Genomic DNA, 230,686 nt, shown 5'->3' with positions numbered 1-230,686 from the left:
TAAGATTGTTGATAAAGTAAAATCAACCGATAATAGTAATGCTGAAATTGTAGAGTTAAGTAAAAAAAGAGGAGCAAATGAGCGTAAAAAAGTAGTTTTATTGCTGCCATTCAATATGTCTAAAATTCAAAGTGATACCACTGGAACAGGCAACAGAATAAAAAATGACAAGTTCTTAAACATGACTTTAGATTTTTATGCTGGTGCCATGATGGCAATCGATTCTGCTAAAACATTAAAATTGCCAATTGATGTTGCAATTTATGATTCTCAAGAAACTAAAACGACCTCTAATGTATCTGGTTTGATTTCTAAACTTCAGGATGCAGATGCTATAGTTGGACCATTCTATCAAAATAATGCTGAAGCAACTGCCAACACGCTAAGAATGTATAATGTTCCTGTTATCTCGCCTTTATCCAAAGATATTGCCAATCCGATAGAGAATTTATATCAATCAATACCGGCAAATGATGTAATCAGAAATACAATGTTTGACTATATGCGTTCTAAAAACGGAAATATTGTTGCCGTTGTAGATAAGAAAAAAGAATCGGTTATCAACTATATTAAACAAAATCAGAGAGGGGTAACATTTGCTTCTTTAACAGAAACAGGTGGTTTGGATGTGGCTAATTTAAAAAGCTTACTGATACCAAATCGCATGAATTATGTGGTCATGGAAACTGGAAACACAGCCATGATTAAAGCGACGATAAAAGCAATGATAGATTCTCAAAAAACGTGTCAAGTGCAGTTGGTGATTTTAGAACCAAACAGCACATTAGATACAGACGAAATTAGTTTTGATAATTTGGTAAAATTGAAATTGATGTATCCTTCTGTAACACGTGAAAGCGACGAACAATCGGTTTTAATTTTTGAAAAACAATACCGTTTGAAAAACAAAGCAAATCCGACAACGTACGCAACGAGAGGATTTGACGTAACGTTTGATACCATGATGCGTTTGGTGCAAGGGAAAACGTTTCAAGAAACGGCAGACATGATGACCACACAGCAAGTAGATAACAAATTTCAATATTATAGAAAAGAAGATGGCGGACACGCTAATAAAGGTGTTTACATCTTGTATTACGATAGTGACTTAACTTTAAAAGTAGCAAATTAATGACATCAAAAGTAACCTATTTAGGCGATTTAAGAACAAAATCAATTCATGTGCAATCAGGAAGCGAAATCATTTCTGATGCACCATTAGATAATAACGGAAAAGGCGAGGCTTTTTCTCCAACAGATACAGTAGCAAATGCTTTGGCAAGCTGTATGATGACTATTATGGGAATCAAAGCCCGCGATTTAGAAGTAGATTTCGTTGGCTCTACCGCAGCAGTGACAAAAATCATGAATGCAGAACCAAGAAGAATTGGCGCAATCGAAATTATATTTGAAATGCAAGGCGTAGCTGATGAAAAAAGCAGAACTATTCTAGAACGTGCTGCAATGACTTGTCCAGTATTTTTGAGTTTAAGTAGTGAAATTGAAAAGAAAATTACATTCAATTGGAATTAATTTTTTATTTTAATAATTAAAAAAGGAGCTGTCTCAAAAAGACAGCTCTTTTTGTAAGCTCCGGAGGAGCAAAATATTTATAGAATTTAAACAAGACAAATGAGAAAAAGCTCCAGCGGAGCGACATAAATTTTAGATTAAAAATATGTCGCTCCGCTGGAGCTTTAAATTGTATGCATCTATTCTTTACTATAAATATTTTGCTCCTCCGGAGCTTTGTAAAAAAACATATTTTCAAAGAATATGCCTTTTATGCTTGTCTTTTGATTTTACAAATAGTTTAAAAACAGACAAGAGAGCAATTTTTAACGTCGCCCTCTTGTCTTCTTTAACTAACCAATATTTATTCTGAAAACTCTAATTTTTTCAATTTATTCCATCCGCCTCGAGTGAAATCTGGTATTTCAACAGGAGCAGAATTGTTGTCTAATGAAATTTCAGTTAACGGACCAAGGCAAGACCATTCTGCCAAATCATAGACATCCATATCTAAAGGAAGTCCTTTTTGAAGGCAGTAGATTAATCGGTAATCCATAATAAAATCCATACCACCGTGACCTCCGACTTTTTTAGCTTGCTCTTCAATGCCTTTTGCAATTGGATGTTTGTATTTTTCCATCAACGCTTTTTTAACATCTGCAGGAACAAAAGAGTGTGCGCTTAATTTTTCGTGATTTGGTTTTACATCATCGCTTAACTCTTTCCCGTCTAAAGCATAACCTTCTAATGGATATTTGTTAGCAAAACCTTTTGTACCGCTCAATTGGTACATTCTGCTATATGGACGAGGAGAAGTTACGTCATGCTGAATTTGGATTGTTTTTCCATTTTCGGTACGAATCATGGTCATTGTATGATCTCCGTTTCTAAAATCCTTTATTTCTTTTCCAGATTTTTCTTTGATGTAAGCGGGATTTCCAACCGCTTTTGTATCCATAGAAACCAAGAAATTCATTTTGTCTCCACGGTGAATGTTTAAAGCCTGACAAGCTGGTCCCATTCCGTGAGTGGCATAAACATCTCCACGGTGTTTGATGTTGTAATCCATTCTCCAGTTGTTCCAGTATTCTCCCCAAAAAGGCTGTAAACCGTGAATGTAAGAACCTTCAGCGTGAAGAATTTCTCCAAAAACGCCTTGTTGTGCCATGTTTAAAGTAGTTAATTCGAAGAAATCGTAAACGCAGTTTTCTAATTGCATGCAATGTTTACGAGTTTTTTCAGAAGTATCGATAAGTTCCCAGATTTCTTTCATAGTCAAAGCACCTGGAACTTCAATAGCAACGTGTTTTCCGTCCTTCATAGCCTGAACACCAATTGAAGCATGATGAAGCCAGTCTGTTGCCACGTAAACCAAATCTACGTTTGGTAAAGCGGTTACTTTTCTCCAAGCATTTTCGTCTCCGTAAAATTCCTGTGCTTTTGGAAATCCAGCTTTAGTTAAAATTTCATTTGACTTTGAAGTATTTTCTTGTGTCATGTCGCATAATGCAACAATTTCAACACCTGGAATATGTGTCATACGTTCTACAGCTCCTGGACCGCGCATACCTAGTCCGATAAAAGCAACACGAACAGTTGGAATCGCTGGTGCAGCTAATCTTAAAACATCGGTTTGACCTTTAGCGCGTGCTGGAGTTTTTGTTTTTATCATTTGAGCCGATGCAAATGTTCCCCACAACATAATGCATGCGGCCAAAATGAATTTTAAATTACTGGTTTTCATAGTTAATTTGTTTTAAATGTTTTGATAGCTTTTATACTATCGGAAATACTGAAATTTTTATTTTTTGAGTCTTTCTACCATTAAGAAATTAAGTTCATAAAGCTTGGCTTAAATTACTTAATTACTTAATGGTGAAAAGAAAATTAAGCTTAATCTTAAAATGTATTACGGTAAATTATTAAAATTTATTTCGGGCTTTTTATTGGCCATCGGTCTTGTAAAGTTAGTTTTTGGTGTTGTATAATTATTAAAAAAACCTCCATTTTTTAAATAGAAAGAGCCCTCTTCAGCTCCACCAGCAAAATCCATACGATATTCTTTAGCTCCTGTATTGTCATTGGTAAATCGTGCAGTATTAATTTCTGTCCAGTTCCCTTTTTCATCGCAGATCCATTGATTGTTGAATGAAACTTTACGAGATAAATCGCCTTGTTCTGGAATAAAATTTTCTAAGAACGAGTGAAATCTTTTTAAATAAGTATTCGTTTCTGGGCGTTTAAAACTGGCAATCAGCATCCATTTATTTAATTCTGGAGCGAAAAAATAAGCGGTATAGGTTGTTGTATTATCTCCGTTTGGTGATCCTTTAAGCAGGAATTTATAGGTCGTGCCAGATTTCCAATTGTACTTTAAGTAGCTTTGTCCGCCAGAGCCCTCATTTCCAAATTCTCCGGTATGAACATTTTCACCCTTTTTAAGCATTTTTATTTTGTGTGATTCAGGAATACTGTTTGGATCATCGGTATTAAACGGACTCCAAACAGAAAATAAAACTCTTCTTTCGGTTGCAGAATTTACTTGAATTCCGAAATAACCTTCTCCAAAACCATTTGCCATAAAATAAGAACCAATTTTATCTTCATTTTCAGGAACAGTAATCTCGTTGTAAAACCATTCTGCATTTATGTTTTCTGGAACTGGATAGTTTAAGTGAACAGATGGACCGCGACGCCCCCAATGATAAAAATTACCTTCGTTATTTGGAACGTAAGAGATTTTTCCGTCGTAATCAGCGCTGGAAATTTTTAATCTATTGATGGATGGAAAACGATCACCATTTTTACTAATTCCTTTTATTTTCAGTGCAACATAACCTTCCTGGTTGATTTTCCAATTTCCAATTACAACTGCTTTCTTTGAAGTATTGAAAGTTACTTTTTTAGCTTCATTATTAATCGAAAATTCAAGCTCTGATTTTCCGTAAACTTCAACAGATTCTTCAACAGAAATCTGAAAAGTTCCCGGTTTGAAAATTCTGAAATAAACGGTAAAGGTTTCGTCAGTATTTTTCCAATTCTCAATGCCGTTGTCTGTAATCGTATTATTGTCTTCTAGATGTTTAGAACTGTATGCATTTCCTGCCAATGGTAAAGAAATGGATGTTTTAGGATTTTCTATTTCGTTATTTTCTAAACCACTTTCGCTGTGGTCGGTACAAGAGAATGATACAAGTGAAAAAGCTAAAATTAGATAAAGTAAATTTTTCATTAGTAAGTATTGAGTGATTAACTTTTTTTTTAAACCTCTCTAATTTTTTACAACTAGAGAGGCTGTTAAAAACAATAAACAAATCTAAAACGATTATGGGTTTTGGGTCAAAGTACCCGGATAAGCATTAATTTCTGATTGCGGAATGTATTGTACCACTCGTAAACTTGTTGCAGGAACATCGTTCATTGGCAAATGCGGACCTGGATAACGACGTGTCATAGTTTGTCCGTTTCTGTAAACATCATAACCACGATGTGCTTCAAACGCAAGTTCCAATTGACGTTCTTCATCAATTCTTTGTACAGCATTTGTACTGTTTAAAGAAGTGTAACCTCCGCCAACAATAGCTCTTTCGCGAACCTTATTCAAATTGGTTAAGGCATTGCTATAATCTCCTTTTTTAGCGTAAGCTTCAGCAAGATTCAAGTACATTTCTGCCAATCTTGAAATGATAGGAGAGTGTAAGTGCGAGTCATTATCCTGAAGAGAACATTTTGTAATGTAGTACATTGGATATACACGATTTAAAAGCATCATATAATCTTTTTCGCCAGTGTAAGTTTTACCTTCATATACAATTGAATACTGATTTTCGGTAGCATTTACAGTTGTCAAATTGTAATTAGTAGTTCCGATCGTTATGAAAAATGAACCATCAGGATTACGTTTTAAAGGTTGCTGCATGTAGTTGTATCCCGTTTGAGTTCCTCCTGCGTTAAAGACATCATAGATAAAACGGAAAGCCTCTGTTTTATTTCCTGCTGCATCTGTTGCATATTGCGGATCAATAAAAGCCCAGCGTGCATCATTTTTTCCTCCAGCTTTTCTAAGCAAATCTAAATACTCAGCACTCGCATACATTTCTCCCCAACCTTGACCTTGAATGTTGGCATACATACCGCCAATTCCGTAATAGTGATCGAAGCCAGAGAATTCAGAAGCAACTTGCTTTACTGCAAAAATGGTTTCTGTTTGTTCTGGAGCGTCAGGAGCGTAAGTATTATATTTCATAAAGCTTGCACGGCTTAATAAACTGTAACGACCACTTGCAATTACTTTATTTGAATATTCGATAGACTGCGTTGCATATTCTTGATTTGGCGTTTGATACGTACCGCTCATATATAAATAAATTCTAGAAAGCATTGCTTGAGCTGCTTCTTTCGTTGCATAAGCGGCAGTTTTATCCGCATTCATTAAAGTTTCTGCTTTTTTCAAATCATTGATTGCTTGTGCGTATGTATCTTTTACAGTTGAGCGATCTGGTAAAGTCAGATTGTTTAAATCTGCAGGCAGACCATTTACAATCGGAACACCCAAATTGGTTTCAGGAGATTGTGCGTAAGGTCTTCCGTATGTTTTTCCTAAATAAAAGTAAATCATACCTCTCAAATAATACGCTTCACCTAATTGCTGGTCTACAGCGTCGCTTTCTCCTTCTTTGATAATTTTAATTAAATCACTTGATTGCGAGATTATTTTATAACTGTTATTCCAAAAAACAGACAGACGACCATTATTAGTAACATGCTGGTACGAAATAAACGAATAAAAAGCATCAGTAGAAGTTCCTCTAATCATAATGTTGTCCCCAGGATATTCGCCAACTCTGTGCATAACGTCAGACCAGCCTTTAAGCTGTGCATAACATCCGTTTAGTAAAACTTCAATAGAAGCTTCTTTATCTTCCTGAATTTTGTCTTGTGTATAAGAATCAAATGGTTCTCTGTCTAACTCACATGAAGACAGGAAACTAATTGCTGTAAATAATAGAAATATCTTTTTCATGATTTTGTTTTTAAAGAGTTAAGTTAAGTCCTAATACCACTTTTCTTGTTGAAGGATAAACCTGTGTAGCAACACCAGAAATAGCACCGTTAATTGGCGGGATCTCAGGATCAACTCCAGAATAATGTGTAATCGTAAATAAATTTTCTCCAGCAATGTAGAGTCTTAAATTTGAAATATTAAGACTTTCAATCGGCATATTGTAACCAAGAGTTATACTTCTCATTTTAAGATAAGTTCCTGTTTCTAAGAAACGAGAAGAAGCTTTGTTGGAGTTACTTGGATTGTTGTAAATCGCTTGCGGATGCGTAGCAATATCTCCAGGTTTTTCCCAACGGCTCCAGCCGCTATGTAAATTCATTTGATTGCGGTCTGTGTAAGCTCCATCCGAATCAAATTCTGCTCGAGCATAGTTGTAAATTTCTCCGCCTACAGAATAACTGAAAATAGCTGCAAAATCGAAATTCTTATAATTTAAATTGGTAGAAAAACCTCCAAAAAAGTCAGGTGTATAAGCTCCTATAACTTTTTGGTTTTTAGAAGCTGCTGCATAGTCGTAGGTTTTAACACGAGCTCCGTTTGCATCTGTTGTAAACCATTGCGGTTTTCCATTTTCTGGATCTACACCCGCCCATTCTGTTAAATACCAGCTGTCAACATCCATTCCTGGAGTAAGCAGTTTTGATGCAGAACCTGCGATACCGCTTCCGTCTCCAACAATAATCTGAGTTTTACCGCCGTAAAGACTCGTTACTTTATTTTTGTTGGTACCGATGTTCGCATCAACAGACCATTTTAAATTATCATTTTTAATGATGTCTACATTTATCGATGCTTCAAAACCTCTGTTGTTTACTGCTCCAACGTTTCTCCAAATACTCGTTACACCAATTACACCCGGAAGAGGCACTCTGTATAAAAGATCAGAAGTATTTTTATTGTAATAATCTAAAGTAATATTTACGCGATTAAATAATCCGATATCCAAACCAATATCGCCTGTATATGTTTTTTCCCAGCTTAAATCTGGATTTGCTAATTGTGAAATTAAAGCTCCAGGATTTTCATTATAACTTTGTGAAAAAGAATATAATGGAAGGTGAGGGTATAAGCTGTTTGGTCTATTTCCGACCGAACCATAACTTGCTTTCAATTTCAGATTATTAATGAAATCGGCATGGAAAAAGCTTTCTTTATGAATATTCCAACCACCACTTACAGAAAAGAAATTTCCATATTGTGCATTCTTTCCAAAGTTTGATGCTCCGTCACGACGGAAAGAAACTTGTGCTAAGTAACGATCGTCATAAGAATAATTGATATTTGATAATAGTGATTGAACTGCCCATTGCGATCTTCCTCCTGCCACTTTTTCTGGAACTGCCGCAGCATCTGCAACAACGATTCCTGGCGGAATTCCAGTTGCAACTCCGTTGCTATATTTAGAATTGTATTCATTCCATTCATAACCTGCAACAGCATTGATGCTGTGTTTGTCTAAAGTAGTATTGAATCTTAAAAGCTGGTTACTGTATACTCTGTTGTAAGTGCTGAAATAATCCTCAATTCTTCCTTTAACTGCTTCACCAGATGAAGATCTAGGGTCTGAATAGTAAGTTGAATTGTAGTTTCCGAAAATGTAATTGTTTACAGAAGCATAAGTCAGCCAATTTGTAAATTTGATATCAAAATCCATGTTGGCACGAACCGTATAACTTTCAGATTCACCGTAATTCCACTGCAAATCATACAAATAATTAGATCCTGTTGTATTTACCCAAGTCGGATTTGGTGCATTTCCAACCAAAGTTCCATCCTCTAAATAAGGACTGTCCCAAGGCATGTTTCCGTACAAAGCGCCTACAGAATGCTGTTGGTCAAATGTCGTTTCTTTAGTTAAGTTTATTTGAGGACGTAACGTAAACCAAGTATTTGGTTTGTACTCAAACTTCATTAAACCATTGTATTTTTTATATTCGTAACCTTTTATAGCACCAGTTTCATCGTAATATCCAAGAGAAACATAGCTTTTAAAGTTGTCACCACCTCCGCTAATCGATAAATTGTAGTCGTTTGCAATTCCAGTTTTACTTCCGTTGTCCCACCAATCGTAATTTTTGTTTCTCAATTCTGGAGTCCACCACCAAACATTTTCGAAATCTTCTTTATTAGCAAAAGAATCATACAAGTCATATAACTCTGCACCATTCATAATATCAAAATTTCCGTTGTTGATTGTTGTCATTGCCGTTCTTGCAGAAAAACTAATAGTTGGTTTTCCTTTCTTACCGCTTTTAGTAGTTACAACGATAACTCCGTTTGCACCTTGGGAACCGTAAACAGCTGTAGAAGCGGCATCTTTAAGAACAGTAAGTGTTTCAATATCTGCTGGATTCATATTTCCAGAGCTATTTCCAACAATAACACCATCAATAACCCATAAAGGATCTGTGCTTCCGTTTACAGTTGTTCTACCGCGAATAATAATTTTTCCGACAGAACCAGGCTGTCCGCCGCCTGTGTTTACAAAAACACCTGTAGCTTTTCCTGCCAGCATGTTTTCTACAGCAGGAGTAGTAATATCTACAATTTTTTTGTTGTCTAAAGTTTGAAGTGATCCTGTTAAACTTTCCTTTTTAACTTTGCTGTATCCAACAACGACTACTTCGTCCATCTGTTGTCCAGCTTCTTTCATTGTAACTTTTAAAGAAGAATTTCCTGCTGCAACTTCCTGTTCCTGCATTCCTAGAAATGAAAACACTAAAATTGTTGAGGCGTTTGGAACTTCGATAGTAAAACTACCATCCATATCAGTTTGAACGCCAGTCTTGCTTCCTTTAATAACAACATTAACTCCAGGGATCGGAGTTCCTTTTTCGTCTACAACTTTCCCTTTTACAATTTTTTGAAATGCCAATAAACTGGTTTTGTTTGAATCGATTTCACTAATTGGTGCTGCAGTCGCTGCTTGAATACTTAAAGACAACAATGAAAATAATGCCGTTTTTAAGCTTTTTTCAAGTACTGAATGCATTCTAAAAGTACTAGACTTTTTAGCGAATACTTTTTTCATACTCTGGTTAGGTTTTGGTTAATAATTGAGTTTTTTGTTTAGTCGATTTTTCTTTTCTACAGATTAAAATTTTGGTTTTGTTGATGTTTATGCACTCTTTTTTTTAGCTAAAAATGATCGAAAATGAATGCAGATTTTGTTGTCAAAATTTTAATTGTTCGACGAAACTATAGATTAAAAAATTATAAAACAAGAAAAAACACAAAAAATGTGCTCGAACACACAGAATTTATGTTCTCGAGCACATAAAATTGTGTTAGTGATTTTTTTTCATGCAAAAAGTTGATGATATTCTAAAATAAAATGTAAAAAGGACAGTTGTCAGATTTAATCGGATTCTTAGCGGGTAGTTTTATTTTTTAAAGAATATAAAGCGCATTAGTTTTTTACTAAGAATTTCGCAATTGTTGATTTATAATGCTAAGAATTAATTAAGTATTTTTAAAATTAAAATCTGTAAGTTTTTTCTTTCTCTATATTTTTTGCTATTGAAGTAAAAAAAGATGAGATCAAGTTTTTACAAAAAGTTTGTTTTATATTAGCATTTTTAAAAGAGTAAGAAAGTGTGTTTTTTTGAAAGTTTAAAAACACGAGTTTTAAAACATGATTTTTGATTTTGAAAAATTAAAGTAAAACAAAAAATGAGTTCAGATTTAAAAGCCTACAAAGTCAATTTCGTTAAACAAAATGAAGAAGTACAAATTGAAAAATTAGACCCTCTTTTTTGGGAGAAAGCAAATTGCCTAAAAGATTTTATTTCGCCTTGGAAAACAGAATCATTTTCAAAAATTGAATTTAGAGCAAGATGGAATTTGGATTATTTGTATTTTAATTTTCAGGTTTTTGATTCGGAAATTTACATAGACCGCAAAGACAATTCTACAGACAGCATTTGTAATTCGGATCGTGTAGAGCTTTTTTTTAGAAAAGACGAAAAACTAAGTCCGTATTATTGTCTGGAAATGGACGTCGACGCACGTATTTTAGATTTTGAAGCTTATCCTAATTGGAATTTTGATTACGATTGGAAATGGCCAAAAGGACATTTAGAAATTTATTCTTTTAAAAATCCCAATTCATTTACCGTTCAAGGAAAAATCAGTTTGGTTTCGTTAAGAGAACTAGGTTTAATTCAAGATAATGTTATACAAGCTGGAGTATATCGAGCTAAATTTTCAGAGAATGAAAATCTAGAATACGAACCAACATGGATTTCATGGGTTAATCCTAAAACAGAAGAACCTAATTTTCATATCGCATCTTCTTTTGGAAAATTTATTCTTGAAGATTAAATGATAAAGAAGAAAATTTAGTAGATATAGAAATCTGCATTTTCAACATTAATAATATCAATTGGCAGTAAAATGGTTTCAGGAATTTCTTTGCTGTACAGGAAATGTTCTGCTAATGTGCTTACGCCTAAATAAGCCTGTCTTTTTTGGTTTTGATGAATTAAAAAATGCAGTAATCCTTCGTTTAAGTAATTGACATTTTTTTCGATTAAATCGTAACCAATCAAAGCTATCTTTTTGTCTTTTAAACCTGAAAGTGTTGTTGCAATTTGATAAGCTTTTGAAGTTGTAATGAAAATACCTTTTAAATCTGGATTTTCTTCTAAGAAATTTAAAAACTTGCTTTCAACATTCGGATGCTTCAGTTTTAATGTGGTAAGCAAAAAAGAGTTGAGTTTTTTTTCTTCAAAATAACTTCTAAAACCTTTTTCTTTTTCCTGCATATGAACCGCATTCTTCAAACTTTCGTCTATATGAACAATAGCAATTTGACCTTCAGATAAAATTAAGTTCATTAAACTTGCTGCAACTCGGCCACTTTTGTAAAGATCCTGGCCGACAAAACATTTTACAGCATTTGATTCGATTTGATTATTGAAAGTATTGACAATAACATTTGACTCCTCATAAACTTTAACTGCTTCGATGGTTTCTTTATGAAATACTGGCGCAATTAATACTGCATCTGGTTCAAGATTTAAAACAGCGTTGTTTGCACTTACAAATGATTTTTTACTCTCTGGATTAAAATATTGAATCGTGATATTGACACTGTAAGGTTTAAATTCTTTTACAGCATCTTGTATACCATTAACACAAGGAAGCCAATAAGAATCTATTTCTGGATCTGGCAGTAGAACACAGATTTTATAGATTTTAGTATTTTTTAAATTTCTAGCAATTAAATTCGGTTCATAATCTATAACATTTAAGACCTCATTAATTTTTTCCAGCGCAGCAGGAGAAACTTTTCCTCTATTATGCAAAACCCTGTCGACAGTTCCTTTAGAAACTCCGGCCATTTGCGCAATGTCTTTAATAGTATATTTTTTATCCATATAAGCAAATATATAAATTACATTTAATTTTTCGGAATATACTTTGGAGGAATTTTAAAAATGTGCTCGAGAACATTTTTAAGTGTGTTCGAGCACATTTTTTATTGTTTTATTTGTTTTATCAAAATATAATCTATAGTTTCGTACAATCAAAACCCAAAATCAAAGTAAATTTACTAATCAAAATATACTTTAAAACATTGTTTTTCAGTATTATAATATCTTGTTTTTAAATGAGGAAAATTACAGCTTCAGCGCCAGGGAGAACCTGTCTTTTTGGAGATCATCAAGATTACTTAGGACTTCCTGTTATAGCTTGCGCCATAGATCGAAATATTAAATTAATAGCAAAAGAAAATCTGTCCGAAACATTTGTTTTGAATATGATTGATATTGATGAAATTAGGATTATAGATATTCATGCCACATTCGATAAATTAGAAGCACGAGATTATTTCGCTTCGGCATTACGTGTTTTACGTCGCTATGGATGTAAACCAAATACTGGCTATACGATAACAATTACTGGAGATATCCCAATAAATTCTGGAACATCAAGTTCTTCGGCTTTATTAATGGCTTGGATTCGTTTTTTGATAGAAGCCTTTGGAATTGATCATGAAGTGACACCAGATTTTCTTTCTAAACTAGGATACGAATCGGAAGTTTTGGAACATGGAGAACCAGGCGGAATGATGGACCATTTTAGCATTGGTGTTGGAAATATTGTTCATATTAATACCAAAAAGCCTTTTTCTTTTGATGTAATTGGAACGGAACTAAAAGGCTTGATAACAGGAGTTTCCGGAGTTCCTAAAGAAACTATAGGATTAATAGGCGAATTAAAAGGTAATGCATTATTGGCTATTGATATTGTAAAACAAAACTATCCAGATTTTGATTTAAATGCTTCAAAAATTGAAGATTTAGATCGTTACCGAAATTGTCTTCCGGATCGTCTGATTGCCTACTTTGAGGCAGCAATAAAAAACTACCATTATACTAAAGAAGCATTAAAAGAATTTGAAAAGCCAGTTTTAGACCTTCAGAAAATTGGCGCTTTGATGAATAGTCATCATGAAGTTTTGCGTGATCTTCTTAAAATAACAGTTCCAAGAATTGACCAAATGATTAATGCTGCTTTAAAAGCAGGGGCATATGGGGCAAAAATTGTGGGCTCTGGCGGAGGAGGAAGTATTGTCGTTATTGCTGATCCTCAAAAAGAAGATGCTGTTATAAAAGCCATTTTAAATGCAGGGGCAGAAGAAGCTTATGTGGTAAATGTAGATCCAGGAGTACGAATTATTGATAATATTGAAATTTAAATAAAATGCACGAAAATTTAGTAATTCTAGCCGGCGGAGCTTCTTCTCGTATGAAAAAAGAAGCGGTTTTAGATAATTTATCTCCAGAAGAAATTGCGCAGGCTAATGAAAGAAGTAAAGGTTTAATTGGTGTAGGCGCAAGCGGAAGGCCTCTTTTGGATTATCTTTTGTGGAATGCCAAAAAAGCAGGATATAAAAACATCTATATTATTATAGGAGAACAAGGTGATTTGTTTAAGGAGTTTTACGGAAATGAAATGAAAAACAACAACTTTCATGGATTGAATATTTCATTTGCGGTACAATATATTCCAGAGGGAAGAATAAAGCCTTTTGGAACAGCCGATGCCTTATTTCAGGCGGTAGAACAATATCCAGAATTGAATTCGCAGTTTTACTCGGTTTGTAATAGTGATAATTTGTATTCAGCAGAAGCTTTGCTTGCCTTGAGAGAAACTGAAAGTCCGAACGCTTTTATTAGTTATGATCGGGATGCAATGGATTTTCCGCTGGAGCGTATTTCTCGTTTTGCAATTGCAAAATTAGATGAGAACAATCAGCTTTTGGATATTTTAGAAAAACCTTCAGAAGAGGTTTTAGACCAATATAAAGACACGGAAGGAAAAATAAGAGTAAGTATGAATGCTTTTAAGTTTAATGGAAAGACTTTATATAAACATCTTGAAAATTGTCCAGTTCATCCGGAGCGTGATGAAAAGGAATTGCCTACGGTACTTTTAAACTCTGTTAAAGAAAATCCGCAAACTACTGTCGGAATTCCGTTTTCTGAGCATGTTCCAGACTTAACTGCTAAAGAAGATATTGCTGATGTAAAAACATATTTGGCAAAATATTACCCTGATTTAAACTGGAATAGCAAAAATTAACAAAACTTTCATATCTAAATTAGAAATTAAGGAAATTTAATGTAGTACTTTTGTTTTGCAAAAAAAATGCAGATATTTGCATAAATTACGCAATCAATAATGTGAGAGTTGATTCTAATTTAGATTTTGAATTAAATAAATCTATAACCAATCAACCAAAAATTATGACAAACATTCAAAGTACATTACAGGTAGAAAAAAAGAGTGCCATTGTTCCGATGGTCATTTTAACATTATTGTTTTTTATTCTGGGATTTGTAACCTGGCTTAACGGGCCACTAATTCCGTTTTTCGAATTAGCTTGCGAACTTACATCTTCTCAAGCGTATTTTGTAACTTTTGCATTTTACATTGCTTATTTCGTAATGGCAATTCCTTCTTCTTATATTATTGAAAAAGTGGGATATAAAAACGGAATTTCACTTGGGTTATTAATTATCGCTGCAGGTGCTTTTATGTTTTATCCGGCTGCCTCTAGTCGAACTTTTTTACTGTTTTTAATCGCTTTATTTATAATGGGAACTGGTTTAGCTGTTTTGCAGACTGCTTCCAATCCATATGTTGTAGTAATTGGTCCAAGAGAAAGTGCGGCAGCAAGAATCAGTGTTTTAGGAATCGCAAATAAACTAGCTGGATTTGTAGCACCGATTGTATTGACTGTATTGGTTTTGTCTAATATGCAAGACTTTACGGCAGAAAAGATTGCCTTGATGGATGCGGCTGCAAAAAATGCGGCGTTAAATTCTCTTGCTTTGCAATTGCAAACACCGTATCTTTATATGGGGTTGATTATTACTGTTTTAGCTTTAATGGTTAAATTTTCTCCTTTGCCAGAAATTGATTTGGATGAAGAAGGAAATGTATCTAATTTAAGTGTTTTTAAGCAGATTAAAAATGCTTTTAGATACCCTCAATTAGTTTTGGGAGTAATTACTTTAATGCTGTATTTATCTGCTGAAGTTTTAGCAGGAGATTCGATTGGTGCTTTCGGAAAACAGTTAGGTGTTTATGGTGAAGATGGAAATTTTTATCTAAAACTAACTTCGTTTACAATGTCGGCAATGGTAATTGGATATGTTCTTGGAATCGTTTTAATACCTAAATATGTTTCTCAGGTTAAGGCTTTAAAAGTTTCTGGAGTATTAGGAATAATTTTAGTTCTGGCAATTGTTTTGATTTCTCCAAAAATTATGATCGCAGTTCCTGGAACTCCAGATATTCCTTTGGTAATATTTTTGGTAGCGCTTTTAGGATTGGCAAATGCATTATGCTGGCCGGCGATCTGGCCAATGGCGTTACAGGATTTAGGTGGCTATACAAAGATTGGAAGTGCTATTTTGATTATGGGAATTATAGGTGGTGCTGTTTTTCCATTGTTTTATGGAATGCTTACGGAAAGTATAAATGCAGATATCGTTGCAAAAAATATGCAAAATGTATCTAAAAGTGGTAATCAAATCGCGTATTTAATGTTATTGCCTTCTTATATAATGATTCTTTTTTATGCTATAAAGGGACATAAATACAGAAAATGGTAATCTAAAAAGAGAAAAAAATAAAAAATTAATATATCATGTTAAAAAGTAAAATCGACAAAGCAACAGGTTTCGAAAAACGATTCGAAAACATCAACACAGTTGTTTTTGAAAACTCAACGGATGCTTCTAAAGAAGTTGCCCAGGAAATTGCGACTCTTATAAAAGAAAAGCAAAAAGAAGGAAAACCATGTATTTTAGGTTTAGCGACCGGTTCTTCTCCAAAAGGATTATATGCTGAATTAGTGCGTCTTCATAAAGAAGAAGGTTTGAGTTTTAAAAATGTAATTAGTTTTAATTTGGATGAATATTATCCAATGGAACCAAATTCAATCAACAGTTATGTTCGTTTCATGAAAGAACTTTTGTTTGATCATGTCGATATTTTACCTGAAAACGCTCATGTTCCGGACGGACTTTTAACAAAAGAACAAATTGCAGATTATTGCCATGAATATGAAGCTAAAATTGAAGCTTTAGGCGGAATCGATTTACAGGTTCTTGGAATTGGTGGTAATGGACATATTGGTTTTAACGAATCTGGTTCGCTTCAAAACTCTAAAACTCGTTTAGTAGCGTTAGATCATATTACAAGAGTTGCGGCAAGTAAAGATTTCTATGGTTTAAATAATACGCCAAGAACTGCTATTACGCTTGGAGTTAAGAAAATTATGGAAGCTAAAAGAGTAATCTTATTGGCGTGGGGTGAAGGAAAAGCGAATATTGTGAAAAAATCTGTTGAAGATGAAGTTACAAATCGTGTTCCTGCTTCTTTCTTGCAAGAACATAATAATGCTGTTTTTATCTTAGATAAAGAGGCTTCTTCAAAATTAACTAGAATCAACAAGCCTTGGTTGGTTGAAAAAATTGTTTGGACAGACAAATTAACTCGTAAAGCGGTTTTAGGATTGGCATTAGATCTTAAAAAACCAATTTTAATGCTTACCGATGCAGATTATATCGAAAACGGTATGAGTGATTTGTTAGCAGATTCAGGTCCAGCTTACGATACCAATATTAAGATTTTCAATAAATTACAAAATACAATTACAGGTTGGCCAGGTGGAAAACCAAATGCAGATGATTCAAATCGCCCTGAAAGAGCAGAACCAGCTAAAAAACGTGTATTGATCTTCAGTCCGCATCCTGATGACGATATTATTAGTATGGGAGGAACTTTCATGCGTTTGCAAGAGCAAGGTCATGAAGTACACGTTGCATACCAAACATCTGGGAATATTGCAGTTGCTGATGATGAAGCACTTCGTTTTGCAAGATTCGTAATTGATTACAACGAAAAATTCGGAATCAAAAGCGAGCAAGCAGATGATATTTACAAAAAGGCGGAAGCATTCTTGCAAAACAAAAAGAACAGCGAAATTGATATCCCAGAAGTTCGTTATATTAAAGGTTTAATTAGAAAAGGAGAGGCGAGAGCTACAAGTCATTTTGTTGGTCTTCCAGATTCTCAGATTCACTTTATGGAATTACCATTCTACGAAACTGGAACAATTGAGAAAAAGCCAATTGGAGCAGAAGATGTTCAGTTGACAGTTGATTTAATTGAAAAAATTAAACCACACCAAATTTATGCCGCTGGAGATTTAGCAGATCCGCACGGAACTCACAAAGTTTGTTTGGATGCAATTTTTGAAGCTGTTAAGGTTTTAAAACCAAAAGAATTTATGAACGACTGCTGGTTATGGTTATACCGTGGAGCTTGGCAAGAATGGGGAATTGACGAAGTTGAAATGGCTGTTCCAATGAGTCCAGATCAAGTTTTAGCAAAACGTCACGGAATCTTCAAACACCAGTCTCAAAAAGACGGAGTTGTTTTTCAAGGAACAGACGCAAGAGAGTTCTGGCAGAGAGCAGAAGACAGAAATCGTGAAACAGCAGCTTTATATCACCAATTAGGTTTAGCAACTTATGCAGCGATGGAAGCTTTTGTGAGATGGCACTACTAAGATGCTAAGGTTCTGAGATGCTAAGTTTTCTTAGTGTTTTTAGAAATTAGTAATAAGTCTTAAATGATATTTTTGAAGCAGGAAGAGGGAACGAAAATAAGTTCTTTTTTCTTGCTTCTTTTTTTAAAGATGCTATCCCGAGACTTCGGGACTAAGATTCTGAGGTTCTAAGTTTTCTAATCTTTGTTTTAATAATCTGTGAGAATCCTTTTAATCTGTGGCAAATAAATAATAAGCTTGCTAAGTTTTAGTTTTATGTTCGATTTTGTTTTAACTGTAAACTGCGACTGCGACTGAAAACTATTTTTTAATCTATGGCAAAAGAAAAAATAAATAGTAGTTTTGCGTGAAATGAAATAAGCAGAAAATCTACGAAGTCTTTCATCTTGCTTCTTTCTTCTGCAAGAAAACTATGGATCAAGACAAAAAACAGCTCATCAAATTAGCGCACACCAAAATGCCTTTCGGGAAATACGAAGGAAAATATTTAATTGATTTACCTGAATATTATGTGGTCTGGTATCATAATAAAGGATTTCCAAAAGGTGAATTAGGGCAACAATTACAGCTTATTTATGAATTGAAATTAAATGGTTTGGAAGAATTGATTCGAAATATTAAGAAGCAATATCCGAAGCCTTAAATATGTTAAGATAGTAAACCTTATTTTGTTATTCTTTTGTCTTATTGTGGTTTTTTGCTAAACAATATATTTTTAGTATTGCGATATATAATTGGCAGAAGGATGAGAATAATTCAAAGCGCGTGGACATGTAATAAGCCAAGTTTGTTGACTACAAGTCTAGGCTGGCTCTCTCCTGAATATAACTTAATGGCTTGGACATTGAGCTGTTTGCAATTAAAAAAATATTATCCAGAATTAATCCTTTATTGTGATAGTGTTTCTGCTAAAATGCTAGTTGATACTTTAAAACTGCCTTATAGCGAAGTAATATGCAATCTGGACTCCTTAAATATTTATCATCCACAACTTTGGGCATTACCTAAGATATTATCATATTCACAACAAGAAGAGCCATTTTTACATGTTGATGGAGATGTTTTTATTTGGAAAGAATTTGAAGATTCTCTATTGCAGGGCGGTTTGATAGCTCAAAATATGGAAGCAGCAACGGATTATTATGAAAATATAATGATTTCGTTGGAATCTTCATTAAACTATTTTCCAGATGAAATTCTTAATGAAAGAAAAACTAAAAAGCCAATTTTAGCTTATAATGCTGGAATATTTGGAGGGAATGATATTTCTTTTTTTAAGGAATATACAGAAAAGGCATTTGATTTTGTTGCTAAAAATATATTGCATCTTTCCAGAATAAATGTTTCGAACTTCAATATATTTTTTGAGCAATACCTTTTTTATTGTCTAGCAAAAAAACATAATAAAAAAGTTAAGGTCTTATTGCCAGATACAATTGGAGATAATCAATATAGAGGTTTTGGAGATTTTGGAAAAGTTCCATACGAAAAGGACTATTTACATTTATTAGGAAGCTATAAGCGTAATGATTTTGTTTGTAAACAAATGGCTGACAGGCTTCGGCAGGATTATCCACAATACTATTATCGGATAATAGATTTATTTAAAACAAATAAATTACCTCTTTACAAAGACTGTTATAAAATAGAAAATACTACTGAAAATTATCTGTTGCAGAGATATAAAAAACTAATAAATAGTGATTTGAAAAATAAAAAAGAATCATCTGCTAAGTTGTTGAATTTTGATTTTAAAAGAAATCTCAAAAAAGAATTAGGAGATTTTAAGTTAAATAAAAATCAGTTTATAGATTTTGAAATATTTAATTCAAAAATTAATAGCATAGTAAAAAAAGATTTTGTGCTTTTTTCTAAAGATTATTTGTACGCGAGAGATTGTAAGGGGAATTCTTATTTTCAAAGTTTGTTCGAAAACAGTGAAGAGGTTTATTCTAAAGTATTAGTAAGTGATGAAGATTACCGTATAATTGAAAGCAGATACAATTGGAGTTCTTTTATCGAAAAGCAAAAAGTCAAAGATGAGGGCGAAATTGTTGTTTTAGAAGAGTCTGAAACAAATTTTTCTACTCTTATAATCCCAGAATGTGATCAAAATAGATTTTCATTAGTATATGTTGATTCACTTGATTTACTTATTCTAGGCATTTTAAAAAGGAGGAAAACAGTTGGGGAACTAATAGAAGAGCTTAAAAATTATTTCGACACAAAAGAATTAAAAAATAATTTTAAAGAATTTGAAGAACTAATTTTTGGAAGAATAAGATTAGGTCTTTACGCTAAATCCATAAAATATAAACAATTATAATCAATTTTAAAATTTAACACATTAAATAGGGTTAATTAAATATTTATTTAATGTTTTTACTTACTAATAAAACCTTTTATCATGAAAACAATTAAGAAAATTAAATTTAGCGACATTAAAGGAATGTTGAAGAGAGATGGAATGAGAGAAATTATTGGTGGCTCTGGCGGAGGAGGTACTATTGGCTCTGGAGGTCAAGGAAACTATGGTTTTGGTGGCTGAGGAGGAGGTACGGCTCTTAATAGTAATCCATTTGATTCGAGTTTTTCAGGAAGTAATTACGGTGGATTTGGTGGAAGTAATGTTTCTGGTGGAGGTGTTTCTGGTTCAACTGGTACGAATAATTTAAACTCATCAACACTAAATGCAAGTTATGTAGGTGGATGGAATGCTATATCTAATAATGTAAAAATTACAAGTGATCCATTAGCTATTTATCGTTTCTTTGAATTTGTAGATGCAAACAAAGGAATTGTAAGTAATAATCAGGTTAATACTTTTGTAAATAATGAATTAACGGCTGCTGGTCAGCAACAAAATACTCTTCAATATAACCTTCAATATAATTTCCAATTACCGGGGACAATATTGGATAATGTAACAGTGCCAAATAATTATAAAGGTCCAAGTAAAATACCACAAGGAGTTGTGATAGATAATATGACCTTATATATTGATAATTCAAGTAATAATACAGTTAGTACTGGAACCAACTCTTCTGATAGTCTATCTTGGTATGCAATGCCTTTACACGGAAGTGCTACAAAGCCTACAATATTAGAAGCGGCTTTAATGTCAAAATCAGTTTATGGAGGCAAAGATCTTCTTAATTCGAATGATCTTATGGGGTGGAAAGTATCGCAACCTGTAGAAGGAGTCATTTATGATGATCCTGTTACTGGATTTAAATCAGTGTTGTATGAAAGAATGATAACAGGGACAGGTGAAAAACAATATTGTTATGTAACAGCAGGAACAGAACCTGGCGATTATGGTGATTATGCAGCGGATGTTTTACAGACTATTGGGGTTTCTAAACAATATTATCAATCTACAGAGAATGCTAAAATTTTGAAAGCAATATATGGTGATCAATTATCATTTGCTGGACATTCTTTAGGAGGGGGTATGGCTGAAGCAAACGCTCGTATGACGGGAGAAAGTGCTACCACTTTTAATGCCGCGGGATTAAGTTATGCGACAGTTTTATTTTTAGGTACAGGTTTAGTTTCAGACACACATTCTTATATTATGCATGATGATCCTTTGAATTTAGCTCAAACATCAATTAGCGGATTAACAACAGCAGGGGGACAAAAACATTTTGTAAGTGCTAATGGAAGTGAGGGAGGTTATAGTATTGATGCTATGATTAGCTCACTAAAAGTTTCTCAGAATATTAAGTAATATGAATAAAAAGGTATTTATAATAATTGGAATTATTTTTTTTCTGCATTCATGTACATGCAAGTGTGTTAAAACACATCTCACTAAAGAAGAGAAGCAATGGTTTTCAGTTTATCAAAAACAACAAGAAATCATTTTTGAAAGTAATTTAGGAAATCTTGATACTTTAGTTGTGGTTGATAAATATGAAATTTATGGAAACAAGGATTGCAATTGTCGGGAAATAGGAACTATACAAAACAATATGATGAACATTGATTTGAAGTCTAAGATTTGCCATAATGATTCATATTGTGTTAGTAGTGTGTCAATAAGTAAAGATGAAGTAAGTCAAAAATCTTTCCCTAGCTTTAATCTTTTTGGTCTATTTTATTCAGGTTCACACATAAAATCACTTCCCCAAAAAACTTGGGTTATGTTAAAAACAACTAAAAAAAAATACACAAATGTATATATTTTTGAAGATGGTATAAATGCAAAAAATTTTGGGAGAGGATATTTGAAATCTTTTTACTGGGATAAAAAAGAAGGTTTACTTAGATATGATACAAGTGAAGGGGAGATTTTTGAGTTGCTAAAAAAATAGAGATATAATATGTTCAAATTTCCTCATGAATATCAGCTTGATGCCAAAGATTGTGGTCCGGCTTGTATTAAAATAATTGCTAAATATTACGGCAGGTTTTACAGCCTGCCTTTTTTACGTGATTTATGTGGTATTACAAGAGAGGGAGTAAGTTTTTTAGACATTAGCGATTCCTGCGAAAAAATAAGTTTGCGTACTAAAAGTGTTAAAATAGATTTTGATACATTTAAAACTATTCCATTGCCATGCATTGTACATTGGCAGGATAATCATTTTATAGTAGTTTATAAAATAAATAATAAACACGTATTTGTTTCAGATCCTGCCAAAGGCTTATTAAAATACTATCATGAAAATTTTAAAAACAGTTGGCTAAAAGAATCTAAAACAGGAGCAGTTTTAGCCATTGAACCAATGGCAGATTTTAAACAGCGCTCTATAAATGATAAAATAGAAAGACGCAAAACGTTTGAAAATTTCTTAGGTTATTTTACACCCTATAAAAAGAGTTTTGTAAACTTGTTTGTGGTCATGCTAATAGTAACAGTTTTGCAGGCATTTTTGCCTTTTATTTCAAAAGCTGTTATTGATGTTGGAATCCAAACAAATGATTTAGATTTTATTGATCTGGTTTTAATTGCCAATATAACCATTATAGTCAGCATTTTATTGAGTAATATGGTTCGGGATTGGATTCTGCTTCATCTAACATCTAGAATTAATATCTCATTAATTTCAGATTATCTGATCAAATTAATGAAACTGCCCATTACTTTTTTCGAAAATAAATTAATTGGAGACATTTTACAGCGAGCACAGGATCATGAACGTATTCGGGATTTTGTAATGAATAATTCTCTGAATTTTATTTTTTCGATTTTAACATTTTTCATTTTTGGAATAATTTTGATGATATACAGCCCTGTTTTATATTTGATTTATGTTATAGGGAGCATATTATTCATTGGTTGGGTTTTATTTTTTCTTCAGTTTCGAAAGAAACTAGATTGGGAGTATTTTGACATACATACTAAAAACCAAAGTTATTGGGTAGAAACCATTGGAAGCATTCAAGATATCAAAATCAATAATTATGAGAAGCACAAAAGATGGAAATGGGAAACTTTACAGGTTCAGTTGTTTAAGATTGATCAAAAAATACTAAGAATCAATAATGCTTTAAATCTAGGGGCACAGTTTATTAATCAGTTAACTAATTTAATTATTACTTTTTATTGTGCGAAGTCAGTAATAAAAGGTGATATTACTTTTGGGGTAATGATTTCTACTCAATTTATAATAGGAATGTTAAATGGTCCCATCATACAGTTTATATCTTTTATTCAATCAGGGCAATATGCTAAAATTAGTTTTTTAAGATTGAATGAAATACATGAGTTGGAAAATGAGGAAGAAAATGATATTACCAATAATATAAAGCTTCCAGAAGACAAAAGTTTGTTTTTAAGAAATGTAAGTTTTCAGTATAGCCGTAATGGTGATTATATTTTGAGCAACATCTCTCTGGTAATTCCTGAAGGTAAAGTTACAGCAATTGTTGGTGATAGCGGAAGCGGAAAAACTACTTTGCTGAAATTAATACTGAGATTGTATAAGCCTACTCATGGCGAATTGTCAATGGGAAATTTGAATATTCAGAATATTAATTTAAAACAATGGCGAGAAAGCTGTGGTGCAGTCATGCAGGATGGTAAAATATTTAGTGATACTATTCAAAACAATATTGTTTTAGACGATGAGAATATTGATTATGAAAGATTGAAAAAAGCAGTAACTGCTGCAAACATAGCTTCTGAAATTGAAGCAATGCCAAAGGGATACCAAACGATGATGGGGGAAAATGGAAGAGGTTTAAGCGGAGGACAAAAACAGCGTGTTCTTATTGCAAGAGCTTTATATAAAGATCCTGATTATCTGTTTTTTGATGAAGCGACAAATTCATTAGATGTAATAAATGAACAGAAAATTGTAGTGGCATTAGAAGAAATATTTAAGAATAAGACTGTAATTGTTGTAGCGCATAGATTAAGTACAATTCGTAAAGCAGATCAGATTATAGTGTTGAAAAACGGTTATATTACCGAAATAGGAAATCATGATATGCTGATGGCTCGCGAAAATGGACATTACTATCAATTAGTTAAAACACAAATAGGAGATACGGTAAATGGCTAGCAAAGGATTTCATAAAACATTGAATGAAAACAGAACAGAAGAAGTTGCATCGATAATTGAAAGAATGCCAACTAAATTCGGTGCAACAATTAGCGGAGTTGTTGTTGGATTAGTTTTGCTTTTGCTATTATTTGGCTGGTTAATTAAATATCCATCAATTTTGTCTGGACAGATTGTTGTTAATACAATGCAAGCTCCAGTTAAACTTGTAGCTTCAACATCGGGTAATATTATTTTATTAAAAAATAGGTCAGGTATAAAAGTTAATACAGGAACATATTTAGCTTATATAAAGAATGAAGCAAACTTAAAAGATGTTCAATTGTTGGATGATTTGCTTTCTAAAACTAATGTTCATGAGGTTACTTACAATAAGCATCGTCATTTGTTTCCTGAAAATTTATCTTTGGGTGAAATAAATAATAAATATTTTAATTTTTTAAATTCATTGTATCAATATTTAGATTACTCAGTTCAACAGCCATATGAATTTCAAAAACAGATAAATCAAAAGTTGTTAGAACTGCAGCAAAGCAAATTCTCCCAGTTAAAAAACGATTTTAAAAATCAGGAAATTAAATACAAAATATCACAGAGCCTTTTTAAAAAAGATTCTATTTTGTTTGAAAAAGAAGTAACTTCTAAAGCAGATATAGAGAAGTCAATTATTGCAAAAGCAAATAGCATTCTCGATTATAATACAATTGATAAAGAAATAAATAATACAAATTATCAAATAAAGGAAACTCAAAATAAAGCGCAAGTTATAGCTATTGAAAAAGCTGTAAAAGAAAGAGAGCTTGTTGTTAATTTATTCAACAGCTATTATGATTTGATAGATTCAATAAAAAAATGGGAACGCACCTATGTTTTTGTTTCACCAATTAATGGCAAAGTTGATTTCTTAAACTTTATTAGAACAAATGATTATATACAGTCTGGGCAAGAATTATTTAAAATAATGCCTGATAATAATCAATTGATTGGTCAGGTCAATCTGCCAGAAAATGGTGCAGGTAAAGTTAAAATAGGGCAAAGTGTTATTATTAAACTTAATAATTACCCTTATAATGAATATGGTTCAATAAAAGGTAAAGTAAAAAGAATTTCGTTAGTTACAAATCAACAAACTCTGTCAGATAATCAAAATAAAATTAATTCTTATTTAGTTGACGTTAAATTGCCATTTGGATTAAAAACTAATTATGGTGTAGAACTTAATTTTCACGCGGAATCAAAAGGAACTGCTGAAATCATTACTGAAGACAGAAGGTTAATTGAGCGTTTCTTTGATAATTTAAGATACAAACTGAAATAAAATCTATTATTTCTTTCATTATTCTAAACCGATAAATAGATTTTCGATTTAGTAAGGTTCTCTATAATTAGTTGCGAATTTTTAGCTAAAATCCTAAAAAGCTTTCATTTTATAAAGTCAGAACTTCAAACGGCTATTTAAATTGAAAGAAGTCTAAAAATTTAAAAATTATCTCATTCTGGAATTGATAAATTGTCTAATTAAATTTGTACTTTTGCCAAGTTTTTTACACAACTACTTACAAACGAACAACAGAATGAATCAAACAAAATATATTTTTGTTACAGGAGGTGTGACCTCTTCATTAGGAAAAGGGATTATCGCGGCATCTTTGGCAAAATTGTTACAAGGAAGAGGATACCGTACAACTATTCAGAAATTTGATCCATACATTAACGTTGATCCAGGAACTTTGAATCCTTATGAGCACGGAGAATGTTATGTGACAGATGATGGAGCTGAAACAGACTTAGACTTAGGACACTACGAGCGTTTCTTGAACGTTCCTACTTCTCAGGCTAATAACGTTACTACAGGAAGAGTCTATCTTTCGGTTATTGAAAAAGAAAGAAGAGGAGAATTTTTAGGAAAAACTGTTCAAGTTGTTCCTCATATCACAAACGAAATCAAAGACAGAATGCAATTGCTAGGTAAATCTGGCGATTATGATATTGTAATTACTGAAATTGGTGGAACGGTTGGTGATATCGAATCTCTACCTTATATTGAATCTGTTCGTCAGTTGGTTTGGGAGTTAGGTGAAAATAATGGAATCGTAATTCATTTAACTTTAGTTCCTTACTTGGCTGCAGCGGGTGAGTTAAAAACAAAACCTACACAGCACTCTGTTAAGACTTTAATGGAAAGCGGTATAAAAGCAGATATCTTGGTTTGTAGAACAGAGCACGAATTGTCTCAGGAATTACGCCAGAAATTAGCTTTATTCTGTAATGTGAAGAAAGAAGCGGTTATTCAGTCAATTGATGCTTCTACTATATATGAAGTTCCAAATTTAATGCTTGAAGAAGGATTAGACGTTGTAGCTCTTAAGAAATTAGATTTACCTAAAAAAGCATCTCCAGATCTTAAAAACTGGAATACTTTCTTGAAAAGATTAAAAAGTCCAAAACAAACTGTAAATATTGGTTTAGTTGGAAAATATGTAGAGATGCAGGATTGTTACAAATCTATTTTAGAGGCGTTTATTCATGCAGGTGCTGCAAATGAAACTAAAGTAAATGTAATTTCAATTCACTCAGAGCATATTAATGGGGATAACGTAGAAGAGAAATTAGGAACTCTTGATGGAGTTTTGGTTGCTCCAGGTTTTGGTGAAAGAGGTATTGAAGGAAAAATCGAAGCAGTTCGTTATGTGCGTGAAAATAATATTCCATTTTTCGGAATTTGTTTAGGAATGCAAATGTCTGTTATCGAATATTCTAGAAATATTTTAGGTTACGCTGAAGCGAATTCTACAGAGATGAACGATAAAACGCCTCATCCAGTTGTGAATTTAATGGAAGAACAGAAAAATGTAACCGATAAAGGAGGAACAATGCGTTTAGGTGCTTGGAAATGTGATATTAAACCAAACACTTTGGCACACAGAATTTACGGAGAAAAAACTATTTCGGAGCGTCACCGTCACCGTTATGAGTACAATAATAAATACGCTGATGAATTGCAAAAGGCAGGTTTAAAAGCTTCTGGAGTTAATCCTGATACAGGATTAGTGGAGATTGTTGAGCTTGAAAATCACCCTTTCTTTATTGGTGTACAATACCACCCAGAATACAAAAGTACAGTTGCAAATCCGCACCCGATTTTTGTAAACTTTGTGGCTGCTGCAGTAAATGCACATAAAAAACAGTAATTAATATTTTGAGAAACTTGTAACTTTTGAGATCAACTCATTACTAATAGCTTCAAAGAATAACTTTTTTAAATAATAATGGAAGAAAAAAAATTTGATCTAAATTCGATCATTGGTTTTGTATTGATATTTGGAATTTTGATTTGGATTATGTACCAAAATCAGCCTTCTGAAAAAGAAATCGCTGCTGAAAAAGCCAAGAAAGAATTAGTTGCTAAACAAGAAGCACAAGCAAAAGCAGATAAAGCTAAAACGGCATCATTACCAGCTGCGGCTGTAACTCCTGGTGACACACTGCAATTGGCAAAATTGCAAAAAACTTTAGGAGGATTTGCTTATTCTGCAACACTTCCTTCTGCAAAAGAAGCTTTTACTACAATCGAAAACGAGAAGATTAAACTTAAAATCGCTAATAAAGGTGGTTATATTGTTGAAGCTACTTTAAAAGAATTTGAAAGATTTAAAAAAGGTTCAGGTCAATTAGTAGAATTGATTAAAAACAATAACTCAAACTTAAATCTGCAGCTTCTTACAACAGATAATAGAACATTAAATTCTAAAGATCTGTACTTCGAGCCAACATTAGAAAAAATTGGTGCAGACCAAGTTTTATCTATGCGTTTGAAAGCTGGAGCAAACGAATTTTTAGAGTATAAATATATTTTAAAACCAAATGATTATTTAGTTGGTTTTGATATTCGTACTCAAGGATTAAACAGAGTTTTAAATTCTGCTAAACCAATTGACTTGCAATGGGATTTAAAAACATACAGAAACGAAAAAAGTGTTTCTTATGAAAATCGTTTTGCTCAGATTGATTATAAATATGAGGAATCAAAATACAATAATGTAAGTCAACATGGACAAGGTAAAGAAGAAACTCCTGAGAAAGTAAGTTTTGTTGCTTTTAAACAACATTTCTTTGCTACTATTTTGTCTACAGAAAAACCTTTTGAAACTTCAAAATTGCAATCTGATGATTTAGTGAAGGATGAAAAAATTGACACTGTTTTTACAAAACAGTTTAAAGCTAATTTGCCTTTGGCGTTTACAAACGGAGAGATCGATTACAAAATGAATTTGTATATGGGGCCGGCTGATTATAAAACATTAAAGGCTTACAACAAAAATTTTGATAAAATCATTCCATTAGGATGGGGAATTTTCGGATGGATTAACAAATTTATCTTTGTTCCATTATTTGGATTCTTGAGCTCTACCATTGGATTGTCTTTAGGAATTGCAATTATCATTTTTACCATTATTATCAAATTGGCAATGTCGCCAATTACCTATAAGTCATTCTTGTCTCAGGCAAAAATGAAAGTTTTAAGACCAGATATTGCTGAGTTGGGAGAAAAATTCAAAAAAGACCCAATGAAGAAACAACAGGAAACAATGAAGTTGTATAACAAAGCGGGCGTAAACCCAATGGCAGGTTGTATCCCAGCGTTGATTCAGTTGCCGTTTATGTATGCTTCGTTTCAGTTTTTCCCTGCGGCTTTTGAATTAAGACAGAAAGGTTTCCTTTGGGCTGATGATTTATCATCTTTTGACTCAATTGCAAAATTGCCATTTAGCATTCCATTGTATGGAGATCACATTTCTTTGTTCCCGATTTTGGCAGCAATTGCAATTTTCTTTTACATGAAAATGACTTCTGGAGATCAGCAAATGGCAGCTCCTCAGCAGGAAGGTATGCCGGATATGGCTAAAATGATGAAAATCATGATTTATGTTTCGCCATTAATGATGTTGATTTTCTTCAATAGTTACGGTGCTGGTTTGAGTTTGTATAACTTTATTTCAAATTTAATTACAATTGGAATTATGTTTGTAATTAAAAACTACATTGTTGATAGCGATAAGATTCACGCTCAGATTCAAGAAAATAAACAAAGAGAGCCTAAAAAGCCAAGTAAGTTTCAGCAACGTCTTCAAGAAGTGATGGAACAGCAAGAAGCTGCAAAAGCTCAGAATAAAAAGAAATAATATATATTGATAAAAAAAAACGTCTCGTTTTAACGAGACGTTTTTTTTATGGTTAAAATTTTGGCAGCAGTACTTTATCAATTGCATGGATTATACCGTTTGAACATTGTACATCTGTTACGATAATATTGCTTATTCTATTACTTGCATCAGTAATTTTGGCTCCTCCTGTAAGGCTAATTGTGAAATTTTGATTTGCAAAAGTATTAACTACCTGTCCGTTTGTCAAAGCAGTAGATTGTACGTTAGCTCCCGCAACGACATGATATTTCAAAGTAGTTGCCAATACGTTAGCAGGGATTGCTGGCAGACCAGAAAATCCAGCTTCGGTTAAGAAACTTGTAAAAGCTGCGTTTGTAGGTGCAAAAACCGTAAATGGTGAACTTGCAGTTCCAGATAATATTCCCGCAAAACCAGATGATGGATTGTAGGTCAAAGCTGCAACAAGAGTCGAGAAATTTTTATTTGCTACTGCATGATTTACGATAGTTGGAAGTCCGATGACACCATCAACCAAATGAATAACACCATTTGAAGCTTCAATATCTGCAGTTGTTACTGTTGCACCGCCGTTGGCTTTTCCTCCATTAATATCAACTGCTGTGTTTTTTTCGAGATACATGCTTATAGTGTTTGAAGCTGAAGCATTTCCTTTTGCTAAAGTTTTTACATATCCTGTTGTAATATCGCTTGATTTTACTTTTGTACTTAAAACATGGTTAAGTAATATTTCTTTTAAGGCAGCAACAGGAACTGCATTTAAATCAGCATAACCGTTTGCAGAAAGGAAAGCGCTAAAGGCTTTATTGTTAGGAGCAAAGACAGTATAAGAGCCAGAGGCGTTCAATGTAGCAGCTAGATCTGCTTTTTCTAAAGCAGCAACTAAACTGCTAAGATCAGGATTTGCTTTCGCGATAGATACAATCGTTTGTGAATTCTGTTGCGAGTCATTGTCATCATTATTACATGAAATGCTGACTAAGCCAATTAATGCTAGAAAAGCAATTAATTTAATTTTGAATGTTTTCATAATATAGTTTTTTTTATTTGTTAATCTAAATTATGAGATTTTGTTTAACTTTTATTACATAATATTAAACAAAAGTTATGTTTATTACATGTCTTTTTTAGTTATTTACTGTTTTTATGGTATTGATTATTAGTTATTTATGTTGTTTTAAACTATTTGTAGCTCTAAATCTCATTTAACAAAATTTTAAATAGTATTTAAGAGCTAAAAAATCAGTGAAAAAGCAAAATTGGTTATACTTTTGCAATACTAAAACACGCTTTTTAATGTTATAAAGAAAAACAGTTTATGAAAAAAATTTGGATTTTGTTTCTAATTAGTGCAGCCGCTTTTTCTCAAGAAGCCAATAGAGTTGATGGCAGCGGTAAAAAAGATGGCCTTTGGAAAGGTGTTTATACAGAATCTAAAAGACCTCGTTACGAAGGGACTTTTGACCACGGAAAAGAAACAGGTGTCTTTAAATTCTTTGATGATACTAAAAAAGGAGATGTAATTGCAACTAGAGATTTTAGTGCAAATGATGGAAGTTCATATACCATTTTCTACGATCAGAATAAAAATAAGGTAAGTGAAGGAAAAGAAGTTGGAAAGTCTCGTGAAGGAGAATGGAAATACTATCATAAAGCCTCTAAAGTTTTAATGACAGTGGAAAATTATAAAAATGGAAAATTAGAGGGTGTAAGAACTATTTATTATCCAAATGCTCAAATTGCAGAAGAGATGATATATAAAAATGGTTTAAAAGAAGGAGCTTATAAAAAAATAGGTCAGGATGGAACGCTTTTAGAAGAATCAAACTTTAAAAATAACGAATACAATGGAGATGCAGTCTTCTATGATTCAGATAAATCTGTTGCTTCTAAAGGCAAATTTGTAAATGGTAAAAAAGCTGGAATCTGGCAGTTTTATCAGAAAGGAAAATTGACAAAAGAAGTAAATATGAGCGATCCTAAAAATACAAATAAAGCTGCTGAAAAAGGTTCTGCTCCAAAAAAATAATCCCATAAAAGCTTCTTCTTTACTTTATTAAAAATAAAATAAGAAAAGAATAATTTGTTTACATTTGAGTAACCAATTATTCTGACCAATGGATTTGAGCGAACTTTTAGGAAGATTTCTGCTATTGTTTTTTTCAATTTTGGCTTTGTATTTTTTCTCCAATAGAAAAGATAATGCAACCATAAATCCACTGATGGTTATTGTGGGGCTTTGTACTTTTTCGCTCTGCTATCTTTTTACAAAAATAGAAATCGGTATTGGAATTGGTTTTGGTTTATTTGCGATTTTTTCGATACTTCGATTTAGAACACAATCTTTTACTGTAAATGCAATCATCTTTCTTTTTGCAACGATTACGTTGTCTATTTTAGACATTATGTATCCGTTTGAAAAGATAGAGCTATTGTTGTTTTTTCAAATCACAATTATCGGATCTTATATAGCGGCTTCGGTTATTGTCAATAAAAAAGCTTCAAAATACCTCAATGCCGTTGATCTAAAAATTCCGCTTGACGATAATTTTTCTTTGAATTCAGAAGTAATTAGGAAATCAATTCAAGACAAAATCAAGATTGAAGAATTTGATTTTAGAATTACTTTAATCAATGCTGCGACAAATGAAATTGATGTATTGGTGTTCTATTAATCATTAAAAGGACGTGCTTGTTTGATATATAAATCTCTCTTTTCGCCTACAATTTTAAATTCAATATCCACAGGATGGAATTGGTTTTTACGCCAATATCTGTACATTTTGGTTTCGATTTTTTTACTGACATTGAAAATGTTACTCATTTCTTTTCGGCTTAGTAAAGGTTCGTTATTATTTAAATTAGAGTTTGAGGTATAATCAATGTCAAAGTCGGTATCATCTTTTCCATCGTTGAAGTGGTATGCTACAAATTGTTCGCAGATTTCTCCTTTTTCGGGTTTTACAACAGAGTTTTCTCCTTTTTGAATGTTGACTGTAACGCCTGGAAAGTTTTCTCTAAAAATGTTTTTTGTAATGATTACACCATTAGCCAATTCGTCAGGAAACGAACGATGTACTAAAACACCCATGACAATATTTTGTTGGTCGATTCCAAAAAGTTCTCTTTCGTTGTATGAAGCTTCATTCCAAACGCTTGCCCAAACTTGTTTGATTGCTTTTTCGAAAGTTTTGATAGAATCACCTAAAATTCCTGTTTTAGAATCATACAATCCCGCGCCATTAAAATCGTCTAAATCTTCTGCATTAGTAGAAGAACGAAATCTGAAGTTTTTAAATTTAGCATTTTTAAAAGCAACATTTAATTTTGAAATCAATTCAGAATCAATTGGCTCTTTTTTAATAGCATCTCTGACTTTTTTCAATTGCTTATTAATCCAGACAGTTGAATCTTTATGCGGATAAGCCAGAAGTTCTGATATTAAGGGAGAAATGTTAGGGTTCTTAATATGTTTGATGTAAAAATAAAAAGGAATGGCATGTGCATTTTCTGGGACTTTAAATGGAATTTCTTTTGAAATGGCAATTAAGTACGCCATATTCTGCGCTTTTGAACCGATATAATCAACTCCTTTTTTCGGAATTACAGATAAATCAACTAATTCCGTTACAGTATTATCAATCGTTAGTTTTTTCTTTTTACCTAATGTTTTTGGATTGATTTTTTTTGTCGTTTCTTTAATAAAAAACGTATCAACTTCGATTTTTAACTCTACTTTTTTGGAAAGCAGTTTTTTGATATTGTTATCCTTGTCAATATTTGTGTACGCCATAATTGGGATTTTTCGATTCTTTCCTAAAAGCACCAAATGACTTAAAGGCGTTTGAAGTTCGTTTACAATTATGCCTCTCACATTGGGCAGAATATCAGGAGTTCCATCCAAAATAATAATTTCATCAGCATTAGGTTTTATGGTTTCTAAATCTTTGATTTTATATTGTTTAAGAATCCCAATGTTAGTTCCGCGAACCACTTCTTGATATTTAATTTCGCCAAAAATATAATCTGATTTCACACACGGAATTTTGAATTTATTTTGCTGAAACCATTCCATCGTTTCTGGATTATTCAAGTAAAATTTTAATTTTTCGCCAATAAACGTGGAAGTTCTGACTAAATTGAAAAAACGCTCAATTAAAGAGATAGGCATGTGGTCAGAAGCTGCCAGTTCGAAAATCCATTTGTCTGTGCCTTTAATATGGTTTAAATTTCCAAGCAGAAAATCTCTATTTTTATCTGTGTTACTGTAATTTTCGTTATTGAAAACGTCTAGATCTTTACTGTAGCCTAAATAATTGGTAACAAAATCAAAATGCAGTAAAATAACACTACTGTTGAAATAATACATTTTTTGTTTTCGCAGATCATAAACTACTTTTACGGATTCTATATTGGAAAATTTATCAGATAGAGGCTTTCCTTTAAAAGCTCTATATGCCTCGTAATTTGGCAGAGTTGCCATATAGCGCTGCGCACTTAAATTCATAAGTACAAACAGAAAAATCAAACTGTAGAGATACTTTTTCATATTTTTTAAGGAATGAATAAATGTACTTAAAAAAGCAATAAGTTTTGTCTACTGTAGGATTACTTAAAGTAATGAAAACCTTTGTGAGATTTTCTATTATTTGGCGTACCTTTGCAACCTTAAAAAATTAAACATTTCAAAATGAAACGAGTAGTTGTTGGACTTTCAGGTGGAGTAGATTCTAGTGTTGCCGCTTATTTATTGCAGCAGCAGGGATACGAAGTAATCGGTCTTTTTATGAAGAATTGGCACGATGATTCGGTTACTATTTCTAACGAATGCCCATGGCTAGAGGACAGTAATGATGCTTTGCTCGTTGCTGAAAAACTAGGGATTCCGTTTCAAACTGTTGATTTAAGCGAAGAATACAAAGAAAAAATCGTAGACTATATGTTTAACGAATATGAGAAAGGAAGAACTCCAAATCCTGACGTACTTTGTAATCGCGAAATCAAATTTGATGTGTTTATGAAAATCGCTTTAAGTCTTGGTGCAGATTATGTGGCAACGGGACATTATTGTCAAAAAAGCGAAATTGAAGTGGACGGAAAAACGGTTTATCAATTGATTGCTGGAAATGATGTTAACAAAGATCAATCTTATTTCCTTTGCCAATTGTCGCAAGAACAATTGTCAAAAGCATTATTTCCTATTGGAGCCTTGACAAAACCTGAAGTACGAGAAATCGCTGCTAAAATGGAATTGGTTACAGCTGAAAAGAAAGATTCTCAAGGTTTGTGTTTTATTGGAAAAGTTCGTCTTCCTGAATTTTTACAGCAAAAATTGCAACCAAAAGAAGGGAAAATTGTTCAGGTAGATAAAAATGATCCAATTTATACTATCGAAAAAACAGCAGAACTTTCTTTAGAAGAAGAATTAAAACTAGAATCTCAAAAACTAGATTACCTTCCTACAATGGGGAAAGTAGTTGGGAAACATCTAGGAGCACATTATTTCACAGTCGGACAAAGAAAAGGTTTGAATGTAGGAGGAACGACAGATCCTTTATTTGTGATTGCTACAGATGTTGAAACCAATACAATTTATACCGGTTTGTCAAGTTCGCATCCTGGGTTATTCAAAAAAGCTCTTTTTGTTGGAGAATCTGAAGTACACTGGATTAGAGAAGACTTAAAATTGAAAGCAGGTGAAAAAATGGAGGTAATGGCAAGAATTCGTTACCGTCAGCCTTTGCAAAAAGCAGTTTTACACCAATTTGAAAATGGAATGTATGTGGAGTTTGAAGAACCACAGTCTGCTATTACAGAAGGACAATTTGTAGCTTGGTATTTAGAAAATGAATTAGTTGGTTCGGGAGTAATTTCTTAGCTTTATACTTTATTTGGAATTTGAAATAAATTCCACAAAAGTATAATATGAGATACAATTTTACTTTTCTTTTAATACTTCTTTCATTCACCGTATTTGGACAAGAAGAGGCATGGGTTTATTTTAATGGAAAACCTAATGCTCAGACTTTTTTTGCTAATCCGTTAACAGAACTTTCTCAGAAAGCTTTAGATCGAAGAACGAATCAAAATATTGCGTTGGATATTACCGATGCGCCTTTGGAAACTTCATACGTAGACCAAATCAAGTCTAGCGCAGGAATCACGATTATGGCTCAATCTAAATGGCTAAATGCACTTCATATTCGTGGTTCGCAGGCAAATGTAAATGCTTTAAAAATATTAGGATTTGTTCAGAAAGTTGAATTTGCAGATAAAACTCTAAACACTACAGGGAAAAAAGTTTCTCAAACTGAGACCAATAAAACGAAAAACAAATTAGAAACGGCTATTGATTATGCTTACGGTAACTCTGCTAATCAAATTCAGATGTTAAACGGACAAGTTTTACATCAGCAGAATTATACTGGAGAAGGAAAAATTATAGCTGTTTTGGATTCAGGCTTTCCAGGTGTAAACACAGCGCAGTCGTTCGAAAATCTTCGAAACAACAATAAAATTTTGGGTGGTTATGATTATACCGAAAGAAATGCTAATTTTTATGCAGGTGGTAGTCACGGAACAATGGTGCTTTCTACAATGGGCGGCTACAAAGAAAATGCTTTAATAGGAACTGCTCCAAATGCTTCATATTATCTTTTTATTACAGAAATAGAAAAAGATAATATAGAGAATCCATTGGAAGAATCACTTTGGGTTGAAGCAGCTGAGAAGGCAGATGCTTTGGGAGTTGATATTATTACAAGTTCATTAGGTTATTTTGGAGGTCGTAATGAATCGAGATACAATCATACCTACAGCGACATGAACGGAATTACCAATTTCGTTTCTCGTGGCGCTGAAAAGGCTTTTAGCAAAGGAATTTTAGTTTTAGCTTCAGCAGGAAATGAAGGAACTCAAGTAGAAAAACATATCGGTTCGCCAGCCGATGCAGTATCTGTTTTGGCAATTGGATCAGTTATATCTACCAAAGTACGATCTAGTTTCAGTTCAATCGGACCAAGTTACGATGGAAGAATTAAACCAGATATCATGGCGCAGGGAACAACCGCTGTAGTTTCTGATGTGAATGGAAATATTGGTTCAGCAAGTGGAACTTCTTTTTCATGTCCGATTATGGCAGGAATGTGTGCTTCTTTGTGGCAGGCTTTTCCAACGAAAACCAATAAAGAAATTAGACAGATGATTTTAGCTTCTTCTGATCGATTTACAACACCAGATAATAATTACGGTTACGGAATTCCGAATTTTGGATCAACGTTAAGTGTATATAATTTTATTGCAGAAATGGCTTTTTCGGTTTATCCGAATCCAGTAAAAAATACGGTTACATTTTCTTTTTTAAATGAAAACAATACAGCTTCAGTAACGATTTATTCTGTTTTAGGGCAAAAAATATTAGAAGAAAAAATTAATAATTCGAATCCTGTTCTCTCGCTTCAATCTTTACAAAGCGGACTCTATTTTTATAGTTTTGACAGCGAAAATCTGCATAAGACGGGAAAAATCATCAAGCAATAATTTTTTTTAATGAATAAAATTACGCAACTCTTTAATATAAAATATCCAATTATTCAAGGCGGAATGATTTGGAATAGCGGCTATAAATTGGCTTCAGCTGTAAGTAATGCAGGAGCATTGGGACTTATTGGTGCAGGTTCAATGTATCCGGAAGTTTTAAGAGAACATATTCAAAAATGCAAAAAAGCTACAGATAAGCCATTTGGAGTTAACATTCCGATGTTGTATCCAAATATTGAAGAAATTATGAATATTGTAGTAGAAGAAGGCGTGAAAATCGTTTTTACTTCTGCTGGAAATCCTAAAACTTGGACTTCATTTTTAAAAGAAAAAGATATTACAGTAGTGCATGTTGTTAGTAGCAGTGTTTTTGCTTTAAAAGCACAAGATGCAGGAGTAGATGCTGTTGTTGCTGAAGGCTTTGAGGCAGGCGGACATAATGGCCGTGAAGAAACCACTACACTGACTTTGATTCCGATGGTAAAAGAAAAAATTCGGATTCCATTAATTGCTGCGGGAGGAATTGCAACAGGAAGAGGTATGCTTGCCGCAATGATTCTAGGAGCTGATGCAGTTCAGGTTGGAAGTCGTTTTGCGGCCTCTGTAGAATCTTCATCGCACAATAATTTTAAAGAAACAATAGTTAATACCAAAGAAGGAGGTACGCAATTGACTCTTAAGGAATTAGCCCCAGTTCGATTAATAAAAAATAAATTTTATCAGGACGTTCAGGATTTATATCAAAAATGTCCTTCTAAAGAAGAATTAGTTCAGCTTTTAGGACGTGCAAGAGCTAAAAAAGGAATGTTTGAAGGTGATTTGGATGAAGGAGAATTAGAAATCGGACAAGTGGCAGGTTTAATTCATGAGATTTTGCCCGTAGAGCAAATTATTCAACAAATGATTACCGAATTTGAACTTGCATCCAAAGAAAAGACTACATTTGAGTTTTAATTATCTGCAAGAAATATTTTATGAATTCTATACGCACTTACATATTATTGCTTTTTTTAGCGCTAGGTCTGCAAAAGGTTCAAAGTCAATCTTATCATTTTAAGACTTCGGGTTTTAGCGTTCTAGAAAAAAATGAAAGAGGAAAATGGGGCGAATGGTCCAATTTGAATTTAGTAAACCTTTCTGTAGTTTTAGATACCAATAAACATAGGGTTGTAGTGTATTCTCAAGAAATTCAGCTTTTTAGTATTTTAGACTACATAGAAAGAGAGGAAAACGATACCGATATTACATATTCTTTTGTTTGTAAAGATAATGACGGACGAGAATGTAAATTATCTATTATAACACGTAAAAAACAAGATTATAGAAAACAATTATATATTAATTACGACGATCATATTATTGTGTATAACATTTTTACGGTGTAGGTAATAAAATATTTAGTTAATTAGTGGGGCAATTAGCTATGAGAATAAAAAAAAAGATTTCGATTTTATTATTTTTTGCTGTATTATCTGTATCATCTCAAGAATGGAAACAAAACTTTAAGATTGTTGAGCCAGTTCGTGATATAGAGAATGCTTTTGGCTGTGCCGTAGCAACTTTTAAAGGTTATTCAGCATATGGTGCAAATTTAGTTAATGTCGACGGTGTTCAAAATGCCGGAAAAGTATATATAGCAAAACAAGATTGCGATGGTTGGAATATATACCAAGAACTTTCGCTTCCAGATGCAAGAAATTATTGCAGTTTTGGATACAGGCTATTTATGACCGATAAAATTCTTGCAGTCGCAGGTTGTGATCCAGATTTTTCTAATGGAAATGCGATATACTTATACGAAAGGAACAGTTCTGATCAATATGTATTTACTCAAAAAATCGCAAGAATTGAAAATTCTCTTGATGACAATTATGGGGCTGATATTTCGATTTCGGGCAACATTATGGTCATCGGCTCTTCTTACAACAGCACTGACGCTAATTTAGATAATTATTTAGAAAACGCTGGAGCCGCATATGTCTTTTTTAAAGATAATGATGATGTTTGGAAATTTATGCAAAAAATTGTGGCAAGCGACAGACAAAGACGAGATACATTTGGTAACTCCGTGGCTGTTTTTGAAAATACAATTGTTATTGGAGCAGTCGAAGAAGGTGATAATTGGGAAGGAGCTGCGTATGTATTTGAAAAAAGTCTACTCTCTAATAAATGGTTAGAAACTAAAAAGTTAACAGCTTACGATTTTAGAGGATTACAAGATAGATTTGGTGAGGTGGTAAGAATCAATGAAAATGGAATCATGATTGCTGCTCAAAGCGAAGATGATTATGATTCTTATTTGAGTGGTGATGGAGGAGGTGAATTAACCATGTTAGGTTCTGTTTATATTTTTAAGAAAAGTACAAACGGAAATTGGATTGGACATCAGAAATTAAGAGCTTCTGATGGTTCTGCACAGATTTTCAATTTTGGAAACAAAATGGAAATATATAATGATCAAATAGCTGTTAGGGCTAGTGAATATGAATATGATGCTAGCGGAAATTTATCAAAAGTTTTTGGACGTGTATACATGTTTAAAAAAGGAACTGATGGCAAGTGGAATGAGTATCAAACGGTACAATCTAATATAAAGCGAAATAGCGATTGGTTTGCGGGCTCAATGTCTTTGTTTAAAGATGATTTGGTTATAGGGGCGTTTTGGGATGCGTTAGATGCAAATGGTAACAATTACATGCGTTATGCAGGAACGGTTTATATTTTTAATACTTATGATTATATAGATACCAAAAAGCCTATAGTTAACACAATTCCAACTCTTACCGCGTGTGCAGACTTAAGAAATGGGTTTTCTTCTAAATTTAATCTCTCCACTATTGAAAAAGATCTAATTGCAAATTCTGAAGATTTCATTTTTAGATACACAGATAAAAATGGTAATAATTTACCATCGCCTTTGCCTTCCAATTATTCAAATGTTGAGCCTTTTTTTGACAAAATTAATGTCAGCATTTCAAATAAAAATAATCCACGTTGTTATGAAAATATTGAAATTGAGTTAAAAACAATTTCCGATTGTCAACAAAACGAAGAAGCAAATTATAATATACCTAAGTTTTTTACTCCAAATGGAGATGGATTTAACGATAGTTGGGAGATAACAGGAGTTACTGATAATTATGCTGTTTTCATCTACGATCGATTTGGGATGCTATTAAAAGAATTGCGTCCTAATTTGGGTTGGGATGGTAATTTTAATGGAAGTCCAATGCCTTCAACAGATTATTGGTTTAAAATGATATTTGATAATGGTAAAACTGCATCAGGACATTTTTCGCTTAAGCGATAAGATAAAAAGTATTTATTCAACATCCTTAATAAACTCATCATATTCTAAATAGAACATTTCGAGAGCATGCATGTTTTCGTTGAAAAAGTCAAAAATGGTATCCCAAGTGTTTTTATTGCTGAAACCAACGCCAAGTTTTTCAACCCAAATTCGGCTGATAGTTTTGCCACTTTCTAAAGTAAAGTTTTTCTCAAAGACAAGGTTTTTAATAAATTCTTCTTCCAAAATATTTTTCAAAGCTTCCAGTTTTTCAAAATAAGCAATGCGTTTTTCATCGCTTCTTTGTTCAATATCAATTAAAACCTGTGCTTTTTTATTGTCCACAAAAAACTTAAAAGAGAAGTCTTTAATTTTGGTATCATAAAGTACCCATTTACGCGGATATTTTTCGGCAAAAGCTACCCAAAATTCTCTTTTTATTCGTTGTGATTCTTCTCTGCTGTACATTTTTTAGGCTTTAATTTTAGAAAACTTGCGGTACTGCGTTTTCTGAAGTATATTTATGTTTTATTTAAAAGTACAAAAATAAGCTTTGATTATGAATTTTCAAGACTTTTTGAAATATGTTCCCAATATAATTCCGATTGAATTGCCAGCAGTAGCTTCACACTTAAAAATGGCTCCAAAAGAGCGAATTGAGGGATTAAAAAATATTGATATCGAAGCTTTAAACGCGAGAATGGCAGGAGTGATGATGTTGTTTTACCCTAAAGAGGGAAAAACACATCTGGTTTTGATTGTCAGAAATACTTATGATGGAGTTCATTCTGCTCAAATTGCATTTCCAGGCGGAAAATTCGAAAAAGAAGATTTGAATTTTGAAACAACAGCATTAAGAGAAACGCATGAGGAGGTAGGAATAACGAGAGATAAAATTGAAATTATTAAACATTTTTCTCCCATGTACATTCCGCCGAGTAATTTTTTGGTGCATCCTTTTTTAGGAATTGCAACTGAAGAACTGGCTTTTTATCCAGATATTAGAGAAGTTGCCGGAATTATAGAATTGCCTTTGTCGGTTTTTTTAAATGATGAAATAATAATTGAAGCTAGATTGTCAACTTCTTATGGTGCTAATATTTTAGTTCCTGCATTTAATATTCAAAATCATGTAGTATGGGGAGCAACGGCAATGATTTTAAGCGAATTGAGAGATGTATTGAAAATAACTTTTGACAATCAGAACAACTGATGTTTATTTAACAATTTGATATTCATTTGGATAACTATTAGTAGTAGAAAGTGTTATTGAGTGTTGCTGAAAGAATAATTTTTGTATGTTTGCGACTTAACATAAAAATAAGATAAATTAGTTATGGGATTGTTTAAAAGAAATCCTTTTGGGCATATATTATTCATCAAGAAATGGTTGATCCGTATTTTGGGGGCCATGACGCATAGGAGATATAGAGGTTTTAACGAATTACAGATTGAAGGGTCTGAAATTATTAAAACGCTTCCAGATTCTAATGTTTTATTTATTTCAAATCACCAAACTTATTTTGCAGACGTTGTAGCGATGTTTCATGTGTTTAATGCAAGTTTATCAGGGCGTGAGGATAATATTAAGAATATTGGTTATTTGTGGCAACCTAAGATGAATATTTATTATGTTGCGGCAAAAGAAACAATGCAGGCTGGTTTATTGCCAAGAATCTTGGCTTATGTTGGAGCAATTACGGTGGAAAGAACTTGGCGTGCAAAAGGCGTAGATGTTACAGAAAAACGTGAAATAAATCCGAACGATACCGAAAACATCAAAATTGCTCTTGCAGATGGTTGGGTAATTACTTTTCCACAAGGAACTACAAAATCTTTCAAACCTGTCCGCAAAGGAACCGCACACATCATTAAACAACACAAACCAATCGTAATTCCTATTGTTATTGACGGTTTCCGCCGTTCATTTGACAAGAAAGGATTGCGCATGAAGAAAAAAGGAATTCTCCAATCTTTCATTATCAAAGAACCTTTAGATATTGATTATGAAAATGATACAATCGACGAAATTGTAGAAAAAGTAGAATACGCAATCGAACAACATCCATCTTTTCTAAAAGTTATTCCTGCCGAAGAAATTAAAGCACAAGAAGAACTTAACAGATTAAGACAGTGGGAGTATTAATTTTTTTTGTTTCAAGTTTCAAGTTTCAAGTTTCAAGTTTCAAGTTTCAAGTTTCAAGTTTCAAGTTTCAAGTTTCAAGTTTTCAAAACTTAGAATCTTAGAATCTCAGAACCTTAGCAACTTAAATTATAAATCTATCTTCTTCAACTCTTTATAATTAGCATATAATCGACGTAAAAGTGTTCCGTAAATAACTCTGTAGAAACACCAGAACAATCCGAAGAAACCTAATATTACCAGAATTAATATACCTACAGTAACAAACATTGCTCTTCCATTTAAGGCTAATTTTTCTCTAAGAAATGCCATGTCCGGATTGTAGACAAATGCAATAAAGAAGCTTAAGATTGATGTTATTACAATCATTCCTAAATTATACCAAACGTAATACTGAACGGTTTTGCGAGTTTTTAAAATAGAACTCATCAACGATTTTGTCGAGATTGTAGTTGAAATTGTTCTGTAATTTTTGTAGAATATGTACACGAAAATTAAAACTACGACATAATTGAAATAGGTTAAAATCTCTAAGGCTGTAACAATTTCAGGATGATTCATTTTTCGAAGCACATCATCTGTATTGATAAATAAGTTCGAAAAAGTCCAAAAAGAAATTTCCAAAATACTGATAATCAAAATCCATTTTACAATTGAAGATGATTTTTTATGAATCATCTTGTAGATTTCGGTCTCAGAAATTTGTTGAAAAGAAGCAGTGTTCTTTTGCCAGTCTTTTTTTAGTAAATCCAGTTCTTTCATAATAATTTTTAAGGATTTAGTATTTTTTTAAGTTTCCCCTTAATTCTGTTCATTTTCACGCGCGCATTCACTTCGCTGATCCCTAATGTTTCAGCTATTTCTTGATAATCTTTGTCTTCTAAATACATAAAAACTAATGCTTTTTCGATGTCATTTAATTGATAAACTGCTTTGTACATCAGTTTAATTTGTTCTTCTTCTTCATAATTGTAATCAACATCTTTTACAAAATGCTGATGGTTTTCATAATCTACGGTAGAAATAGTTCTTTTGGTTTTTCGGTATAGAGTGATTGCGGTATTTAGCGCAACACGGTAAGTCCATGTTGAAAATTTACTATCGCCTCTAAATTTTGGATAAGCCTTCCAAAGCTGGATGGTGATTTCTTGAAACAAATCTTTATGTGCATCTTCGCCGGCAGTATACAATCTACAAATTTTGTGGATTATATTCTGATTTGCCTGCAGTTGCGCAACAAATGACTGTTCTAGATTTTCGCTCATAAAATGATTAGTAGTTATGAAATCATTTTTGTTACAGTTAATATCTTATTTTTTTCTGCCACAGATTAATTCAATCTAAAAAATCATTTTAATTCGTGTAATCTGTGGAAAAAAAACTATAATTCTCTTGTTTTATAATAATTGATCATCAAATCTATAAATTTACTGTAACTGTCCATTCCATCTTTTTGGTTATTCGATTTCAAGAAATTATCCCATAGAAAATGAAAACCTTCATCGATAAAAGTGTCATATTTTTTCCAGAAATCTTGGCTTTCCTGATAATTTTTTAAAACTCCAATGTTAACTTTTTTCTTTAATTGATTAAAAACGTTCTCGTTTTTATATTGCCAAATTCCTAAACAGTAACGAAGCGCAAAACTATATCCTGAATATTGATAATACAAATTGTCATTTTTAACAGAAGCCAAAACGCCAATAAAATTACATTCACTTTCGCTGGCAAATCCAATTTGATGTGCCATTTCATGGGATGTTGTTAACGGAAAATTATACATGGGCAATAGATCATTAACTTGTGCTTCGTTTGTAAAAGGATTTAAATAACCACCAAATCCCATATAAGTTAATGGAACGCTAAACAGTGAATTTTTTACACTTAGTGTTTTGTATTTAAAAAAAGGATGTTCTTTTGCTAAATTGTCATAACCATTTAAAATCATATGAAAAGATTCTTTTTGCGAATAAGGAAAGACAACCTTCGAATTTTTATTTTTAGTAATTTGATACTGAATTTCATTCGTTTTGCTAATTAACTTTTGAGTAAAATCTAAAAGATCGGCATCAGTATATTCTCTTTTAATTTCCATTTTTTCAAATAGAGGCTCACGATAATAATTAAAAGCCCAAAGCAAATGAAAGAAAAAATAAAAAACAGAAATTTTACTTAATATGGTCAAAATATGGTCTTTCCAATCTGTTTGCCAAGTTTTTCGGATTTTCCAAAACCATCCAATTATTGCTAAAATAAGAAAGGCGTAAATGCAGTCTCCAAGTGAAAAAGGAATTTTGCCAAGACCAATTCTTAAAAAATGAGAAATTCTAAGGAATATATTATTGCTGTAAAAGCCTTCGACATAATCAGGAAAATATCTTAGAATCCTTAAAAAGATAATCTGAACTAAAAGAAATATAGGAAGAATATATTTTGATTTCACAGTTTTGGTTTTTTATAAAAATAATAATTAAAAAGAAGTTCAGTTCGTTTTTTTAGAAAATTTATTTATATGTTCCTAGAGGAACATTTCGTTGGTAGAAAAAACAATTCAATTGAATTCAAGCGTTACGAAAGGGATGCCTGATTGACGCTTGCTGTTTTTATTATTACCAACCAAATGTCACTGTGTGACAATAACAATCAAATTTTTTTTTATTTTTAGCCATTATAATTTGTGCTAATTGATGAAATTCGTGGCTAAAAAAGCAATTAAACTTTGTAACTTTGAAGCTCTTAAATGTTAAACTTCAAACAAAATATAATGAGTCAGGAAATAAGAAATCTGGAGCCAAAAGAACTTTGGAATAAATTTGCAGATTTAAATGCTGTTCCCCGTCCGTCTAAAAAAGAGGAACGTGTAATTGAGTTTATGAAAAACTTTGGAAACAGCTTAGGTTTAGAAACTTTTGAAGATGAAATTCGAAATGTAATCATTAGAAAACCAGCGACTCCAGGAATGGAAAACCGTAAAGCGATTGTAATGCAGGGGCATTTGGATATGGTGCACCAAAAAAATGCAGATACTGTTTTTGATTTTGATACACAAGGAATTGATATGTATGTTGATGGTGACTGGGTTCGTGCGCGTGGTACAACATTGGGAGCTGATAACGGATTAGGAGTAGCAACAATTATGGCTATTTTAGAAAGTACAACTATTCCGCATCCAGCAATCGAAGCATTGTTTACGATTGATGAAGAAACAGGAATGACTGGTGCGCTAAATCTAAAAGGAGGAATTCTTCAAGGTCAGATTTTATTGAACTTAGATACTGAAGAAGATGATGAAATTGATATCGGATGTGCAGGAGGAATTGATGTAACGGCTACAAGAACTTATCATGAAGAAGAAGTTCCAGAAGGTTCTGTTGGTTATACTATTACAGTAAAAGGCTTGAACGGAGGACATTCAGGAATGGATATTCATAAAGGTTTAGGAAATGCGAATAAAATCATGAATCGTTTGTTATTTGACGCATTTGAAAACTTTGGTTTGCAAATCGTTGAAGTTAATGGTGGAAGTTTAAGAAATGCAATTCCAAGAGAAAGTGTTGCCAAAGTAGTCATTTCTCAAATGTTCGATGAAGCGTATGTGTACGATATGCAGGAAATTATTTCTGATATCAAAGCAGAATATAAAACTACAGAGCCTAACTTGTCTATTGAAATCGTAAAAGGAGATTTGCCTGAAAAAGTGATGGATTTAGGAGTTCAAGAAGGAGTTATTAGAGCGATTTATGCTGCTCATAACGGAGTTTATAAAATGAGCGCTGATATGGCTGATTTGGTAGAAACTTCGAATAATATTGCTCGTGTTATTATTAAAGATGGTGAAATCTCAGTAGGTTGTTTAACTCGTTCTTCAGTTGAATCTTCAAAATTTGATCTGGCAAATTCATTACGTTCAGCTTTTGAATTGGTTGGATGTGAAGTAGAACTTTCAGGATCTTATCCAGGATGGACTCCAAACGTAAATTCTGAAATCTTAGAAGTTTTAAAAGATATTTACGAAAAGCAAAATGGTGAACAGCCTAAAGTTGTAGCTTGTCACGCAGGTCTTGAATGCGGAATTCTAGGAACAAATTATCCAGAAATGGATATGATTTCTTTTGGTCCAACAATTCATGGAGCACATTCTCCAGAAGAAAGAGCTAGTATTTCATCTGCACAAAAATATTGGAAATTTGTATTGGAAATTCTTTCGAATATTCCAGTTAAATAAAGTTCTCAGTTTTCGGTCACAGTTTTCAGTTTCCTTAGAGACTGAAAACTGCGACTGCGACTGAAAACTAATTAATCTCTTTTAGGAGAATTTTTCTTTTCTCTTTTTTCTTCTTTTTTTTCTTTAGCCGTTTTTAATGGTTCTTTTTTTGCGCTTTTTTTAGCATCTTGACCTTTTGCCATAATTTTTAATTTTTGATTGTTTTATTGTCTTTGTAAGTAAATATAGCGAAATTAATATCCGGAGTAGTAAAAAAAATCCCCAATTTAAAAATTGAGGATTTAGATTTTTGTTATAATAGAGATTCTTAATTACGTTTCAGTACTTTATACTGTTCATAACATGCGCTGATCGCATCCATAATCTGAAGGTCGTTTGCAGTTTGAATGAAAGAATCAGAATAATTACAGCGATGCATAATTTCAGGGATTTCATCTTTGCTGATACCTAGCAAGACGGCAACCGTTTCACGGTCATATTTCGATTCTAAAAGATTTCTAACAGTATCATCTTTCTTCATTTCTTTCAGTTTCTTGAGTTCTTTTCCGTTTTTACCAAAGAAATTATAAAGCATATCAGCAGGATTAAAAATAGAACCGAGGACTTTACCAAATGCATTTGGTGCATATTCTCCTGCTTCATAACCTTGTGTAAGACCAGAAATGCTATAACGATAATTTTCTTTAGTAGGAATTAATTTAGAATCGATTTCAAGATATCCAGTTAAAGTAAAAGGAGCAATAATAACTTCTTCTAATGCAATTGCTTTTTCAGTAAGCTGAATTCGGGTTACTTTATTTTTTACCCAGTCATTTGTAACTCTAATTCTAAGAGATTGAAATCCTAAAATAGAGAAATGTAGCGTATCGTTAACCTGAACATCAATTTCAAAATATCCTTTCTCATCAGATTTTGCACCTCGTACTTTGTTGGTGTTAATGACGTTTACACCACCAAGTGGCTGTTTGCTGTTGTCATTAATAATATAACCTGAAACTCTTTGTGGAACTGTTGGCTGCGTATCTTGCGCAAAACCAAAGTTGGCTAGTAGTGTAAAAAAGAAAACTGCGAAATATTTCATATCCTGATTTAAAGCACTAAAAGTAGTAAATCGGGATTAAATATTTCGTAGTCTTGGAATTTAATTATAAGAAAATTAACAAAGCAAAAAAAGTATTGCTTTTAGTATTTAACTAAAAAGTGGCAAGGAGAAAGATTTTGGGTAAAAAAAATCCCAAATTCCTATTATGCTTGGAATTTGGGATTTATATTTTAAGAGATTAAGTTATTAATCTCTTCTAGTTCTTCTTGGTCTTGAGCTGTCGCCGAAGTTGTCAGAACGTCTTGGAGCTCTGTCTGAGCTACCATTTTCACTTCTTGGAGCAGAACTTCTGAAACCACCTTCTCTTCTTGGAGCTGAATTTCTATCGCTTCTGAAACCACCTTCACGTGATCCACCTTCGCGTGATCCACCATCTCTTGAAGAATTTCTGTCTCCTCTAAATCCGCCTTCACGTCTTGGAGCAAAGTTTCCTTCTCTTCTTGGTCCACCAGAATTACGTCCGCCACCACGGTTGTTATGGTCACGTCTTCCGCCTCCGTCATTTTTAGAAATCTCAACATTAATACGACGACCTTCTAATTGAACGTTATTTAAAACATCCATTACTTTATCAGTAAATTGAGGATCAGTATTAAAGAATGAGAATCCTTCTTTTACGTCAACTTTAAAGATATCATCACGACCTAAATCTAATGTTTCTTTCAAGTAATCTTTTAATGACATCCAGTCAAAATTGTCTCTTGAACCGATATTTACGAAATAACGAACTGCTCCGTTATTATTGAATTCTCTTGGTTCAGAATCACCTCTTTCACGTCTGTCTGAAGACTGAGTAGAAATATCTCTGTTCTTTTTGTAATAAGCAATGAAACGGTTAAATTCTACTGAAACCATTTTCTTAATCAATTCTTCTTTAGATAAATCTTCAAGAACATTGTTGATTGCTGGTAAATAGTTATCAATTTCGTGATCAACTTCAGTATCTTTAATTTTGTTTGCTAAGTGTAACAACTGAATTTCGCAGATTTCAATTCCAGATGGAATAGTTTTTTCTTCGAATTTCTGTTTGATGATTCTCTCGATAGAAGAAATTTTACGTAATTCACTTTTTGTAACAATTACAATAGAAGTACCTAATTTTCCAGCTCTACCAGTACGGCCAGAACGGTGGTTGTACGTTTCAATTTCATCAGGTAATTGGTAGTTTACAACGTGAGTTACGTTATCAACATCAATTCCACGTGCAGCAACGTCAGTAGCAACAAGCATCTGAATTTGTCTTCCACGGAAAGATTTCATTACACCATCACGTTGCGCTTGAGATAAATCTCCGTGTAACGCAGCGGCGCTATATCCATCTTCAATTAATTTTTCTGCTACAGCCTGTGTATCTCTTTTTGTACGACAGAAAACTACAGAGAAAATGTCTGGATTAGCATCAGCTAAACGTTTTAGAGCTTCGTAACGATCACGAGCATTTACTAAGTAAAATTCGTGAGAAACTGTTGCAGAACCTGAGTTTTTAGCTCCAACAGTAATTTCAACAGGTTCGCTCATGAATTGTTTTGCAATTCTAGCAACCTCTTGTGGCATAGTTGCAGAGAACAACCATGTGTTTTTTTGATCTGGAGTATCTGATAAGATAGATACGATGTCTTCATAGAATCCCATGTTTAACATCTCATCAGCCTCATCAAGAATACAGTAATCTATATTTTTAATGTTAACTAAACCTCTGTTAATCATGTCTTGCATTCTTCCTGGAGTAGCCACAATAATTTGTGCTCCTCTCTTAATTTCTCTGGCTTGCTCTGTAATACTAGCCCCGCCGTAAACTGCTACCACATTAATACCTTTTTCGTATTTTGAGTAGTTTTTAAGTTCGTTGGTAATCTGTAAACAAAGTTCTCGTGTTGGCGATAAAACTAATGCTTGTGTGTTTCTATTGTCAGCATCAATTTTTTGAATTAGCGGAAAACCGAAAGCTGCCGTTTTCCCTGTCCCTGTCTGAGCCAACGCAACCATATCTGTGTCTTTTTCCAATAATAGGGGAATCGCCTTTTCCTGTACCTCTGACGGATTTTCAAATCCTAGATCTAAAATCGCCTTCAGTAACGATTCATTCAATCCTAATTGTTCAAATTTATTCATATATGTATTTAAAATAGGGTGCAAAATTACAGCTAATTATTCAGATAAACTAATGCAATTTCAAGAATTATACATTTGTTATGATTTGATTATCAAAAAGTTACGATTTTTGTAAAATGATTTTTTGAAAGAAATCAGGAATTTGTTAAAAAAACACGTCTTAAAATGTAAAATTTGAAGCTTAAAATGTTGTATTTGAAACAATTATTTTGTGGCGTTCAGGAAATCAATTAGTTGGTGGACTGCTTTTCCGCGATGGCCTATTTTATTTTTTACTTCCAAAGGCAGTTCTGCAAAGGTTTTGTCAAAATTTTCAGGTTTAAAAATGGGATCATAACCGAAACCATTTGTACCTGTTTTAGTTATTGTAATTTCTCCTTTTGCAATTCCAGTAAATAAATATTGTTTTCCTTTTAGGTTTAAAGTGATAACTGTTTTAAATTGAGCGTTTCGATTTTCGTTATTTTCTAACGCTTTCAAAAGTTTATTCATATTGTCATCGGCATTTTTCTGTTCACCTGCATATCGCGCAGAATAAACTCCTGGTTCGCCGTTTAGTGCGTTTACTTCCAGACCTGTGTCGTCTGCAAAACAGTCGTAACCATATTTCTCTGTTACGTAATTTGCTTTCAAAATAGCATTTCCTTCAATGGTATCAGCTGTTTCCGGAATATCTTCTAAACAATTAATATCTTCTAAACTTAATATTTTAATGCTTTCTGGGAGCATACTTTGTATTTCTGCTATTTTGTTTTTGTTGTTTGAAGCGAAAACGAGTTTCATATAATATGTGTTTAAATGATTTCCAACACAAATTTAGAATTCTTATATTTGATATGAAGCCTAAAAATAAAATAAATGCAATTATCTGTACTGTATAAAAAAATCCTGCCCTTTGTAAAGCCGTACAGAAAGATGGTAATTGCAACTTTACTGCTTACATTTTTAGGATCTTTTGCGGCGCAGGTAAACGCTATTATTTTAAAATATACTGTTGATACCATAAATAATTTAATGGTTGCGCATGAACCTTTATCCAAAGGATTTCATTTATTAGGAATTATTAGTATCGTATTGCTTACAAAGGAATTGGTTAACTCAATTGTGCAGTTCGGACAAAAATTCTATGGAGAAAAACTCCGTATTTTTATCACAAGAGATATTTCTCAAACCATAGTTGAAAAAATTCTGAGTTACAGAATGGAGTTTTACACTTCTGACGAAAATGAAAGCGGAAAATTGCAGACCAGAATTGATGCCGGAATTAGCAGTTTAACACGATTGGTGCAAAATTTCTTTATTGACATTCTTCCTTTATTTGCAAATGCCTTTGTGGCCTTGGTAATTATGTTTTATGCTAATGTTTATGTTGGATTGGTGAGCTTGTTTATTATTCCTATTTATTTTTATATCAGTCAATTACAAGCTACAAAACTTAGCGGTTTTCGACGAAGAATGCGTAATTATAGAGAAACTAAGAATAACGGAATCATTAGTTTAATTGAATCGATAACAGTAATTAAATCTTTTGTACGTGAATCGACAGAAGCCGATCGACATGAAAAGATTCAATACGAAATGACAGAAAATCAGCTGGCAACAAGAAAAACCAGTTTTATTTTTGAAAGCATTAAAAGTTTTGTCGAGCAGATAGGAGTCGTAATTATAATTATTCTGACTGCTTATTTTGTTTTGAATAATCAAATGACAATTGGAGCTATCATGTTTCATATTATGTTATTTAATAATGTTTCATCTCCAATTAGACAATTACACCGAATTTATGATGAAGTAAATGATGCTTTAATTTATTCTGAAGGATTCTTTGATATTTTAGAAGCAGAGCAGGAGACAGAAACTAGCGGTAATTATATCCCAGAAAAAATTATTGGATTAATAGAAGTGAAAAATGTAGATTTTGTATATCCAAATGGAACACAAGCGCTTTATGATATTAATTTTACCGTAAAGCCCAATGAGACCTCTGCTTTGGTTGGATTGAGTGGTGCAGGAAAAAGCACGATAATTAATTTATTGGATAAGTTTTATCTGCCATCATCTGGCCATATTTTTTTAGATGGAGTTGATTTGATAGATTACGATACTGATTTTCTTCGAAAAAATATTGGTTTGGTACTTCAGAAAAATCATATTTTTAAAGGAACAATTGCCGAAAATATTTTATACGGAAAACCTGAAGCTTCGAAGGAAGAAGTTATTGAAGCAGCAAAACAGGCTTATATTCACGAGCAGGTGATACATTTGCCAAAAGGTTACGATTCTGATGCGCATTTGCTTTCTGGAGGTCAACAGCAGCGAATTGCCATTGCGAGATTGTTTCTAAAAAATCCGCCAATTATTTTTCTTGACGAACCAACCGCGAGTCTAGATGCGATTGCAACAGAGCAAATTAAAAAATCTCTAGATGCGATCAAAAAGGATCGAACCGTTATAATAATTTCTCACAGTATTTCTCAGATTATAGATGCATCGAACATCATCGTTTTAGAAAAAGGACGTTGTGTAGAAAAAGGAACCCATGATCAATTGTATGATAATAAAGGAACGTATTATCAAATATTTATGGCAATGGCGAACAGTTTAAATATTGATAAAATCACGCAGACTTTTGATTGAGATACTTCAAAGTGATTTTTTCAATCATAAAAACAAATAAGATTCCAAAAGTGTAAGCCAAAATATCCGACCATAAAAAACCTTGTCCTAAAACATATCTTCCAAAAATTGTTTTTCTGAGTTCAATAATCCATTCTGCTTGATACAATTGTAAAAACTCAATTCCATAACAAATCAATAAAGAAAGAAATGCAATAACTAAAGCATCTTTAAATGGAAGAAATATTCGAACCAAAGAATAAATCATTACGGCATAGAGAAAATCGCCAATCCATAAGGGGATAAAAGAGATTTTTCTAAAAAGGGTTCCAAGGAAAATAATGCTTAGAAAAATGAAGAAATAGTTGATTCTGGTTTTGTTCAAGTTTTTTTTGCTTTGTGAAACAAATTTATATTAAATTTTGAAAGAAATAAAGATTTGTTTGTTATTCCGAGGGACGAGGAATCACACGCGTATATCGACAAAGATTAGCGACTCACTTTGTGGAATTTCTAATGTGATTCCTCGTTCCTCGGAATGACAAGATTTTCTAGAAAAAAGTATAACAATCATCCATTTTTAGGTAACAAAAAATTCAAACCCCAATTAGATTCACTTTATTTCATAAATTTATCGATTAAACAAACTATCAACCACATGAATGCAAAATTTTTTACCCTAATTGCTGCTTTGTTTCTTTTAGGAAATCAAGGTTATTCTCAAAAAGACAATTCGTTTAACACTAAAAAGCAATTGGATTACTGCGCACAACAAGCTTCAAAAACTTTAAAGGTAATTCCAAATGACGGAACTTCTCCGCGAACTGTTCCAAATGGAAGTAACGAATGGAAATTTGTTGGTTACAAAGACTGGACAAGCGGATTCTGGCCAGGTGAATTATGGTTTTTGTATGAAGCTACAAAAGATAAAAAATGGGAAAAAGAAGCCGATAAATTTAGTCGTTTTTTAACGCCTCTATCTGTCAGTAAAGCAGGAGATCACGATTTAGGTTTTCAGGTTTTTAATAGTTTTGGAAATGGATATAGATTAACAAAAAATCCAGAATACAAACAGATTATCCTAAAAACTGCCGATACATTAGCAACACTTTTTAATCCGAAAGTGGGAACAATTCAGTCTTGGCCTCATAATAAAATGGGCGGTCACAATACGATTATTGACAATATGATGAATTTGGAACTGCTTTTTTGGGCTTCAAAAAATGGAAGAAATAAAAAATTATATGATATTGCTGTCAAGCATGCTGAAACCACAATGGCAAATCATTTTAGACCAGATAATACGTCTTATCATGTGATTATTTATGATTTTGAAACGGGTAAAAAAATAAAAGGAAGAACCGCTCAAGGTTACAGCGACGATAGTATGTGGGCGCGCGGACAAGCTTGGGCGATTTACGGTTTTACAATGACGTACAGAGAAACCAAAGACATCAAGTTTTTAGATTTTGCACATAAATTGGCGAGAGTTTATCTGGATAAATTGACAACAGAAGACTTAATTCCGTATTGGGATTTTAATGCGCCAAATATCCCTAACGAACTGAGAGATGCTTCGGCAGCAGCAATTGTTTCTTCGGCACTTTTAGAATTAAGTTCTTATACAAAAGACAAAAAATTGAAAGCTGAATATTTGGAGAAAGCAAAAAAAATGATTGTTTCGCTTTCAAATAATTATCAGAGTCATGATGTGAATTCTGCATTTTTATTGCATTCGACAGGACATAAACCTGCAGGAAGTGAAATAGATTGTTCTATAAATTACGCAGATTATTATTATCTTGAAGCCTTATTAAGACTTCAAAAATTAAAATAAAAAATTATGATTAAGAAAATATCTCAAATTGCTATTGCATTTGCACTTGTACTTTTGCTTGTAAGCTGTAAAAATACCAAACAAAAGCTTCAGGAATATGTAGTTACTTATAATAAAACAATCGCGCCAAGTTTTAAAGCTGAAAATGTAACGCTTACTACGGCAAGAGGTTATATTAATGACAATAAAATAGAATTGCGTTTTGAAACTAATTTAAAACAAAACGATGGTAATAAAGCGACTACTTCAGTAGCATTTGCAAGAATGAGACAATCAATGATTAAAAAAGGTCAGATTCCAACAGAATTAATAGAAGAAGGAATAGTATTTCACCTTTATTATTTAGCTGATGATAATACTGTTTTAAATAGAGAAGAGCTTACAAAGGAATCGCTTCAGTATTTAAAATAATCAATTAAATTTTTATAAATATTATACGATTAAATTCTTACATATTGAAAGTCTCTTTAAAATTTGTTTAAAGAGACTTTTTTGTGATTATAGATTAAACTAGGTCGAAGAATAACTTTTTTATTCTTACAAAATTGTCTGCTTTTTTGTATAATCAATTTGTATTCAAAGAATTATAAAGTAGTTTTTTGTGATTTAATGTTGTTTTTATGTTATAAATTATTTATGTTTGAGTTAAAAAATAACTATAAAACCAATAATTTATGAAAAAAATTACCCAAATCGCATTTGCTTTCGCGTTTGCACTTTTTCTAATCAGCTGTAAAAATACTAAGCAGAAAATTCAGGAACATGTAAGTAATTACAATAATTCTTCTTCCATAAAAGGAAATGCAATTACCAGTACAACTGCAAAAGCTTTTCTAAATGACAATAAAATTGAGATTAGAATTGAAACAAATTTAGAAGAAAATGACGCAAACAAATTAGCCTACAAAGAGTCATTTCCAGATTTATTAAAAGAAATGATTAAAAACGATCAAATTTCTACTTCATTAATTTCTGAAGGAGTAAAGTTTGATGTTTATTTCCTAGCTTACAACAATGCTATTTTAGCGCAGCAATTGGTTGATCAGCAAGAATTAGCAGTTTTGGAAGGAGGAGCTGCAGAACAAAATAAAGAAACAGCAAAATTGTAATTAGAATATAGATTTAAAAGAAAAAGCCTCTTTATAAAGAGGCTTTTTTGTTTATGAGAATTGTGTAACGTTTTTAAGATTGTCTGGAAAATACTGTTCAGATAGATCTGAAAATTCATCACCACGCATGAAAATATTAATATCAACATCTGCAAAACTGCTTTTTCCAGCTGCCGCCAAAAGTTCATTTGCTGAGTGGAGTGTATTTTTATGAAAATGGTATACACGATCTGATTTGTCTGTTACAACCAAACCTTTCATCAGCATTTTGTTTTGAGTAGCCACTCCTGTTGGACATTCGTTATTATGGCAACGTAATGCTTGGATACAGCCCAAAGAAAACATGAATCCTCGCGCGCTATTACACATATCAGCACCCAATGCAATTGCATGCAAAATAGAATAGCCAGAAATGATTTTTCCGCTTCCTATAATGCGCATTTTATCACGTATGCCTAAACGAACCAAAGTTTTATTGACGAAAATTAATGCAGGTTCAAATGGCATTCCGACACCATCAGCAAATTCTAGTGGTGCAGCTCCAGTTCCTCCTTCAGCACCGTCAATGGTAATGAAATCTGGATAGATATCTTCAGTAATCATTTCTTGGCAGATGGCTTCAAATTCGGCAGTGTTTCCAATGCATAATTTAAAACCAATTGGTTTTCCGTTAGATAGGTCACGCAATTGTTTTATGAAATGAATTAAACCTTTGGAATCAGAAAAAGCATGATGTCCTGGAGGAGAAAGTATCATAGTGTGTGGCTGAACGCCTCTAATTTTAGCAATTTGTTCTGTGTTTTTTGCCGCTGGCAGCACACCTCCGTGACCTGGTTTTGCACCTTGTGAAAGCTTAATTTCAATCATTTTTACATTCGGAAGATTGGCTTTTTCAGCAAAATTTTCAGGACTAAAATTTCCCTCTGCGTCACGGCATCCAAAATATCCTGTTCCAATCTGCCAAGTGATGTCGCCGCCACCAGCCAAATGAAATTCAGTCAGACCACCTTCACCTGTATTTTGGTAGAAATTCCCTTTTTTCGCACCAATATTTATGGCACGAACTGCGTGTTCGCTCAACGAACCAAAACTCATTGCAGAAACATTAAAAAGTGAAGCAGAATAAGGTTGTTTGCAATCTTTTCCGCCAACTAAAACGCGAGGTAATTCTTCATTTACTTTTGCTGGAAAAATAGAATGCTTTATTCCTTCATAGTTTTCGGTATTTAAGTTTAATTGAGTTCCAAAAGGCGTACTAGAATCAATGTTCTTAGCTCTTTGATATACCAATGAACGTTGGTTTCTAGAAAAAGGTTTTCCATCTGTAGATCTTTCTATAAAATATTGCTGGATTTCAGGTGCAATCATTTCAAACAAATATCTGAAATAACCCAAGACAGGAAAGTTTCGTAAAATAGCATGTTTCTTTTGCGAAGCATTATAAGCTCCAACAATCAATAAAATTGGGATAGCAAAAACGAGTAGATAAGCTCGTCCAGTGTAATAATAAATTGCAAGAACAATTAGAAACAATAAGAATCCGTAAATAAAGAATTTCTTTCTCATGTTTTTAAAAAATTAAAATAGGTAATAAATGCGATAATTAGTTGAATCTTAGACGTACATAAACGTGCTTGATTCCTTTTTTGTCCGATTCTCTTTCATCAATCTCCAAAATATCAGTCAAAGATTTCAGCATTGGAGTAAGTTTAGAATACCCATAATTTCGAGGATCAAATTCAGGTTTTTTCTTTACAATCAAATTGCCGACATCTCCAAGAAATGCCCAACCGTCATCATCTTCGATGTCTTCAATTGTAGCTTCAATCAATTCAATAGTTTGTTTGTCAACTTTATGAAGTGCTTTTTCAGCAGGTTTTTCAATCGGTTTTTTGGTATCGGCTGCGGCAACTGTTTTTGGTTTTTTCTTTTGAGTTGCTCCATCCAAAACTTCAATATAAATAAATCGGTCGCAGGCAACAATAAACGAATTTGGGGTTTTCTTTTCTCCAATTCCAATTACTTTCATTCCAGATTCACGAAGTCTTATGGCAAGACGTGTAAAATCGCTGTCGCTGGAAACAATACAGAATCCGTCCAATTTTCCAGAATACAATAAATCCATTGCATCGATAATCAGAGCAGAATCCGAGGAGTTTTTTCCAACGGTATAACTATATTGTTGAATAGGAGTGATAGCATGTTCTAATAAAACGCCTTTCCAGCCATTTGCATTTGGTTTTGTCCAGTCGGCATAAATCCTTTTCGTAGTCGGCGTTCCAAATTTTGCAATTTCTTCCATCATACCTTTTACATTGCTGTAGGGCACATTGTCTGCATCAATAAGAACTGCGAGTTTTAAATCTTTTGAATTGCTTAAAGGCATTATTTCAATATTAAAAATTAAATAGTCTCAAAGTTAAAATTAAAATTGGTTTTTATAAGAATTGAATGATGAATAAGTGATTAAATGAGCATTAATTATTTTGATTATAAATAACTAATTTCTTTTTGAAAATTAATTAAAGATAAATTTGTCTTTTATTTTCAATCTCTATATCTTTGTAAAGAATTAATAAAGCAATATATGTTTTCAAAAGCGTGTGAATACGGAATAAGGGCTTCGATATTTATTGCAACCAAATCTTCTAAAGGAATTAGAGTTGGAATAAAAGATGTTGCAAAAGAGATAGATTCTCCAGAGCCTTTTACAGCCAAGATTATGCAGATTTTGACTAAAAATGGAATCATTCATTCTGCAAAAGGTGTTGGCGGAGGTTTTGAGGTTTCTAATGAAGCTGTAAAATCTATAAAACTAATCCAGATTGTAGATGCTATAGATGGAAATAAAATTTACAGCGGCTGCGGAATAGGTTTGAAAGAATGCTCTGAACAGCACCCTTGTCCTGTACATCATGAATTTAAAAAAATAAGGGGATTGCTTTTGGAAATGCTTACTAAAACTACTTTAGAACAATTGGCTTCAGATGTAAAATCAGGCGATTTCTTCTTAAAAACATTAAATATAAACGATTAACATTTAATAAATTATTTTAAAAATGAATACAAAAAACAAAATTTCAGTACTAATCCTGATGGGATTTTTAGCAGTTACTTCTTGTGGTAAAAAAGAAACAGCTCCTGCAGATCAAACAGAAACTACTGAAACTTCTATAGAAGGAGAAGCAGCGCCAGTAACATCAACTGAAGAAAATGTATTAGTTATTGAAGGAAACGACCAAATGCAGTTCAATACAAGTGAATTAAGAGCTGTTGCCGGAAAACCAATCAAATTGACTTTGAAACACGTTGGTAAAATTCCAAAAGAAGCAATGGGACATAATTTAGTGATTTTGCAAGAAGGAACAGACCAAGCAGATTTCGCATTAAAAGCAAATGATGCTAAAGCTACCGATTATATTCCAGCATCTGAAAAAGCTGCAGTTATCGCTCACACTAAATTATTAGGAGGTGGAGAAGAAGATACAATCGAATTTACAATTGATAAAAAAGGATCTTATCCGTTTATTTGTTCTTTCCCTGGTCACGTGGCTATGATGAAAGGTACTTTAATTGTTGAGTAATTAACAAAGACTCCAAATCCTAAAAGCTTTGGAGTTTTTTTAAAAACTAATAAAAGATAAATTTGTCTTTTATTGATAAATTTTCCCCCAAGAAAAATGAAAAGAGAAAAAAAATTATGGATAGTATTTGCATTGGTAATGAGTATTTCATTTGCCGTGCTTGGTTATTATGGTTATGAAATCTATCAGCAGGCACCGCCAGTTCCAAAAGAAATTGTAACCGATTCTGGAAAGGTTGTTTTCAGCGAAAGCGAAATTAAAGACGGACAAAATATCTGGCAGAGTATAGGAGGCCAGGAAGTGGGATCTATCTGGGGACACGGCGCCTACGTGGCCCCAGACTGGACCGCAGATTGGCTGCATAGAGAGGCTATTTTTATATTGAATATTTATGCTCAAAGAGATTTTAATAAAAAGTATGACGAATTAGATGCTGAAAAACAATCGGCTTTGAAAATTCGATTGCAGAAAGATTTGAGAACCAATCGTTATAATTCAGAAACAAGAATCCTTACCATTTCTGAAAACCGTTTGGCGGCGATTGAAAATTTAAGTGAATATTATAAAGGTCTTTTTACGAATGATCCTAAGCTCGATAAATTGAGAGAAGAATACGCGATCCCGAAAAACTCAATTAAAGATATTGACAAGATGCATAAAATGAATGCGTTTTTCTTCTGGGCAACTTGGGCAACGGTTACAAATCGTCCAGATAATACTATTTCTTATACACACAACTGGCCATCAGATGAATTGGTTGGAAACACTGCAACTACAGAACTTTTAGCTTGGTCTGGAGTCAGTATTATTTTATTGATTTTAAGCGTTGGAATTTTGGTTTTCTATCATGCAAAATCGGGTAAAGAAGAAGAATTTCCACTGCCAAAAGAAGATCCAATTATCAAGCAGGGAAAAACAAAATCAATGGGTTTAGTTGTTAAATACTTTTGGATTGTCAGTTTATTGATGGTTTTGCAAATGGTTTTCGGAATCATAACGGCTCATTACGGTGTTGAAGGAAACGGTTTGTATGGAATTCCGATTGATCGGATTCTTCCTTATGCTGTAACTCGTACATGGCACACGCAATTGGCTATTTTTTGGATTGCGACGGCTTGGCTGGCAACAGGATTATACATTGCACCAGCGGTTTCGGGCAAAGATCCTAAATTTCAATGTTTTGGAATTAACTTCTTGTTTGTTGCTTTATTGATTATTGTATTAGGTTCTATGGCAGGACAATGGTTTGGAGTAATGCAAAAATTAAATTTAGTGCAAAACTTTTGGTTTGGTCATCAAGGTTATGAATACGTTGATTTAGGTCGTTTCTGGCAGATTTTCCTTTTAGTTGGACTTTTCTTATGGCTAGCTTTGATGATTCGTCCGTTACTTCCCGTTTTAAAGAAAAAAACAGAAGAGAAAAACCTAATCATTTTGTTCTTAGTTTCTTGTACAGCAATTGCAATGTTTTACGGCGCAGGATTAATGTGGGGAAGACAAACCAATCTTGCAATTGCAGAATATTGGAGATGGTGGGTAGTTCACCTTTGGGTTGAAGGATTTTTTGAAGTATTTGCAACCGTTGTAATTGCATTTTTATTTGTTCGTTTGGGATTATTAAAAACAAAAACCGCAACGCTAAATGTTCTTTTTGCGACAATTATTTTCATGTCGGGAGGAATTTTAGGAACATTTCATCACTTATATTTCTCAGGAACGCCAACGGCTATTATGGCTTTAGGAGCAACATTCAGTGCCTTAGAAGTTGTGCCTTTAACTTTAATCGGGTTTGAAGCATATCAAAACTATAAAATCTCAAAATCAACACAATGGATTGCCGATTACAAATGGCCAATTTACTTCATGATTTCTGTAGCGTTTTGGAATTTCCTTGGAGCAGGAATCTTCGGATTTATCATCAATCCTCCGATTGCTCTTTATTATGTTCAGGGATTAAATACGACACCTTTACACGGACACACTGCATTGTTTGGCGTGTATGGAATGTTAGGAATTGGTTTGGTATTATTTGTATTGAGAAGTTTATATAGAAATGTAAGTTGGAATAACAAACTGCTTAAAATTACTTTTTGGTCATTAAACATAGGTTTATTTCTGATGGCAATTCTGAGTTTACTTCCAATAGGAGTTTGGCAGGCAATTGAAAGCATCAATCACGGAATGTGGTATGCTCGTTCATCAGAATTAATGCAGCAGCCAGAAATGATTACGCTAAAATGGCTTCGTGCGATTGGAGATTCAATCTTCGGAATCGGATTTATTACAATGGCTTGGTTTGTATTTGAACTGACATTAAAAAACAAAAAATAAAACATATTTAAAATTGATTATCATGGAAAATTTAAAAAACAAAACAATAGGATCTTTCGTAGCTGAGGATTTTAGAACAGCTGCAGTTTTTTCAAAATATAGAATAGATTTTTGCTGTAAAGGAAACCGAACGGTAAATGAAGTTTGTGAAAAGCAAAACATTGATGCCGATGCTTTATTAGAAAATGTACTGCAAGTGGCACAATCAGAAAAAAATGGAAGTATCGATTTCAATTCTTGGCCATTGGATTTATTGGCAGATTATATTGAGAAAACCCACCACCGTTATGTGGAAGAAAAAACAAGCGTTTTGCTTCCGTTTTTAGATAAATTGTGCAAAGTGCATGGAGCTAATCATCCTGAATTATTCAAAATTAATGAATTGTTTATTGGATGCGCTGGTGAGTTATCGCAACATATGAAAAAGGAAGAATTGATTTTGTTTCCATTTGTAAAAAGAATGGTGAAAACAAAAGAATCTGACGGGATTTTGCATCAGCCTTCTTTCGGAACTGTTTCCAATCCGATTGCAATGATGATGCACGAACACGATAACGAAGGTGAGCGTTTTAGAGCAATTGCCGAATTGACTAATAATTACACTCCGCCAGCAGACGCTTGTACGACTTACAGAGTAACTTTTGCTATGCTGAGAGAATTTGAAGAAGATTTACACAAACACATTCATTTGGAAAACAATATCTTATTTCCAAAAGCAGTTGTTTTAGAAAAAGACTTTGTTGAAGTAGAATAAAGGTTAATTTTAATAGTTCGAAAAGCACCGATAAAATCTCTAAACATGATAATTATCGGTGTTTTATTTTTAAGAAATGTTTTAAACCATATAAGTGATATAAGTTCATTTTAGCCAAGCTTATAATTTCTTATATTACTTACATGGTTTAATAATTTTTATAAGTTTAAAAAATATTTCTAAAATGAATTCTCAAAAAACTTGGATACTTTGCTGTTTTTTTAATTTTCTGATTGCCTGTGTTTTTGGATTGTTAATGCGTTTTATGTATCTCTTTCCAATCGATTTTTTAAATTACAGCTTTCTACTTCATGCACATTCGCACGTTGCCATGTTGGGCTGGGTTTATATGATTGTTATTGTTTTGATTGTTCATTTTTTTATTCCGAAAGAGAAAAGTCAGAAACCAATTTATAACCGTTTATTTTGGCTGACTGAATTTTCAGTTGTCGGAATGATGGTTGCTTTTCCTATTCAAGGTTATGCTTTGTTTTCGATTATTTTTTCGACTCTGCATATTGTATTGAGTTATTTTTTTTGCCGTTTGGTTTGGAAAGATTGTTCTAAAGATAAATCACTTTCACAAAGACTTTTATTGGTTTCGATTTTGTTTATGATTTTATCGACTTTCGGCGTTTGGTGTTTAGGGCCAGCCGTAAGTACGTTAGGTAAGCAAAGTGCATTTTATCAAATTGCCATTCAATTTTTTCTTCACTTTCAATTTAATGGCTGGTTTATTTTGGCAGTTTTAGCATTGTTTTTAAAACAATTTCAAGATAAAATGGATGAAATAAAATTTAAGAAGTTTTACTTTCTAATGGTTGTTTCTAATTTACTGACGGTTTGTTTTCCAGTTCGCTGGTTCATCGAAAATGATATTCTGAGTTATATCAATGGTTTGGGCGTTTTAATGCAATTAGGAGCTTTTATTTATTTCTATAAAATGCTAAAATCTCAAATTGTTGATTTCAAAAAAACATTAAATGAAACTACTAAAATAGTTTACGGTTTGGCATTATCTTCTTTGTTTTTGAAAGTTGGAATTCAATTATTGACTATTTTTCCAAATTTAGCAGTTGTTTCCCATCAAATTCGAAATTTTGTAATTGGATTTATTCATTTAACGACTTTGGGAATTATAACTGGATTTTTGTTTGGAATTATGCTTCAGAATAAAATGCTTTCTGCGAATTCTAAAACATTAAAAATAGGATTGAAGTGTTTTATTTTAGGATATATTTTGACGGAACTTTTGTTGTTTCTTCAAGGCTGGTTCTTCTTTTTTGGAGAAGGAAGTATTCCAGGATATTTTCAAAGTATTTTGATGTTTAGTTTGTTTTTAGTTTTGGGATTGGTTTTAGTATTTAGTTCAATTATAAAACATCGTTCAGAATAAGAAGTTTCAGAGTGAACGACATGTTTATAGAAAAATTGGATAGTAGAGAAAAGAAGCTCCGGAGGAGCGAAATATTTTCTAATAGTTTTTTTTCTAACCTGATAAAGATTTCGCTCCGCTGGAGCTTTTTATAAACTTGCTACATTTTTTCTATAAATATTTCGCTTCTCCGAAGCTTTGCAACATGTTTTTTTTAAACTTATTGTAAATAAAAAACAAGAGCCGATTTCTACCTAAAATCTTACTCTTGTTTCTTACTAATCAACCTATTTAAATATCTATATTTTTGCTGCTTCCTGATTTATGGTTTCTATAGTTTTTTCATTATTCACGCCCAAACCTTCCTGCTGAAAAACCAATTCTCCTTCTGGATTAAAAACACTAATGATGTTAGAATGCGAAAAATCTATCGGAGAAATTTGTTTATAATTCACTGCCAAAACTGCTGCAAATTCTCTTGTGTTTTCTTCAGTTGAACGAAGGAATATCCAAGGATCTTGATTCATTTTATTTTCAATGGCGAATGATTTTAATCTTTGTGGGGTATCTATTTTCGGATCTATGCTGACCAAAATCAATTTTACATGCTGTTTTGTTTTTTTCTCTAGTTTGGATTCAATGTCGCGCATATCAGCAACTAATCTCGGGCATGCTGCCTTACAACTCGTATAGATCATTACCATAACCAAGACATTTCCTCTTAAGGATTTTAATTCAATGTCTTTACCATTTTGCGTTGTCCATTTTGAAGGCAGATTATAAATTGATAATTCACTGATTTCCTTTTTTGTTTGTGCTTTAACTTCTTTTTTATCAGCTTCTTTACATCCAAAAAATGAAAATAAAAGAAGAAAAGCAAATGCTATTTTTTTCATTGTAAAGTAATTTAAATTTAAATTTTAGGTTTTGTTGTGCTGGCGCATCTAAAACCAAGATTTCTTGTAGAATATTGCGCTTTCAAACTTCCTCTAAAAGCGTAACGCATAAAAGCGGCATAATCCATTAAATCGGATGCATTGACTGACGCACTTCCGCAGAAGAGATTTTTGTCTGTGCTTTTATCTTTTCTAGATTCACCCGATAAAAAAATGCTGTTAAAATCAGAAGTCCATTCCCAAACTAAACCATGCATATCATAAACGCCCCAATAATTTTTGAATGTTTTTCCAATTTGATTTTCATACGTTCTTGATTTTTCATACCAAGACAAAATATATTCGTTAAATTCTTTTTTGGTTCTAGCATCGATTTTTTTGGTGTCTGCCATTGCTACATATTCCCATTCATCCATTGTGGCTAATCGTTTTCCTTCGCATTCGCAGTATTTTTTAGCGGCAAACCAAGAAACACCAGTAACAGGCGATTTCGGATTTGCATTTCCAAAATCTAAATCATTTATCCAGTATGAGAGATAACTTTTGTCAGCAAAAATCCCTTTAATTTTTGATTTGCGATAGGAAGAATTCTTTTTTAAAAAATCTAAAAACTGACTATTTGTAACCGGATAAATGTCCATGTAAAATGATTTGACAAGAACGGGATTTTTAGAAACAGCTCCATAAAGAGGGATATAAGATCCCTCGTTAATGAAAGCCATTTCTTTTTCCTGTGCTTTCATGACACTAAAGACAAGGAAAAAGATAGTTAGAATGAAAATGTATTTTTTCATGCTGTTTGTTTGCTGTTATCTTAATGCTTTGACCATTTCTGGCGTAACTTCGGTTTTGTTATTTCCCCAGCTGCTATAAATATAAGTTAGTACGTTTGCGATCTCATCATCAGATAAATTTTGAGCAGGCATTACGTTATTGTATTTTTTACCGTTAACGCTGATTTCGCCAGTTAAACCATGCAGAATTGTTTTAATCGCACGTTTAGAGTCTGCATTCAAGTAGTCTGATTTTGCTAAAGGAGGGAAAGTATTCGGAATTCCTTGTCCTTCAGATTGATGGCAGGCGAAGCAAGTGGTTCCGAATATTTCTTTACCTATTTTTGCTTTTTCGGCAACAGTTCGTTTAGGGATTTCAGTTTTAACTGCACTACTTCCTGGCATTTTCTGAATCGTTCCACCTTCAGGCAAATAAATTCCTTCCTGAATTGTTCCAGAATAAATGTTTTTGTTTTCTTTTCCTTCTACTTTCAACATTCCCAATGCGCCTTTGTTAAAAGCTCTAAAAATAGAGTGGTCCACCAGAATAAAAGTCCCTGGAGTTTCCACTTTAAAATCAACAATTGCAGCTCCACCGGCAGGAATCAAAGTAGTCTGAACGTTTTTATTGATTACAGTTCCGCCTTCAACATGAACATTGTCAAATATTTCTCCAATAACATGAAAAGAAGAAACTAAATTAGGTCCACCGTTTCCAACAAATAAACGAACGGTTTCGCCCACTTTTGCAGTCAATTCATTTCCATTTGTTAGAGATCCCACTTTTCCATTAAAGACAACATAATCAGGAGTTTCTTTAACTGCTTTGTTCATATCGAACGGTTGAAGACCCTTTGCTCCATATTCACCTTGAGTGTAAAAATCTCCTTGCATCACGTAGTATTCTTTGTCAACAGGAGGAAGTCCGCCTTCTGGTTCCACCAAAATCAATCCGTACATACCATTTGCAATGTGCATTCCGACTGGGGCTGTGGCACAGTGATATACATACAATCCAGGATTGATCACTTTAAAACTAAATACTTTTTCGTGCCCAGGCGCCACAAGAGAAGATGTTGCTCCTCCGCCTGGTCCAGTAACGGCATGTAAATCGATGTTGTGAGGCAGTTTGTTGTCAGGATGATTTTTTAGATGAAATTCAACTTCGTCACCAACCCTTGTTCTAATAAAACTTCCTGGAACCGAGCCTCCAAATGTCCAATAGGTATATTTTACGCCATCTGTCATTGTACCTTCTTGTTCTTTAATTTCCATGTTTAATTTTAATTTCATGGCTGTTCTGTTTCCAACTGGTTTTGGAACATGAGGAGGCGAGGTAAGTTCAGCATTCATCTCTCCTTCGGTCATAATATCTGCATAATTATGCGATTCCTCTTTCTTGCAACTTCCTAATAAAAGAAGCATGAAAAACGAACAAAATAAGATGTTCATTTTAATCCAAATTTTGTAATTCCTTTCCATAATACTTTAGTTTTGTTTTCGTTTTTAAACCTAAATCAAAAATAAAGGACTGTTTTGTCTTTTATTATGATAAAAATCATGTTTGCAGATAATTTATATACTTTTTTATGAAAATATTTACGAGTTAAATCTTACTAAAAAATACTTGTCGATATTTTTTAAATAAAAATAAATGACACTCTGAATTTTAGAAGAATAATGATTATTTTTGCTCGCTGATTACGTAAAAAAAATTACTACATAATATTATGGTAAAAGATTTATTCGAAAGAATTCAGGACAATAAAGGACCTTTAGGAAAATGGGCTTCTCAGGCAGAAGGTTATTATGTTTTCCCGAAGTTAGAAGGAGAGTTGGGTCCTAGAATGACTTTTCACGGAAAAAATATTTTAAACTGGAGTTTAAATGATTATTTAGGTTTAGCAAATCATCCAGAAGTTCGTCAGGCAGATACAGATGCAGCAATTCAATTTGGTGCAGCTTATCCTATGGGAGCTCGTATGATGTCTGGACACACTACGTACCACGAACAATTAGAAAATGAATTGGCAGAATTCGTAATGAAAGAATCTGCTTATTTATTGAATTTTGGTTACCAAGGAATGGTGTCTATTATTGACGCTTTGGTTACTAAAAATGATATTATTGTTTACGATGTAGATTCACATGCTTGTATCATTGATGGTGTTCGTTTGCACATGGGTAAACGTTTCACATACAAACACAATGATTTGGAAAGTATGGAGAAAAACTTGCAACGTGCTACTAAAATGGCTGAAGAAACTGGCGGTGGTATTTTATTTATTACTGAAGGTGTTTTCGGAATGCGTGGTCAGCAAGGAAAATTAAAAGAAATTGTTGCATTTAAAGAAAAATACAACTTCCGTTTATTAGTTGATGATGCGCACGGTTTTGGTACATTGGGTAAAACTGGTGCCGGAGCAGGTGAGGAGCAAGGAGTTCAAGATCAAATTGATGTGTACTTCTCTACTTTTGCAAAATCTATGGCTAATATTGGTGCTTTCGTAGCAGCAGATAAAACGGTTATCGATTATTTAAAATATAATTTACGTTCTCAAATGTTTGCAAAAGCATTACCAATGATTCAAACAATTGGTTCTTTGAAGCGTTTAGAATTATTGCGTAAATCTTCTGAAATTAAAGATAAACTTTGGGAAAATGTAAATGCATTGCAAAGTGGTCTTAAAGAAAAAGGATTTAATATTGGAGATACAAATACTTGTATTACACCAGTTTACTTAGAAGGAAGTATTCCTGAAGCAATGGTAATGGTAAACGATTTAAGAGAAAATTACGGTATTTTCCTTTCTATCGTTGTGTATCCAGTTATTCCAAAAGGAATTATCTTGTTAAGAATGATTCCTACGGCTTCTCATACATTAGCTGATATCGATGAAACGTTAACCGCTTTTGAAGCAATTCGTGAGAAATTAGTTAACGGAACTTATAAAGAAATTGCAGAACGTACAACTGTTGACGTGTCGTAATTAGCCTTTAAAATAAATTCTCTTGTGGGAATTATGTAAAAAAATCCATTCGTTATGCGAATGGATTTTTTTTATTTAGGGTAACTTTATATCATAAATCACAAAATAAAAATAAAGAATTATGAAAAAAGTACTAACACTAACAGCTGTACTTGCGTTGTCTATTTTTGCTTCCTGCAAAAAAGAAACCACAACAACAGAGCCAGTACAAATTACGCCAAGTCCACCAAAAGAAGCTGAAATTGTAGAACCAGCGGGAGATCAATGTTATGCTTGGCGATTAAATGGAAGCGTTATTGAAATGAGTTTTAATGTAAACTCACATCAAGAAGTAAACGGAAAACTGAGTTATAATTTAGTAGGAAAAGATAAAAACGAAGGAACTTTGATTGGAAATATGAAAGGTGATACTTTGGTTGCTGATTATACTTTCTCTTCAGAAGGAGTTTCATCTGTTAGAGAAGTTGCTTTTCTACAAAAAGACGGAACTTTCATTGAAGGATATGGAGATATTGTAGAAGCAAATAATAAAGTGTCTTTTAAAGACAAAAAGAAGTTGAAATTTGATGCAAAAAATACATTAACAAAAGTAGATTGTAAAGTAGAGTAATATGTGTTTATAAAGTGAAAAATCCATTCGTTTGGGGACGAATGGATTTTTTTTTATTTAGTTAAACTAATCACTTTTTACTGTTCACTAATCACTAGAAATTAAAGATTCTTCAAATACGTTTTTCTCTGGCAATGAATTTTTGGATCAAAATTTTTCCAAAGTAAATGAATTGCAGTATTTTCTAATAATTCTGGAGTTCTAATGCAATTCTGAATTCCTTTTTCTGAAAAAGTTTTGTAATATTCATCAAAAATGATAGCCGTTACTCCTTTGTTTTGATAGTCTGGATGAACTCCGATAAGGTAAAAAACAACATCTTTACTATGTTTTCTAGCTTTCAATAATTGTAAAAAACCAAACGGAAACAATTTACCTCTTATTTTTTGCAAAGCTTCTGTAAAACTCGGCATTACAATACTAAATGCTACTAGATTATCGTCTTTATCAACAACAAATTTTATATATTCTGGATTGATAAAACTGATGTACTTTTTTTTAAAATACTCTTTTTGAACATCAGAAATAGCTACAAACGAAGCCAGTTTTTCATAAGATTCATTAAACAAATCAAACATTTTGTCTACGTGAGGCATAATGTCTTTTGTTTTCGTAAAAGTAAGTGATCTAAGCTCGTAACGTTTTTTGATTAAAGCCTGCGCTTTCAAAAAGAATTCCGGTTTTACATTAGAAAAAGGAAATATACTTTCGATATATTGTTTTTCAACCTGAAATCCTAATTGCTCTAAATGTGTTACATAATACGGATAATTGTACCATGTAATCATTGTTCCAACTTGATCGTATCCTTCGGTTAAAACGCCAACTTTATCTAGATTAGAGAATCCCATTGGACCTTCTGCATGCTCTAAATTATGTTTTCTTCCTAATTCGAATACTTTTTCAAGAAGTGCTTTGGTAACTTCAACATCATCAATAACATCAAACCATCCGAAACGAACTTTTCGCTTATGCTGATTATTTACTTCAGCCCAATTGATAATAGCAGTGATACGTCCAACAATCTGATTGTCTCTGTAAGCCAGATAAAAATAAGCTTCAGCATTATCAAAAGCAGGATTTTTCGTTTTATCAAAAGATTCTAATTCATCTGCAATAATTGGTGGTACCCAATACGGGCTGTCTTTGTATAATGAAAAAGGAAATTTGATGTATTCGGTTAATTCTTTTTTGCTTTTGGCTTCTTTAATTGTGATCATTAAGCTGGTATTGAGATTCTCTTTTTAGAGCGTTTGGTTATTTAATTTTATTCGTATTTCGCTTTTCGTCTTCTTTCTTTTTCTTGATAATCAATGCTTTTTTCGTTGTCGGTATTCTTTTTGGCTTTTTCATCTGCCTTATTTGCGGCTTGCTTATTTTTGTACCAGCCGTCGTAACGCCATGAAACACCAACTCCTCCATATAATACAGATGGTGTGTTTTTGAAGTTTGTGCTTACAGAAGCATCAACTTGCAAATTTGGAGAAAGAAGGTAAGCGGCACCTCCACGAACGATTGCATCGCTGTAAAAATCGCTTTTATAACCTTGATTTTCAACAAAACCAGACCATCTTTCGTTAAATCCGTGTGTCAAAGTTAAGATATATCCATAACTTGGATAATCTGTTCCGATATAATCGGCAATAATATTGGTTACAAAAACCCATTTTCCTCCTCCAAATAAATTCTGAGTAATTAAGGAAATTTTAGGTGAAACAGCACCGTCAGGAGAAAAATAATAAGGATTGTCTGCACCAACAAAATTAGCTCCAGCAAATACAGAAACTGCAGGAATTAATTCACGCCAATTAAAGCTGTGATTGGCTTTATAGCTGTAGATGTTTGCTTCTCTTTTATTTTTGTAAGGATCGTAAATCAAGTATTTTGCACCAAGAACTGTCTGTCTAAAATTGTTTTTCTTGTAGCTTGTATAAGGCGTGTCAAAATTTGCCATTTGATATTGCACATCCAGTATAAATTCTAGTTTTTCTAGAAAAGCACCGTATCTAAGAGAGAAATCGGTACCAAAACCGCTGGCATCATAATTTAGTAAATCGTGTTTTTCTTTAATACCGTAAACACCGAGTTCGGCTTGAATTACGGATTTTCCAACACCGTAAGCTGACATGGTTTCGCCAGGGCGATTGGAATTAATGACGTCAGTATATTGCGCAAAAAACAGTTGTGGAATAAAAAAAAGTACTGGGGCAAGTAAGTTTTTAATTTTGAACATAATTTTCTTTATAGGTTTAGAAAGTGATAACGCATTTCAAATGTACATATTTTATTATTTATTTAAGATTCATATTTTATTTTTAAGCAACGGATTTATTAATTTTGGAAAAAAATATATAGTTATGCAAGAAGCATCATTTTCAGGTTTGTTAAAAACCATCATGTGGGTTATAGCTTTTTATTACATTTTTAAATTTTTAGCTAGAATCTTTTTGCCAATATTGGTTAAAAAAGCGGTAGAAAATGCTAGTGAAAATTTTCAAAGACAACAGCAGTATAATCAAGGTAACACTTATCAAAATAGTAGCAATAACAATACTAATGACGAAATAATCATTAATACTGCTAATGCTAAAAACCCGCGCGCGACCAAAAAAGTGGGAGAGTATGTTGATTACGAAGAAATAGATTAGTTTTGTGTCCTGAAAAATTAGGATTCATTTTAACCCAAACCAGCCAAAATTGAAAATAGTAAATAAGTTCTACGTGCATGCCCTTGTTATTCTGGGCTTTATTCTTGTTTCATTAATTTATTTTTATCCAGTTCTACAAGGAAAACAAATTTTCCAGTCAGATATTGCTCAATATACCGGAATGGCAAAAGAGCAAAATGACTTTAGAGCGATAGAAAATGCCGAACCTTATTGGACGAATTCAGCTTTTGGCGGTATGCCTACTTATCAGCTTGGAGCAAATTATCCAAATGATTTTGTGGGTAAAATAGATGATTTGCTGCGTTTTCTTCCAAGACCTGCAGATTACTTATTTTTATATTTCCTTGGTTTTTATGGCTTGTTATTGGTTTTGAAAACCGATCCTCTAAAAGCTTTCATTGGTGCCATTGCTTTTGGTTTTTCAACTTATTTAATTATTATTTTAGGAGTCGGCCATAATGCTAAAGCACACGCTATTGCTTATATGCCTTTAGTTATAGCAGGATTTATACTTGTCTTTCAGAAAAAATATATTTGGGGAGGTTTACTTACTATGTTTGCCGTGGCATTAGAAATTAGTGCCAATCACTTCCAAATGACTTATTATTTATTGATTTTCTTATTGATACTTTCGGGTTATTTTGCGTTCAATTTTATTAAAGAAAAAGATTATAAAGGACTTTTAATTTCAAGCGGAACTTTAATTTTAGCGGGAATTTTTGCTATAGGTGCAAATGCTGGAAATTTATTAGCAACAAGTGAATATGCTAAATTTAGTACACGAAGCAATAGCGAATTAACATTCAATCCTGACGGAACTAAAAAAACAAATGAAAATGCTTTAAGTCGCGAATATATTACGGAATATAGCTACGGGATTGCAGAAAGTTTTAATCTTATTGCGCCAAGACTTTTTGGTGGATCAAATCACGAAAATTTAGGTGCAGATAGTAGAATGTATTCTTTCTTTATAGAGAAAGGAGCTTCTCCTTCTCAAGCGCAAGAATATGCTTCAGGTATGCCAACATATTGGGGAGATCAGCCTATTGTTGCCGCTCCGGCATACATTGGTGCTGTTGTATTCTTTTTGGCTGTTTTAGCACTATTTATAGATGACAGAAAAGTTAAATATGTATTTCTAGGAGGAGCACTATTTTCATTAGTACTTTCTTGGGGTAAAAATTTTCCGCTGCTGACAGACTTTTTTATAGACTACGTGCCAATGTACGATAAGTTTAGAGCAGTATCTTCTATTCAGGTAATTTTAGAATTGTGTTTTCCTGTTTTAGCTGTCATGGGAATCCAATCATTTTTTAAGGCAAAAGATGAACCTAAGCAACAGCAAAAAGCATTAGTGCAAACAGGAGTTTTTGGAATTGGAGTGATATTGATTCTAGCAATAGCAAAAGGCTTTTTCCATTTTTCTGGAGCAAGCGATCAATACTTCTTGGAAACTTATGGGCAAGATTTCGTTGATGCACTTAAAGAAGATAGAATGACCATGTATTATGCAGATTTATTGCGTACAGGTTTTCTAATTGCAATCACTTTTGGAATCTTGTGGTTGTTCCTTAAAAATAAATTTTCTCAGACGACAACCTTGATTATTGTTGGACTTATCATGATTTTTGATTTGTTCTTTGTAGATAAAAAATATGTTTCTGCTAAAGATTTTGTAAGCCCTGTTCAGATTGCAGCTCCTTTTCAAGAAACAGCAGCTGATGCAGAGATTTTGAAAGACACAACACATTACAGGGTTTTTGAAGTAAATGGTAATATGTCAAGTGCAAGAGCTTCTTATTTTCATAGTTCTATTGGCGGTTATCACGCAGCAAAACCTCGTAGAATGCAGCAGCTTTTTGATTATCAGATTGCGAAAAATAATCTTGAAATACTTAATATGTTAAATGTTAAGTATGTTATTCAAACCGATAAAGAAGGAAAAGAAATACCGACAATTAATCCAGATGCTAATGGAAATGCTTGGTTTGTAAGTTCTGTAAAATTGGTAAATAAGCCAGATGATGTAATGAAAGCATTAAATACAATTGATACTAAGAATGTAGCGGTTTTTAATGTTCATGAGCATGAAAGCAAGTTCCAAAATGCAAGGCTTAAGAAAGCTTTTGATACAACTGGAACGATAAAAGTGGTGACTTACAAGCCGAATTATATTAAATACAAATCTGAAAATGAGAAAGATGGTTTGGCTGTTTTCTCAGAGATATATTATAAAAATGGTTGGAATGCCTATGTTGATGGTAAATTAACAGATCATTTCCCAGTTGATTATGTTTTAAGAGCAATGGAGGTTCCTGCTGGAAAACATACAATTGAATTTAAATTTGAACCACAGGTTATTAAAACTGGTGGAACAATTACGCTAATGAGTTCAATTGGAATGTTATTGCTTTTAGTTGGCGGAATTTATTTTGAGAAATTTTTTCGCAAAAATTCACAAAGTAATCACGGAGATACTCAAAAATAATTAAAAATCTTTGTGACACTTAGCGAAAACTTTGTGGATCTCTGTGAAACTGAATAATGCCTAAATGGAACAAAAAAAGCTCTTAATAATTACCTATTATTTTCCGCCTGCGGGTGGACCTGGTGTACAGCGTTGGTTAAAATTTGTGAAATATTTACCAGAGTTTGATGTACAGCCAATTGTTTATGTTCCGGAAAATCCAACTTATCCGATTGTTGATGAAGGTTTGGTGAGTGAAATATCAGATAAGGTAATTGTTTTAAAGAATAAAATTTGGGAACCATACCAATTGGCTTCTATTTTTTCAAAAAATAAAACAAAAAAAATCAGTTCTGGAATTTTTCCTCAAAAGAAAAAACAGACGTTTTTAGACAAAACTTTTCTTTGGGTTCGTGGCAATCTTTTTATTCCAGATGCCCGTGTATTTTGGGTTGAACCTTCGGTTTCTTATCTTGAAAAATATATTAAGGAAAATAATATTGATACAATTGTAACCTCTGGACCGCCGCATAGTCTGCATTTAATTGGTTTAGAATTACAAAAGAAATTAAATATAAAATGGTTTGCCGATTTCCGCGATCCGTGGACAACGATTGGCTATCATAAAGCACTCCGCTTATCTTCTTACGCAGAAAAAAAACATAAAAAATTAGAGTATACAGTACTTAATTCTGCTGATGAAATCATCGTAACAAGTAAAACTACAAAAACAGAATTTGAAGCTATTACGGATAAGCCAATTACAGTAATTACAAATGGTTATGATGTTGAAACGGTTGAACAACAGACTTTAGACAATAAATTTACCTTAGCGCACATTGGATCATTTTTATCTGATCGAAATCCGCCATTTTTATGGGAAGTTTTGGTTGAGTTGTTGAAGGAAATTCCAGCGTTTAAAACTCATTTAGAAATAAAACTGATTGGCGCTGTAAGCCAAGAAGTTTTAGATGCCATAGAAGAACATAAACTAAATGAATATTTAAATTTAGTTGGCTACGTTTCTCATAAAGAAGCGGTTGCACATCAAAGAAAATCTCAGGTTTTACTCTTAATTGAGATTAATTCTGAAGATACCAAAAGTATTATTCCAGGTAAATTGTTTGAATATATGGTTTCAAATCGTCCGATAATTGCAATTGGACCGCAAGGTTCTGATTTCGCAGATATTGTAACGCAGACGAATACTGGAGTATTTTTTGATTATTCTGAAAAAGAGAAACTAAAAAGCGTAATTTTGGACTTTTTTAATCAGTTTTTAGAAGGGAAATTGCAATCACATGGAATTGGTTTACAGCAGTATTCTCGAAAAAACCTAACAAAACAATTAGCACAGCTTATTAGTAAATAATAGATTGTAAAAAATCTAAAATCTAAATTCAGAAATCCAAACATGGGTGTTGTCTTAAATCAGTCTTTTAAAAATACAATTATTACCTACATTGGCTTTGGTATTGGGGCCATTAATACACTTTATTTGTATCCAATTTTTCTTGGGTCAACTTTTTATGGATTGACAAACTACATCACCTCAAGTGCAAATGTTATTATGCCTTTGTTTGCTATTGGAATGCAAAATACATTAGTGAAGTTTTATTCTCAATATAAAACCGATGAAGAAAAATCTCAATTTTTGTCTTTTACGGTTTTGTTTCCTATTCTTTTAATAATTCCATTGTTATTAATTGGACTTTGTTTCTACGATGAAATTTTGTTCTTTTTGTCAAAAAAGAATGCAATTGTCAAAAGTTATGTGTGGCTTATCCCATTTATAGGTTTGACTATGGCTTATTTCGAAATTTTTTATGCTTGGGCTCGTGTTCACATGCATTCTGTTTTTGGAAATTTTGTTAAAGAAATCGGTTTAAGATTGTTTTCTTTATTTTTACTGATAGCGGTTTATTACAACGTGCTTAGTGTTGAAGGATTTGTATATGCAACAGCAGGATTATATTTTTTAGCCTTTTTGGTTACCATGTTTTATGCATTTAGTGTCCAAAAGCCTCATTTTCAAATTTCTAAACCAAAAAATACAAAAGATATATTAGTTTATACATTTTATATTATTTTATCAGGAAGTGTTGCCAATTTATTGCTTGATGGAGATAAAATGATTTTGAATCAATATATGATCATTGATAATATTGCCTTTTATTCGGTTGCAACATATATCGCTTTAGTTATTTCGGTTCCAAGTCGTGCCATGCATCAAATTGTTTATCCAATTACAGCAAAATTAATGCATGAAAACAAACACGATGAATTAAATGTGCTTTATAAAAAAACCTCTATTAACCTTCAAATGGTGGGCGGTTTTGTAATGCTCGGTATTTTTGTAAATATTAATCAATTGTATGAATTGGTTCCTAAAGAATACAGTGGCGGAATTTCGGTAGTATTTATGATTGGTCTTTCTAAATATTTTGATTTGATCTTAGGAAATAATAATGCGATTATTTTTAATACCAAATATTACAGAATGGTGTTGTATCTAGGATTAATGTTGGTTGTATTGACGATCGTGCTGAATATGATTTTTATTCCAATTTTCGGAATTTTTGGTTCTGCTTTCGCAACACTTTTATCTATTACTTTATATAGTTTAGCCAAACTGCTTTTTGTAGTTAAGAAGCTTCATTTATATCCATTTACCAAACAGACTATCCATTCGATACTATTAACTTTCGTTTTATTTTTAGTGTTTTACTTTTGGGAATTTCCATTTTTTCAATTAATTAGTATTGCTTTAAAGTCGATTTTGGTTACTATTGTGTATGTTTATTTAAATTACAAATTCAAGATTTCACCTGAAATTAATGATGTAATTGATTCAATTTTTAAAAAGATAGGAATTAAGATATAATCAGGTTTTAACGAAAACTGAAAGTAATTTTAAATTGTAGCTTTTTTGTTTTTATATTTGTTAGAAAGGATAACTAATTTATTTCTAATATAATATGAGAATAAAAGTACTTAGTTTATTAGCATTCTTTCTGATTTTGTTTTCTTCGTTATTATTTGCCCAAACAAATAATAAACAGTCTTTTGAAAAATCGGATTTACCAACAAAGCTAAAAGGTTATCCTGTAAGTCCTTTTAAAGACACACTTTTTTTAGTTTATAATAATGTAGGATCTTTTTCTGCCAAGGAACGAGCAAATTATATCTCCAATAAAATAAAGAGACTTTATGAAGAGTCTTTTTTTGAAAAAGATTCTATCAATATTATTCCTTCAGACGTTTCATTGGATATTGTCTATAAAAATGATTTGGTCATAATGTCTGTTTTAGAGGGTGACGCTAAGGCAGAAAACACAACAATTTCTTTTGTTGCTAAACGTAATTTGACATTAATCAAAAATGCTATAGTTTATCAAAATGAAAATTATTCACAATTGCCCAAACGAATTGGATATACGGCATTGTTGGTTCTTATAATTAGTTTGGTTCTCTTTTTGGCAGCAAAGCTTTTTAATTTGCTCAAAAACTATATCATTAAAAATAAAGGAAGATACTTTAGAGGTGTCAGTTACAATGCCATAAAGATATTATCTCCACAAAAACAGCAGTTTATATTTCTTCGTCTTTTTGGTTTTATAAAAACGGTAACTCTAATTTTTATTGTTTATTTATCTCTTCCAGTTTTATTTAGCATTTTTCCAGCGACCAAAGAATATACTACAACATTGCTTCAGTGGATTTTGACACCAGCGAAATCAGTTGTAATGGGACTCATTGATTTCTTACCGAGGTTGATAACTATCATTGTAATTATTGTCATTTTTAAATATGCACTAAAACTGATAAAATTTTTCTTTTATGAAATTAAATCAGAAAACATTAAAATTGACGGATTTTACAGTGATTGGGCTTTGCCTACATTTAACATCATAAGGTTGTTAATGTATGCTTTTATGCTGGTAATTATATTTCCTTACTTGCCAGGTTCTGATTCATCAATATTTAAAGGAGTATCTGTGTTTGTTGGTATTCTGTTTTCTCTTGGTTCTTCAAATGCAATTGCCAATATGGTTGCAGGTTTAGTTATTACTTATATGCGTCCGTTTAAAATAGGCGATTATATAAAAATTGGTGATGTGAGCGGAGAGGTAATCGAAAAAACGGCTTTAGTGACTAGAATTAGAACTCCCAAGTTTGAAGATATTACAATTCCAAATGCCACAGTACTCTCTAGTACATCAACCAACTATTCAGCAAATACAAAGCAATCTACCAACGGATTACTGATTCATACTACAGTATCAATTGGTTATGATGTTCCGTGGAAAGCTATTCATGAAGCTTTAATAACTGCAGCTTTAAAAACAGAAATGATTGAAAAGGAGCCTAAACCATTTGTGCTTCAAACGAGCTTAGACGATTTTTATGTTTCGTATCAAATTAATGTTTATACAAAAGAGCCAACTAAGCAACCAAGAATCTATTCGTCGCTTCATCAAAACATTCAAGACTCATTTAACGCCGCCGGAATCGAAATTATGTCTCCACATTATAGTGCGTTAAGAGATGGAAATGCTTCTACAATACAATCTGAAAAGAAGTAACGCTAAGTTTTTTATTCTATAATTTGAACTGTCTAAAGTTAATTAATTGAAAACAAGAAATTAAATTTCAAATTTTAACACGTGAATATTTTGTAATTAATCGAATTAAAATTAACTTTAACATGAAAATTTATCAGTAGTTTGTTGTAATAGCCTTTTTTTTTCTAACAAAATCATTAAATGTAGGTATTTTTTTATTTTTTAGAAAGTGGTATTTTTGCAGGAAATTACTAATGAAAGTGTAATTTAGAATTAATTGTAGAGTAAATAACTATGAAGGACAATCATCTTAGCCATGAACAAAGCATGCAGGTATTTTCCAATATGATCTCAAACAAAGTTCATAAGGGTTTTACGCTGGAAGAAAGAAATGATAAGTTGCTTTTTGCAGTTTTATCCAAAGGAGGAAAAGTGGTTAACCACAGTTTAAATTTTATGATTTTTTGTTTAACTCTAGGTTTGTGGTCATTTGCATGGCTGTATCTTACTTTTGAGGCTTCAAAACAGAAAAAGATCTTAGTAGCTATAGATGAAGATGGTTTTCCTTTTGAGGAACGATGTCTAGTAGCTTAAATATTTAAGACAGAAAATTAAAAGCCATAAATACAAACTAATCAATTGTATTTATGGCTTAATTATTTTAAGTAAAAGAGACTTTTACAATTTATCTTTCAAATAAACACCTGTTACAGACTCTTTAACTTTGACGATATCTTCCGGAGTTCCAGATGCCAATAAATGTCCTCCATTTTCACCACCTTCTGGGCCAAGATCAAGAATCCAGTCGGCACATTTTATTAAATCAAGATTATGCTCAATAACAATAATAGAATGTCCTTTTTCAATTAGAGCATCAAAAGAAGCTAAAAGTTTTTTAATATCATGGAAGTGTAGCCCTGTTGTCGGTTCGTCAAATACGAATAAAGCTTTTTCCTTAGTTGCGCCTTTGACTAGAAAAGAAGCCAATTTGATACGCTGAGCTTCACCACCTGAAAGAGTAGAAGAGGATTGTCCTAATTGTACATAACCCAAACCAACGTCTTGCAGAGGCTGTAATTTTTGCGTAATTTTTGATTGTTTATTTTTTTCGAAAAAAGCAATCGAATCATCAATAGTCATGGTTAAAATGTCATTGATGTTTTTATTGTCAAAAGTGATTTCTAAAATTTCTTTTTTAAATCGTTTTCCTCCACAAGTTTCGCATGGTAATGAAACATCTGCCATGAAGACCATTTCGACATTAATAGAGCCTTCTCCTTTACAAGTTTCGCATCGGCCACCGTCAACATTAAAAGAGAAATGTTTGGCTTGATAACCTCTTATTTTCGATAATTTTTCTTTAGCATACAAATCACGAATATCATCATATGCCTTAATGTATGTTACAGGATTTGATCGCGAACTTCTTCCAATCGGATTCTGATCGACATATTCGATATACTTAATCTGAGAAAAAGAACCTTTTAATTCTGTAAATTGCCCTGCTTTTTCAGATGCGCTTTCCAGCTTTTTTTGCATTGCAGGAAATAAAATTTTCTTAATCAGCGTACTTTTTCCACTTCCTGAAACACCTGTAACAACGGTTAAGACGTCTAAAGGAAAAGTGACATTTATATTTTTTAAATTGTTTTCACGAGCGCCAACAATATCAATATGGTTTTTAAATTTTCTTCTTTTCTTAGGAACAGAAATTTCCAAATCACCATTTAAATATTTAGCTGTTAATGAATCTGATTTTAGAATTTCATCATAAGTGCCCTGTGCAACTAGTTTTCCTCCAAAAGTTCCAGCTTCAGGACCAATGTCAATAATCATATCAGCGGCTTTCATAATATCTTCATCGTGTTCAACCACGATAACGGTATTGCCTAAATCACGAAGAGAAAGCAGTACTTTGATTAGTCTTTCGGAATCTTTTGGGTGCAAACCAATACTAGGTTCGTCTAGAATGTACATGGAGCCAACTAAACTGCTTCCTAAAGAAGTTGCAAGATTGATACGTTGCGATTCTCCTCCAGAAAGTGTAGCAGAATTTCTATTTAAAGTAAGATAATCCAGACCAACTTCAGTTAGAAAAGACAAACGATTATTAATTTCAACCATCAAACGTTTTGCAATTTGCTGTTCGTAAACGTTTAATTCAATATTTTTAAAGAATGTAACCAAATGTTTAATTGGTAAATCGACTAAATCGGAAACTGTTTTGCCATTGATTTTTACATAAGAAGCTTCTTCTCTTAAACGCTTTCCTTTGCAGACATGACATTTCGTTTTTCCGCGATAGCGCGATAACATGACACGATTCTGAATCTTATAATTTTTTTCTTCTAATTCTCTAAAGAAATCATTTAAACCTTGAAAATATTGATTTCCAGTCCAAATTAAATCTTTTTGCTCATCGCTTAACTGAAAATAAGGTTTGTGAATTGGAAAATCAAACTTATAGGAATGCTTGATAAATTCATCTTTATACCAGCTCATGCTTTCGCCTCGCCAAGGATAAATAGCACTTTCGAAAACCGATAAGGAAGTATTAGGAACCACAAGATCGGCGTCAATTCCGATTATATTTCCATAACCTTCACAAACAGGGCAGGCTCCATATGGATTATTGAAACTGAATAAATGAACATTGGGCTCTAAAAATGTAATTCCGTCCAATTCAAATTTATTGGAATATGAGAATCTTTTATTTGAGTTTAATTCTTGCAAATAACAAATTCCATTTCCTTCAAAAAAAGCAGTTTGAACAGCATCAGCAAGACGATTGTAAAATTCTTCTTCCTCTTTTACAACAATACGGTCAATAATCAGTAAAATATCTTTATTGTCAAATTGATGTAAATCTGAAGCATTAAATTCGTCTAAACGAACCATTTCGTTATCAACCAAAATACGAGCAAATCCTTGTTGTAAAAGAACTTTAAGTTTGTCTTCAAGCTGTCTTCCTTCTTCTAAATGAATAGGAGCAAGCAACAACCATTTACTATCAATTTCTAGGTTTTTTACTTCTGAAATAACGTCGGTTACCGTGTTTTTTTTAACTTCTTGCCCAGAAATCGGAGAGTAAGTACGCCCAATTCTAGCAAATAAAAGCTTAATGTAATCGTAAATTTCGGTAGAAGTTCCGACAGTCGAACGAGCGTTAGTTGTATTAACTTTTTGCTCAATTGCAATTGCTGGAGCGATTCCTTTTATATATTCTACTTTCGGCTTGTCTAAACGGCCTAAAAACTGACGAGCATACGAAGATAAACTTTCTACATAACGGCGTTGTCCCTCGGCATATAAGGTATCAAAAGCTAAACTCGATTTTCCTGATCCTGAAAGTCCTGTTATAACAACAAGTTTGTTTCTAGGAATAACCACATCTACATTTTTTAGATTATGTACTTGTGCACCTTTTATTATAATATTTGATTTTGGGTCTATTTTAGAAAGATCAATTTGCATAAAAAAGTCAATTTTTACAAAAGTAATCAATTTTCAATTGGATTTTGTTATGGAATTAGTTCCAAATAATAACTATTTCAATCTCTTGGAAGGTTTTGTAAAATGATTTAAAAGCAGAAATTAAAGACAGAATAAGACTAAAAAATCAACTTTTTAATGATTTAATTTTATTAGAATAAATGGAATAACCAGGTCAATTTTAAGAATTTTATGAATGTTTTTGGGGCTTTTCTATGTAAATTTTAAGTTTATTCTAGATTATTAAATGTTTTTTCGATAATTATTACTGAATTTATTTGGTTTTTAAAATAAATAATTGTTAAATTTGGCCAGAACATTATTATAACTCATAAAAAAGAAAAGCCTATTTAAGAAAACTACTTTTTAGAAAATTTACTCCAAATTTTTAAACACAAACTAAAAAAAGTAGTTATTATGGCTGATCTGCATACTCCAGACGCTCTATTGGTAAAAAATTATGTTGAAGGCAATGAGGCTGCACTTGCAACATTAATAAAAAGGCATGAATCTAAGATATATGGTTTTATATACTCAAAGATTGCTGATAGAGATATTTCAAATGATATTTTTCAAGATACTTTTATTAAAGTAATCAAAACTTTAAAAGGTAATTCTTATAACGAAGAAGGTAAATTTTTACCTTGGGTTATGCGTATTTCTCATAACTTAATCGTAGATCATTTTAGAAAAACGAAAAAAATGCCAATGTACAGAGAAACAGAAGAATTTTCTATTTTCTCTATCATGTCGGACGATTCATTAACAATTGAAGGCAAAATGATTGTAGATCAAGTAGAACTTGATTTAAAAAAATTAGTAGAAGAACTTCCAGACGATCAAAAAGAGGTCTTAGTAATGCGTATGTATCAGGATATGAGTTTTAAAGAAATCTCAGAGATAACAGGCGTAAGTATCAATACTGCACTAGGAAGAATGCGTTACGCGCTAATGAATTTGAGAAAAATAATTGACAAACATCAAATTATTTTAACCAACTAATACTATTTTGATAATTAGCTCGTTATACTAATATAAATCATTTTGAAAGTATGGCGAAAATTTACTCAAAAAAAGCATTAGCTTCTAAAGATCTTAAACCAAAAAAAGAAGTCGTTTCTTTTATTTTAAACTATTCACAAGCCTTAACAGTAGTTAAGAGTGAAGAAAAAAGTTTTGAGATTATAGCTAATTAAACCGCTAACTGTATTTGTTGGGGTTTATTAAAATATAGCCAAATGGTCGTTTTGGCTGACAGACTCACTATTTGTATGTTGCATACTAATAGTGAGTTTTTTTTTATTTTTTCTGCTCTTATAATTAGAAAGACATTTTTCTCAATAATTTTTTTATAAGTTTTTTATTCTATTTTTTATAAGTTTTGTTAAAATTTAATATTTAGATTCGATTTTATATGTTTATTTAGTTTTTAATTTTATTTTAGTTAAAAACTAATTTTTTATTCATTAAAAAAGCTGTTAAAGAGATTTTTCTTTAATTGTGTGTTTTAGGGAATAACGATTTTAAAAACCAATGAATTAATTATTAAAAACTTAACCAAAACCAGATTATTTATGAAGAAAAACTACCCTTGTCTGTTAAGTTGATGTTTATTTGATTTTACGCAGAAAATATTTGGACCAGAAAATATTAATGCTTCTGTTAATTTCAATTTATTTACTTGGAATTAATGCCTCAAAAAACACCAAAAGAATCATTTAATCAACCAAAACTTAACCGCAAAATGAAAGAGAACATTAGAATGCTATCATGCTTGTTTATGATTAGTATGGGTGCTTTTGCCCAAAAAGAACAAATTAAGGAAGCACAATCTTTGTATGATAAAGGAAAAAGCCAGGAATCTTTGGCGATTTTAAAAAAAGCAGAATATTTAATCCTTAATGCTTCCGATGAAGACAAATCAGATTATTACTTTTTAAAAGGAAATGTGTACAAAGATCTTGCTACAAAAGATATAGATGCCGTTAATAATTTTACATTGGCTTCTCAGGCTTATCAAGATGTTTTTTTATATGAAAATGAGTCTGGAAAATACAAATCTACTGTTAAGGCTAATATGGCTTTAAAAGATATGAAAGGTAGTCTCGTAAATGGTGCAATAGCCGATTTTAAAGCGGGCAGATTTAAAGAAAGTGCAGAAAAAAGCTATAAAGTATATTTGTTTGACAAAAAAGATACGCTGAATTTATACAATGCCGCTTCTTCTTCTATTAATGCGAAAGATTATAATGCCGCAGTGACTTACTATGAAATTTTGAAAAAGATAAATTTCTCAGGAAAAGGAGTTTTATATTACGCAACAAACAAGAAAACAAAAGAAGAAGATAATTTTATTTCTCCAAAAGCCAGAGAATCTGCAATTCAGCAAGGTTTGTACGAAAAGCCAAGAACAGAAACCGTTCCTTCAAAAAAGATTGAAGTTATTAATAATTTGGCCTATGCATACATGGAGAGAAAAGATTATCCTAAAGCAGAGTCAACTTATAATGCTGTTTTAGAATTAAATCCTAATTATGTAGATGCTTATATCAATCTTGCTTATTTGAAATTGCAAATTAAGAAAGATTTGGCTGATGAAATATCAACATTAGGAACCAGTCCGTCAGAAATGAAGAAATACGATAAATTGAATGCTCAAAAAGATGACGTTGCAAGAAGTGCAATTCCATATCTTAAAAAAGTCTTGACTCTTGAACCGAAAAATGAAGATGCGACCAAAACATTATTGGGTGTTTACAGATCACTCGATATGATGAATGAATATAATGCTTTAAAAGCATCACGATAATTTTTTAAATAGACCAAAAATGCTAAGGCACAAAGATTTTTATTTTTGTGCCTTACTTTTTTTAACTACTGGAGGTTTTTCCATTTCTTCTATAATAGATTTTTTTCCGACGGTTTTGGTAATAATATCTTTTTCTAGACTCCAGCCGCGCGCAGGCGAATATTCTCTTCCGTACCAAATGATTTGCAGGTGTAAGTCATTCCATAATTCTCTAGGAAATAATCTTTTAGCATCTTTTTCAGTTTGAGCAACATTTTTGCCATTCGACAAGTTCCATCTGTACATTAATCTGTGAATATGAGTGTCAACAGGAAAAGCAGGAACACCAAAAGCCTGAGACATTACCACACTTGCCGTTTTATGTCCAACTGCTGGCAAGGCTTCAAGGGCTTCAAAACTTTGAGGAACTTCACCATTGTATTTTTCAATCAAAATTTCTGATAACCCATAAATTCCTTTTGATTTCATTGGCGACAAACCACACGGACGAATGATTTCTTTAATTTCTTCTACAGACATTTTTACCATGTCATACGGATTATCGGCTTTTGCAAACAACAATGGAGTAATTTGATTCACACGTACATCGGTACATTGAGCTGATAACAAAACCGCAATTAAAAGTGTATAAGGGTCTTTATGATCAAGAGGAACAGGTATAGTAGGGTAAAGTTCTTTTAAAGTATCAATAACAAATTGTACACGAGCTTCTTTATTCATTTTTGTTTTTTTAGTCCCGTAAAAATAGTATAATTTTGATGATGTGCCTAATCCAGCTTTCCGTTTCAACTCCTCATTATGCTAGTAACATTTTTAAGTATTTAAAAGAGCTTCCGTTGGTCGCTTTTTAAATACAAAAAATGTAAACTATCATAATTCCGGGGTTTTCACTGCAATCTGGGGCAGGAAAAAGTTATGAGTTCTGAGTTATCTTTGTTAAATCTAAAATAAAAAAATATGACAACATTAAAAGCAGGGGATAAAGCGCCAAATTTTTCAGGAACAGATCAAGACGGAAAAACGCATAAACTAGCAGATTATGCTGGAAAAAAACTAGTAGTTTTCTTTTATCCAAAAGCAAGTACGCCAGGATGTACCGCAGAGGCTTGTGATCTAAGAGATAATTTTCATCGTTTTCAAGCTAATAATTACGAACTTTTAGGAGTAAGTGCTGACAGTGCAAAAGCGCAAGTTAAATTTAAAGAAAAATATGAATTACCTTTTCCGTTAATTGCAGACGAAGACAAATCGGTTATTAATGCATTTGGAGTTTGGGGACCAAAGAAATTCATGGGAAAAGAGTATGATGGAATTCACAGAACAACTTTTGTAATCGATGAAAAAGGAATTATCGAAGAGGTAATCGAAAAAGTAAAAACAAAAGAGCACGCTTCGCAGATTTTGAAATAGTGTTCAGTCGCAGGTTTCAGTTGTCACCCTGAGCGATCCAGAGGCTTCGGGAGAAGGGCGCTCCAATTGGAACGAGTGCTTCTCCCGAAGCCTCGGGATCGCGTAGCCTGACATAAGATGATTCAATTCAAAAATAGAAAGTTCGTACAGCTTATACATACAGCTTTGCGAACTTTGCATTTTCATAAAACCTCGTACATCAAAAAAAACTTAGCGAACTTTGCGTTAAAAAAAAACACTCAGTTCAAAACCTGAAACAAAAAAAGTCCCAATCTAGGGACTTTTTTTATTATGTATTTTGTTCTAATTCTTTCTGCGGATGATATCCAAAAAGATGATGTTCTTTTATAATTTCTGGAATTCCAGGTGGCAGCATTGGTTCCCAGCCTGTTTTTCCTTGATTGATCATTTTTAAAACTTCTCTAGAAAAAACTTCCAGAATATTCGGATCATAATCTTCGATATCGACCACTTTTCCATTAAATTTAAAGAATTTGTACAATTCTTTCATTCTTGGGTGAACCTTCAAATTGTTCGAATCCATTAACGTTCCGTCGTCGTCCAGCATTGGATATAAGAAAACTTTCATATCGCGGTAGAATAATTTTCCAAATGCTTCCAGAATTCCTCCACTTAAATGGCGGTAATACTTCTCATCAAAAATATCTACAAGATTGTTTACTCCCATTGCTAATCCCATTCGGGCTTTAGTATAATTAGCGAAATATTCAACAACTTTATAATATTCTTGGAAATTAGAAATCATAACAGTTTGACCAAGAGAACAAAGTAATTCGGCTCTGTCCATAAAATCGCGTTCATCGATTTCTCCATCCGAGCGTAAATTAGAAAGTGTGATTTCGAAAATAACTAATGTGTTACTTTTTTCAACCTTATTTTCATTGAGAAACATTTTTAATGATTTCTCATACATATCCATATTAACTTTGGTAACAGGGCGGAAACTTCCTCTTAAAGCTAAAAGATTCTTTTTGTATAAAATCGCCGCTGGTAAAATATTTTTTCCTTCAGGATTAAACATTACGGCATCTGTCATTCCGTTTTTAACCAATTGTAAACTCATCAAACGATTGTCTACATCGGCAAAACGTGGTCCAGAAAAGTTAATAGTGTCAATTTCTAACTGATCCTTGTCTAAGTGATCATATAAATAGCGAAGTAATCGTTTAGGGTCGTTGTATTTGTAAAAAGCACCGTAAATTAAGTTAACACCTAAAATTCCTAGTGTTTCTTGTTGTAGTCTAGCGTCGGTTTCTTTGAAACGAATGTGTAAAATAATTTCGTTGTAAGCTTCATCTGGTTCAATTTGGTATCGAATTCCAACCCAACCGTGACCTTTAAATTGTTTTGCAAAATCTATTGTAGCAACGGTATTGGCGTAACTGAAGAAAAGTTTTGTAGGGTGTTTTTCACGGCTTAAACGCTCTTCGATAATTTGCCCTTCATGGGTAAGCATTTTCTTTAGTCGCTCTTCGGTAACATATCTTCCGTCATTTTCAGCTCCGTAAACGGCATCACTAAAATCTTTATCGTAGGCAGACATTGCTTTAGCAATTGTTCCCGATGAACCTCCGGATCTGAAAAAGTGTCTAACAGTCTCTTGTCCAGCACCAATTTCAGCAAATGTTCCGTAAATATTTTCGTTTAAATTAATGCGTAACGCTTTGTCTTTTATAGAAGGAATCTGTTCGATGACCTTGTCACCCTTGAGTTTTATTTCTGTACCCATTTTGTTTTAAATAGATTTGATACAAAGTTAGTAAATTAGCAGTCTAATGAAAGAGAAATAATCTATTTTTGTAAAAAAATTAAGTTCAATTGAAGGTTTATTTTTTAGGTACAGGTACTTCTCAAGGCATTCCGATTATCGGAATCGATCATCCAGTTTGTAAAAGCACTGACGCTAAGGACAAAAGGCTTCGTGTATCGATCTGGATTACATGGGATGATCATTCGTTCGTAATCGATTGCGGTCCTGATTTCAGGCAGCAAATGCTTTCGTGCGGATGCAGAAAACTAGATGCAATTTTGTTTACACACGAACATGCAGATCATACTGCAGGTTTAGATGATATTCGCCCTTTTAATTTTAGACAAGGTGAGATTCCGATTTACGGTCATCAGCGTGTTTTAGATAATCTAAGACGCCGTTTTGATTATGTTTTTGAAACCGTAAATAAATATCCAGGTGCCCCAAGCGTCAAAACAATACAAGTCCAGAATAATAAGCCTTTTAATGTTGGAGATAAAATTGCAATTCCAATAAATGCTATGCACGGTGATTTGCAGGTGTTTGGATACCGCATTGATGATTTTGCTTATTTGACAGATGTCAAAACGATTCAGCAGGCAGAAATAGATAAACTGAAAGGTTTAAAAGTTTTGGTTGTAAATGCTTTGCGCGTAGAACCTCATGATACGCATTTTAACTTACAAGAAGCACTAGATTTTATAAATCTTGTTAAACCCGAAAAAGCTTATTTGACGCATATTAGCCATGTTTTAGGCTTTCATGAAGAAGTACAAAAAAAACTTCCAGAAAATGTTTTTCTGGCTTACGATAATTTAGAAATTACCATTTAATTACATTACACAATGAAAAAATCCTTAATGCTTTATCTTTTTATTCTGGCTGTTTTAATGAATGTGTTTACATATGCATTTTATAGTGGAGAAGTAAAATTTGCTCAGAATAGATATGATAAGACAACTAAGAAACTAAGAGACAGTATCAATTTAGTAAAAACAAAATTAGCTGAAGCTGATTATTTTTCTTTAGAACATAACGAAAATGCACAAAATTACTTCGATAATACTGCTTCTGGAGGGAAAGTTATTTTATACGAAAAACTGATTCCAGTTGTAACAGAAAAATTGTTAGATTTTAATTCAGATCCAAAAGGAAATCCTTATACAGGCCAAGATCAAATTGGGCCAACAAAATTTGTTATAAATAAAGTGAAAATTTTAAACCATAGATGGATCATTGCAGATTACAGTAATGGAGAATTATGGGGAGAAGTCTTGTTAAAATACTTTGTTGATAACGATGATAATATTACCTTTGAAGTAAATCAAACTTGGTTATATCAAAAATAGGATTTTAAAATCCTATTTTTTTTGACCTTTAAATTAATAGGATTATGAAAAAGATGTTTTTGTTTTTGATTATTGCAAGTGCGTTTTCTTGTGCTAAAAAAGTTTCTCAAGAAAATGTAAGTAAAACTCCTGAAGAACCCAAAAAAGAAGTTGTGGTGGGTGGAGATGCTGATTCTCATGGTTGTAAAGCTTCGGCTGGATACACTTGGTCAACGCTGAAAAAAGAATGTATTCGAATTTTTGAAGGAACTAAGCTGTCGCATTCTGATGATGGCAAAACGTATACAACTGCATCTTACGTAATTTTTGAGGGAAATAAAGCAGAACTTTTCTTAGATACTCAAAAAGAGTCTATTATTTTAGAAAGAAAATCGGAAGGCGACTCTTGGGTTAATGGCGATTGGCAGTTAATTCCTTGGAAAGGATATGTTTTGAAAAAAGGGGAGAAGATTCTTTATGTAGGGCAATAAAGTTTAGATTATTCAGTCGCAGTCTCAGTTTTCAAATTCACACAAACTGAAAACTGAGACTGCGACTGAAAACTTACAAAGCCAGCCAATTCTTAAAATCAAAGAAATTCTGCGGAGCAACGCCGTGACCAACAGGATATTCTTTGTAAGTAACAGGAATATTTAGTTTTTCTAAAATTGCTGGAGTTTTTCTGGCCCACTCAATCGGAATAACTTGATCTACAGTTCCGTGCGATGCAAATATTTTTAGGTTTTTAAAGTCGTTGTTTTCAAAACCATCTTTGATAATTTCTTCATTAAAATAACCACTCATTGCTACAACTCTTTGAATTTTTTCTGGATAAGAAAGTGCTGTTGCATAACTTAAAATAGAACCTTGACTAAATCCGATTAAAGTTACGTTTTTAGCATCAATTGGATAATTAGCAACCAATTCATCAATAAAAGAAGCAATTATATCACGTGAAGATTTTGCTTGTTCGTTATCTGAAAACTTATTCTGATCGGCATCAAAATTAATCGCATACCAAGCATAACTTCCATATTGTAAATCATATGGCGCTCTAGCAGAAATGATATAATAATTGTCTGGAAGTTCAGAGGCAAATGAGAATAAATCAGCTTCGTTACTTCCGTATCCGTGCAGTAAAAGTAATAATGGATTTTTATCTAAAATTACTTTAGGTTCTTGTATTTTATATTCTAAAGATAGATTCATTTTTTTAATTGTAAATTTTTAGTTGTGAATTGTGAATTTCAAACTTTGAAATTTGAATTTGGAATTTGGGATTTTTTAAATTGGAATTTTAAAATTTATCCAATTTTACGAAACCATTTCTGAAACAATTCTCCAACTAAAGGAATTGGTTTCATTTGACCTTGAATAGCATTAAAAATACCGAAAGTCCAAAGAATTGAAATACAGATCCACATCGGGAAAGTGATAAAAAAACTGTCAAAATTGCTGATAATAGCTCCGAAAGAAATAAAAGTCAGAGATAATCCTAAAGCTTGACGAATATGAAAAGAGGCAAAACTATTTTTGTTTTCAGAATTCATAGACATTGCAATCAAAACACCAATAATTAAAATGTAACTGGTAATTGCGATCGATTTTCCTTCTTCAATTGTATTCTTCATTGTATTATTTTGTAACAAGTTGATTTTGATTAAAAATTCCGTAAACAGAACCTTTTATTTCAGTTCCTAAGAAAGCAGAATTTTTAGATTTGGAAAGAATGTTTTCTTTCGTAAAAGTTGATTTGTGCTCTGGATTAAAAAGTGTAAAGTTGGCTTTTGCACCTTCTTCTATTGTGCTGCCTTCAAGACCGAAAACAACTCTCGCAGCAGTTAATTTTGCTACAATAGTTTCTACAGGTAAAACGGTCATTAACGCTCCAAATGCACTTTCTAAACCAATAGTTCCGTTTTTTGCTGTATCAAATTCCATTTTTTTAAATTCGATATCAATAGGATTATGGTCAGAAGTAATCATATCGATTGTTCCGTCAGCAACTCCATTTAATAGAGCCTGTCTGTCGACTTCTGTACGCAATGGTGGAGTTACTTTAAATCTGGTATCAAAACCATCTAATTTTTCATCCGTTAAAACTAAGTGATGCACAGTTGCGCTACAAGTTACGTGTAAACCTTTAGCTTTAGCTTCTCTAATTAATTCAACTGATTTTGCTGTAGAAATAGTTGGAATATGAAGTTTTCCTCCGGTATACTCTAACAAAAATAAGTTTCTTGAAATTTGCAGTTCTTCAGCTAAATTCGGAATTCCTTTCAAACCTAATCTTGTCGAAACAATTCCTTCGTTTGCAACTCCATTTCCTTTAATATTTGGATCTTGCGAGTATGCAATTACCAGACCATCAAAATCCTGTACATATTGTAAAGCAATTTTTAGGATATTAGCATTGTCGATACTTTTGTTGTAATCTCCAAAAGCGACGGCGCCAGAATTTTTCATATCAAAAAGTTCAGCCATATCTTTTCCTTCGCTGGCTTTTGTTAAAGCACCAATTGGGAAAATTTCTGTTGCAGAACCATTTGCTTTGTTTTTTACAAAATTAACCTGAGACTGATTGTCAATGATTGGCAAAGAATTGGGCTGTAAAGCAATTGCTGTAAAACCGCTTTTTGCTGCAACATTCAATCCGTTTGCAATGGTTTCTCTGTCCTCATAACCCGGTTCTCCAAGTGAAACACTGCTGTCAAACCAGCCTTGAGAAACGTGCAGATCATCAAATCGTATAACTTCTGCATTATCGTTTGGAAGAGAAACGCCTATTTTTTCTATTAAACCATCTGCAATTAAAAGATCAACGGTCTGATTGTGAAACGGACTTTTGGAGTCGATAATTTTGGCGCTTTTGATGATTATTTTCATATGTAGATATATTTATTTTAATTGAAAGTTTTATTTTTTAAACACATAGAAACATAGATTTTTTATTTTTTGTCTGAGGTAAAATAAATGACACATCATTTACACATAGCTATGTGAATTTTAATTAGTGAAACGCCTTTTTAAGTTTTAAAAACTATGTTTCTATGTGTTTATTTTTACTTCACAAATTTTATAATTGCCATTTCTAATGCTAAAAATAACAGTGCAAAGATAACAAACCATTTCCAAATTTGGCTGTCTGTTCGCTCTGTTTGTAAGGTATTAAAAATGGTAGAAATCGTATCGGCAGTTTTAAAATCTGAAACCACATTTGTGTTTACCTGACTTAAATCGCTTTCTGTTCTTTTGTAATTAAAACTGATATTTTCAATCCATTCTTTTTTATCAAAAACGCTATAATTTCCAGCAGTTTCCGGAAAATCATTAAAAGTTAATTTGACTTTATTATTTAATATCTGCTGAATTGGAATAAAAGAATCATCGTTTCCTTTTACTTCTAAAATGGCATCTTTAGTCAGTAAAACATCCACAAAATAGGGCTGATTATTTCCAATTGTCAATGCATTTACTCCAGTTTTTTGATTGAATTGCCCAATTTTATAAAATAAAGGAACAATTAAAGGCGATTGCTGAAAATTAGAATTTGTGCTATTTATCGGAGCCGTAAAAACCGTTATTCCAGAAACCTGATTTTGAACAGCAGTTACAAAAGCTGTTTGATCTTCAAACGAAAGCACAGCTGGATATGAACTCGAAACTGAAAATGAACTGTTTACTTTTGGATATTGAAAATTCGTTATTTTATTCTCAAAAACTCCTGAAAACAAAGGATGATCGAAATTAATTTTAGTAATTAGTTTGCTGTTGGATTCTAGATTTCCAAACTGAATTTTTCCAAAACCACTTAAAAAAGCGTTTAAATTAGAAACGGATGTTTTCTCCGATGGAATTACAACTAGATTTCCGCCTTTTGAAACAAAAGCTTTCAAGGTGGTTTGCAAAGCCTGTGGAATTTCAGCTAGCTCGTTTAAGATAATAGTATTTTGTTTTTCTAAACTATTATAATCTAAAGAACTGATGGAATAATTATGATAATTAAATTCGCCAGAAGTATATATTCTCGATAGAAAATTGCTTTTTTCGGGTTCGCCAATGCTAATTATATTTGTTTTTTTGTTTTTAGAAATACTAAAAAACAGCTTATTATCATACGCTAAACCATTATCTTCAATAGAAACATATCCATGAAAAGCTTCTTTTGGAATCGTAAAATTGATTTTCTTTTTCTTGGTGTCAAAATTGACAATCGTCTTGGCAATCAGTTTGTTTTGATTGTATAAAGCAGTCGAAACAGGTTTGAAATCTTCGCCATAGGCAGAAAGATTTATGCCAATTTCGTAGAAGTTTTCTAAAGTCTGATTGATGTATACGCTGTCGATCGAAACGTTGTTTTTCTGCTCTGCTGCTGGTATTATAAAGTATGGTTTTTCTTCGAAATCTACATTTGCAATAGCTGCCTCTTTTAAACCAACTGCATCGGTAATAATCACAATGTCTTTTTTATGAGCCGATTTGTGTGCTTTAATTTTAGCTGTTATAGCAGAAAGATCAAAAGAAGTTGCGCTGTACTTTAAATTTTGTAAAGCACTTTTTGATGATTTAATGTCGGTATTCCAGAAATTGTCTGTGTTTGTTAAAAGCGAAAATTGGGTGTTTTCGGGAGTGTTTTCTAGTAATTCCTGAACGGCTCTTTTTAATAATTCACCTTTTTTTCCTTTTGCCTGCATACTAAAGGAATTATCCAAAACAATATACATTTCATTTGATGCATTTTTGCTGTCTGCTGCTTCAAAAAATGGCTGAGCAAAAGCTAAAATGGTAAAAGTGAGCAATAATAAACGAGTAGCTAATAAAAGTCTTTTTTTGATTTTTGAACTTTTACGGGTTTGAATGGAAAGTTCTTTTAAAAATCGGACATTGGTAAAATAGGAAGTTTTAAAACGTCTTAATTGAAATAAGTGAACCAAAATTGGAACGATCAATAAAAACAGAAAGTATAGAATTTCGGGATGTTTAAAATGCATTCTGGCTTCGATTTACTTCACTACGTTTTGTTTTTCGCGAAGATGCTCGTCAAAAATACGAATTAAAAATTATTTCAAACCATATAAGTTCATGTAAGAGATTTTAAATATTATGCTGATTAATGCAAAAGGGAAGTAATACGTTCTGATAAGGATTATAAGTTAAATTCTAATTGCTAAAATGAACTCATATGACTTATGTAGTTAAAAAAAATGCAAATTATGTAATTTCTTTTGTAACATAGAAACTGTTTCAAAACGATATTATTGCTTATTTTAGCTGATTCAAAAAAACAAACTATGAAAAAAATATATCTAGTATTATTTTCAGCTTTATCATTAACCGCGGTAAAAGCTCAAAATAAATTCAATTTATTAGTTGGAACTTACACAAATACTTGTCAAAGCAACGGAATTTATGTTTATGAATTTGATGCATCTTCTGGCGATTTTAAATTGAAAAATTCTTCAGAAAATGTAATTAGTCCAAGTTATTTATCGGTTTCTGCAGACAATAAATTTGTATATGCAGTAAATGAAAACGGCAGTCAAAGTGCTGTTAGTTCTTTTGGGTACGATTCGGCTTCAGGAAAATTAAAGTTTTTGAATAGCAATGATGCATTGGGTGCAGATCCTTGTCATTTGATTAACGATGATAAAAATGTAATAGTTGCTAATTATTCAGGTGGGAATATCGTTGTTTTTAAGAAAAAAGCAGACGGAAGCATTACAGAAGTGCAACAATTAATTCAGCACGAAGGAAAAGGTCCCAACGCGGCTCGTCAGGAAAAAGCACACGTACATATGGTTGTTTTTTCGCCAGATAAAAAATTCGTGCTATCAAATGATTTAGGTTTGGATAAAGTTTTTATTTATAAATACAATCCAGATTCTAAAAATGAAATGTTAACATTAAAAGGAACTGTTGATGTAAAACCAGCAAGCGGACCGAGACATTTAACTTTTAGTAAAGATGGTAAATTTGTTTATTTAGTTCAGGAATTGGATGGAACTTTGACCACTTTTAGCTACGATAAAACAGGAAATTTAAAAGTAATTGCAGAAACGAGTATTTTACCGAAAGGTTTTAAAGGCGGAACCGGCGCTGCAGCAATCAAAATTTCGCCAGATGGGAAATTTTTGTACGTTTCGGATCGTGTAGATGCAAATGCAATTTCAGTTTATAAAATCTTAAAAGATGGAAAAATCGAATTGGTAGAACAGCAGAGTACTTTGGGTAAAGGACCAAGAGATTTCGCCATCGATCCAACTGGAAATTACCTTTTAGTGGGGCATCAATATACGAATGACATAGTAATTTTTAAAAGAAATATCGCAACGGGCAAAATCGAAGATACTGGAAAAAGAATCGAATTATGTTCGCCAGTTGGATTGGTTTTTACGAAAATTTAAAGAGAGGTTCTAAGTTGCTAAGGTTCTAAGATACTAAGATACTAAGAAATTGAGTTCAAAACTTATAAAATAAAAAGGGTAAAGATTCAAAATGAATCTTTACCCTTTTTATTTGCGGTAAAAAAAACTTAGAACCTTAGCCCCTTAGAATCTTAGCATCTCAAAAAAAAGACCTACTTATTCCCGTCTTTTCTTTTTTTATCTCTAGTCTTCAACATATTTCGGTTGACAGAACCATGTGTTTTCTTTTTGGTTTTTGAAGGTCCGCCTAAATTGACTTTTTGGTTCTTTTTAGACTTTTCATGAAAAGCGCCATCACCATCAAGTTTCACTTTTTTCATTAAAAACTTTCTTGGTAATTTGTCTTTCTCAGGTTCGATTAATTTTTCTGAAATTTCAACTTCTTCAGGGAAATCAGCGATTTTTAGTTCCTGATTCATTAAAACTTCAGTTTCGATTTTGAATTCTTCTTCTCGAGGCGTTACAAAGCTAATTGCTGTTCCAGTTGCATCTGCACGACCTGTACGACCAATTCTGTGCATATAAAGCTCAGGCATTTCTGGAAGTTCGAAGTTGATAACGTGAGAAATATTGGAAATGTCCAAACCTCTCGCCATTACGTCTGTTGTAATTAAACCGCGAAGATTTCCTTCCTGAAATTCTGCCATTGTACTCAAACGGTAATTTTGAGATTTATTGGAGTGAATAACCCCAAATTGACCTTCAAATAATTCTTCAATACGAGTATGAAGCATATCTGAGATCTTTTTATTATTCACAAAAATCAGAACGCGTTCGATGCTTTCGTCTGTTTCTAATAAATGTTTTAATAGATTTACTTTAGTATTAAAGTTAGGAACATTATACGTAATCTGAGTAATTTTTTCTAACGGAGTTCCTGAGGCGGCCAAAGTAACTTCTTCAGGAAAATCAAAATAATCATTTAAAATTGTATCTACTTCGTCGGTCATGGTTGCCGAAAATAAGATATTTTGACGTTTCGGTTTCATCATCGCCAAAAGTGCTGTCAATTGCGGACGGAAACCTAAATTCAGCATTTCGTCAAATTCATCAATAACCAATTTTTGAGTTTCGTCAAAACGGACTACGGCATCTAAAGCTAAGTCCATCGTTCTTCCTGGAGTTCCTACCAAAATATCAACTCCTTCGTAAACTGCTTTTTTTTGTGTATTAATGTTTACACCACCATAAATTCCTAAAGTTTTAACAGACATGTATTTAGTCAGTTTTTCAACTTCGTCCACAACCTGAACGACTAATTCGCGAGTTGGAACTAGGATTACAATTTTTGGTGTATTGGTATTGGTGAATTTATATAATTTAAGAAGCGGTAATAAATAAGCAAAAGTTTTACCTGTTCCGGTTTGAGCAATTCCCATCATATCGCGTCCAGAAGTAATCACAGAAAATGATTTTTCCTGAATAGAAGTTGGTGTAGTAAATCCTAAATCATCTATTGCTTTTTGTACAGATTTTGGAAGATTAAATTTTTCGAAAGTGCTCATTTGCTTTAAATTTTGTGCAAATGTACGTTAAAATGATGATTTTTTGTTGAATTTATAATTTTAGATGCCCATTTGTCTCTTTGAACGATCCCGAAACTTCGGGAGAAGAGTACTTGCCACTTGAAGCGAGGACTTCTCCCGAAGTTTCGGGATCGCTCAGCCTGACAGCATACAATGCAAATAAAGTCTGTAATTTAAAAATTTAAAACCCTTCAAAAACACCTAAGCCAAAAAGTGCAAAATCGTATTTTACAGGATCTTGTGCATCCATTTCTCTTAATTTGGCGTCTAATTCTAATAGCGCTTTTGCATCATTCTGCTTTCTTGAAAGGATTTCAAGTTTACGGGCAACATTTCCAGAATGAACGTCAAGCGGACAAGAAAGAGCAGAAGGTGAAATACTTTTCCAAATTCCTAAATCGACTCCTTTTACGTCTTGGCGAACCATCCAACGCAGGTACATGTTAATTCTTTTTGCAGCAGAATTGTTTAAAGGATCTGAAATGTGTTTTTGAGTTCGAGGCAGATGATCGGTTTCGAAAAATATTTTTTTGAATTCGCTAATACTTTTCTGCAAACTGTCTTTTTCTTGATTTTTTGCAAAAACGGCCTCTAGTCCGTTGTGGTTTTTATAAATGTGTTGCAAACCCTTTATAAAACCGGCAAAATCATGTCCGTTAAAAGTGCGATGTACAAAAGTTTCTAGTCTGGCTAAATCTTCTTCAGAATGTGACATTACGAAATCGTAAGGAGTATTGCCCATCAATTCCATCATTTTATGCGAGTTCTTAATGATCATTTTACGGTTTCCCCAAGCAATCGATGCACTCAAAAATCCAGCAATTTCAATGTCTTCTTTTTGAGTAAAAAGATGCGGAATCTGAACGGGATCACTTTCTATAAAATCCTGATTATTATATTGAATGACTTTCTCATCAAGAAAATCTTTAAGTTCTGATTTGTTCATATTACAATGAAATGTTCTTGTTTATTCAACTCTCCTAGGCCTGGTGGGAGCGGCATCTCGCGATTTAGAAAAACAAGACTTTTTAGCCGTAGTTTTTGTTCATCGGGAATATAGCGGACAGCAGGAATAGCTCCTGATTATCCTAATTGCTAATTTGGCCGTCAACCATTATTAATTTTCTATCTGCCATATTTGCCAATTCTTCGTTATGTGTTACAATTACGAAAGTTTGTCCAAATTCGTCTCGAAGCTGAAAAAACAATTGGTGAAGGTTTTCTGCAGAATGAGTATCCAAATTTCCAGAAGGTTCGTCTGCAAAAATAACATCTGGTTTGTTGATTAGAGCTCTTGCGACCGCAACACGCTGCTGTTCTCCTCCGGAAAGTTCACTAGGTTTATGATTAATTCTGTGCGAAAGTCCGAGATAAGTAAGTAGTCTTACTGCTTCTTTTTCTGTTTCAGATGGTTTTTTGCCAGCAATATGAGCAGGAATGCAAACATTTTCTAATGCTGTAAATTCAGGTAAGAGCTGATGAAATTGAAAAATAAAGCCAAGATTTAAGTTTCTAAAATCAGATAACACTTTGTCTTGTTTGCTTTTCTTTTTAAAATAGCTGTTGTAATAAAAAACCATTGAAAGTATTGGTAAAAAAATAGCTGTACTGATCACTAATCTAAGGGTGTCATCAAAGATTTTTGTTCTGAAAAATAATAAGTAAGCAACCAGAAATAGGATATAAAGAGAACCTGTCCAAGTAATGATTTTAAAAGTTCTTTCTTTTTTTGAACTTTTATTTTGAATGTTCTGTAATTCAAGAATGTTTCTTCCATTAATGGTTAAAGAAGAATCTGGATTATGATCGGGTTTGTCTAAAGTACCTAAAATCTGTAATAAAGTTGTTTTTCCGGCACCCGAAGCACCAACTATAGAAACAATTTCGCCCTTTTTAATATGTAAATCAACTCCTTTTAAAATTTCAAGTTTATCGTAGAATTTATGTATGTTTTTTGCGTGTATCATGTAGTGAAACTGTTTTTACAAAGAAACGAAGTTTATAGTCAATATCAAATTACAAAATTTAAATTCCAAATTGTGGAAAGTCAAAAGTCAAAAGTCAAAAGTCTGGAGCCTAAAATCTGAAATCTAAAATCTAAAATCTAAAATTACTAATCGGCATATTTATTGGTATGGGAATTTAGAAATTAAATTGAAAAAAGAAATAATGCAATTTGAAAGATTATTTTTAATTTAGATGAACTAAAAACAAATGTAAGATGCAGGATTTGAATGTTGTAGAAGATGATAAGATATCAAAACTACTGATAGGATTAGTTTTGGATGGAATTGGAATGATTTCTTTTTCCATTCCGCTTCTTGGTGAATTTTCAGATGTAATCTGGGCGCCAATTGCAGCTTTTTTAATGACTAGAATGTACAAGGGAAGAGTAGGGAAGGTTGCTAGTGTTTTGACTTTTGTTGAAGAAATATTGCCCTTTACAGATATAATTCCATCATTTACTTTGACTTGGATTTATACTTATTTCTTTCAGAAAAAATAAAAAAGGACGGTCTTAAACCGTCCTTTTTGTTTGTTTTTTATTGTACAATTATCTTTTTAGTGTACTGTGTTTTTTTAGTCTGCGGATCGATTACTTTAATTAGAAAAACTCCTTTAGAATGCAACTGAATTGTTTCTGCCGTATTTCCTCTGATTTTTTGCATTAATAATTCTTTTCCAGAAATATCATATATTTTAAGATCTGAAACTTCTGATTCTTCATTATCAATAAATACAGAGAAAGCTCCATTGCTTGGAACTGGCCAAACATTAAATGAGTTGTTTTTAATCTCTTTGCTAATTTCTGCTGTTGCTAGATTGATGCTTTGTCCGCTAATTATGTTTACTTTTCTTTTCATTGTACCGCCTTCAGAATCTGTTACTGTAAATTCAAAAGAACATAGTCCGTTTGATGCAGGAGTAAAGGCTACAATATTTGAGTTTAATACAGCGCCGCCATTTACAATATTTGAAACGGAATAGGAAACTCCGCTAGTAAATCCTTGCGATAATTTCTGAATATTAATATCTATTTTTTTTCCATCAGCCGATTCGTAATGCGGAAGCGACATCCATTGTAGATATTTGTCTAAATTTGTATAACCGTCTAAGTCAGTATCGGCATTTGCATCTGAAAAATCGCCAATGGCAGAGTTTAAGTTTGTGCCAATTAGAGTTTCCCACCAATTTGGAAGTCCATCTAAATCACTATCCCAGTTTGCAGCTCTGTTCACTATTGGATACACTTCAAAACCACCAACATCAGATTCTTTGTCCGGAAACCCAGGTTTACCTGTTACGCTTCCAACAGCAGAATAAGTCCCGTTTAAGGTTTCATTAATAATTCTTTGATCATGATCATCAAATACTGGCTGCGTACATCCAACATCTGAAAGGACAATTTTGTAGGCATTTTTGGCAGATTGTGTCGTTACATAAGAAGGAAAAAAGGGTGTGCTTACAAAATTTTCAAATGTTATGGCTACTCCAGAAGCTTTTCTTCCAGCAGTTTGATTGCTTTCGTCAAAATATCCTGGCATTACATTTCCGCTAAAATAACATTGCTGTGTTCCTGTTCCTGCTCCTTCATTTTGTTGGTTAAACGCAGTAAAAATTTTAGAGCCAGCGCCTGGTTTGTAGTAATTATTGACAAAATTTACTTCTTTAGTACCGCCATCAGTTGTTCGGCCTCCCCAGTTGTAAACTACATTATTGGTGATGTCCATTTTTCCGGCATAGGCACCGCTTCCGTCTAAACCACCACCAAGACTCCAATTACGCCCATAACAGTGTGCGAGTAAATTATGGTGAAAACTTCCGATATCGCCTCCGATTGTTGCTGCATAACCGTGTTCTGTTCCAGCAGGATAATTTTGGTGATTTGCAGCATTTAATGCTTCAGAAATAAGTGTTTTTTGTAAGGTGATGTTTTTTCCAGATCTAGAGCTAAAAGACTCGTCAATTGTCCAGCTGATAGAACAATGATCAATAATACTATTGTCAGCACCCGTTAATCCCATTCCGTCGAAAGTAGGTCCAGCGCCAATTCTAACTCTAAGGTTTTGAACAACAGCATCATTTCCAGTAACGCCAAAAGGGGCAGAACGGATACAGATTCCTTTTCCAGGAGCAGTTTGACCCGCAATAGTAACGTATGGCTGACTTAGAACCAAACGAGATTGCAATTGGATAATTCCAGAAGTATTGAAAACAATTGTTCTTGGTCCGATATCGTTGGTAACGGCTTCGCGGAAACTTCCTGGCCCGCTATCGTCCAAATTGGTCACAACGACTACTTTTCCTCCGCGTCCTCCTCTGGCAAAACGACCGTAACCCTCAGCGTCTGGAAATGCAAGTTGTGCAGGACGAAAACGCCATACGTTTCCTTTTTCAACTCCATTTGCTAAAACTTCATCGATGCGCCAAAAGTAAGTTGCTCCGGTGTATAATCCGTTTAATTGATAAGAATTATTGGCTAGGGCTTGGTTGCCTTTAAATTCGGGAGAAGAAGTTGTCGCTGCGTTTACTGCTGCTTGATCTGTTCCAAAATAAACATTATGCGAAACAGCATTAGCAGCGGCTGTCCATTGTAATAATTTACCTCCAGAGACTAATTCAACATGTTCATCATTTTGTTTTGGATTTGGATTTGTCGCTTGATAGAAAATGTTTGGCGTGTTCAATTCAAAACCATTAAACATGATATTTTTAATGTTTTCTGTTCCTGAAGTTTCTGCTGCCATTAATATTACAACATCGGTTCCTGTAGTGGCTTGAAATTTTAGATAAACAGATTTTGCATCGGCGGTTTTAAGCGCTCTAACAGTTGGAATCAAATTATCTACAACCAAATTTCCATTTATTGAAATATCAATCGGACTAAAATTATTTCCCGATGGACTGTCAACTGCATTGAAGAAAGCCAAGAAAGTATGTTCTCCTGTGGTTAAACCGCTTATTTTGAGTTCGATTTGGGCACCTAAATTAGCTGTTGTTCCTTTTACAGTAAGTCCATCGCTCACCAATCTTGCATAATAAGGAGCTTGAATACCAGCTTTGTACCAATTAGTTCCTAAGGCGTCTCCATTACTTCCTACACGCGTAACGGTAAAGGTTACTCCATTTTCGTTATAAGTGCTTGTATTTCCAGAAGCTACAACCCAAGTGCTATAATCAGGATCGTTAACTTCTGCTTTAGGTCTTCCTGACTGGTCAAAGTCAATTTTTACAATCGGATTTTGGGCAAAAATCTTTGTTTTCGGCGTAATGAGACAAATCATAGTCGCCATTACGGAGAGTTTTAAGTAGTTTTTCAGCATTTCAAATTGTGGTTTGGTTAGTAAGAGATTTAGTTAGAGAAATAAAAACTCTCAAAGGTTTGATTTTCAAGAGTTAATTTGTCTTTAACTATTGTAAAGTTTGTTATTACTTAAAATAAAACTATCCTGCACCATCCTGTTCTGGTTGCTGTTTTGTTATAATTTTTAGATTAAAAAAATGTAATATTTATTTTTAATCTAAAATATTTACGATGTTTATATTTGATGAATAAAGGAAATTATTCTGATCACAAAATGTAACAAAAGTTTTGAAAGTGGAAATTTTTAAATTTTAATAGAATAAAATAAACGAAAAATCATGATTAAGTAATAATCTTAACCAGAACGGATCCTATAATTTAAAAAAGAGTGAAATTGAAGAAATTAGTCTTTAAATAGGAAGCCAAGTCCCATTCTTTTTAGCATTTTCTTTTCGAAATTCCAGAAGAAACGAAATTGTCCAAAAAGAGTTCCAATGGCAACTAATAAAACCTGATAAACAGGAAGAATAATCAACAAACGGATTAGGGTAAACCAAACAACGCCTAAATCTTCTTTGTGAATTCCAACCCAGTCACAAAAAGGTCTAGAAATCCATGCAGATGCCGATCCGGTGATGGCAAAAACAATTAGTATGATTATGGCTTGTAGGTTGGAAGTGATTCCCCAACGTTTTTTTAGTTTGTCCATTATTTATTTATAACCATTACAAATATACTAACATTATCGTAATGGCACATAGCCTGCGAGCTTTTGTTTGTAAGTATTTTGAAAATAAATCATGTAGTTGTAAATTAAGTAATTTACCTCGTAACCGTAATGAATTTGCGGCTGATAATCAATCCTCATTTCGTATAAATTTGGACTATATCGATTTGGCTGTAAAACTCGATTATTCCATTCTGTAACGTATTGATAGTTTTTGTTTTCGAGGAAAGACAAGGTGTGATAATTTCGCGGTAGAGCCATTGAACTTAACCAATAGTTAAATCCGTTGTCAATAATAATAACTTCGTATTCCAATGAATCGTTTGCAATTCTAATCGTATCGCCTTGCTTTGTTTTGGAAACATTGTCATTACTCGCAATATTTTGCGAAGTCGTTGAGCAGGCAATTATTGTTCCTAAAACAATTAATATGGAAATGCATTTTTTCATGATTTAAATTTACGAAATTTTTTTTAAAAGGTACTAAGGTTCTAAGACACTAAGGTTCTGAGTTTTTTTATATAAAAAAGCTGTTTATGTAAATAAACAGCTTTTACTATTTTGCTTAAGATCTTAGTGTCTTAGAATCTCAGAATCTTAGTATCTCAGAACCTCAGAACCTCAGAACCTTTATTTACTTCCAAACAATTTCCCGATAAATCCAGCTATGCCGCCTTTAGTTTTAGTTACTACTAAAACATCAGCAACATCAACTTTTCCGTCGTTGTTCTGGTCTAATCCGAATTGCATTCCGTATTTCGAAATGGTATCCATTATTCCAGAAGCTTGCCCGCTATTTCCTGAGATCGAATTGATAATATCTGAGATTTGAAAACTACCGTCATTAGGATCTTTTGCTTTGTTGACCAAAGAACCTAAAATTTGCGGAATCAAACTGGATGCAACACCGTTTGAATCTGCACTGCTTAAACCGAATTTTTGACCAAGATTACCGCTTAATTGCTTTTGAATTTGCTGTACAACAGGGTTTGAGCTGTCGATAGGTGAGTTTCCGTTAAATAATCCAGCAATTTGATCTGTTCCGCCTTCAGAAACGATTTTTTTTAATCCTTCAAAAATAGAATTGCTGGTTTCGCCAATTACGGCTTCATTGTGTTCGTTTGGAACAGCAGAATTGTTTACTACTGCATCGCCTCCATATTGTTGTACTAATTGGGTTAATTGTTCAAACATGATTTTTAGGATTTAGATTAGAACTCAAATTTAAACAAAAAAAGAAAGGGATTTATTAAACTGTGTTAATAAATCCCTTCTAAGTATTTTAATTATAGTTAATTAGCTCAATAAAGTAATGATTTGTGATGCTAATTCAGTTCCAATTCTGTCTTGTGCTTCTCCAGTTGCAGCTCCGATGTGTGGAGTCAATGAAATTTTAGAATGCATTAAAATTGCCATTTCTGGTTTTGGCTCGCTTTCGAAAACGTCTAAACCTGCAAAAGCCACTTTTCCTGAATCTAAAGCTTTTACTAAAGCTACTTCATCAATAACTCCTCCACGTGCACAGTTTACGATTCCAACGCCATCTTTTAAGATTTCGAATTCTTTTTCTCCGATGATGTAACCGTTTTGAGCAGGAACGTGTAAGGTGATAAAATCAGCTTCTTTGAATAAAGACTCTAAAGATTGAGAAACAATTTTAGTTGTAATAGATTGTCCGTCAAAAAACTCAACTTTTACATCTACTTCTGGAATAAAACTGTCAGCAGCGATAACTTTCATTCCTAAACCAAGAGCCATTTTTGCAGTTGCTTGCCCGATACGTCCAATACCAACAATACCAAGAGTTTTACCTCTTAATTCAGTTCCGTTAGCGTACGCTTTTTTCAAACCGTCAAAGTTTGAATCTCCTTCAAGAGGCATGTTTCTGTTAGAATCATGTAAAAAACGAACACCAGAAAATAAGTGTCCAAATACCAATTCAGCAACAGATTCTGAAGATGAAGCAGGAGTATTGATTACATGAATTCCTTTGCTTTTAGCATAATCAACATCGATATTATCCATACCAACACCACCACGACCGATGATTTTGATGCCAGGACAAGCGTCGATAATATCTTTACGAACTTTAGTAGCACTACGAACTAAAATTACGTCAACATTATTTTCATTAATAAAGTTAGCTACTTGTTCTTGAGCTACTTTTGTAGTTATAACTTCAAATCCACCTTTTTCTAAGGCTAGAATTCCACTTTTAGAAATTCCATCATTTGCTAATACTTTCATTGTATTTATTGTTTATTTGGTCAATCGTTTAAATGTTTAATCGATAAACCAGCTATTTGATTTTTCTTTTTTGATATTTTTAAAGGAAGTATTTTTTGACGATTAAACAGTTAAGCAAATTAACGATTAACCGAAAAAAAACTAAACTTTACTTTCCAATGCTTTCATTACATCAACTAATACCTGAACACTTTCAATTGGCATAGCGTTGTAGATAGAAGCTCTGTAACCACCAACAGAACGGTGTCCTGGTAATCCAGAAATGTTTGCTGCTTTCCATAAAGCATCAAAAGTTTCTGTATGATCTGGGTTGTTTAGTAAGAAAGTTACATTCATGTTAGAACGATCTTCTACTGCAGCAGCTCCTTTGAATAATGGGTTTCTGTCGATTTCAGCATAAAGTAATTCTGCTTTAGCGTTGTTTAATTTTTCAACAGCAGCGATTCCACCTTTTTCTTTAATCCATTGTAAAGTTAAAAGAGAAACGTAAACAGAGAAAACAGGCGGAGTATTGTACATACTTTCTGCTTTAATATGTTTAGCGTAATCTAACATACTTGGAATTGTTCTTCCGTTTTTGCCTAAGATTTCTTCTTTAACTACAACAAGAGTAGTTCCAGCAGGTCCCATATTTTTTTGAGCTCCAGCATAGATTAAATCAAATTTAGAGAAATCTAATTCACGAGAAAAAATATCTGAACTCATATCGCATACAACGGGAATATTAGTTGCTGGGAAATCTTTTAATTGAGTTCCAAAGATTGTATTGTTACTTGTACAGTGAAAATAATCAGCATCTGCTGGTATTTCGTAACCTTTTGGAATATGTGAATAATTGTCTTCTTTTGAAGAAGCTACAACAACAGTTTCTCCAAAAAGTTTAGCTTCTTTGATTGCTGCAGTTGCCCACGTACCTGAATCTAAATAAGCTGCTTTTCCGTTTTCTTTTAATAAATTATAAGGTGCCATTAAGAATGCTGTACTTGCACCGCCTTGTAAAAATAAAGCCTGATAACCTTTTCCTTGAAGTCCTAATAATTCTAAAGCAAGGGAACGAGCTTCCTCCATAACTGCAACGAAATCTTTGCTTCGGTGCGAGATTTCAAGAATAGATAATCCTGAATCATTAAAATTTAAAATTGCTTTTGATGCCTTCTCAAAAACTTCCTGAGGTAAAATACTTGGTCCTGCGCTGTAGTTGTGTTTTTTCATGGTTGTTGTTAATAGTCGAAAATTTTAAAGACGCAAATTTCGGCAATAAGAGCCGAAAAAGCGTTAAAATATTCGAAATAATTAAACAATTTATTACTTTGTTGTTAACAAAAACGTTATAGTATCGACATTATCTGCGTAATCCCACAATTGCGGTTTTTGTGTTTCTCCGAATGTAATGCTGTCTTGGATTAAATTATGGCTAACAATGCATTGAATTTGATCAGAATCTGCCTGTAGGCGTTTTTCTAATTCTTCAAGGCTTTCGTAGTATTCGTAAAAAACGCTTGAGATAGGCGAGGCGTAGCTTGCGTCTTCTTTTAAAGTAAGAAATCCGTTGTCTAATAACTTAAAATTACTCATCAAAAATACAGCTTTATTATAGTCATAATTGTTAGCGTATTTCTCATAATGAATGACATCCTGATATTTGAAAATTGCCTGAAAAAAAGTGTCAAAAGAATAGCCTTTAGGAACAAAAAGTTTAGAAACATTTCGGCATCCTAAACCAAAATATCTAAATATATCTTCACCAAGATTTTCCAATTCTTCATTGGTTTCTTTCCCAGTTAAAATCGCAGCCGAATTTCTGTTTTTTCGAATAATAGAAGGTTTGTCTTTAAAATAATATTCAAAATAACGAGCTGTATTATTACTTCCGGTGGCGATTACAGCGTCAAAATTTTCTAATTTTCCTTCAACGAAAGTGATTTTATCTTTAAAAGTTTCATCAACAGCAATTAGGTATTTAGCTAAAAACGGCAGTAAGTGCTGATCGTTTGATGAAGTTTTGATTAAAGCTTTGTTGCCTGTTATTAAAACGGATAAAAAATCATGGAAGCCAACTAAAGGAATATTTCCCGCTAAAATTAAGGCAACCGTTTTAGAATTATCGTTGTTTTCATCAATTTTATAAGTCGAAAGCCATTTATCAATATTTTCTTTTGTTAAGGCTTCTGCCCAAGATTGTATCGAAAAATACACTTGTTCAGGAGTATACCAGCCATTATGTGATTGTGATAAATGTATCAGATTTTCGAAATCATCAAAAAAGATATCATTATATAAGACGTCAGATTTTCTGGCAGAAGCTCCTTCAGAAAATTGACTTAAAAATTTTCCTAATTCAACAAAAACACTTTTTTTTGTTTCTAATGTCATAATGTTTGTTTATGAATTGTTTTGATTGTAATTTTGCACAAAAATAAGCATAATTAAGTCGAAAGACAAAAGTCCAAAGTTGAAAGTCCAAAGTCGAAAAGACTTTAAATACTTTTGCTTTCAAACTTTATGACTTTAGATTTTATGACTTTGTAAACTTTAAGACTAAAAAACGATGGCAATTATTATAACCGACGAATGCATCAACTGTGGGGCTTGCGAACCAGAGTGCCCAAATACAGCAATATATGAAGGAGCTGATGACTGGAGATATAAAGACGGTACAAGTCTTTCTGGAAAAATAGTTTTACCTGACGGAACTGAAGTTGATGCAGATGATGCGCAAACTCCAATTTCTGATGAAATCTATTATATTGTACCAGGAAAATGTACAGAATGTAAAGGTTTTCATGACGAACCTCAATGTGCTGCCGTTTGTCCGGTTGACTGTTGTGTTCCAGACGATGAGCATGTAGAAGATGAAGAAACTTTATTAGAAAGACAATCTTTCCTACACGGAGAGTAAGTATTTCTGGTATTTTAAATATAATCCTGAGTGTGAGCTCAGGATTTTTTTTTGCATTAAATAAAAAAATAATCAAAGTTAGTTTGTTGATATATAATGAATTATTAATTTAGTGTTAGTTTATTGATAAAAAAGTAATACTTTAGTTAAAAAATTGACAACGCCTATGAGGAAATTGCTACTTTTATTTGTCGTATTATCTACTATGAACGTTTTTTCTCAAGAAACGGAGTATTCTATCTTGGTAAAAGACATCGAAACCTTACAGCCAATAGAAAATGCAACAGTAGTTGTTTTAAAAACCAAACAAGTTTTATTGGCGAATGAAGATGGTAAAGTCACTTTTGTTTTAAGCGGAGGGTCGAATGTGCAAGTTTCAGAAATGAATTATGAAGAAGTAACACTTCGATGGGCAGTTTTAAAAGAAAACGAATTTGTAGTTTACATTAAAAACAAAAAAGAAAATCTTGACGAAGTTGTTGTATCACAACAGAATCCTCAAAAAATACTTCAAAAAATAGTTTCGAATTCTAAGCAGAAATTAAATTTTCCGTATCGGTTAAAAGTTTACGTTCGTGAATTCTTTATGCTCGATAATCAATATTCTTATTATAATGACGGATTGGTTAATTTTCAATTCAATAAAAACAATACGACTACTTTATTAGTAGAACAAAATCGTTCTTACGGATTGCTGGAAACTGATATTAGTGCTGATTTAAAGGGATATAATTTGAATAATATAATGGAAAATTATTCGAATTTTAAATACTTTGAACCTTTATTAGATACCAAGGCAAAGAAGCAATATGATTTTACAACCAAAGGGCATCCAACTAATAAGGGAATTTATATAATGTCTGTAAGTCCGCTGGATAAAGCGAAAGAAGCTATAGATAATTTTGAAATTATTTATGATCCTGAAAAGAAGCTAATTTTGGAGTTTACTGTTTCTGTAACGCCTGCTAATCTTGATAAAATGGAAGATCAGACTAAAATTGGTTCTCGAAACATTACAAAGTCTTTTGTTAAAGTAAATTACAGATGGGATGGAAAAGAGTATTATGTGCTGAGTTCTAATGAAGAAATTGGATATGATATTATTCTCAAAGATAAAACCAAAAACATTCAGGTAAGAAATAGTTTTGTGACTACCGGCTTTAATAGACAGAATTTTACCTATAAGGAAAGTGATGTTTTTAAAGAAAAATCACTTTTTAATAAAAAGAATAAAATCCTTACCAATTATTGGGACACTTCAGGTTTTACGGCTACAGATGAAGAAAAAGCGATTATTGCTTCTTTAGAATATAAATTGTAATTAAATATAAATAGAAAAAAAAATCCTGAACTTAATTGTTCAGGATTTTTTGTTTTTAGTTCTATTAAGTTAAAAGGAGTCTACTTATAGATTGGAGATTCTCGTTATGGAGCTTCTTGCGTGTCCTTTGACTTTGCTCAGGAAGACATAAATCAGTTGATACTACTAATATTTATGTTTATCAGGCTGAGCGAAGTCGTAGCCCTTTTTTATACTTAAAAATTAAATCCAAGTCTTGCATAATAGTAAGCGCCGTTGAATCCCATTTGTACAGCATCCCAATAACCACCTGCTTCAACCCAGTCGTCTTGCTGGTCAGGATATATGTTTAGCAAGTTATTTGCCCCAACGGTTATTTTAGTTGATTTAGAAAGTTTAAACCCTAAAGTTAAATCTGTTACAATTTTAGCACCGTAAGTGTCTGTAGCAGCCTGTTTCTGAATTGCGTATAATTCTCCTTCTGTTTGTGTTGGTGAAGTTCTAAAATCTTCAGGAGTTAAATCACTCATTTGATAATCTAGTAGTTTTACTTCGCTGAATCTAGTAAATGATAATCCGGCATCAAACCATTTTCTAGCATAATTTAGGTTTAAACCGAATTTGTTTGGTGGAGCTGAAGCTAATAAGAAAGCTCTGTCTCGTTCTCCAAAGAAAGTTTTTTCGTCTAGATCACCATTTTTGATTTTGTCAATTTTCATGTCGTTGATGTTACCAACAAGAGTTGCTTCAACTCTGTTGCTACCAAAAGTTTTTTTCCAAGCTAAAACGATATCCAGTCCGGTTGTTTTAGTATCTACACCATTTACGAAAAACTGTGCTTTGTCGACATTCATTCCTAAAGCTGTTGCATCGAAATAACCGGTTAATACAATTCTGTCTTTTACATTAATCAAATAACCGTCAACAGTTGCTGTAAAATCGCCAAGAGATGCCGTAAATCCTAGAGAAGCATTTACTGCTTTTTCTTCGTTTAACTTATTGATTCCAAATGCTCTAGTAACTGGACTATCATTCGAAGCAAGCAAAACTTCTGTTGCGCCGCCTGAACTAAAGTTTGTAAAACGTAAATTATAGTAAATCTGTGCTAAAGAAGGCGCACGAAAACCTGTACTTACAGAACCTCTTAAATTAATTTTGTCTGTTAATTTAAGCCTCGAAGCAAATTTACCATTTACAGTACTTCCAAAATCATTGTAGTTTTCATAACGAACAGCAGCACTTACCATCCATGATTCCGTAACATCTAATTCTGCATCTGTATATAAAGAGAAGTTGGTACGGCTTTTATTTACTTCGTTTGCAGGGCTGTATCCAGGAAAACCTTGAGATCCGCCTGGTCTTGGTTCTCCAGAAATTGGGTCAATTGGAGCGCTTTGTGTTGTCGGATCTGTAATTGGAACTCCATTAGTATCGTAAGTTGCATAAGAACCCACTTCGCCAGCAAAAATTTCAAATTGTTCTACTCTGAATTCAGTTCCAAATGCAATATTTAGTCCGCCAAGAATATCTCCATAATTTTTAGAAACATCCAGATTGGTTGTGTTCTGAAGCAAACTGTGACCGCCAGCATCAAATTCTGTTGGAGAATTTTCTTCTAGAGAAGCGTTAAGCGTTCCTTTTATATTATAATGAAATTTATTTTTACCTAAGGTATTACTAAAATCCCATTTCCAGCCTCCAGAAGTTTCTGTTCTAATTCCGGCAGCAATCGAGTTATCATTAATTTTTGAAGTGATTCTAGGAGTAAATCCACCTGGATAGATGGCTTCTACAACTCTTTCTCCATCATTTCTGGTAAAGGCATAAGCGTCAGTATCTCTAAAATTACTTCCTCCAAAAGCATAAAATTGTGTTTTTTCTGAAATAGGAATAGCAAGATTTACAAACAAATTAATTCCTTGAATTTCTGCTTCCCCAAATCCTTTTCTAAAATCAAAACCAGGTCTTAGAGTTTTGTTTTTATTTAAGAATTCTCCCGTAACATTTACATATCCACCATTATTCCCGATTTTAGTTCCGTAATTGGCTGCAACTTTTACAGAACCGCCATCAAAATCCTGATTTTTTCCAAACGAGTTTCCAAAACCTTTTTGATCTAGTCTATACCCTTTTGTGTTAGCCGTTCCTTCAGGAAAATCTCCTTTGGCATCAGTATTAAATGCTCCATAAGTTATAGATCCCGTAAATTCATCTACACTATCATTTGTTACGATATTGATAACTCCAGCAATAGCGTCAGAACCGTATTGAGCTGCGGCGCCATCGCGCAAAATTTCAATTCTTTTAATAGATGCTGCAGGAATGGCATTTAAGTCGGTTCCTGTATTTCCGCGTCCGCGTGTTCCGAATAAATTGATTAGTGAGGATTGATGTCTTCTTTTTCCGTTAATTAAAACCAAAGTTTGGTCTGGTCCCATACCTCTTAGAGAAGCTGGATCAACGTGATCGGCACCATCAGAACCCGATTGTTTGTTTGCATTAAATGAAGGCGCTACATATTGTAACAATTGATTGATCTCAATTTTTCCACTTTGAGTTGTAACATCTTTTACGTTGATCACATCGATCGGAACGGCTGAATTGACAACGGTTCGCTTTGCGTTTCTAGAACCAACGACAACAACATCGTTTAAAACCTGACCATCACCATCGGCTAAAGTAACGTCTATCTTATCTCCAGAAACTACTTTTTTAATTGTCGAAAACCCAACATAGCTAAAAATTAATGTTGCACCATCTTTTACTTTTATTCTAAAACTTCCTTCAAAATCAGTAGAAACTCCGTTGTTGGTTCCTTTTTCTAAAACATTAACTCCTGGAAGCGGTGCGCCGGTTTTGTCTTTTACAAAACCCGAAACATCTTTCTGTGCAAAAATAAATGCTGAATGCAACAGAAATAATAATAATGCAATCTTTTTCATGGTAATTGGTTTTTTGGTTTGTTTTTTGTTGATTAGTTTTATAAAAGTAATGTTTTTTAACAAAAATTTAATAAAATCTTTAAAAATTTTCAAGAATATCTTTAAAATTATATTATTGAACATTTTTGCTTCGTGCAAGAGCTATTAAATCTTATATTTGCAAAATTTTAAAGCCAAAAAATAGGATTTTGGCAGAAAGAAGAAAAACGCGTAAAATCATAATGCATTAAATTACAACGTTTAGTGTTTTAGGTCTGAAAATAAAAAGACCAAATAAAATAAATAGAAACAAACAGATGAAAGCAGGAATTGTAGGATTACCAAATGTTGGAAAATCAACATTATTTAATTGTTTATCTAATGCAAAAGCGCAAAGTGCAAACTTTCCTTTTTGTACAATCGAACCGAATATTGGTGTTGTAAACGTTCCAGATCCAAGAATCAATAAATTGGAAGAATTGGTAAAACCAGAGCGCGTTCAAATGGCTACTGTAGATATCGTAGATATTGCAGGTTTGGTAAAAGGAGCAAGTAAAGGTGAAGGTCTAGGAAACCAGTTTTTAGGTAATATTAGAGAGTGTAATGCTATTATTCATGTTTTACGCTGTTTTGATAATGATAATATTGTTCACGTAGACGGAAATGTAAACCCGATTCGTGATAAAGAAACAATTGATATCGAATTGCAGTTAAAAGATTTAGAAACAATCGAAAAACGTTTAGAAAAAGTAAAACGTGCTGCAAAAACTGGAAATAAAGAAGCTCAAACTGAAGAAGCTTTATTAAACAGAATTAGAGAAGCTTTATTACAAGCAAAATCTGCAAGAACTATTGTTCCTCAAAGCAATGACGAAGAAGTTTTGATGGAAGGTTTCCAATTAATTACTGCAAAACCAGTTTTATACGTTTGTAATGTTGACGAAAGTTCTGCTGTAAACGGAAACAAATATGTTGATCAAGTTCGTGAATTAGTAAAAGACGAAGATGCTGAAGTTATCATTCTTTCAGTAGGAGCAGAGGCTGATATTACAGAATTAGAAAGCTACGAAGAGCGTCAGGTTTTCCTTGAAGATATGGGATTAACTGAACCAGGAGCTTCTGTTTTAATTCGTGCGGCTTACAAATTATTAAAACAACAAACTTACTTTACAGCTGGTGTAAAAGAAGTTCGTGCTTGGACAATCAATATTGGGGCAACGGCACCGCAAGCTGCTGGAGTTATCCACACTGATTTCGAAAAAGGATTTATCCGTGCAGAGGTTATTTCATACGAAGATTACGTTCAATACGGTTCTGAAGCAAAAGCAAAAGAAGCTGGAAAATTCAAAGTAGAAGGAAAAGAATATGTGGTAAAAGATGGTGATGTGATGCATTTCCGTTTCAACGTTTAATTTTTTTTAGAGATAGTAGAAGAAAGAGTAAAGAATAAAGACTAAAACTGCTGGAGAGATTCAGCAGTTTTTTTTATGCTTAAAAGTAGAGTTCTGTTTTGTCAGGCTGAGCGAAGTCGAAGCCCATGCAAAGATTGGAGATTTAGATTGTAGAGCTACTTGCGTGTCCTTCGACTTCGCTAGGATGACACAAAAATGAGAATAAATCTGATTGATCTGTAAAATCTGCGAGAGAAAAATTTTAGCATCAAAATTTTTGGCTCAAAAATTGGTTACAGAAAAATAACCAATTACTAATCTAAAATCAACCAATCAAAATGCTAAAAAAATCATTCAAATTTCTCGGCTGGACGCTTTTCGGAATCTTCAGTTTTATTGCTTTGTACATTTCATCCGTTTTAATTATTTCTAAAATCACAGTCAATTCAGATGTTGCAAAAGTCGAAGAACGAAATGCGATTCCAATTTACATTCTTTCAAACGGTGTTCATACTGATATTGTTGTTCCTGTAAAAAATGAAATCAAAGACTGGAGAAACCAGATTCAGTTTAATCAAACACAATCGAAAGATTCTTTAATGAATTATATAGGTTTTGGCTGGGGCGATAAAGGATTTTATTTAGATACGCCAGAATGGTCAGATTTGAAAGCAAGTACAGCTTTAAAAGCCGTTTTTGGTGTAAGTTCGTCGGCAATGCATACTACATTTTTCAAACAATTGACAGAAGGAGAAGATTGCAAACGCATTTTGGTTTCAAAAGACAACTATCAAAAATTAGTCAATTATATTTCAAATAGTTTCAGCGATCCAGTTCGCCCAGAATGGATTGAAGGTCACAGTTACGGAAAGAAAGATGCTTTTTATGAAGCAAAAGGAAGTTATAGTCTTTTTTATACTTGTAATACCTGGGCAAACAATGCTTTAAAAGCGGCAAACCAAAAAGCAAGTTTGTGGACTGTTTATGATAAAGGGATTTTTTGTCATTATAAATAAAACTGGATATGAAAAAGCTAATTTTAATATTCGCTTTAATAACTGTTTTAAGTTCTTGTAAAAAAGCAGATGCGGAAGCAGTAGAAGTTTGTGATGGTTGTTTGACTTTTTACTTTGAAAATCCGCAACCTATTAATGATTCTGAATTAAGAGGATTTCCATCTAAATTTAAAGGATTATATATGAATAGCGATTCTACTTACATTAGAATTGAAGAAGACAGGATTTTAAGGGAGTATTTTTATAAATATAGATTTCATAAATACTTTTTAGACTCTTTAAAACAGAAGTATGAGGTTGTCAATGATCAATTGATAGATAAAGAAACAAAGGAAAAATTTGATTTTTATTTTAAAGGAGATTCCATAGAAATGGTAGAAAAAAGTATTGATACCATTTTTAGGTTTTCGCTTAATCAAAAAGCAAAACGTATTGATGGCCAATTAGTTTTAAGTACAAGAGATTCGATATTTTGGGATATAAAAACTATAGCTTTAGAAAAAAATATACTTAAAATTAAGCATATTTATTTACGTGAAGATTTATCTAAGCTTGATTCAGTTACTTTAATTAAAGGCAAAATGTTAGATTCAACTTCATATTTGATAAAACCAACACGACGTGAATTTAAAAATATTCTGAAAATAAAAAAATTAGGAACTGATCAGGAGTATGATAAGATTATGGATAATTAACATGGAAAAAATATAAAATCTGGTTAAAAATCAAGAATTCAAAATTTTCATTATTGCGTAAATTTGAGAGAATATCAAATAGTCAGCACATGAAAATCAAAAATATATTCTCCAAAACTTGGTTTCTCTTAAAGAATACCTTTTTAGAATTTAACGATGATAACGCAATTAAGTTAAGCGCAGCATTGGCGTACTATACCATTTTTGCGTTACCGCCTCTATTGATTATTATTATCACAATTTGCGGTTTCTTTTTTGGAGAAGAAGCGGTGACCGGAGAATTATACGGACAAATTAATGGTTTGGTAGGTAATGGCGCTGCAACTCAAATTCAGGAAGCTATTAAAAATGTACAATTGTCTGGCGATAATGTTTTTGCAACCGTATTTGGAATCGTTATGCTATTAATTGGAGCCTCGGGAGTTTTTGCCGAAATACAAAGTTCAATTAATTTTATTTGGGGACTTCGTGCAAAACCAGATAAAGGAATTAAGAAGTTTATTCAAAATCGCTTAATGTCATTCTCGATGATTGCTTCGGTTGGTTTTTTGATGCTGGTCAGTCTTTTTATAAGTACCACTTTAGATTTACTTAGTGCACGTCTAAAAGTATATTTTCCAGAAAGTACGGTTTATCTATTTTATATTGTGAACGTGGTCATTGTTTTAGCCAGTATAACACTTCTTTTTGCTATAATTTTTAGAACATTACCAGATGGAAAAATAAAATGGAAAGATGCTTTTATAGGATCAGGTGTTACAGCAATACTTTTTATGATTGGTAAATTTGCCATTGGATTTTATTTAGGCAGTTCGACAGTAGCTTCTGTATATGGTGCAGCGGGTTCTGTGATTATTATTTTGGTTTGGGTTTATTATTCGGCAATAATTCTGTATTTTGGAGCAGAATTTACTAAGGTCTATGCAAAATCTTACGGAGGAAAAATCTATCCTAACGAATATTCTGTAGAAATTGCAAAAGAGATTTACGAAATCGACGGACCAAAAAAAGAACTAATTGAAGAAAAATTACTAAACGAGAAACCATGAAAATTATAGCCTTTGGAGGAAGTAATAGCACACAGTCAATAAATAAACATTTAGCAACTTATGCATCGAGTTTATTTGAGAATGCTGAAGTTGAAGTTTTAGATCTTAACGATTTTGCAATGCCAGTTTTTAGTGTTGATCTTGAAAAAGAAATAGGCCAGCATGAAGTGGCAAAAGCTTTTCTTAGTAAACTCAAAGAAGCTGATATTCTTGTTGTTTCGATGGCAGAAAACAATGGAAATTATTCTGTAGCCTTCAAAAATGTTTTCGATTGGAGTTCACGTATCGAAAAAGATGTTTTTCAGCATAAGCCAATGTTGTTGTTAGCGACTTCTCCAGGAGGAAGAGGAGGTTCATCTGTTTTAGGAATTGCACAAAATCTTTTCCCTCGTTATGGTGCAGAAATTAAAGGAAGTTTCTCATTACCTACATTTGGCGCGAATTTTGATTTGAATGAAAATAAAATTTCTAATCCTGAATTAGATCAAGAACTGAAAGATATTATCAAATCAAATTTTTAAATGCCACAAAAAAAGATTTCATTTTTATTCCTTTTACTAAACATTATTTCTGTCCATTTTGCTTTCTCTCAAAAGATTAGCGATGTAGATAAAATTGTTGCAAAATATCCTAAAAGCTTCAATTCAACCGAAAAACTGGCAGAAAAAATCGAGAAAGATTTTGATTCGGATTCTGAGCGCGCGCGCGCGATCTACAGTTGGATTGCTTTCAATATAAAGTATGATTATAATGCTTATTTAAATCCACAACGCTCGCAAGGTTTTAGTTATTCTTCTGAAGCTGAAAAACAAAGAAAACTAAAACAGATTAATGATAATCTGATTCAAAAAACTTTTAATTCAAAAAAAGCTGTCTGTGAAGGTTTTACAGCATTGTATCAAGATTTAGCGCAACAAGTCGGATTGAAATGCGAAATTGTTCGAGGAGATTCTAAAGTTTCTGTAAGAGATATTGGTAGAAAAACCACTTCGTCTAATCACGCTTGGAACATAGTTTTGATTGACAAGAAATGGCGTTTGATTGATGTAACTTGGGGACAAGGTTATTATGATAGCAGTAAAGGACGAATGGTAAATGATTTTAATCCGGTTTATTTTGATACAGATCCTGATTATTTCTTTGCCAAACATTTTCCAGATTCTGGAACTTTTTCAGGTAATAGATTAAGTAAAAGCGATTTTCTAAATGGTCCTTTAATCTACAATACCACAATCGAAAAAGACTATAAAATTAAATCGCCTGATTCTGGAATAATCGAAGCCAGAAATGGAGATAGGATTACTGTTGAAATCAAAAATGTCTCAAAATCAAATCAGGTTTTTTATTTAAATAAAAGAAATCAACCTGTTAAAGTTCAAAATCCAAAAGAAAAACGAGGAGGTTTAGAATTTCAAATTCTTATAGACAATAATATAGGTGATTATGTCACTATATTTATTGATACAAATAGTATCGTTTCTTTTAAAATTGTTTCAAAATAAGATTCTTTTCAGTCTAAATTTATGATAATTAGGAAAATTGCTATTGTATTTGTTTTTTTTAACTTCATGACTATTACTTATTCCCAAAAGTATAATGCAATTGATAGTATTGTATTGAAATACCCAAATTTTGGAAATACAGAAAAATTGGCAGAACGAATCCAAAAAGATTTTACTACAGAATATGATAAAGCAAGAGCAATCTACAGTTGGGTTGCGCTTAACATTAATTATGATGTGAAAAAGTTTCGTAATCCTTCAAATCCAAAAACTTTTAATTCTAAAGATAAATCTGAAGTCGATAGACAGATGAAAAACTATCGAGATAATGAGATCAAAAAAGCGTTTAGAAATAAAAAAGGAGTCTGTGAGGATTTTTCTCTTTTGTATGAGCAAATAGGTACATTATCAGGATTAAAAGTAAAGGTAGTTATTGGAGATGCTAAAGTTGATTTAACTGATATTGGAAGAAAAAGATTGTATAGCAATCACGCTTGGAATACGGTAGAAATTGATGGAAAATCGATTTTGATTGATGCTACATGGGGCGGCGGTTATTTAGATTACAAAACAGAAACTGCGGTTAAAAAGTTTACGCCAATTTATTTTGATGTGGAACCAAAATATTTTTACGCAAAACATTTTCCTGAATCTGAATTTAAAAATCCTAAAATGGATAAAGAAGCTTATTTGAATGGGCCATTAATTTACGATGCAATGATAGAAAAGGATTGTGAAGTTTTCTTGCCGAAATCAGGTATTGTTAAAGTAAATGAGGGAGATAAAATATTGTTTAAAATTAAAAATCTTTCAGAATTTAATGAATTATCTTGTTTTGATAATGATGATGAAAAACTTGAAATGTTTATTCTAAAAGAAGAAAACAATGTGCTGGAATTTGAAATTTTATGCAAAAAGAAAATGACGCAATTTATTACGTTTTATAGAAATCAAAAAGCTTTAGCTTCTTTCAAAATAATAACAAAATAGAGAAAATTAAGCAGATTCTTTATATCATTTTCTTCTTCTGTCAATTTGCCGTATCTTAGCAGTAAATGATCCGAATTTGAACACTATGGAAACGACTTTTCTAAAATCGATACTAGATAATGATTTCTATAAATTTACGATGCAGCATGCTGTAATCAAGCTTTTTCCTAAAGCAAAAGTTCGTTACGGATTTATAAATCGTGGTAAGCATATTTTTCCAGCTGGTTTTGCAGATTTACTTCGAAATTCTGTAAATGCATTGGCTGATCTTCGTTTAACAAAAGAAGAGAAAAATTATCTAGCTCATTATTGTCCTTATTTAGATCCAACATATCTAGATTTTCTGCAAGGATATAGTTTTGATCCGTCTGAGGTTCAGATTAGTCAAGAAGGTTCAGAAATTAAAGTAACGGTTGAAGGGTTCTGGTACAGAACTATTTTGTGGGAAGTTCCTTTAATGGCTCTAATTTCGGAGCTTTTTTATAAATCTAATCATTTAATCCGCTTAAATGATGAAGCCATAAAAGAACTGACAAAAGAAAAAATCGATAAGTATAATAAATTAGGAGTTTCGATTTTAGAATTTGGAACCAGAAGACGCCATTCTTACGAAGTTCATGATTTAATAAATGAAACTTTAAGAACCTATGGCGGACACAGTTTTATCGGAACCAGCAATGTACATTTTGCAATGGTTAACAATAGAAGACCTTTAGGAACGCACGCCCACGAATGGTTTATGTTTCATGCCGCTCAATATGGTTTTCAGGTGGCAAATTTTATAAGTCTCGAAAACTGGACAAAAGTTTATGGAGGAGATCTCGGAATTGCACTAACGGATACTTATACTACAGAAATATTCTTTAATCAATTTGATAAAAAATATTCCAAACTTTTTGATGGTGTGAGACACGACAGCGGCGATCCGATTGAGTTTGCCCAAAAAGTAATTGCTCATTATAATAAAATGGGAATTGATCCAAAATCCAAAGCGATTGTTTTTTCAGATTCTCTAAATTATGATAAAGTAAAAAAGATTGCAGATTTTTGTCAAGACAAAATAAAAATGTCATTTGGAATCGGAACCAATTTTACCAACGATGTAGGTCTTCCTGCTATGAATATGGTAATTAAATTAACCGATACAAAGCCCGATAATATACATTGGCAAGGCGTTGTAAAACTTTCTGACGAAAAAAACAAAAATACGGGAACTCCCGAAATGATTGCTTTGGCAAAACAAGTGCTCGGAATCAAATAGTATTTTTTTTGTTTCATCGCTGCTTTTTTATATTTTTAAGGGCGTATTATTTTAAAATTAATTTAAATAGCTTAAAAAGCTGTTATTATTCGTAACAAAAAGAAAAATACGCTTTCATTTTTTGTCGATAAATGGTACATTAGCCAAAAATCCAATTCACCTTATGCTAGAGCAAAATCAATATACCGAAGATAATATTCGATCACTCGACTGGAAAGAACATATCCGTATGCGTCCGGGAATGTATATCGGAAAATTAGGAGACGGTTCTTCTCCAGATGATGGTATTTATATTCTTTTAAAAGAGGTTTTAGATAACTGTATTGACGAGTTCGTAATGGGCTCTGGAAAAACTATTGAAGTCACTATCAAAGATAAAACGGTTTCGGTTCGTGATTATGGGCGTGGAATTCCGTTAGGGAAAGTAGTTGACGTAGTTTCGAAAATGAATACAGGTGGAAAGTACGATTCAAAAGCTTTCCAGAAATCAGTTGGTTTGAACGGAGTCGGAACGAAAGCGGTAAATGCGCTTTCGAATTATTTCCGAGTAGAATCTGTTCGTGATGATAAACAAAAAGCAGCAGAGTTTTCTGCGGGAAATTTAGTTTTAGAAGAAGATGTAATTGATACTACAAAACGTAAAGGAACTAAAGTAACTTTTACGCCAGACGAAACGATTTTCAAAAACTATAAATTCCGTTTAGAATACGTGATCAAAATGGTCAAAAACTATTGTTACTTGAACAATGGTTTGACAATTATTTTCAACGGAGAAAAATATTATTCAGAGAACGGACTTCGTGATTTATTAGAAGAAACGATCAATGAAGACGATTTAGAATATCCAATTATCCATTTAAAAGAGCATGATATCGAGGTTGCGCTTACACACAGTAAAACGCAATACAGCGAAGAATATCACTCTTTTGTAAACGGTCAGAATACAACACAAGGAGGAACACACTTAGCGGCTTACCGTGAAGCGGTTGTAAAAACGATTCGTGAGTTTTATAACAAGAATTTCGAAGCATCAGATGTTCGTAAATCTATTGTAAGTGCGATTAGTATTAAAGTGATGGAACCTGTTTTTGAGTCTCAGACCAAAACAAAATTAGGTTCTACAGATATGGGTTCTGACGACGGAACACCAGCGGTTTCTGTTCGTACTTTCGTAAACGATTTTATCAAAACGAAACTGGATAATTATCTGCATAAAAATCCAACAACTGCAGATGCTTTGTTACGCAAAATTCTTCAGGCAGAACGTGAGCGTAAAGAATTATCAGGAATTAGAAAACTGGCTACAGATCGCGCTAAAAAAGCCAATCTTCACAATAAAAAATTAAGAGATTGCCGCGCCCACCTTCCAGATACCAAAAACCCAAGAAACCTAGAAAGTACGCTTTTTATTACCGAGGGAGATTCGGCTTCTGGGTCAATTACAAAGTCACGTGACGTAAATACACAAGCGGTTTTCAGTTTACGTGGTAAGCCTTTGAATTCATACGGAATGACGAAAAAGATTGTGTATGAAAACGAAGAATTCAATTTACTGCAAGCAGCATTAGATATTGAGGACGGATTAGAAAAATTACGTTACAACAACATCGTAATCGCAACCGATGCCGATGTGGACGGAATGCACATTCGTTTGCTTTTGATTACGTTCTTTTTACAATTTTTTCCAGAGTTAATCAAAGAAGGGCATTTGTATATTTTGCAAACACCGCTTTTTAGGGTTCGTAATAAAAAAGAAACGATTTATTGTTACTCTGAAGAAGAAAGAAAAGATGCTATTGAGAAACTCAAACCAAAACCAGAAATCACCCGATTTAAAGGTTTGGGGGAGATTTCGCCAGATGAGTTCAAAAACTTCATTGGAGACACGATCCGCCTTGATCCGGTTATGATGGATAAACATACTTCAATCGAGCAGTTGTTGTCTTTCTACATGGGTAAAAACACGCCGGATAGACAAGAGTTTATTATCAAGAACTTGAAGGTTGAGATTGATGAGTTGGAGGAGGTTTAAGAATTTTTAGAATAACAAATAGTGTCAGACGGTCTTCAAAATAAAGTTATTTTCCAGCAAGTTGCCGAGCTATTGCAAAATGCCCGACAACAGGTTTTGCGTACCGTAAATTCTACAATGACAATTACTTATTTTGAAATTGGAAGAATTATTGTTGAAGAAGAGCAAAATGGAAAAGATAGGGCTGAATATGGAAAACAGCTTCTAAAAGGTTTATCCCAACAGCTAACAAAAGAGTTTGGTAAAGGCTTTTCTGTTAGGAATTTAGAGCAAATTAGACAATTCTATATTATTTTTTCAAAATCCGAGTCACTGAATAGGATTTTACAAATTCAAAAAGCGCAGACAGTGTCTGCGGAATTCAAATCTCAAAAAACGCAGTCAGTGACTGCGGAATTTAATAAACCAGATTATCAAACTTTGTCTTCTTTTTTTAAATTGACTTTCAGTCATTATATTTTTTTAATGCGAATTGAAGATGAAAAAGAAAGACGGTTTTACAAAATTGAATCTGAAAAAAATAATTGGAGCGTTCGAGAATTAAAGTGCCAATACGATACGGCACTTTATACACGATTAGCTTTAAGTAGAGATAAAGATGGAATATTAAAGCTTTCAGAACATGGTCAGATTATCGAAAAGCCAAAAGATATTATCAAAGATCCTTATATACTAGAATTTTTAGGATTACCGGAATTACATCAATATTCAGAATCTCAATTAGAAGAAAAAATCATTAATAAACTGGAACAGTTTTTATTAGAATTAGGTCATGGTTTTACTTTTGTGGGAAGACAAGAAAGAATTAGTTTTGATGATAAACATTTTAGGATTGATTTAGTCTTTTACAATAGAATTTTAAGATGTTTTGTTCTGATTGATTTGAAAATTGGAGAGTTAAAACATCAGGATTTAGGACAGATGCAAATGTATGTTAACTATTATGACAGAGAAATGCGTTTGGAAGATGAAAATAAAACAATCGGAATTGTGCTTTGTCAAAATAAAAGTGAATCTGTAGTCAAATATACATTGCCAGAAAATAATGAGCAGATTTTTGCGAGTAAATATAAGACCGTTTTACCAAGCGTTGAAGTTTTAAAAGAACTTCTTGAAAACAAATAAAATTATAATTAGATATAATTAAATGAAAGACGAAGAAGACGATAACATAATTCCAAACGACGACGAGAATAATCAGGATGAAAACCAAATTGATGACAATCAAAATGGAGATGACGATGAGATTATCGACGTAGATGCTAAACATTTCGAAGGACAGCATTTTTACGAAAATCACGAAGAAGAAGGCGAGGACGTTATTACCAAAGTAACCGGAATGTACAAAGACTGGTTTTTGGATTATGCTTCATACGTAATTCTGGAACGTGCAGTTCCTGCTATCGAGGACGGATTTAAACCGGTTCAGCGTCGTATTATGCACTCTTTGAAAGAGTTGGACGATGGTCGTTATAATAAAGTTGCCAATGTTGTTGGTCACACCATGCAGTATCACCCACACGGAGATGCGAGTATTGGAGATGCAATGGTACAAATTGGTCAAAAAGACTTATTGATTGATTGCCAAGGAAACTGGGGAAATATTTTGACAGGTGACGGAGCAGCAGCTTCGCGTTATATTGAGGCACGTCTATCTAAATTTGCTTTAGAGGTTTTATATTCTCCTAAAATTACAGATTGGGGAGTTTCGTATGACGGTCGTCGTGCAGAACCAAACAATCTTCCAGTAAAATTCCCATTGCTTTTAGCGCAGGGAGCAGAAGGTATTGCGGTTGGACTTTCGACTAAGGTTTTACCTCATAACTTCAATGAGTTAATCGACGCTTCGATCAAGATTTTAAAAGGAAAACCATTTACGCTTTATCCTGATTTTATGACGCAGGGTATTGCAGACGTTTCCAATTATCATGATGGTATGCGTGGCGGTCGTGTGCGTGTGCGTGCTAAAATTTCACAATTAGACAAAAATACATTGGTGATTACACAAATTCCGTTTTCTACCAATACATCGAGTTTAATTGATAGTATTTTGAAAGCCAATGAAAAAGGTAAAATAAAAATTAAGAAAATTGAAGACAATACCGCTGCGGATGTTGAGATTTTAATTCATCTTTTCCCAGGCGTTTCTCCAGATAAAACAATTGATGCTTTGTTTGCTTTTACAGCTTGTGAAACTTCTGTAGCACCTTTAGGATGTGTTATTGAAGACAATAAACCTTTGTTTATTGGAGTTTCTGAAATGTTGAAAATTTCAACGCACAGAACCGTCGATTTACTTCGTCAGGAATTAGAAATTCAGCTTGAAGAATTAAAAAATAAGTGGCATTTTTCTACTTTAGAAAAAATCTTCATTCGTGAAGAAATGTATATCGATTTCAAATTGTACGGAGACAGAGAATCACTTTATAAATATTTATACGATCGTTTTGAGCCTTTCAAAAAATCATTCGTCAGAGAAATCAACGACGAAGATTTACAGCGTTTGACTCAAATTCCAATGATTCGTATTACTCGTTTTGACTCTGATAAAGCAGATGATTTAATTGCTAAGTTAGAAGATGAGATGAAGGAAGTAGAGCATAATCTAGAACATTTAACCGATTTTGCAATTGCTTATTTTACCAAATTAAAAGAGAAATACGGAAAAGGGCGAGAACGCCAGACAGAACTTCGTGTTTTTGATAACGTTGAAGCTACAAAAGTAGTTTTACGTAACACGAAACTTTATGTGAATCGCGAAGAAGGATTCGTAGGAACAAGTTTAAAGAAAGATGAATATGTAGGCGATTGTTCCGATATTGATGATGTTATCGTGTTTCTTAGAGATGGAACATTGATGATTACAAAAGTCGATGCCAAAACTTTTATTGGAAAAGATATCATACACGCTGCAGTCTTTGATAAAAACGATAAACGAACCATTTATAACATGATGTATCGTGATGGAAAATCAGGACCATCATACATAAAACGTTTCAATGTTACTGGAGTAACACGCGATAAAGCTTACGATTTAACAAATGGTACAAATGGATCTCAAGTGGTTTATTTTTCACACAATCCAAACGGTGAAGCAGAGGTTGTGACTATTTTGTTGCGTCAAGTTGGAACAATCAAGAAACTGAAATTCGATATTGATTTTGCTAAACTCGCAATTAAAGGTCGTGGATCAAAAGGAAATTTGGTTACAAAATATCCAATCAAAAAAATTGAATTAAAAGAGAAGGGAATTTCGACTTTACTGCCAAGAAAAGTTTGGTTTGATGATACTGTTAAACGTTTAAATGTTGATGCAAGAGGGGAATTATTGGGCGAATTTAAACCAAGTGATAAAATTTTAGTAATTAGCCAGACAGGTAAATTAAAAGTAATTATTCCTGAATTATCAACTCATTTTGAAGAAGATATGATTGTTCTGGAGAAATGGAAACCTAAAAAGCCAATTTCTGCAATTTATTATGATGGTGAAAAAGAACGTTATTTCTTAAAACGTTTCCTTGTAGAAAATGAAGGTAAAGAGGAAAGCTTTATTACAGATCATCCAAATTCGCAATTAGAGATTGTTTCAACAGATTATCGACCTGTTGCGCAATTAGTTTTTGCGAAAGTAAAAGGAGTTCAAAAAGAAGATTTACATATTGATGTTGAGGACTTTATAGCGGTAAAAGGTTTTAAAGCTTTAGGAAATCAATTAACTACGGATAAACTAAAACAGGTTAATTTATTAGACCCGCTTCCTTATGAAGAACCGGTCGAAGAAGTTCCGGAAAAGCCAGAAATATCAGAAGATGATCCTGTTGAAACAGAATTAGATGATGATGGGCAAATTGGTTTGGTTTTAGAATAAAAAATAAAAAACGCTAGGATTAATTTCTTAGCGTTTTTTTTGATTTAAAGATTAATTTCATTGAGTGAAACTATTTCTCTTTTAGTCCATTTTACTTCATTATTTTCAATGCTAACAAAAATAGTATCACCATCTTTTGCTTCGCCAGAAATTATTTTCTTTGCCAAAGGTCTTCTTAAATGCGTTCTGATAATACTTTTAATTGGTCTTGCTCCATATTTAGTATTGTAACCATTTTCGGCAAGGTAAAGTTTCACATCCATAGGAATTTCAACTTTAATATTTATGTTTTTCAATAAATCTGTAAACTCTTTTTTGAGGTGAATTTCGAAAATTTTCAATGCATTTTCTTTACTGATAGGCGCAAAAGGTACTATTTCGGTTAAACGTCCTAAAAATTCGGGTCTGAAATAATTTGCCATAATTTCCAGTAAGGAAGTTGATGTTGGGATTTCTCCATTATTGAAGGTACTCACAATGGGAATTACTGCAAAACCTTCTAGATTTATTAAAAGATGAAAGTTCCTCTTTTGCAGGTTTAGGAAAAGATTTCATGAATAGCTCTTTGCTTCAAATTAACCAGTTATTTGCTTCCGTAGAACAGCAAGCCAAAGAGAGCAATTTTTCTAAAAATAACGATCCTTATTTAATGATTAAACCCAAAGCAGACGAATCTGTAGGTAAATCATTTAAGATCAGTTATTGGTCGACATGTGCCGAAGAAGGAAATGATATCAAAGCAGGAACGGTTTTGGAGTGCAAAGATGATTTGTTTTTTGTAAGCCAGACAACGACACTTTTGACAAATACTGTTGGTGGATTAAACAAACAAAATAATAAAGATCGAATTTTAGCTTATAGAAATGCTTTATTGACTAGAGGAAGAATTGTAACTTTTGCAGATATTAAAGCTTTTGGTTTTAACCATTTTAGAAGTTCGATTTCAGATATTAAAATCGAAAAAGGAACAAGAAAAGAAATTTCTGTAAAAGCTGGTTTTAGCAGAACTGTCGATATATTCATTAAAACAAATCCTGATGAGAAGCAGCATTTGTCAGATTCGGAGTGGAAATATCTTTGTGATAGCTTCATGAGAAATCTAAAAAATAGATCATCAAATGTATTTCCGTATAGAATGTTTGTTGATTAAATTACATAACGCCGAAAAGTAAATTTTCGGCGTTATGTTCAATTGGAATTTTATTTTGGTTTTACTGGTATTTCTTATCCGTAAGTGTTTTCATAAAAGCAACAAGCGCTTTTTCTTCTTTCACTGTTAAATTCAGTTTGTCAAATGGTAAAGTTTGATTTTCTACTTCATAACCTAAACCAACTCCACCGCCTTTATTGTAAAAAGAAACTACTTCTTCGAGAGTCTTAAAAACTCCGTTATGCATGTATGGAGCTGTAATTGCTGCATTTCGAACTGTCGGAGTTTTAAAAGCACCTATTAATTGAGGCATTTTATTATATAAATAACGTCCTTTATCTGGGCTTAAAGATTTTCCAGAAGCTTCATTTGGAGTTCCGATAACTTCGTGTTCGGTTTTAGAATAACTTGGAGGAACTGTTCCGTTAAATATAGGCGTAAAATGACAAGTAGCGCATTTTGCTTTTCCCATAAAAAGGTTCATTCCTTCAATTTCCTCATTGTTAAGAGCATTTTTATTTCCTCTCATATAATCATCAAATCTCGAATCAAAAGCATTTAAAGATCTTACATAACTCGCAATAGCATTTTGAATCTGCCAAGCTTCTGGTTTTGAAGTTTTAGGATAACCTTTCAAGAAGAGTTTTACATATTCTTTATCTACTTGAATTTTAGCATTAATGTTTTCAATAGAACCATGCATTTCATCTTTATTCTGAATAACATCAACACTTTGTTTTTCTAAATCTAATTGACGCATATCCCAAAATTGAGCATTTTGTAATGAGGCATAGGTCAGAGTAGGAGTGTTTCGTGGTAAATTCATTCCGGTTAAAGAAACATTAGTTTTTAATCCATCTGTAAAAGCTTTTTCCGGATTATGGCAAGTCGCACAATTTCGGTCGTTATTTTTTGAAAGACTTTTGTCGTAAAACAATTTTTCGCCTAAAACTGCTTTTTCTTTAGTAAAATCATATTCTTTAGAAAGTACAAAGCCGTTGACATCAAAAGCGTCTTTATCAAATAAAGTTCCAATAGTTGACTTTAAAGGACTATTTTTCTTTACATTTTGAATATTTTCCTGTTTCTGAAAATCTTTCAATTTTTTAGATATTGGATTGAGATATTCTGTTATAAAAATGGCTCGATTAAAAGCATTGAAATTATTGTTTTCTGTACAGTACTGCTGTGCTTTTTTAGTCAATTCTCTTAATTCAGATAGTGATTTATTATCAGTATTGATTTTTTCGAGAGTTTTTGGAATTGAGATTAGACTTTGGCCAGTCTCTAGAATTGAAGATTGTAAAATAGGACTGTCAAAACCTGTTATTCCTAAAGTGACAACTCTAAAAACATTCTGTTGAATAGCATCCAATACATAATCATCGCTTACTGTTATAACTTCAAAAGTACTTTCAAGCTGCTTTATATTCGATTGAAATATATTTAATTCTCTAGTTAAATCTTCTTTACTTTCAGGATTATATTCAGGATAAATTATTTCTTCCATAACTTGAAAACCGTGAGGCTCAAAAGATCTGTTTTCTTCCAGTTCCATTTCGTCCAATGCTGGACCATTCATAAATCTGGCGGTTTCAGGAATAAAATACTCAATTGCCCATTCGACTTTTTTATAAGCCAGACGTGACTTTTTAAATTGTTCTATAATTTCTTTCTGTGGCGAATTGTTTTTTACAAGCTTTTGAAAATGAACAATTTCATTATTCAGTTTACTTAAATCAATAAGTAATTCTTGTTTGACTGTAGGTTTTGAAGTTTCATTTTGTTTACATGAAAAGAAAAAACAAAGCAGTATGAATAGAAAAGAAAAGTGTTTTAATTTCATAATAGGACTGTAATAGCAATAACCCTTATTGTGTAATAAGGGTTGTCAAATAGATTTTGGCTGTGATTATCTTTGTACGTTTCTAATAATTACAGTTTGCCCGCCTTCTTTATTAGTTTGCGTTCCTGAACCGTCAGCATTTTTAAATGCATCACTTTGCCAAGTGTGTGGGTGAATGTTTACTGTGAAAGTATCTGGAACACCAATGATATCTGAAATATCTTCCATAGCACCAAATTCCCAGCTTCCAAATCTCATTTCGCCACTTTGGTTGTAAAGTGTATTCCAAGCCACATCTGTTCTTTTGTGGTTCATGTTTAACCAAGCTTTGTTTTGTTTTGTACCAATGTTGTACTGCCAGATGTATGAATCGTGTTTAGCATCTGCATAATAACTGTCACCATCTTCTTGGATGTAAACATAGTTTTCAGTTACACATAAGTTATCAGGATTGATGATTCCAGTTCCAGGAGTACTGTCACCTTCAACAGCCAATTCTAACGTTCCTTTTAATGGATTTGAAGCGTCTAATTTTAGTTTATAAACTCTTCCCCACATGGTATATCCTTCAACTGGAGCATTATTAGTTGCTTGACCTGTTGCAGTAAAGTAGATTTCTCTATTATTGTTTGCGCTTCCTTTTCTGTAATCTACATCTTCAACTCTAGAAAAACGAATTGCTTTTAAATCGTTTACCGTTGTATTGATCACAGCGCCGGTTAAGTTTTTAGCATTTGGAATTTCAACAAATTCTACAGGATATGAACCAGTTAATGTCATAGTCATTTCAACCTGATTTCCGTCTGTTCTTTTTAAAGCATATAATTTTCCGTTAGACAAATCTCCAACTGTACTTACATACATAATTAATTGTCCAGCACTTACGTGTGAAGTTGCATAGGATTGATCTTCTCCAATAAGAATAACTGTTTTTCCGGGATAAGCTTCTTTTGGAAGCGGAACAGCATTTTCCATACTTGCTTTTCCTAAAGCTGGTAAAACTCTATCTTTTCTAGCTTTATCAGAAGATAATCCTAGCGGGTTAATTCCGTGAACCATACTTTCCTGACCGCTTTCTCCAGCAGTTAAAAAGATTGGACCAAAACCATGAATTTCTGGAGTTGCCAAAGTTGCAGAACATAAACGTGTTAAACCTCCAACACCATCAACTAAGTAATCTCCTTTTACAGGTTTGAATGTTTTATCTAAATATACTCTTGAAACCGATTGTAGGATTTCGTGGTTTGTAATCATAATGTATCCATCGCCATTTGGATCTTTCATTAATCCTGCTCCATCAGGCTGAGCACCATAAACAAAAGAAGGTGAGTCTGGAAGAACATCAGAACTTGCAATTAAAGTGCTGATTTTTAGGTTTTCGAATCCAGTCATTGGATAAACAAAAGCAGGTACTTTTGAATGTGACGTAAAATCGATACTTGCATTTACTTCATTTGAAGATTTTTTGTCATCATCTTGGCAGCTAATTGCAGATAAACCTACAATTCCAAGGACGGTAATTGACTTTAATAAGTTAGCTTTCATAATTGTTTTGTGTTTTTTTTGATAGAACAAATCTATCTCTCTAAAACAAAATACACGTTATGTTAATTTTTTCTTAATGCTAATAATTGTAAGTCTGATATTATCAAATGGTAAATTAGAAGTTTAGAATGTAAATTTAAGAATCATAAAATCTTAAAGTGGTTTAAACAGCTGATTTAAATTAACTGCTTTTTTCTCTTTTAATTTTTTTACAATTTTAAGAAAAGCAATAGCAGTAATATATGCATCACCTAATGCGGTATGGCGGTCTTTTTTGGAAATATCAAATTTATCAGCCAGATCATCAAGCGTATAATGATCTTTTCGCTCAAACAGATGAGATTGAATTAATGTCTTTTTATACAAATATGCAGTATCGAGAGTCTTGTTTGTTAATTGTGGAAGTCCGTTTCTTTCTAAAGCTTTATTAATCATCGTAACATCAAAAATAGTATGATGCGCAATAATTATGGAATCGCCAAGAAAATCTAAAAACTGCTGTAAAGCCTCTAATTCAGTTGGACGTTTGACAAGTAAATCTTTTAGAATTCCGTGAATTTGTGCCGTAGATTTATCATAATGATCTTGTTTAAGATAAACCTCAAAACTTTGCTGAACATTGATTATTCCGTTTTGAAGAGTCAATGCGCCAATACAAAGCATACGGTCATTCTCATAATCAAACCCAGTTGTTTCAGTATCTAAAACGACAAAACGAGTTTCTTCAATCGTAACATTTTCGTCAAACAGATTGATTTCCTCTTTTTTCCAAAAATTGAATAAACTCATTATTATACCAGATTTGAGATGTTAAAACGAACAGAAATTAATTCCTGCAGTTCTTTAATGGTCTTAAAAGTACGTTTCAGCTTAATTTTTTCCATTTTGGTTAAAGATTCCAATTCGATAAACTGCCCCGAATCATGGTGCAGAAGACCTTGTTTGGTTCTAAATTTTAGTAAAGCTTTAAAGGAGTAAGAACACGATAAATACAACTCTCTATTATTAGGTTCTAATTCTGCCAATTTTTCAAATCGTTCTGCCGTATTGCTGATTCCTTTAATAGAATGAGATAAAATTAAAACGCGCGCAGCATCAGTCAAAGGCATTAAAGCTCTTCGTTTAATATCAAAATTGTCTTTATTAGCGCCATCTTGTTCAACCAAAAATTGTCTAAAGAAACCTGTAGGAGACGGACTTTGCAGAGCACCGCTCACTAAATGCATATAGAAAATCGGATTTGCTTTTATGGTTTCAAAAATATAATCTGAAAGCTGGCTTACAATTTCTGTATCACCGTAAGTAGAGCTATAATCAAAGAAAATAAAAGATAATAAAACCTCATTTTTTCCGGGATTTGTAATCCAATGACGTACTTGATTTTTCCAATCATCTAAACTCATACACCATTTTGGATTGGATGCCATCATTTCGGCTGGGCAGTAATCATATCCAATTTCAAAAAGACCTTTATTGACAAGTCCAGCAAACTTTTGAAAATAAATTCTGGTTTCATCTTTAAAAACTTCATTTACATTTTCATAAACAATAGCATTATCTTGATCAGTATGCAGCATTTGTTCACCTCTTCCTTGACTTCCCATTGCCAGCCAGGCAAATTTTACTGGTGGAGGACTACTCATTTTATCGATACAAATTTCGATTACACGAGTAGTGCAAGCTTCATTTAGTTCTGTAATAATTTTGGTAATTAAGGTCATCGGAATATTTTGATCCAAATAACCTTGCAACAATTGCATAATTTGGTTTCGAATCGGTTTTATCTCCTTGATCTTTTTGGTACGTTTCAAAGCTTTTATTAATACAGCCGGATTGTTTCCAAGCGCAACCATAACATCATGTTTAGATAAAATACCAACTGCTTTTGTATTTACAGTTCCATCTTTTGTTAAACATAAATGACTTATATTGCTTTTCATCATCGCCATTTGTGCTTCTGTAACGGTCATTTTTTTAGAATACGTAATAACGGGTTTTGTCATTATCGTTTCTGCTGTGGTAGTAATAGGAAAATCTCCAGTTACGATTTTGTTACGTAAGTCTTTGTCGGTCAAAATACCAATCGGGAGCATTTCATCTACAATTAAAATTGCTCCGACTTTCTTTTTACTCATAATTATTGCAATATCTCGAACGGTTGTAGATGGACTGCAAGTGACTATTTTTTTTGAATATTTAATTGGGGCTAAATCAAAAGAATGATTGCTAGAATGAAGATCATCATCTAATAAATCATCGCCATATAATTTATCTTTATGAATATCAGAGTACGGATTTCTTGTATTTGAAGCGTAACTTTCGATCAGGAAATTTCCAACATTTCTGTTTTCAAGTGCATAAGGTTTAAAAACTGCAATTGGAATAGCGTATAAAATACTTTCTTCATGTGCTACGGCTTCCATAATGTAGTTTTCTTGTGCCAATAGCGGGCGAAGTCCAAAGATATCGCCTTCATCGCACATGTCTAAAACGGTGTTTTTGGTGCTTCTTTTTAAAGCGACAGCGCCCTTATGAACCACATAAAAAGAATCGTGAGTTTTGTCGTTTTCGGCAAATATTACAGCATCTTTTTCTTTATAAATTATAGAAATCTGTTCAGATAGTTTTTCTAAATCTTTCTGATGCAAAAAATTAAATGGCGGATAACTCTTTAAAAAATCGGCAACTCTTTGCGAAATGGTATTTTTCATGTGGCTAGATTAAAGTTCTAAAGTACTATTTTAAATAGAAATGTAAAAGAAACACATTTATTTTTTAAGTGACAAAGGGACAGAGGTGCAAAGAGGCAAAGGTTTTTTCCACAGTTTTTGTCATACCGAGGAACGAGGGATCTGCGTAAGTAACTCCACAAAGTGTTTCAATCATTAAAATAAAAAAAAAGCTCCCTAAAATGGAGCTTAAATTTTTATAAAATCAAGAATTATTCAACTTTATGAACTGTACCGCGCTGTTTTTCTTCAGAACCGACCATTCCAAATTCAAAAGTATAAGAATCTTTAGAAGTCGTTAGAATTTTCATACTTATTGCTTTTTCTTCAGCCATATTTTTTGGATGTTTCTTTTGTAGAATATATTCGCAGTCACTTACCCAGCGAATGGTTGCAGTATCTGTTTTTCCTTCAAAAGTTTCAATTTCAATATCTTCTTTGCGTTCAAAAAAAGTGGTGTTTTTTTCACCATTTACTTCGTATTCAAATTTAAATTTCCCAGTTTTAAAATCTTTACAATTATGCTCGGCATTATAGCAGGAAACTAATGCCAAAAAGGGAAATAATAATATAATTTTTTTCATTTTTTTTATGCTTTAAGCTTTAGGCAATAGGCTTTAAGCTTAATAATAAGCGGTTTTGCTTATTGCATATTGCTTAAAGCTTATAGCTTTTATCATTTCAATCTTTTTAATTCATCGTCAGTAAAGTTCTTAATTTCTTTTTCTTTAGCAAACTTTTCAGCGTTGTAATTTCCTGATTTATTTTTTGGAATTGATAAACTATTCCATTCGCTGTTTTTCAATTGTTTGGCATAAAAAACAATCTGCCCGATATGATAAGGATAATGTGCTAATTGACGATTTATCGCTTCTATAACGGTATGACCTTCGTTTCTAATATAAATGATGTCTGAAAGCTGTGCAGGAGTTAAATTTTCTAAGGCTTTTTCAAGACAATTCCAGCCTTTGTTCCAAAGTTCTAACACTTCTTCTTTGGATTTTAAATCATTTTCGAATTCGGCATCGCGGTTTCGCCATTCTTTTTCTCCGTCGGTATTTAAAAAATCCGTCCAGCGCGAAAGCATGTTTCCTGAAATATGTTTGATAATGGTGGCAATGCTGTTTGTATCTTCATTAAAAGCAATAAAAAGCTGTTCTGGCTCAAGCTGATTGATTGCTTTTTCGCCTAGCATTTTATAATATAAAAACTGCTTTTTGGTACTTTCTAAATAAGAATTATCGGCGCTCATACTTAAACAATTTTAATGTCATATTTATCTAAAAGTCCAACAATTCCATCATTAGAAAATTGTGCTTTTTTCATCGGATTAAATTCTGGATCAATTTTGTAATTATAAGCCGTTTTAAAGTTGACTCCCGCCAATTGCGTTTCGTTAAAAATTGCGCCATCTAGATTGCAATTGTCAAAAACAGAATTGGTTAAATTCGTTCCGATAAAAGTTACTTCGCGGACCGAAGAATTGATGAATTTAGTTTTAGGCATTTTTTTGTTTGAAAACAAAGCGTAATCTAAAACACATTCTTCAAACTGAACTTGAAACAGGAAATCGTCACATTCGTTAAAAGCGATTCCGAGAAGTTTACAGTTTCTAAAAGTGACATTTTTTAAACTTGTTCCCGCTAGACTTGTCATAGATAAATTGCAGTCAATAAATTCGCAATCTAAAAAAGAATTTGAACCAAAATTACTGCTAGAAAAATCACAGTTTTTAAAAACACAATCTTCAAACTCTCGATTATTTATTTTTTTGTTGATGTAAACAACTTTTTCAAATGTTTTCTGAATGTGAATTATATCTTCCATAGCGTTGTAGAATTAAAATGGATTTTAATCATTAAATATACCTTTCATGATGATTTTCAATCCTAAAAAGATTAAAAACATAGCAGACAAACAAGCTACAATTCCTATTCCTAAAACAAGATAATGCCAATTTGTATGCTGATTCATAAAAGCATTATAAATCATTGATGGCCCAAGAAACATCAGTGGCAGAGCGCCGGTTAGATATTTAACTCCTTTTGTTAGTAATTCTTTATTTGTTGCCATGTTTCTTTGTTTCAAGTTACTTGATTTGTATTTAAACGCAAAGTACGCAAAGTTTTTTTACATTAGAAACTTTAAATAAAGCGAAAAGTTCGCAAAGCTTTAAGAAAAAACCTTGCGAACCTTGAGTAAACCTTTGCGAGCTTAGCGGTTAAAATACCACAAAGAACCCTTTACTTATTATAATTGTCAACAGCATTTCTAACGCTGCCATATTTTTTCAATAATTCTGAAGCCACTTCATAGGAAACAGGAATTTCTCCCATAATCATTTTCACGCCACGATCTACTAGTTTGATGTTGCTCAATTGCATGTCGACCATTTTGTTTCCTCTAACTTTTCCAAGCTGAATCATTGCGGCAGTCGAAATCATATTTAAAACCAATTTCTGCGCTGTTCCGGCTTTCATTCTCGAACTTCCTGTAATGAATTCTGGTCCTACCACAACTTCAATTGGAAATTGCGCTGTCAGTGCCAACGGACTTCCCGCATTACAAGTAATACAGCCCGTAATAATATTGTTCTTATTACAGGTTTCTAAACCACCAATCACATAAGGAGTAGTACCAGAAGCAGCAATTCCGATTACAACATCATTCGAAGAAATATTAAAATTCTGAAGATCAATCCAGGCTTGTGTTGGATTATCTTCTGCATTTTCTACTGCGCGTCTTATAGCGGTGTCTCCGCCTGCAATAATACCATTTACTAAATCGAAAGGAACACCAAAGGTTGGCGGACATTCCGAAGCATCAACAACACCAAGACGTCCAGAAGTTCCAGCGCCAATATAAAACAATCTGCCTCCTAATTTTAGTTTTTCGACTATCTGCGGAATTAAAGCTTCTATTTGTGGTAAAGCTTTTTCTACCGCATAGGGAACGGTTTTGTCTTCTTGATTTATATTGGATAACAATTCATGAACAGACATTTTTTCTAAATGTTCATATTTTGATGTTTGTTCAGTAGTTTTCGTAAATGTCATTTTATCGTTATTTAGACTGGTCAAAATTAACATTTTTTATTTCAACTTCGAAATTTAGTATACAAAGTCACAAAGATTTAAAGTTTTGTTTGTCCTGTTGCGAATCCTTTCTTACATCTTTATTAAAAGAAGTAAAGTATTATATTTGTTAAAATTTTAAAAGATAGATGGATAAATTAGATTTATTGCAGGGAATTGGTCGAATTTCAGTTTTTGTTTCGTTATTACTTGCATTTTTTTTATTGACGGTAAAAACCGAAAATAAACTGGCTAACCGATTATTTGCGTGGTTTTTTATTTTTTCGGCTATTGATTTGAGCGGTTTTTTTATTGATGCAACCAATAGAGTAGAGCTTAATTTAGAGATTTTTAGATCTACAGCCTGTTTATTAGGCATGCCTTTATTTTATCTTTTTGTTTTGGCTGTCTGTTATTCTGATTTTAAATTGAAATGGAAACATCTGGTACATTTAATTCCTTTTATAGTAGTTAATTTGGTTTTCATTCCTAGAATTTATCTGAGTTTTGACTTGAGTTTAGAAGAATTTTTAAAGACATTAAATCTAAAGCCTGAGATTTATTTTATCCAGATTATGATTGAATTTCAATATGCTTTCTATATTATAAGTGTCTTTTTAATTTTACGAAAGTACAGAGAAATTTATCTGGAAAATTATGCTGACCCGAGTACTTCGACTTATAAATGGCTTTTTCAAATAACTTGTGTTTTCCTTATTGCGCATTCTGTTGTTGTCTTAAAAAATATATTGCGCTATAGTGGCTTTAGAGAGATATTTCTTTGGGCAAATGTACTTGTCGGAAGTATCGCTTTGTTTATAACGTGTTGGTTTATAATGAAGGCACTTAATCATCCGGAACTTTTTAGAGGAGTAAATTCTAAATTAAAATTAACGAAGGAGATTCTTCCTGAGGTTGAAGAAAAATCAGAGTCTGTAGATGAACAGAATGATTTGATCAAGATTCAAATTTTGAATTTGAAGCAGTACATGATCGAAAAAGAACCTTTTCTGGATCCCTCTTTAACAATTCAGGAACTTAGCAATCAGATTAATATTCCGGTTCGAGAATTATCCATTTTGATTAATCATCATATGAATCAGCATTTTTTTGATTTTGTGAATGAATACCGCATTCAAAAAGCCATGAATCTCTTAAAAGATGAATCGAAAAAACAATTAACCGTTCTAGAAATATTGTACGAAGTAGGTTTTAATTCAAAATCATCCTTTAATACTTCTTTCAAAAAACATACAAATTTAACGCCGACAGCTTATAGAAATAGTTGAAAATAAACGGTTTGTAAAAAGTCGTACTTCGTATCAAAAAAAGTCGAACCAATTTCATTAGTAGAAAATGGTTCGACTTTTTTTTGTCGGTCGAATCTGGAAAATTTCTAAGGCAACTTTGCTTCAAATAATCGAAACAAGTTTAAAATTAGAAATCATGAAAAAAGCAAACCTCCTTATCTTTTTATTATTGCCTTTATTTTGTTTAGCACAATCCTTTCAATTAAAAGGGAAAATAACAAATGAAAAATCGCCATTGCAATGGGCAGATGTTTCAATCTTAAATTTGGAAGGAAAAATTATGGATGGAATAACTTCTAAACAAGACGGTACTTTTGAAATTAATCTTAAAAAGGGAACTTATAAAATAGAAATCGGTCTTTTAGGATTTACAGATTATGAAAAAGAATTTACAATAGAAAAAGATACTGATTTAGGAATTATCATTTTAAAAGAAAGCGCAACCAATTTAGGCGAAGTGGTTGTTCAATCTAAAAAGAAAACAATAGAACAGAAAACGGATCGTCTTATTTATAATCTCGAAAACAATGTTACAACTACTGGAAGCGATGCTTTAAGCGCCATAAATACGGCGCCAGGAGTTGTTGTAAAAAATGATGCAATTACGATTTTAGGAAAAGGAACTTCTCGAGTTATGATTGACGGAAGAATGATTGAATTGGCTGGCGAGGAATTGAATAACTTTTTGAAATCTATTTCGGCTGCAGATATTAAAAATATTGAAATTATTAGTAATCCGCCAGCAAAATATGAAGCTGATGGTTTTGGCGGATTAATCAATATTATCATGAAAAAAGGAGTTCGTGATTCTTGGAAAAATTCGACAACATTTTCATATGAACAGAATAAATTTGGAATTTCGACTTTGAGAAACAATTTTTTTTACAACAAAAACAAGTTTAGATTTTCTGCAAGTGTTAATGGAAAAACAGGTTACAAAAATGCCGATGAAGTTTTGGAAATGTATTTTCCAGACGGACTTTCTAAAATGAGCAGTTCAACAAAAGTAAAAAATGAAAATCTTTCAGGAAAATTGGCTTTGGATTATGATCTTTCTGAACGAACAACCATTGGTTTTCAGTATTTAAACGACAGAAATAATCCTGATTTTAAATCGGATATTAGAATCGATAATTATAATACTCAAAATCAATTGGAGAATGTAACGCTAAATAATAGTTTTACAGACAAAGGTTCACGTAATCAAACATATAATGCGCATTTGATTACCAAATTAGATTCTTTAAAAAGAAAATTATCTTTTGATGTGGATTATTTTAATTACAGTTCAAAATTCGATCGAAGTTTTGTTGCCAATAACTACACGCCAGACATGAATTTTATTGATGTAAATCAGTCGGGGAGAAATGTATCGAATCAGGATATTGATAATTCGAGTTTTAAGGCAGATATGGAACATCCGCTTCAAGCATTAAACTTATCTTATGGTGCAAAAATAAGTTTTACTAACAGTATTAGCGATGTTTTGTATTACAACACAATTTCGGGAAATCCAGAATTAGATCCAAATCAATCAAACCGATTTAAATACACCGAAAATAATCAGGCCATTTATATAAATGCGGATAAAAAATGGAATGAAAAATGGAACTTTCAAATGGGTTTAAGGTTAGAAAATACACAAACAAACGGTTTTTCTGAGACTTTAAATCAGGAAACGGTAAATGATTATCTAAAATTATTTCCAACATTTTATGCTTCTTACAAGAAAAACGAAAACAATAGTTTTAGTTTAAATTATGGAAAAAGAATCAACAGGCCTCGTTTTGATTTATTGAATCCGTTTAGAATTTACATCAATAGCAATAGTTATTCAGAAGGAAATCCGTTTTTAATACCTTCATTTAGTGATAATTTTGAGTTTGCACATTCGTATAAAGAAATCCTGAGAACGAGCGTTTTTGTGAATGTTGTTACAAATGGTTATGGCGTTTTGTTTACATCAAACCCTGAAACGAATACACAGATTGTAACGCGCGAAAATTATTTTAAAAATTTAAATTATGGTATTGGAGAAAGTTATTCAGCAAGTTTTGCAGAATGGTGGTCAAGTGAAAATTCATTATACATTTTGGGAGCAAAAACAGAATTTATTAAAAATATCAATGCAACGCCATCAAATAGTTTACAAGTAGATTTTTCGACAAATAATACATTTATATTAGGCAAAACAACTAAACTGCAAATTGATTTTAGTTACAGCTCGCCTTTTAAAAGTGGTTTGTATGAAATAGGTTATGCATCAAGTTTTGATATTGGTTTTAAACAGGATTTGTTTAATAAAACGATGCAGATTGCTTTTTTGGCGAATGATATTTTTAATACTTCTTATTTAAAAGATTTTACTTCTGTTGTAAATGGTGTCAAACAAGTTTACAGTCAGAATGAAAGCAATAGATTTGTTAGATTGTCTGTGGTTTATAATTTTGGAAACAAAAAGATTAATGTGAAGGAACGCGATTTTGGAAATCAGGACGAGAAGAAGAGAACAGGGAATTAAATTAGATAATTAGAAAATGTGTCAATCAGAAAATTATCTGATTATCTAATTGACACATTTTCTAATTAATTTATTACAAAATGAAAGCCAATAAAATTCCGAGAACAATCATAGAAACTTTGGCGATGTTGAATTTGTGTCCTTCGCTGCTTTCAAAAATTATGGTTGATGAAATGTGGAATAAAATACCAATTACAATTGCTGTTATTTCGGTGTAATAATCGTTTAAAATCGGCAAAAATTCTGAAGCTACAGTTCCTAAAGGCGTCATGATGGCAAAGGTCAGCATGAAGGCAAAAATGGCTTTTTTATTTAAATCGGCATTGATGAAAAATGTCGTTAAGATTACGGCAATCGGCAAATGATGAATGGCAATTCCGATAGCAAGACCTTGATGATGACTTACTGGAAATCCTTCTAAAAAAGCATGAATGCATAAACTAATAAATAATAGCCACGGAATCTGAGACATTTTAGCATGACCGTGAACGTGTCCGTGTTCTGCTCCTTTTGAGAAAAACTCCAACACGATTTGGAATAAAATTCCGATCATAATAAAAATGCCAATATTTTGATTGTGAGATTCATAAACTTCAGGAAGAAGATGCATTACGGTTAAAGACAATAGAAAAGAACCGCTGAATGCCAGCAGTAATTTTAAATTGGTTTTGTTTTTTGGTTTAATAAACAAAGCCACGCCATATCCTAAAAGTACAGAAAATAAGGGTAGTAGATAATTCATTTAATTTAGTTGAATCGTTTAATTGTTTAATCGAATAACCGCTGATTTGTTTATTCGATTAAACGGTTAAACAAATTAACGATTACACATACCAATCTATTTAAAAATCATGATTAATCTTTCGCTTTCGGTTTTGTGGAATTTTTTAAGCTTGTAATCTCCGAAAATATCCAGTAGAAAAATTCCAGCTTCATCCATCATATCCTGAAAGTCATTCAAAGTTAATGCTTTTACTTTTTCTGTAAAATGATATTTTCTGCCTTGGTCTTCAAAATCAATTTCTTTAAAAATATGTCCGTCTTCCACATATCTTTTGATGTGAAAATCAATATTTTCAACAGTTTTTACTTCTTCAGGAACAAGGTTTTCAATTACGTTTCCAACGTTCATGAAATCAATTACGGCGAATCCGTATTCTGAAAGACTTTCTTTGATTGCTTTTAACGTTGTGAGGTTATCATCATCATTTTCGAAATAACCAAAACTGGTAAAAAGATTAAAAATAGCATCGAATTTTTCTTCAAAAGGTTCGCGCATATCGTGCACTTTGAAATGAAGTGTCTCGTTACCGTTTTTGCTGGCTTCGAGAATACTGTTTTCAGATAAATCTGCACCTAATACATTGTATCCTAATTGATTTAGATAGATAGAATGACGCCCTTTTCCGCATGCTAAATCCAATACTTTTGCTTTTTCAGGCAAATTAAGATAATGCGTTAAATTGTCCATGAAAATTTGGGCTTCACGATAATTTCGATCCTTATAAAGAATGTGATAATACGGAGTATCGAACCACGAAGAATACCAATTTTGATCGTCGCCTTCCTGATTTTGGTTTGATGCGTTATGCTTTTCAGACATTTATTCTATTTCAATTAATTCAAAGTCCGGCAAATTTAGTGTATTTTTGCCGAAAAATAACTATTTCGCTGTTATAGGTAATAGCGATTGGCTTTTTTTAATTGAAAAGAAATGGAAGAAAATTTTAAAATGATTGCCAAATGTTTTTTTGGCTTTGAAGAAATATTAGAAAAAGAGTTGCGTGCACTTGGAGCTCAAGATGTTGAAAGAGGTGTAAGAATGGTAAGCTTTAAAGGAGACAAAGGTTTTATGTATAAAGCCAATTTGTCTTTGCGTACAGCACTTAAAGTCTTAAAGCCTATTTACTCTTTTAGAGCAAATAATGAACAGGCGCTTTATAAAGGAATTTCGGGTGTGAATTGGTCTAAATTTTTAAATGCAAATCAGACTTTTGTGATCGATTCGACTGTTCATTCTAGTTTTTTTAACCATTCTGAATTTGTTTCTCAAAAATGTAAAGATGCAATTGTAGATCAGTTTAGAGAAAGAACTGGCCAGCGCCCTAGTATTGATAAACAATATCCTGATTTACGTATTAATATTCATATTGATAAAGACCAGGTTTCTGTTGCTTTGGATACTTCTGGAGCTTCTCTTCATCAACGTGGTTATAGAACAGCGACAAATATTGCTCCTATTAATGAGGTTTTAGCAGCGGGAATTCTTTTGCTTTCTGGTTGGGATGGACAAAGTCATTTTCTAGATCCAATGTGCGGTTCTGGAACTTTCTTGGCAGAAGCAGCTATGATTGCCTGCAATATTCCAGCAAATATCAACAGAAAAGAATTTGCTTTTGAAAAATGGAAAGATTGGGATAATGACTTATTTGATACTATTATTGAAAGTTTAATGAAAAAAACAAGAGAGTTTCATTATTCTATTAAAGGGTTTGATAAGGCACCAAGTGCTGTAAGCAAAGCAAAAGACAATATAAGAAATGCCAATTTAGAAGATTATATCTCTATTAGCGAGGATAATTTCTTTGATACTGAAAAAGGAGTGGAAGGAAAGCTTCATATCGTTTTTAATCCGCCTTATGATGAACGTTTAGATATTCAGATGGAAAGATTTTACGCTAATATTGGAGATACTTTAAAGAAAAGTTATCCAGGAACTAACGCGTGGTTTATTACAGCAAATTTAGAAGCTCTAAAATTCGTTGGATTAAAACCTTCGAGAAAAATTAAACTTTTTAACGGAAGTTTAGAAGCTCGTTTGGTAAAATACGAAATGTACGAAGGAAGCAAGAGAACGAAATTTCAGGTTTCAGAATAGGTACAAAAGGGACTAAGATTCTAAGGTTCTAAGATTCTAAGATACCAAGGGTTTTAGCTCGCTGAAAAATAAATAAAACACAAGTTAAATAATTAATTTTCTGTTGTTTAAGTTTTAAGGTAAAACTTAGAATCTTAGCACCTCAGAACCTTAGCACCTCAAAAAAAACATGTCAAAACTACAGCTACGAGCTTTTTTATATCAATTAGCAGCTTTTGGAATTCTTTTTATTGCATTCCGATATTTAATTGACGCTTATACTGGATTAACAGGATTCTGGATTCCGATGACCGCTTTTATTGTGGGAACGATTGTTGGTCCTAAATTTCAAGCCGTTCGAACTAAAGACGGTGAAAAGCTTTTTATGAAATGGCTTTTCATTAAAGGAATCAAAGAAATTGGATAAGATTAGATTATGAAGAAAATTGGACTTATCGGAGGGATCAGCTGGGTTTCTACATCCGATTATTATACTTTGATTAATAAGGGAGTTAATGAAAAACGAGGAGGTTTAAATTTCTCAGAATGCCTGATTTATTCTTTTAATTATGCCGATATAAAAAGGAACAACGATAATAACGATTGGGATACTACTTTTGAGATGCTTTTAAAAGCTGCAGAAGTTTTGAAATCGGGTGGAGCAGAAGCGATTGTCTTATGTGCCAACACGATGCATTTAATAGCAGATAAACTCCAAAGTGCTATTGGATTGCCTCTAATACATATCGCAGAAGAAACAGCTGCCGAAATTCAGAAAAAGCAAATTAAAAAAGTAGGTTTGCTGGGAACAAAATTCACAATGGAATTGGATTTCTTTAAAGATAAGCTAACTGAAAAAGGAATTGAAACTGTAATTCCAAATAATGAAGCTGACAAAGATTTTATTCATTATACCATTTTTGAAGAGCTAGGACGTGGTCTTGCAACTGATGAAACAAAAAAACGTTACATAGAAATTGCAAAAGAATTAATTAAAGACGGTGCAGAAGGAATCATTTTAGGATGTACCGAAATTCCGTTGGTTATAAAAGAAGGAGATTTAAATGTTCCTATTTTTGATACCACTTTGATTCATACAACAGCAGCAGTTAATTTTCAATTATCATAAAAAAAGGCAAATTCAAAATATGAATCTGCCTTTTTTTAAACCTTAGTATCTTAGAATCTTAGAACCTCAAATTTCTATGGTTTTTTCTTCTTAGGTACTTCTTTTACCACTTCAGAAGCCATTGTTTTCTTTTTGTAGATAGGGATAAAATAAGAAACAGTATAATTGAATCCTACTCCAAAACTTCCATCATACGTTCTGTTGAAGCCTGGAATGTATAGGTTTTCAAAATTACCAGGCTCTTTATTCATTACGAGAAGTTTAAGCTGTACTCCAAAACCAACAAATACGTTTTGTACAACTTGCGCCTTCAACCCTAAACCCACTTCTATCCAGCCAGCAGTCAGACCGCTGAATTTTTGATCTGTAGCGATTGCAGGAAGTTCTCCCCAATACGGATTCGGATTGTAGATTTTATAACTATGCAATTCCTGATTGAAAGTACTAAAACCACCACGCATTCCAATCGTGATTAGATTTTCCATGTCCAGCCAGTTTTGATAGAAATTATAATCAAATCCACCTTTAATATAAGTTCCAGAAGCAGAAGAGTTTAATCTGTCGTCATCTGTTGTTTTATCTTCATAACCTAACTCAGCTGCTAAATAGTATTTTTTTGTTAATCTCCAGTCTCCAACAAATTCGATTCCTTTATAATCTTTATCATAAAGTCCGCGAGTCAGTTTGTATAAATCGACACCTACACGAAGTCCATAGCGATCTGTTTTTACAACGCTGTCTTTTTTTACATCCTGAATTTCTGTTTTTACAGCTTCAGTTTGCGGTTTTTTCGTTTTTATTTCTTTATCTTTTGAAATCTCTGGTACGTCCTGAGCATGCCCTAAAAATACCGAAAACAATAAACAAATACTAGAAATAAACTTCAACGTGTGTTTCATTTTCAGAGTCAATGTTAGGGTTAATTAATTGTACTTTAGACATCCAAACGGTGTCTCCGTCTGGATCTGTACGAGTGATTGAACTTACAGTAAAGATAGTTTTAAAACCACAGGCTCTTGATACATATACATTTTGAGTAGTATAATTAATAGTCAAAACATCTGTATTTCTATCAGCAGGAATGGTACTGGCAGCGTTATAAATTAATTTATAAGTTGTGATTGTATCATTAACTTTTAATGGTAATTCTATTTTGCTCACAGCAGAAAAGGTAAGACCAGTTTCTGCGTCTTTACCTTCACCAATAGCAGTCAAATTACTTATTTTTCTCAATACAGTAGGATCGGCATTATCATAAAATGTGATAACCAGTCTTGGTGTAGTTGGTGTGTTGGAATCACAGATATCATCTTTCTCGCAGCTTGATAAGCCAAAAGTAAAAAGCAATAAAAGAGAGACTAGTTTTTTCATCTATATTTTTCTATCGAAGTTCTAAAAGTACAACATTTTCAACATGATGTGTCTGCGGAAACATATCTACAGGTCTAACACGTGTTACTTTGTATTTCTCATCCATTAAAGCCAAATCACGTGCCTGAGTTGCAGAGTTACAACTTACATAAACTACTTTTTTTGGAGCAATTTTCAAAATTTGTTCCACAACATCTTTATGCATTCCATCGCGTGGAGGATCAGTTATAATAACATCAGGTTTTCCGTGCTGAGCAATAAAAGCTTCATTAAATACTACTTTCATATCTCCAACAAAAAACTCACAATTAGTAATATTATTGCGTTCTGCGTTTGCTTTGGCATCAATAATTGCCTCAGGAACACTTTCTACTCCGATTACTTTTTTTGCTTTTTTTGAAACGAACTGAGCAATTGTACCTGTTCCAGTATACAAATCATAAACCGTTTCATTTCCAGTCAGACCAGCAAATTCTCTTGTGATTTTATACAATTCGTAAGCTTGATCAGAATTGGTTTGGTAGAAAGATTTAGCATTGATACTAAATTTTAAACCTTCCATTTCTTCTAAGATGTAATTTCTTCCTTTATAAAGAATAACGTCTTGATCGTAAATTGTATCGTTTGGTTTTCCGTTTACCACATATTGCAATGAAGTAATTTGAGGGAATTTCTCGTATAAATGATTTAAAATTAATTCTCTATTTGCTTTGTCTTCTTCGAAAAACTGAATTAAGACCATAATTTCGCCAGTTGAAACTGTACGGATCATTACGGTTCTCAATAAGCCAGAATGCTCTCTTGGATTGAAAAAAGCTAGATTATGTTCATTTGCAAATGCTCTAATTTCGTTACGAATTGCATTTGAAGGATCTTCTTGTAAATGACATTTGTTAATATCAAGAATTTTATCCCACATTTTCGGAATATGAAAACCTAATGCATTTCTGTTTCCTAAATCTTCAGTGCTTCCAATTTCTTTTTCGGTAAGCCAACGGCTGTTTGAAAAAGAAAATTCCATTTTATTTCTATAAAAAAACTGTTTCTCAGAACCTAAAATATCTTCAAATTCCGGAAGTTCAATTTTTCCTATTCTTTGTAAATGATTTTTAACTTCATTTTGTTTAAAAGCAAGCTGTTGGCCATACTTCATATTTTGCCACTTACAGCCTCCGCAAACGCCAAAATGTTCACAGATTGGTTCTACTCTGTAGTCAGATAATTCATGAAATTTTACGGCCTTACCTTCGTAGTAAGCCTTTCTTTTTTTAAATGTCTGTACGTCCACAACATCTCCAGGTACCACATTCGGAATAAAGATTACTTTTCCGTCAGGCGCTTTGGCTACTGAAACTCCTTTTGCACCAGCGTCAAGAACTTGAATTTGATGAAAGACAATTTTGTCTGTATTTTTTCTTCCCATAGCGCAAAAATAAGCCTTTGAAAACTTTTACAAATTTTATTTATAAAATTTTTTAGAAATTCTTTAAAAAATTAGTTTAGTTCAGTTTAAAAGTTAATTTTGTTTGTGTAATAAACCCAAAGAATTACAGTTTTAACCTACTATTATTGTTGCTTTATGAAGTTGTATCATACACTCTCTCAAATAAGCTTTCTTAAAAGAAGCTATGCTTTTAAATTTCTATTTGTTGCATTTATTGGTATTCATATTCCCTTAATCGGAATTTTGTTTTTTGTACTTTATTTCCAGCATAATATCTCACCAACTTCTATTCTTATATTTTCTTTGATAATGACGTTGATTGCAACGGCATTAACTCTTTTGGTATTAAAACGATTGATAAAACCAATTGCAACGGCTTCAAAAGCTTTAGACGATTATAGAAATTCAAGAAAATTAGCGGTGTTGCCGACAGAATATACAGACGAAGCTGGGTTATTAATGTGTAATATTCAAGAATCTATTTATGAGGCGGAAGGTTTTATTAATGAAAAGCAGGATTTAATTTATATGCTTTCGCATGATTTGAAGAACTTTGCTGGAAATCCTCAAGGATTGGCGAAATTAATCATAAGCGAAGAACCAACACAATCTATTAAAAATCTGGCAGAGTTAATCTGCGAATCGACCAATCTTCAGTTTAGATACATTGAAAATTTCATTAAACTTTTAAAAGAACAAGATGAAATCGTGAAGATAAATCCAGAAACTAAAACTATTTTATTTCCTAATATTCTACCTTTTATTAATGAACAAGTAGAACAGCGTTTATTCGATAAAAAAATAAAACTGAATTTAGTTTTAGAATGTGTTGAAGCTAAACTTAAAATAGACGAAGGGCTTTTGATTCAGGTTTTAGTAAATTTAATTAGCAATGCTGTTAAGTTTTCTTATTTTGATAGTGAAATTAAAGTCCGAATTTATGCAGAAGATTCAAAGCTGATTTTGACTGTAAAAGACAGCGGAATTGGATTTGATAAACATCAAATAGAGGAATTATTTAAGAAATTTACCAAAATGAGCCGTCTCGGAACTGCAAATGAAGGTTCTGCAGGAATTGGATTATATCTATGTAAAAAGATAATCGAGAGAAATAAAGGCCGATTGACAGCATCGAGCGATGGTAAAAACCGAGGTGCCGAATTTAGAATCGAGTTTGATATCTAATTTTCTCTGTTTTTAGTACAATGCTGAGCTGTAACTTAATTTAGGTTTTCCATCAACACATTCTACACCGGTTGGAGGTATTACAATATCACAGGTTGACATTATTTTCCATTTTATGTCATAAGCAGTTTGTGCTTCGGTATAAGCTTTTACTTTTGCAAGAAACTCTTCTTTGTTTATTTTTTTTGAGTATGGAATGTAAAGTGCCACACCTCCACAGGCTTTAGTGCCAAGCGGCGTAAAATCCCAATCTTTCGAATCGGTACAGGATTGTGTGGTAGCTAATGAAAGCGCAATAATCTCCTGATGCATTTTTTCTAATTTTGCAGCATCCTGCTCTTGCGCAGTAGATTCATCATTTGTACAAGCAGCAAAAAATAACGTTGCTAGTAAAATAAAACTTAGTTTTTTCATGGTTAGTGATTTTAAAGTTAGTTTTATTATTAGATGCGTTGATTGACAAATGGTTGCGTGAACTTTTAAAAAAACTGAGATACTGGAGCTAAAAAACTTAGCATTACAATATCTCAGAATTTTATTCTTTTTAAGAAATTACCAAAGCTGATGAACAGCAGGTTTTATAAGATCGTTATAAATCTTATTCATCTCAGAGATTTTTTCAGTGGTTAATTTCGGACTATCGTAAACAGATAAATTCGATAAAACATGATTTACTTTTGATGCGCCTGGAATAATACAGCTGATTTCATTAAAACTCAAAATCCACTGTAATGCAATCGGTGCAAGGTTTTGTGATTCTGGAAATACTGTTTTTAAAGCTTCAACGGCTTTTAATCCTAAATCATAATCAATTCCAGAGAAAGTTTCGCCTTTATCAAACGCTTCTCCGTTACGATTAAAATTACGGTGATCTTGAGGTTCAAAAGTTGTATTCTTGTTAAAAGTCCCCGTTAGAAGTCCACTTGCTAGAGGAACTCTTGCAATAATTCCGATATCTTTTTTTCTAGCTTGTTCAAAAAATAATTCTGAAGGACGTTGACGAAACAAGTTGAAAATAATCTGAACCGTAGTTACATTATCATATTCAATTGCTTTTAAAGCCTCTTCGACTTTTTCGACGCTTACGCCAAGATTAAGTATTTTTCCTTGCTCTTTTAGTCGGTCAAACATTTCAAATATCTCAGGACGATAATATACTTCAGTAGGCGGACAATGTAATTGAATCAAATCTAAAGTTTCTAAACCAGTTCTTTTTAAGCTGTCTTCAACAAATTTTTGAAGCACTTTTGGAGAATATCCTTCATTTACATGCGGATTAATTTGACGTCCGCACTTTGTAGCGACAAAAATTCGTTCAGAACGAGAGCGAACGACTCTTCCAACGGCAGTTTCACTTAATCCATTTTCATAAACATCGGCAGTATCAATAAAATTAACGCCATTGTCAATAGCAGTATTCAAAAGTTCGTCAGCAGTTTTATCATCAAAACCCGAACCCCATTTTCCTCCAACTTGCCATGTGCCAAGCGAGATTTCAGATATATTAAAGTTTGTTTTTCCTAGTTTTCTGTAGTTCATTTTTTTAAGGTTCTAAGGTTCTGAGATGCTAAGGTCCTAAGTTTTTTTTCTTTCTTTTCTAAAGTTGCTAAGATTCTGAGATACAAAGTTTTTAGTTATCCAAATCTTAGCATCTTAGAACCTTAGCAACTTAGTCTCTTCTTAATCAAATAAATCCGAAGACAAATAGCGATCGCCTCTATCGCAGATAACGGCAACTATAACTCCAGATTCTAATTTTTCGGCAATTTTTAGGGCTACTGCAACAGAACCTCCGCTACTCATTCCTGCAAAAACGCCTTCTTCAAGTGCTAATCTTTTTGTCATTTCTCGAGCTTCTTCTTCGCTAACATCAACAACAGTATCTACTTTAGAAGCATCGAAGATTTTAGGAAGATATTCCTCTGGCCATTTACGAATTCCAGGAATCTGAGATCCATCGCTAGGCTGTGCGCCAACAATTTGAATGTTTGGGTTTTTCTCTTTTAAGTAGGTAGAAGTCCCAATAATAGTTCCCGTTGTTCCCATTGCAGAAACAAAATGTGTCACAGTTCCATCAGTATCATTCCAAATTTCTGGACCTGTTGTTTTATAATGTGCTTTCCAGTTATCATCGTTTGCAAATTGATTCAGCATCAAATAACCGCCTTTAGCTACTTTTTTATCTGCATAATCTCTAGAACCAATAATCCCTTCGCTTGCAGGAGTTAAAATAACGGTTGCACCATAAGCACGCATGGTTTGTGTTCTTTCTTTTGTTGAATCTTCCGGCAGAACCAATTCGATTTCTATACCAAATAATTGAGCAATCATAGCTAAAGCAATTCCAGTATTTCCGCTGGTTGCTTCAATTAATTTATCACCTTTTTTAATTTCGCCTCTTTCCAAAGCGGCAGCAATCATATTATATGCAGCTCGATCTTTTACACTTCCTCCAGGATTATTTCCTTCCAGTTTAAGCAAAAGTTTTACATTTTTATTTTGAACCAAATTGACCGTTTCCATCAACGGAGTATTACCAATCAGGTTTAGTAATTTATGTGAATTCATTTTATTTTTTTTCTTTGATTTTAACTTCAGTAGTCGTGGTGTTCAAAACAATAGAGTCTGCTGGAACAGATTTGGTAATCCAAGCATTTCCTCCAACAACACTATTTTTTCCTATAGTCGTTTTTCCTCCCAAAATAGTTGCGTTGGCATAAATACAGACATTATCTTCAACTGTAGGGTGTCTTTTGGCATTTTTCATTTCTTTACTTACGCTCAAAGCACCAAGCGTAACACCTTGATAGATTTTTACATGCTTTTTAATAACAGTGGTTTCGCCGATTACAATTCCGGTAGCGTGATCAATAAAAAATGGAGATTCGATGTCTGCACCAGCATGAATATCAGTTCCCGTGATTCTGTGCGCATATTCACTCATTAAACGAGAAAATAGCAACAAATCTAACTTGTATAGTTCGTGGCTTAATCTATAAATTGCAATGGCGTAAAATCCGGGATAACCTAGATAAACTTCATCAATACTGTTGGAAGCAGGATCATTTTCTAAAATATATTCGGCATCCTTATTTAATTTTTCTAAAACGCCTGGAAGTTTCTCAAGAAATCTATCCCAAATTGATTCGCATAAATTTTGCGGTTTTTTACATGCTAAAACAGCGATTTCTTTAAAACGGATTTCCAATTCGCTAATGCTTTCGTCTAAAGCTGCATTCGAATCAAAAAGGGTGTAAAAAAGCTTTTCTGTAAAGTCTTCTGTTTTTGTTTTAATACCGTAATTTATGTGCGAATGGCTCTTTAACGCCTTTATATTTTGTATGATATTGTCTTTTGTCACAATGGTAAGAATGAATGAATAATTTTGGAACGTTAAAAGTAAGGTGTTTTTTGGAAATAAAGTCACGATTTAACTAAAGAAATTTTCTGTAGAAAGCCATATTTGTGATAAAAAAGGAATTGTAAACGAGGCTGTTTTATATTCTCGGTAAGAAGTTATTTGCGTAAATTAGCCTTTAAAATTTTAAAAAAAAATGAAAAACAATCCAACATTTAAAAGTGCTATTTCGGGGCTTCCTTTCTCGGAGAGTGAGAAAATCTACGGAAAATCTATTCACGATCCAATTTTGGGGCTAATCAAAAAAGAGTTTCCTGATTTTAATGATAACGATTGTATTGCAGTAAATGAGCTGAATGTGTATCGGCAAAAGTACATTTCGAATTATCTTTCAACAGAAATTGGAGCACTTTCGGCTATGGAAAAAAGTGTTATTTCGTCCTTAAAAGATGATAGATCGATTGTAAGTACTGTAGAAGATGAAGAAGAAAGCCGAAATTTTGGACAAAGAGTGGCCGATAAAGTGGCAGACTTTGGAGGAAGCTGGACTTTTATTATCTCTTTTGTTGTTTTTATCACTATTTGGATCAGTTCAAATGTGCTCATTTTTTTAAATAAAGGTTTTGATCCGTATCCGTTTATTCTTCTTAATTTAATTCTGTCTTGTGTTGCAGCTTTGCAAGCTCCGGTCATTATGATGAGTCAAAATCGCCAGGAAGAAAAAGATAGAAATCGAGCTAAAAAAGATTATATGATCAATCTAAAATCGGAACTAGAAATCAGAATGATTCACGATAAAATTGACCATTTGATTATGCATCAGCAACAAGAATTAATCGAAATTCAGAAAGTTCAGATGGAGATGATGAATGATATTTTAGATCAAATTAAGAAATAAAATGGATCTAAAATTCCAATTTTTTTATCCCGAAGCCTCGGGACCAAATTCCAAAAGGAGCAAAGCGACTTTTAAAAATCTAAAATCTAAAATCTAAAATCTAAAATCTAAAATCTAAAATCTAAAATCTAAAATCTAAAATCTAAAATCTAAAATCTAAAATCTAAAATCTAAAATCTAAAATCTAAAATCTAAAAATAAAAGTGCTTTAAGTAATAACCTCCAAGTATAAAAAAGAGGTTTAAAATTGTCATTTTCCAAATTAGATTTTTGTAATTTTTAGATTTGTCTAAAAAATGAAGCGCTGTAAAAACGAACAAAATAAGGCAGGTAAATATGGCTGGATACATTTTGAAAGCTGCTAAAAACTCTCCTTGAAAAAGTAAGAATAAAGAACGCTGAAAACCACAGCCCAAACAGTCAAAACCAAAGAGGGTTTTGAAGAGACATGGAATCATATATTTCTCTAAATTCATTGAAGTTCTTTTTACAATTTTACTAAAAAAATATGACAAACGTTTCGAGTAGAATGAAAGTGCTACTTGAAAGTTTTATACTTTTGGAATCTTAAACTTTGAATGAATGAAAGCTTTTAAAATTATAATAATGATTCTTGCGATTTCAGTTGCGCTGTACGAACAAGTTTCAGAAGAAAAAAACATTTATATCATGATTGTAGCAATCGTGGTTTTTATGTTTGGAATGATGCAATTGAGCGCTAAAACACCAAGTAAAAATAACGATAAAGAAGAGTAGGATGCTGGTAAAAGGAGATAAGGTTTCAGTACTCGATGAAGCCATTAACGGAACAGTAGTTTCGGTCAAGAACAAAGAAGTTTTAATAGAAACTACGGATGGATTTATGATGACATTTTTTGTCAATGAATTGCTTAAGATCCAAGATTCCAGTAATTTAATGAATTCTATTAAAAGAATTGATTTAGATGAAGTTTCGAAAGAGAAAACAGAGCCAAAACCAAGAAGTTTTGTTAAAGAAAAGAAAGATAAACGTGATGTTGGAGTTCCAGAATTTGATCTTCATATAGAAAAATTGGTTCCCAATAAACGCGGAATGTCGAATTATGATATTTTGACTTTGCAGACTGAAACTGCAAAAAGACATATCGAATTTGCAATCAGAAATCGCATTCCGAAAATCGTTTTTATTCATGGTGTTGGCGAAGGAATTTTAAAAGCCGAATTAGATTTTTTATTAGGACGTTATGATGGAATTGATTTTCAAGATGCCAATTATCAAAAATATGGTTTAGGAGCAACGGAAGTTTATTTTAGGCAAAACAATAAATAAAATAAATTTATAGCGTTTTAAAAGGTTCTTTTTTGAGCATAAAAAAACGTCTGTTTTTTGATCTGATTTCGTTTAAAATCAGCTTCAGAAAACAGACGTTTTTTGTAAGAATATTTTTTTTTGATTTCTTTTAGAAATCGATTCGTTTTATTCGGTTACCGTTTTGGTAATTGTTCCAAGAACGAAACTGTTTCCTAATTCAAAACCAGTTTTGCCTTTAACTAATCTCACTTTTCTTAGTGTTATAGTGTGGGTGAAAGTTTTTTCACCTACTACTGTGGTTGTAACTTCTATGATACCACTCTCATTTTCTTTTCCTAATTGCCCTTCCCATGTTTGATCAACAGTTGGAGTTTCTGGCTTTTTTTCTACGCAGATTGTTCCTTCTGTAAAAATACCTGTACCAGATTTTACTGTTCGGTAATATACATTGTTTTGCCCTGGTTTAATTGTACTTCTTCGAGGAGTATTAGTTGGAGTAACCTCATTTTTAATTAAATCAGGATCGATGTTTTCAATCGATAAATAAAACGAGGTATTGTAATTAAATATCCCTTTCATATAAGAGCATTCTACGACTTGCTGATCGGCTACAAATGTTAAATTTGCTGGATTTACTTTGGTTACATAATTTCCAAAAACAAATTCTTCGTTAGTTTGAATTCCAGATGGTTTTGCAAATGTGATATTTCTAAAAATAACACTGTGTGTATATCCAGTTATTCTTGAGCTACCATCAGTTGTATTTGGAATTTCATTTGCATTACTCTCAATTTCGATTACACCATCTGTTCCAAGCCATTCTTCTGTTATTCTTGGAGTACTTGGTGGTATTGTACCGCAGATATTAGTTGTTGCTACAGTTCCATCGTATGCTCTGTATAAAACGCGATAAGAACCATTGCCTTTTGAGTCTATGGTGTAGTTGTAAAGAGAATCATTTTCGTTTCTAAATGATCCTGCTGGCATTTGAAGCAAGAGAGCTTCCTGAGTTTTTAATTTATATACTAAAGCACTAGTCGTTGCGTCGCAGGTTTGAGCTTCTGTAATATCTTCAAAATCTATAGTATCTACAGTTAAATCTCCATCATCGCATCCATTTAAAAAAAGAGCAAATAGTAGGAGGGCAGCATATTTTTTCATTGTAAAATTTATTTTGGTCAAAAATAGTGAAAAAATTGCCAAATGATATTTAAGATTTGACAATTGATATTTCTTAACTTTGCAGCAATGAAAAAAGTATATCTAGATAACGCCTCAACAACTGCAATGCGTCCCGAAGTCGTTCAGGAAATGACCAAGGTAATGATGGAGGATTACGGAAATCCATCTTCTACACATAGTTTCGGGCGAAACGGAAAAACAATACTAGAACTTTCTAGAAAAAGTATTGCGAAGCATTTAAATTGCACAGCACAGGAAATTATTTTTACTTCTGGCGGAACCGAAGCTGATAATTGGATTCTCCGTTCGGCTGTTGAAGATTTGAAAATCGAAAGAATCATTACGTCAAAAGTAGAGCATCATGCTGTTTTGCATACCGTTTGGGTGCTTAAAGAAGAATATAATGTTCAGGTTGATTATGTAAATGTAAATTCTGACGGAAGTTTAGACTTAACGCATTTATCCAATTTATTGTCTGATGAAAAGAAAACATTGGTCAGTTTAATGCATGTTAACAATGAAACAGGAGTTATTTTAGATTTAGATCGCGTTGGACTGATTTGTAAGCAGTATAATGCCTTGTTTCATTCGGATACAGTTCAATCTATCGGAAAAACTGAAATTGACTTGCAAAAGACCCCAGTGGACTTTATTTTGGCTAGTGCGCATAAATTTCATGGCCCAAAAGGAGTTGGATTTGCTTTTGTTCGAAAAAATTCTGGTTTGCAGCCTTTGCTTTTTGGTGGAGAACAGGAAAAAGGACTCCGTGCTGGAACAGAAGCGGTACATCAAATTGCTGGAATGGCAAAAGCTTTATCTATTTCTTATGAAAAATTAGATGAAGAAAGAACTTATATAAAAGGATTGAAAAACTACTTGATTAATCAATTAAAAATTCATTTTCCTGATTTTAGGATTAATGGAAAAAAAGATGATTTTTATAATATCATCAATATTATTCTGCCATTTTCTTCAGACAAAACTTCAATGCTGCTTTTTAGTTTAGATATGAAAGGAATTGCAGTTTCTAGAGGAAGCGCCTGTCAGTCTGGAAGTATAAAACCATCTCACGTTTTAAACGAAATGCTTTCTGACGAAGATTTAAAACTGCCAAATCTCCGAATTTCGTTTAGTCATTACAATACCAAAGAGGATATTGATTGGCTTATTGAGAGTTTGAAAACTATTTAAGCTACTAAGGTTCTAAGATGCTGAGAAGCTAAGTTTTTATTCGACTTCGCTCAGAATGCTTTGTCAGGCTGAGCGAAGTCGAAGCCATTTATTTACGAATAACTTTAACCTGCGAATCGTTTGTTAATTTGATAATAGTAGAAGATTTTCCGTTGATTTTATCCTGATTTAATTTTACAACATAATCGACACCATTTATAATTTCTGGACTAATGTCTTTGAAAGCAATTGGTGTTGGCTGACCTGAAATATTGGCCGATGTTGAAACCAAAGGTTTTTTCATTCGTTCCATCAATTTGTAGCAGAAGGGTTCTTTTACCAATCGAACACCTAATGATTTGTCGGCTGCAATTATATTTGGAGCAACATTTCTTGCGTCATCAAGAATTAAAGTGGTTGGTTTGTCTGATAAATCCCAAATCTGCCAAGCAACTTCGGGAATGTTTTTAAAGACATTGTACATCATTTTTTCGCCGTTCATCAAAACAATCATACTCTGTGTTTCTGCACGTTGTTTTAATTTGTAGATTTTAGCAACAGCATCGGCGTTGGTAGCATCGCAGCCAATTCCCCAAACGGTATCAGTTGGATAAAGAATGATACCTCCTTCTTTAATCACTTCGTATGCTTTAATTATTTCTTCGTTCATTGTAAAGAGCAATATAGAATTCAACTGCAAAAATAACCTTTCTAGTTGGTAAAAAGTTTAAATTTAATTGACAATAATTAAGTTTTTGTGATTTATAAGATTATTTTTGTTGCTGAAGATGTAAGGTCAGGAAAAACAGACAATAGTGTAAACTAATTTTTGTTTTTACTTTTTACTTCTCAAGTGTTGAATAATCTTAAAATACCATAATGGATAAAAAAACAGCAAAAATTGTTATTCCTGTATACAAGGAATATTTTGGAGAACTTGAAGAAAAATCGTTTTTACAATGCTGTAAAGTTTTAAAAGATTATGAAATTGTAATCGTGCATCCAGAAGGTTTAAATTGTACTTATCTGACGGAAAAGTATAATAATTTAAGCTTTAAAAGTTTTTCCAAACATTATTTTGCAGCTATTGATGGTTATAATGAATTGTTGCTGTCTTCTATATTTTATGAAAGTTTTTTAGATTCAGACTACATTTTAATCTATCAGTTAGATGCTTTTGTTTTTAGAGATGATCTGATGAAATGGTGTCAAAAAGATTATGATTACATTGGAGCACCTTGGATTGCGACTTCTACAGATTCTTTCGGAATGAATATTTTTAATAAAGTAGCGCGGTTGTTTAGGTCTAAAAAGAAAAATGCACGTGAGCAGACTTTCTTTAAAGTCGGTAACGGAGGTTTTTCTTTACGCAAAGTAGCTTCACATTATGAGATTACTAAAAATCAGCAAGAGTTTATAACAAAAGTGCTGAATGAAAATGAAAAGAAAATCTACGCTATAGAAGATGTTTTTTGGTCTTTGAAAGCAATAGAGTTTGATCCTAATTTTAAAATTCCAGATTATAAAGAAGCAGTTTATTTTGCCATGGATCGTAAACCAAATTTGGCGATGAAATTGACGAACAATGAACTTCCATTTGGCTGCCATGCCATAAATAAGCCAAAAGTAATTGACTTTTGGAAACCTATAATAAACCAATATTAAATTACTTGATTGGATATGATTACAAAATTTAAAAGCGCTGCCCAAACAAACAATCAGAAAGATATTCTTGGTTTTATACAAAATTTTAAATCTTCTGGCGAACTTTTTGGCAACGGTGATCGTAATAAAATTAAATTGTTCAAATTGGACGGAAAAACGATTAATATTAAATCGTTTAAGGTTCCGAATCTAATTAACAAAATTGCCTACAAATATTTTAGAAAATCAAAAGCCAGACGTTCTTTCGAATATGCGACAATTCTACTAGAAAAAGGAATTGGAACACCTGCGCCTCTAGCATTTCTTGAAAATTTTAATTTTTTAGGTCTAAAAGACAGTTATTACGTAAGCGAACATTTGGTTACAGAATTAACGTATAGAGAACTTGTTGAAATTCCTGATTTTGTAGAACATGACCGAATCTTGAGACAATTTACTAAGTTTTGTTTCGATCTTCACGAAAAAGGAGTAGAGTTTTTAGATCATTCTCCAGGTAATACTTTGATAAAGAAAATCGACGAAAATAATTATGCATTCTTTCTGGTCGATTTAAACCGAATGAATTTTCATAATCAGATGAGTTTTGAACAACGCATGAATAATTTTCGACGCTTAACTCCTAAAAAAGAAATGATTGCGGTAATGAGTAACGAATATTCTAAATTCTACACCGAAAAAAATGAAACTGAAATCTTCGAAAAAATGTGGCAGGCTACAGTCGATTTTCAAGAAAGTTTCGCAAAAAAGAAAAGATTAAAAAAGAAACTTAAATTTTAGAAGTCATAATTTACTATTGTTTTTTGAGTTTTTTCTTGTAAATTTTTTTTTTGATTTATTGATGAAATAATGTCGTACCTATCTTCGTTTTTATATATTTACAAAAATTAACAAATGAACTACGACAATAAACCAGATTCTTATTACAGTAAGATGCGTTTCGAGATGTTAAAATATCTTCCGAAGGATTCGCTTAAAATATTAGAAATCGGCTGTGGAAATGGCTGCTTTGGAGAATTTCTTAAAAAAGAAAATAATAGAGAAGTTTGGGGAATTGAGTTAATGCCAGAAGAAGGCAAAGAGGCAGAAAAAGTTTTAGATCGCGTTTTTATCGGAAAGTGCGAAGACTTTATCAATGACTTACCAGATAATTATTTTGATGCTATTTATTGCAATGATGTTTTAGAACATTTATTTGATCCTTATTCTTTATTAAAAGATTTGAAGTCAAAATTATCTAATAAAGGTGTTGTAATTAGTTCTATTCCAAATATTAGATACCACAATCAATTTAAGATGTTTTTGTTTAGTAAAGACTGGAAATACCAAGATCATGGTATTATGGATTTTACGCACATGAGATTCTTTACAGGAAAAAGTATTAGAAGAATGTACGAAGAAGCGGGATATTTGGTAAAAACTCATGAAGGAATCAATAAAACAAAATCATTAAAACCTTATTTTTTTAATATTCTGTTTTTGTGTACGCAATTGGATATTTTCTATCTCCAATACGCTACAGTTGCTTCGAAATCCTGATTTTTTTAAGTTCTTGAAAGCGGCTTGAAACACTGAGAGCATTTAAATAGCAAATTGTAAAACCCTTTCTGCCATCCAAAAATCCTAAGCGAATCAGAAATTGATGAAGAAACTGATAAGTAGGACGAATGTAAAAATGAAAGAAATTCGGTTTGGTGTTTTTAGCTAGTTCCTCTTGGGCTTTAAGTTTTCCGTAAAAAATCATTTTTTGTTTATAATCATCAAAGGTGGAGTAAGAAAAATGAATTAATTTATTTTTTAATTTTCCTGCCTCACCATTTATAATCAATTTTTCGTGAACGATTTTTTCGTGATTATAAAAAGCGTTTTCTTTCTTAAATAATCGAATAATTTTATCGGTTTGCCAGCCGCTGAATCGTAATCTTTCTTTTTTAAACATAAAAGTTCGATACATAAAATAGGCTGCTATTTGGTTTTCTTCATTAATTGCTAGCTCAATTTCTTTTTTAAGATCTGGAGTTACTCTTTCATCGGCATCAATAAAAAGAATCCATGAATTTGTGGCTAAACTTATGGCATAATTCCGCTGAGAAGCAAAATTTTCAAAAGTATGCTGTATTGCTTTTACATTTTTAAAAGAAGAGGCAATCTCAAATGTCTGGTCCGAACTAAAAGAATCTACCACAATAATTTCGTCGGCAAATGAAAGATTTTCCAAAACAGATTGAATGTTTCGTTCTTCATTATGCGTTATGACTAATGCTGATAATAATTGTTTTTCTGAAGAAATCATTGCTATTAATTAAAGCCGTTTTGTTTTAGAAACAATTTAACTCTGTCTTCAAAAAAATCAGGTAAAAACTTTTCATATAAATCTAAAGATTCTTTTTTGAGCATTTTCTCTGTTTTGTTTTCGAACAACGCCGGGCGATAATCTTTTAAGTGAACGGAAAGATGATGAATTCCGTCTTCAAAAGTAGCCCAGATTTTCTTTTCAATCCAAGGAGAGAAAATAATAAAAGAAGGTTTGTCTAAAGCTTTTGCCATATTGATGGCACCACCATCATTTCCCATAATAGCATCGCATTGATTGACCAAACCGATAAAAGATCTTAAATCTCCTCCCAATAAATCAAAATAAATTTTGCTTTGTGTAGAAGGTTTGCATGCATTGAAAACTGTTTTTGCTTCTTCTAATTGTTTAGGGAAATAGTTAAAAAGAATATTCACATCTGCATTATCAGCAACATAATCTACCACTTTAGACATGAACTCTAATGGATATGTTTTTAATTTTTCGCTTCCTAAAAGACTGATCATGATGGTTTTTCTATCTTTTTTAACCTCGTATTTTTCAAAAAGCGCAATTGCATTTTGATTTTCTTCTTCAGAAACAAACAATTTCGGAATTGGATTAATTTCTGTTTTAAGATCAAGAGGCTCCAATAATGAAAGTCTCCTTTCTATAGCAAGACCTAAATTTGTTTTTGGAAACGGCTCAAATGGGACATTATCCGTGTACAAGAATGTTCTTCCAGGTTTTTGATATGAAATTTTTCTTTTGGCACCACTTAGAAAAACTAAAATCCAGCTTTCTAATTTTGAATAGGCATCAATTAATAAATCGTAGTTTTCATTTCTAATTTTTAGGCCTAATTTTAAAAGCTCCTTTTTGCTTTTTCGATGTTTTTCTTCAAATAAAATTACATTGTCAATGCTTGAATTTCCTTCTAGAACTGGAGTTGTAGAGGCATAAACCAAATAATCAATCTGAGCTTCCGGATAAGCGGCTCTTAGATTATTACAAATAATGCTGCTGACTAAAACGTCTCCAATCATTTTTTGCTGAATGACAAGTATCTTCATGAAAATGGTGTTGTATTAATGGACTACAAATTGAAGCAAAAAAAATCCAAATTCCAATCATTTTAATGAAAGGAATTCGGATTTTTAAAAATTGAAAAATTATATACTATCAAGTATTAAACCGCAACATCGTATTCACGAAGCGCATTGTTTAAAGAAGTTTTTAAATCTGTAGAAGGTTTACGAGTACCGATAATTAAGGCACAAGGAACTTGAAATTCACCTGCAGCGAATTTTTTAGTATAACTTCCAGGAATAACCACCGAACGAGCAGGAACAAAACCTTTCATTTCAACTGGCTCATCACCTGTAACATCTATAATTTTAGTAGAAGCTGTTAAACATACGTTTGCACCAAGAACTGCTTCTTTACCAACATGAACACCTTCAACAACGATACAACGAGATCCGATAAAAGCACCGTCTTCGATAATAACTGGAGCGGCTTGTAATGGCTCAAGAACACCACCAATACCAACACCACCGCTTAAGTGTACGTTTTTACCAATTTGAGCACAGCTACCAACAGTTGCCCAAGTGTCAACCATTGTTCCTTCGTCAACATAAGCACCAATATTTACATAACTTGGCATCAAGATAACACCGCTAGAAATGTAAGCACCATAACGCGCAACAGCATTAGGTACTACGCGAATTCCTTTTTCTGCATAATTTCTTTTTAATAACATTTTATCGTGATATTCGAAAATACCAGATTCCCATGTTTCCATTTTTTGAATTGGGAAATACATTACAACCGCTTTCTTAACCCATTCGTTTACTTGCCATTTGTCACCAACTGGTTCAGCAACACGTAATTTTCCTGCGTCTACCAATTCGATAACTTCTCTAATGGCATCAGTTGTTGTAGTTTCTTGCAATAAAGCTCTGTTTTCCCAGGCTTGTTCAATTATAGTCTGTAAAGAATTCATACGTTTAAATTTTTGGCAAAGATAGCGTATTTGTAGAAATCCAAAAAGGCAAAAGAGCCTGAAAATGTTACAGATTTAACTTTTTGTTTCTTATTTGTAAGGTCTTTTGGAGTTTTGAATTTATTTTTTTTGAAATTTCTACTAAATACCTCTAAAAGTTTTTTTTATGTCAAAATATGACAAAAGTCAGATTTTATGCTTTTTGTTCTGTCTAATTTCGTCCTGTTGAAAAACATTCCATTCAAACAAAATAATCATATAAGCAGTAAGTATGAATCAAGAAAATCAGTTTCAAAACAAAGTCATTATTGACAAAGAAGTAGCTTGGGATAAGAGCCGGGTTATTATGAGTAAAACAAATGCTTTTGGTATAATTGAATATGCCAATGAAGTTTTTGTAGATGTTTGCGGTTACGAAGATTACGAATTAATGGGGCAACCGCACAATATTATTCGCCATCCCGATATGCCAAAAGTTATTTTTAAGGTGCTTTGGGAGAATCTTAAAAACGGAAAAAACTTTCATGCCATTGTAAAAAACCTTGCAAAATCGGGAAGATATTATTGGGTCATTACAGATTTTGACATTGCTCGCGACGAAAATGACGTGATTGTAAATTATTTCGCCAGAAGACAAGCTGTGCCACAAGAAGTAATTGCAGTTCATATTGAGCCTTTATACAAAAAGCTTTTGCAGATCGAAGCTGCTAGTGGAGTTGAATTTAGCGAGAAATACTTAATTGGTTTTCTAGAAGAAAAAAAGAGAACTTATGTAGAATATATTAAGGAGTTGATTTTTGAACATGAAAAATCGCAAGCTAAATTTTCTAACTATGCAGAAGATGAAGGTGAAGAAGAAGAGGAACACAGAGGTTTTTTCAGTCGATTGTTCGGAAGATAAATTGAGTTATTTTTTAGGTTTTGAATATTTGGATAGAAAGTCCGTCTTGAATCGTTCAAGGCGGATTTTTGTTTTTAAGTTTAATTTAAAAAACATGAATTTAAAAAGGTTTATATTTGTATTGTAAAATGAAAGTATTATGGAAGCAATCAGATTAGAATTTCAGCCAGAAATTAGAGAGAAAGTACTTAAATTATTAAGTGAGTTTTCTCCTAGTGAATTGACAATCATTGAAGAAGATTCTGATTTTGAAAATGATAAAAGAAAAGTGCATGCAGCTTATGCTAAATTAAAAAGTGGCAATGAAAAGTTGTATTCAATAGATGAAATAGATTCAATTTTAGACAATACATTTTCGGAATATGACAATTAAAATTTCGAATGAATTTTTAAAATTATTAAAAGAACAAGTTCATTATATTTATAAAGATAAACCTAAAGCAGCGCTAAAGTTTAGGAAAGATTTGCTTAGAAATATTAAAAAAGATTTAAAACATCCTTTTCTCTTTAAAAAATCAAGATATTTTGATGATGAAAATATAAGAGATTACGTTTTTAAAGGATACGTTTCTGTTTATGAGGTTGATACCGAGAAAAATATTGTTTTCATTTTTGGTTTTATAAAATATAAAGAGGCCCTTTAAATATTATTATTTTACTTTCTAATCTTTTATAAAAATTTTAAAAATGCCAAGAATCATCTCCATAGATTACGGACAAAAACGCACAGGAATTGCAGTTACAGACGAAATGCAAATTATTGCGTCGGGTTTAACTACAATTCCAACTCATACTTTAACTGATTTTCTAAAAGACTATTTTTCAAAAGAAAAAGTCGAAGCGGTTTTAATCGGAGAGCCAAAACAAATGAATGGACTTCCTTCAGAAAGTGCTTCTGTGATCAATGGTTTTGCAAAACATTTTGCTAATATCTTTCCAGATATAAAAATAATCAGAGTAGACGAGCGATTTACTTCAAAAATGGCATTCCAAACTATGATTGACAGTGGCTTAAGTAAAAAGCAACGTCAGAACAAAGGATTAATAGACGAAATTTCTGCTACAATTTTGCTTCAAGATTATCTTTCTTCAAAAAAATAACGCTGTACGACGTATTTTTTGTTTATAATTTAAAGGTTTTTAGAAATTCCTAACTTTTATCATGTAAAAATTAGTTTTTTTTTGCAATTAAAAAAGTACCTTTGCACTTTAAATAAAAATACTGTTATGCCTGACGAAACCATACGTTCAAATAGTGATGTAGTACTCATTGGCGCTGGAATAATGAGTGCCACTCTCGGAGTAATTTTGAAAGAATTACAACCAGATATAAAAATTGAAATTTACGAAAGATTAGATGTTGCTGCAGCAGAAAGCTCTGATGCTTGGAATAATGCAGGAACTGGACATTCTGCTTTTTGTGAATTAAATTATACTCCAGAAAAGGCAGATGGAAGCATAGATCCTAAAAAAGCAATAAGTATTGCAGAATCATTTGAGATTTCTCGACAGTTTTGGTCTTACTTAGTGCAGGAAAATAAGGTTCCTTCTCCAGATAATTTTATTAAAAGCGTTCCTCATATGAGTTTTGTTTGGGGAGATAAAAACGTTGATTATTTAAAAAAGAGATTCGACGCACTTCAAAGCAATCCGATTTTTGCTGAAATGACTTATAGTACCGATTTTGAACAGCTTCAAAAATGGATGCCATTGGTTATGGAAGGACGTAATGCTGATGAAAAATTGGCAGCAACACATATGGAAATTGGTACTGATGTAAATTTTGGTGCTTTAACAAGAAGTATGTTTAATTATTTAGAGAAATTAGATGGCGTTTCTTTATTTTTTAATCATGAAGTTAAAAAACTTAGACAACGCGAAGATAAATCGTGGAGAATAAAAATCACAGATTTGTCGACTGGAAAAAAACGTAAAGCATATACTAAATTTGTATTTATTGGTGCTGGTGGAGGTTCTTTACCTTTGTTAGAAAAAGCTAATGTTCCAGAAGGTAATGGTTACGGTGGTTTTCCAGTAAGCGGACAATGGTTGAAATGTACAAACCCTGAAGTAATTGCAAAACACGCAGCAAAAGTTTACGGAAAAGCAAGCGTTGGAGCTCCTCCAATGTCTGTTCCACATATTGATACTCGTGTAATTGATGGTGAAAAAGCACTTCTTTTTGGACCATTTGCAGGATTTTCAACTCGTTTTCTTAAAAACGGATCTTATTTAGACTTGCCTTTGTCAATTAAAGCAAATAACTTAATTCCGATGTTGGCGGCTGGATACCATAATATTCCACTAACAAAATATTTAATAGAACAGGTTCGTCAGTCTCCGAAGGACAGAATGAAAGCTTTACGCGAATATCTTCCAACAGCTCGTTCTAAAGATTGGAAATTAGAAAAAGCAGGACAACGTGTTCAGGTGATCAAAAAAGATGAGAAAGAAGGTGGTGTTTTAGAGTTTGGTACAGAAGTTATCAATACGCATGACGGAACTCTAGCTGTTTTATTGGGTGCTTCTCCGGGAGCTTCTACGGCAGTTGGTATTATGGTTGATTTGGTTGGCAGATGTTTTGGAAATCAAATTAAAACTCCAGAATGGGAAGCGAAATTAAAAACAATGATTCCTTCTTACGGTCAAAAGTTAAATGAAAACCCAGAGCTTTTAGCAGAACTTAGAAAACATACAGCAGAAGTTTTAAAAATAAAATAAGCTTCTACTTTATTAGAATAAAAAACAAATCCAGATGAATTAATCTGGATTTGTTGCTTTTAAATCGGTTGTGTTTTTTAGAATTTTTTCTGCAAGATTACTCATCCAGATTAATTGTTCTATCACCATTGAAGCTTCCTGCATTTTGGCTTGGCGGGTTTCTTTATCCAAGTCATCATCTTCGGCAAGACGTGTGAAATTTTTTCTCTTTAATTCTTCAAATTGCAAGGTGACATCTTCTTTTTCAAAAAACGTGTCTTTTAGAATAACTTCATTTCTTAAAACAGCAATAGCATGATCGAGATTCGCTAAAATTGTTTTTATAATATAATTGAACGATTCTGAAGCAGAAGTAGTTTGGTGCGACTGAATGTAGGTAGAAAGTGAAGCTAAAGCAGACAATAAAGAGTGATTTAAAACCACTAATTTATTAACTAAAGGCATAGTTTTTTGTTTCGATTTCGGTTCCTGCATCATCCGCTGAAAAGAGGTCATTAAATTTCCAATTTCAACAAAAGCATTTTTTCTCGCTAAACGATAAGAGGTAGGAACTTCTCCTTTTTTATTATAAAAATCAGCAATTTCTTTTAAATAAGTTCTGTTGGCGCGAATTGAATTTTCAATATGAATAGGCGTATTGATAAATTCCCAAGCAGGCCATAAAAAGTGATTGGCAATAAAAGCCAAAATAGCTCCTGCAAGAGAATCTAATATTCTATATTGAATTACTTCGTTAATATCTGGAGTTAAAATTCCGTAAATAAAAACAACATACATGGTAACAAATGTGGCGCTGATTTTATAATTGATTTGTGTAAACGAAATTCCCAAAAGCATACATATAATAGAGAAAATACTCAAAGCAACATGATTTTGAATAACAGAAACAATTCCAAATGCGATAAGACCACCTAAAATGGTCCCGAAAATTCTATTGTAAGATCGTTCTTTTGTTAATCCGTAACCAGGTCGCATAATTACGACTATGGTTAATAAAATCCAATAGACATTTTGAAAAGGCAGTATTTGTCCGAGAAAAAATCCAATCAAAATAGTAATCGTCAGTCTAATCGAATGTCTGAAAATCGAAGAAGAATAACTCAAATTTTCAATTAAAGTTCGTAACGGATAATATTGCGGAGTAAGGAATTTTTCAAGTTCCTTATCTTTATCTTTTAGTTTGTAAGACTGCATTGCCAAAGAAAATGCTCGCTGAATAATTTTGATTTTTCCAACCTGATTTTTGGCATATTTCAGCATATTTGTCAGCATCAATACACCTTCTGCGGCTTCTTCTTTTCCTAGCGTTTTTTCGTAATCAAAAATCGCAAATTCAAGAGCGTCCAATTCATTTTTCAAATCATGTTTGTCAACATAGACACTAATATGGCGAACATTTTTAGAAAGCTTTTTTAAAGTCGAAGCTAGTTTATAGGCAACATTTTGATAGGTTCTCAAAACATCTGGATGTTTAGCAAATTTCTCATGAAGTTTACTGTGATCAAAAGATGTATAAAGAGCCAATTCTTGAATTTCAACCAAAGTAATAAAGACCAAAAGCATCTTTCTGTTCTGACTCGTAATCCCAGAAGTATTTTGGTTTCCAATTAGTGATTTTCTTAAATCCTCATGAATAAGATTTAACTCTACTTGTACAGCCAGTTGTTTTTCTATAATTGCTCTTCTGTTTGCTTCAGGACTCCATAAATCACCTCTTAATTTTAAATATTTTGCCGTCAGCTTTATTCCTTCGGCAATTTGCAATTCTACATATTTATAAGGTTGTACAAAATGAAAAACAAGCGAGACAATTAAATAGAGGATTCCTCCAATAAAAATAAAACCAGAATATTCAAACGCAGCCCAGCCTTCATGTAAATGACCAAATGAAAGTGAAATTGATAATAATGCAGAGAAAGAAATTAAAGTTGCCCGTTGCCCGTATACCGAGATCATGGAGCAGAGAAATAATAAACATCCTAAAAAGATATAAAACAGAAACGGATACGGATAAACTAGATTGACCAATAAGTTTACTCCCGAAACAATAAAAGAGGCCGCAATTAATCCTTTAATTTTGTGGCTAAGAGAACTCGGAATATCACTAGGATAGGTATAAAAAGCCCCAAGTGCAATGGTAAAACCAATTTCGAAATGACCCAAAAAATTTAAAACCAAAACAGGAACAACAGAAGCGATAGTTACTTTGGAGGCGTTGAAAAATGAAGTGCTGTTTGTAAATTTTGAAATTTTATCAATCATATAGAGCCGTTTACTAGCAAAGGTAAGAATTGTACGAGTGATTTTGGCATAATTATAGCTGAGATTTATAACGTCAAGGAAAAAATATGATATAAAATAGTATAAGAATTATTCATTGACTATTTTTTACTATTTTTGCCAGCTGAATTATCAGAACTTTAATTCTGTTTTTTTAGAGCTTAAAAATATAAACAAAAACAAATGATTTTACCAATTGTAGGATACGGTGATCCTGTTTTAAGAAAAGTAGGGCAGGACATTACGCCAGAACATCCAAACCTAAAAGAAACAATCGCAAATATGTACGAGACTATGTATAATGCGTACGGAGTTGGACTTGCTGCACCGCAGGTTGGACTGCCGATTCGTTTGTTTGTTATTGATACAACTCCTTTTAGCGATGATGAAGATCTTCCTTCGGATGAGCAAAAAGATTTGAAGGGTTTTAAAAAGACTTTTATCAATGCTAAAATCGTAAAAGAAGAAGGTGAGGAATGGGGTTTTAATGAAGGCTGTTTGAGTATTCCAGATGTACGTGAAGATGTTTACAGAAAACCAACCGTTACAATCGAGTATTGTGAAGAGGATTTTGTAATGAAAACGGAAGTATTTGATGGTTTAATTGCAAGAGTTATTCAGCACGAATACGATCATATAGAAGGAATTTTATTTACAGATAAAATTTCATCTCTTAAAAAACGTCTGATTCAAAAGAAACTAAAAAATATTACTGAAGGAAAAACGTTTCAGGAATATAGAATGAAGTTTTTTGCAGCAAAAAAGGGAAGATAAGTTTTCTAAGTATTTAGAAACAAAAAATAAATCAAATTCTTAATAATAATTTTAATAAAAATGAATTTAACGAAAATTTTAGCCATTTCAGGAAAACCAGGTCTTTACGAATTAAAAGTTCAAACTCGTACAGGTTTTGTGGCAGAATCATTAATTGATGGGAAGAAGATTACTGTAAATCTAAAGAGCAATGTAAGTTTATTGTCTGAAATTTCGATTTATACTTATGAAGGTGAAAAACCGTTAACTGAAGTAATGCAGCAAATTGCCGTTAAAGAAAACAAAGGTCAAGCTATTTCTCATAAAGAAGACAATGCTACTTTAGCTGCATATTTTAAACAAATTCTTCCAGATTACGATGAAGAAAGAGTTTATCCATCAGATATTAAAAAAGTATTAAACTGGTATAATACGCTTCAAGCTAAAGGATTAGTTACAGATTTAGCTCCTGCTGTTGAAGAAGCTAAGGAAGAAACTCCAGTTGCTGCAGAAAAACCTAAAAAAGCTCCAGCTGCTAAAAAAGCAAAAGCTAAAAAAGAAGAAGAATAAAAACGCTTCTTTTTGAATATATAATATCCTGTTAAGATGTTTTCTTAACAGGATTTTTTAATTTTACACTATCGAGTTTTAAATTCTAAAGAACTTCAAAATGAATAGGGAAAACCAGTTGAAAGCGTTTGAGAGATTATTAAATATAATGGATGAACTTCGGGAACAATGTCCGTGGGATAAAAAACAAACTCTACAGACGTTGAGGCATTTAACAATTGAAGAAACCTACGAATTGGGAGATGCTATTTTGGATAATGATTTGAATGAAGTTAAAAAAGAACTCGGAGATCTATTACTTCACATTGTTTTTTACGCTAAAATAGGAAGTGAAACCAATGATTTTGATATTGCTGATGTCTGCAATGAAATTTGTGAAAAACTAATTCATCGTCATCCTCATATTTATGGAGATGTGAAGGTTGAAAATGAAGAAGAAGTCAAACAAAACTGGGAAAAACTAAAACTTAAAGAAGGTAAAAAATCTGTTTTAGAAGGCGTTCCTAGAAGTCTTCCGGCATTGGTAAAAGCGAGCAGAATTCAGGATAAAGTCAAAGGAGTAGGTTTTGACTGGGAAGAACCGCATCAAGTTTGGGACAAAGTTCAAGAAGAACTTCAAGAATTGCAACACGAAGTAGTAACAGGCAATAAAGACAAAATCGAAGACGAGTTTGGCGACGTTTTATTTTCGATGATTAATTATGCTCGTTTTTTAAATGTAAATCCAGAAGATGCTTTAGAAAGAACCAATAAAAAATTTATTAAGCGTTTTCAGTATCTCGAAAGTAAAGCAGACGAATTAGGAAAACCGTTAATGGATATGACACTTGCAGAAATGGATGTTTTCTGGAATGAAGCAAAAAAACTTTAATTATCTGCTAACTTTTTTAAAGATCGAACGTCTTTAAGCATGATTTTTTTACCAACCAACTCAATTAAACCTAATTTATTAAAGTCAGATAATAAACGAATACAGCTTTCAGTAGCTGTACCAATAATTCCTGCCAATTCTTCTCTTGTCAATTGTACTTTTAAAGTTTTGTCTGCGTCTTCGCCAAATTCACTATGTAAATGAAGTAAGGTCTCGGCAAGTCTTTGTTTAACTGTTTTTTGAACTAGAGCAATTTTTTCATTTTCAGATTCTTTTAAATCTTCGCAGACAGACTGCATCATATTTAAAGAAAACTGATTGTTGCTATTAAAGAAATTGATGATTTCTGTTTTCGGAATAAAACAAACTTCCATGTCTGCAATCGCTTTTGCTGTTAAGTTTGCAGGCTCATTACTAATCATCGAACGCTGTCCAAGAAGTTCGCCTGATTTTACCAGCTTTACAATCTGATCTTTGCCATTTGCACTCAGTTTAGAAAGTTTTCCCACACCATCCTTAACACAGAAAACACCGTTGGTTACTTCGCCCTCTTCAAAAAGCGCTTCCCCCTTTTTAACTTTATAAGTGGTTTTACTGTTCGCTAATTTTATAATCTCCTCTTTGTTAAGTGCTTTTAAAGAGCTCAACTGGCGTACAATGCATTGATCACATTTATTCATGACAATAGTTGTTTGGTGCAAAATTAAGCATATTTAAGACTTTTTGGCATTATTTGATGGTAAAATTATTATAAATAAGAATTTGAGATTATTTTGGACTGTTTCATTGAATTAAATTTTCAATTTAATTCAATGAAACATGACAATTATCATCTTAATAATTGTGCTTTAATTGGAAATTTGCGACAATAAAAACAAGTTTATGAGGGAGCAAAGTTGTTTTCATTGTGGTTTATCTATTGAACAAAATGAAGAAATTGAGTTTGATGATAAGAAGTTTTGTTGTACAGGCTGTAAAACGGTTTATGAAATTTTCAGTATCAACGATCTAACCTCTTATTATGATTTTGAAAAATCGCCTGGTGCCACACCGCTAGACATCAAAGGCAAATATGATTTTTTAGAGAATGAAGCCATACTTTCTAAAATTTTAGAATTTCAAGAAGGCAATACGGCAATTGTCTCTTTAAGCATTCCGCATATTCACTGCAGTTCTTGTATATGGATTTTAGAGAATCTAAATCGTCTTCAATCAGGAATTAGTACTTCACAGGTTAATTTTCACGAAAAGAAAGTTCGAATTACCTTTAATTCAGATACCGTTTCTTTAAAAGAAATCGTTTATCTCTTAAGCTCTATTGGTTATGAACCCTATATTAGTTTAGAAAATTACGGATCTGCAAAAGCAAAAATAGACAGAAGTTTGACCTATAAATTAGGTGTTGCTTTTTTTTGTTTTGGGAATATTATGCTGCTTTCGTTTCCAGAATATTTCGAAATGAAGGAATTCTGGCTAGATAGTTACAAACCTTTTTTTAGACTGCTCATTTTCCTTTTAGCATTACCGAGTTTCTTCTATTCTGCAAGTGGTTATTATGTTTCTGCATACCATAGTATAAGAACCCGAATGTTGAATATTGATATTCCAATTGCTTTAGGAATTATTGTCATGTTCATTCGAAGCACTTATGATATGCTAATGGATCATGGACCTGGTTTTTTTGACAGTTTAGCAAGTTTAGTGTTTTTTATGCTTCTTGGTAAAATGTTTCAAACTAAAACGTACAGTTTTTTAAGTTTCGAAAGAGATTTTAAATCTTATTTTCCAATTGCTGTTACCAAAATAAATAAAGATGCGACAGAAGATAATGTCGCAATTTATGATGTTTTAAAAGGAGATAGACTGCTGATTAGAAATCAAGAACTAATTCCGGTTGATGGAATTTTAATTAGCGAAAATGCTGAAATAGACTATAGTTTTGTAACAGGAGAAGCTGTTCCAATTACTAAAAAATCTGGAGACAAAGTATTTGCAGGAGGAAAGCAAATAGGTAAGGTGATTGAGATGGAAGTATTACATTCTGTTTCTCAAAGTTACCTGACGCAGTTATGGAGTAACGAAATTTTTCAGAAAAAGGTAGATCAAAAACACAAAACCATAACAGATGCGATAAGCCGTTATTTTACCCCTATCTTAATGCTCATTGCATTTGCTGGTTTTGGTTATTGGGTTTCAATCGATGCTAATATTGCTTTTAATGTCTTTACAGCAGTGTTAATTGTGGCTTGTCCTTGCGCATTGGCATTGACCGCACCGTTTACTTTTGGTAACATTTTAAGAATTTTAGGCAAAAAGAAATTTTACTTAAAAAATGCCATTGTAATTGAACAGCTTGCCAAAGTGGATACCATTGTTTTTGATAAAACGGGGACAATAACAACCAATAAAAAGTCAAATATACACTATGAAGGAAAAGCCATTACTGATTCAGATTCGGTATTAATTAAGAATATTTTGCGAGGATCAAATCATCCTTTAAGCCGCATGTTATATGATTTTCTGCAAGAAACAAAACGTATTACTGTCGAGAGTTTTCAGGAAATTACAGGAAAAGGAATTTTGGCGGTTATTGAAGGTAAAGAAATTAAAATTGGTTCAGGCGAATTTGTAGATAATATAGTTGCAGATGGTTCGGAAATCGAAAAGACTTCTTTACATATTAAAATTGATAATTTTTATTTTGGAAAATTTACTTTCCAAAACCAATATCGAGAAGGTCTGGAAAAACTCTTTTCTACCTTGAGTAGAGAATATGAAATCAAAGTGCTTTCAGGAGATAATGATGGAGAAAGAGCAAATTTGGAAGCGATTCTTCCTAAGGATACTGAGTTGATATTCAATCAGAAACCGGAACAAAAACTCGAATATATTAAAAAGCTTCAAGAAAAAGGGCAAAATGTAATGATGGTTGGTGATGGTTTGAATGACGCTGGAGCATTGGCACAAAGCAATGTTGGAATTTCTATTTCAGAGAATGTAAATGTCTTTTCACCTGCTTGTGATGCCATTTTGGATGCGTCTGAATTTTCACGTTTAAATTACTTTTTAAAGCTATCTCATAAAGCAATTTTTATAATTAAAATGAGCTTTACTTTGTCATTGCTTTACAACGTCGTGGGATTGGCGTTTGCAGTAACAGGAAACCTTCTTCCTTTGGTTGCAGCGATCATTATGCCCTTGAGTACAATTACGATTGTCAGCTTTGTTACTTTTATGTCTAACTATTTCAGTAATAGAAATTTGTAAAGGTTTTTGATAATTGAAAAGATATTTTATTATTCTTTCTGACTATGATAATTATCATGTTTTAAACGCCAATCACCTAGTAATTTTGTTAACATAAATTTACGGTATGAGTGTTATTTATCTTTTAATTTCAGTAAGTATTTTCGTAGCAATTTGTTTCTTTATTGCTTTCATTATTGCTGTCAAATCTGGCCAGTACGACGACGATTATACACCTTCAGTCAGAATTCTTTTTGACGATGAGACCAAAATTATTTCTCAAAATAATAATTCACCAATCGAAGAAAAAAAACAAGTATAATTATGGAAATGGAACAGTTTTATTACGACAACAAAATTGTAAAAAAATTCATTTACGCCACAATACTCTTTGGAGTTGTGGGTATGTTAGTGGGGCTTACCTTAGCGGTAATGTACCTTTTTCCCAACATGACAGATGGGATTTCATGGCTTAGTTACGGCAGATTGAGACCGTTACATACCAATGCAGTAATTTTTGCCTTTGTAGGTAATGCCTTTTTTGCAGGTATGTATTATTCGCTGCAAAGATTGCTAAAAGCCAGAATGTTTAGTGATTTTTTAAGTAATGTTCATTTTTGGGGATGGCAGTTAATTATTGTCGCTGCCGCAATTACACTTCCTTTAGGTTATACTTCTTCTAAAGAATATGCAGAATTAGAGTGGCCAATTGATATTGCAATTGCTTTAATTTGGGTCGTAATGGGAATCAATATGATTGGTACGATGCTGAGAAGAAGAGAGCGTCACTTGTATGTAGCAATCTGGTTTTATCTAGCAACCTTTGTAACAGTTGCTGTACTACATATTTTTAATAATATAGAAATTCCGGTTTCAGCTTTAAAAAGTTATTCAGTTTATGCAGGAGTTCAAGATGCATTAGTACAATGGTGGTACGGACACAACGCGGTAGCATTCTTTTTGACAACTCCTTTTTTAGGATTAATGTATTATTTTGTTCCTAAAATAGCAAACAGACCAGTTTACTCTTATAGATTGTCAATTATCCACTTTTGGTCTTTAATCTTTATATATATCTGGGCTGGACCTCATCATTTATTATATTCAGCTTTGCCAAACTGGGCACAGAATTTAGGAGTTGCATTCTCAGTAATGTTAATTGCTCCATCTTGGGGAGGTATGATTAATGGACTTTTAACGCTTAGAGGAGCTTGGGATAAAGTTCGTGAAGAACCAGTTTTAAAATTCTTTGTAGTAGCAATTACAGGTTATGGAATGGCAACGTTTGAAGGGCCAATGCTTTCTCTTAAAAATGTAAATGCTATTGCGCACTATACGGACTGGATCGTAGCTCACGTACACGTTGGAGCTTTAGCTTGGAATGGTTTTATGTCGTTTGCTATTATCTATTGGTTGATTCCAAGAATGACAAAAACGGACTTGTTCTCTAAGAAATTGGCAAACTTCCATTTCTGGATAGGGACTCTAGGTATTATCGTTTATACAATTCCATTATATGTAGCAGGTTTTCAACAAGCTTCTATGTGGAAACAATTTAATCCAGACGGAACTTTAACTTACGGAAACTTCCTTGAAACAGTCACAGCAATTATGCCAATGTATTGGATGAGAGCTATCGGTGGTAGTTTATACTTAATTGGTATGCTGACATTGGTTTACAACATTATAATGACAGTAAGACAAGGTTCACCAGTTGAGGACGAATTAGCTCAAGCTCCAGCGTTGCAAAGAATTAGCAGCGGAAGAGTAAGAGGGGAGAAATTCCACTCTTGGTTAGAAAGAAAACCTATTCAGTTAACCATTTTAGCAACAATTGCAATTTTAATTGGTGGTATTATTCAAATTGTACCAACCATTATGGTGAAATCAAATATTCCGACAATTTCAAGTGTTAAACCTTATACACCTTTAGAATTAGAAGGACGTGATTTATACATTAGAGAAGGTTGTGTAGGATGTCACTCTCAGTCAGTTCGTCCATTCAGAAGTGAGGTAGAACGTTACGGAGTGCAGTCTAAAGCTGGAGAGTTTGTTTACGATCATCCATTCTTATGGGGATCAAAACGTACAGGTCCAGATTTGTTGAGAGTTGGTGGAAAGTACAATGATAATTGGCACTTTAACCACATGTGGAATCCGCAAAGTACATCTGCTGGATCAATTATGCCAGGCTACAAATGGTTATTTGATAATGAACCAATGGACATTTCATTAACACAGAAAAAAATGCAGGCCATGATTTCTTTAGGAGTTCCATATTCTCCAGAAGATGTTGCAAATGCGCAACGTACTTTAAGAGAACAAGCAGTTAAAATCGAAAAAAGTTTAGAAAGCGATCCTGACTTTGTAAAAAGTTATGAAGACAGCAAGAAAAAAGCCTTAGCAAAAGGAGAGAAATTCATTCCAATGAATGAAAGAGAGATTGTTGCTTTGATTGCTTACATTCAAAGACTTGGTACTGATATAAAAGTAAAAGAAACTAAATAACAGCATTATGTTCGAACAAATAAAACACAATATGGAAACAATATCGGGTGTAGAATTATACCCGATTATTTCTCTCTTGATTTTCTTCTTCTTCTTTGTAGGATTGGGCATTTGGGTATTCTCTTATAGAAAAGATAAAATTCAGGAAATGAGTAATATTCCTTTAGATGAAGGACTTAGTGTAATTACAAAAGATAGATAAAAAATGAAAAAGTTTTTCCCAGTATATGTTAGAGTACCATTGATATTTTTCATCGTATTTGGTTTGATGGAGTATTTTGTAGACTCAGGAGATAAACCCGCGTTTGTAAAATATCCAATGATTTCAGTTTTTCTGCTTGCTTTTTTATTCATTTTAATTGCCATTGAGATTACACTTAGCGCTGTAAATCGAGTCCTGTATCAATTACTGACACCAGAAGAAAAAGCAAAAAAAGAATATGAAGAAAGTCTGAGTTTCAAAGAAAGCACTTGGTTTAAAGAGCTAATGCAGAAATTAACCAAGACATCACCAATTGAAAAAGAAGGTGAGCTTTTAATGGATCACGATTATGACGGAATTAAAGAGCTTGATAATAATTTACCGCCATGGTGGGTGTATTTATTCTATATCTGTATCATTTTTGGAGTTATCTATGTAGTTCGTTATGATGTTTTAGGAGCTGATAATCAGGAGATGGAGCTAAAAAAAGAAATGGCTCAAGCTAAAATTGATGTTGAAGAATATATGAAAACTGCTCCAGATTTAATGGATGAAAAAACAGTTGTTTTACTTACAGATGAACCAAGTTTGGCTGCAGGAAAAGAAATTTTCACTACAAATTGTGCAGCTTGTCACAGAGCGGACGCTGGAGGACAAATTGGACCAAACTTAACAGACGATCGTTGGATTTTGGGAGGTGGAATTAAAAATTTATTCCACACCATTACAAATGGAGGTAGAGATGGTAAAGGAATGATTTCTTGGAAAGGAACCTTAAAACCAAAAGAAATTCAGAAAGTTGCGAGTTACATTTTATCGTTGCAAGGAAGTAATCCAAAAGATCCAAAAGAGGCAGAAGGTGAGGTTTGGGTAGATGAAAGTGCTCCAATCAATGACGCAACTGCCGTTGCGCCGAAAACAGATACCACACAAGTTAAAAAATAATTAGAATACAAATATCATGTCAAATTTACCAGACGAAGCGTTTAGAGATACCATTGGAACTATTGATGAAGGTGGTAAACGGAAATTTATTTTCCCTAAAAAACCGTCTGGTAAATTTTACGATTATAGAAAAATTGTCAGTTATGTATTACTGGGGATTTTATTTGTAAATCCTTTTATAAAGGTAAATGGGAACCAATTTATGATGTTCAATATAATCGAACGTCGTTTTAATATTTTCGGATTCCCTTTTTGGCCTCAGGACTTTTATCTTTTTGTGATTTCAATGCTAATTGGCGTTGTATTTATTCTCTTGTTTACGGTTGTTTTTGGAAGAATTTTTTGTGGATGGATTTGTCCGCAGACTATTTTTCTGGAGTTGGTTTTTCGTCGTATTGAATACTGGATAGATGGAGACCGTGGCGCGCAATCTCGTTTAGCAAGACAAGAATGGAATGCAGAAAAAATTAGAAAAAGACTCACAAAATGGACTATTTTCTTTTTAATTTCTTTCCTTATCGCAAATGTGTTTTTGGCTTATTTAGTTGGAAGTGACAAATTGTTTTTAATGATGGAACAAGGTCCAATTCAACAGGCAAGTAATTTTATTGCACTTCTTATTTTTACAGGTGTTTTTTACTTCGTTTTTGTTTGGTTTCGCGAACAGGTTTGTATAATCGCCTGTCCCTACGGAAGATTGCAAGGAGTTCTTCTGGATAATAAATCGATTAATGTGGCTTATGATTTTGTGCGTGGAGAAAAAGAAGAAGGGCGTGCAAAATTTAATAAAAAAGAAGACAGAGCACTAACAGGAAAAGGAGATTGTATTGATTGTCTTCAATGCGTTCATGTTTGTCCAATGGGAATTGACATAAGAAACGGAACGCAATTGGAATGTACCAACTGTACCGCTTGTATAGATGAATGCGATCATATCATGGAATCTGTCGGATTGCCAAAAGGTCTTATTCGTTATGCTTCTGAAGACGAAATTGTCAAAAAAGAGCCTTTTAAGTTTACGGCAAGAATGAAAGGGTATACAGCAGTTCTCTTTATCTTATTAAGTGTTTTTGTTGGAATGCTATTTTTAAGAACTGATGTTCAAGCAGTTGTTTTACGTTTGCCAGGACAATTATTTCAGCATAATGGAGATAAAATCAGTAATGTTTACACTTATAAAATTGTAAACAAAACGATGAAAGATTATAACGATATTCATTTTGAGTTAATTGATCAAAAAGGCGAAATTAAAAATGTTGGAAAACAGCATTTTAAAGTTGCTAAAGAAGGAATTTCTCAAGGAACATTGTTTATAGAAATAAATGAAGTTTTATTAGAAAGTGATAAAACGAAAGTAAAAATAGGAGTTTATAATGGTTCTGAACTTATAGAAACTACAGCAACAAATTTCTTAGGACCACGCAGTTTTAATTAAAAAATTAGAAATATGAAAATTACTTGGGGTACCGGAATTGTCATTGCATTTGGATTGTTTATGACGTTTATTTTATATTTTGTTTTTGAAGTACAATCAAATTCTAAATATGATAACGATTTGGTTGTCGAAGAATATTACAAACACGACACGCATTTTCAGGAAGAAATGGCTAGAATTCAGAATGCACATGATTTACAGCATAAGCCTTCAATAAAATATACAGAGAATAACGGTGTGGCTGTTACTTTTCCTGTAGGATTTGAAAGTGATAAAGTACAAGGTAATATTTTGTTGTACAGACCATCAAATAAAAAATTTGATTTTAATACCAAAATTGCTTTAACAAACTCTTCTATAACTATTCCACAGAAAAAATTAATAAAAGGGCGATGGGATGTAAATATGGAATGGCAGTATGAAGGCAAAAAATATTTAACCAAAGAAGTGATTTACGTAAACTAAAAAAAATGTTATTCTCAGCTTTTTTTCTAGGTTTAATTAGCAGTTTGCATTGCGTTGGTATGTGCGGACCAATTGCTATGATGCTTCCTGTAGACAGACAGAATGAAGCTAAAAAGGTAACGCAGATCATGACGTATCATTTCGGTCGTTTAACGGCGTATGCTTCAATAGGGCTAATTTTTGGACTTTTAGGAAGAGGTTTTTTTCTTGCCGGATTACAGCAGAAAATGTCAATAATAGTTGGTATAATCATGATTATTGTGGTTTTGATTCCGGAGAAGAAATTCGCTAATTATAATTTTTCAAAACCAGTTTATAAAATAATATCAAAAATCAAATCAAATTTAGGAAGCCAGTTTAAAAACAAGAGTTATAAATCTCTTTTTACAATTGGTTTACTAAACGGATTTTTACCGTGCGGAATGGTTTACGTAGCGCTGTTTGGTGCAATTGCTATGCAGAGCGCTGGTTTTGGCGTTTTATATATGATTTTATTCGGAATAGGAACAATACCTTTGATGACAATTGTAGTTTATGTAAATTCATTACTAAAATTGCCTTTCAGAAATAAAATCCAAAAGGCAATTCCGTATGTTGCAGTTATTATTGGAGTTTTGTTTATTCTAAGAGGTTTAGGGTTAGGAATTCCTTATATCTCTCCTTCAAATATGAGTTTATTTGTACAGCAGACTCCAAACTGTCATTAAAATATCTCTTAATTTAATTTTATACCGTCATCGAAAACAAGTTTGTTTCCGGTGACTTTCTTTTTAGATGCAAATCAAAAGCCATACAAATATTGCGTACAAATGGCCTTCCTTCTTCTGTGATTTTTATTTTATCATTTTCAATAAAAATTAAACCGTCATTTTCTATTTCTTTTAAAGCAAATAAAACTTCAGGAAGTTCATTAAAATTTAAAGAATCTTTTGTCCACGAAGTTTTTAATTCACAGGTTAAATTTAAAATATGCTTTCTAATAATGAGGTCTTCATCGTTTAAAATATGACCTTTTACAACAGGCAGTTTATCCCATTCTAATAATTGGTAATAATCTTCCAGGTTTTTAGTGTTTTGGGCAAAACTATACCAGCTATCGCTAATTGAAGAAACTCCCAAACCAATCATAACTTGCGTTTTAGAAGCACTATATCCCATGAAATTTCGATGTAAATTACCATTGTGAGCCGCTTTAAATAAACTATCTGTTTCTAAAGCAAAATGATCCATTCCTATTTCATGGTAACCATTTTGAGAAAGAAGTTTTTTTCCAGTTTCATAAAGTTGTCTTTTTTCAGCATCTTTTGGTAGGTTTTCGTCATTAAATCCACGTTGTCCGTTTCCTTTTATCCAAGGCACATGTGCGTAACTGTAAAACGCTAATCGGTCTGGCTTTAGTGAATTTGTTTTTTCAACCGTATCAATAACATCTTCGATTGTTTGAAATGGAAGACCAAAAATAATATCGTGTCCTATAGAAGTATAGCCAATTTCTTTTGCCCAAAAAGTCACTTTAGCAACATTATGAAAAGGCTGAATTCTATTAATAGCTTTCTGAACAGTAGCAGAATAATCTTGGACACCAAAACTCACTCGACGAAAGCCTAAATCATATAATTTTTTTAATTGTTCGTGAGTAGTATTATTAGGATGTCCCTCAAAACTAAATTCGTGATTTTTTGCTCTTATAGCGTAGCTGAAAATTCCATTGATTAGTAATTCTAAATTTTCTTTAGAAAAGAAAGTTGGAGTTCCTCCTCCTAAATGTATTTCTTTAATGACGGGTTTTTCTGGAAGTATTCTGCAGTATAAATGCCATTCTTTTAAAAGAGCTTTAATATAGGTTTCTTCAACAGAATGATTTTTGGTAATGCGTTTATTGCAACCGCAGAAAGTACACATGCTTTCGCAGAAAGGGAGATGAATGTATAAACTAATTCCGTTCTTAGAATTGCTTTCAGAAAATGATTTTTGTAAAGAAGAGATCCATTTCTCAGTTGTGAAATTAGCTTCATTCCAGTAAGGAACGGTCGGATAGCTAGTATATCTTGGCCCTGGTACGTTATACTTTTGTGTCAAAGAGATTTTCATAATGACGGATTTAGTGTACATCAAAATTAAAACTTCAACGACCGAGATAAAATGACAAATATCATATTAATGATAAAAAAAAAAGAGACCCAAAAATGAGTCTCTTAAGTGAATTAAATAACTAACGTGAAATAGAATCTTGGATGATTTTAAGCCATTTTTTTGCAAACTGATGATCTTGGTAAACACTTATCTGTTTGATGCGGTCGTCGTCAAAATCATAGAATGGAATTGTTATCTTTTTAGATGAATCTTTCTCTTGAAACTCAAAATCAATTTTAATAATGGTATCAGAATGCGCATCTGTTGTCGGAATTAATTTGCATGAAGCAACGGTATTCAAATCGACATATATTGATTCTTGTTGATTCGGATTGAAATTCATAAGAATGAATTTGTTGTTATTATGATCAATCGTTAATGTTTTATTATTAATCGATTCAGTCAAATCAAAGTTTTCGGGATTAGTTGGATTAAATCTCTTTTTGATGTTTAGAATCCTTGATTTATTTGCTGCCGATGAACGTGCAGAAAAATATACTGGGATAGCAACAATAATTAAAATCACAATTCCCATTATTGTGGTTGTAGTTTCCATAATGTTTTTAATGAAATAAATAAATGATATACAAAGCGGTTTTCAGATAGAAAAGCGTTTAGTTGTTTTTGAAGATCAATCTTCAGACGAAATCAAATATTTATTTACCAGAAAAAATGGAATGCATAGAGTATGACTAAAACCTTTTTACTTTGAGTCGTAAAAAGTTTAGTATATGCTGTAGTAATTGTAACAGTTTGATGCTGTGGAATAAGCGGTAAAAGAGAATCAAAACATTTGATTATGCCAATAGGATTTGTTTTGATATTCGCTGCAAATTGATAATTCCCTTGTGGTTGAATAAATGCAGACGAATCTCCAGTCTCTTTACAGAAGTTAGAATCCGTTTTTTGCGTTTCAGTTATGTGCACAGAAGATGTGTCTGCTTGATAAGCAAACAAACCTGCAAGTAAAAGTGCAATAAATATAACGGTTTTACGAATCCAATTCATGTCGGCGAATTTAAGTCATAAAACACAATTAATGAAATTTTATAGAATTAATTAACAGTCAAAAAAAATCCTCAGTACTTTCTTTAAAAAAAAACTGAGGATTTAGAAGATTATTGTTGCATTTTAAAATAGTAATCTGCAGAATGTTTGCCACTTCCGTAAAACAGGAAGAATATGCAGACAAATAAAACCATTAATGCTAAAATTAAACTTTCAGAGTGCATTTTTCCCATGAAATTTATAAGGACCGCACCAAATAAAATGGGTAATTGAGCTGCAATTGCCCAACGGGTTAATAGTCCAAAAATAATCATTATACCACCAATCATATGAGCTGGAGCAATGTAATGCAGCATAAACATACCTCCTCCAAACTTATCAATTGGCGAAATTAAATCATGCAGGTATTGAATATTGGTGACAAATGAAACTCCTTTCATAAATAAAAATCCACCCAAAACAATACGTACTAAATCCACTGGTAAATAAGTGTGCGAATTTGCCCATTTATTCAAACTTTTTACATTTTCCATGATGCTGTGTGATTAAAAATTATATGCTAAGTTACTAATTTTTAATGATATGTCTATTTTTAACAGCTTGAAAATAAGTTTTCTACCTTTTATTTAACTTATTATTGAGAATTCCTAAATTGCTAAACCTGAATAACTCCCAAATTAAAAGGTTTTAGAATAGGAGCGTGGTTAGCAGCTTCAATTCCTAATGAGATCCAAGTTCTGGTTTCTAATGGATCAATAATAGCATCTGTCCACAATCTTGATACCGCGTAGTAAGGCGAAGTCTGCTCGTCATAACGTGCTTTTATTTTATTGAAAAGTTCGGTTTCTTTTTCTTCATTGACTAATTCTCCTTTTGCTTTAAGCGAAGAAGCCTCAATTTGCGCTAATACTTTAGCTGCTTGAGTGCCACCCATAACGGCTAATTCCGCACTTGGCCATGCAAAAATTAATCTTGGGTCATATGCTTTTCCGCACATCGCATAATTTCCTGCGCCATAAGAATTTCCGACAATAACAGTAAATTTAGGAACAACAGAATTACTTACCGCATTTACCATTTTAGCACCATCTTTAATAATGCCACCATGTTCCGATTTAGAACCAACCATAAATCCAGTTACATCTTGTAAAAAGACCAAAGGAATTTTCTTTTGATTGCAATTGGCAATAAAACGAGTTGCTTTATCGGCGCTATCAGAATAGATAACACCACCAAATTGCATTTCGCCTTTTTTTGTTTTTACGACTTTTCTCTGATTGGCAACTATTCCTACCGCCCAGCCATCAATTCTAGCATAACCTGTAATCAGAGATTGCCCGTAACCGTCTTTGTAAGCTTCAAATTCTGAATTATCGACTAAACGTTTAATGATTTCCATCATATCATACTGCTCGGTTCTGGCTTTTGGAAGAATTCCATAAATCTCATTGGGTTCCAAAGCTGGTTTTTCAGATTTGATTCGGCTAAAACCGGCTTTGTCAAAATCTCCAATTTTATCCACTATATTTTTGATTTTATCTAAAGCGTCCTTATCGTCTTTGGCTTTGTAATCGGTAACACCTGAAATTTCACAGTGCGTTGTTGCACCACCTAAAGTTTCATTGTCAATAGTTTCGCCAATTGCAGCTTTTACTAAATAACTTCCGGCAAGGAAAATACTGCCTGTTTTATCTACAATAAGAGCTTCGTCACTCATAATTGGCAGATAAGCACCGCCGGCAACACAGCTTCCCATAACGGCAGCAATTTGGGTAATTCCCATGCTGCTCATTTGAGCGTTATTTCTGAAAATGCGACCAAAATGTTCTTTGTCTGGAAAAATTTCATCCTGCATTGGAAGATAAACTCCCGCACTGTCTACCAGATAAATGATTGGCAATCTATTTTCCATAGCAATTTCTTGCGCGCGAAGGTTTTTCTTTCCAGTTATCGGGAACCAAGCTCCTGCTTTTACAGTCGCATCATTGGCAACGACAATACATTGTTTTCCTCTGATGTAACCAATTTTTACGACAACTCCACCAGAAGGGCATCCGCCGTGTTCAGGATACATTCCTTCTCCAGCAAAACCTCCAATTTCAATACTTTTGGCATTTTCATCTAATAAATAAGCAATTCTTTCACGAGCTGTCATTTTACCTTCAGAATGCAGTTTTTCGATTCTTTTTTCGCCTCCGCCTAATTTTACTTTGGCAAATTTTTGTTTTAATTCAGAAAGGAGCAGTTTATTGTGATCTTCGTTTTTATTGAAGTTTAAATCCATGATATAGTATTGATTTTATAAAATAGTGTTGGCTAATTTACAAAATCGATTGAAATAAACCGATTGCTTTGTAATGAAGTTAGTTTCTGTTTTTATTTAAACACATAGAAATATAGTATTCTAATTATGAAGAAGTGATAAAAAGAAACTAGTTTCTAGCACATAGCGAACCGAACTATGTTTGTTGCAACAAGTGAAACGCCTTTTTACGGATTCTGAATCTATGTTTCTATGTGTTAAAAAATTATAAACCAATTATTTTTCTTTAATTTGCCTTTTCATACTAATTAGTATTTTTTATGTCAAAAGCTGCAAATACACGACTAAATATTCTTCATAAAGCATTCGAATTGATTTATACCAAAGGCTATCAAACCACGAGTATTGATGAAATCATTGCAACTACACAAGTTACCAAAGGGGCTTTTTATTACCATTTTAAAACAAAAGATGAAATGGGTGTTGCTATTATTGAAGAAATTCTAAAGCCAACTATGCAGGAGCATTTTATACAGCCAACAGAAGCCTCTCAAAATCCGATTGAAGATTTTTATAATATGATTTCCTATTTGTTGCTTGAAGATCCTTTTCTACAAGTAAAATACGGCTGTCCAGTTGGTAATCTTACACAGGAAATGACGCCTTGGAATACAAAATTTAGTGAAGCTTTGGCTGAATTGGTTGATTTATGGAAAGCAACAATAATAAAATCTATTGAAAAAGGAAAAGAAACTGGTTTGATTCGTGCGGAAGTTGTGGGAGAACAAGTCGCATTTTTTATCTTATCGGGCTATTGGGGAATTCGAAATTTCGGAAAACTTCAAAATGATAATTCATCTTATCTAGTTTATTTAAAAGAACTTAAGAGTTATTTGAATGGGTTGAAATAAAATTATTATTCAAAAACATACTACTTGGTATGTTTTTGAATATATTTGCATTGTCTAAATCAAAAAACAATGTATCAAATACTTTTAGTAGGCCATTCTTTTATGCGATGGCTCGTATTGGTAAGCTTATTATATTCTATTTTTATTGCTTACAAAGGTTATTCTCAAAAACTTCCGTTTACCAAGAAAGCTAATTTATTTCGTCATTGGACGGCTACAATTGCTCATATTCAGCTTCTTTTTGGAATATTGGTTTACCTTCAGAGTCCGATTGTTAAATATTTCTGGAGAAATTATAAAGAAGAATTTCAAAATTTGGATGCTTCTTTCTTTGGAATAATTCATATCGTATTGATGCTAGTTGCCGTAATATTTATCACAATTGGTTCGGCTTTAGCCAAAAGGAAACTTTCCAACGAACAGAAGTTCAAAACCATGTTTATTTGGTTTTCTATCGCTTTAATAATCATTTTCGTTGCTATTCCGTGGCCATTCTCACCCCTTGCTAACCGACCTTATTTTAGATAATTATGAAGAATTTATTTCAAACAAATACTGGACGTTTAAGAATCATTGGATTTCTTGAAGGAACTTCACTTTTGATTTTACTTTTTATAGCAATGCCAATGAAATATATTTTTGAAATGCCATTTTTGACCAGACCTGTAGGAACTATTCACGGGGCTTTGTTTTTGCTTTTTATATTTAATACAATAAGTGTTGGAGTTGAGCAGAATTGGAAATTTGCAACTACAACTTGGAAAGTCCTTTTAGCTTGCGTAATTCCATTTGGCACTTTTTACATTGATTCCAAAATTTTAAGTAAAATTAAAAATTAGAAAACATGATTTTTGTATTCAAAACAAATGTAGACAGTATTTCTAAAGTTAAAAAAGTAACACCAAAATTAAACCAGTTGTTTCCAAATTCAAAGTGGAATTTTGATCTCGAAGACTGTGACAATATTCTAAGGTTTGAATGTAAAGACGATATTATTGAAAAGGTAGTTTTTTTAATGAAAGTAATTGGCTTTGAGTGTGAAGCTTTATAAAACAAAAACATCCGCCGTAGCGGATGTTTTTTATAGCAATATAAAGTAGATTATTTTTTAATAGTGCACGCTAGTCTTTTTAGTGTTGCCCATTGTTTTAATGCATCACGCGCTTCTACGGCAGGATATCCAAGCATTGTTTTTCCTGCAGGGACATCGCCAATAACACCAGATCCGGCACCAACGATTGCTCCATCTCCAATTGTTGTATGATCTTTTATTGAAGCACTTCCTCCAATAATAACTCCGTTTCCTAAAGTAACAGAACCAGCTAAACCGCTATTTCCGGCCATGATGCAAAATTTGCCCAATTTACTATTATGTCCAATTTGAACTAAATTATCAATTTTGCAGCCATCTCCTAAAACCGTCGAACTGAATTTTCCGCGGTCTACACAAGAATTTGCTCCAATTTCAACACCGTTACCAATGATTACGTTTCCAATTTGTGGAATCTTAACCAAACCTTTTTCGGTACAAGGACGAAATCCGAATCCATCAGCTCCAATAGTTGCGTTTGGATGAATAATACAATCGCTTCCAATATGGCATCGTTCACGAATTACTGTTCCAGACCATATGATAGTGTTTTTTCCAATTGTACATTCGTCCAAAATAGTAACATTAGGATAGATTGTTGCATTGTTGCCAATTTCAACATTTGGACCAACATAACATCCTGCTCCAATTTTAACGCCTTCGCCAATTATAGCTGTTTCGTCTATAGTTGCCGTTTTATGAATGTTGTTGTGAAAAATAGGGGTAGGCGGGGCAAAAAGCGCGAGTATTTGCGACATAGCCAAATCGGCATTTTTCACTTTAATAAAAGCACGATTTTCTCCAGGTTCAATTGAAATATCCTCATTTACTACAGCAATCGAAGCATTCGAAGTTGACCAATATTTTTCGTACTTTTTATTTCCTATAAAAGAAATTTCTGAAGTCGTAGCTTTTTCTAATTGCTCTGTTGCGGTAATGCTTTGCGAAGTTGTGCCGTAAATTACGCCATTAATTACTTCATTAATTTCTTGAATTGAATAGGATTTCATTGACACTTTCTAATCGACTAAGGGTTAATTTTTGCCAAATAAAATGAATTACAATTTAATTACCTAATTAATTTTTTACAATACTTAATAAATATTTAAAATATCATTATTAAAATTGAAAAATTAACACTTTAAGTATTAATTTTCTGAAAGTTTTTTAATGTTCTGAGAGGCTGTAGCCATGTTTTGGATAAAATGATATGGAAATTTGATTGTCAAAAAAAATATTTTTAATTGTTAAGTGATAGCTTACATTTCTTTTGTTAAATCATTTAGGCAGTGGTGATTAAAAAAAAGCGATTCACTTTTTAAGGAATCGCTTTTTTGAAATTATTCTTTGATTTTTGATAATGAAACAGCATTGATGCAGTAACGTAAACCACTTGGTTGAGGTCCGTCAGGGAAAATGTGCCCTAAATGCGCATCACAAACATTGCAGACCACTTCAACTCGAACCATTCCGTGCGATCTGTCCGCATGATAAGCGATGGCATTTTCTTTTATTGGCTGTGTAAAAGATGGCCAGCCTGTTCCTGATTCAAATTTCTCACTAGCATCAAAAAGCACCGTTCCGCAGCATTTACATTCATAAATTCCAGGATCGAACAAACTGCATAATTCAGAGCTGAATGATCTTTCGGTTCCCTTTAAACGTGTAACTTGAAATTCTTCAGGAGTCAGAATTTGTTTCCATTCTTCCTCTGTTTTTTCCACTCTTTTTTCAGGAGCTGGATTTCCTTTATTTGTAAAATGAATTACATCGGCCCATTTTATCATAACTATTTTTTTAAGTTTTCAGTCACAGTATTCAGTCGCAGTTTACAGTCTCAGTATTACGTTTATTAAGCCTGAATACTGAAACTGCGACTGTAAACTTATTCCTCTTCCTTCTGTCCCATCATCATTAGATAGGCCTTTAGGAAAGCGTCAATATTTCCGTTCATTACGCCTTCAACATCGCTGGTCTCGTAACCTGTACGAACGTCTTTTACTAATTTATAAGGTTGCATTACGTAGTTACGAATCTGCGAGCCCCATTCAATTTTCATTTTTCCAGCTTCAATATCAGCACGTTGTGCTTGCTGTTTCTTCAATTCAATTTCATACAATTGAGAACGAAGCATTTGCATAGCACGCTGTCTATTGTCTTGTTGTGATCTTGTTTCAGAACATTGAATCTGGATTCCAGTTGGTTTATGCACCAATTGAACTTTAGTTTCAACCTTATTTACGTTTTGTCCACCGGCACCACTCGAACGAGAAGTCGTAATTTCGATATCTGCAGGATTAATGTCGATTTCGATACTATCATCTACAAGCGGATAAACGTAAACCGATACGAAAGAAGTATGACGTTTTGCATTACTGTCAAAGGGCGAAATTCGAACGAGACGGTGTACACCATTTTCTCCTTTTAGATATCCAAAAGAATAATCTCCTTCAAATTCTAAAGTTACGGTTTTTATTCCGGCAACATCGCCTTCCTGAAAGTTAAGTTCTTTAATTTTATAACCATAGCTTTCTCCCCACATCATGTACATACGCATTAGCATTCCTGCCCAGTCACAGCTTTCAGTTCCGCCAGCTCCAGCGGTAATCTGTACAACGGCACTTAAACTATCTCCTTCATCAGAAAGCATGTTTTTGAATTCAATGTTTTCTATATGAGATTGTGCTCCATTGTATTGTTCGTCCAATTCTTCAACAGAAAGTTCGCCTTCTTTGTAGAAATCATAAGCCAGCTGTAATTCTTCTGTAAGTTCGATAGCTTTGTTGTAATCTTCAATCCATTTTTTCTTGTTTCGAAGATTTTTTACAATAATTTCTGCCTCTTTGGCATTGTTCCAAAAATCTGGTGCAAAAGTTTTTTCTTCTTCGTTTGCAATTTCGATTAGCTTGGCATCAACGTCAAAGATACCTCCTCAACGCACCAAGGCGCTCCACAATACCTTTTACTTGTTCGGCTGTTGTCATAAATTAATTAATAGGTTTTTATATGTTTTTTAGAATTATTACGTTAATTTGGTCTATAGAAACTAGCAAGTTAAATTTTACAGAAACTTGCTCAGAATAACTATTTGTAATACGTAATTTTGCATACAAAAATAAGATATAGTTTTTAGAATATGGAAATAAATTTAATCAGCGATACCATAACCAAGCCTACTTATGAAATGCTGCAGTATATGTTTAACGCCCAAGTCGGCGATGATGTATACAAACAGGATCCAACGGTGATTGAATTAGAAAATAGAACAGCAGAGTTTTTTGGTATGGAAGCTGGACTTTTTTTTCCGTCTGGAACTATGGCCAATCAGACGGCAATTAAACTTCATACACAGCCTGGCGAACAATTGATTGCTGATAAATATGCGCATGTTTATCATTATGAAGGAGGAGGAGTTTCTTTTAACAGCGGGGTTTCATGCTGTTTATTAGACGGAAATCGCGGAATGATAAATGCAGCGCAAGTTAAGGCAGCAATAAATGACCCAGAATTTTATCATAGTCCATTGACTAGTTTAGTTTGTGTAGAAAACACAACCAATAAGGGTGGTGGCGCTTGTTATGAATTGGAAGATTTAAGAGAAATAAAAAAAGTTTGTGATGCTAACAATTTGAAGTTTCATTTGGATGGAGCTAGAATTTGGAATGCATTAGTAGCAAAAAGGCAGAATCCGAAAGAATTTGGTGCTATTTTCGATACAATTTCAGTTTGCTTATCTAAAGGATTGGGAGCTCCAATTGGTTCTGTATTGCTTGGAAGTAAAGCTGATATTCACAGGGCGTTGAGAATCAGAAAGATACTTGGTGGCGGAATGCGTCAAGTTGGCTATTTAGCGGCTGCAGGATTGTATGCGTTGGCTCATAATATTGAAAGATTGGCAGAAGATCATCGTCGCGCAAAAGAAATTGCAAAAATCTTAAGCACAAAACAATGGATTGCCTCAATTGAACCAGTAGAAACTAATATTTTAATTTTTTCACTTGCCGAAGGTTACAGCGACCAACTATTAATTGAAAAATTAAAACAAAAAAATATACTTATAAGTTCTTTAGGACATAACAAACTTCGTATTGTAACACATTTGGATTACAAAGAAGTAATGCATACGTATGTGTTAGAAACGCTTTCGAAGTTTTAGAAGAAGGGTTCTAAGTTTCTAAGGTACTGAGGTTCTAAGGTACTGAGGTTCTAAGGAGGAAAGAAGTAAATAAAAGTTAAAAAAAAGAGGATGGTTATACATCCTCTTTTTTTGTGTCAAAAAAATAAAACTTAGGATCTTAGCCCCTTAGAGCCTCAGTACCTTAAAATTTATTTAAACAAATTATCCATTCCAGGAATAGACGGCATATCCATTCTTGCCACAGCGTCCAATTCTTTTTCGTTTACATTTGTAGCTTTTTCAATTGCTTTGTTTAAAGTAACTATTAAATAATCTTCTAATTGTTCTTTATCTTCTAATAAAGAATCATCAATAGAAAGTGATTTTATTTTTCTGCTAGCAGTAATAGTTACTTTTAATAATCCGTCAGCGCTTTGTTCATCAATTAAAACAGTATCTAAACGCTTTTTAGTATCTTCAATTTTTTGTTGGGTTTCTTTAAGTTTGCCCATCATTCCCATTAAATCCATTTTTGTTGATTTTTTAAATTATTTCAGACAAAATTAGTATATTGCTGTATTAATTCAATAGAATATTTTATGAAAAAATTAATTTTGTTCTGTTGGCTTTATACTATTTTTGCGACTTCATATTTAAAAATTAATGCTCAATCAATGCAAAATGATATATCGGCTCCAAAGGCTAAAATAATTCCAAAAACATTAAAAAAACATAAAGAATCTAGGATTGACAACTACTTTTGGTTGAATGATAGAGAAAATTCAGAAGTAATTGATTATCTAAATCAAGAGAATGCTTATTATGAAAATATGACTTCTCATACAAAAGATTTAAAAGATAACCTGTTCGAAGAAATGAAAGGAAGAATTAAAGAAGATGATTCTTCTGTTCCTTATTTTTACAATGGATACTTCTACATTACGCGTTTTGAAACAGGTCAAGATTATCCAATTTTCGCCAGAAAAAAAGGAAGTCTTTCTGCAGAGGAAGAAATTCTTTTTAACTGTAATGAAATGGCAAAAGGACACGCTTATTTCAAATTAGGAGGTTTGAGTATCAGTCCAGACAATAAATACGCGAGTTTTGGAGTAGATATTGTTGGGAGAAGAATTTATACCATTCAATTTAAAAATTTAGAAACAGGTGAAATTTTAGCAGATAAGATAGAAAATGTTACAGGCTCTTCTGTTTGGGCAAATGATAACAGTACTGTTTTTTATGTTAGACAAGATGAAAAAACCTTAAGAGCAGATAAAGTTTTTAGACATAAGCTTAATACAGCTTCTGAAAAAGATGTTTTAGTTTATGATGAAATAGATGATACTTTTAATGTTTCAATAAACAAAGAAAAGTCGAAGAAATATATTGTAATTGGTTCGGGGAGTACCTTGACTACAGAATATAGAATTTTGAATTCTAATGATCCAGACGGAGAATTTGTTATTTTTCAGCCGCGTGTACGTGGATTAGAATATAGTATTTCTCACTATGAGGATTCGTTTTATATTTTAACAAATAAAGATAAAGCGACGAACTTTAAATTGATGAAAACTCCTGAAAATAAAACAGCAAAAAAGAACTGGGTAGATCTTATTCCGCACAGAGAAGATGTTTTATTGGAAGATATTGAGATTTTTAAGAATTATTTAGTTGTAGAAGAACGTTCAAACGGTTTAAATCATATTCGTATCATGCCTTGGAATGAAGAGCCAGATTATTATCTTCCTTTTGGCAGCGAAACATATAATGCATATACAACAACCAATGTTGATTTTGACACCGATATTTTGCGTTACAGTTATCAATCATTAGCAACGCCATCTTCTGTAATTGATTTTAACATGAAGACTAGAACTAAAGAAATCTTGAAGGAGCAACAGGTTTTAGGCGGAAAATTTGATAAAGACAATTATGTAGAGGAGCGAGTTTGGGCAACGGCAAGAGATGGTGTAAAAGTGCCAATATCGATGATTTACAGAAAAGGATTAGAGAAAAATGGTAAAAATCCGTTATTGCTTTACGCATATGGATCGTATGGAATAACAATGGATACTTATTTTTCATCAACTAGATTGTCACTTCTTGACCGCGGATTCGTTTATGCGATTGCGCACATTAGAGGAGGAGAAGATTTAGGAAGACAATGGTATGAAGATGGAAAACTGTTAAAAAAGAAAAATACCTTTACAGATTTCATTGATTGCTCTAAATTTGTAATAGACCAGAAGTATACTTCTCCGGAACATTTATATGCGGAAGGAGGGTCTGCCGGAGGACTTTTAATGGGAGTAATTGTAAATGAAGCTCCGAAATTATATAATGGTGTCATCGCTCAGGTGCCTTTTGTAGATGTAATTACCACAATGCTGGATGACAGCATTCCGCTTACAACTGGAGAGTATGACGAATGGGGGAACCCAAATAACAAAAAGTATTACGATTATATGTTGTCGTATTCACCTTACGATAATGTAAAAGCGCAGGAATATCCTAACATGTACGTGTCTACCGGATTACATGATTCGCAGGTACAGTATTGGGAGCCAGCTAAATGGGTTGCGAAATTGAGAGATTTAAAAACAAATGACAAGCTTTTGTTTTTAGACACTAACATGGATGCAGGTCATGGCGGGGCTTCGGGACGTTTTGAGGCTTTGAAAGACTTAGCAAAAGAATTTAGTTTTTTATTAGATTTAGAAAAAATTAAAAGCTAATTAGATTTTTTTTGTTAAATTTGCAACCTATCAAGGTTAATTTAAAAAGGCCTTTGATTAACTATTTTTTTATGAAAGAAGAAATAACTGCTTATAATAATGTTTTAGAGTTAATAGGTAACACCCCCCTTATTAAGCTAAATAAAATCACCGAAGAGTTAGAAGGAAATTTCTACGCGAAGGTAGAAGCTTTCAACCCAGGTCATTCGTCAAAAGATAGAATAGCATTATATATTATTGAAGAAGCCGAGAAAAAAGGAATTCTTTCTCCGGGAGATACCATTATTGAAACGACATCTGGTAATACAGGATTTAGTTTGGCAATGGTAAGCATTATTAAAGGTTACAATTGTATTTTAGCTGTAAGTTCAAAATCATCCAAAGATAAAATTGACATGTTGAGAAGTTTAGGCGCCAAAGTGTATGTCTGTCCCGCTCACGTTTCTGCAGATGATGAAAGATCATATTATAATGTAGCTAAACGTTTACACGAAGAAACAAAAGGGTCGGTCTACATTAATCAATATTTTAACCAATTAAATATTGATGCGCACTATAACACTACTGGTCCAGAAATTTGGGAACAAACAAAAGGACAAATTACGCACTTAATTGCTTGCAGTGGAACAGGAGGAACCATCTCGGGAACTGCAAAATTCTTAAAAGAAAAAAATCCAAATATCAGAATTCTAGGAGTCGATGCTTTTGGTTCTGTATTGAAAAAATACCACGAAACAAAAGAATTTGACAGCAAAGAAATTTACCCTTATCGTATTGAAGGTTTAGGTAAAAACTTAATTCCATCTGCTACAGATTTTGATATTATTGATAAATTCATGAAAGTAACCGACGAAGAAAGTGCTCACTCTGCTAGAGAGATCACTCGTAAAGAAGGTTTATTTGTTGGGTATACTTCAGGAGCTGTAATGCAGGCTATTAAACAATACGCTGAAGAAGGTGAATTTACAAAGGATAGTAATATTATTGCTATTTTTCCAGATCACGGTTCTCGTTATATGAGTAAAGTATTTAGTGATGACTGGATGAACGAACAAGGTTTCTTTGATAGTGTTAACGAAGAAGAAGCTCAAAAAATTGAATTTGTAAAGTAGACATCTGCTTTTTTAAATATTAAAAACTCCATTCGTATTTCGGATGGAGTTTTTTATTTTTATTCCAGTATTGTTAAATTTACTGTATTTTTCGATATTAAACATATTATAAATTTACCGTATTAATACGTAAGAAATTATTAATCTGATTAAATTAAACTTATAATTTTAATAATATTAAAATAAAGTAGCAAAATGTATTTCACCGACCGAAATATTTAAAATTCGTTGTTTTAACGAGTATTTTGGCAAGTTGTCGGAATTTTTTTCGTTAAAATTCATAATAGTATAGTTTAGCACTGTGTTACAATAACATGAGTGTTTAATCCCAAAATCTTACTACTATGAAAAAATTACTACTTACACTATTGTTTGTATGTTATTTGAATGTTAATGCGCAAACACCAATTCAAGAATTTAACTTTAACGGTACTTTAAATAATACCGCAAACACGATCTCATTTATGGGAACCGACAATTTCGTAACCGATAGGTCTGGAGTTGTAAAAGGTGCTCAACGATTAAACAATAAAGCTTTAGAAGCTGTAATTGATAATATTCCTCAAGGAAGGGCAGCAAGAACAATTAGTATTTGGGTTAAATTTAATGACATTACTAATGCCAATTATATTTGGGGTTATGGAAATGCTTATAATGCACAATACTGCGGTTTATTGCAACAAGGAACAGCTTCTTCTAATTCAGATTTGAGTTTGGCAGCATGGGGAGCTTCTAATGATGTTATTGTATCTACACCGCTTGAAAAATATGTTTGGTACAATTATACGATTACATATGAAGGTGTTACATCAAAAATATATCGCGACGGGAAGTTGCTAAAGTATCTAGAAGGAATGACTCGATCTACAAATGGTTCTGTTTTTAGATTAGGAGAAATCAATACCACAATCGGAATTAATGCTGATGTCGATGATTTGAAAATTTATGATTTCGCCATGACGCCAGAGCAGGTAAAGGACTTGTACGAAAATGAAAAACCTGTTCTTTCGGTTGCTACAGCACCTGTTGAGCAAACAAAAGCCACAGTTGTAAAAGGAAAAGTTGTTAAACCTGGAAATGGAACCATAATAACTTCAAGCGATGTTAATACAACAAAAAGTGTAGAGATTTATTCACAAGGACAAAAAATAGTGGGAGGTAATGCTATGAATATCAATGATCTTCCAGAGGGGACTTATTTATTAAAAGTAAGTAGTAGTCCATCTAAAAAAATTACATCTAAATAAAGGCTTTACTTAATTTTTTTAAATATTAGTTTTTTATTGCGCAAGCAATTAATTTTTTTGAAATAGTAAATAAAAGTCTTCTAGATTACTGGAAGACTTTTATTGTTTATCTATTTTTATCTTAAATGGGTATCGAAGATTTTCTTACAACTTCTTTTTATTAAACAATGAAAATAATACTCAACATCGTTATAAAGCTTGTGAAATGATTTTTGTGAGAATTCATTATTTATTTGTAGGAATTATTTGTTGATGTTGAATTAAAATTATAGATTTAACAAAAATTATGAAAATTGTAAAAGGAAAAATTGATGTGTAAATATTGATTGTTTAAAATTTTCATTCTGTACTATTTGCTGTTAACTCCAGTTATTCTGATAAAAGCTATAAATATGAAAAAAATATTACTCACGTTAATGTTTGTAAGTTTTTTAAATGCGAATGCACAAAATCCTATACAGGAATTTAATTTCAATGGAAATTTAAATAGTGCAGATAATTCAATTTCGTTTTTAGGTACGCCTACCTTTGTAAATGACCGGAACGGAATTCCTAAAGGCGCTTTGAGATTGACTAATAAAGCGATTCAAGCTGTTGTAGGTGAGCTTCCGCAATCAAACAAGCCAAAAACAATTTCTGTTTGGGTAAAATTCAATACTGTAAATGCCGCTAATTATATTTTTAATTATGGAGCACCTGTAAACGGGCAATATTTTGGACTGATACAGCAACCTGTAGCTTCAGGTCTTTCTGATTTAAGTTTGATTGGCTGGGGAGATGCGAATAATCTAGTAGTCTCTGTACCTCTTGTAAAAGAAACTTGGTACATGTATAGTGTGACTTATGATGGAAATGTTTCAAAAATTTATCGTAATGGCGAATTGCTAAAAGCTGTGGAGGGAATTCAGCGTTCTGCAAAAGGTTATATTTTAAGTCTTGGAAAATTAAATACTTCAACTAGTATAAATGCAGACATTGACGATTTTAAATTATATGGCGTAGCAATGACTGATGAGCAAGTGCTGGAAGCATACAATAGCTCTAAACCAACTATTGCAACAGCACAAACTACCCAAGTTACAAGTGTACCAAAAAAAGTGGCTGTTACTTCGTCAAAAGCGCAAGCACCCATTGTTGCATCTTCAGTGGAAACTAATACTGCAGCTAAAAATATTGAAGTTTATTCAGAAGGAAAAAGAATATTAGAAACAAATACAATTAATATTGGTGATTTGCCAGACGGAACTTATTTGATTAAAATAACGAATTCTGGTGCGAAAAAATAATTTTTACTTTAACAAAAAAGCCTTCTGAATCCAGAAGGCTTTTTTTATTTATCGTTTTTTTTGCTGTCCAGGAGCATAAGCTTTGGCGCTTTTGTCACCATTCATTTTTTTGGCTTGTCCTGGCGGAATTTTTTTTCCTGGAGCAGGTTGGGTGTGCACATGCGTACTGCAACTTAAGGAACTAAGCGTTACGAATGTAGCAATGATTATTGTTACTGCAAGTTTTGGGTATTTTGATGTCTTCAATTTAGTAGGTTTAAAGATTATGTGTCAACAAATATAGAGGTTAATTTAGTTAATAAAAACATTATAATAAGAAAGCCTTCGAGTAGAAGGCTTTTTTATTTTTTAGCTAATAACACTGATAACAATAAATAAGATTACAAGGGCTATTACCGCAAATTTCATAAATTTTGATGATTGCATAATGGTAGATTTAAATTTGTTTATTTCTGATATTGGCAAATATAGATTTTTATTTGAATTGAAAAAGTTAAAGTTCCGTAAAACAAAAAAAGCTCCAGAAAATTCTAGAGCTTTTAGGTATTTTATAAAAGAAACAATTAAGATTCTTGCATCGTATGATAAACGTTCATAACGTCATCATCTTCTTCGATTTTCTCGATTAATTTTTCAACATCTGCAATTTGTGCTTCAGTTAATTCTTTTGTGATTTGTGGAATACGCTCAAAACCAGAAGATAAAATCTCTAATCCTCTGTTTTCTAATTCTTTTTGGATAGCACCAAAACTTCCGAAAGGAGCATAGATTAAGATTCCGTCTTCGTCTTCAAAAACTTCTTCGGCACCAAAATCAATTAATTCTAATTCTAATTCTTCAGCATCAAGTCCATTGTTGGCAATTCTGAAGTTACAAGTATGATCAAACATAAACTCAACAGAACCTTGAGTTCCCATTGTTCCGTTACATTTGTTAAAGTAACTACGAATATTAGCTACAGTTCTGTTATTGTTATCCGATGCTGTTTCTATTAAGATTGCAATTCCGTGAGGAGCATATCCTTCAAATAAAATCTCTTTATAATTGGCAGTATCTTTATTACTTGCATTTTTAATAGCGCGCTCCACATTGTCTTTTGGCATGTTGGCAGCTTTCGCATTTTGTATTACAGCTCTTAATCTAGAATTGGCATCTGGGTTTGGTCCGCCTTCTTTAACAGCCATAACGATGTCTTTACCGATTCTGGTAAATGTTTTGGCCATTGCAGACCAACGTTTCATTTTTCTTCCTTTTCTAAATTCGAACGCTCTTCCCATTTCTAATTATTAGTTTTGTGATGCAAAAATACGGTTATTCCTTATTTTTCCAAAAACAAAATTGCTCTTTTTTATTGTTTTATTTTGTTTCAAGTTTCAGGTTGAATGGCTTGCACTGATTTTAACTGCAATCCCGATAGCTATCGGGAGCAAAGGCTTTTATTTAAGACTACGCTTATAAAAAAAAGTTCGCAAAGCTAAATGAATAAAGCTTTGCGAACTCTTTTATTTTTTAAATTAACTTAAAAACTTCTTAGCGTAAATCTTGGCTAACTTTGTGATTAAACTTGAAACTTGAAACAAATTTATTTAGCCCCACCATTAAATTCATTGATAATATTTACGGCTTCATTTAAATACGGATTTGTTTTAAGATTGTCCATTTGATATTGATTAATCGTTTTGTCTGTTGGATAGGCGCCTAATAAGAACTGATTAACACTAGAATTGTAAACATCTAACGGATTATTTTCATCATTAAAAGTATTAATCTCTGTCCAAAGTGCATCAAAAGTTTTTTTCTGTTTAAAAATAGCATCTAATGTCATCGGAATTTCAGATTTTGGAGTATTTATAAGCTGATCTATTTTAAGATTAATTTTCTTGATGTTACTAAAGAAATAATTATCAGAAAGTCTTGCAGTGCTGTTTTTTGCGATTTTATCAATCAGATTTCGTTTTACATATGTTTTATATTTCAAGAATGGTTCGATAGTGTCGTTTTTCATTGCTGTTGAAAAATCAGCTTCTTTTTGATAAATATCTTCGTAAAATTCAGGCAGAACGACGTCTGGTTTTACACCAAGATATTGATGGCTTTTTCCTGTAATTCTATAAAATTTATTAATTGTAATTTTTAAGAAATCAGTATTTTGCTCATCAAGCGGAAGAATAGTCTGCATGGTGGCTTTTCCGAGTGTTGTGCTCCCTAATAATAAAGCTCGATTGTAATCTTGCATGGTAGAAGCGAAAAACTCACTCGCAGAAGCCGTATTGCTATTGACTAAAACAACAATTGGTCCTCTATAAATTACGCCTTTAATAGGGTCGTTAATAACTGCTTTGTCTTTTTTATTGTCAACTACAATAGATATAGGTCCAGAGTCTACAAACATTCCTGCCAGTTTTATGGCTTCCTCCATCGAACCGCCGCCATTGTCAATTAAGTCAATAACAAGCCCATTCATGTTATCTCTTTCCAATTTTATCACTTCGCGGGCGACGTCATCAGCACAGCCTTTTTGACTATTTCCATCTAAATCGGCATAAAAACTAGGAATTTTGATGTATCCAATTTTACTTTCCTTACCAATCATAAAACTGAAAACTGAATTTTCTTCGTCTTTCATGACTTGTTTTTCAATATAAACATCAAAACTCTTTCCTGAATTGCGCTTTAAAGTCAGCGTGATGTGTTTGTTAGTTTCCGATAAAATCATGGTTGAGATGGACTCTAACGAAGCACAAGAAACCTGTAACGTTTCTTTTTGATTGGAAATGGAAATAATCTGATCTCCTTTTTTTACTTGTCCAGTTTGGTACGCAGGACCTTTCGGATCAACTTCGTCAATGATGATTTCATTCTTTTCATTCAAATTCACAGTCATTCCCAGTGACAAATGTTCTTTAGATAAAGAAGCCATAAAACTGTTTTTGGAATCATCACTAAAATAGACAGTATGCGGATCAAAATAAGTGCAGAAGAAATTATATAATTTTTCTTCCTGTTTAGTATTGCTATCAATTAAAGTGTTAAAACGGCAAATCTCATTGGTCAGAATCTTATTTTTAGAAATTGCTTCAACAGATTTAAAATTGGTTTTTAAAGAATCTAAATTGTCGCTCATTTCGGCGATATCATCTAATATTTGATAACGTAATTTTTTAATCCAGACTTTTTCTATATCTTCTTTTTTAAGATAAAAGGCAAAAGATTTTTTATAAAAGCGAATGGTGTCTTTTTTCGCGTAATCAATTGGTTGTGTCTGAATTTTTTCTAACACTTTTTTAGTTCGTAAAAGGCCATTAACATAAGTTGCTTTGATATTGTTAAGAAAACTGCAATCATTTTTTAGAATTAAATCATCTAAATTATAGCGATATTTTTGAGCCAATTCATCGTATTCACTTTTTAGTAAAATATTGCGCGAAGGATCTAATTCGTTAATGAGGTTATCAAAAACGAAAACCGATAAGCTGTCATCAACAGGTTTTGGTCTAAAATGTTCCGCCTGAACAAGAGCATTTATTTTGTTTAATATTTCACAAGTTTCTGCACTGTTCTGACCAAAAATGAAAGTTGATGTCAGCAAAAAAAGGAGTAGTGAAATCTTTTTCATAAACGGAAATTCAATGTTTATGATTAAAGTTACACTAATTTTTTTAGAAAATAACTTATTTTAATTGAAATATCGACAACCAAAAGTTTTTTCCGTTGAAACGACAAATATCAAAATAGAGACTTTTAAACGAAAAAAGCATTACTTTTTAAGGTAATGCTTTAGTTGAAAATATATTAGTTAAAAAATTACTTTTTGTAAAAAGGTAATTTCACCACTTTAGCCGCTACATCATTTTTTCTGATTCGGATAAAAATATCACTGTCGACAGCGCTATTTGCAACAGTTACATATCCTAAACCAATTCCTTTATTCATAGAAGGTGACATTGTTCCAGAAGTAACAATTCCGATAACTTCTCCAGAACCATCCACAATTTCATAATCGTGTCTTGGCACCGCACGCTCTTGCATTTCAAAAGCAACTAATTTTCTAGTAACACCAGCTTCTTTTTGTTTTTTAAGCGCTTCAGAATTTGTAAAATCTTTAGTAAATTTCGTAATCCAACCTAAACCAGCTTCAAGAGGAGAAGTCGTATCATTAATATCATTTCCGTACAAGCAGAATCCCATTTCTAAACGTAAAGTATCACGAGCCGCAAGACCAATTGGTTTAATTCCGTATGAAGCCCCAGCTTCAAAAACTTTATTCCAAACTTGTTCTACTTCATCGTTTTTACAATAAATTTCAAATCCTCCAGAACCAGTATAACCTGTAGCAGAAATAATTACATGCTCAATTCCAGCAAAATCACCAACTTCAAAATGATAATAAGCAATTTCAGATAAATTTACAGAAGTTAAAGCCTGCATAGCCTCAACCGCTTTTGGTCCCTGAATTGCCAATAAAGAATAATCATCAGAAAGATTTTTCATTTCAACACCCAAATCATTGTGCGAAGAAATCCAGTTCCAGTCTTTTTCAATATTAGAAGCATTTACAACTAGTAAATACTGCTCTTCTTTCATTTTATAAATAATCAAATCGTCAACAATTCCTCCTTCATTGTTTGGAAGACAAGAATATTGCGCTCTTCCAATTGTTAGCGTCGATGCATCGTTAGAAGTAACTTTCTGAATCAAAGCCAACGCATTTGGACCAGTTAACAAAAATTCACCCATATGCGAAACGTCAAAAACGCCCACACCATTACGAACCGTTTCATGTTCAGCATTAACTCCTTCATAAGTAATAGGCATGTTATAACCAGCAAAAGGAAGGATTTTTGCTCCTAAACCTTCATGTATGTGCGTAAGCGCAGTATTTTTCATTGTGTTGTTTTATAAAATTGTTCTGCAAATCTATTCAAAAAATATCTAATTTGAATACCATAAATTATAAATTTCGCAATAATTAGGAGCTATTTCCTGCTATCCGCTATATCTTTTTGTTTTTAAAGAAAAAACAAAAAGGATGCCGCTACTATCAGGGCTAGAGGTGATCGTTATAAAGAAACGTTTATGTCTTCGATTTTTTCTGTAACTTTAATCATAAGTATGATCTTTTATAAAGTTACGTTCTCACAATCAGCTATGTTTGTTAAAAACAAGTGAAACGCCTTTATCCACAAAGAAAAGCTATCCCGAAGCGTCGGGACTATGTGTTTAAAAATTAACCGCAACAAGTAAAGAAGCCAAATGAAGTCTCCATATTTAATCACAAAAGAAGAAATTCTAAAAATATACAAACCCGTAAATCAGCACGCACATAAAGGAACACAAGGTCACGGCGTAATTATCGCTGGAAGTTATGGCAAAATAGGAGCAGCTGTTCTGGCTTCAAAATCCTGCCTAAAATCAGGTTGCGGACTTGTAACGACTTTTATACCCAAATGCGGTTATCAAATTCTTCAAATCTCTATTCCTGAAGTAATGACAGTTACAGACGAAAACACCAATTTCATTACGAATATTCATTTACCGCTAATTCCGCAAGCCATTGGAATCGGACCAGGAATAGGAAAGGAGCTAGGAACACAAAAAGCCTTATTCGAATTCTTAAGAATCAATAAATCACCTTTAGTTCTTGATGCTGATGCCTTAAATATTATTTCAGAAAATTTGTCGTGGCTAGAATTAGTTCCAGAAGACACGATTCTGACACCTCATCCAAAAGAATTAGAACGTTTGATTGGAAAATGGAATTCAGAAGCTGAGAAATTTCAAAAAACAATTGCATTTTCGGAAAAATACAAAGTCATTATTGTCATGAAGGGCGCTCCAACATTCATTATTAATAGAACTTCCGTCTACCAAAATACTACAGGAAATGCAGCGCTTGCAACCGCAGGAAGCGGTGATACCTTAACCGGAATCCTGACAAGTCTTCTTGCACAAGGCTACGAAGCCAAATATGCCTCAAAATTTGGAGTTTATCTTCACGGTTTAACTGCCGATCTTGCTTTACCCAAAACCGGTTATGAATCTTTTATCGCCTCAGATATAATCAAGAACTTAGGGAAAGCTTTTTTGAGTTTAGAAGTTTAAAAGTAAAGTTTGTAGGGAGTATTTTTAACGCAAAGTACGCAAAGGTTTTTCGCAAAGTTCACGAAGTTTTTTTTTGAGTTTGCTTTGCTTTTTAAAGTTCTCAAAGCTTTATTTTCATTTTTGTCATCCTGAGCGAAGTCGAAGGAACGCAAGGATATTCCTTAAAGTTAATTTGTTTTATAGCTGTGAGATTTTAATGCAAAGTCCGCTGAGTTTTTTTAATCTCGCAAAGGCGCAGAGTCGCAAAGTTTTATTCTCTTTTTTGTCATCCTGAGCGAAGTCGAAGAAACGCAAAGGTATTCCTCACAGTTAATTTCTTTGTCGAGTTACTTGCGTCCCTTCGACTTCGCTCAGGGTGACAAGCTGGGTGTTATACTTGATAATAAAACCTTTGCGTACTTTGCGTTAAAAATCTCACCCCAATAAAAAAAAATCTAAAATCTAAACTCTAAAATCAGAAATCTAAATTCGTAAGTTTGTAATATCAAAGATTAGGAACTTAGCAACTCAGTTCCTTAGCATCTTAGAATCTTTAAAAAATGAAAAACAACTTCGATCTCAGAACGGTAAACGTCATGCGTTACATTACGCCGCTGCGCGAAGGCGGATCTTTACCCGCTTTGGCAGAAGCCGATGACGATTTTAAATACGTATTAAAATTTAGAGGAGCTGGACACGGCGTAAAAGCCCTTATAGCCGAATTAGTAGGCGGACAATTAGCAAAAGCCTTAAAACTACAATTACCAGAATTAGTATTCGCAAACCTCGACGAAGCTTTTGGAAGAACCGAAGCCGACGAAGAAATTCAAGATTTGCTGCAAGGAAGTCAGGGATTAAATTTGGCACTTCATTTTTTATCAGGTGCGATTACTTTTGATCCTGCGGTGACAACTGTAGATGCAAAATTAGCGTCGCAGATTGTTTGGCTGGATGCTTATATTACCAATGTCGACAGAACATTCAAAAACACAAACATGTTGATTTGGCATAAAGAATTATGGCTGATTGATCACGGAGCGTGTTTGTATTTTCATCATTCTTGGAACAATTGGGAACAGCATGCTAAAAGTCCGTTTGCATTGATTAAGGATCACGTTTTATTGCCGCAAGCATCACTTTTAAAAGAAGTCGATGCTGAGTTTAAAGCGATTCTAACACCAGAAATTTTAGAAGATATTGTAAATACGATTCCAGAAGATTGGTTGCAATGGGAAGATGCAGACGAAACTCCTGAAGGATTGCGAAATGTTTATTTACAGTTCTTAAAAACAAGATTAGAGAATTCAGAAATATTTGTAAATCAGGCTCAAAATGCAAGATAACCACTTATACGAATATGCTGTGATTCGTGTTGTGCCAAGGGTAGAACGCGAAGAATTCCTGAATATCGGAATCATTTTGTTTTGCAAAAAAGCCAAGTTTATAAAAGTTCTTTTTCATTTAAATAAAGAAAAAATACAAGCACTTTCTAACGATTTTGACATAGAACAATTAGAATGCAATTTAACTTCACTAGAAAAAATCGCAAACGGAGCCAAAGACGGCGGTCCAATTGCTGAATTTGAAATTCCGGAGCGTTTTCGCTGGTTAACGGCAATTAGAAGTTCGGCAATTCAAACGTCAAGACCGCATCCGGGTTTGTGTGGGGATTTGGAAAAAACGATTCAGAGATTGTTTGAGGAACTTGTGCTTTAAACCATATAAGTTATATAAGATAATTTAAGATTTAGCTTAAAAAGAATCTCGCAAAGTCGCAAAGTTTTATTTTTCATGCATTAGTCCCCAATCTTGTCATTTCGAGGAACGAGAAATCTCCACAAGTAACTCCGTAAAGAGAATCCAATCTTTGTAGAGCTTCCCACGGAGATTTCTCGTTCCTCGAAATGACAAACTTTATGGTTGCGTTGTGACAAACTTCATGACTTTGCGGGATTAAAAAAAGTTAGCGTCTTCGTGCCTTCTTAGCAAACAAAAAAGCAAAACCATATAAACAATATAATATAATTTAAGACTAATGCTTAAATAACTTATATCACTTATATGGTTTAAAAAATAAAAACTAAACTAACTCATATTTTAAAACGAACCGCAGACATTTCCGCCTAAAGTAGCTCCTGCATTTGCAGAAATATCAGCTTTAACCGCAGTTTTAGCCAATTTTAAGATGGAGTAAGGAGGAGTAAAAGCAGTACCACTTCCAACCTGAGTTCCTGTTACACTTGTAAATACGTTATCAGTAGAAGTAACAGCTGTATAACCTGACATTAGATCTATTGGATTTTTTACACCTTCAAAAACGTTGCTTTCTACACGAATATCAGCTTCAAAACCTGCTGCAATACATTTGTTACTTACCGCACTGTTAAAGAAACTGTTTACAATATGTACTTTTCCAAAACGAACTCTTGGCATTCTTTCTTTACAGCCTGGAGCCCACCAACATCTTGCAAAAGTGATTCTCAATTTACCACGATCGGCAGTTGCACCATCGCTTGAACCAATTAAATTTGAATATCTATGATCATCTGATCCACCAGAACCGCCTGCTTTTGGAGGTTTTAGATAGTGAAATTTAGAATACGTAACCGAAATATAATCTGATTTGTTTTTGATGTCGAAGTTTCCGTCAACACCATCTCTAAATTCGCAATGATCTACCCAAACATTTGTACACTCGTCAAGAATTGCATTATCCCATCCGTCAGTGTCGTAAGCACCAGGACCTTCAAAAATCAAGTTTCTGATGATGATGTTTTTACATCTTTTAATGTTGATAATTCCAGAACCATCTTTAGTCTGATTCGTCGAAACCAATTTTGCTCCACTTGCCCCATAAATTGTTTTTCCAGTTTGATCTTGAAAAGACAATCTTGTTGTAATTGTGATCGTTCCAGAGACTTTAATCACTTTTACAGAAGTGTTCTCAATAGCCGATTTCAACTGAGCATAAGTAGTAACGTTAGTTTCGGCAGCAGAGCCACCACCTGTTGTCCCTCCGTTTTGAGAAGCCCATCCTGGGACTTCAGCACAGTTTCCAATTTTACCCGTTGGATTCGTTGAAGGTGTTTCAACGGTTGATTCGTTGGTTTGAATCCCTGCTTCTGTGTTTGAAGCGATTTCTTCAGAATTACATGCTGTAAATCCGAGAATCAATGTTGCTGCGAACATTGAAAGTTTTGATTTTAAGTTCATAATAAGTTTGGTTATTTATAAAAATTTTACAACACAAAACTCAATATAATATGTAGGAAAAAAGTTGAACAAGTTCAAACTTTTACAAAAAAATCTACGAAATGTATTTTTTTAACACTTGTAAATTTACAAAAATGCATAAATAGCGTATTTTTACGTAATCGATTACATTGGTTAAGCCCCTAATTAATGATGAAGCGATAAACAAACTTATTCCTTAAACAAAAACCACAAAAATGTACAACCTACTAAGAAAAAACATTGAAAGGAAAATTCCGCTCACGGATGAAGAATGGGATATTATTGTCTCTAAAGCAGAATTGATCAAGCTGAAAAAGAATCAGTTTTTGCAAATTCAAAATTCACAAAATAGTTATGAAGGATTTATTTTAAAAGGATCATTTAAAACCTACATTCTAAACGAAAACGGAACGGAAACGGTTATTTTCTTTTCTTTCGAAAACGAATGGATGTGCGATTTAGAAAGTTTCTATCACCAAAAGCCCACTACATATAACATTAAAGCAATTGAAGACAGTGAAATAGTGGTGATCAATAAAATGCAAAAAGCATATTTGTTTGCTGTAATTCCGAAACTTATTAAGTTTCATGTCCTGATGATCGAACGAGCCAATGTTGCTATTCAGCAGCGGCTTTTAGATGTGCTTAACAAGACCTCCAAACAGCGTTATCTCGATTTTAAAGAGCGTTATCCGCAAAAAGTAAGTTCGATAAATAATAAGAATCTGTCTTCCTACTTGGGGGTCTCGCACGAGTTTCTTTCGAAGATAAAAAGAACGGTTTCTTGATTTTTTTTAGGTTCAAAGGTGCAGAGTAACAGAGTAACAAAGTAACAAAGTTACAAAGTTACAAAGGTTTTCTGTAGAGACGTGATGAAGTGAACTTCTGATTGCTAATTGCGATAAAAAAAATGAAAAGATTTTTGTTTCACGCAGATTTTGCAGATTCTGGCAGATTTAATTTAGTAAATAATTTATTTTAAATCTGCTTCAATCTTTTTAAATCTGCGTGAAAAATCTGCGTGAAAAATCTCTGTGAAACCTCTGCGAATCTCTGTGGTAAAACTCTCAAAGTAGTTTCTCCATATATCTAAACTCCAAAGGTTCATCAGAAACCGTAACATGAATTTCACTTTCAGGGAAAGCCTCTCTTCCGCCTGTATCCGCATAACCATGACGTTTGTACCACGCAATAAGTTCCTCACGAACCGAAATAACTGTCATAATTATGCTAGATAAACCCAAAGTTTTAGCATGATTTTCAGCTTCAGCCAAAAGCTTTTTTCCGATTCCACTATTTTGAAGTTCAGGCGAAACCGTTAGCATTCCTAAATACAATTGAGGGCCTTTTTCAACCAATAAAACCGAACCAATAATTTTATCGTTTTCTGTAAATTTCAGAATCGTATTTTTTGGATCAAGAAAGATTTCGGTGATTTCTTGTTCGTTGGTTCTTTTTCCTTCTAGTAAATGCGCTTCGGTTGTCCAGCCTTTTTTAGAAGTTTCGCCTCTGTATGCTGAATTTATTAAGGTTGTTAATGCAGGAATGTCCTCGAGTAATGCTTTTGTAATCATGGTAATACAATATATATATATTTTCCAATTAATATTTTGGAATACTGTTTTTTGTCTTTTGAAGTAATTGATTTTCTTTTTCGATTAATTTTTCAAATGGAGCTTTATTTGGAAGATGTTGCTTTTGATATTGTTCAATAAGCGGAATAGTTAAAACAATTTTTAAAGTGTTATGATAATCTTTAATCTCCATCTTTTTTTGATTAATAGTCTTTGTTAGATTCTCTAAATCAGATTTTTGAGTGGTATATTTTTCTTCGCTTTTTGTGATTAGATTTAACATTTTCTGCTTCATTACACTATCTTGTATGCTATTAATATGCCTACTTGCAGATGCATAATAATCTTCCGATTTTTCATCGTAATTATAAAAAATATCGTTTGTATCTCTTGTTTTCAGTTCTTTTAATTCATTTTCTAGATTTTTCAGTTCAGGAGATTTGTCTACAAGTTCCTGAAATAAGTCTTCGATTAAATCATTACCGCTTTTAAGTCTTCCTAAATCAATAGTTTTTTCCTCGAAAGCTTTTGGTTCTTCATTGTTTCTATGAACGGTTTCATTTTTTTTACAAGATATCAAGACAATCAATGAAAGGAAAGCGATTTTTTTTAGCATAGTTTTAAATTTCAAGTTGAACAAAAACGAATTGAACAAAAACGAAGCTACAAAAACTTCTTGATTTCTTGCAATCTTTATAAAAATCGATAAAAAAATATTAAAAAACCTTCATGTTGTCTGAGGTCTCATGCTGTGCGAAGTCTCCCGACTTCGTACACGCTTCTATATTCCGTTCTAATATATTGTAATTTGCGTTGAGGCTAATTGGAACGGGTGCGAAGTCGGGAGACTTCGCACAGCGATTGTGATACTTTGTAGAGCGGGGATTACAATTGCAATTGCACTTTTAATCCTTTAGATAAAGTAGTTGAACTTTATGAACGTTTGGTGCAAGCTGAAAAAGATAAGGTTGAGTATTTGGAGAAATTATTGAATGGGAAATAATCCTTTTTTGAAGATATATTAAATTGAGAAGAGACCTTTGACGAGGTCTCTTTTTTATTTAAGATTAGGGTCTTTGTACAAAATATCAGTTACTTTTTTAATTTCAACAGCCATTTCCAAATAAGGGTTTATATTTTTAAATTCCTCCTCTTGAAAATTGCAATAGAAATTAATCTTAGTAACTAAATCCATAACTGCTTTAACGCTTCCTTTATTAAGATATACAGTGTTGCGTACAAGAGCGTTATTTAATAAAGTAAGAGTTTCAACTGTTCCTTTTGCATCTGAACTTCTTTCAAGAAATGGATTATTGTAGATTTTTTGTTCTAATTCAAATCTATAATCAATAAGTATCTTGTTTAGTTCATTGAACGCTCGAGTTTTATTTTGATATAGAATTTCTATTCGCTTTGATCGATTTGAAAGCTTATGAGTTACATAACCAACTATTATTCCGCTAAGAATTGGCGAAAATATAGCAAGCCATTTGAAAATTTCTAAATTGTTCATTAGTTTGGTTTTAACAAATCTAACAATAAAGTATCATGCTTTTTATGATGTAAAATTTAATCTACTCTGTTAGTTCATGCGTCCAGTTCGTGACTTTCTAATTTTTAATTTAAAAATCTTTGTGTTCACGGGCGGTACGATTGTGCTAGCAGGTGGCTTATTTTAGAATGCTTTTTTACTGTATGTAATATCGTCTTTATACTCATAATCTACTTTTGGATAAAATCGTCTATATGTGAAATCATAATATTGACTTCCTGGCAAATTTTTAATTAAATTGTAAGTGCTTATAAATTTATATTCTTCTAATTCTATATTTTCTGGTAAATTCTGCAAGTCAACGGTATATTCCCATTTCATGCCAAGTGATGATAGACTATTGAAAAACAAAATAAATTGCTCATAAGTAGAAAGTTGAGCTCTAATCGTTTTTGCATAAAAGTATTTTTCATCTTTTGACAAATAATTCTGTAATGATAAATACTTGAACGTTTGGAAAAGGTGTCTAAAATAATGTCCAAGTCTATGTTGGTGTCCACCGTAAAATTTTTCGCTATTTAAGTTTAGATATAACTTTGTTTTTTCTTCATTAAGATTTATACTTGTAGGTTTTCTATTTTTTATATAAACGTCTTCAAAGATTATCCTCATTTGATTTACTTCATAATTTTTAAATTTTTTCCATTCGGTAAAAGCATCTGTATTTTCTTCTTTAGGCTTTAGTTGCAAAAAAGTTTTAAGCCGAAGGATAAATTCCTTTTCATACCTATTGTAAAATTTATGAAGAATTATAGTTTCACTTTCTTTCGAAACGCCAAAATAAAATAGGCAAAAAGCTATGTCGATATATGCTAACTCATTAACTGTTGCTTTGCAATTATTACTTTTCCTTATTTTTTCTAATTCGATTTTATAATTTGGTTTAAAAATTTCAATTTCAGGATACATTTTCGTGAATCTCTTTACTTCGTGAAAGCATTCAAGAAATTCCTGAACAATTATTCTAAAAACTTTCCTTGATTCAGAAGTTTCTATTTTTGTTTTGTAAAATTTGGTATATTTTAATTCACTTATATTTTCTCGATGCAAATGTATTAACTCATATATTTTTGTTTCGAAACTTTGTTTTAAACTTGATTTTCTTTGTTCATTTAATGTTAAGTATAGAAAATAAAATGCAGCGCCATTTATTATAGTTCCTAAAAAACCTCCTATAAAGTCTCCAAATTGTCCTGTAACTGTAAAATCTAAATTCTTACCCCAAATCCAATATCCATTTATTGTTGTATTAATCAAAAAATAAAGCATTGTAAAGCCAACAAAAATGATTAATGAGATTGTTAAATTCTTAATTGCATTATCACTCATAGTTTTCTTTAATATTTTTTTAGAATTGTGTGCTACTTACGTCTAACACAAAAAAATAAACTTTAGTTTATTGGTGTAATCTAATTTAGTCTAGATTATCAAAAGTTAATTTCGTTTTCTTATATTCAAATATACTTGTTTTTTCTTGCCAATTTTTAAATTTTATAGCAAATGATAAAAATTACATTTTACGTTCGAAGTGTTCTGAAATAAAGGTTTAGGAAAATAAAAAAGGCTGAAATAATATCAGCCGTTTACATAATATATATTGAAAGATAAATTGGCTATCCCAAGAAACTCTTCAATTCCTCATAACTCCCAATCTTCACACTAACTTTCTCCTCATTAATAACACTCTTAATTTGCGCTGGAATCGGAAGCGTAATTCCCAAAGCAGGTTCAACAACATCTAAGAATTTAATAGGATGCGCCGTTTCTAAGAAAATACCAATTGCGTTAGGGTGTTTTTGAAGTTCTTTTTTCAAACCTAAATAACCAACAGCGCCGTGCGGTTCTGCGATATAACCGTCTGTTTTGTAGATTTTCTTTAGCGCTTCAAGCGTTTCTTCGTCGGTATAACTATAAGAAGAAAAGTCTTTTTCGAAAGCTTTTAAGTCATTATTATACAATTCCTGAATTCTAATAAAGTTGCTAGGGTTTCCAACGTCCATGGCGTTAGAGATTGTTGCTTTAGAAGGTTTTGGATCGTATTTTCCGTTTTCTAAGAATCTTGGTACGGTGTCGTTTACGTTTGTAGAAGCAACAAAATGCTCAATTGGCAAACCTAATTTCTTTGCCATAATTCCGGCGCAGATGTTCCCGAAGTTTCCGCTTGGGCAAGAGAAAACTAAAGGTTTGTTTTGGCTTTTCAATGCTTTGTAAGCAAAGAAGAAATAAAACATTTGTGGTAACCAGCGCGCAATATTAATTGAGTTCGCCGAAGTCAAATTTTTATGCGCTAAAGTTTCATCTAAAAACGCTTTTTTCACCATATCCTGACAATCATCAAAAACACCGTCAACTTCAAGTGCTTTAATGTTTTGTCCTAAAGTTGTCAATTGTTTTTCCTGAATATCGCTCACTTTTCCTGACGGATATAAAATGACAACATCAACGCCGTCAACACCAAGAAATCCGCTGGCAACGGCTCCGCCTGTATCTCCAGAAGTGGCAACTAAAACAGTGTTTTTTGCGTCTTTTTTATCTTTATTGAAATAGCCTAGACAACGCGACATAAAACGCGCTCCAACGTCTTTAAACGCCATTGTTGGCCCGTGGAATAATTCTAACGAATAGATTCCGTTTTCAACTTTCACCACCGGAAAATCAAAAACTAAAGTATCAGCGATGATTTCTTTTAATTTATCTGCAGGTATTTCATCGCCAACGAATTGTTTGATCGCTTCAAAAGCGATTTCTTCGTGGCTTAAACTTTCAATTTTATCAAAAAATGCAGGATCTAAAGCTGTTATATTTTCTGGAAAATATAATCCTTTGTCACTTGCTAATCCTTGTATAACAGCTTCTTGAAAAGAAACTTTTGGGGCATTATGGTTTAAACTGTAGTATTTCATTATTTTAGTGATTAGTTATTAGTCTCTAGTGATTAGTCTTTAGTTTTTGAAGCTAAGGACTAATCACTAAGTACTAGTTACTTATTTTACAAAATTCTTACGCCATCCGGATTAATTTTCGAAACATGAATTTCATATGGCAAATTCATTTTTTCGTAAACGTCGCTCATGGCTTTTGCGATTTTTTCCGCAGTTTCTTTTCCTCTGCTTAAAGCGAAAATCGACGGACCAGAACCTGAAATTCCAGAACCTAAAGCGCCGTTTTCGTAAGCCGTTTGTTTGATTTGATCAAATCCTGGAATTAAAACGCTTCTTAAAGGCTCAACGATTTCGTCATGAAGCGAACGTCCAATTAGTTCGTAATCTTTTGTGTAAAGACCTGCAACCAATCCGCCCACATTTCCCCATTGCATGATGGCGCTTTTTAGGGAAACGTTTTGTTTTAAAACCGAACGTGCGTCAGAAGTTTTCAATTCAATTTGCGGATGAACCACAGTTGCGTACAATTCCTCTGGGCTGTCAATTCTGATAATATCAAGAGGCGCATAACTTCTTACCAAAGTAAAGCCGCCTAAAAGGGCAGGAGCAACGTTGTCGGCGTGTGCGTTTCCGCTGGCTAATTTTTCGCCCTGCATCGCAAACTGAACCAAATCTTTACGAGAATACGGTCTTCCCAATAATTCATTAATTCCGAAAACCGCTCCCGCAGAACTTGCAGCACTGCTTCCAATTCCGCTTCCTGCTTTTATGTTTTTATAAATTTCGATTTCGAATCCAAAATCCAATTCGTCCAAAGTTTCCAACATTGCTAAAGCTGCTACTCCAGAAACGTTTTTCTCGGTTTCCAAAGGCAAATCGGCACCCACAATTTTAGTGATTCGAACTCCTTTTTGATCGACTTTTCGAACAATCATTTCATCGCCCGCATTGTCTAAGCAAAGTCCAAGTACGTCAAATCCGCACGAAAGATTCGCGATAGTTGCCGGGCAAAATAGTTTAATTTGTGTCATTTGTTAATAGGTTCAAAGTAGCAAAGTGACAAAGTAACAGAGGCTTTACTACTTATTGTTTTTTTAAGATTCAAAGTGAAAAAGTGACAAATTGACAAAGGAAAAAACTTTGAACCTTTGTTTCTTTGTTACTTTGTCACTCACTAAACGTTTCCAATTCTAATAACGTCGGCAAAAATTCCTGATGCTGTAACAGCTGCTCCAGCTCCGGCACCTTTGATCAATAAAGGCTGATCTACGTAACGATCTGTGTAGAACAATACAATATTGTCTTTTCCTTCTAAATTGTAAAAAGGATGATCTTTTGGAATGAATTGCAGACCTACGCTTGCTTTTCCGTTTTCGAATTGCGCTACGTATTTCAATCTTGAATCTTTGGCTAAAGCTTCGCTGTAAATACCTTCAAAATGAGCAGCGTGTTTGATTAATGAAGCAAAGAAATCTTCGTTGTTTGTTGTTGCTAAACAATCTGCTGGTAAGAATGATTCATTTGCAATGGCATCAATATCCATTTCGTAACCGCTTTCGCGAATTAGAATTAATATTTTACGAGCTACGTCGATTCCGCTTAAGTCGATTTTCGGATCTGGTTCTGTGAAACCTTGAACTCCAGCTTCTTTTACCACATCGTGGAAAGAATTGTCTTTATCGAAATTGTTGAAAATAAAGTTCAAACTTCCAGATAAAACGGCCTGAATTTTATGCACTTTATCACCAGATGCAATCAGATTTTTTACGGTATCTATAATTGGTAATCCCGCACCAACATTCGTTTCAAACAAGAAAGGAGCGTTGTATTGGCGAGATAAATTTTTTAATTTTTTATAATTGTCATAAGCAGATGAACAAGCAATTTTGTTGCAAGTTACAACCGCAATACTTTCTTTTAAGAATTTCTCGTATGCCTCAGAAACCGTTGCGTTTGCTGTAATGTCCACAAAAATACTGTTACGTAAATTTAGGTCTTTTGCTTTTTTAATGAATTCTTCAATACTAGCTGGTTCGCCTTCGCTTAAAGCGGAATCCCAATTTTTTAAAGAAATTCCATCTTCATCAAAAATCATTTTTTTGGAATTTGACAAAGCAATAACACGAACGTTAATCTTTAAATTATCTTTCAAGAATTTCTTTTGGCTGTGAATCTGCTCGATGAATTTCTCACCGACATTTCCAACTCCCATTACAAATAAATTCAACTGTTTCGTATTTTCTTCGAAGAAATTCTCGTGTAGCGTATTCAACGCTTTTTTAACGTCTCTTTCGTTAATTACAGTCGAGATGTTTCTTTCAGAAGCACCTTGCGCAATCGCACGAATATTTACGTTGTTTTTTCCTAAAGTAGAAAACATTCTTCCGCTTAAACCTTGGTGATTTTTCATGTTTTCACCCACCAAAGCAATAATGCAAAGATCTTTTTCTACATAACAAGGATCGATTTTGTTTTGCGAAATTTCAATCTCAAAAGCTTTGTTAATTGCATTTTCAGCATTTTCAGCATCAGAATTTAAAATTCCGATACAAATAGAATGTTCAGAAGACGCTTGAGTAATAAAAATAACGTTGATTTTTTCCTGAGACAATACTTCAAACAAACGTCTAGAAGAACCTGCAACTCCAATCATTCCTGGACCTTCAAGTGTTAATAACGAAATATGATCAATATGGCTGATTCCTTTTACAACAGTATCATTTGATGAAATTTGATTTGAAATTAAAGTTCCTATAGCTTCTGGCTCAAAAGTATTTTTAATTAAAATCGGAATGTTTTTTCTTAAAACAGGCTGAATCGTTGGTGGATACAAAACTTTAGCACCAAAATGCGACAATTCCATCGCTTCCTGATACGAAATGTTTGCAATTGGTTGTGCTTGTTTTACAATTTTTGGGTTTGCAGTAAACATTCCGTTTACGTCTGTCCAGATTTCAAGTTGTTCTGCATCGATTGCTCCTGCAATAATGGCAGCAGTATAATCAGATCCGCCACGTCCTAAAGTAGAAGTGATTCCGTCTAAAGTTTGAGCAATAAATCCAGGTAAAATATTGATTTGAGATTTGTTTTCAGCGAAATATTCTTTAATTAATTGATTAGAAACTTCGAAGTTTACAACTGCTTTCCCAAAGTTATTATCTGTTTTGATTAATTCACGACTGTCTTTGTAAACGGCGTCGCTATTAATTTGCTGATAGGCTTTCGCAATAATAAAAGAAGAAAGCAATTCTCCGAAACTTAAAATGGTATCGGCAGTTCTTGGAGATAATTCTCCCAATAAGAAACAACCGTCTAATAAAGTTTCTAAATGATTAATGATTCTTTTTACGTGACTCAATAAACTGCTTTGCTCACTAACCGGAATTAATTCTTTTAAAGTGTCAAGATGTTTTTTCTCAATTTCTGCAACAACATCTCTAAAACTTTCGTCATTTGCAGCCGCTTTTGCCGCAGCCAATTGCAGTAAATCTGTTACTTTGCTTAATGCAGAGACTACAACAACTACTTTATCCTTTTCGGCTTTTTGTTTGACAATTTCAAGAACGAGTTTTATATTTTGAGCATTGGCTACCGAAGTTCCGCCAAATTTTAATATTTTCATTTTGTGATATTTTTTAATAAGGTGCAAAGATTTTGAGTAACAAAGGTTCAAAGGTTATTTGCTGTGAACTGAAACTGAAAACTGTGACTATTTTTTTGTTGTAAATGTTTTTTATGTATCCAATACCTTTCTTCTTTTAAGAAAAAAGTATAGATAACCTGGATTATATGTAAAAATGTATACCCCTAAGGGGTAGTAGTTGTTGTAGTAGAAATAATGGTAACAGCAATTGCAACTCGAGTTGGAGTTGTCATTGAAGATGTATATTTTGTGCTGTTACTTTTCATTTTTGATTTTCCAAAAGTACATTTTTTAAGCAGGATTAAAAACTCTTATTGCCTTTTTGCGAATATTTTAATAATTCAAATCTCAAAAAATCAATATTGAGTATTTGTTAAAATTAGATAAGCTATATTGAGGTTTTGACATATTTTAGGATTCTTTTTTTAGATTTAAAACCAATACAATGAATTGATTTTTAAGGAAAAACTGGCGATAGAATGGATATAAGGATAAATTTTAGTTTTATGAAATAAATAAAAGAGTTCAAATACGCAAAGGCGGATTTTAATTATTGTGATAAATTGTTGCTTTTTAATATTGATTTGTTGAATTTTGATGCCTTAATTTAAAATAATCATGAGAGAGATTCATTATATAAGTACTGAAACCATAACTTTAGAAACGTTACAAGAAATTTTAAGTAATAATAAAATGCTTGAACTATCTGAAGAAGCTAAGGTAAATGTTCAGAAATGTCGTGATTATTTAGATAAAAAAATGGCAACGCACACAGCTCCAATTTACGGAATCAATACTGGTTTTGGATCTTTATATAGCGTAAAAATCTCAAATGAAAATTTATCTAAACTTCAGGAAAATCTAGTAAAATCTCACGCTTGCGGAACAGGAGAAGAAGTGCCTGCCGAAATTGTAAAAATGATGCTGTTGCTTAAAATTCAATCTTTAAGTTATGGATATTCTGGAATTCAGTTGGTAACCTTACAGCGTTTGGTTGATTTTTATAATAGTGATATTCTTCCTATAATTTATACACAAGGTTCACTTGGCGCTTCTGGAGATTTGGCACCTTTGGCACATTTATCTTTGCCTTTGATTGGAGAGGGAATTGTTCTTTTTGAAGGTAAAAAAGTTGCTTCTGCTGAAGTTTTAAAGCATTTTAACTGGCAACCAATCGTTTTGCAGTCTAAAGAAGGTTTGGCTTTGTTAAACGGAACGCAGTTTATGAGTGCTTACGGAGCTCATATTTTAATTAAAGCGTATAAATATTCTTATTTGGCAGATTTAATCGGAACTATTTCTTTAGAAGGTTTTGATGGAAGAATTGAGCCATTTAACGAATTGATACATTATATTCGCCCGCACAAAGGACAAATTGTAACGGCTCAACGAATTACGGAATTCTTAGAAGGAAGTGAAATCATAACTCAAGAAAAAAAACACGTTCAAGATCCGTACTCTTTCCGCTGTATGCCTCAGGTTCATGGCGCTTCAAAAGATGCGATCGACTATGTCCGTAAAGTATTCAAAACAGAAATCAACTCAGTTACCGATAATCCAAATATATTTATAGAAGCCGATCAGATTATTTCTGGTGGAAATTTCCACGGGCAGCCTTTAGCTTTGGCTTTAGATTTTATGGCAATAGCTTTGGCTGAATTAGGAAGTATTTCGGAGAGAAGAACGTATCAGTTAATTTCGGGATTGCGTAATCTTCCAGCATTTTTGGTTGATAATCCAGGGTTAAATTCTGGTTTGATGATTCCACAGTATACTGCAGCAAGTATTGCGAGTCAGAACAAGCAATTAGCTACGCCTGCAAGTATTGATAGTATTGTTTCAAGTAACGGACAAGAAGATCACGTGAGTATGGGAGCAAATGGAGCTACAAAAGCCTTACGAATTTTAGATAATTTAGAGCGTATTTTAGCGATTGAATTGTTGAATGCTTCACAGGCAATTGCTTACAGAGAGCCACTAAAATCAAGTGATTTTATCGAAATGTTCTTAAATAGTTATAGAGAAGTTGTGCCTTTGGTGAAAGAAGACAGAATCTTACATAATGATATAGAAAACACGGTTTTATTTCTTGAGAGTTTTCAAATTGAAAACGATTTGTTAACAATGGCTTAACACTGAAACGTGTTATTGAAGGTAATTTTGCGCTATCAAAAATAAAACAATGTCAATAAACAGTATTTTCCAATTTTTAGTGCCGAAAGACAAAAAATTCTTTCCACTTTTTGAAGAGGCTTCAAGCAATTTAATTGAATTAGCTTCTAACTTACACGAAGCTGTAAATTTACCTTTAAAAGAAAGAGAAATTCTTTTTCAAAAAATTGACGAATTAGAACAAAAAGGAGAAGACATCACACGTCAGACAAACCTTGAGTTAAGCAGAAACTTTATTACTCCATTTGACAGAGAAGATATTCACACGTTAATTACTTCGATTGACAACGTTGCCGATTACCTTCATGGTGCTTCAAGCCGTATGAGATTGTATCAGGTTGATAAGATTACAAAATCTATCAGAAAAATGACTGAAATCAATCTTGAAGCGTGTCAAAATATTGATAGTGCTGTAAAAGAATTGAGAAATTTACAGAACTTTAAAGTTATTAAAGATGCTTGTTCTAGAATTAATAAATTAGAAAACAAGTCTGATAACGTATATAACAAAGCAGTTTTTGAAATTTTTGAAAACGAAACAGATGCTAAAAATATTATTAAATATAAAGAAGTGTTATCTGTTTTAGAATCAGCAACAGACAAATGTAAGAGTGTTGCGAACATACTAGAATCTATTTCTGTAAAACATTCTTAATTCAATTTTCACATTCTGAAGTTATAATTTTATGACGCTACTTATATTAATTATAGTACTAGCCTTAATTTTTGATTACATCAATGGTTTTCATGATGCGGCAAATGCTATAGCGACTGTTGTTGCAACAAAGGTTCTAACGCCTTTTCAGGCGGTAGTCTGGGCAGCATTTTTTAACTTTCTGGCTTATTGGGTTTTCGGATTTGGTGTTGCAGATACTGTTGCTAAAACAGCGCACACTATGGAAATTAACCTAGTTGTAATTCTTGCCGGAGTAATTGCGGCAATTTGCTGGAATTTATTGACTTGGTGGTTAGGGATTCCTTCAAGTTCTTCACATACATTAATTGGTGGTTTTGCTGGAGCGGCTGTAGCTCATGCTATTGCAGTTCACGGATTTTCTGGTTATGTAGGAGAAGACGGAGCAACTCACTACTGGTATGAGATTGTGAGTTGGTATAAGGCTGGTAAAGATGGTGGAATGCCTTCGGGAGTTCTTATTATTATTGCGTTTATTGTTTTAGCGCCGCTTTTAGGAGCTTTAGCATCTTATTTAATTTCAATTTGGCTGCTTAATGCTTCGCGTAAAAGTATTGGACCTAAAATCTTTACTATAGCTTTAATGCTTGCAACAATTTGGTTTGTGTATGTTCAAATGGTTTCTTATGAAGAAATTGTAGAACATGGAAAACCTCGTTTTGATTCTCATTTTTGGAGTGTAGTGTTTGATTCTCATAATATTAAATGGTTTTTAGTTGCTTTTATTATTTTAACTGTAAGTGCATTTTGCTTAATATTTAGCAGTTTAAATCTTCATCAGGCAGATGCTGCTTTAAAGAAAATGCAGTTGTTGTCTTCTGCGGCATTTAGTTTAGGTCACGGAGGAAATGATTCTCAAAAAGTAATGGGTATTATTGCTGCAGCTGTAGCGGTTTATATAAATACAAATCCTGGTGTTCACATGGATGCTTGGTTAGATGTTGTTCTTCCAAACGATGATGCAGGTATTAAAGGTGTAATGCCAAGCTGGATTCCATTAGCATGTTATTCTGCAATTGCGGCAGGAACTTTGAGCGGTGGATGGAAAATTGTAAAAACAATGGGTTCTAAAATTACAAAGGTAAGTTCGTTTGAAGGTGTTGCAGCTGAAACGGCTGGTGCTTTGACGCTTTACTTTACAGAACACTTAAAAATTCCAGTAAGTACAACACATACTATTACAGGGTCTATCATTGGTGTTGGATTAACAAAACGTGTTTCTGCCGTTAGATGGGGAGTTACAGTGAGTTTAATCTGGGCTTGGATTTTGACTATTCCGATTTCTGCTTTATTGGCAGGTATGGTTTATTTTATTTTGAGTGTATTTATTTAATAAAATGATTATTGAAAAATGTGAGATGTAAATCGCATTTTCTTAAATATTCTAAAGCCGATTTCAATTTGAAATCGGCTTTTTTTTGTTTCGAAAATTAAAACTTCTGAAGATTTTTATGATTGTGCTTTCTTTTATAATGTGTTTGTTTTAAGTTTTTTTGATCTTCAGAAATGATGCTGATTGTTCCGTCAATCTCTAACATGGCGAGTTTTACGTTTTTAAAAAATTCAATTCCGTGTTCTCGCATGGCTTCTTTTAATTCCTCATCAGAAATATCAAGTTTACTCAAAGCTTTAAAATCTAGTTTTCCATCATGAATTAATACTTCTGGTTTGTCAAGCAGTAAGTCTCCAAAAACTTTGTATTTACGGGTTAGTTTCTTGATTATAAAGTTGATTACAAATAAAACCAATGCAGCAACCAAACCTCCAATAAGACTCGTGTCGGGGCCAACCATTGCATTTTGAACAGAATTACTAATTAAAAGAATTAGAATAATATCCGCGGTATTTAATTGCGAAAGTTCTTTTTTGCCAAAAATTCGAAGAGCTATCGTCATAAAAAAATAGACAGCAACACTTCGTATAATAATATCTAAATAAGGAAAATGCATATTTTTTATTTTAAAGTTAAATAAAAAAGCTTTGACAAAGTTTTAAACTTTGACAAAGCTGTTAAATTATTTATGTATAATTAATTTTAAATGAACTCTAAATTATAGTTTGAAATTCTTTTCAATTGCTTTAATCATTTCTCCAGCAACATCTTTGTTTGTAGCGCCTTCAATTCCTTCCAAACCAGGAGAAGAGTTAACTTCTAATAATAATGGTCCTTTCGAAGAACGAATAATATCTACGCCAGCCACTTTTAAGTCCATTGCTTTTGCGGCTTTAATGGCAATTTTTTTCTCTTCGGCAGTTACTTTGATTACAGAAGCGGTTCCTCCAAGGTGAATGTTGGCTCTAAATTCGCCAGGCATTGCTTCACGCTGAATAGCAGCAACGACTTTTCCGTCAATAACAAAGCAACGAATATCTTTTCCATTTGCTTCTTTAATGAATTCTTGAACTAAGATGTTGGCATTTAGACTTTTGAAAGCATTGATGACACTTTCTGCAGCCTTTTTGGTTTCGGCCAAAACAACGCCTTTTCCTTGTGTTCCTTCTAGTAGTTTTACAATTAAAGGTGAACCACCAACCATTTTAATTAAGTTGTCTGTATCAAGCGGAGAATTAGCAAATCCAGTTGTTGGAATATCTATTCCGCTGTTTAATAATAATTGTAATGAATATAATTTGTCACGAGATTGTGTGATAGCTGTAGCTGAGTTTAATACAAAAACCTTCAAAGCTTCGAACTGACGTGTTAGTGCACAACCGTAAAATGTTATACTTGGTCGGATTCTCGGAATTATAGCATCAAACTGATTTAAGATTTTTCCGCCTCTGTAATGAATTTCGGGAGTTTTGGCATCGAGTTTCATGTAACATTCTTTGATGTTTAAAAAATGCATTTCATGACCTCGCATTTCGCCGGCCTCCATAATTCTTTTGTTACTGTACAATTCTGGATTGCTTGCTAAAAGTCCGATTCGTAAACCAGAACTTGCTTTTTCTGAGTTTTGATATAGCTCTTTTAAAGATTCTGGAGTAGGCTGGCCTAATAGGTATTTTTGTTCTGGATCAACCAAAACCCTTCCGCTCATGGCTTCTCGTCCTAAAAGCATTCTAAATCCCATAGAATCGCGATTGGTCAAAGTCATTTCGATCGGCCATTTGGCATCACCAATTTTTAAACTGGTCTGAATTACGTAGCGATGTTCTCTAAAACCACTAGAACTTTTTACAATTCTTTTGTCAACCAAAGGTGCTTCACAATGAATAATGGTTTTAATATTATTCTGAATTGGGTTAATGTCAAATTTTACCCAATTGGCATCATTTTTTATAAAAGGAGCAATATTTAGAGCGTGCATTGCCGAAGTTTTGGCGCCAGAGTCAACACGAGCCTTGATTGTCGGAATTCCTAATTCTGGAAATGAGCACCATTCTTCGCTGCCTAAAATGACTTTGTTTTGAAGCATATTTTGTTTTTTATATTTTATAGAATTAAATTCAAAAATAGCTATTTGCTTTTACTAAAGATACTAAATTATCCAAAAAAAATACCCGTTATGTTATGAAAACGTAACGGGTAAGTTATTTGTGTTATAAATTTAAACTAATTTATTGATTTGTCGGCTCTTCTGCTTTGTGTATTTCAACAGACAATTCTTGTGAATCATCTTTAAGATCCATCATAATTTCATCACCTGAATGTATTTTCGAAGTAATGATTTCTTCGGCTAACAAATCTTCAACATATTTCTGGATTGCTCTCTTAAGCGGTCTAGCTCCAAATTGCTTGTCAAAACCTTTTTCTGCAATAAATGCTTTCGCTTTGTCTGTTAAGCTTAATTTGTAGCCTAACTCAGCAATACGAGAATACAGTTTTTTTAATTCAATTTCGATAATCAAATCGATATCAGCTTTTTCTAAACTGTTGAAGACAATTACGTCATCAATTCTGTTTAAGAATTCTGGAGCAAAAGTTTTCTTTAAAGCATTTTCGATAATACTTTTTGAATTTTCATCGGCTTGAGCCACTTTTGCAGCAGTTCCGAATCCAACACCTTGTCCAAAATCTTTAAGTTGACGAGCACCAACGTTAGATGTCATAATAATGATAGTGTTTTTAAAGTCAATTTTACGACCTAAACTATCTGTTAAATATCCGTCATCTAAAACCTGAAGCATCATGTTAAACACATCTGGATGCGCTTTTTCGATCTCATCTAAAAGAACAACACAATATGGTTTTCTACGAACTTTTTCAGTCAATTGACCACCTTCTTCGTAACCTACGTATCCTGGAGGCGCTCCAACTAAACGAGAAATTGCAAATTTCTCCATGTATTCACTCATGTCAATACGAACTAAAGCATCTTCAGAGTCAAATAATTCTTTAGCTAAAACTTTAGCTAATTGCGTTTTACCAACTCCAGTCTGACCTAAGAAAATGAACGAACCAATTGGTTTGTTAGGATCTTTAAGTCCAGCTCTGTTACGTTGAATAGAACGTGCAATTTTTAAAACAGCTTCGTTTTGACCAATTACTTTGTTCTGAATTAATTCAGGTAATTTCGCTAATTTATTGCTTTCTGTTTGTGCAATTCTGTTAACAGGAATTCCGGTCATCATTGATACAACATCGGCTACATTATCTTCTGTAACTTCAATTCTGTTGTTTTTAGAATCTTCTTCCCATTGTTCTTGTGCAACAGCTAAGTCCTTTTCAATTCGTTTTTCATCATCGCGAAGTTTGGCAGCTTCTTCATATTTTTGTTTTTTAACTACCATGTTTTTCATTTCGCGAACTTCTTCTAACTGGCGTTCCAAATCTAAAATTTGTTTAGGAACATCAATATTAGTGATGTGTACACGAGATCCTGCTTCGTCAAGAGCGTCAATAGCTTTGTCTGGTAAGAAACGCTCAGACATATAGCGATCTGTAAGTTTAACACAAGCTTCAATAGCTTCTTGCGTATAAGTTACATTGTGGTGATCTTCGTATTTGTCTTTTACGTTATTTAAAATTGCAATTGTTTCTTCAACAGAAGTTGGTTCTACAATCACTTTTTGGAAACGTCTTTCTAAAGCACCATCTTTTTCAATATATTGTCTGTACTCGTCAAGAGTTGTTGCTCCAATACATTGGATTTCTCCTCTTGCTAAAGCAGGTTTGAACATATTTGAAGCATCAAGCGAACCTGTTGCTCCTCCAGCTCCTACAATAGTGTGGATTTCATCAATAAAAAGAATAATATCGTCATTCTTCTCCAGCTCGTTCATTACGGCTTTCATTCTTTCTTCAAATTGTCCTCTGTATTTTGTTCCAGCAACTAAACTGGCTAAATCAAGAGTTACAACACGTTTATTGAATAGAATACGAGATACTTTCTTCTGAATGATGCGTAAAGCCAGTCCTTCTGCAATAGCAGACTTACCAACTCCAGGTTCTCCAATAAGAAGCGGATTGTTCTTTTTTCTTCTACTTAAAATTTGCGAAACACGCTCAATTTCTTTTTCGCGTCCTACAACAGGGTCAAGTTTTCCCTCTTCCGCCATTTCTGTTAAATCTCTCCCAAAATTATCTAAAACTGGAGTCTTAGATTTTTTGTTTGACTTATTGGCGGGATTATTAAAACTGCTTTCTTTAAGACTGTCATCTTGTCCTGAATCATCATTGTATGATTCGTTTCTTGGCAAGTTTTCTAAGAATTCTTCTTCGTTTGGAGTCATATTTAAATACTGTTCTTTAGCTATGTCATAATCTATTTTAAGTTTATTCAATAGCTTGGTTGTTGGATCGTTTTCGTTTCGTAAGATGCATAACAGCAAGTGAGCGGTGCTAATTGATGAACTTTGAAATACTTTCGCTTCTAGAAAAGTGGTCTTCAGGGCTCTTTCGGCCTGTCGGGTAAGGTGAAGGTTTTTCTTTTCTGCATTTACTTCAACGCTGTGATTAGCTGGACTCAGTATTTCTACTTTCCTGCGTAAATGATCTAAATCGACTGCTAGGTTATTAAGTATATGAATAGCTTTTCCGTTACCATCTCTTAAAATGCCCAGCATAAGATGTTCGGTACCAATAAAGTCGTGCCCTAAACGAAGAGCTTCTTCTTTACTATACGTAATAACATCTTTTACTCTTGGTGAAAAATTATCATCCATAATATATAATTGGTATTGTAAATTTAGTGAATTACTGATTTAAAAACAAAAACCATACCCTTCGAGAATGCCTGTCAGCTAATAGACGAAAAAAAAGGCAATAAAAGCGTTAAAAAACGCTTAATTTATTAACTAAAAGCCAAAATAAAGTTGTTAATAAATCATTGAAATTAGTGTAGGTAAATAGCTGAAAAAATTTCAAAAAAACGTATCTTGGCACGCTTTGAAACTAAATAATTATTTAAACATAACAACTTATGTCTGAAGGAGAAAAGTTAATTCCCATTAACATAGAAGATGAAATGAAATCAGCTTACATCGATTATTCGATGTCGGTAATCGTATCGAGAGCGCTTCCTGATGTTAGAGATGGCTTGAAACCAGTGCATCGAAGAGTTCTTTACGGAATGTATGATTTAGGTGTAACTTCTAGATCTGCCCACAAAAAATCTGCGAGAATTGTAGGGGAGGTTCTGGGTAAGTATCACCCGCACGGAGATACTTCTGTTTACGACGCGATGGTTCGTATGGCTCAAGAGTGGAGTATGCGATATTTATTAGTTGATGGTCAAGGTAACTTTGGTTCTGTTGATGGTGACAGTCCTGCAGCAATGCGTTATACAGAGGCTAGAATGCGCAAGATTTCTGAGGAAATTATGGCAGATATCGAAAAAGAAACAGTTGATTTTCAATTAAACTTTGACGATACATTATATGAGCCAAAAGTAATGCCTACAAAAGTTCCTACTTTGTTAGTAAACGGAGCTACAGGTATTGCAGTTGGTATGGCAACTAATATGCCACCACACAATTTAACTGAGGTTATCAATGGTACTTTAGCGTACTTAGATAATAATGATATTGAAGTTGATGAATTAATGACTCATATTAAAGCGCCAGATTTTCCAACTGGTGGTGTAATATATGGTTATGAAGGTGTTCGTGAAGCTTTTAAAACGGGTAGAGGACGTATTGTAATGCGTGCGAAAGTTGGTTTTGAAGAGGTTGACGGAAGAGAATGTATCATTGTTACTGAAATTCCATATCAGGTTAACAAAGCCGAAATGATTAAACGTACGGCTGATTTAGTTAACGAGAAAAAAATCGAAGGTATTGCCAATATTCGTGACGAATCGGATAGAAACGGTATGCGTATCGTTTATATCTTGAAGCGCGATGCTACGCCAAACGTAGTTTTAAATACCTTATATAAGTATACTTCATTACAATCTTCTTTTAGTGTAAATAATATTGCATTAGTGAAAGGTCGCCCGCAAATGTTGAATCTGAAAGATATGATTCATTATTTTATTGAGCACCGTCACGAAGTAGTGGTTAGAAGAACACAGTTTGAATTGCGTAAAGCAGAAGAAAGAGCTCATATTTTAGAAGGATTAATCATTGCTTCTGATAATATTGATGAAGTTATTGCGTTAATTAGAGGTTCTAAAAACACAGATGAAGCAAGAGAGAAATTAATTGAAAGATTTAAATTATCTGATATTCAAGCTCGTGCCATCGTTGAGATGCGTTTACGTCAGTTAACAGGTCTAGAACAAGACAAGTTAAGAGCAGAGTTTGAAGAGTTGATGAAGTTGATCGAGCATTTAAAGGCTTTGTTAGCAGATGTTAATTTAAGAACAGATGTAATTAAAGAGGAATTAGCTGAAATTCGTGATAAATATGGTGACGAAAGACGTTCTCAAATTGAATATTCTGGAGGAGATGTAAGTATCGAAGATTTGATTGCTGATGAAAATGTAGTGATTACAATTTCGCACGCTGGTTACATCAAACGTACAAACCTTACAGAATATAAAACACAAAATAGAGGAGGAGTCGGGCAGAAAAGTGCTGGAACAAGAGACCAGGATTTCTTAGAACATATGTTCGTTGCTACAAATCACCAGTATATGATGTTCTTTACGCAAAAAGGGAAATGTTTCTGGATGCGTGTTTATGAAATTCCAGAAGGAAGTAAAACGGCAAAAGGTAGAGCAATTCAAAATCTTGTAAACATAGAAAGTGATGATAAAGTAAAAGCTTTCATTTGTACACAAGACTTAAAAGATAAAGATTATATCAATACCCATAATCTTGTAATGGTTACTAAACAAGGGCAGGTTAAGAAAACTTCTTTAGAGAAATATTCTAAACCAAGAGCAAATGGAGTTGCAGCCATTACCATTAAAGAAGGAGATGAGTTGATTGGTGCTCAGTTAACAAACGGAGAAAGCCAAATTATCTTAGCAGTAAAATCTGGAAAATTAGTTCGTTTTGAAGAAACTAAAACACGTCCGATGGGAAGAACAGCTTCTGGAGTTCGCGGTATTACGCTAAAAGACGAAACAGATGAAGTAATCGGAATGGTTACGGTTGATAAAGAGGATATTGCAACATCTCAAATCTTAGTAGTAACTGAAAACGGATACGGAAAACGTACCAAATTGGTAGACGATGATGGAGAAGATGTTTATAGAATCACGAATCGTGGTGGTAAAGGTGTTAAAACGCTTAATATTACGGATAAAACAGGTAAATTAATATCTATTAACGCGGTAACAGATGCAGACGATTTGATGATTATCAATAAATCTGGATTAACAATTAGAATGGCAATTGAGGATTTACGTGTTATGGGACGTGCAACTCAAGGTGTTAGATTAATTAACCTTAAAGGTAAAGATTCTATCGCTGCAGTTACTAAAGTTATGAAAGACGATGCTGAAGAAGTTGTTGTAGATGAAAATGGAAATGTAATTGAATCTGGAATCGAAAGAATCAAACCAGATTTGGAAGTTCTTGAAGACGATGGAACGGCTGAAGAGGAAGATGATGCTGACGATGAAGAAATAGAAGAGGAAGATGATGCGGACGGTGACGACGAAGAATCTGAAGAATAAACGAAATTGAATTAAAAATTAAATACAAACAAATATCACTATGAAAAGTAAATATGTAATACTTGCTTCTGCATTATTGATCTCTGTGGCTTCTTTTGCTCAAAAAGATCAAATTAAAAGTGCTGAAAAAGCTTTAAAAAGCGGAGATGCTCAGGGGGCAATTTTAATTTTGACTGGCGCAGAAAGCGTAGTTGCAAATGCAAAAGATACAGAGCAGGCGCAATTTTATTTTGTAAAAGGAAATGCTTATTTAGATCTTGCAAACAAAAAAGTTGATGAAAGTAAAAATTTATCTTTAGCAGCTGAAAGTTATAAAAAGTTAATCGAAGTTGAAAAAGCATCAGGAAAACAAAAATATTCTACAGATGCAGCTACTTCTATTGCTAATATCAAAGGACAGTTGATTAACTCTGCAATTGCTGATACTCAAGCTAACAAACATAAAGAAGGTGCAAAAAAATTGTACGATGCATATGAGTTAGATAAAAAAGATACAATTAACTTATACTATGCTGCTTCTACAGCTGTAAATTCACAAGATTTTGATCTTGCATTACCGATGTATGAGGAATTGAAAAAGTTAAATTACTCTGGAAAAGGTACTTTATATCTTGCAGTGAATAAAGCAAATGGAAATGAAGATAACTTTAGCAGTGCAAAAGACAGAGATTTAGCAATTAAATTAGGTACTCACGAAAAACCTAAAACAGAACCTATTCCTTCTAAAAGAGGTGAAATTTATAAAAATTTAGCTTTAATTTTAGTTCAAAAAGGACGTACTGAAGATGCTAAAAAAGCTATCGCTGATGCAAGAAAAGCAAATCCAGAAGATACTTCATTAATTCTGTCAGAAGCTAATTTGTACTTAGAGTCTAAAGATTATGATACTTACAAAAAATTAGTTGGTGAGGCTTTAGAAAAAGATCCAAAAAATGCAGATTTAGTATTTAATTTAGGTGTAATTAGTGCAGGTGCAAAGAATAACGCTGATGCTGAAAAATACTACTTAAGAGCTATTGAAATTAATCCTGAATATGCTAATGCATATTTGAATCTTGCAGCTTTGAAATTAGAAGCAGAAAAACCTATCATTGATGAAATGAATAAATTAGGTACTTCTACTAAAGATATGAAACGTTACGATGTTTTAAAAGCACAAAGAGAAGGTGTTTTCAGAGGTGTAATTCCTTACTTAAAAAAAGCAAATGAATTAGACCCTAAAAACGAAGATGTTGCAAAAACATTGTTAGGAGTTTACAAAGCGTTAGAGATGACTGCTGAAGCAAAAGCTTTAAAAGCTACAATGAACTAATCTTCATTTTAATAAAATAAAAAAAACCATCAGTTTTGCTGATGGTTTTTTTTATGCTTAGATCTGAAGCTTAAATCAAAGTTGCAGATAAGGTAATTGTTGTGTTTAATAATTTAGAAATCGGACAGATTTCTTTTGCTTTAGCAGCAGTTTTTTCAAATTCTTCAGCTGAAATCGAAGGAACTTTTCCTTTTAAATCTAGATGTATTAAAGTGATGGTTCCGTCTTCAAAAGTTACTGTAGCTTCCGTAGTTAAATCGTCGGCAGTAAAACCACCTTCGTTCAATAAAAAGCTTAATTGCATTGTAAAACAGCCAGAATGAGCTGCTGCAACCAATTCTTCTGGATTTGTTCCAACTCCATCAGCAAATCTTGTTTTAAAAGACAGTTGTGCATTATCTAGAGTGGTGCTTTGTGTGCTTATTGTTCCAGTTCCTTCCATGCCAGTTCCTTTCCAGTTGGCGTGTGCTTTTCTTGTAAATTTCATATTCTTTTGATTTAAAATTAGTATTAAATGTTTATTTGTTTGATCTCCTAATAATAGGTTTAACTCAAATATAATCAATATTTTGCAGAATAGTTTTATGAAATTTAATGAGATTGTTAAGTTTTAGGTTTTTTGTTGAAGGTTGGATTAGGGTTTTAACGAAAAGAGCGTAAAGTAAAAAAACAAAAAGTTCGCAAAGCTTTTTTTTTATATACTTTGCGAACTTTGCGTAAATCTTGGTGCTCTTTGCGGTAAAATACGAGCAATTTTTATTCTTGTCCTAAGTTTCGAAGTTGTTTTAATTTATCTTTCCAGACGTCAAGAGTTTCCTTATGAATGGCGATATTTTTACGAACCTCAGTTACAATAGAATTCTCTTTTTTAGCATTTTTAGTATTGGTAAAGAATTGAATGTTGTTTTCTAGCTGAAAAATTTCATTTTGCACTTCTTCTATTTTACGCATAATAAAGATTTTTTCATTATCTAATTTACGTGTATCATTACTGTCAGACAATGAGTCTATACGGTTTGCAAAACGCATCATTTCAGATTCTTTCTTACTAACACTTAGTTTTTCAAAAAGTGCATCTAAAATTTTATTGAATTTGCCTTCAATATGTCTTCTTGAGAAAGGAACTTTTCCAAATCCTTTCCATGTTTCAATATGAGCTTTTATAGCATCCAGATCTGTTTTGTGATCTCCAGTTAGTTGGAAAGCTCTTAGAGTATCCAAATACGCTTTTTTATTGTCAAAAGCGGCAACTTCTTCGCTGTTTTCTTCCGATTTGTGTTCTTTTAACTTATCGAAATAATGGTTACAAGCATCTTTAAATTCTTTCCAGATTTTGTCTGAATATTTTTTCGGAACATGTCCTATTTGTTTCCATTCTTCCTGAATTTGTTT

204 protein-coding genes and 4 pseudogenes (2 of these 208 only partly in view) are annotated in these 230,686 nt (G+C 32.8%); 114 read left to right on the top strand and 94 right to left on the bottom strand.

The window, feature by feature from the left end; all coding sequences use genetic code 11:
• Positions 1 to 1,132, top strand: partial view of a PBP1 and LysM peptidoglycan-binding domain-containing protein gene (locus tag LL966_RS08795; RefSeq protein WP_229352492.1) — the 3' portion only. Its footprint begins 962 nt before the window's first position; the window shows 1,132 of its 2,094 coding nt (coding positions 963-2,094); its start codon lies beyond the left edge, outside the window; the stop codon is at positions 1,130 to 1,132.
• Complete coding sequence (locus LL966_RS08790) at positions 1,132 to 1,533, top strand: OsmC family protein (protein WP_229352490.1); 402 nt, start codon at positions 1,132 to 1,134, stop codon at positions 1,531 to 1,533. The genes LL966_RS08795 and LL966_RS08790 overlap by 1 nt, the downstream gene beginning before the upstream one ends.
• A gap of 343 nt (positions 1,534 to 1,876) precedes the next feature.
• Here LL966_RS08790 and LL966_RS08785 read toward each other — a convergent pair whose 3' ends face one another.
• From LL966_RS08785 to LL966_RS08770, 4 genes are all read right to left on the bottom strand, one after another.
• A complete protein-coding gene (locus LL966_RS08785) occupies positions 1,877 to 3,214 on the bottom strand; it encodes a Gfo/Idh/MocA family protein (RefSeq protein ID WP_229352917.1) in 1,338 nt (445 codons plus the stop codon).
• Between the two features lie 207 nt (positions 3,215 to 3,421).
• Entirely contained in the window at positions 3,422 to 4,744 is a 1,323-nt protein-coding gene (locus tag LL966_RS08780) for a DUF3472 domain-containing protein (RefSeq protein ID WP_229352489.1), read from the bottom strand.
• 93 nt (positions 4,745 to 4,837) lie between these two features.
• On the bottom strand, positions 4,838 to 6,535 hold the full coding sequence (locus LL966_RS08775) for a RagB/SusD family nutrient uptake outer membrane protein (RefSeq protein ID WP_229352488.1): 1,698 nt from the start codon (positions 6,533 to 6,535) through the stop codon (positions 4,838 to 4,840).
• Positions 6,536 to 6,545: 10 nt separating this feature from the next.
• Positions 6,546 to 9,608, bottom strand: a complete 3,063-nt coding sequence (locus LL966_RS08770) for a SusC/RagA family TonB-linked outer membrane protein (protein WP_229352486.1) — start codon at positions 9,606 to 9,608, stop codon at positions 6,546 to 6,548.
• A 641-nt stretch (positions 9,609 to 10,249) separates the two neighbouring features.
• Between LL966_RS08770 and LL966_RS08765 the strand changes: the two genes are divergently transcribed.
• On the top strand, positions 10,250 to 10,900 hold the full coding sequence (locus LL966_RS08765; RefSeq protein WP_229352485.1) for a CBM9 family sugar-binding protein: 651 nt from the start codon (positions 10,250 to 10,252) through the stop codon (positions 10,898 to 10,900).
• Between the two features lie 17 nt (positions 10,901 to 10,917).
• Here the strand turns inward: LL966_RS08765 and LL966_RS08760 are convergent, their stop codons facing one another.
• Positions 10,918 to 11,958, bottom strand: coding sequence for a LacI family DNA-binding transcriptional regulator (locus LL966_RS08760; protein ID WP_229352484.1), 1,041 nt, complete (start codon positions 11,956 to 11,958; stop codon positions 10,918 to 10,920).
• Between the two features lie 233 nt (positions 11,959 to 12,191).
• Here LL966_RS08760 and LL966_RS08755 point away from each other — a divergent pair, with 233 nt between their 5' ends.
• The 13 genes from LL966_RS08755 (at position 12,192) to yidC (ending at position 29,370) form a co-directional block, all read left to right on the top strand.
• Entirely contained in the window at positions 12,192 to 13,283 is a 1,092-nt protein-coding gene (locus LL966_RS08755) for a mevalonate kinase family protein (RefSeq protein WP_229352483.1), read from the top strand.
• 5 nt (positions 13,284 to 13,288) lie between these two features.
• Positions 13,289 to 14,170 carry a sugar phosphate nucleotidyltransferase gene (locus LL966_RS08750; protein ID WP_229352481.1) on the top strand — a complete coding sequence of 294 codons (882 nt, stop codon included), beginning with the start codon at positions 13,289 to 13,291 and terminating at the stop codon, positions 14,168 to 14,170.
• Between the two features lie 164 nt (positions 14,171 to 14,334).
• Positions 14,335 to 15,708 (top strand): sugar MFS transporter, encoded by a 1,374-nt coding sequence (locus LL966_RS08745; RefSeq protein ID WP_229352480.1) that lies wholly within the window; start codon positions 14,335 to 14,337, stop codon positions 15,706 to 15,708.
• 35 nt (positions 15,709 to 15,743) lie between these two features.
• The gene (gene nagB / locus LL966_RS08740) at positions 15,744 to 17,672 is read left to right on the top strand and encodes a glucosamine-6-phosphate deaminase (protein WP_229352479.1); all 1,929 of its coding nucleotides are present in this window, start codon (positions 15,744 to 15,746) and stop codon (positions 17,670 to 17,672) included.
• 412 nt (positions 17,673 to 18,084) lie between these two features.
• Complete coding sequence (locus tag LL966_RS08735; protein ID WP_008462478.1) at positions 18,085 to 18,315, top strand: DUF3820 family protein; 231 nt, start codon at positions 18,085 to 18,087, stop codon at positions 18,313 to 18,315.
• A 102-nt stretch (positions 18,316 to 18,417) separates the two neighbouring features.
• The gene (locus LL966_RS08730) at positions 18,418 to 19,998 is read left to right on the top strand and encodes a DUF6734 family protein (protein ID WP_229352478.1); all 1,581 of its coding nucleotides are present in this window, start codon (positions 18,418 to 18,420) and stop codon (positions 19,996 to 19,998) included.
• An 81-nt stretch (positions 19,999 to 20,079) separates the two neighbouring features.
• Positions 20,080 to 20,220, top strand: a complete 141-nt coding sequence (locus LL966_RS08725; RefSeq protein WP_229352477.1) for a hypothetical protein — start codon at positions 20,080 to 20,082, stop codon at positions 20,218 to 20,220.
• A 366-nt stretch (positions 20,221 to 20,586) separates the two neighbouring features.
• The gene (locus LL966_RS08720; protein ID WP_229352476.1) at positions 20,587 to 21,405 is read left to right on the top strand and encodes a hypothetical protein; all 819 of its coding nucleotides are present in this window, start codon (positions 20,587 to 20,589) and stop codon (positions 21,403 to 21,405) included.
• A gap of 1 nt (position 21,406) precedes the next feature.
• Positions 21,407 to 21,991 carry a hypothetical protein gene (locus LL966_RS08715; protein ID WP_229352474.1) on the top strand — a complete coding sequence of 195 codons (585 nt, stop codon included), beginning with the start codon at positions 21,407 to 21,409 and terminating at the stop codon, positions 21,989 to 21,991.
• Between the two features lie 9 nt (positions 21,992 to 22,000).
• Complete coding sequence (locus tag LL966_RS08710) at positions 22,001 to 24,187, top strand: peptidase domain-containing ABC transporter (RefSeq protein ID WP_229352472.1); 2,187 nt, start codon at positions 22,001 to 22,003, stop codon at positions 24,185 to 24,187.
• Complete coding sequence (locus tag LL966_RS08705; protein WP_229352471.1) at positions 24,180 to 25,505, top strand: HlyD family efflux transporter periplasmic adaptor subunit; 1,326 nt, start codon at positions 24,180 to 24,182, stop codon at positions 25,503 to 25,505. The genes LL966_RS08710 and LL966_RS08705 overlap by 8 nt, the downstream gene beginning before the upstream one ends.
• A 256-nt stretch (positions 25,506 to 25,761) precedes the next feature.
• A complete protein-coding gene (locus LL966_RS08700) occupies positions 25,762 to 27,378 on the top strand; it encodes a CTP synthase (RefSeq protein WP_229352470.1) in 1,617 nt (538 codons plus the stop codon).
• 78 nt (positions 27,379 to 27,456) lie between these two features.
• Complete coding sequence (yidC, locus tag LL966_RS08695; RefSeq protein ID WP_229352469.1) at positions 27,457 to 29,370, top strand: membrane protein insertase YidC; 1,914 nt, start codon at positions 27,457 to 27,459, stop codon at positions 29,368 to 29,370.
• Between the two features lie 52 nt (positions 29,371 to 29,422).
• On the opposite strand, the gene LL966_RS08690 is transcribed toward yidC, so the two are convergent.
• Positions 29,423 to 30,400, bottom strand: coding sequence for a fasciclin domain-containing protein (locus tag LL966_RS08690; RefSeq protein WP_229352468.1), 978 nt, complete (start codon positions 30,398 to 30,400; stop codon positions 29,423 to 29,425).
• Between the two features lie 288 nt (positions 30,401 to 30,688).
• On the opposite strand from LL966_RS08690, the gene LL966_RS08685 reads away from it, so the two are divergent.
• Complete coding sequence (locus LL966_RS08685; RefSeq protein WP_229352467.1) at positions 30,689 to 31,399, top strand: toxin-antitoxin system YwqK family antitoxin; 711 nt, start codon at positions 30,689 to 30,691, stop codon at positions 31,397 to 31,399.
• Positions 31,400 to 31,487: 88 nt separating this feature from the next.
• Positions 31,488 to 32,045, top strand: a complete 558-nt coding sequence (locus LL966_RS08680) for a DUF4956 domain-containing protein (protein WP_229352466.1) — start codon at positions 31,488 to 31,490, stop codon at positions 32,043 to 32,045.
• On the opposite strand, the gene LL966_RS08675 is transcribed toward LL966_RS08680, so the two are convergent.
• Positions 32,042 to 33,919, bottom strand: coding sequence for a PEP/pyruvate-binding domain-containing protein (locus LL966_RS08675; protein WP_229352464.1), 1,878 nt, complete (start codon positions 33,917 to 33,919; stop codon positions 32,042 to 32,044). The genes LL966_RS08680 and LL966_RS08675 overlap by 4 nt on opposite strands.
• 141 nt (positions 33,920 to 34,060) lie before the next feature.
• On the opposite strand from LL966_RS08675, the gene mnmA reads away from it, so the two are divergent.
• From mnmA to LL966_RS08650, 5 genes are read left to right on the top strand one after another with little or no spacing between them, the layout of a single operon-like run.
• Positions 34,061 to 35,248, top strand: a complete 1,188-nt coding sequence (gene mnmA / locus LL966_RS08670) for a tRNA 2-thiouridine(34) synthase MnmA (protein WP_229352463.1) — start codon at positions 34,061 to 34,063, stop codon at positions 35,246 to 35,248.
• Between the two features lie 47 nt (positions 35,249 to 35,295).
• Positions 35,296 to 36,909 (top strand): S8 family serine peptidase, encoded by a 1,614-nt coding sequence (locus LL966_RS08665; RefSeq protein WP_229352461.1) that lies wholly within the window; start codon positions 35,296 to 35,298, stop codon positions 36,907 to 36,909.
• Between the two features lie 9 nt (positions 36,910 to 36,918).
• Entirely contained in the window at positions 36,919 to 37,863 is a 945-nt protein-coding gene (locus tag LL966_RS08660; protein ID WP_229352459.1) for an NAD(P)H-dependent flavin oxidoreductase, read from the top strand.
• Between the two features lie 20 nt (positions 37,864 to 37,883).
• A complete protein-coding gene (locus LL966_RS08655) occupies positions 37,884 to 38,294 on the top strand; it encodes a hypothetical protein (RefSeq protein ID WP_229352458.1) in 411 nt (136 codons plus the stop codon).
• A 38-nt stretch (positions 38,295 to 38,332) separates the two neighbouring features.
• Positions 38,333 to 40,219 carry a T9SS type B sorting domain-containing protein gene (locus LL966_RS08650; protein ID WP_229352457.1) on the top strand — a complete coding sequence of 629 codons (1,887 nt, stop codon included), beginning with the start codon at positions 38,333 to 38,335 and terminating at the stop codon, positions 40,217 to 40,219.
• A gap of 12 nt (positions 40,220 to 40,231) precedes the next feature.
• Here the strand turns inward: LL966_RS08650 and LL966_RS08645 are convergent, their stop codons facing one another.
• Positions 40,232 to 40,666, bottom strand: coding sequence for a DUF4268 domain-containing protein (locus tag LL966_RS08645; protein WP_229352456.1), 435 nt, complete (start codon positions 40,664 to 40,666; stop codon positions 40,232 to 40,234).
• A 91-nt stretch (positions 40,667 to 40,757) separates the two neighbouring features.
• Here LL966_RS08645 and LL966_RS08640 point away from each other — a divergent pair, with 91 nt between their 5' ends.
• Entirely contained in the window at positions 40,758 to 41,411 is a 654-nt protein-coding gene (locus LL966_RS08640) for an NUDIX hydrolase (RefSeq protein WP_229352455.1), read from the top strand.
• 123 nt (positions 41,412 to 41,534) lie between these two features.
• Positions 41,535 to 42,344: a lysophospholipid acyltransferase family protein gene (locus LL966_RS08635; protein ID WP_229352453.1), complete on the top strand. Its 810-nt coding sequence runs from the start codon at positions 41,535 to 41,537 to the stop codon at positions 42,342 to 42,344.
• Between the two features lie 126 nt (positions 42,345 to 42,470).
• On the opposite strand, the gene LL966_RS08630 is transcribed toward LL966_RS08635, so the two are convergent.
• The 3 genes from LL966_RS08630 to LL966_RS08620 all read right to left on the bottom strand — a co-directional run bounded on the left by LL966_RS08630 (position 42,471) and on the right by LL966_RS08620 (position 44,784).
• Entirely contained in the window at positions 42,471 to 43,103 is a 633-nt protein-coding gene (locus LL966_RS08630; RefSeq protein ID WP_229352451.1) for a hypothetical protein, read from the bottom strand.
• Between the two features lie 8 nt (positions 43,104 to 43,111).
• Positions 43,112 to 43,606, bottom strand: coding sequence for an RNA polymerase sigma factor (locus LL966_RS08625; protein WP_008462500.1), 495 nt, complete (start codon positions 43,604 to 43,606; stop codon positions 43,112 to 43,114).
• Positions 43,607 to 43,722: 116 nt separating this feature from the next.
• Entirely contained in the window at positions 43,723 to 44,784 is a 1,062-nt protein-coding gene (locus LL966_RS08620; protein WP_229352448.1) for a DUF3810 domain-containing protein, read from the bottom strand.
• Between the two features lie 321 nt (positions 44,785 to 45,105).
• Here LL966_RS08620 and LL966_RS08615 point away from each other — a divergent pair, with 321 nt between their 5' ends.
• A complete protein-coding gene (locus LL966_RS08615) occupies positions 45,106 to 46,566 on the top strand; it encodes an aminoacyl-histidine dipeptidase (RefSeq protein WP_229352447.1) in 1,461 nt (486 codons plus the stop codon).
• A gap of 307 nt (positions 46,567 to 46,873) precedes the next feature.
• On the opposite strand, the gene LL966_RS08610 is transcribed toward LL966_RS08615, so the two are convergent.
• The 3 genes from LL966_RS08610 to LL966_RS08600 form a co-directional block, all read right to left on the bottom strand.
• Positions 46,874 to 47,647 carry a carboxypeptidase-like regulatory domain-containing protein gene (locus LL966_RS08610; protein WP_229352446.1) on the bottom strand — a complete coding sequence of 258 codons (774 nt, stop codon included), beginning with the start codon at positions 47,645 to 47,647 and terminating at the stop codon, positions 46,874 to 46,876.
• Positions 47,648 to 47,854: 207 nt separating this feature from the next.
• Positions 47,855 to 49,780, bottom strand: a complete 1,926-nt coding sequence (locus tag LL966_RS08605; protein WP_229352445.1) for a DEAD/DEAH box helicase — start codon at positions 49,778 to 49,780, stop codon at positions 47,855 to 47,857.
• A 204-nt stretch (positions 49,781 to 49,984) separates the two neighbouring features.
• Complete coding sequence (locus tag LL966_RS08600; protein WP_229352443.1) at positions 49,985 to 50,563, bottom strand: non-canonical purine NTP diphosphatase; 579 nt, start codon at positions 50,561 to 50,563, stop codon at positions 49,985 to 49,987.
• Positions 50,564 to 50,638: 75 nt separating this feature from the next.
• Here LL966_RS08600 and LL966_RS08595 point away from each other — a divergent pair, with 75 nt between their 5' ends.
• Positions 50,639 to 52,417, top strand: coding sequence for an ABC transporter ATP-binding protein (locus tag LL966_RS08595; RefSeq protein WP_229352442.1), 1,779 nt, complete (start codon positions 50,639 to 50,641; stop codon positions 52,415 to 52,417).
• Here LL966_RS08595 and LL966_RS08590 read toward each other — a convergent pair.
• Positions 52,398 to 52,781 (bottom strand): ribosomal maturation YjgA family protein, encoded by a 384-nt coding sequence (locus LL966_RS08590; RefSeq protein WP_229352441.1) that lies wholly within the window; start codon positions 52,779 to 52,781, stop codon positions 52,398 to 52,400. The two genes, LL966_RS08595 and LL966_RS08590, sit on opposite strands and share 20 nt — an antisense overlap.
• A 273-nt stretch (positions 52,782 to 53,054) precedes the next feature.
• Between LL966_RS08590 and LL966_RS08585 the strand changes: the two genes are divergently transcribed.
• From LL966_RS08585 to LL966_RS08575, 3 genes are all read left to right on the top strand, one after another.
• Entirely contained in the window at positions 53,055 to 54,233 is a 1,179-nt protein-coding gene (locus LL966_RS08585) for a glycoside hydrolase family 88 protein (RefSeq protein WP_229352440.1), read from the top strand.
• 6 nt (positions 54,234 to 54,239) lie between these two features.
• Positions 54,240 to 54,644 (top strand): hypothetical protein, encoded by a 405-nt coding sequence (locus LL966_RS08580; RefSeq protein WP_229352439.1) that lies wholly within the window; start codon positions 54,240 to 54,242, stop codon positions 54,642 to 54,644.
• 263 nt (positions 54,645 to 54,907) lie between these two features.
• Positions 54,908 to 55,342 (top strand): hypothetical protein, encoded by a 435-nt coding sequence (locus LL966_RS08575; protein ID WP_229352438.1) that lies wholly within the window; start codon positions 54,908 to 54,910, stop codon positions 55,340 to 55,342.
• 51 nt (positions 55,343 to 55,393) lie between these two features.
• Here LL966_RS08575 and LL966_RS08570 read toward each other — a convergent pair whose 3' ends face one another.
• Entirely contained in the window at positions 55,394 to 56,908 is a 1,515-nt protein-coding gene (locus tag LL966_RS08570; RefSeq protein WP_229352437.1) for an FMN-binding glutamate synthase family protein, read from the bottom strand.
• 37 nt (positions 56,909 to 56,945) lie between these two features.
• Positions 56,946 to 57,728 carry an NYN domain-containing protein gene (locus LL966_RS08565; RefSeq protein WP_229352436.1) on the bottom strand — a complete coding sequence of 261 codons (783 nt, stop codon included), beginning with the start codon at positions 57,726 to 57,728 and terminating at the stop codon, positions 56,946 to 56,948.
• A gap of 201 nt (positions 57,729 to 57,929) precedes the next feature.
• Between LL966_RS08565 and LL966_RS08560 the strand changes: the two genes are divergently transcribed.
• The 5 genes from LL966_RS08560 (at position 57,930) to LL966_RS08540 (ending at position 63,407) form a co-directional block, all read left to right on the top strand.
• The gene (locus tag LL966_RS08560; protein WP_229352435.1) at positions 57,930 to 58,379 is read left to right on the top strand and encodes an RrF2 family transcriptional regulator; all 450 of its coding nucleotides are present in this window, start codon (positions 57,930 to 57,932) and stop codon (positions 58,377 to 58,379) included.
• 22 nt (positions 58,380 to 58,401) lie between these two features.
• Positions 58,402 to 58,926 (top strand): azurin, encoded by a 525-nt coding sequence (gene azu / locus LL966_RS08555; protein WP_229352433.1) that lies wholly within the window; start codon positions 58,402 to 58,404, stop codon positions 58,924 to 58,926.
• A gap of 96 nt (positions 58,927 to 59,022) precedes the next feature.
• Positions 59,023 to 61,257 carry a nitric-oxide reductase large subunit gene (locus LL966_RS08550; protein WP_229352432.1) on the top strand — a complete coding sequence of 745 codons (2,235 nt, stop codon included), beginning with the start codon at positions 59,023 to 59,025 and terminating at the stop codon, positions 61,255 to 61,257.
• Between the two features lie 22 nt (positions 61,258 to 61,279).
• Positions 61,280 to 62,011: an iron-sulfur cluster repair di-iron protein gene (ric, locus tag LL966_RS08545; RefSeq protein WP_229352431.1), complete on the top strand. Its 732-nt coding sequence runs from the start codon at positions 61,280 to 61,282 to the stop codon at positions 62,009 to 62,011.
• A 184-nt stretch (positions 62,012 to 62,195) separates the two neighbouring features.
• Entirely contained in the window at positions 62,196 to 63,407 is a 1,212-nt protein-coding gene (locus LL966_RS08540) for a cbb3-type cytochrome c oxidase subunit I (protein WP_229352429.1), read from the top strand.
• Between the two features lie 278 nt (positions 63,408 to 63,685).
• On the opposite strand, the gene LL966_RS08535 is transcribed toward LL966_RS08540, so the two are convergent.
• From LL966_RS08535 to nirK, 3 genes are read right to left on the bottom strand one after another with little or no spacing between them, the layout of a single operon-like run.
• Positions 63,686 to 64,282, bottom strand: coding sequence for an SCO family protein (locus LL966_RS08535; protein ID WP_229352428.1), 597 nt, complete (start codon positions 64,280 to 64,282; stop codon positions 63,686 to 63,688).
• Between the two features lie 17 nt (positions 64,283 to 64,299).
• Positions 64,300 to 65,076: a formylglycine-generating enzyme family protein gene (locus LL966_RS08530; RefSeq protein WP_229352427.1), complete on the bottom strand. Its 777-nt coding sequence runs from the start codon at positions 65,074 to 65,076 to the stop codon at positions 64,300 to 64,302.
• 15 nt (positions 65,077 to 65,091) lie between these two features.
• Positions 65,092 to 66,507 carry a copper-containing nitrite reductase gene (nirK, locus tag LL966_RS08525; RefSeq protein WP_394799456.1) on the bottom strand — a complete coding sequence of 472 codons (1,416 nt, stop codon included), beginning with the start codon at positions 66,505 to 66,507 and terminating at the stop codon, positions 65,092 to 65,094.
• A gap of 278 nt (positions 66,508 to 66,785) precedes the next feature.
• Here nirK and LL966_RS08520 point away from each other — a divergent pair, with 278 nt between their 5' ends.
• Positions 66,786 to 68,045 (top strand): aminotransferase class I/II-fold pyridoxal phosphate-dependent enzyme, encoded by a 1,260-nt coding sequence (locus LL966_RS08520; protein WP_229352425.1) that lies wholly within the window; start codon positions 66,786 to 66,788, stop codon positions 68,043 to 68,045.
• A gap of 121 nt (positions 68,046 to 68,166) precedes the next feature.
• Positions 68,167 to 68,655, top strand: coding sequence for a hypothetical protein (locus LL966_RS08515; protein WP_229352423.1), 489 nt, complete (start codon positions 68,167 to 68,169; stop codon positions 68,653 to 68,655).
• A gap of 101 nt (positions 68,656 to 68,756) precedes the next feature.
• On the opposite strand, the gene LL966_RS08510 is transcribed toward LL966_RS08515, so the two are convergent.
• Positions 68,757 to 69,875, bottom strand: coding sequence for a GTP cyclohydrolase (locus tag LL966_RS08510; RefSeq protein ID WP_229352421.1), 1,119 nt, complete (start codon positions 69,873 to 69,875; stop codon positions 68,757 to 68,759).
• Positions 69,876 to 69,922: 47 nt separating this feature from the next.
• Positions 69,923 to 70,888, bottom strand: coding sequence for a transporter (locus LL966_RS08505; RefSeq protein ID WP_229352420.1), 966 nt, complete (start codon positions 70,886 to 70,888; stop codon positions 69,923 to 69,925).
• A gap of 124 nt (positions 70,889 to 71,012) precedes the next feature.
• Here LL966_RS08505 and LL966_RS08500 point away from each other — a divergent pair, with 124 nt between their 5' ends.
• The 6 genes from LL966_RS08500 to LL966_RS08475 all read left to right on the top strand — a co-directional run bounded on the left by LL966_RS08500 (position 71,013) and on the right by LL966_RS08475 (position 78,950).
• Positions 71,013 to 71,303, top strand: coding sequence for a DUF4834 family protein (locus LL966_RS08500; protein WP_229352419.1), 291 nt, complete (start codon positions 71,013 to 71,015; stop codon positions 71,301 to 71,303).
• Positions 71,304 to 71,352: 49 nt separating this feature from the next.
• Positions 71,353 to 73,812: a YfhO family protein gene (locus LL966_RS08495; RefSeq protein WP_229352417.1), complete on the top strand. Its 2,460-nt coding sequence runs from the start codon at positions 71,353 to 71,355 to the stop codon at positions 73,810 to 73,812.
• Between the two features lie 64 nt (positions 73,813 to 73,876).
• Positions 73,877 to 75,163 (top strand): glycosyltransferase family 4 protein, encoded by a 1,287-nt coding sequence (locus LL966_RS08490; protein WP_229352416.1) that lies wholly within the window; start codon positions 73,877 to 73,879, stop codon positions 75,161 to 75,163.
• Between the two features lie 42 nt (positions 75,164 to 75,205).
• Positions 75,206 to 76,675 carry an oligosaccharide flippase family protein gene (locus LL966_RS08485; protein WP_229352415.1) on the top strand — a complete coding sequence of 490 codons (1,470 nt, stop codon included), beginning with the start codon at positions 75,206 to 75,208 and terminating at the stop codon, positions 76,673 to 76,675.
• Between the two features lie 94 nt (positions 76,676 to 76,769).
• Complete coding sequence (locus LL966_RS08480) at positions 76,770 to 78,377, top strand: mechanosensitive ion channel family protein (RefSeq protein WP_229352414.1); 1,608 nt, start codon at positions 76,770 to 76,772, stop codon at positions 78,375 to 78,377.
• 273 nt (positions 78,378 to 78,650) lie between these two features.
• The gene (locus LL966_RS08475) at positions 78,651 to 78,950 is read left to right on the top strand and encodes a hypothetical protein (protein WP_223705319.1); all 300 of its coding nucleotides are present in this window, start codon (positions 78,651 to 78,653) and stop codon (positions 78,948 to 78,950) included.
• An 84-nt stretch (positions 78,951 to 79,034) separates the two neighbouring features.
• On the opposite strand, the gene uvrA is transcribed toward LL966_RS08475, so the two are convergent.
• Positions 79,035 to 81,830, bottom strand: a complete 2,796-nt coding sequence (gene uvrA, locus LL966_RS08470) for an excinuclease ABC subunit UvrA (protein WP_229352413.1) — start codon at positions 81,828 to 81,830, stop codon at positions 79,035 to 79,037.
• A 435-nt stretch (positions 81,831 to 82,265) separates the two neighbouring features.
• On the opposite strand from uvrA, the gene LL966_RS08465 reads away from it, so the two are divergent.
• The 3 genes from LL966_RS08465 (at position 82,266) to LL966_RS08455 (ending at position 84,657) form a co-directional block, all read left to right on the top strand.
• Positions 82,266 to 82,850, top strand: coding sequence for an RNA polymerase sigma factor (locus LL966_RS08465; protein WP_229352410.1), 585 nt, complete (start codon positions 82,266 to 82,268; stop codon positions 82,848 to 82,850).
• A gap of 50 nt (positions 82,851 to 82,900) precedes the next feature.
• Entirely contained in the window at positions 82,901 to 83,044 is a 144-nt protein-coding gene (locus LL966_RS08460) for a hypothetical protein (RefSeq protein WP_229352409.1), read from the top strand.
• A 548-nt stretch (positions 83,045 to 83,592) separates the two neighbouring features.
• Complete coding sequence (locus LL966_RS08455) at positions 83,593 to 84,657, top strand: tetratricopeptide repeat protein (RefSeq protein WP_229352408.1); 1,065 nt, start codon at positions 83,593 to 83,595, stop codon at positions 84,655 to 84,657.
• A 39-nt stretch (positions 84,658 to 84,696) separates the two neighbouring features.
• Here LL966_RS08455 and LL966_RS08450 read toward each other — a convergent pair whose 3' ends face one another.
• Complete coding sequence (locus LL966_RS08450; protein ID WP_229352406.1) at positions 84,697 to 85,377, bottom strand: endonuclease III domain-containing protein; 681 nt, start codon at positions 85,375 to 85,377, stop codon at positions 84,697 to 84,699.
• Between the two features lie 237 nt (positions 85,378 to 85,614).
• Here LL966_RS08450 and bcp point away from each other — a divergent pair, with 237 nt between their 5' ends.
• The gene (gene bcp, locus LL966_RS08445; protein ID WP_184164312.1) at positions 85,615 to 86,067 is read left to right on the top strand and encodes a thioredoxin-dependent thiol peroxidase; all 453 of its coding nucleotides are present in this window, start codon (positions 85,615 to 85,617) and stop codon (positions 86,065 to 86,067) included.
• A gap of 289 nt (positions 86,068 to 86,356) precedes the next feature.
• On the opposite strand, the gene LL966_RS08440 is transcribed toward bcp, so the two are convergent.
• Positions 86,357 to 87,817: a TonB-dependent receptor gene (locus tag LL966_RS08440; protein ID WP_229352404.1), complete on the bottom strand. Its 1,461-nt coding sequence runs from the start codon at positions 87,815 to 87,817 to the stop codon at positions 86,357 to 86,359.
• Between the two features lie 89 nt (positions 87,818 to 87,906).
• On the opposite strand from LL966_RS08440, the gene LL966_RS08435 reads away from it, so the two are divergent.
• From LL966_RS08435 to LL966_RS08425, 3 genes are read left to right on the top strand one after another with little or no spacing between them, the layout of a single operon-like run.
• Entirely contained in the window at positions 87,907 to 88,671 is a 765-nt protein-coding gene (locus LL966_RS08435) for an MBL fold metallo-hydrolase (RefSeq protein ID WP_229352401.1), read from the top strand.
• A gap of 12 nt (positions 88,672 to 88,683) precedes the next feature.
• A complete protein-coding gene (locus LL966_RS08430; RefSeq protein WP_229352398.1) occupies positions 88,684 to 89,187 on the top strand; it encodes a hypothetical protein in 504 nt (167 codons plus the stop codon).
• 44 nt (positions 89,188 to 89,231) lie between these two features.
• Entirely contained in the window at positions 89,232 to 89,657 is a 426-nt protein-coding gene (locus LL966_RS08425) for a hypothetical protein (RefSeq protein ID WP_229352397.1), read from the top strand.
• 73 nt (positions 89,658 to 89,730) lie between these two features.
• Here the strand turns inward: LL966_RS08425 and LL966_RS08420 are convergent, their stop codons facing one another.
• The 4 genes from LL966_RS08420 to LL966_RS08405 all read right to left on the bottom strand — a co-directional run bounded on the left by LL966_RS08420 (position 89,731) and on the right by LL966_RS08405 (position 94,157).
• Positions 89,731 to 90,375, bottom strand: coding sequence for an alpha/beta hydrolase (locus LL966_RS08420; protein WP_229352395.1), 645 nt, complete (start codon positions 90,373 to 90,375; stop codon positions 89,731 to 89,733).
• A gap of 95 nt (positions 90,376 to 90,470) precedes the next feature.
• Positions 90,471 to 90,797, bottom strand: coding sequence for a hypothetical protein (locus LL966_RS08415; RefSeq protein WP_229352392.1), 327 nt, complete (start codon positions 90,795 to 90,797; stop codon positions 90,471 to 90,473).
• Between the two features lie 4 nt (positions 90,798 to 90,801).
• On the bottom strand, positions 90,802 to 92,052 hold the full coding sequence (locus tag LL966_RS08410; RefSeq protein ID WP_229352390.1) for a dihydroorotase: 1,251 nt from the start codon (positions 92,050 to 92,052) through the stop codon (positions 90,802 to 90,804).
• Positions 92,053 to 92,228: 176 nt separating this feature from the next.
• Positions 92,229 to 94,157 (bottom strand): vWA domain-containing protein, encoded by a 1,929-nt coding sequence (locus LL966_RS08405; RefSeq protein ID WP_229352388.1) that lies wholly within the window; start codon positions 94,155 to 94,157, stop codon positions 92,229 to 92,231.
• A 300-nt stretch (positions 94,158 to 94,457) separates the two neighbouring features.
• Here LL966_RS08405 and LL966_RS08400 point away from each other — a divergent pair, with 300 nt between their 5' ends.
• The gene (locus LL966_RS08400; RefSeq protein ID WP_229352387.1) at positions 94,458 to 95,570 is read left to right on the top strand and encodes a lactonase family protein; all 1,113 of its coding nucleotides are present in this window, start codon (positions 94,458 to 94,460) and stop codon (positions 95,568 to 95,570) included.
• A gap of 173 nt (positions 95,571 to 95,743) precedes the next feature.
• On the opposite strand, the gene LL966_RS08395 is transcribed toward LL966_RS08400, so the two are convergent.
• The 4 genes and pseudogenes from LL966_RS08395 to LL966_RS22790 form a co-directional block, all read right to left on the bottom strand.
• Positions 95,744 to 97,096: a DEAD/DEAH box helicase gene (locus tag LL966_RS08395; RefSeq protein WP_229352386.1), complete on the bottom strand. Its 1,353-nt coding sequence runs from the start codon at positions 97,094 to 97,096 to the stop codon at positions 95,744 to 95,746.
• A 202-nt stretch (positions 97,097 to 97,298) separates the two neighbouring features.
• The gene (locus LL966_RS08390) at positions 97,299 to 98,063 is read right to left on the bottom strand and encodes a TIGR02757 family protein (RefSeq protein ID WP_229352385.1); all 765 of its coding nucleotides are present in this window, start codon (positions 98,061 to 98,063) and stop codon (positions 97,299 to 97,301) included.
• Positions 98,064 to 98,205: 142 nt separating this feature from the next.
• Positions 98,206 to 98,655, bottom strand: a pseudogene (locus LL966_RS22795) (ABC transporter ATP-binding protein); the annotation flags it as partial.
• A 216-nt stretch (positions 98,656 to 98,871) separates the two neighbouring features.
• A pseudogene (locus LL966_RS22790) lies at positions 98,872 to 99,084 on the bottom strand (ATP-binding cassette domain-containing protein); the annotation flags it as partial.
• Between the two features lie 254 nt (positions 99,085 to 99,338).
• Here LL966_RS22790 and LL966_RS08380 point away from each other — a divergent pair.
• Positions 99,339 to 99,623, top strand: coding sequence for a hypothetical protein (locus LL966_RS08380; RefSeq protein WP_229352383.1), 285 nt, complete (start codon positions 99,339 to 99,341; stop codon positions 99,621 to 99,623).
• Positions 99,624 to 99,660: 37 nt separating this feature from the next.
• Here LL966_RS08380 and LL966_RS08375 read toward each other — a convergent pair whose 3' ends face one another.
• From LL966_RS08375 to LL966_RS08345, 7 genes are all read right to left on the bottom strand, one after another.
• Entirely contained in the window at positions 99,661 to 102,441 is a 2,781-nt protein-coding gene (locus LL966_RS08375; protein ID WP_229352382.1) for a T9SS type A sorting domain-containing protein, read from the bottom strand.
• A gap of 384 nt (positions 102,442 to 102,825) precedes the next feature.
• Positions 102,826 to 103,131, bottom strand: coding sequence for a DUF6787 family protein (locus LL966_RS08370; protein WP_229352381.1), 306 nt, complete (start codon positions 103,129 to 103,131; stop codon positions 102,826 to 102,828).
• 33 nt (positions 103,132 to 103,164) lie between these two features.
• Positions 103,165 to 103,599, bottom strand: a complete 435-nt coding sequence (locus LL966_RS08365) for a DUF6146 family protein (protein WP_229352379.1) — start codon at positions 103,597 to 103,599, stop codon at positions 103,165 to 103,167.
• A gap of 180 nt (positions 103,600 to 103,779) precedes the next feature.
• A complete protein-coding gene (locus LL966_RS08360; RefSeq protein WP_229352377.1) occupies positions 103,780 to 104,343 on the bottom strand; it encodes a DUF937 domain-containing protein in 564 nt (187 codons plus the stop codon).
• A gap of 102 nt (positions 104,344 to 104,445) precedes the next feature.
• The gene (locus LL966_RS08355) at positions 104,446 to 105,396 is read right to left on the bottom strand and encodes a D-2-hydroxyacid dehydrogenase (protein ID WP_229352376.1); all 951 of its coding nucleotides are present in this window, start codon (positions 105,394 to 105,396) and stop codon (positions 104,446 to 104,448) included.
• Between the two features lie 141 nt (positions 105,397 to 105,537).
• Positions 105,538 to 106,608 (bottom strand): 3-phosphoserine/phosphohydroxythreonine transaminase, encoded by a 1,071-nt coding sequence (gene serC, locus LL966_RS08350; RefSeq protein WP_229352374.1) that lies wholly within the window; start codon positions 106,606 to 106,608, stop codon positions 105,538 to 105,540.
• Between the two features lie 93 nt (positions 106,609 to 106,701).
• Positions 106,702 to 107,769, bottom strand: coding sequence for an acyl-CoA reductase (locus LL966_RS08345; RefSeq protein WP_229352373.1), 1,068 nt, complete (start codon positions 107,767 to 107,769; stop codon positions 106,702 to 106,704).
• Positions 107,770 to 107,944: 175 nt separating this feature from the next.
• Here LL966_RS08345 and LL966_RS08340 point away from each other — a divergent pair, with 175 nt between their 5' ends.
• Positions 107,945 to 108,295 carry a 4Fe-4S dicluster domain-containing protein gene (locus LL966_RS08340; protein ID WP_229352372.1) on the top strand — a complete coding sequence of 117 codons (351 nt, stop codon included), beginning with the start codon at positions 107,945 to 107,947 and terminating at the stop codon, positions 108,293 to 108,295.
• Between the two features lie 166 nt (positions 108,296 to 108,461).
• Positions 108,462 to 109,616 carry a carboxypeptidase-like regulatory domain-containing protein gene (locus LL966_RS08335; protein ID WP_229352371.1) on the top strand — a complete coding sequence of 385 codons (1,155 nt, stop codon included), beginning with the start codon at positions 108,462 to 108,464 and terminating at the stop codon, positions 109,614 to 109,616.
• Between the two features lie 215 nt (positions 109,617 to 109,831).
• On the opposite strand, the gene LL966_RS08330 is transcribed toward LL966_RS08335, so the two are convergent.
• Positions 109,832 to 112,537, bottom strand: coding sequence for a TonB-dependent receptor (locus tag LL966_RS08330; RefSeq protein WP_229352370.1), 2,706 nt, complete (start codon positions 112,535 to 112,537; stop codon positions 109,832 to 109,834).
• A 296-nt stretch (positions 112,538 to 112,833) separates the two neighbouring features.
• Here LL966_RS08330 and ychF point away from each other — a divergent pair, with 296 nt between their 5' ends.
• The 11 genes from ychF (at position 112,834) to LL966_RS08275 (ending at position 126,320) form a co-directional block, all read left to right on the top strand.
• A complete protein-coding gene (ychF, locus tag LL966_RS08325; protein WP_229352368.1) occupies positions 112,834 to 113,928 on the top strand; it encodes a redox-regulated ATPase YchF in 1,095 nt (364 codons plus the stop codon).
• A gap of 317 nt (positions 113,929 to 114,245) precedes the next feature.
• Positions 114,246 to 114,923, top strand: coding sequence for a TIGR02117 family protein (locus LL966_RS08320; RefSeq protein ID WP_229352366.1), 678 nt, complete (start codon positions 114,246 to 114,248; stop codon positions 114,921 to 114,923).
• An 8-nt stretch (positions 114,924 to 114,931) separates the two neighbouring features.
• Positions 114,932 to 115,618, top strand: coding sequence for a hypothetical protein (locus LL966_RS08315; RefSeq protein ID WP_229352365.1), 687 nt, complete (start codon positions 114,932 to 114,934; stop codon positions 115,616 to 115,618).
• Positions 115,619 to 115,707: 89 nt separating this feature from the next.
• Entirely contained in the window at positions 115,708 to 116,667 is a 960-nt protein-coding gene (locus tag LL966_RS08310; RefSeq protein ID WP_095931729.1) for a YihY/virulence factor BrkB family protein, read from the top strand.
• Positions 116,664 to 117,188: an NADPH-dependent FMN reductase gene (locus tag LL966_RS08305; protein ID WP_229352363.1), complete on the top strand. Its 525-nt coding sequence runs from the start codon at positions 116,664 to 116,666 to the stop codon at positions 117,186 to 117,188. The genes LL966_RS08310 and LL966_RS08305 overlap by 4 nt, the downstream gene beginning before the upstream one ends.
• On the top strand, positions 117,189 to 118,169 hold the full coding sequence (locus LL966_RS08300; RefSeq protein ID WP_229352361.1) for a transglutaminase domain-containing protein: 981 nt from the start codon (positions 117,189 to 117,191) through the stop codon (positions 118,167 to 118,169).
• 21 nt (positions 118,170 to 118,190) lie between these two features.
• Complete coding sequence (locus LL966_RS08295) at positions 118,191 to 119,159, top strand: transglutaminase domain-containing protein (RefSeq protein WP_229352360.1); 969 nt, start codon at positions 118,191 to 118,193, stop codon at positions 119,157 to 119,159.
• Between the two features lie 85 nt (positions 119,160 to 119,244).
• The gene (pncB, locus tag LL966_RS08290) at positions 119,245 to 120,420 is read left to right on the top strand and encodes a nicotinate phosphoribosyltransferase (RefSeq protein WP_229352359.1); all 1,176 of its coding nucleotides are present in this window, start codon (positions 119,245 to 119,247) and stop codon (positions 120,418 to 120,420) included.
• 163 nt (positions 120,421 to 120,583) lie between these two features.
• Positions 120,584 to 122,452 carry a DNA topoisomerase IV subunit B gene (locus LL966_RS08285; protein WP_229352358.1) on the top strand — a complete coding sequence of 623 codons (1,869 nt, stop codon included), beginning with the start codon at positions 120,584 to 120,586 and terminating at the stop codon, positions 122,450 to 122,452.
• 21 nt (positions 122,453 to 122,473) lie between these two features.
• Complete coding sequence (locus LL966_RS08280) at positions 122,474 to 123,577, top strand: PDDEXK nuclease domain-containing protein (RefSeq protein ID WP_229352356.1); 1,104 nt, start codon at positions 122,474 to 122,476, stop codon at positions 123,575 to 123,577.
• A gap of 22 nt (positions 123,578 to 123,599) precedes the next feature.
• On the top strand, positions 123,600 to 126,320 hold the full coding sequence (locus tag LL966_RS08275) for a DNA gyrase/topoisomerase IV subunit A (RefSeq protein ID WP_229352350.1): 2,721 nt from the start codon (positions 123,600 to 123,602) through the stop codon (positions 126,318 to 126,320).
• 44 nt (positions 126,321 to 126,364) lie between these two features.
• On the opposite strand, the pseudogene LL966_RS08270 reads toward LL966_RS08275, so the two are convergent.
• Positions 126,365 to 126,799, bottom strand: a pseudogene (locus tag LL966_RS08270) (hypothetical protein); the annotation flags it as partial.
• Positions 126,800 to 126,873: 74 nt separating this feature from the next.
• Here LL966_RS08270 and LL966_RS08265 point away from each other — a divergent pair.
• Positions 126,874 to 127,470, top strand: coding sequence for a hypothetical protein (locus tag LL966_RS08265; RefSeq protein ID WP_229352347.1), 597 nt, complete (start codon positions 126,874 to 126,876; stop codon positions 127,468 to 127,470).
• A gap of 61 nt (positions 127,471 to 127,531) precedes the next feature.
• Here LL966_RS08265 and LL966_RS08260 read toward each other — a convergent pair whose 3' ends face one another.
• From LL966_RS08260 to murQ, 9 genes are all read right to left on the bottom strand, one after another.
• Positions 127,532 to 129,316: a cytochrome-c peroxidase gene (locus tag LL966_RS08260; protein ID WP_229352346.1), complete on the bottom strand. Its 1,785-nt coding sequence runs from the start codon at positions 129,314 to 129,316 to the stop codon at positions 127,532 to 127,534.
• Between the two features lie 66 nt (positions 129,317 to 129,382).
• Complete coding sequence (locus LL966_RS08255; protein WP_229352343.1) at positions 129,383 to 130,861, bottom strand: PhoX family protein; 1,479 nt, start codon at positions 130,859 to 130,861, stop codon at positions 129,383 to 129,385.
• Positions 130,862 to 131,014: 153 nt separating this feature from the next.
• Positions 131,015 to 131,650 (bottom strand): 3'-5' exonuclease, encoded by a 636-nt coding sequence (locus LL966_RS08250; RefSeq protein WP_229352342.1) that lies wholly within the window; start codon positions 131,648 to 131,650, stop codon positions 131,015 to 131,017.
• 2 nt (positions 131,651 to 131,652) lie between these two features.
• The gene (locus LL966_RS08245) at positions 131,653 to 133,572 is read right to left on the bottom strand and encodes a DUF294 nucleotidyltransferase-like domain-containing protein (RefSeq protein WP_229352341.1); all 1,920 of its coding nucleotides are present in this window, start codon (positions 133,570 to 133,572) and stop codon (positions 131,653 to 131,655) included.
• A gap of 230 nt (positions 133,573 to 133,802) precedes the next feature.
• Positions 133,803 to 134,174 (bottom strand): DNA topoisomerase IV, encoded by a 372-nt coding sequence (locus LL966_RS08240; RefSeq protein ID WP_229352340.1) that lies wholly within the window; start codon positions 134,172 to 134,174, stop codon positions 133,803 to 133,805.
• Positions 134,175 to 134,266: 92 nt separating this feature from the next.
• Positions 134,267 to 134,842, bottom strand: a complete 576-nt coding sequence (locus LL966_RS08235; RefSeq protein ID WP_229352339.1) for a DUF1572 family protein — start codon at positions 134,840 to 134,842, stop codon at positions 134,267 to 134,269.
• Positions 134,843 to 134,844: 2 nt separating this feature from the next.
• On the bottom strand, positions 134,845 to 135,417 hold the full coding sequence (locus tag LL966_RS08230) for a pentapeptide repeat-containing protein (protein ID WP_229352337.1): 573 nt from the start codon (positions 135,415 to 135,417) through the stop codon (positions 134,845 to 134,847).
• A 24-nt stretch (positions 135,418 to 135,441) separates the two neighbouring features.
• The gene (locus LL966_RS08225; RefSeq protein ID WP_229352332.1) at positions 135,442 to 135,663 is read right to left on the bottom strand and encodes a DUF6095 family protein; all 222 of its coding nucleotides are present in this window, start codon (positions 135,661 to 135,663) and stop codon (positions 135,442 to 135,444) included.
• Positions 135,664 to 135,833: 170 nt separating this feature from the next.
• Positions 135,834 to 136,646, bottom strand: a complete 813-nt coding sequence (gene murQ, locus LL966_RS08220) for an N-acetylmuramic acid 6-phosphate etherase (RefSeq protein WP_229352330.1) — start codon at positions 136,644 to 136,646, stop codon at positions 135,834 to 135,836.
• Between the two features lie 167 nt (positions 136,647 to 136,813).
• On the opposite strand from murQ, the gene LL966_RS08215 reads away from it, so the two are divergent.
• Complete coding sequence (locus tag LL966_RS08215; RefSeq protein ID WP_229352328.1) at positions 136,814 to 137,953, top strand: helix-turn-helix domain-containing protein; 1,140 nt, start codon at positions 136,814 to 136,816, stop codon at positions 137,951 to 137,953.
• Positions 137,954 to 138,110: 157 nt separating this feature from the next.
• Complete coding sequence (locus LL966_RS08210; protein WP_229352324.1) at positions 138,111 to 140,495, top strand: TonB-dependent receptor domain-containing protein; 2,385 nt, start codon at positions 138,111 to 138,113, stop codon at positions 140,493 to 140,495.
• 73 nt (positions 140,496 to 140,568) lie between these two features.
• On the opposite strand, the gene LL966_RS08205 is transcribed toward LL966_RS08210, so the two are convergent.
• Together LL966_RS08205 and LL966_RS08200 are read right to left on the bottom strand one after the other, a co-directional pair.
• Positions 140,569 to 141,237 carry a ZIP family metal transporter gene (locus LL966_RS08205; protein ID WP_229352319.1) on the bottom strand — a complete coding sequence of 223 codons (669 nt, stop codon included), beginning with the start codon at positions 141,235 to 141,237 and terminating at the stop codon, positions 140,569 to 140,571.
• Positions 141,238 to 141,333: 96 nt separating this feature from the next.
• Positions 141,334 to 142,098, bottom strand: coding sequence for a class I SAM-dependent methyltransferase (locus LL966_RS08200; RefSeq protein ID WP_229352318.1), 765 nt, complete (start codon positions 142,096 to 142,098; stop codon positions 141,334 to 141,336).
• A 111-nt stretch (positions 142,099 to 142,209) separates the two neighbouring features.
• Here LL966_RS08200 and LL966_RS08195 point away from each other — a divergent pair, with 111 nt between their 5' ends.
• The 3 genes from LL966_RS08195 (at position 142,210) to LL966_RS08185 (ending at position 144,481) form a co-directional block, all read left to right on the top strand.
• On the top strand, positions 142,210 to 143,373 hold the full coding sequence (locus tag LL966_RS08195; RefSeq protein ID WP_229352316.1) for a THUMP domain-containing class I SAM-dependent RNA methyltransferase: 1,164 nt from the start codon (positions 142,210 to 142,212) through the stop codon (positions 143,371 to 143,373).
• A gap of 169 nt (positions 143,374 to 143,542) precedes the next feature.
• Positions 143,543 to 143,779, top strand: a complete 237-nt coding sequence (locus tag LL966_RS08190; RefSeq protein ID WP_229352314.1) for a hypothetical protein — start codon at positions 143,543 to 143,545, stop codon at positions 143,777 to 143,779.
• 9 nt (positions 143,780 to 143,788) lie between these two features.
• Positions 143,789 to 144,481, top strand: coding sequence for an aspartate/glutamate racemase family protein (locus LL966_RS08185; RefSeq protein WP_229352311.1), 693 nt, complete (start codon positions 143,789 to 143,791; stop codon positions 144,479 to 144,481).
• 74 nt (positions 144,482 to 144,555) lie between these two features.
• On the opposite strand, the gene LL966_RS08180 is transcribed toward LL966_RS08185, so the two are convergent.
• Genes LL966_RS08180 through rlmD form a run of 3 tightly spaced genes read right to left on the bottom strand, consistent with a single transcriptional unit; the run spans position 144,556 to position 147,275 of the window.
• A complete protein-coding gene (locus tag LL966_RS08180) occupies positions 144,556 to 145,380 on the bottom strand; it encodes a DUF6048 family protein (protein WP_229352310.1) in 825 nt (274 codons plus the stop codon).
• Positions 145,352 to 145,852 (bottom strand): DUF6452 family protein, encoded by a 501-nt coding sequence (locus LL966_RS08175; RefSeq protein WP_229352309.1) that lies wholly within the window; start codon positions 145,850 to 145,852, stop codon positions 145,352 to 145,354. Before LL966_RS08175 ends, LL966_RS08180 begins: the two co-directional genes overlap by 29 nt.
• 10 nt (positions 145,853 to 145,862) lie before the next feature.
• Positions 145,863 to 147,275, bottom strand: coding sequence for a 23S rRNA (uracil(1939)-C(5))-methyltransferase RlmD (rlmD, locus tag LL966_RS08170; RefSeq protein WP_229352308.1), 1,413 nt, complete (start codon positions 147,273 to 147,275; stop codon positions 145,863 to 145,865).
• 156 nt (positions 147,276 to 147,431) lie between these two features.
• On the opposite strand from rlmD, the gene LL966_RS08165 reads away from it, so the two are divergent.
• On the top strand, positions 147,432 to 148,481 hold the full coding sequence (locus tag LL966_RS08165; protein WP_229352307.1) for a sensor histidine kinase: 1,050 nt from the start codon (positions 147,432 to 147,434) through the stop codon (positions 148,479 to 148,481).
• 12 nt (positions 148,482 to 148,493) lie between these two features.
• Here LL966_RS08165 and LL966_RS08160 read toward each other — a convergent pair whose 3' ends face one another.
• From LL966_RS08160 to epsC, 4 genes are all read right to left on the bottom strand, one after another.
• Complete coding sequence (locus LL966_RS08160) at positions 148,494 to 148,895, bottom strand: hypothetical protein (RefSeq protein WP_229352306.1); 402 nt, start codon at positions 148,893 to 148,895, stop codon at positions 148,494 to 148,496.
• Between the two features lie 138 nt (positions 148,896 to 149,033).
• Entirely contained in the window at positions 149,034 to 150,020 is a 987-nt protein-coding gene (locus LL966_RS08155; RefSeq protein ID WP_229352304.1) for an aldo/keto reductase, read from the bottom strand.
• Positions 150,021 to 150,161: 141 nt separating this feature from the next.
• The gene (gene cysM, locus LL966_RS08150) at positions 150,162 to 151,049 is read right to left on the bottom strand and encodes a cysteine synthase CysM (protein ID WP_229352303.1); all 888 of its coding nucleotides are present in this window, start codon (positions 151,047 to 151,049) and stop codon (positions 150,162 to 150,164) included.
• Between the two features lies 1 nt (position 151,050).
• Positions 151,051 to 151,842: a serine O-acetyltransferase EpsC gene (gene epsC / locus LL966_RS08145; RefSeq protein ID WP_229352914.1), complete on the bottom strand. Its 792-nt coding sequence runs from the start codon at positions 151,840 to 151,842 to the stop codon at positions 151,051 to 151,053.
• Positions 151,843 to 152,035: 193 nt separating this feature from the next.
• Here epsC and LL966_RS08140 point away from each other — a divergent pair, with 193 nt between their 5' ends.
• On the top strand, positions 152,036 to 152,737 hold the full coding sequence (locus tag LL966_RS08140; protein ID WP_229352301.1) for a DUF1003 domain-containing protein: 702 nt from the start codon (positions 152,036 to 152,038) through the stop codon (positions 152,735 to 152,737).
• Positions 152,738 to 152,928: 191 nt separating this feature from the next.
• Here the strand turns inward: LL966_RS08140 and LL966_RS08135 are convergent, their stop codons facing one another.
• Positions 152,929 to 153,195 (bottom strand): DUF2752 domain-containing protein, encoded by a 267-nt coding sequence (locus LL966_RS08135; RefSeq protein WP_229352913.1) that lies wholly within the window; start codon positions 153,193 to 153,195, stop codon positions 152,929 to 152,931.
• Positions 153,196 to 153,319: 124 nt separating this feature from the next.
• On the opposite strand from LL966_RS08135, the gene LL966_RS08130 reads away from it, so the two are divergent.
• Both LL966_RS08130 and LL966_RS08125 read left to right on the top strand, forming a co-directional pair.
• Positions 153,320 to 153,493 (top strand): hypothetical protein, encoded by a 174-nt coding sequence (locus LL966_RS08130; RefSeq protein WP_184164488.1) that lies wholly within the window; start codon positions 153,320 to 153,322, stop codon positions 153,491 to 153,493.
• A gap of 1 nt (position 153,494) precedes the next feature.
• Entirely contained in the window at positions 153,495 to 154,046 is a 552-nt protein-coding gene (locus LL966_RS08125; protein WP_229352300.1) for a Smr/MutS family protein, read from the top strand.
• A 147-nt stretch (positions 154,047 to 154,193) separates the two neighbouring features.
• On the opposite strand, the gene LL966_RS08120 is transcribed toward LL966_RS08125, so the two are convergent.
• Positions 154,194 to 155,189 carry a hypothetical protein gene (locus LL966_RS08120; RefSeq protein WP_229352299.1) on the bottom strand — a complete coding sequence of 332 codons (996 nt, stop codon included), beginning with the start codon at positions 155,187 to 155,189 and terminating at the stop codon, positions 154,194 to 154,196.
• 87 nt (positions 155,190 to 155,276) lie between these two features.
• Between LL966_RS08120 and LL966_RS08115 the strand changes: the two genes are divergently transcribed.
• Entirely contained in the window at positions 155,277 to 156,401 is a 1,125-nt protein-coding gene (locus LL966_RS08115) for a cysteine desulfurase family protein (protein ID WP_229352298.1), read from the top strand.
• Between the two features lie 88 nt (positions 156,402 to 156,489).
• On the opposite strand, the gene LL966_RS08110 is transcribed toward LL966_RS08115, so the two are convergent.
• Positions 156,490 to 157,050: an L-threonylcarbamoyladenylate synthase gene (locus LL966_RS08110; RefSeq protein WP_229352297.1), complete on the bottom strand. Its 561-nt coding sequence runs from the start codon at positions 157,048 to 157,050 to the stop codon at positions 156,490 to 156,492.
• A gap of 209 nt (positions 157,051 to 157,259) precedes the next feature.
• On the opposite strand from LL966_RS08110, the gene LL966_RS08105 reads away from it, so the two are divergent.
• From LL966_RS08105 to LL966_RS08095, 3 genes are all read left to right on the top strand, one after another.
• A complete protein-coding gene (locus LL966_RS08105) occupies positions 157,260 to 158,045 on the top strand; it encodes a DUF5672 family protein (RefSeq protein WP_229352295.1) in 786 nt (261 codons plus the stop codon).
• A 15-nt stretch (positions 158,046 to 158,060) separates the two neighbouring features.
• The gene (locus LL966_RS08100) at positions 158,061 to 158,822 is read left to right on the top strand and encodes a Kdo domain containing protein (RefSeq protein WP_229352293.1); all 762 of its coding nucleotides are present in this window, start codon (positions 158,061 to 158,063) and stop codon (positions 158,820 to 158,822) included.
• A gap of 114 nt (positions 158,823 to 158,936) precedes the next feature.
• The gene (locus LL966_RS08095) at positions 158,937 to 159,581 is read left to right on the top strand and encodes a class I SAM-dependent methyltransferase (protein WP_229352292.1); all 645 of its coding nucleotides are present in this window, start codon (positions 158,937 to 158,939) and stop codon (positions 159,579 to 159,581) included.
• Here the strand turns inward: LL966_RS08095 and LL966_RS08090 are convergent.
• From LL966_RS08090 to LL966_RS08080, 3 genes are all read right to left on the bottom strand, one after another.
• Positions 159,559 to 160,335: a glycosyltransferase family 2 protein gene (locus LL966_RS08090; RefSeq protein WP_229352289.1), complete on the bottom strand. Its 777-nt coding sequence runs from the start codon at positions 160,333 to 160,335 to the stop codon at positions 159,559 to 159,561. The genes LL966_RS08095 and LL966_RS08090 overlap by 23 nt on opposite strands.
• Positions 160,336 to 160,340: 5 nt before the next feature.
• Complete coding sequence (locus LL966_RS08085) at positions 160,341 to 161,408, bottom strand: glycosyltransferase family 9 protein (protein WP_229352287.1); 1,068 nt, start codon at positions 161,406 to 161,408, stop codon at positions 160,341 to 160,343.
• Positions 161,409 to 161,524: 116 nt separating this feature from the next.
• Positions 161,525 to 162,340, bottom strand: coding sequence for a 2,3,4,5-tetrahydropyridine-2,6-dicarboxylate N-succinyltransferase (locus tag LL966_RS08080; RefSeq protein ID WP_125719511.1), 816 nt, complete (start codon positions 162,338 to 162,340; stop codon positions 161,525 to 161,527).
• Positions 162,341 to 162,611: 271 nt separating this feature from the next.
• Here LL966_RS08080 and LL966_RS08075 point away from each other — a divergent pair, with 271 nt between their 5' ends.
• From LL966_RS08075 to LL966_RS08055, 5 genes are all read left to right on the top strand, one after another.
• Positions 162,612 to 163,241 (top strand): PAS domain-containing protein, encoded by a 630-nt coding sequence (locus tag LL966_RS08075; protein ID WP_229352284.1) that lies wholly within the window; start codon positions 162,612 to 162,614, stop codon positions 163,239 to 163,241.
• 139 nt (positions 163,242 to 163,380) lie between these two features.
• Positions 163,381 to 163,614: a hypothetical protein gene (locus LL966_RS08070; protein ID WP_229352283.1), complete on the top strand. Its 234-nt coding sequence runs from the start codon at positions 163,381 to 163,383 to the stop codon at positions 163,612 to 163,614.
• A complete protein-coding gene (locus LL966_RS08065; protein WP_229352282.1) occupies positions 163,604 to 163,885 on the top strand; it encodes a type II toxin-antitoxin system RelE/ParE family toxin in 282 nt (93 codons plus the stop codon). The genes LL966_RS08070 and LL966_RS08065 overlap by 11 nt, the downstream gene beginning before the upstream one ends.
• A 43-nt stretch (positions 163,886 to 163,928) precedes the next feature.
• Positions 163,929 to 164,342 (top strand): Holliday junction resolvase RuvX, encoded by a 414-nt coding sequence (gene ruvX, locus LL966_RS08060; RefSeq protein WP_229352281.1) that lies wholly within the window; start codon positions 163,929 to 163,931, stop codon positions 164,340 to 164,342.
• Positions 164,343 to 164,468: 126 nt separating this feature from the next.
• Positions 164,469 to 165,962: a malate:quinone oxidoreductase gene (locus LL966_RS08055; RefSeq protein ID WP_229352279.1), complete on the top strand. Its 1,494-nt coding sequence runs from the start codon at positions 164,469 to 164,471 to the stop codon at positions 165,960 to 165,962.
• A 39-nt stretch (positions 165,963 to 166,001) separates the two neighbouring features.
• Here the strand turns inward: LL966_RS08055 and LL966_RS08050 are convergent, their stop codons facing one another.
• Positions 166,002 to 168,224: an FUSC family protein gene (locus LL966_RS08050; protein WP_229352278.1), complete on the bottom strand. Its 2,223-nt coding sequence runs from the start codon at positions 168,222 to 168,224 to the stop codon at positions 166,002 to 166,004.
• A gap of 201 nt (positions 168,225 to 168,425) precedes the next feature.
• On the opposite strand from LL966_RS08050, the gene def reads away from it, so the two are divergent.
• From def to mazG, 3 genes are all read left to right on the top strand, one after another.
• Positions 168,426 to 169,016, top strand: coding sequence for a peptide deformylase (gene def / locus LL966_RS08045; RefSeq protein ID WP_229352275.1), 591 nt, complete (start codon positions 168,426 to 168,428; stop codon positions 169,014 to 169,016).
• 60 nt (positions 169,017 to 169,076) lie between these two features.
• Positions 169,077 to 169,565: a DUF5606 family protein gene (locus LL966_RS08040; protein ID WP_229352267.1), complete on the top strand. Its 489-nt coding sequence runs from the start codon at positions 169,077 to 169,079 to the stop codon at positions 169,563 to 169,565.
• Positions 169,566 to 169,665: 100 nt separating this feature from the next.
• Positions 169,666 to 170,436, top strand: coding sequence for a nucleoside triphosphate pyrophosphohydrolase (gene mazG, locus LL966_RS08035; protein WP_229352265.1), 771 nt, complete (start codon positions 169,666 to 169,668; stop codon positions 170,434 to 170,436).
• Here the strand turns inward: mazG and LL966_RS08030 are convergent.
• Positions 170,433 to 171,116 (bottom strand): Crp/Fnr family transcriptional regulator, encoded by a 684-nt coding sequence (locus LL966_RS08030; protein ID WP_229352253.1) that lies wholly within the window; start codon positions 171,114 to 171,116, stop codon positions 170,433 to 170,435. The genes mazG and LL966_RS08030 overlap by 4 nt on opposite strands.
• A 202-nt stretch (positions 171,117 to 171,318) precedes the next feature.
• On the opposite strand from LL966_RS08030, the gene LL966_RS08025 reads away from it, so the two are divergent.
• The 8 genes from LL966_RS08025 (at position 171,319) to LL966_RS07990 (ending at position 179,944) form a co-directional block, all read left to right on the top strand.
• Entirely contained in the window at positions 171,319 to 173,703 is a 2,385-nt protein-coding gene (locus tag LL966_RS08025) for a heavy metal translocating P-type ATPase (protein ID WP_229352250.1), read from the top strand.
• Positions 173,704 to 173,809: 106 nt separating this feature from the next.
• Positions 173,810 to 174,004 carry a cbb3-type cytochrome oxidase assembly protein CcoS gene (gene ccoS / locus LL966_RS08020; protein WP_229352247.1) on the top strand — a complete coding sequence of 65 codons (195 nt, stop codon included), beginning with the start codon at positions 173,810 to 173,812 and terminating at the stop codon, positions 174,002 to 174,004.
• A gap of 2 nt (positions 174,005 to 174,006) precedes the next feature.
• Positions 174,007 to 176,190 (top strand): cytochrome-c oxidase, cbb3-type subunit I, encoded by a 2,184-nt coding sequence (gene ccoN / locus LL966_RS08015; protein WP_229352243.1) that lies wholly within the window; start codon positions 174,007 to 174,009, stop codon positions 176,188 to 176,190.
• A 7-nt stretch (positions 176,191 to 176,197) separates the two neighbouring features.
• Positions 176,198 to 176,392, top strand: coding sequence for a CcoQ/FixQ family Cbb3-type cytochrome c oxidase assembly chaperone (locus LL966_RS08010; protein WP_229352239.1), 195 nt, complete (start codon positions 176,198 to 176,200; stop codon positions 176,390 to 176,392).
• Between the two features lie 3 nt (positions 176,393 to 176,395).
• The gene (locus LL966_RS08005) at positions 176,396 to 177,337 is read left to right on the top strand and encodes a cbb3-type cytochrome c oxidase N-terminal domain-containing protein (RefSeq protein WP_229352236.1); all 942 of its coding nucleotides are present in this window, start codon (positions 176,396 to 176,398) and stop codon (positions 177,335 to 177,337) included.
• Positions 177,338 to 177,353: 16 nt separating this feature from the next.
• Positions 177,354 to 178,772, top strand: a complete 1,419-nt coding sequence (gene ccoG / locus LL966_RS08000) for a cytochrome c oxidase accessory protein CcoG (RefSeq protein WP_229352235.1) — start codon at positions 177,354 to 177,356, stop codon at positions 178,770 to 178,772.
• Between the two features lie 12 nt (positions 178,773 to 178,784).
• On the top strand, positions 178,785 to 179,237 hold the full coding sequence (locus tag LL966_RS07995) for a FixH family protein (protein ID WP_229352226.1): 453 nt from the start codon (positions 178,785 to 178,787) through the stop codon (positions 179,235 to 179,237).
• 5 nt (positions 179,238 to 179,242) lie between these two features.
• Complete coding sequence (locus tag LL966_RS07990) at positions 179,243 to 179,944, top strand: sulfite exporter TauE/SafE family protein (RefSeq protein ID WP_229352224.1); 702 nt, start codon at positions 179,243 to 179,245, stop codon at positions 179,942 to 179,944.
• 19 nt (positions 179,945 to 179,963) lie between these two features.
• On the opposite strand, the gene hemN is transcribed toward LL966_RS07990, so the two are convergent.
• From hemN to LL966_RS07965, 5 genes are all read right to left on the bottom strand, one after another.
• Positions 179,964 to 181,328, bottom strand: coding sequence for an oxygen-independent coproporphyrinogen III oxidase (hemN, locus tag LL966_RS07985; RefSeq protein ID WP_229352222.1), 1,365 nt, complete (start codon positions 181,326 to 181,328; stop codon positions 179,964 to 179,966).
• 121 nt (positions 181,329 to 181,449) lie between these two features.
• The gene (locus LL966_RS07980) at positions 181,450 to 181,926 is read right to left on the bottom strand and encodes a hypothetical protein (RefSeq protein ID WP_229352220.1); all 477 of its coding nucleotides are present in this window, start codon (positions 181,924 to 181,926) and stop codon (positions 181,450 to 181,452) included.
• Positions 181,927 to 182,030: 104 nt separating this feature from the next.
• Positions 182,031 to 182,378: a hypothetical protein gene (locus LL966_RS07975; protein WP_229352214.1), complete on the bottom strand. Its 348-nt coding sequence runs from the start codon at positions 182,376 to 182,378 to the stop codon at positions 182,031 to 182,033.
• 110 nt (positions 182,379 to 182,488) lie between these two features.
• A complete protein-coding gene (locus LL966_RS07970) occupies positions 182,489 to 182,911 on the bottom strand; it encodes a DoxX family protein (RefSeq protein ID WP_229352213.1) in 423 nt (140 codons plus the stop codon).
• Between the two features lie 122 nt (positions 182,912 to 183,033).
• On the bottom strand, positions 183,034 to 184,662 hold the full coding sequence (locus LL966_RS07965; RefSeq protein WP_229352211.1) for an acyl-CoA carboxylase subunit beta: 1,629 nt from the start codon (positions 184,660 to 184,662) through the stop codon (positions 183,034 to 183,036).
• Between the two features lie 299 nt (positions 184,663 to 184,961).
• Between LL966_RS07965 and LL966_RS07960 the strand changes: the two genes are divergently transcribed.
• The 4 genes from LL966_RS07960 (at position 184,962) to LL966_RS07945 (ending at position 186,603) form a co-directional block, all read left to right on the top strand.
• Positions 184,962 to 185,552 carry a TetR/AcrR family transcriptional regulator gene (locus tag LL966_RS07960; protein ID WP_229352209.1) on the top strand — a complete coding sequence of 197 codons (591 nt, stop codon included), beginning with the start codon at positions 184,962 to 184,964 and terminating at the stop codon, positions 185,550 to 185,552.
• Positions 185,553 to 185,621: 69 nt separating this feature from the next.
• Positions 185,622 to 186,080 (top strand): hypothetical protein, encoded by a 459-nt coding sequence (locus tag LL966_RS07955; protein ID WP_229352207.1) that lies wholly within the window; start codon positions 185,622 to 185,624, stop codon positions 186,078 to 186,080.
• 2 nt (positions 186,081 to 186,082) lie between these two features.
• Complete coding sequence (locus LL966_RS07950; RefSeq protein WP_229352205.1) at positions 186,083 to 186,391, top strand: DUF3817 domain-containing protein; 309 nt, start codon at positions 186,083 to 186,085, stop codon at positions 186,389 to 186,391.
• A gap of 5 nt (positions 186,392 to 186,396) precedes the next feature.
• The gene (locus tag LL966_RS07945; RefSeq protein WP_229352203.1) at positions 186,397 to 186,603 is read left to right on the top strand and encodes a hypothetical protein; all 207 of its coding nucleotides are present in this window, start codon (positions 186,397 to 186,399) and stop codon (positions 186,601 to 186,603) included.
• A gap of 50 nt (positions 186,604 to 186,653) precedes the next feature.
• On the opposite strand, the gene lpxD is transcribed toward LL966_RS07945, so the two are convergent.
• The 3 genes from lpxD to prfB all read right to left on the bottom strand — a co-directional run bounded on the left by lpxD (position 186,654) and on the right by prfB (position 189,626).
• Positions 186,654 to 187,652 carry a UDP-3-O-(3-hydroxymyristoyl)glucosamine N-acyltransferase gene (gene lpxD, locus LL966_RS07940; RefSeq protein ID WP_229352200.1) on the bottom strand — a complete coding sequence of 333 codons (999 nt, stop codon included), beginning with the start codon at positions 187,650 to 187,652 and terminating at the stop codon, positions 186,654 to 186,656.
• 330 nt (positions 187,653 to 187,982) lie between these two features.
• Positions 187,983 to 188,429, bottom strand: a complete 447-nt coding sequence (gene msrB, locus LL966_RS07935) for a peptide-methionine (R)-S-oxide reductase MsrB (RefSeq protein ID WP_229352190.1) — start codon at positions 188,427 to 188,429, stop codon at positions 187,983 to 187,985.
• A 98-nt stretch (positions 188,430 to 188,527) separates the two neighbouring features.
• A protein-coding gene (gene prfB / locus LL966_RS07930) for a peptide chain release factor 2 (RefSeq protein WP_229352180.1) occupies positions 188,528 to 189,626 on the bottom strand; the annotation gives its coding sequence in 2 pieces (ribosomal slippage) (positions 188,528 to 189,562 and positions 189,564 to 189,626; 1,098 coding nt in all).
• A 152-nt stretch (positions 189,627 to 189,778) separates the two neighbouring features.
• Here prfB and LL966_RS07925 point away from each other — a divergent pair.
• A complete protein-coding gene (locus tag LL966_RS07925; protein ID WP_229352177.1) occupies positions 189,779 to 190,798 on the top strand; it encodes a threonine aldolase family protein in 1,020 nt (339 codons plus the stop codon).
• 170 nt (positions 190,799 to 190,968) lie between these two features.
• Here the strand turns inward: LL966_RS07925 and LL966_RS07920 are convergent, their stop codons facing one another.
• On the bottom strand, positions 190,969 to 191,289 hold the full coding sequence (locus tag LL966_RS07920) for a YbaB/EbfC family nucleoid-associated protein (RefSeq protein WP_229352175.1): 321 nt from the start codon (positions 191,287 to 191,289) through the stop codon (positions 190,969 to 190,971).
• Positions 191,290 to 191,358: 69 nt separating this feature from the next.
• On the opposite strand from LL966_RS07920, the gene LL966_RS07915 reads away from it, so the two are divergent.
• The 4 genes from LL966_RS07915 to LL966_RS07900 all read left to right on the top strand — a co-directional run bounded on the left by LL966_RS07915 (position 191,359) and on the right by LL966_RS07900 (position 197,139).
• Positions 191,359 to 193,494, top strand: coding sequence for a S9 family peptidase (locus tag LL966_RS07915; RefSeq protein WP_229352172.1), 2,136 nt, complete (start codon positions 191,359 to 191,361; stop codon positions 193,492 to 193,494).
• A 71-nt stretch (positions 193,495 to 193,565) separates the two neighbouring features.
• A complete protein-coding gene (locus LL966_RS07910) occupies positions 193,566 to 194,606 on the top strand; it encodes a PLP-dependent cysteine synthase family protein (protein ID WP_184164601.1) in 1,041 nt (346 codons plus the stop codon).
• Positions 194,607 to 194,950: 344 nt separating this feature from the next.
• Entirely contained in the window at positions 194,951 to 195,853 is a 903-nt protein-coding gene (locus tag LL966_RS07905; protein ID WP_229352169.1) for a LamG domain-containing protein, read from the top strand.
• A 392-nt stretch (positions 195,854 to 196,245) separates the two neighbouring features.
• A complete protein-coding gene (locus tag LL966_RS07900; protein ID WP_229352167.1) occupies positions 196,246 to 197,139 on the top strand; it encodes a LamG domain-containing protein in 894 nt (297 codons plus the stop codon).
• Positions 197,140 to 197,187: 48 nt separating this feature from the next.
• On the opposite strand, the gene LL966_RS07895 is transcribed toward LL966_RS07900, so the two are convergent.
• From LL966_RS07895 to gcvT, 4 genes are all read right to left on the bottom strand, one after another.
• Complete coding sequence (locus LL966_RS07895; protein WP_229352165.1) at positions 197,188 to 197,385, bottom strand: hypothetical protein; 198 nt, start codon at positions 197,383 to 197,385, stop codon at positions 197,188 to 197,190.
• Positions 197,386 to 197,702: 317 nt separating this feature from the next.
• Positions 197,703 to 198,416, bottom strand: a complete 714-nt coding sequence (locus LL966_RS07890) for a YebC/PmpR family DNA-binding transcriptional regulator (RefSeq protein ID WP_184164613.1) — start codon at positions 198,414 to 198,416, stop codon at positions 197,703 to 197,705.
• Positions 198,417 to 198,721: 305 nt separating this feature from the next.
• Complete coding sequence (locus LL966_RS07885; protein ID WP_229352161.1) at positions 198,722 to 200,755, bottom strand: S41 family peptidase; 2,034 nt, start codon at positions 200,753 to 200,755, stop codon at positions 198,722 to 198,724.
• Positions 200,756 to 200,943: 188 nt separating this feature from the next.
• Positions 200,944 to 202,026 (bottom strand): glycine cleavage system aminomethyltransferase GcvT, encoded by a 1,083-nt coding sequence (gcvT, locus tag LL966_RS07880; RefSeq protein ID WP_229352158.1) that lies wholly within the window; start codon positions 202,024 to 202,026, stop codon positions 200,944 to 200,946.
• Between the two features lie 366 nt (positions 202,027 to 202,392).
• Here gcvT and LL966_RS07875 point away from each other — a divergent pair, with 366 nt between their 5' ends.
• The 3 genes from LL966_RS07875 to LL966_RS07865 all read left to right on the top strand — a co-directional run bounded on the left by LL966_RS07875 (position 202,393) and on the right by LL966_RS07865 (position 204,936).
• Positions 202,393 to 203,241, top strand: coding sequence for an NAD(P)H-hydrate dehydratase (locus tag LL966_RS07875; protein ID WP_229352149.1), 849 nt, complete (start codon positions 202,393 to 202,395; stop codon positions 203,239 to 203,241).
• A 539-nt stretch (positions 203,242 to 203,780) separates the two neighbouring features.
• Positions 203,781 to 204,563, top strand: coding sequence for a HipA family kinase (locus LL966_RS07870; protein ID WP_229352146.1), 783 nt, complete (start codon positions 203,781 to 203,783; stop codon positions 204,561 to 204,563).
• Positions 204,553 to 204,936 carry a DUF3037 domain-containing protein gene (locus LL966_RS07865; RefSeq protein WP_229352144.1) on the top strand — a complete coding sequence of 128 codons (384 nt, stop codon included), beginning with the start codon at positions 204,553 to 204,555 and terminating at the stop codon, positions 204,934 to 204,936. Before LL966_RS07870 ends, LL966_RS07865 begins: the two co-directional genes overlap by 11 nt.
• Positions 204,937 to 205,317: 381 nt before the next feature.
• On the opposite strand, the gene LL966_RS07860 is transcribed toward LL966_RS07865, so the two are convergent.
• Positions 205,318 to 206,433 (bottom strand): pectate lyase family protein, encoded by a 1,116-nt coding sequence (locus LL966_RS07860; protein WP_229352143.1) that lies wholly within the window; start codon positions 206,431 to 206,433, stop codon positions 205,318 to 205,320.
• A 236-nt stretch (positions 206,434 to 206,669) separates the two neighbouring features.
• Here LL966_RS07860 and LL966_RS07855 point away from each other — a divergent pair, with 236 nt between their 5' ends.
• Entirely contained in the window at positions 206,670 to 207,242 is a 573-nt protein-coding gene (locus tag LL966_RS07855; RefSeq protein WP_229352141.1) for a Crp/Fnr family transcriptional regulator, read from the top strand.
• A 279-nt stretch (positions 207,243 to 207,521) separates the two neighbouring features.
• Here LL966_RS07855 and LL966_RS07850 read toward each other — a convergent pair whose 3' ends face one another.
• Both LL966_RS07850 and LL966_RS07845 read right to left on the bottom strand, forming a co-directional pair.
• The gene (locus LL966_RS07850) at positions 207,522 to 208,028 is read right to left on the bottom strand and encodes a GNAT family N-acetyltransferase (RefSeq protein WP_229352139.1); all 507 of its coding nucleotides are present in this window, start codon (positions 208,026 to 208,028) and stop codon (positions 207,522 to 207,524) included.
• 28 nt (positions 208,029 to 208,056) lie between these two features.
• A complete protein-coding gene (locus LL966_RS07845; RefSeq protein WP_229352137.1) occupies positions 208,057 to 208,644 on the bottom strand; it encodes a hypothetical protein in 588 nt (195 codons plus the stop codon).
• A 273-nt stretch (positions 208,645 to 208,917) separates the two neighbouring features.
• Between LL966_RS07845 and LL966_RS07840 the strand changes: the two are divergent.
• A pseudogene (locus LL966_RS07840) lies at positions 208,918 to 209,031 on the top strand (transcriptional regulator); the annotation flags it as partial.
• A 54-nt stretch (positions 209,032 to 209,085) separates the two neighbouring features.
• Here LL966_RS07840 and LL966_RS07835 read toward each other — a convergent pair.
• From LL966_RS07835 to thrA, 5 genes are all read right to left on the bottom strand, one after another.
• A complete protein-coding gene (locus tag LL966_RS07835) occupies positions 209,086 to 209,541 on the bottom strand; it encodes a hypothetical protein (RefSeq protein ID WP_229352135.1) in 456 nt (151 codons plus the stop codon).
• A gap of 162 nt (positions 209,542 to 209,703) precedes the next feature.
• Positions 209,704 to 210,909 carry a putative phage abortive infection protein gene (locus LL966_RS07830; RefSeq protein WP_229352132.1) on the bottom strand — a complete coding sequence of 402 codons (1,206 nt, stop codon included), beginning with the start codon at positions 210,907 to 210,909 and terminating at the stop codon, positions 209,704 to 209,706.
• Positions 210,910 to 211,193: 284 nt separating this feature from the next.
• The gene (thrC, locus tag LL966_RS07825; RefSeq protein ID WP_229352130.1) at positions 211,194 to 212,483 is read right to left on the bottom strand and encodes a threonine synthase; all 1,290 of its coding nucleotides are present in this window, start codon (positions 212,481 to 212,483) and stop codon (positions 211,194 to 211,196) included.
• Positions 212,484 to 212,569: 86 nt separating this feature from the next.
• The gene (locus LL966_RS07820) at positions 212,570 to 213,493 is read right to left on the bottom strand and encodes a homoserine kinase (protein ID WP_229352128.1); all 924 of its coding nucleotides are present in this window, start codon (positions 213,491 to 213,493) and stop codon (positions 212,570 to 212,572) included.
• A 143-nt stretch (positions 213,494 to 213,636) separates the two neighbouring features.
• Positions 213,637 to 216,084 carry a bifunctional aspartate kinase/homoserine dehydrogenase I gene (thrA, locus tag LL966_RS07815; RefSeq protein ID WP_229352126.1) on the bottom strand — a complete coding sequence of 816 codons (2,448 nt, stop codon included), beginning with the start codon at positions 216,082 to 216,084 and terminating at the stop codon, positions 213,637 to 213,639.
• 639 nt (positions 216,085 to 216,723) lie between these two features.
• Between thrA and hutH the strand changes: the two genes are divergently transcribed.
• The 3 genes from hutH to LL966_RS07800 are packed head-to-tail and all read left to right on the top strand — an operon-like array spanning position 216,724 to position 220,304.
• Positions 216,724 to 218,238: a histidine ammonia-lyase gene (gene hutH, locus LL966_RS07810; RefSeq protein ID WP_229352124.1), complete on the top strand. Its 1,515-nt coding sequence runs from the start codon at positions 216,724 to 216,726 to the stop codon at positions 218,236 to 218,238.
• A 49-nt stretch (positions 218,239 to 218,287) separates the two neighbouring features.
• Entirely contained in the window at positions 218,288 to 218,932 is a 645-nt protein-coding gene (locus LL966_RS07805) for a DUF47 domain-containing protein (RefSeq protein ID WP_184164697.1), read from the top strand.
• A 31-nt stretch (positions 218,933 to 218,963) separates the two neighbouring features.
• A complete protein-coding gene (locus tag LL966_RS07800; RefSeq protein ID WP_229352119.1) occupies positions 218,964 to 220,304 on the top strand; it encodes an inorganic phosphate transporter in 1,341 nt (446 codons plus the stop codon).
• 97 nt (positions 220,305 to 220,401) lie between these two features.
• Here the strand turns inward: LL966_RS07800 and LL966_RS07795 are convergent, their stop codons facing one another.
• From LL966_RS07795 to LL966_RS07785, 3 genes are all read right to left on the bottom strand, one after another.
• On the bottom strand, positions 220,402 to 220,920 hold the full coding sequence (locus LL966_RS07795; protein WP_229352117.1) for a DUF421 domain-containing protein: 519 nt from the start codon (positions 220,918 to 220,920) through the stop codon (positions 220,402 to 220,404).
• 102 nt (positions 220,921 to 221,022) lie between these two features.
• Positions 221,023 to 222,390: a 30S ribosomal protein S6--L-glutamate ligase gene (gene rimK, locus LL966_RS07790; protein ID WP_229352115.1), complete on the bottom strand. Its 1,368-nt coding sequence runs from the start codon at positions 222,388 to 222,390 to the stop codon at positions 221,023 to 221,025.
• A 142-nt stretch (positions 222,391 to 222,532) separates the two neighbouring features.
• On the bottom strand, positions 222,533 to 225,079 hold the full coding sequence (locus LL966_RS07785) for an ATP-dependent Clp protease ATP-binding subunit (RefSeq protein ID WP_229352113.1): 2,547 nt from the start codon (positions 225,077 to 225,079) through the stop codon (positions 222,533 to 222,535).
• Positions 225,080 to 225,336: 257 nt separating this feature from the next.
• On the opposite strand from LL966_RS07785, the gene gyrA reads away from it, so the two are divergent.
• The gene (gene gyrA / locus LL966_RS07780; RefSeq protein ID WP_229352111.1) at positions 225,337 to 227,982 is read left to right on the top strand and encodes a DNA gyrase subunit A; all 2,646 of its coding nucleotides are present in this window, start codon (positions 225,337 to 225,339) and stop codon (positions 227,980 to 227,982) included.
• A gap of 40 nt (positions 227,983 to 228,022) precedes the next feature.
• Positions 228,023 to 229,294, top strand: coding sequence for a tetratricopeptide repeat protein (locus LL966_RS07775; RefSeq protein ID WP_229352109.1), 1,272 nt, complete (start codon positions 228,023 to 228,025; stop codon positions 229,292 to 229,294).
• Between the two features lie 70 nt (positions 229,295 to 229,364).
• Here the strand turns inward: LL966_RS07775 and LL966_RS07770 are convergent, their stop codons facing one another.
• On the bottom strand, positions 229,365 to 229,781 hold the full coding sequence (locus LL966_RS07770) for an OsmC family protein (protein WP_229352107.1): 417 nt from the start codon (positions 229,779 to 229,781) through the stop codon (positions 229,365 to 229,367).
• A 269-nt stretch (positions 229,782 to 230,050) separates the two neighbouring features.
• Positions 230,051 to 230,686, bottom strand: partial view of a DUF349 domain-containing protein gene (locus LL966_RS07765; protein WP_229352093.1) — the 3' portion only. The gene runs 1,344 nt beyond the window's last position; only the last 636 of its 1,980 coding nucleotides appear in the window; the start codon falls outside the window, past its right edge; its stop codon occupies positions 230,051 to 230,053.

Source organism: Flavobacterium chungbukense (genome assembly GCF_020805785.1).
GTDB lineage: Bacteria > Bacteroidota > Bacteroidia > Flavobacteriales > Flavobacteriaceae > Flavobacterium > Flavobacterium chungbukense.
This window is presented reverse-complemented; position numbering and strand designations above follow the sequence as displayed.

Excerpts from the sequence above, each read along its gene's own strand:
- LL966_RS08790 (WP_229352490.1), top strand. The coding sequence starts at position 1,132 with ATGACATCAAAAGTAACCTATTTAGGCGATTTAAGAACAAAATCAATT.
- LL966_RS08785 (WP_229352917.1), bottom strand. The coding sequence starts at position 3,214 with ATGTTGTGGGGAACATTTGCATCGGCTCAAATGATAAAAACAAAAACT.
- LL966_RS08780 (WP_229352489.1), bottom strand. The coding sequence starts at position 4,744 with ATGAAAAATTTACTTTATCTAATTTTAGCTTTTTCACTTGTATCATTC.
- LL966_RS08775 (WP_229352488.1), bottom strand. The coding sequence starts at position 6,535 with ATGAAAAAGATATTTCTATTATTTACAGCAATTAGTTTCCTGTCTTCA.
- LL966_RS08770 (WP_229352486.1), bottom strand. The coding sequence starts at position 9,608 with ATGAAAAAAGTATTCGCTAAAAAGTCTAGTACTTTTAGAATGCATTCA.
- LL966_RS08765 (WP_229352485.1), top strand. The coding sequence starts at position 10,250 with ATGAGTTCAGATTTAAAAGCCTACAAAGTCAATTTCGTTAAACAAAAT.
- LL966_RS08760 (WP_229352484.1), bottom strand. The coding sequence starts at position 11,958 with ATGGATAAAAAATATACTATTAAAGACATTGCGCAAATGGCCGGAGTT.
- LL966_RS08755 (WP_229352483.1), top strand. The coding sequence starts at position 12,192 with ATGAGGAAAATTACAGCTTCAGCGCCAGGGAGAACCTGTCTTTTTGGA.
- LL966_RS08750 (WP_229352481.1), top strand. The coding sequence starts at position 13,289 with ATGCACGAAAATTTAGTAATTCTAGCCGGCGGAGCTTCTTCTCGTATG.
- LL966_RS08745 (WP_229352480.1), top strand. The coding sequence starts at position 14,335 with ATGACAAACATTCAAAGTACATTACAGGTAGAAAAAAAGAGTGCCATT.
- nagB (WP_229352479.1), top strand. The coding sequence starts at position 15,744 with ATGTTAAAAAGTAAAATCGACAAAGCAACAGGTTTCGAAAAACGATTC.
- LL966_RS08735 (WP_008462478.1), top strand. The coding sequence starts at position 18,085 with ATGGATCAAGACAAAAAACAGCTCATCAAATTAGCGCACACCAAAATG.
- LL966_RS08730 (WP_229352478.1), top strand. The coding sequence starts at position 18,418 with ATGAGAATAATTCAAAGCGCGTGGACATGTAATAAGCCAAGTTTGTTG.
- LL966_RS08725 (WP_229352477.1), top strand. The coding sequence starts at position 20,080 with ATGAAAACAATTAAGAAAATTAAATTTAGCGACATTAAAGGAATGTTG.
- LL966_RS08715 (WP_229352474.1), top strand. The coding sequence starts at position 21,407 with ATGAATAAAAAGGTATTTATAATAATTGGAATTATTTTTTTTCTGCAT.
- LL966_RS08710 (WP_229352472.1), top strand. The coding sequence starts at position 22,001 with ATGTTCAAATTTCCTCATGAATATCAGCTTGATGCCAAAGATTGTGGT.
- LL966_RS08705 (WP_229352471.1), top strand. The coding sequence starts at position 24,180 with ATGGCTAGCAAAGGATTTCATAAAACATTGAATGAAAACAGAACAGAA.
- LL966_RS08700 (WP_229352470.1), top strand. The coding sequence starts at position 25,762 with ATGAATCAAACAAAATATATTTTTGTTACAGGAGGTGTGACCTCTTCA.
- yidC (WP_229352469.1), top strand. The coding sequence starts at position 27,457 with ATGGAAGAAAAAAAATTTGATCTAAATTCGATCATTGGTTTTGTATTG.
- LL966_RS08690 (WP_229352468.1), bottom strand. The coding sequence starts at position 30,400 with ATGAAAACATTCAAAATTAAATTAATTGCTTTTCTAGCATTAATTGGC.
- LL966_RS08685 (WP_229352467.1), top strand. The coding sequence starts at position 30,689 with ATGAAAAAAATTTGGATTTTGTTTCTAATTAGTGCAGCCGCTTTTTCT.
- LL966_RS08680 (WP_229352466.1), top strand. The coding sequence starts at position 31,488 with ATGGATTTGAGCGAACTTTTAGGAAGATTTCTGCTATTGTTTTTTTCA.
- LL966_RS08675 (WP_229352464.1), bottom strand. The coding sequence starts at position 33,919 with ATGAAAAAGTATCTCTACAGTTTGATTTTTCTGTTTGTACTTATGAAT.
- mnmA (WP_229352463.1), top strand. The coding sequence starts at position 34,061 with ATGAAACGAGTAGTTGTTGGACTTTCAGGTGGAGTAGATTCTAGTGTT.
- LL966_RS08665 (WP_229352461.1), top strand. The coding sequence starts at position 35,296 with ATGAGATACAATTTTACTTTTCTTTTAATACTTCTTTCATTCACCGTA.
- LL966_RS08660 (WP_229352459.1), top strand. The coding sequence starts at position 36,919 with ATGAATAAAATTACGCAACTCTTTAATATAAAATATCCAATTATTCAA.
- LL966_RS08655 (WP_229352458.1), top strand. The coding sequence starts at position 37,884 with ATGAATTCTATACGCACTTACATATTATTGCTTTTTTTAGCGCTAGGT.
- LL966_RS08650 (WP_229352457.1), top strand. The coding sequence starts at position 38,333 with ATGAGAATAAAAAAAAAGATTTCGATTTTATTATTTTTTGCTGTATTA.
- LL966_RS08645 (WP_229352456.1), bottom strand. The coding sequence starts at position 40,666 with ATGTACAGCAGAGAAGAATCACAACGAATAAAAAGAGAATTTTGGGTA.
- LL966_RS08640 (WP_229352455.1), top strand. The coding sequence starts at position 40,758 with ATGAATTTTCAAGACTTTTTGAAATATGTTCCCAATATAATTCCGATT.
- LL966_RS08635 (WP_229352453.1), top strand. The coding sequence starts at position 41,535 with ATGGGATTGTTTAAAAGAAATCCTTTTGGGCATATATTATTCATCAAG.
- LL966_RS08630 (WP_229352451.1), bottom strand. The coding sequence starts at position 43,103 with ATGAAAGAACTGGATTTACTAAAAAAAGACTGGCAAAAGAACACTGCT.
- LL966_RS08625 (WP_008462500.1), bottom strand. The coding sequence starts at position 43,606 with ATGAGCGAAAATCTAGAACAGTCATTTGTTGCGCAACTGCAGGCAAAT.
- LL966_RS08615 (WP_229352447.1), top strand. The coding sequence starts at position 45,106 with ATGAGTCAGGAAATAAGAAATCTGGAGCCAAAAGAACTTTGGAATAAA.
- LL966_RS08610 (WP_229352446.1), bottom strand. The coding sequence starts at position 47,647 with ATGAAATATTTCGCAGTTTTCTTTTTTACACTACTAGCCAACTTTGGT.
- LL966_RS08605 (WP_229352445.1), bottom strand. The coding sequence starts at position 49,780 with ATGAATAAATTTGAACAATTAGGATTGAATGAATCGTTACTGAAGGCG.
- LL966_RS08600 (WP_229352443.1), bottom strand. The coding sequence starts at position 50,563 with ATGAAACTCGTTTTCGCTTCAAACAACAAAAACAAAATAGCAGAAATA.
- LL966_RS08595 (WP_229352442.1), top strand. The coding sequence starts at position 50,639 with ATGCAATTATCTGTACTGTATAAAAAAATCCTGCCCTTTGTAAAGCCG.
- LL966_RS08585 (WP_229352440.1), top strand. The coding sequence starts at position 53,055 with ATGAATGCAAAATTTTTTACCCTAATTGCTGCTTTGTTTCTTTTAGGA.
- LL966_RS08580 (WP_229352439.1), top strand. The coding sequence starts at position 54,240 with ATGATTAAGAAAATATCTCAAATTGCTATTGCATTTGCACTTGTACTT.
- LL966_RS08575 (WP_229352438.1), top strand. The coding sequence starts at position 54,908 with ATGAAAAAAATTACCCAAATCGCATTTGCTTTCGCGTTTGCACTTTTT.
- LL966_RS08570 (WP_229352437.1), bottom strand. The coding sequence starts at position 56,908 with ATGAGAAAGAAATTCTTTATTTACGGATTCTTATTGTTTCTAATTGTT.
- LL966_RS08565 (WP_229352436.1), bottom strand. The coding sequence starts at position 57,728 with ATGCCTTTAAGCAATTCAAAAGATTTAAAACTCGCAGTTCTTATTGAT.
- LL966_RS08560 (WP_229352435.1), top strand. The coding sequence starts at position 57,930 with ATGTTTTCAAAAGCGTGTGAATACGGAATAAGGGCTTCGATATTTATT.
- azu (WP_229352433.1), top strand. The coding sequence starts at position 58,402 with ATGAATACAAAAAACAAAATTTCAGTACTAATCCTGATGGGATTTTTA.
- LL966_RS08550 (WP_229352432.1), top strand. The coding sequence starts at position 59,023 with ATGAAAAGAGAAAAAAAATTATGGATAGTATTTGCATTGGTAATGAGT.
- ric (WP_229352431.1), top strand. The coding sequence starts at position 61,280 with ATGGAAAATTTAAAAAACAAAACAATAGGATCTTTCGTAGCTGAGGAT.
- LL966_RS08540 (WP_229352429.1), top strand. The coding sequence starts at position 62,196 with ATGAATTCTCAAAAAACTTGGATACTTTGCTGTTTTTTTAATTTTCTG.
- LL966_RS08535 (WP_229352428.1), bottom strand. The coding sequence starts at position 64,282 with ATGAAAAAAATAGCATTTGCTTTTCTTCTTTTATTTTCATTTTTTGGA.
- LL966_RS08530 (WP_229352427.1), bottom strand. The coding sequence starts at position 65,076 with ATGAAAAAATACATTTTCATTCTAACTATCTTTTTCCTTGTCTTTAGT.
- nirK (WP_394799456.1), bottom strand. The coding sequence starts at position 66,507 with ATGAACATCTTATTTTGTTCGTTTTTCATGCTTCTTTTATTAGGAAGT.
- LL966_RS08520 (WP_229352425.1), top strand. The coding sequence starts at position 66,786 with ATGGTAAAAGATTTATTCGAAAGAATTCAGGACAATAAAGGACCTTTA.
- LL966_RS08515 (WP_229352423.1), top strand. The coding sequence starts at position 68,167 with ATGAAAAAAGTACTAACACTAACAGCTGTACTTGCGTTGTCTATTTTT.
- LL966_RS08510 (WP_229352421.1), bottom strand. The coding sequence starts at position 69,875 with ATGATCACAATTAAAGAAGCCAAAAGCAAAAAAGAATTAACCGAATAC.
- LL966_RS08505 (WP_229352420.1), bottom strand. The coding sequence starts at position 70,888 with ATGTTCAAAATTAAAAACTTACTTGCCCCAGTACTTTTTTTTATTCCA.
- LL966_RS08500 (WP_229352419.1), top strand. The coding sequence starts at position 71,013 with ATGCAAGAAGCATCATTTTCAGGTTTGTTAAAAACCATCATGTGGGTT.
- LL966_RS08490 (WP_229352416.1), top strand. The coding sequence starts at position 73,877 with ATGGAACAAAAAAAGCTCTTAATAATTACCTATTATTTTCCGCCTGCG.
- LL966_RS08485 (WP_229352415.1), top strand. The coding sequence starts at position 75,206 with ATGGGTGTTGTCTTAAATCAGTCTTTTAAAAATACAATTATTACCTAC.
- LL966_RS08480 (WP_229352414.1), top strand. The coding sequence starts at position 76,770 with ATGAGAATAAAAGTACTTAGTTTATTAGCATTCTTTCTGATTTTGTTT.
- LL966_RS08475 (WP_223705319.1), top strand. The coding sequence starts at position 78,651 with ATGAAGGACAATCATCTTAGCCATGAACAAAGCATGCAGGTATTTTCC.
- uvrA (WP_229352413.1), bottom strand. The coding sequence starts at position 81,830 with ATGCAAATTGATCTTTCTAAAATAGACCCAAAATCAAATATTATAATA.
- LL966_RS08465 (WP_229352410.1), top strand. The coding sequence starts at position 82,266 with ATGGCTGATCTGCATACTCCAGACGCTCTATTGGTAAAAAATTATGTT.
- LL966_RS08460 (WP_229352409.1), top strand. The coding sequence starts at position 82,901 with ATGGCGAAAATTTACTCAAAAAAAGCATTAGCTTCTAAAGATCTTAAA.
- LL966_RS08455 (WP_229352408.1), top strand. The coding sequence starts at position 83,593 with ATGAAAGAGAACATTAGAATGCTATCATGCTTGTTTATGATTAGTATG.
- LL966_RS08450 (WP_229352406.1), bottom strand. The coding sequence starts at position 85,377 with ATGAATAAAGAAGCTCGTGTACAATTTGTTATTGATACTTTAAAAGAA.
- bcp (WP_184164312.1), top strand. The coding sequence starts at position 85,615 with ATGACAACATTAAAAGCAGGGGATAAAGCGCCAAATTTTTCAGGAACA.
- LL966_RS08440 (WP_229352404.1), bottom strand. The coding sequence starts at position 87,817 with ATGGGTACAGAAATAAAACTCAAGGGTGACAAGGTCATCGAACAGATT.
- LL966_RS08430 (WP_229352398.1), top strand. The coding sequence starts at position 88,684 with ATGAAAAAATCCTTAATGCTTTATCTTTTTATTCTGGCTGTTTTAATG.
- LL966_RS08425 (WP_229352397.1), top strand. The coding sequence starts at position 89,232 with ATGAAAAAGATGTTTTTGTTTTTGATTATTGCAAGTGCGTTTTCTTGT.
- LL966_RS08420 (WP_229352395.1), bottom strand. The coding sequence starts at position 90,375 with ATGAATCTATCTTTAGAATATAAAATACAAGAACCTAAAGTAATTTTA.
- LL966_RS08415 (WP_229352392.1), bottom strand. The coding sequence starts at position 90,797 with ATGAAGAATACAATTGAAGAAGGAAAATCGATCGCAATTACCAGTTAC.
- LL966_RS08410 (WP_229352390.1), bottom strand. The coding sequence starts at position 92,052 with ATGAAAATAATCATCAAAAGCGCCAAAATTATCGACTCCAAAAGTCCG.
- LL966_RS08405 (WP_229352388.1), bottom strand. The coding sequence starts at position 94,157 with ATGCATTTTAAACATCCCGAAATTCTATACTTTCTGTTTTTATTGATC.
- LL966_RS08400 (WP_229352387.1), top strand. The coding sequence starts at position 94,458 with ATGAAAAAAATATATCTAGTATTATTTTCAGCTTTATCATTAACCGCG.
- LL966_RS08395 (WP_229352386.1), bottom strand. The coding sequence starts at position 97,096 with ATGAGCACTTTCGAAAAATTTAATCTTCCAAAATCTGTACAAAAAGCA.
- LL966_RS08390 (WP_229352385.1), bottom strand. The coding sequence starts at position 98,063 with ATGAACAAATCAGAACTTAAAGATTTTCTTGATGAGAAAGTCATTCAA.
- LL966_RS08380 (WP_229352383.1), top strand. The coding sequence starts at position 99,339 with ATGCAGGATTTGAATGTTGTAGAAGATGATAAGATATCAAAACTACTG.
- LL966_RS08375 (WP_229352382.1), bottom strand. The coding sequence starts at position 102,441 with ATGCTGAAAAACTACTTAAAACTCTCCGTAATGGCGACTATGATTTGT.
- LL966_RS08370 (WP_229352381.1), bottom strand. The coding sequence starts at position 103,131 with ATGGACAAACTAAAAAAACGTTGGGGAATCACTTCCAACCTACAAGCC.
- LL966_RS08365 (WP_229352379.1), bottom strand. The coding sequence starts at position 103,599 with ATGAAAAAATGCATTTCCATATTAATTGTTTTAGGAACAATAATTGCC.
- LL966_RS08360 (WP_229352377.1), bottom strand. The coding sequence starts at position 104,343 with ATGTTTGAACAATTAACCCAATTAGTACAACAATATGGAGGCGATGCA.
- LL966_RS08355 (WP_229352376.1), bottom strand. The coding sequence starts at position 105,396 with ATGAAAGTATTAGCAAATGATGGAATTTCTAAAAGTGGAATTCTAGCC.
- serC (WP_229352374.1), bottom strand. The coding sequence starts at position 106,608 with ATGAAAAAACACAACTACAGCGCAGGACCAAGTATTTTACCTCAGGAA.
- LL966_RS08345 (WP_229352373.1), bottom strand. The coding sequence starts at position 107,769 with ATGACATTAGAAACAAAAAAAAGTGTTTTTGTTGAATTAGGAAAATTT.
- LL966_RS08340 (WP_229352372.1), top strand. The coding sequence starts at position 107,945 with ATGGCAATTATTATAACCGACGAATGCATCAACTGTGGGGCTTGCGAA.
- LL966_RS08335 (WP_229352371.1), top strand. The coding sequence starts at position 108,462 with ATGAGGAAATTGCTACTTTTATTTGTCGTATTATCTACTATGAACGTT.
- LL966_RS08330 (WP_229352370.1), bottom strand. The coding sequence starts at position 112,537 with ATGAAAAAGATTGCATTATTATTATTTCTGTTGCATTCAGCATTTATT.
- ychF (WP_229352368.1), top strand. The coding sequence starts at position 112,834 with ATGAAAGCAGGAATTGTAGGATTACCAAATGTTGGAAAATCAACATTA.
- LL966_RS08320 (WP_229352366.1), top strand. The coding sequence starts at position 114,246 with ATGCTAAAAAAATCATTCAAATTTCTCGGCTGGACGCTTTTCGGAATC.
- LL966_RS08315 (WP_229352365.1), top strand. The coding sequence starts at position 114,932 with ATGAAAAAGCTAATTTTAATATTCGCTTTAATAACTGTTTTAAGTTCT.
- LL966_RS08310 (WP_095931729.1), top strand. The coding sequence starts at position 115,708 with ATGAAAATCAAAAATATATTCTCCAAAACTTGGTTTCTCTTAAAGAAT.
- LL966_RS08305 (WP_229352363.1), top strand. The coding sequence starts at position 116,664 with ATGAAAATTATAGCCTTTGGAGGAAGTAATAGCACACAGTCAATAAAT.
- LL966_RS08300 (WP_229352361.1), top strand. The coding sequence starts at position 117,189 with ATGCCACAAAAAAAGATTTCATTTTTATTCCTTTTACTAAACATTATT.
- LL966_RS08295 (WP_229352360.1), top strand. The coding sequence starts at position 118,191 with ATGATAATTAGGAAAATTGCTATTGTATTTGTTTTTTTTAACTTCATG.
- pncB (WP_229352359.1), top strand. The coding sequence starts at position 119,245 with ATGGAAACGACTTTTCTAAAATCGATACTAGATAATGATTTCTATAAA.
- LL966_RS08285 (WP_229352358.1), top strand. The coding sequence starts at position 120,584 with ATGCTAGAGCAAAATCAATATACCGAAGATAATATTCGATCACTCGAC.
- LL966_RS08275 (WP_229352350.1), top strand. The coding sequence starts at position 123,600 with ATGAAAGACGAAGAAGACGATAACATAATTCCAAACGACGACGAGAAT.
- LL966_RS08265 (WP_229352347.1), top strand. The coding sequence starts at position 126,874 with ATGAATAGCTCTTTGCTTCAAATTAACCAGTTATTTGCTTCCGTAGAA.
- LL966_RS08260 (WP_229352346.1), bottom strand. The coding sequence starts at position 129,316 with ATGAAATTAAAACACTTTTCTTTTCTATTCATACTGCTTTGTTTTTTC.
- LL966_RS08255 (WP_229352343.1), bottom strand. The coding sequence starts at position 130,861 with ATGAAAGCTAACTTATTAAAGTCAATTACCGTCCTTGGAATTGTAGGT.
- LL966_RS08250 (WP_229352342.1), bottom strand. The coding sequence starts at position 131,650 with ATGAGTTTATTCAATTTTTGGAAAAAAGAGGAAATCAATCTGTTTGAC.
- LL966_RS08245 (WP_229352341.1), bottom strand. The coding sequence starts at position 133,572 with ATGAAAAATACCATTTCGCAAAGAGTTGCCGATTTTTTAAAGAGTTAT.
- LL966_RS08240 (WP_229352340.1), bottom strand. The coding sequence starts at position 134,174 with ATGAAAAAAATTATATTATTATTTCCCTTTTTGGCATTAGTTTCCTGC.
- LL966_RS08235 (WP_229352339.1), bottom strand. The coding sequence starts at position 134,842 with ATGAGCGCCGATAATTCTTATTTAGAAAGTACCAAAAAGCAGTTTTTA.
- LL966_RS08230 (WP_229352337.1), bottom strand. The coding sequence starts at position 135,417 with ATGGAAGATATAATTCACATTCAGAAAACATTTGAAAAAGTTGTTTAC.
- LL966_RS08225 (WP_229352332.1), bottom strand. The coding sequence starts at position 135,663 with ATGGCAACAAATAAAGAATTACTAACAAAAGGAGTTAAATATCTAACC.
- murQ (WP_229352330.1), bottom strand. The coding sequence starts at position 136,646 with ATGACATTTACGAAAACTACTGAACAAACATCAAAATATGAACATTTA.
- LL966_RS08215 (WP_229352328.1), top strand. The coding sequence starts at position 136,814 with ATGGATAAATTAGATTTATTGCAGGGAATTGGTCGAATTTCAGTTTTT.
- LL966_RS08210 (WP_229352324.1), top strand. The coding sequence starts at position 138,111 with ATGAAAAAAGCAAACCTCCTTATCTTTTTATTATTGCCTTTATTTTGT.
- LL966_RS08205 (WP_229352319.1), bottom strand. The coding sequence starts at position 141,237 with ATGAATTATCTACTACCCTTATTTTCTGTACTTTTAGGATATGGCGTG.
- LL966_RS08200 (WP_229352318.1), bottom strand. The coding sequence starts at position 142,098 with ATGTCTGAAAAGCATAACGCATCAAACCAAAATCAGGAAGGCGACGAT.
- LL966_RS08195 (WP_229352316.1), top strand. The coding sequence starts at position 142,210 with ATGGAAGAAAATTTTAAAATGATTGCCAAATGTTTTTTTGGCTTTGAA.
- LL966_RS08190 (WP_229352314.1), top strand. The coding sequence starts at position 143,543 with ATGTCAAAACTACAGCTACGAGCTTTTTTATATCAATTAGCAGCTTTT.
- LL966_RS08185 (WP_229352311.1), top strand. The coding sequence starts at position 143,789 with ATGAAGAAAATTGGACTTATCGGAGGGATCAGCTGGGTTTCTACATCC.
- LL966_RS08180 (WP_229352310.1), bottom strand. The coding sequence starts at position 145,380 with ATGAAACACACGTTGAAGTTTATTTCTAGTATTTGTTTATTGTTTTCG.
- LL966_RS08175 (WP_229352309.1), bottom strand. The coding sequence starts at position 145,852 with ATGAAAAAACTAGTCTCTCTTTTATTGCTTTTTACTTTTGGCTTATCA.
- rlmD (WP_229352308.1), bottom strand. The coding sequence starts at position 147,275 with ATGGGAAGAAAAAATACAGACAAAATTGTCTTTCATCAAATTCAAGTT.
- LL966_RS08165 (WP_229352307.1), top strand. The coding sequence starts at position 147,432 with ATGAAGTTGTATCATACACTCTCTCAAATAAGCTTTCTTAAAAGAAGC.
- LL966_RS08160 (WP_229352306.1), bottom strand. The coding sequence starts at position 148,895 with ATGAAAAAACTAAGTTTTATTTTACTAGCAACGTTATTTTTTGCTGCT.
- LL966_RS08155 (WP_229352304.1), bottom strand. The coding sequence starts at position 150,020 with ATGAACTACAGAAAACTAGGAAAAACAAACTTTAATATATCTGAAATC.
- cysM (WP_229352303.1), bottom strand. The coding sequence starts at position 151,049 with ATGAATTCACATAAATTACTAAACCTGATTGGTAATACTCCGTTGATG.
- LL966_RS08140 (WP_229352301.1), top strand. The coding sequence starts at position 152,036 with ATGAAAAACAATCCAACATTTAAAAGTGCTATTTCGGGGCTTCCTTTC.
- LL966_RS08135 (WP_229352913.1), bottom strand. The coding sequence starts at position 153,195 with ATGATTCCATGTCTCTTCAAAACCCTCTTTGGTTTTGACTGTTTGGGC.
- LL966_RS08130 (WP_184164488.1), top strand. The coding sequence starts at position 153,320 with ATGAAAGCTTTTAAAATTATAATAATGATTCTTGCGATTTCAGTTGCG.
- LL966_RS08125 (WP_229352300.1), top strand. The coding sequence starts at position 153,495 with ATGCTGGTAAAAGGAGATAAGGTTTCAGTACTCGATGAAGCCATTAAC.
- LL966_RS08120 (WP_229352299.1), bottom strand. The coding sequence starts at position 155,189 with ATGAAAAAATATGCTGCCCTCCTACTATTTGCTCTTTTTTTAAATGGA.
- LL966_RS08115 (WP_229352298.1), top strand. The coding sequence starts at position 155,277 with ATGAAAAAAGTATATCTAGATAACGCCTCAACAACTGCAATGCGTCCC.
- LL966_RS08110 (WP_229352297.1), bottom strand. The coding sequence starts at position 157,050 with ATGAACGAAGAAATAATTAAAGCATACGAAGTGATTAAAGAAGGAGGT.
- LL966_RS08105 (WP_229352295.1), top strand. The coding sequence starts at position 157,260 with ATGGATAAAAAAACAGCAAAAATTGTTATTCCTGTATACAAGGAATAT.
- LL966_RS08100 (WP_229352293.1), top strand. The coding sequence starts at position 158,061 with ATGATTACAAAATTTAAAAGCGCTGCCCAAACAAACAATCAGAAAGAT.
- LL966_RS08095 (WP_229352292.1), top strand. The coding sequence starts at position 158,937 with ATGAACTACGACAATAAACCAGATTCTTATTACAGTAAGATGCGTTTC.
- LL966_RS08090 (WP_229352289.1), bottom strand. The coding sequence starts at position 160,335 with ATGATTTCTTCAGAAAAACAATTATTATCAGCATTAGTCATAACGCAT.
- LL966_RS08085 (WP_229352287.1), bottom strand. The coding sequence starts at position 161,408 with ATGAAGATACTTGTCATTCAGCAAAAAATGATTGGAGACGTTTTAGTC.
- LL966_RS08080 (WP_125719511.1), bottom strand. The coding sequence starts at position 162,340 with ATGAATTCTTTACAGACTATAATTGAACAAGCCTGGGAAAACAGAGCT.
- LL966_RS08075 (WP_229352284.1), top strand. The coding sequence starts at position 162,612 with ATGAATCAAGAAAATCAGTTTCAAAACAAAGTCATTATTGACAAAGAA.
- LL966_RS08070 (WP_229352283.1), top strand. The coding sequence starts at position 163,381 with ATGGAAGCAATCAGATTAGAATTTCAGCCAGAAATTAGAGAGAAAGTA.
- LL966_RS08065 (WP_229352282.1), top strand. The coding sequence starts at position 163,604 with ATGACAATTAAAATTTCGAATGAATTTTTAAAATTATTAAAAGAACAA.
- ruvX (WP_229352281.1), top strand. The coding sequence starts at position 163,929 with ATGCCAAGAATCATCTCCATAGATTACGGACAAAAACGCACAGGAATT.
- LL966_RS08055 (WP_229352279.1), top strand. The coding sequence starts at position 164,469 with ATGCCTGACGAAACCATACGTTCAAATAGTGATGTAGTACTCATTGGC.
- LL966_RS08050 (WP_229352278.1), bottom strand. The coding sequence starts at position 168,224 with ATGATTGATAAAATTTCAAAATTTACAAACAGCACTTCATTTTTCAAC.
- def (WP_229352275.1), top strand. The coding sequence starts at position 168,426 with ATGATTTTACCAATTGTAGGATACGGTGATCCTGTTTTAAGAAAAGTA.
- LL966_RS08040 (WP_229352267.1), top strand. The coding sequence starts at position 169,077 with ATGAATTTAACGAAAATTTTAGCCATTTCAGGAAAACCAGGTCTTTAC.
- mazG (WP_229352265.1), top strand. The coding sequence starts at position 169,666 with ATGAATAGGGAAAACCAGTTGAAAGCGTTTGAGAGATTATTAAATATA.
- LL966_RS08030 (WP_229352253.1), bottom strand. The coding sequence starts at position 171,116 with ATGAATAAATGTGATCAATGCATTGTACGCCAGTTGAGCTCTTTAAAA.
- LL966_RS08025 (WP_229352250.1), top strand. The coding sequence starts at position 171,319 with ATGAGGGAGCAAAGTTGTTTTCATTGTGGTTTATCTATTGAACAAAAT.
- ccoS (WP_229352247.1), top strand. The coding sequence starts at position 173,810 with ATGAGTGTTATTTATCTTTTAATTTCAGTAAGTATTTTCGTAGCAATT.
- ccoN (WP_229352243.1), top strand. The coding sequence starts at position 174,007 with ATGGAAATGGAACAGTTTTATTACGACAACAAAATTGTAAAAAAATTC.
- LL966_RS08010 (WP_229352239.1), top strand. The coding sequence starts at position 176,198 with ATGTTCGAACAAATAAAACACAATATGGAAACAATATCGGGTGTAGAA.
- LL966_RS08005 (WP_229352236.1), top strand. The coding sequence starts at position 176,396 with ATGAAAAAGTTTTTCCCAGTATATGTTAGAGTACCATTGATATTTTTC.
- ccoG (WP_229352235.1), top strand. The coding sequence starts at position 177,354 with ATGTCAAATTTACCAGACGAAGCGTTTAGAGATACCATTGGAACTATT.
- LL966_RS07995 (WP_229352226.1), top strand. The coding sequence starts at position 178,785 with ATGAAAATTACTTGGGGTACCGGAATTGTCATTGCATTTGGATTGTTT.
- LL966_RS07990 (WP_229352224.1), top strand. The coding sequence starts at position 179,243 with ATGTTATTCTCAGCTTTTTTTCTAGGTTTAATTAGCAGTTTGCATTGC.
- hemN (WP_229352222.1), bottom strand. The coding sequence starts at position 181,328 with ATGAAAATCTCTTTGACACAAAAGTATAACGTACCAGGGCCAAGATAT.
- LL966_RS07980 (WP_229352220.1), bottom strand. The coding sequence starts at position 181,926 with ATGGAAACTACAACCACAATAATGGGAATTGTGATTTTAATTATTGTT.
- LL966_RS07975 (WP_229352214.1), bottom strand. The coding sequence starts at position 182,378 with ATGAATTGGATTCGTAAAACCGTTATATTTATTGCACTTTTACTTGCA.
- LL966_RS07970 (WP_229352213.1), bottom strand. The coding sequence starts at position 182,911 with ATGGAAAATGTAAAAAGTTTGAATAAATGGGCAAATTCGCACACTTAT.
- LL966_RS07965 (WP_229352211.1), bottom strand. The coding sequence starts at position 184,662 with ATGGATTTAAACTTCAATAAAAACGAAGATCACAATAAACTGCTCCTT.
- LL966_RS07960 (WP_229352209.1), top strand. The coding sequence starts at position 184,962 with ATGTCAAAAGCTGCAAATACACGACTAAATATTCTTCATAAAGCATTC.
- LL966_RS07955 (WP_229352207.1), top strand. The coding sequence starts at position 185,622 with ATGTATCAAATACTTTTAGTAGGCCATTCTTTTATGCGATGGCTCGTA.
- LL966_RS07950 (WP_229352205.1), top strand. The coding sequence starts at position 186,083 with ATGAAGAATTTATTTCAAACAAATACTGGACGTTTAAGAATCATTGGA.
- LL966_RS07945 (WP_229352203.1), top strand. The coding sequence starts at position 186,397 with ATGATTTTTGTATTCAAAACAAATGTAGACAGTATTTCTAAAGTTAAA.
- lpxD (WP_229352200.1), bottom strand. The coding sequence starts at position 187,652 with ATGAAATCCTATTCAATTCAAGAAATTAATGAAGTAATTAATGGCGTA.
- msrB (WP_229352190.1), bottom strand. The coding sequence starts at position 188,429 with ATGATAAAATGGGCCGATGTAATTCATTTTACAAATAAAGGAAATCCA.
- LL966_RS07925 (WP_229352177.1), top strand. The coding sequence starts at position 189,779 with ATGGAAATAAATTTAATCAGCGATACCATAACCAAGCCTACTTATGAA.
- LL966_RS07920 (WP_229352175.1), bottom strand. The coding sequence starts at position 191,289 with ATGGATTTAATGGGAATGATGGGCAAACTTAAAGAAACCCAACAAAAA.
- LL966_RS07915 (WP_229352172.1), top strand. The coding sequence starts at position 191,359 with ATGAAAAAATTAATTTTGTTCTGTTGGCTTTATACTATTTTTGCGACT.
- LL966_RS07910 (WP_184164601.1), top strand. The coding sequence starts at position 193,566 with ATGAAAGAAGAAATAACTGCTTATAATAATGTTTTAGAGTTAATAGGT.
- LL966_RS07905 (WP_229352169.1), top strand. The coding sequence starts at position 194,951 with ATGAAAAAATTACTACTTACACTATTGTTTGTATGTTATTTGAATGTT.
- LL966_RS07900 (WP_229352167.1), top strand. The coding sequence starts at position 196,246 with ATGAAAAAAATATTACTCACGTTAATGTTTGTAAGTTTTTTAAATGCG.
- LL966_RS07890 (WP_184164613.1), bottom strand. The coding sequence starts at position 198,416 with ATGGGAAGAGCGTTCGAATTTAGAAAAGGAAGAAAAATGAAACGTTGG.
- LL966_RS07885 (WP_229352161.1), bottom strand. The coding sequence starts at position 200,755 with ATGAAAAAGATTTCACTACTCCTTTTTTTGCTGACATCAACTTTCATT.
- gcvT (WP_229352158.1), bottom strand. The coding sequence starts at position 202,026 with ATGAAAAATACTGCGCTTACGCACATACATGAAGGTTTAGGAGCAAAA.
- LL966_RS07875 (WP_229352149.1), top strand. The coding sequence starts at position 202,393 with ATGAAGTCTCCATATTTAATCACAAAAGAAGAAATTCTAAAAATATAC.
- LL966_RS07870 (WP_229352146.1), top strand. The coding sequence starts at position 203,781 with ATGAAAAACAACTTCGATCTCAGAACGGTAAACGTCATGCGTTACATT.
- LL966_RS07865 (WP_229352144.1), top strand. The coding sequence starts at position 204,553 with ATGCAAGATAACCACTTATACGAATATGCTGTGATTCGTGTTGTGCCA.
- LL966_RS07860 (WP_229352143.1), bottom strand. The coding sequence starts at position 206,433 with ATGAACTTAAAATCAAAACTTTCAATGTTCGCAGCAACATTGATTCTC.
- LL966_RS07855 (WP_229352141.1), top strand. The coding sequence starts at position 206,670 with ATGTACAACCTACTAAGAAAAAACATTGAAAGGAAAATTCCGCTCACG.
- LL966_RS07850 (WP_229352139.1), bottom strand. The coding sequence starts at position 208,028 with ATGATTACAAAAGCATTACTCGAGGACATTCCTGCATTAACAACCTTA.
- LL966_RS07845 (WP_229352137.1), bottom strand. The coding sequence starts at position 208,644 with ATGCTAAAAAAAATCGCTTTCCTTTCATTGATTGTCTTGATATCTTGT.
- LL966_RS07835 (WP_229352135.1), bottom strand. The coding sequence starts at position 209,541 with ATGAACAATTTAGAAATTTTCAAATGGCTTGCTATATTTTCGCCAATT.
- LL966_RS07830 (WP_229352132.1), bottom strand. The coding sequence starts at position 210,909 with ATGAGTGATAATGCAATTAAGAATTTAACAATCTCATTAATCATTTTT.
- thrC (WP_229352130.1), bottom strand. The coding sequence starts at position 212,483 with ATGAAATACTACAGTTTAAACCATAATGCCCCAAAAGTTTCTTTTCAA.
- LL966_RS07820 (WP_229352128.1), bottom strand. The coding sequence starts at position 213,493 with ATGACACAAATTAAACTATTTTGCCCGGCAACTATCGCGAATCTTTCG.
- thrA (WP_229352126.1), bottom strand. The coding sequence starts at position 216,084 with ATGAAAATATTAAAATTTGGCGGAACTTCGGTAGCCAATGCTCAAAAT.
- hutH (WP_229352124.1), top strand. The coding sequence starts at position 216,724 with ATGAGAGAGATTCATTATATAAGTACTGAAACCATAACTTTAGAAACG.
- LL966_RS07805 (WP_184164697.1), top strand. The coding sequence starts at position 218,288 with ATGTCAATAAACAGTATTTTCCAATTTTTAGTGCCGAAAGACAAAAAA.
- LL966_RS07800 (WP_229352119.1), top strand. The coding sequence starts at position 218,964 with ATGACGCTACTTATATTAATTATAGTACTAGCCTTAATTTTTGATTAC.
- LL966_RS07795 (WP_229352117.1), bottom strand. The coding sequence starts at position 220,920 with ATGCATTTTCCTTATTTAGATATTATTATACGAAGTGTTGCTGTCTAT.
- rimK (WP_229352115.1), bottom strand. The coding sequence starts at position 222,390 with ATGCTTCAAAACAAAGTCATTTTAGGCAGCGAAGAATGGTGCTCATTT.
- LL966_RS07785 (WP_229352113.1), bottom strand. The coding sequence starts at position 225,079 with ATGGATGATAATTTTTCACCAAGAGTAAAAGATGTTATTACGTATAGT.
- gyrA (WP_229352111.1), top strand. The coding sequence starts at position 225,337 with ATGTCTGAAGGAGAAAAGTTAATTCCCATTAACATAGAAGATGAAATG.
- LL966_RS07775 (WP_229352109.1), top strand. The coding sequence starts at position 228,023 with ATGAAAAGTAAATATGTAATACTTGCTTCTGCATTATTGATCTCTGTG.
- LL966_RS07770 (WP_229352107.1), bottom strand. The coding sequence starts at position 229,781 with ATGAAATTTACAAGAAAAGCACACGCCAACTGGAAAGGAACTGGCATG.